We start from the raw sequence: 228575 nt of genomic DNA, 5'->3' as shown, positions 1-228575 counted from the left end.
TGACCGCGCCGGGGACTCGACGCGGTCGGCCGATCGCGCCGGAACTCGCCCCACCACAGTGCTCCCGCGCGGTCGACCCGCACGGCGCGGAGGTCGACGTCGGCGTACGACCCGACCTCCGCGCGCACCAACGGCCACGGCGGCCCGGGATCGGGCCGGGCGCGACGAACCGCCGCAGATGTCGAAGCCGAGCGTGTCGAAGCCCGCCCCGGCCGGGAACCCGGCGTCCTGGCCGTACCCGGCGCCGACGACGAGAGCGCCCTTGCCGGTGCCGTCCACGTCGGCGAAGCGTCCGCACGGTGATCGTGCCCAGCCGGGCACGGGTCGGCTCGCCACCGGAGATGTGGTGATCGGCGGCGACGATGTCCCGGGCCCGGTCGACCACCCGCCCCACCTCGGCGCGCGCCTCGTCGTCGTGCAGCGGTCATGGCCCGGCGAACGGGCGTCGCGCCGCGACCAGGTGCCCCACACGGCGTCGCAGTCGGTCCGGTCCGGTGCGGGCGTGCCGCCGGCGATCAGCGTCAGCGACGCCACCCGGTCGGGGACGTCGAGCGCCAGGCTCTGCGCGATGCCGCCGCCCGTGTAGCCCGGCTCGCCGGGCGGGTAGGTCACCGACCGCCCGGTGTCGCGGTGGTCGTACCGGATGACGTACCGCCCACCCTCGGCCGGCCGCGCGCCACACCGGACAGGTGCTGGAGCGTGGCGACCTGCTCGGCCGCCCGCGCCACCGGGCGCAGCGGCAGGACCATCACGCCGAACCCCGGCTTCACCCGGGCGGTCGAGGCGGCCACCGTCGCGAGCACCAACGTGGCGTCGAGGAAAGGGCTGACCGGGATGAGGTGATCGCCGCGCCGCACCGACTCCGGGCCGAGCCCTTCGGCGTGCCGCGCGTACTCCACCGCGTCGGACCCGAACCCCGGCAGCGCGATCCCGACGTCCACCACTGCGCCTCCACGAAGGAGCCGCTCAGCTCGTCGAACCCCGTCGAGCGGGAAGTGCGCACCACATCCCCCTAAGAACACCGGGGTGCACCCTCACCCCGTGTGACCTCCGGCTAACCCGAGGTCAAATCGAGGGTTGTGAATGTAAGCCGAGTCACTCTAGAGTCCTGGGAGCGCTCCCAGGGAGCGCTCCCAGAAGCGTCGTCAACCGTCAGAGCAGACGGAGGAGACCCAAGTCCATGAGATCGCTTCCTTCTCCCCGGTGGCGCCGCCAAGCCACCGCAGCACTCGCAGTAGCGGCGGTGAGCGGCGCGCTAGCGTCCGGAACGGCCTACGCAGCCGACTACGAACGGCTGGTCAACGGCTCGTTCGGCAACGGCTCGGCCGACCCGTGGTGGGCCAGCGCCGGCGTGTCGAACCGCGTCACGAACGGCGAGCTGTGCGCCACGGTCACCGGCGGCACGGTCAACCCGTGGGACGCGCTGATCGGTCAGAACGGCGTGCCCTTCGAGGCCGGCCAGTCGTACACGATGTCCTTCGACGCCTACGCGTCGGTGGCCCGCCCGGCCGCCGCGGCGGCCGGTGAGGGTGTCAGCCCGTACCGGCAGATCGCGAAGCACGACATCGCGCTGACCACGACGAAGCAGCGCTTCACGTTCACGTTCACCTCGGAGCTGGACTTCCCGGACGCGGGCTCCGGCCAGGTGACGTTCCACCTGGGTGCGCAGGCGGCCGACACGACCGTCTGCGTGGACAACGTCTCGCTCATCGGCGGCGTGAAGCCGCCGGGCGGCGACTCGGGCGTGCCCGCGAAGAAGATCAACGTCAACCAGGTGGCGTACGCACCCGGCCTGCCCAAGCAGGCGACGCTGACCTCCACCGCGACGGTCGCGCAGGCGTGGGCGCTGAAGAACTCCGCCGGCACCACCGTGGCGACCGGGCAGACCGTGCCGAAGGGCACCGTGGACCCCGAGTCGGGCGACGCCACGCACCTGATCGACTTCTCGTCGTACGACACCCCGGGCACCGGCTACACGCTGACCGTGGGCACGGAGACGAGCTTCCCGTTCGACATCGCGACGGACCAGCTCAAGAAGCTGCGCTACGACTCGCTGGCGTACTTCTACCACAACCGCAGCGGCATCCCGATCGAGGCGCAGTACGTCGGTGACGCCTACGCGCGCCCCGCCGGCCACCTCAACGTCGCGCCGAACCAGGGTGACAACAACGTCCCCTGCCTCGCGACCATCAGCTGCGGCTACACGCTGGACGTGCGCGGCGGTTGGTACGACGCGGGCGACCACGGCAAGTACGTCGTCAACGGCGGCATCTCGGCGTGGCAGGTGCTCAACACCTACGAGCGCGCGAAGCTGATCGGCGACGCCGCGGCGCTGGGCGACGGCAAGCTGAACATCCCGGAGAAGGCCAACGGCGTGCCGGACATCCTGGACGAGGCGCGCTGGGAGGTCGAGTTCCTGCTGAAGATGCAGGCGCCCGACGGCATGGTCCACCACAAGATCCACGACCAGAACTGGACCGGCCTGCCGCTGCTCCCCCACCAGGACCCGCAGGCCCGCCGGCTGTCCGCGACCAGCACGGCCGCGACCCTGAACACGGCCGCGGTGGCGGCCCAGGCGGCCCGCATCTGGAAGACGATCGACCCGACGTTCTCGGCGAAGGCGCTCGCGGCGGCCACCAAGGCCTACGCGGCGGCGAAGGCGAACCCGAACAAGATCGCCGACCCGAACGACGGCACCGGTGGCGGCTCCTACAGCGACGCCACGCTGACCGACGAGTTCTACTGGGCCGCGGCGGAGATGTTCACCACCACCGGTGAGTCCTCCTACCGCAGCGACCTGACGTCGTCCACGCTGTACAAGGGCAAGAGCCTGAACACGCGCGGCTTCGACTGGGGTTCCACCGGCCCGCTGGGCGACATCACGCTGGCGCTCGTGCCCAACGGCCTGCCGGCGGCGGACGTCGCGGCGATCAAGTCGGCGTTCACCGCGGTGGCGGACGGGCACCTGGCCAAGATGGCGGGCCAGGCCTACCCCGCGCCGTACAGCCCGACCGAGGGCTACGACTGGGGTTCCAACGGCCTGGTCGCGAACAACATCTCGGTGCTGGCGCTGGCGCACGACTTCACCGGCCAGGCCAAGTACCGCGAGGGCGTGTTCCAGGGCCTGAACTACCTGCTGGGCCGCAACCCCTTGTCGTACTCGTACGTCTCGGGCTACGGCGAGCAGCCGGTGAAGAACGTCCACCACCGGCACTGGGCCAACCAGCTCGACCCGACCCTGCCGACCGCGCCGCCCGGCGCGCTCTCGGGTGGTCCGAACAGCGCGTTGCAGGACCCGATCGCGGCGCGCCTGCTCACCGGCTGCAAGGCGCAGAAGTGCTTCGTCGACCACATCGAGGCGTACTCGGTCAACGAGGTCACGGTGAACTGGAACTCCGCGTTCGCGTGGATCTCCAACTGGGTGGCCGAGAAGATCACGACCGCGCCGCCGGTCGACACCACCGCCCCGTCGACGCCGGGCACCCCCGTGGCGTCCGACATCACCACGACGGGCGCGACGCTGACGTGGACGGCGTCCACCGACGCGGAGAGCGGCGTCAAGGAGTACGACGTCATCTCCGTCGAGGGTGACGCGCTGCGCGTGGTCGCCACCGTCACCGGCCCGTCGGCGACGCTGACCGGGCTGCGGCCGGACACCGCGTACCAGTTCACCGTGGTGGCGAAGAACGGCGCGAACCTGCGTTCGGCGATGTCGCCGCAGGTGAGCGTGCGGACCAAGCCGGACGTGGTGGCGGGGTACTGCAAGGTGACCTGGCAGGCGTCCACGTGGTCCACCGGCATGTCGGTGAACATCACCGTGACGAACACCAGCGCCTCGGCGTGGAACGGCTGGAAGCTGGAGTTCACCATGCCGGGCAACCAGCGGATCACGCAGGGCTGGTCGGCCACGTGGTCGCAGTCGGGTCAGGCGGTCTCGGCGACGAACCTGTCGTGGAACCGCACCCTGGCGCCGGGCGCGTCGGCGGGTATCGGCTTCAACTCCTCCGGGACCGGCTCCACCACCAAGCCGACCGACTTCCGCGTGAACGGCAACCCCTGCACCTCGGGGTGATCTCCTGACCGGGCGTCCACCACACGGACCGCCCACCTGGACCGGGGGCGGGCTTCCCACGAAGCCCGCCCCCGCTCTTTCCCGCGTGTCGAACCTCCAGGCCCCGAGTGTCGAACGCTCAGGTACCCCGAATTCAACGCTCAGGTCTCCCGGCTCCGACCTGAGTGTTGAATTCACGGGTCCTGAGCGTTCGACACGCGGGGCCTGAGCGTTCGACTCACGGGGTGGTGGCGTTGCGGGAGCGGCGGGTCGGGGGTGGGGGGTCGAGGACGACCTGGGCGACGGTTCTCAGGCGTTCGAGGGTGGTGCGGGGCGGTGGGGTGGCGACGCGGGCGCGGAGCAGGGGCAGGCCGTCGCCGGACAGGGCGTCCAATCCGACGGCACGGCCGCTCATCGCCAGGACCAGTGACTCGGCGTCACCGCGCACCGGCGCGCCCGCGCCCGAGGTCCAGCCCGTGTCGACGGCCTCCAGCCGCAGCCCCGCCAGCCGGGAACCGACCCCGTAACCCGGTGACGGCTTGGCCGCCAGGTGCTGGAACGCCACCCACAACCGGTCCTCCGGCACGTCCCGCGCGATCCCCAGCGGCACGCGCACGTCGTAGTCGTGCAGCACGATGTCGGTCAGCACGGGGTCGTACCCCGACCGCGGGATGGTGGTCCTCGACGTCGACCACCGGCGCAACCGCGACGCGATCTCCGCGGTCGACCGACGCGCCGCCCGCGCGGTCAGCACCCGGTTGAGCCGGTCGAAGTCGGCGGCCATGGTGACGATGCCCCAGTAGATCTTCACCTGGCCGAACCGGAGGTACGTGGTCAGGTGCGCGCCGACGTCGTGCACCGTCCACCCCTCCGACAGGCTGGGCGTGGCCAGTTGGCCGGGATCCAGCCCGTCGAGGAGGTCCGCCATCCGCCGCCGCTCCTGGACGAGCATGTCGTGGACCTTCATCCGGCCACGTTAGGTCGCCCCGCCCACCACCCGCTTATCCCGACTTGCCGACTTCAGCGCTTGCGGACTTCACCACCGCCAGGAACCGCTCCGGCGCGTCACGCAGCACGTTGTGCCCGGCGTCCCAAGCCTCCAACCGCCACGACGGATCGTCGCGCAACCGCTCTTACGTGGTGGCCAGGGGACTGTCCGGGAAGTCGGCCATGAACAGGTAACGACGATCGGTCACCCGGTCCACCGCCCCGCTGATCGACGCACGCTGCGCCAGCGTCGCCAGCGGGTGCGGCGTGGCCCGCTCGGGCCGCGACCTGCCGCCGTTGCTCCTGGACGACGACGAAGGGGTGGCGGTGGCCGTTGGTCTGCGCACGGCGGCCGGCGTGCACGGCACCGAGGAGTCGTCCACCAGGGCGTTGGCAAGCTGGAGCAGGTGCTGCCGGCCCGGCTGCGGCACCGGGTCGCGGCCGTGCGGGACGCGATCGCGGTGATGCCGGTGGAGGGCCCGGTGTCCGGCCCGGCCGCGTTGGGCGTGCTGGCGGCGGCGTGCCGGGACCACGAGGTGGTCGCGTTCACCCACCGCGGCCGGGAGCGGCGGGTCGAGCCGCGCAGCCCGGTGACCGCGTACCGGCGCTGGTACCTGCCGGCCTACGATCCGGCGCGGGACGACTGGCGGACGTTCCGGGTCGACCGGATGGACGCCCCGCGCGCCGGCGGCCGTGGTGCGGTCACGCCTGGTGGTGGTGCTGCCGGGACGGGTGGAGCCGGTCGACGACCGGACGTGCCGGGTGCGGTCGGGCGCGGACGAGATCGAACCCGTGGCCGCCGACCTGCTGCCGCTCGGCGCCCCCTACGCGCTCGACGCCGCGCCGGAGGTGCTGGCCGCGTCGCGGGACGTGGGGTCCGGGCTCACCGGTAGGCGTCCTGACCCACCGGGCGGATCAGGACCTCGTTGACGTCCACCGTCCGCGGCTGGCCCACCGCGTACAGCACGGCGCGGGCCACGTCCTCCGGCTCCAGCTTCGGGTCGGCCGCGCGGGACGGCGGGATGCCGCCGGTGTCGGTCAGGCCGGGCTGCACGAGCGTCACGCGGACGCCCGTGCCGACGCACTCGGCCCGGATCGCCTGGGCCAACCCGGTCACCGCCCACTTGGTCGCCGAGTACAGGTTCCCCGGCCGCACCCCGCGCCCCGCCGCCGACCCGGTCAGCACCAGGTGGCCGGCGTGGCGCATCAACGCGGGCATCGCCGCCCGCGCGGTGAACGCGGGCCCGCACACGTTGGTCAGCACCATGTCGCTCCACTCGGCGGGTGGCGCGCCGTCGGTCGACGTGAACGACGTGACCACGCTCGCGCCCGCGTTGGCGAACACCACGTCGAGGCTGCCCCACTCCTCCTCGACCCGGCCCATCAGCGCCGCGACCTGCTCGTACACCCGGACGTCGCACGCGGCCACCCACACCCGGTCGGGACCGCCGAGCCGAGCCGCGAGTTCGGCGAGCCGCGTCGTGTCACGGGCCGTGAGGACGAGCCGGTAGCCGGCCTCGGCCGCCAACCGCGCGGTCGCCGCGCCGATACCCCTGCTGGCCCCGGTCACCAGGAACACCCCTTGCGCCATGCCCCGCACGTTACCGCTGGTTAGATCGAAATCACCGGATCGGAGCAACAGTTGAGCCGTCCGTGGCGTCTTAAGGGGTATCCACTTGATTGGGGGCACATGAACATCAACCGCAGGTTCGCGCTGGGGCTCGGCTCGGTGGCGGCGGCGAGCGCCGTGCTCGGGTCGACCGCCGGGACGGCCCAGGCGCAGACCACCGAGGCGGAGTGGGACGCGTTGATCCCGACGACAGCCGAGCTCGCACGCCGCAAGATCGCGCTGAAGTACGCGTGGGAGACGGCGCGGGCGCGTGGCACCTGGTCGTCCTACATCGGCGTGGCCGACCCCGACGGCACGGTGAAGCCCGCCGTCGACGCCCAGGCGGACCGCGTGGTCGAGGCCTACAGCGTGAACAAGATCGCCGTCGCGGTGGCCGTGCTGGACAAGGTCGACCGCGGGTTGATCCGGCTGGACCAGCGGGTCGAGGTCACCTCGGACATCGTCATCCGGGACACCGACGGCATCTTCCACCTCGACGGCGGTTACCCGAGCTCGGTGACCGTGGGCCACGCCCTGGCCAACCTGCTCACGGTGTCGGACAACACCGCGGTGCGCCTGTGCGGCCTGGTCGTGCCCGCCCTGGAGCTGAACGAGATCCTGCGCGCCAAGGGCTTCGTGCACACGCAGGTCGTGCCGGTCGCCAACCCGAACCGGTTCTACCTCGGCACCACGACGGCCCGCGAGACGTTCACGATGCTGCGCAAGCTGGCGGCGGGTGAGCTGTTGTCGCCGGAGTCGACCCAGCACCTGTTCACGGTGCTGCGGTCGCTGACGTCGTTCACCGACGGGATCAGGCTCAACCTGTCCTCGGCGGAGCGGTTGAACGTGGCGACGAAGGCCGGCTGGGAGGCCGACGGCCGCAACGAGGCCGGCATCGTGTTCGACGTGAACGGCAAGCCGATCATCACCTACGCGCTGTTCGCGTCCGGGCAGTACAGCGGCGACCAGGCCGTGAACGCGGACAACTACGGCGCCACCCACCCGGCCCTGCGCGCCCGCGCCGCCCTCGGCCGGTCGCTGTACGACTCGGTCCTCCGCATCACCGCGAACACGCCGCGCACCTACCGCACCCCGCAGTACCGCCCGGGCAACGGCGGCTGACGGCACGTCGGAGCCCGCCCCACGCTCTCGGGACGGGCTCCGACGTGGTCAGGAGTCCTTGAGCCCGACCAGGAACTTCCGCCACTCCCCCGCCGGGAAGGACAGCGTCGGCCCCGTCGGGTTCTTCGAGTCCCGCGTCGCCACGCCCTCACCCACCGGCATCACCTCGACGCAGGACTGCCCCTCTCCGCTGAAGCTGCTCTTGCGCCAGGCCGCGCTCGACGAATCACCCATAGCTGCCCCGATTTCCCTTCGTGCCTAGCGGTTGGCGATCTCGGCAATCATCTCTACCGAGTCGTCGGGGCTCTTGGCCACTGCCACCAACCGGTCGAAGTCGGCTCGGAACCGCTCGATGTCGGCCTCCGCCTCCAGGAAGATCTCGCCGGCCTGGCTGTCGACGTAGATCAAGTCGGTGTCGAGCGGGTCCTCGAAGTCCATGACGACGAATTCGCCCGGCATCCCGGGGTGCGCGCCCGCGCCGAACGGGACGACCTGGATCGTCGTGCCCGGAGTGGCGACTGCTTCCCGCAAGCGGTTCAGTTGCGCTCTCATGACCTCCCCGCCCCCGACCCAGCGGTGCAGCGCGGCTTCGTCGATGATCGCCCAGAGCCTGATCGGCCGTTCGGTCGTCAGGACGGCCTGTCGCTCCATTCTGGTGCGCACCCGATCTTCGACTTGTTCGGGGGATGCCGCATACGAAATCCCGCGAACCACGGCCCGGGCGTAGTCCTCGGTCTGGAGCAGCCCGGGCACGAACATCCCGGCGTAGTTGCGGATGCCGTGCGCCTCGCGCTCGAAGCTGATGTAGGTCGTGTACTCCTCGCGGAGGCTTTCGTGCCAGGGCTGGATCCAGCCTTCTCCGGCCGACTGCTTGTAGAGAGCTTTCAGGCGGACCTGTTCGTCGGTCGGGACGCCGTACAGCTGCAAAAGCATGTCGAGGGTCCGGTACTGGGGACGGGACCGGGCCGTCTCGATGCGGTAGAGGGTGGTGGAGTGCAGGCCGGTCCGCTCTTCCACGTCCTCCCGCCGCAGGCCGGTGCCGTCGCGAAGTCGTCTGAGCTGACCGGCCAGCCTGCGCAACCGGATGGTCGGCGTGCTCCTCTTCGCGGCCAAGGTGTCGGTCCTCCTCAATCCTGCATGGCGAATGCAAGGCACCCTTCTGCGTTTTTTGCATTCCATCTCGGCTGCGGGCAGCCTTGCCGGCGGTCACCGTATCGGCGACGCAGCGTAATCACCAGCGCCTTGGCCAGTGGGGCGAAAGGAGAACCGGGATGACCGAGCAGGAGTTCACCGAATTGGTCCGGGAAGTGGCGTACGAGGAAGCGCCACGGATGTTCGCCATCGTGGAGGAGTACGGCGAGCGGGAAAGCGTGCGCGTGGCCGGTTACGGCGTCGCGTTCGAGGACCGGGCCGAGGTGAGCGCGGTGGAGGGCGGCTTCCGGCTCAGCTCCCAGAGCCCCGAGAACGCCCGCGCGCTGTTCGAGATCAGCTCGCGCTCGGCCGGGACCCGTCGGGCGCACCTCGTCTGGCTCGACCGGTGACGAGCAGCACGCCCAGGCCGAGCACCGTCAGCACGAACGCGATGGCGAACGCGCTCCGGTACCCCATGGCCTGGGCCAGCCCCAGCAGCGGCCCCGACACCATGGCGCTGATCGTCAACGTGTTGGTGTACATGGTCGTCGCGTATCCCGGCCGGTCGGGGACCAGGCCCTGGAAGTACGAGATGCCCACGCCCATCACGGCCGAGATGAAGATCGCGTGCAGCACCTGCGCGGTGGCCACCTGCCAGGTCGCGGTGGTCAGCAGCAACGCCGCGTAGTACAGCAACGCCACCACACCTCCCGCGAGCACGAGCACCTTGTGGTCGACGCGCAACGCCAGCGCGCCGAACGCCGGCATCAACGGGATCTCCAAGGCGGCGCACAACCCCATGATCAGGCCCGCGTCGGACGTGGTGCCGTGCAGCACGTCGGTCACGTACAACGGCAGCACCAGGAAGCCCACCATGTCCGCGCCCTGCAACAGCACGAACGCCACCGCCGCCGACACCAGGACGCGACGCGGCGAACCGTCCCGCGCGGCCACCGGCCCGGACGCCCCGCCCAGCGCCGGCAGCAGCACGACCGTCACCAGCGCCGCCGCCAGGTACAGAACGGCCGCCACGGCGAACAGCCCGGCGAACCCGCCGCGGTCGATCAGCACCGCACCCACCGGCGGTCCGACCACCCACGACACCGAGAACACCATGCGCACGGCGCTGACCACCAAGGGCCCCTTGGCCGAACCGCTGCGCTCCACGACCTGCCGCGCGTAGGCGAACGTCTGCGGCACCAAAGACGACGCGACTGCCACCAACGTCGACGACACGACGAGCAGCAGCCAGTAGTCGCGCGTCACCGCGAACAGCCCGTACGCCGCCGTCGCCGCCACCGCGCCCCACACGATCACTCCGCGCCGCACGGCCCGCGCGTCCGACAACCGCCCGATGACCGTGCCGACGACCAGCGCCGCCACCGAGCCGGCCAACAGGAACGCGCCCACCGCGACCGGGCCCGCCGCGACGTCTTTGATCAGGAACGCGGACAGGAACGGCCCGGCCAGCGCGTACCCGACGCCGGCCAACAGGCTCACCGCCAGCAGGGGGACGAACGTCCGCGACCCCGCGAGGTCCATGGACCGATCCTCGCGCGCCCCGGCGGCCTCGCGCGGGAGCCATTCGACGGAACACGCGCCCGAGCCGGACAGCGCACCGACAGCGCGAACTCCAGCCGGATCCCGCGAACCGGGGTGGCGCGGCACAGGTCCAGCCGGACCACCCGAAGCCTGACCAGGCCGCGCGGAACCCAGGCCGCGCAGAACCCGAGCCGGGCGATGCGGACCCCGGCCGGATACCGCAGAGCCCAGCGGCACACCGCATGCCCAGCCGGGCACCGCGAACCCGGACAGGCACCGTGGACCCGGGCCGGGCGGCGTGGTGAAGCACGCCGCCCGGCCGGTCAGGCGACTACTTCCGCGGCACCTTCGGGAACTCCTGCGTCGGACTCTCGTCCGCCGGCGGGTTCTGCGGGTCCGGTCGGTCCTTCCGGTCGGCGTGGCTCATCGTCGCTCCTCTCGTCCATCGGCTGAGTGGTCGCAGGGCGGTCGGGGTGGGGGATGACCAGGACCGTGACGTCGTCACGGCTGCCGCGCGCACGTGCCGCGGCGAGCAGGTGTTCGGCGCACCGCTGCGGGTCGTCGCCGTGGTCGAGGAGCAGGGTGCGCAGCTCGTCGTGGGGCACCTTCAGCCCGTCCGACGCCAGGACCAACAACCGGGCCGTCGCCTCGAAGCCCTCGACGCCGTACAGCGGCACGCGGCCCACGTGGTGGCGCAGTTTGTGGTCGTGGGCGGCGGCCTCGGTGTCGGGGACGCCTTGTTGCCGCAGTTCCTCGCCCAGGGTGTGGGGGGTCGTGAAGCGGCTCAGGGTGCCGTCGTCCTTCAAGCCGTAGGCGGCGCTGTCGCCGGCGTAGGCGACGCGCCAGTGCTCACCCGCCCGCACCGAGGCCACGACGATCGCACCACCGGGCTCGGCACGGTCGTCGTCCGGGTCGGCGTAAGGCGCCGCGGCCGCGACGACGCCCAGCACGGGTGTCCCCCGGGCCGCCATCCGCGCGGCGACAACGGCGGCGGCGCGGGCGAAGTCGGCGACCTCCGGTGTCGAGCCGATCCCGTCCACCACCGCCGCCGCGAACGTGCCGCGGTGGCTGTCGTGGGCGTGGGCGTCGGCGTTGAGCGGGCGGTTCGGGCCCCGGGAGGTCGCCACTCCCACCTGGACTGGCGTGGTCATGGTCGGGACCGTAGGGCCGCCGCACGGCCGAAGCCGCCGGAACCACCCGATGGGCCACTCCCACCACACGGCCGGGCGATGTCCGCGCAGACCTGGACCGGTGGGGCGGGATTCCACCCCGGATCGAACGCAGAGCGACGTATCCAGCGCCCACCGTGACACTCCTGTCAGTCAGGGGGTGAGCGATGACCGACCTGCTGCACCTGCGCGCGGAAGGGCCCGAGGTGCGCCCGGCGCTGCGCGAGTCCCAGGAGATCCAGGGCAACGTGCTGGCCGCGTTCAACAAGGACCACCAGGTGTTCCGGTTCGTCCGCTTCACCGACGAGAAGCTGGGGCGCACCTGGCTCGCCGCCATGCTCGGGCACATCGCCACCACCGCCGACGTCGAGGACTTCAACGAGGTGTTCTCCCTCGGCCGCACGATGTTCGGCGGCGACCCGGCCGGGCTGAAGGCGACCTGGGCGAACGTGTCGCTCACGCCCGGTGGCCTGGTCGAGCTGAGCATCAACCCCGACGCGACCCGGGAAGACCTCCGCGAGCACTTCCCGCACACGGCCGAACAAGCCGCGCGGGCCAACGGCGACACCGACGACTCGGCACCCGCCCGCTGGCTGTTCGGCCGGGCGGACCAACGCGTGCACGCCGTCGTCACGGTCGCCTCCGACGACGAGGACCGCCTGGCCGCCACCACGCGGAACCTGGACGTGCTCGACACCCTCCTCGGCGTCACGGTGGTCCACGAGCAGCGGGCCGCCACGCTCCCCGGCGAACGGCGCGGGCGCGAGCACTTCGGCTACAAGGACGGCGTGTCCCAGCCGGCCGTGCGCGGCTTCCACCACGAGGATCGCGACCGGCCCGGGCACCGCGCGGCACGGCCCGGGGAAGTGCTCGTGAACGCGGGCGAGTTCGTGTTCGGCCACCCGACCGAGTCGGCACGCCCGGAGGCCGCCGCGTGGCTCGCCGACGGCTCGATCCAGGTGATCCGCCGCCTCACGCAGGACGTCGAGGGCTGGCACGACGCCGTCGAGCGCCACGGCCGCGGACCGGAGCTGATCGGCAGGCACCCCGACGGGCGTCCGCTGGCCGGGGTCCGCGCCAACGACTTCGACTACTCCGACGACCCCACCGGCGCCGTCACGCCCTGCCCGGCGCACATCCGCAAGACCAACCCGCGCGCCTTCGCGCACCGGACGCCCCGACAGCACCGCATCCTGCGCCGGGGCATCCCGTTCGGCCCCGCCGACGACGGCGACGGCGAGCGCGGCCTGGTGTTCGTGGCCCACTGCACGTCGTTGGCCGAGCAGTTCGAGTTCATCCAGCAGACCCGGGCCCGCAACCCGGACTTCACGCCGGGCGAGCGCGGCGCGCCCACCGGTGTCGACCCCGTCATCGGCGGCGGGTTCGTGCGGACCACCGGCGCGCTGTACGCGCTGGTGCCGTCGGTGAGCACGCTGCGCCTGCTCGCCGCGGGCCGGGAACTGCCCCGCTAAGGGGTGACGGGCAGCCGGTCGTGGCCGCCGTCCACGACCGGCTCCCACCCGGTCGCGTGCCGCCGCACCAGCTCCGCCGCGACCGCGTCGAACGGCCGCGCCCACACCTCCTCGTTGAACACCTCGACCTCCACGTACCCGGCGTACCCGGTGCCGGCCACCAGCGAGGTCAGCCCGACCAGGTCGATGTGCCCGTCACCGGGCAGCCCGCGCCCGAGCAGCACGTCGGCGGGCAGCGGCGTGATCCAGTCGCACACCTGGTAGGAGTGGATGCGCGGACCGGCCCGCCGCACGTCGGCCGCCAACGCCGGGTCCCACCACACGTGCAGGGCGTCCACCACGACACCGACCACGTCCGCCGGGTACGGCGCGGCCAGCTCCAACGCCTGCGCCAACGTCGACACCACGCCCCGGTCCGCGCAGAACACCGGGTGCATCGGTTCCAGCGCCAACCGCACCCCGGCCGAGGCGGCGTACGGGGCCAGCACCTCCAGCGCCGACGCGACCCGCCACCGCGCCGCCACCAGGTCCCGGTCCGGCACTCCGCCGGGCACCAGCACCAGGCACTGGGCGCCCAGCGCGGCGCTCTCGTCGATGGCCCGCCGGTTGTCGTCCAGCCGCTGGTCCACGCCGGTGAAGAACCCGCCGCGGCACAGCGACGACACCTCCAGCCCGGCCGACGCCACCAGCGCCGCAGTCCGCTCCAGCCCGTACTCGGCCACGGGGTCGCGCCACAGCCCGACCCCGCCGATCCCGTGGCGCGCGCACACGTCGACCACCTCGGGCACGGACGCCCGCTTCACCGTGGCCTGGTTCAACGACAGCTTCACGTCAGCACGCCCATCAGTCGTCCCCACCGCCGGGCGGCCAGGTCCGGGTCGGGCAGCAGCCCGGCCAGGTCCGCCAACCTCAGCGCCTCGCCGAGGTGCACCACGTCCCGGGCCGACTGCAAGCCGCCGACCATGCCGAACGCGTCCTGGAAACCGCCCAGCCACGCCAGGAACACCACACCGGTCTTGTAGTAGTAGGTGGGCGCGCCGAAGATGTGCCGCGACAGCGCGACCGTCGGCCCCAGCACCTCGTCGTACCGGGCCCGGTCGCCCGAGTCCAGCGCCCGCAACGCGGTCGACGCGGCCGGCGCGATGGCGTCGAAGATGCCCAGCAACGCGTCGCTGTGCCCCTCCGCGTCGCCCGCGATCAGCTCCGGGTAGTTGAAGTCGTCGCCGGTGTAGCACCGGACACCGGCCGGCAGGGCGCGCCGCAACCCCACCTCGTGCGAGGCGTCCAGCAGCGACACCTTCACCCCGTCGACCTTGTCCGGGTAGGCCTTGATCAGGTCCAGGAAGTGCCCGGTGGCCGTGGGCACGTCCGACGAGCCCCAGTAGCCCTCCAGCGCCGGGTCGAACGCCGTGCCCAGCCAGTGCAGCACCACCGGCCGGTCGACCTCCTCCAGCAGCGCCCCGTACACCTCCTGGTAGTCCTCGGGCCCGCGCGCCTGCGCGGCCAGCTTGCGGCTGCACATCAGGATCGGCTGCGCACCCGCCTCCACCACGGCCGCCAACTGCTCGCGGTACGCCGTCAACGGGTCGGCGGTGTCGTGGTCGGTGCCCACGCCCGCCGCCAGCCGGCCGGTCGCGATCGACGCGCTGCGCCGGATCAGCTCCAGCGCCGTGTCCCAGTCCAGGCCCATGCCGCGCTGCGCGGTGTCCATGGCCTCGGCGACGCCGAAACCCTGCTCCCACAACCGCACCCGGTACGCCAGCGTGGCGTCCCAGTCGAGCGCCGCGGGCGCGCCGGGGACGTTGCCGCCGAACGGGTCCGCCACCACGTGCGCCGCCGCGAACGCGACCCGCGACCCGAACTGCCCGGTCTCCCACGTCCGCGGCGGGGACAGCCGGTGCTCGCGCAGCGAGCCGTCCCGGCCGGGCAGCACCACGGTCGTCACGCCGGCACCTCGACCCGGCGGCCGGTGGCGGAGGACTCCAAGCCCAGCGCGGCCAGCCGCACCGTGCGCACCCCGGAGTGGAAGTCGTGCGCGAACGGCGCGTCGACCGCGACGTGCTTGAGGAACTCCTCCCACTGCACCATGAACCCGTTGTCGAACACCTCGTTGTCCGGCACTTCCTGCCACAGCGAGCGGAAGTCGGTGGGCTGCGGCACGTCCGGGTCCCACACCGGTTTCGGGGTGATCGCCCGCGACTGCACCTTGCAGTTGCGCAGCCCGGCCACCGCGCTGCCGTGCGTGCCGTCCACGTGGAACTCGACCAGCTCGTCGCGGTTGACCCGCGTCGCCCACGACGAGTTCACCTGCGCCACCACGCCGCCCGCCAGCTCGAAGATCGCGTACGCGGCGTCGTCGGCCGTCGCCGCGTACGGCGCGCCCTGCTCGTCCCACCGGGTCGGGATGTGCGTGACGGCCCGCGCGGTCACCGCCTCCACCGGTCCGAGCAACCCTTCGAGCAGGTAGCTCCAGTGGCAGAACATGTCCACGACGATCCCACCGCCGTCCTCGGCGCGGTAGTTCCACGACGGCCGCTGGGCGGCCTGCCAGTCGCCCTCGAACACCCAGTAGCCGAACTCGCCGCGCACCGACAGCACCCGGCCGAAGAACCCGCCGTCCAGCAGGCGCTTGAGCTTGCGGATGCCGGGCAGGTACAGCTTGTCGGCCACCACGCCGTGCTTCACGCCCGCCGCGTCGGCGTGCCGGGCCAGCGCCAGCACCTCCTCGGGGGTGGCCGCGACCGGCTTTTCGCTGTAGACGTGCTTGCCCGCGTCGATCGCCGCGGTCAGCGAGGCGGCGTGCGCCGACGTGACCTGGCCCTCGAAGTAGACCGACACGTCCGGGTCCCCCAGGGCGGCGTCGAGGTCGGTCGTCCAGCGCGGGAGGTCGTGCCGCTCGGCGATCTCCTTCAGCTTGGCGGCGTTGCGGCCGACCAGCAGCGGCTCGGGGACCAGCACGTCGTCACCGATCCGGACACCGCCGCGGTCGCGGAGGGCCAGGATCGACCGGACGAGGTGCTGTCGGTACCCCATCCGCCCGGTGACCCCGTTCAACGCGACGCCGATCGTGCGCACCGCCATGCGTACACCCCGCTCAAGTCCGTGGAAAGCGCTTTCCAACACGCTACGGTCGGCTCCTCTCGGACGTCAACCTCCCAGGCGGCTAGTCTCGGCCGTCCAGGACGCGAAGGAGGCGGCGTTGACGTCGCGGCAGGTCACGCTGGCGGAAGTGGCGAAGGAGGCGGGCGTCTCGCTCGCCACCGCGTCACGCGTGCTCAACGGCAGCACCCGGCAGGTCAGCGAGGAGCTGCGGGAACGGGTGCTCGGCACCGCGCGCCGGCTCGGCTACCTGCCCAACGCCTCGGCGCAGGCGCTCGCGCGCAACTCCAGCGTCCTGGTCGGTCTCGTGGTGCACGACATCGCCGACCCCTACTTCTCCAGCATCGCCGCCGGTGTGACGAGGGTCGCCGAGGACGCCGGGCTGGTCGTGGTGCTCGGCACCACCGGCCGCGACCCGCGCCGCGAGGTGGAGCTGGTCAACACGCTGCGCGCGCACCGCGCCCGCGCCCTGGTCGTCGCGGGCAGCCGCACGACCGACCGGTCCGCGTCCCGGCTGCTGGCCGAGGAGATCACCGCGTTCACCGCGCAGGGCGGCCGGGTGGCGTGCGTCTCCCAGGCCAAGCTCGGCACCGACACCGTGGTGCCCGCGAACCGGTCCGGCGCCCGCGCGCTGGCCCGCCGGCTCGCCGCGCTCGGCCACCGCCGGTTCGCCGTGCTGGCGGGCCCGCCGGACCTGCTGGTGGCGCGCGACCGGCTGGCCGGGTTCAAGGCGGGCCTGGCCGACGAGGGCCTCGACCTGCCCGACGGGTGCGTCATCACCAGCGGCTTCACCCGCGACGGCGGGCACGCCGCGGTGGCCGACCTGATCGCCGCGCGCACCGGCGCGACCTGCGTGTTCGCCGTGAACGACGTGATGGCGCTCGGCGCGATGGCGGGCCTGCGCGAACACGGGCTGCGGGTGCCGGAGGACGTCTCGGTGGCCGGGTTCGACGACATCCCCACCCTGCGCGACCTGGTGCCGGCGCTGAGCACGGTCCGGCTGCCGCTGGAGGAGATGGGCGAGCGGGCGGCCCGGCTGGTGCTGGACGACGTGGTCGCCGCGCCGCGCACGGTCCGGGTGGCGGGCGAGGTGGTGCTGCGCGCGTCCACGTCACCGCCCAGCGGTACCGGACTGCGCTGACCGGCGGTTACGCTCTACTCTGGACACCGTTCGACCACCCCTCACGAGGAGTGATCCCTTCCGTGCGCGACGCGCAGTCCCCGGGTAGCAGTACCGAGCCGGGTCCGATACCCGGCTGCCAGCTCCGCCCGGCCCTCCCCGGGTGGGCCGCATGACCATCCTGCTCAGCCTGCTCGGCCTCGCCGCCGTGGTGGTCCTCACCATCGGCACGTTCATCGCGGTCGCCGCCGAGTTCTCCCTGACCGCCCTGGAGCGCAGCACCATCGAGGCGCACGTCGCCCAGGTGGGTGACGCCAAGGCGCGGACCGTCGACAAGGCGCACCGGTCGCTGTCGTTCCAGCTCTCCGGCTCGCAGCTGGCGATCACCATCACCACCCTGATCACCGGCTACATCGCCGAACCGGCCATCGCCGAGCTCATCTCGCCCGCCCTGACCGGCGTCGGCGTGCCGCTCGCGGTGGCCGGGCCGATCGCGTTGACCCTGGCGCTGGCGCTGGCCACGTCGCTGTCGATGGTGTTCGGCGAGCTGGTGCCGAAGAACCTGGCCATCGCCAAGCCGCTGGAGACCGCCCGTGCGGTCGCGGGTGTGCAGGCCGGGTTCTCCGCCGTGTTCAAGTGGCTGATCACCTGCCTGAACGGCACCGCGAACTGGCTGGTGCGCAGGCTCGGCGTGGAACCCGCGGAGGAGCTGGCCTCGGCCCGCTCGCCGCAGGAGCTGGGCGCGTTGATCCGCTCCAGCGCCGAGCAGGGCACCCTCGACCCCGGCACGGCCACCCTGCTGGACCGCTCCCTGCGGTTCGGCGACCGCACCGCCGAGGAGCTGATGACGCCGCGCGTGCGGGTCGAGTCGCTGCGCGTGGACGCGACCGTGCTCGACCTCGTGGCGAAGGCGCGGGAGACGGGGTTCTCCCGCTTTCCCGTCTACACCGGCGACCTCGACGAGGTGCGCGGGATCGTGCACGTCAAGCAGGCGTTCGGGGTGCCCCGGTCGCGGCGCGCGACCACGCCGCTGTCCGCGCTGACCCGGCCGGTGCAGACGGTGCCCGCGACGCTGGAGGGCGACGCGCTGCTGGACCGGCTGCGCGCATCCGGCCTGCAGACCGCGCTGGTCGTGGACGAGTACGGCGGCACGGCGGGCCTGGTCACGCTGGAGGACGTGGTCGAGGAGATCGTCGGCGACGTGCGCGACGAGCACGACCGGCGGGAGACCTCGCCGGTGCGCAGGCTGGGCGGCGAGGCGTGGCTGGTGTCGGGGTTGCTGCGGGACGACGAGGTCGCCGAGGCGACCGGGTTCCGCATGCCGCAGGGCGACTACGAGACCGTGGCGGGCCTGGTGCTGGCCCGGCTGGGCCGCATCCCGGACACCGGTGACGAGATCCGGGTGGACGACTGGCGGATCACCGTGGTGGAGATGGACCGGCACCGGGTGGCCGAGCTGCGCGTGGCCCGGGTCGAGGAGTCGGGGGTGTCGTCGTGATCGCGCTGGTCGTCGTGCTGCTGCTCGCGGGCAACGCGTTCTTCGTCGGCGCCGAGTTCGCCATCATCACCGCCCGGCGCGACCGGCTGGAGGCGTTGGCCGAGCAGGGCAGCAGCCGGGCCCGCACGGTGATCAAGGCGGGCCGGGAGCTGCCCCTGCTCATCGCCGGCGCGCAGCTCGGCATCACGCTGTGCTCGCTCGGCCTGGGCGCGCTGGGCGAACCGGCCGTGGCGACGCTGCTGGAGGCACCGTTCCACGGCGTCGGCATCCCCGAGGCGGTGCGGCACGGCGTGGCGTTCGCGCTGGCCCTGATCATCGTCGTGGCGCTGCACACCGTGCTGGGCGAGATGGTGCCGAAGAACCTGGCCATCGCGGGCCCCGAGCGCACCGCGCTGCTGCTGGTGCCGGCGCACCTGTGGTTCTGCCGGCTGGTCGCGCCGCTGCTGCGCGGGTTCACCGTGGTGTCGACGGCGGTGCTCAAGCTGGTGGGCGTGACGCCGCGCGACGAGCTGGAGTCGGCCTACACCCGCGACGAGCTGGCCCTGCTGATCGGGCAGTCGCGGCAGGAGGGCCTGCTGGAGGACTCCGAGCACCGGCGGCTGACCCAGACGCTGTCCTCGGCGGAGCGGACCGTGGCCGACGTGCTGGTGCCGTTGGACCGGATCACGTCGGTGCCCGTGCGGCCCACGATGGAGCAGGTGGAGGCCGCCGTGTCGGCCACCGGCTTCTCCCGGTTCCCGGTGCGCGACGGCGACCGGCTGATCGGCTACCTGCACGTGAAGGACGTGCTGGACCTGGCCGACGCCGACCCGGCCACGCGGGTGCCGCCGAGCCGGGTGCGCGGCCTGCCGCGGGTGCCGGTGGACGCGAGCCTGGACGACGCGGTGGCGTCGCTGCGGCGCTCGCAGAGCCACCTGGCGCAGGCCGTGTCGGCCGACGGCGTGGTGCGGGGCCTGGTGGCGTTGGAGGACCTGGTCGAGGAGTACGTCGGCACCGTCCGCGACGGCACCCACGTGCGGCGCGAGCTGTGACGGGCGGCTGCCCGGCCCCGGTGCGGCCGTCGAGGCTGATCCCGACCGCACCAGCCTCGACGGCGGCGAGGCTGGTGCGGTCCGGCGCGAGGCCGCCGACGGCGACCGGGCCGGGGTGACCGCCCGGTGAACGGACCTGGACCCCGGGCGGCCACCACCGCGTCGGCGTCGTGCTCAGGATGACCACGACGCGGGCCACCGGCGATCAGCGGATCACGACGCCGGCCGCACAGCGGGCAGGCCGGCGTACTCGCGCTCGGCGGGCCGCGCCTCCTCCAGGGGCGGCACGCTGACCAGCTCCAGGTCCCGGTCGGCGGCCCGGTCGAGGGCCGCCACGATCCACGCCTCGAAATCGGCGTTGGCGGCCATCGCCGCGCGCCGCCACCGGTCCACCACCTCGCCGGCCGCGCTGACCCGCGGCATCACCGCCCGCGTCGTCCTCGACCCGGGGTCGCGGCTGTCCCGCAGCGCCCGGCGCAGCGCCGTGCGCGACCAGCCCTCGCGCTCGGCGCGGTCGAGCCACTGGTCCTGCTCGGCCGGCGGCAGCGCCGCGACCTCGGCGTGGTGCTGGAACGGCAGCCCGGCACGCCGCCGCGACGGCTCGAACTTGCGCGCGATCCACGCGTAGTTGCGCAGCGTCTGGTAGTCGAGGCCCACGGCTTCGACCGCCCTGCGGTACCTGCCGGTGTACTTGTCCTGGCCGTAGACGAGCCAGTCGCCCAGGTACCACGCCGACGAGCTGGCGATGCGGGAGATGCGCTGCCCCGCCTGCTCCCAGGACTCGAACGTGACGTCCCGCGGGAACGCCAGCCCCACCGGCGTGGTGAGGATCCGGCCTTCGACCGCGCCGCCGGGACGACGGCGCGGCACTGCGTTCACCTTGTCCACTTGCTCCCCCTGATCCGCTTTGGGTGTCCTTGGTACTCCAGGGGTCCTCACACACCGGTCAACTTCCGCTCACACCGTGAACCCGATCGGGTCGAACGGCGGACAACAGGTGACCGCCCTTCACCGGGAACCAGCCGGAAAGGCCACCATGACACCCACCGACGCCGAGATCATCGAACGGTCGCGGCACGAGCCGGACGCGTTCGCGGCGATCTTCGACCGGCACGCGCCGCACATCCGGCGTTACCTCGCGCGCAGGCTCGGCGACCAGGTCGCGGACGACCTCGTCGCCGAGACCTTCCTCGCCGCGTTCGACAAGCGGCGGCGCTACGACCGGGCCCGACCGGACGCCCGCCCGTGGCTGTACGGCATCGCCACCAACCTCGTCGGCCGACACCGCAGGCAGGAGGCCCGCCGCTACCGCGTGGTCCCGGCGGAGCCCGCCGACCTCGACCACGCCGAGCGGGTGGCCGCCGAGGTGACCGCGCACGCCGCCCGGTCGCTGCTGGTCGGGGCCCTGGGCGGGCTGTCCGCCGAGGACCGCGACGTGCTGCTGCTGGTGGCGTGGGAACAGCTCGCCTACGAGGAAGTCGCGGCCGCGCTGGCGATCCCCGTCGGCACGGTCCGGTCCCGCCTGCACCGGGCCCGGCGCAAGGTCAAGCAGGCCTTGGGCGGTCAGAACCCCACCGAAGTCGAGGAGTTGCTGAGCAATGGATGACCTGCAGCTGTTGCGCGAACTGGGCGACGAGACCCCCTTGCCCGACCACGCCGCGCTGGCCCCCGCCCGGGCCGCGTTCCTGGCCGGCGTGCCGGTGCGCCTGCGCAAGCGCCGCACCCGCTACACCCTGGTCGGCGCCTCGTCCATCGGCCTGGCCGCCGCCGTGGCCGCCACCATCACCCTGCTGCCGACCGCGGCACCCGCGCCCGGCGGACAGGCGGCGCAGGCGCCCACGTCCACCTCCACCTCCACCTCGGCCGCCGAACCGGTGACCGACGCCGTCCGCCTGCTGTCCTTCGCCGCCCGGGCCGCCCGCGCCGAACCGGCCACCGCACCGCGCCCGGACCAGTTCGTCTACACCCGCAGCGCGGTCGGCTCCAACGGCGGCGCGCCGCGGGAGATCTGGCTGTCGGTCGACGGCACCCGTGACGGCGTCCTGCACGACCACGGCGAGCGGATCCCCATGCCGGGCTGCGCGAACGGCCTGCGGGACGTCGTCAAGGGCACCGAGGTCCTCGGCACCGAACCGTGCGAGCCGCGGCCCGCCTACCGGTCCGACCTGCCGACCGACGTGGACGGCATGCTCGCCTACCTGGACGCGAACGCGAGCGGCGAATCGGGCAGCGTCAACGCCCGCGGCAAGGACGTCCTGGGTTTGATCGACGAGTCCATGCTGTCCCCGCTGACGAGGGCCGCGCTCTACGACGCCGCCGCGCGCGTGCCGGGGCTCTCCGTGGTGCCGGACGCCCGTGACGCGGCGGGCCGGCCTGGTCTGGGCATCACCTGGCCCGTCCCGCCGGGCTCGTCACCCGGGGCCAAGCCGGTCATGGTCGTCTTCGACGCCGAGACCTACGCGCTGCTCGGCACCAACTTCCACTCGATCGAGGCGCAGGCCGTCGTGGACCAGGCCGGCCACCGCCCCTGACCACCGGGCGCGACCGGGCCCGACTACGGTTGGTCACGTGGACCCGCGTGACGAGGACGACGAAGAGGACGACTTCGACCCCGAAGAGGACGAGGACGACTTCGACGAGGACGGTTTCGACGAGGACGACGTCGAGGACGAGGACGACCTGTTCGGCGTGACCTCGGAACCCCGCACCATCTGCCACCTGTGCGGTGGTGCGGGGTTCATCGCCAACCCGACCTCCGCGGTGATCGGCGGCGCACCCCGGACCGTCGACAACGGCCGCGAGTGCCCCCACTGCACGGGCGCCCGCAAGTTCCCGGGCCTGATCCCCCCGCTCTGACCCCGCCGGCCGGGCGCCGACCGCGACCCGACGAGGAGACCGCGATGAACCCGTTCGAGGTGCCCCTGGACGACGAGCGCACCCAGCTGGACGCGTTCGTCGAGGACTACCGCGCCGCCGTCGAACGGACCCTCGACGGGCTCACCGAGGACCAGGCGCGCCGCAGGCTGGTCCCGTCCGCCACGACCCCGCTCGGCCTGCTCAAGCACGTCACGTGGATGCAGCGCGTGTGGTTCGAGGAGTGCGTCGGCGGCACCTCCCGCCGGGAGCTCGGCCTGGTCCAGGGGCCGGACGAGTCCTTCCGGCTCGCCGAGGACGACACCGTCGCCTCGGTCACCGCGGCTCACCGCGAGGCCTGCGCGACGGCCCGCGCGATCGTCGCGGACCTGCCGCTGGACACCGTCGTGACCGGTCACCGGTTGGGACCGCGCACCCTGCGCTGGGTGTACCTCCAGGTGCTGCGCGAGCTGGCCCACCACTGCGGCCACGCCGACATCCTGCGCGAACAGCTGCTCGCCGGCTGAGCGCGCCGGACCGCCGCCGGGAGACCGGGCGCCGGCCGGTTCACCGCGCCGCGGCCACCAGCTCCGCCTCCCGGAACCCCTCCGGCGAGAGCCCGCGCCACGTCGTCACCAGCGCGCCGACCTGGATCACCGTCGCCACCACCCACACCGCCCGCAGCCCGAACCCGGCCGCCACGAACCCGCCCGCCAGGGCACCCAACGGCGTCAACCCCCAGGCCAGCGCCCGGTGGCTGGTCAGCACCCGCCCCAGCAGCACGGGCGGGGTGAAGCGCTGGCGGCTCGACTGCGAGCACACGTTCCACACCATCACGATCGCCGACTGCACGAAGACCACCACCGCGATCATCCACGCCCGACCCGGCAGCACGGCCAGCAGCAGGATGGTCGTCACCATCCCCACCTGGGCCAGCCGCATCGACCACGCGTACCCCAACCGGTCGACCACCCGCGCGACCACGAACGACGACACCACCCACCCGGCGGCCATCACCGCCAGCATCACGCCGTACCCGACCGACCCCAACCCCAGCAGCTCCTTGACGTACAGCACGAACATCGCCATCGTCGCGGCCGCCGCGAACGACCCGAGCGCCACCGCCACCGTGATCGACAGCAGCAGCCGCGTGCCGACCAGGAACCGCACCCCTTCGGCGATGTCGCGCAACGGGTTCGTGGTCGACGGCGTCGCCGGCGCCGAGCGCAGCCCCTTCACCAGCGCCAGCGCCACCACAGCCGCCCCGACCGCCACCCACGCGGGCGTGCCGAGACCGAACGCCACCAGGAAACCGGCCGCCGGCGGTACCACGAACTGCACGACGCCCCGGTCGATCACGATCAGCCGTGCGTTCGCCGTCGCCAACCGGCCCGGCTCCACCACCTCGGGCACCAGCGCGCCCGTCGCCCCGTCACCGAGCACCTGCGCCGACGTCACCACGAACGCCAGCACCACCAGCAACGGCAGGCTCACCGCGTCCGCCACGCCCGCCACCGCGAGCGCCAGCGCGGCGCACCCCTGCACCAGGTACGCCGACGCGAGCACGGCGCTGCGCCGGACCCGGTCGACCAGCACACCGGCGAACAGCGAGAACAACAGCCACGGCGACTGGCCCACCACGTTGACCAGCGACAGCTGCCGCGGGTCCGAGGTGATCGTCGCCGCGATCCACGGCAACACCGCCAACATCAGGCCTTCGGCCACCGAACCGGACACCGCGACGGCCTGCAGCCGCACCCACCCCCTGGACATGGTCGACACCCTGCCAACCGGGACTGGCGCAGCCCGACGTTTTAGCGTGGAGTGAACCCATGGCCCTCCGCTTCGCCGTGTCACCCCTCTGGGAGACGATCGCCGGCCTGCGCGTGCTGGCCGCGCCCGGCCTCTCCCCGGTGCACCAGCGCTGGATCGCCTGGGCCGAGGAACGCCTGCTGCCCCTCGGCGCGGACCCCTCGCCCCTGCACGACCTCGCCACGAGGCCGGTCGTGCCGGAGTTCCTCATCCCGACCCCGGGCGTGCGGTCCGAACGCGTCGAGGTCGAGATCGACGCGATCGCCAAGGCCACCCCCGAGCGGATCACCGCGGCCGTGGACGACCCCCGGCTCCGGTCCGCCCCGGCGGCGGCCATCACCGCCATGCAGGAACGGCTGCGCGCCGTGCACGACGCGATCATCCTGCCGGTCTGGTCCCGGCTGGAGGGCGTGCTCCAGGGCGACGTGGAGCGGCGCGGCCGGCGGCTGGTCGAGGCGGGCGGGCCGACCGTGCTGGCCGAGCTGCACGCCGAGGTGTCGTACCGCGCGCCGCACCTGACCGTGGCCGACCGCACGGTCGACATCGGCGAGCGCGACCTGGTCCTGGTGCCCTCGGCGTTCACCTGGCCGCACGCCTACCTCCGCGACAGCCCGGTCCGCCTGGCGCTGTGCTACCCGGCGCACGGCTTCGGCTCGCTGTGGGAGCGCTCGGACGCGCCCACGAACGACGCCCTGGCCCGCCTGGTCGGGCACACCCGCGCCCGGCTGCTGTGCGAGCTGGAACGCCCCAGCACCGTCACCGAGCTGGCGACCAGGCTGGGCGTCACGGTCGGCGCGGTGTCGCAGCACCTGGGCGTGCTGCGGGCGGCGGGTCTCGCGGTCAGCCGCCGCGAGGGGCGCGAGGTCGTGTCGCTGCGCACCGGGCTCGGACTGGCCCTGGTCCAGGGCGAAGTACCCTGATGCGGTGGGGGTCGTCCTGTCCGAAGCCGAGTGGACCGCGCGGCGTGACGCGCACGCGGAGCGGGTCCGGCGGTGGACCGGACCGCACCACGAGCGCAAGGCCGCCGGCCGCAAGCACCCCGTGCTGGACTTCCTGTTCTCCTACTACTCGCACCGCCCGTCCCGCCTGGAGCGCTGGCACCCCGGACCCGGCGTGGTCCTCGAGGGCGACGCGGCGCAGGCCTACCTGAAGTGGCCGGTCTACCGCCGCACCGCCGACGGCGTGACGCTCGACGTCGAGGCGTTCGCGCGCGAGCGGGCCAACACCATCGCGTTCACCGGGCGGCTGCTCGTCGCCACCGCGGGCCGCGCGCCCCGGCTCGGCTGCTTCGGGCTGCACGAGTGGGCGATGGTCTACCGGCAGCGGCCGGAGCAGGTGCGGCACAACGCGTGGCCGCTGCGGCTGGGCGGCGACGGCACCGACCGGGTGGTGGAGTCGCAGCGGGTGCAGTGCGGCCACTTCGACGCGTTCCGCTTCTTCACCCCGGACGCACGGCCGCGCAACACGCTCCAGCCGACCCGCGAGACCCAGGTCGACCTGGAGCAGCCCGGGTGCCTGCACGCCAACATGGACCTGTTCAAGTGGGCCTACAAGCTCGACCCGGCCACGCCGTCCGAGCTCGTCGCGGACTGCTTCGAGCTGGCCGCTCGGGTCCGCGAGCTGGACATGCGGGCCAGCCCGTACGACCTGGCCGACCTCGGCTACGAGCCGGTGCGGATCGAGACCGCCGAGGGCCGCGCCGAGTACGTGCGGCAGCAGGGCGCGTTCGCCGAGGACGCCGCGCCGCTGAGAGCCCGGCTGATCGGGCTGACCAGGGTCCTCGCGCACGCGACCACCGCGCCCGTCGCCGCTCGATGACCTGGAGTAACTTCACCCGATCCGCAGACGTCACCTGTTAGCGTGACGCCGGTCGGGATTCGCCAGCCGTATCCGGTCGGACGCTGAGAGGGAAGACGATGTCTCGACACCGCGCGCTGCGGACGAAGGTGCGGCGCGGCATCGCGACGTGGCCCGTGGCCATCGTCGGCTTGGTGGTCCTCCTCGTGCTCGGGTGGCTCGGCTGGAGCTGGGTCGGCGGCCTCGTCGAACGGCGGGCCGCGGCGCAGGCGGGCGACTGCGACGAGGGCGACGCGCTGCTGCGGATCGCCTCCACGCCCAGCATCGCCGAGGCGGTCAAGCAGGTCGCCGAGGCGTGGAGCGGGACGCGTCCCGTCGTCTACGACCACTGCATCCTCATCGAGGTGCAGTCCATCGACTCCGAAGTGGTGCTGGGCGGCCTCACCCAGGGCTGGGACACCGCGACGATCGGCGAGCGCCCGCACGCGTGGGTCACCGACTCGATGCTGTGGGCCAACCGGCTCGGCGCGCAGAACGCCGCCCTGCTCGGCGGCGTCCCCGAGTCGATCGCGGCCAGCCCCGTGCTGCTGGCGCTGCACCAGGACCAGGCGCAGGCGGTGCAGTCCGGTTCCGGGTTCCGCTGGACCGACCTGCCGGACCTGGCGGGCGCGGCGGACGGCTGGGGCCGGTTCGGCCACGCCGAGTGGGGCCGGTTCACCGTCGCCATGCCCGACCCGGCGGCGAACGCGGCGACCGCGATGGCCGTGCAGTCGGCGCTGGCCGGCGCGAGCCCCGAGGGCAAGGGGCCGGTCACCGTGGAGATGCTGGCGCTGGAACCGGTGAAGAGCACGATGGGGCGGCTGTCGTCGTCCAAGCCCGAGCAGACGCCCGCGACCACGTGGGAGGCGATGAAGCTGCTCGCCGACGACACCGCGGTCAACGCGGCCGGGTTCAGCGCGGTGCCCGTGTTCGAGGTGGACCTGTACCGGCACAACACCGGCAAGGACAGCGGCACGCCGCCGTCCCAACCCCTGTACGGGGTCGCGGCGGGCGGGCCGACGCCGATCGCCGACTTCCCGTTCGTGCCGCTGGCGGGCGACTGGGTCGGCGAGGCGCAGGTGCGCGCCGCGCAGGCGTTCCGCGAGTTCCTGCGCGAACCCGACCAGCAGAAGATCCTGGCCGGCGCGGGTCTGCGCGTGGAGGCCACGACCGAGCGGCCCAAGCCGTCGCCCGGCATCCGGTGGGCCGCCGTCACCGAGACGCTCACGCCCGCCGACGCCAACACCACCCAGCAGATCTCGGCCGCCTGGGCGACCGCCGGCGACGGCCAGGTCGTCACCGTGCTGGTGGACACGTCGAAGTCGATGGAGGAACCCGGCGGCGACGGCCGCAGCCGGATGGACTGGGTGAAGCAGGCCCTGTCCGGCCAGGTCAACCGGTCGGTGTCGGGGTCGCTGGGGCTGTGGGAGTTCTCCCGCGAGCTCGACGGCGACCGGCCCTACCGGCAGGTCGTGCCCACCGGGCCGGTCGCCGCGCAGCGGCAGGCGCTGCTGGACGGCGTGGCGGAACTGGAGCCGCGCAGCGCGACCCAGCTCTACACCAGCGTGCTCGCGCTGTACGAGCGGATGCTGGCGGACCACCAGGCCGGCAAGCGCAACCGGATCGTGGTGCTCACCGACGGCGTGAACGACGGCGGGCTGACGTTCCAGGAGCTGACGTCGCGGCTCGCCTCGGCCAAGCAGCCGGGCAAGGACATCGCGATCAGCGTGATCGCGCTCGGCCCGGACCCGGAACGCGCGCCGCTGTCCGAACTGGCCCGCTCCACCGGCGGCACCCTCTCCGTGGTCGAGGACGGCCGCGGCGTGGACGCCGCCCTGGGCCAACTCCTGTCCGCCGACTGACCTCCCCCGGGCCGGTCACGGCCCGTGGCGCCGTCGCGGTCGACTTGCGCCGAACGAAGGGAAGATGCGCGGCATTCGACCGGTTAAATAAACACCACTCGATTCACTGCCGATCTTCCCGGCACCGGATCGTTCCTGGCCGACGGGCACATTTTGATCGTCTTCGCTGGTCAAGCCGACATCCGAGCCGGTTGATAGGCATCCGGTGGGTCTCGTAACTTCGAGTGCTTCGACGTCCCTGCACAACGTCGAGTCCCTGCACACGAAAGGACGAACACCGTGAGGAAGATATTCCTGGCGCCCGCCCTGCTGGCGCTCGTGCTCGCCGTCCTCGTCGCACCGAACTCCCAGGGCTCCCTCGGTGAAGCCCACGCGACCAGCGTCGTCGACCTGGCCGCCGCGCCCGCCGACGTGCTGACCACCCCGCCCGCGGTGGCGGCGTGGCCCGTGCCGAACGCCCGGACCTACCGCATCCTCAGCTCCTGCTCGCCGTACGCGTCGGCCATCCGCACCGGCGCGCGGGCGTGGGCCGGGCTGACCGAGAGCTCCAGCGGCACCCCCGTCGAGTGCCGCAACGGCTACATCACCGACTGCGGCGGCGGCAGTCGCGTGGTGGGCTGCAACTGGGGCGCGGGCCAGCGGATCGCGCTCTACATGGGCGGCGTGAACGACGACGCCCTCCTGGCCGCCCACGAGTTCGGCCACAACTGGTACGGCCACTCCTCGTACCAGTGCGCCGGCTGGGGCAGCGCGGCGCAGGTGATGGCGCCGTCCATCTGCAACTACAGCAACGCCACCACGATCGACTGACGACCGGGAGGCGCGTCCCCCGGGGGCGCGCCTCCCTCCCGGTCACCCCGCGTACACCGCGGCCATCGCCGCGATCCGGGCGATGACGCGGTCACGCAGCTCCGGCGGTTCCACCACGTCCACCTCGGGCCCGAGGCGCAGCAGGTCGACCAGCGCGTGGTCCAACGACTCGACCGGCACCCGGACCGTCGTCCACTCCCCCTCCGGCTCGACGTCCTTCAACTCGCGGGCCGCGACGAGGCTCAGCAGGACCCGTGCGCCGCGCAACCCGTTCGGCGTGAGCCGGACCGTCACCCGCATCGGGTACATGCGCCGCTCGAACCGCTCCGACCAGCCCGCCCAGTACTCGGCGAGGTCGAACCCCTCGGGCCGGTCGAACGACTCGTCCAGCGCGGTCAGCTCCAGCACCCGGGACACGCGGTAGGTGCGCAGGCCGTCCGTCCGGGCGACGAGGTACCAGTTGCCCGCCTTGAGCACGAGCCCCAGCGGCTCCACCGTCCGCTCCACCTCGACCCGCGCCCACCGCACGTACCGGACGCGCAGCCGCCGCTGCCGCCACACCGCCTCCGCGATGGCGGCCACGTGCGGCGTGCCCTCGTCGCCGCGGAACCAGCCGGGCGCGTCCAGGTGGAACCTCTCCCCGATCCGCGACGCGCGCGACCGCAACTCCGGCGGCAGCGCCGCGAGCACCTTGAGCTGCGCCGCCGCCACCACCGCGCCCAACCCGAGCTCCGCCGCCGGTCCCGGCATGCCCGCCAGGAACAACGAGTCGGCCTCCTCGGTGGTCAGCCCGGTCAGCCGGCTGCGGTACCCGTCGACCAGACGGTAGCCACCGGCCGGCCCGCGGTCGGCGTACACGGGCACACCGGACGCCCCGAGCGCCTCGACGTCCCGGTACACCGTGCGGACCGACACCTCCAGCTCGTCCGCCAGCTCCTGCGCCGTCATCCGGCCGCGCGACTGGAGCAGGAGGAGCAGGGACAGCAACCGGCTGGCGCGCATCTCCTCATCTTTCCTGACGCACCCTGTCAGGTACACCGGGCAAGCTCGCCGCCATGAGCACCGCACAGGCCAACGCCGAGATGAAGAGCTGGGACGAGCAGACGTGGGACGGCGAGCGCTACGACGAAGTCACCGGCCCGAAGCAGACCGTCGGCGGCATGACCACCGCCTACACCGGTGACCTGGAAGCCACGGGCGACCTGCGCTTCGTCATGTCCTACGCGGACGACGACTCGTGCGTCTCCACCGGCTACGAGGTCGTCACGGGCACCCTGAACGGCCGCAGGGGCAGCTTCGTACTCCACCACACGGGCGGCTTCCACGACGGCGCCGCCACCGGCACCTTCACCGTCACCTCGGCCACCGGCGACCTGGCCGGCCTCACCGGCACGGGCCGCCTCACGTGGCCGCGGGGCGAACCGGGCCGGTTCGAACTGGACTACGAGCTCGCCTGATCGTCGAGCAGGTCCCAGGGCTGCCCGGTCCTCCCGGACGCCAGGGCCAGGACCAGGCGCTCGCGGACCAGCACGGACAACCGGACCTCGTCGTCGGTCCCGCGGTCCGCGAGGCCGGCGGCGATCCTCGCCCCCGCGTCCGGGTCGACCGCGCGGTCCAGCACGCCGAGGAACAACACCCCGCGTTCGTCCGCGATCAGGTCGGCGGGCGCCCAGCCGCCGCGCAACGACCGGCCTGCGACCCGGAGGTCGGTCCGCGGTGCGCTGCGGTACAGCTGCGCTTCCACGCGCGCCCGGGTGGCGAGCACGTGGTCGAAGAGGTACTCGGTCCCGACATCGTCCGGCCCGCGATCACGCGGCCACTCGTCCCGTGTCCCCCTCGAACCGCCCGGCCGACCGGTGAGGTCGAGCGCGAGCCGCGCGCCGGGGTCGGCCTCGCGGTAGACGTCGACGGTGATCCCGGTGCCGGAGAGGTAGCACCAGGTCATCACCAACGGGTGACCACCGTGGGCCTCCGCCCACGGCAGCAGCTCGTTCAAGCGGTCCCGGGGCTGTTTCGTCACCCGGACCGGCCGTCGCTCCGTCCGCCCTCGCGACTCCCCGGCGAGCCGGCGCCGGTCCAGGGCGAACAACAGGTCGGGCCGCACTCCCCGGCGGCGGAACCGCCCCGTCAACGCGGCGGGCAAGGCGTCGAAGTCGTACAGGGGCCCGACCTCGCTCCCGCCCTCCAGGTGTCGGACGAGTTCGGTCAACATCCCCAGCCCCACCGCTTCGCTCACGAACGACTTGATGCGGCGCGAGCCGGACCCGTAGTCGTCGGCGCGCAACACCAACACGTCAGCGGCCGTCGTCCTGAGGTAGGAGGTGATCAGCGCCAGTTCGAGCAGACGGGTGCCGTGCTTGACCGCGTTCCGGCCGGACGGGGCCAGGGCGTTGACTTCCAGCGCCCGCACCAGGTCGACGTCGACGGGGCCGACGCCGGACTGCCGGGCGATGTCGTCCACCACCGGCACCCCGCGAGGTCCGCGACCCACGGTGTAGAGGTGGTGACGAACCGTCACTGAACTCATTCGTCCGACCCTAGGACGGACGTCCCGCCACCGATCCGCACAACGGCGGCCACCCGCCGATCAGCCGGGTGGCCGCCGTCTCGCGGAACTCGCGGTCAGCCGCCGTAGGCCGAGACCGGCGGGCAGGAGCAGACCAGGTTGCGGTCGCCCTTGGCGCCGTCGATGCGGCGCACCGGGGGCCAGATCTTCGGTGCCGCCGTGCCCGCCGGGAACACCGCCACCTCGCGGCTGTACGGGTGGTCCCACTCGGTGGCGATGGAGGCCGCCGTGTGCGGTGCGTTGCGCAGCGGGTTGTCGTCGGCCGGCCACTCGCCCGAGCCGACGCGGTCGATCTCGTGCTTGATGGCGATCATCGCGTCGATGAACCGGTCGATCTCGCCGAGGTCCTCGCTCTCGGTCGGCTCCACCATCAACGTGCCCGCCACCGGGAACGACATGGTCGGCGCGTGCAGCCCGTAGTCGGCCAGCCGCTTCGCCACGTCGTCCACCGTCACGCCGGTCGCCTTGGTGATCGGCCGCAGGTCGAGGATGCACTCGTGGGCCACGAAACCGCCCTCGCCGGTGTACAGCACCGGGAAGTGCTCGTCCAACCGCCGCGCCACGTAGTTCGCCGCCGCCACCGCGGTCAACGTCGCCCGGCGCAGGCCGTCCGCGCCCATCATCCGCACGTAGGCCCACGAGATCGGCAGGATCGACGCCGAACCCCACGGCGCGGCGCTGATCGGGCCGACACCGGTCGCCGGACCGGCCGTCGGCTGCAACGGGTGGTTCGGCAGGAACGGCGCCAGGTGCGACCGCACGCCGATCGGGCCGACACCCGGGCCACCGCCGCCGTGCGGGATGCAGAACGTCTTGTGCAGGTTCAGGTGCGACACGTCCGACCCGAACTTGCCGTACTGGGCCAAGCCGATCAGCGCGTTGAGGTTCGCGCCGTCCACGTACACCTGGCCGCCGGCGTCGTGCACCAGCCCGCACACCTCGCGCACGGTGTCCTCGTACACGCCGTGCGTCGACGGGTAGGTGATCATGATCGCGGCGAGCGAGTCGCGGTGCGCGTCGATCGTGGCGCGCAGGTGGTCGACGTCCACGTTGCCGTGGTCGTCGCACTTCACCACCACGACCCGCATCCCGGCCATCACGGCGGACGCGGCGTTGGTGCCGTGCGCGCTGGACGGGATCAGGCACACGTCGCGGTGGTCGTCGCCGTTGGCCCGGTGGTAGGCGCGGATCGCCAGCAGGCCCGCGAACTCGCCCTGGCTGCCCGCGTTCGGCTGCAACGACACCGCGTCGTACCCGGTGACCTCGGCCAGCCACCGCTCCAGGTCACCGACGATGCTCAGCAGCCCCTCGGCGTCCGACGCGGGCGCGAACGGGTGCAGGTCCGCGAACTCCGGCCACGTCACGGGCTCCATCTCGGCCGTGGCGTTGAGCTTCATCGTGCACGAGCCCAGCGGGATCATGCTGCGGTCCAGCGCCACGTCCTTGTCCGACAACGACCGCAGGTACCGCAGCAGCGCGGTTTCGGAGCGGTGCGCGTGGAACACCGGGTGGGTCAGGTAGTCGCTCGTGCGGCGCAGGTCCGCGGGGATGCCGTCGGCGGTGTCGGCGTCCAGGCCGTCCACGTCGGCGACGGTCACGCCGAACGCCTTCCACACCAGTTCCAGGTGCTCGCGCGTGGTCGTCTCGTCGCACGCGATGGACACCACGTCGGCGTCCACCTGCCACAGGTTCACGCCGAGGTCGCGCGCGGCCGAGACGACGGCGGCGGCACGGCCCTCGACGCGCGCCCGCACCGTGTCGAAGAACTCGCCGTGCACGATCTCGACGCCGCCCTCCAGCAGGCCGGCGGCGAGCACGGTCGCCATCCGGTGCGCCCGGGTCGCGATCGCCTTCAAGCCCTCCGGACCGTGGTACACCGCGTACATCGAGGCCATCACCGCGAGCAGCACCTGCGCGGTGCAGATGTTGCTGGTGGCCTTCTCGCGACGGATGTGCTGCTCGCGCGTCTGCAGCGCGAGGCGGTAGGCGAGCGAGCCGTCCGCGTCCACGGACACGCCGACCAGCCGGCCGGGCAGCTGCCGCTCCAGGCCCTGGCGCACGGCCATGTACCCGGCGTGCGGCCCACCGAACCCGATCGGCACGCCGAAGCGCTGCGTGGTGCCGATGACGACGTCCGCACCGATCTCGCCCGGCGGGCGCAGCAGCGTCAACGCCAGCAGGTCCGCGGCGACCACGGCCTGCGCACCCGCCTTGTGGATCTCCTCGATGACCGACGCGTGGTCGAGCACCACGCCGGACGCACCGGGGTAGGACAGCAGCACGCCGAAGAAGTCGCCGCCCAGGCCGAGCCCCTCGATGCCCTGCGACAGGTCGGCGGTGACGATCTCGATGCCCAGCGGCTCCGCGCGCGTCTCGATGACGGCCAGCGTCTGCGGCAGCGTGTCGGCGTCGACCACGAACTTGTTCGACTTGGCCCGACCCGCGCGGCGGACCAGCGTCATCGCCTCGGCGGCGGCCGTGGACTCGTCCAGCATCGAGGCGTTGGCCAGCGGCAGACCGGTCAGGTCGGCGACCATCGTCTGGAAGTTCAGCAGCGCTTCGAGGCGGCCCTGGGAGATCTCCGGCTGGTACGGCGTGTACGCGGTGTACCAGGCGGGGCTCTCCAGCACGTTGCGGCGGATCACCGGCGGGGTGGTCGTGCCGTAGTAGCCGAGCCCGATCATCTGGGTCATCGGACGGTTGCGCGCGGCGAGGGCGCGCAGCTCGGCCAGCGCCTCGGTCTCGGTGGCGGGCGCGGGCAGGTCCAGCACCAGGTCGCGCTCGCGGATCGACTCGGGGACGGCGTGCTGCGCCAGTTCCTCCAGCGAGCCGACACCGATCACGTCGAGGATGCGGGCCAGCTCGGCGGGCCGCGGGCCCACGTGCCGGTCGGCGAACGGGGTGCCGTGCTCGAGTGCGGCGAGGGGGATGCGGTCCTGCGTCATCGGTGCTGGCCTCCAGGGCTCCGGACAGACTTCTGCCGTTGCCCTCCCCCTCTGTCTTCTGCCCGGTGTCGGGCGCCTGAGAGCTTCACCCGGCTGTCGGGCTTGCACCGTCGGCGGGGTCGGTCGGTCGTGCCCGACCCGCTTTCCAGAGGCGTCTCACCCGCACGGTCCTTGCGCCTGAGAGGTTCCGGGGAGGATTTGCTCCTTCGGCGCCGAGACGGACTCGGACTCTCCCGCACGGGATAAAGCGACTACGCGCGGAATCGTACCCGTCGGAGGGGTGAACGGTACCGCCGGCGCGACGTGGATCTCAGTGCGCGCCGGTCGACCCGCCCGGTCAGCCGATGGCCCTCGTCCGCCGGCGACGGGACAGCTCGTCGTCGGCCGCCTCCACGATCTCGGCCCCGTCCGCCCGTTCGGCGGGGAAGTCGTGGATCGTGCCGCTGATCTCCCGCATCGCGCCGGAGACCGCGATGCCGAACACCCCCTGACCGCCCTGGAGGAGGTCGACGACCTCTTCCGGCGACGTGCACTCGTAGACCGTGGTGCCGTCGCTGAACAGCGTGATGCGGGCCAGGTCCTGCACGCCGCGGCGGCGCAGGTGGTCCACCGCGACCCGGATGTTCTGCAACGAGACGCCGGTGTCCAGCAGTCTCTTCACGACCTTGAGGACCAGGATGTCCTTGAACGAGTAGAGCCGTTGGCTGCCTGAGCCCTGCGCACTCCTTATCGTGGGGTTGACCAACCCCGTGCGCGCCCAGTAGTCCAGCTGGCGGTAGGTGATGCCCGCGATCTGGCACGCGGCGGGGCCGCGGTACCCGACCAGCTCGTCCGGCAGCGAGGAGTCCGGGAACAGCTCACCCTGTTCGCCGGATCCGGCCCGGATGGGCGCTTCCTCGACCACGCCTGCCTCCCCTCGGTCCGGCCACGACGACCGGCGACCAACGTGAAGCCGCCGCGGTGCCCGAATCACACCGTGGCAATTCACCTGAGTTCGACGGTAAGACCGGCTAGGGGGCAGGTCAACGCGACGCGCGGGGCGTGTCTGACCTCAACGTGAGGTAGAGGTTGAGAGAGTCACCCGTCGTAAGCCATTCGGGTGACGTTTAGTGATCGTTTAGCCGAGCAACGTTGACGTTGTGTAATTCAGGGGTGTGACGCCTGATGGTGGCACGCGGGGTTGATCCACAACGCACCGCGCACGCTTGCGAAGGGCCGTTCACGGTGTGGGGCCGGGGTCGCGGCCCTTCGTGGGCGGGGTGGGGTGGGTTCGGGTGAGGGCCTCTTTGTCAAGCACCCGACCCGTCGGACCTGAGCGGGTCGGTGGACCCCTGCGGGGCGGTCGAAGGTCTGAAAGCTCCGAAGCGTCCTCGCCGGACGGGCCCGGGGTGCGGACGGGCCGGGCGGTGCGGGCCGCGAAGCTCCCGCTTCCCAAGTCGAGGGGTTCGTGTCATCCCGCCGAGCTGGCTGTGCCCTGCCGCGCGTGCCGAGGGGGCGTGGTCCACTGATGGCGCACCACTGCTTCCGATGTCGTCCCCTTGACGCGTGTGGCAGCCCGGAGGGAAGTCGGTGGGATGACGCGAAACCCGGACCACCATCCCCATAGGAGATGACGGCGGTCCGGGTCGTCATCCTGCTGGTGCGCCAGTCCGACGAGGACGCTTCGGATCTTCTGATCTTCCGGAGCAGCTCGCCGCGAACGCGGGTCGGTCGGCTTACGTGTCCGCCCCGCGGAAGTCCTCCGGCGAGACCGAGTCGAGGAACTCGCGGAACTTCTCGACCTCGTCCTCCTGCTCGTCGGGGATGATGAGGCCCGCCTCCGCCAGCACGGACTCCTCCGCGTGGATCGGCACGCCGATCCGCAGGGCCAGCGCCACCGAGTCGCTGGGCCGCGCCGAGACGCGGATGTCGCCGTCGAAGACGAGCTCCGCGAAGTACGTGCCCTCCTGCAGGTCCGTGATCCGCACCTGCTCCAACTGCCGACCGAGGGCTCCGATGACGTCCTTGAGCAGGTCGTGCGTCAACGGCCGGGCAGGACGGACACCTTGCTGCTCCAACGCGATCGCCGTGGCCTCGACCGATCCGATCCAGATCGGCAGGTACCGTTCGCCCTCGGTTTCGCGCAGCAGCAGGATCGGCTGGTTGGCGGGCAACTCCACCCGCACGCCGACGACGCGCATTTCGCTCATCGGGTCTCGCCTCCCTCAGCGCGCTGAAATTCTGGCGTCCCCGCTACCTAACGAGGATCCCCCACGTACAGTTTCGACGCTACCCGCCAAGCGGGCTCTGTGCGCAACCGCCCGCCCGCTTCGGATCACGATGCGGACACGCGTTCACCTCGGCGAAACAGGGTTACCCACGCCATCGCGCAGGCCCACCTTCACCAGCAGTGTGTGCAGCGTTACCGAGAGCGCCGCCAGTTCCCGCACGACCTCGTCGCGATCGCCCTGCCGGGGTGCCGCGACCGCCGCCTGCTCCACCAACCCGACCTCGCGGTCGGCCGCGACGCGGAACGGCCGCAGGTGGCGGGCCTCCAGCCCGTGCTCGGCCATCGCCCGCACGGTCGAGGCGATCTGCACGGCCTCGTGGTCGTAGAACCCGCCCGCGCCGGCCCGGATGAGGCCGTGCCGCTCCAGGTCGGCCAGCACGGCCGGCTCGATGCCCGCCCGCGCCAGCAGGTCCTCGCGGGTGACGCGGTGCCCGGCGGCCGGGGAGAGGTCGGCCGCGCGCACCACCTTCGACGCGCCCTGGTCGGCCGCGTCCAACTGCTCCTTGATGACCTTCAGCGGCAGGTACCGGTCCCGTTGGGCGGACAGCACGTACCGCAGGCGGTCCACGTCCGCGGACGTGAACTGCCGGTACCCCGACGCCGTGCGCGCCGGGCGGACCAACCCCTCCGACTCCAGGAATCGGATCTTGGAGATGGTGACGTCGGGGAAGTCGGGTCGCAGCTGCGCCAGCACCGCCCCGATGCTCAACCCCCCGCGTGGCCGCCCGGCCGCCGTCACCGGAGCCCCATCGCTCAGGCCCCCTGGCCCCCGGCGCCCGGACCGGTCAGGAACACCAGGCGGAACTTGCCGATCTGCACCTCGTCGCCGTTCGCCAGCACCGCCTGGTCGACGGGCTCGCGGTTGACGTAGGTGCCGTTCAGGCTGCCCACGTCGATCACCACGAACTCGCCGCCCTCGCGGCGGAACTCGGCGTGGCGACGGGAGACCGTCACGTCGTCGAGGAAGATGTCGCTGTCGGGGTGCCGCCCCGCGCTCGTCGTGTCGCGGTCCAGCAGGAACCTCGACCCCGCGTTGGGGCCGCGCTTGACCACGAGCAGCGCCGACCCGGCGGGCAGCGCGTCGACACCCGCGACGGCAGGCTCCTGGGCGGGCGCCTCGGCGCCCTCGACCTCGGCGAGGAAGTCGGCCCGGAACACGGAGGTCCGCTCCGGGGACTGCTCTGGCGGAACGCCTGGCCCGTCGTTCGTGCTCACCTGAGCTCTCCTCCTGCTGCTGGAACCGTCGAGACCGCTAGAACCTATCGTGCCCGAACCCTGGTCTGAGGAGCGGCTCCCCCACCGACCGAAGAGCCGCCGGAAGATCGACGTCACCCCTGTGCCACCAGCTCCTGGTACGCGGCGGCGTCGAGCAGGTCGTCGACCGCGGAGGGGTCCTCCAGCCGCAATTCCACCATCCACCCCTCGCCGTAGGGGTCGGTGTTCACCAGGTCGGGCTGCTGGTCGAGCGAGTCGTTGCGGGCGACGACCTCGCCCGCGAGCGGCGCGTAGATGTCGGACACGCTCTTGGTCGACTCCACCTCGCCCAGCGTCTGCCCGGCCGCGACCTGCTCGCCGAGCTCGGGGAGCTGGACGAACACCACGTCGCCGAGCTGCTCCTGGGCGTAGTCGGTGATGCCCACGCGCACGGTGTCCTCACCTGTGCGCAGCACCCACTCATGTTCCTCGGTGTACTTGAGCTCCTCGGGAATCACCGCGGTGTGCTCCTTCAATGACGGTGGATCAACGCTCCGCCGGATCTTCCCACGTCGTCGTTCACGCCGGCGCGACACCCGGCGGTCGCCGCATCGCGACGGTGAACTGGTACACGTACAGCACCCCCGACCACAGGTACAAGGCCCCGCCCCAGACCATGAACGCGTAGGCGACCGGGCGGGCGACCTGCGCGGCCGTGGAGGAGCCCTGGGCGAGCAGCAGCATGGGGAACGCGTAGAGCAGGTTGAACGTGGCCGCCTTGCCCAGGTAGTTCACCTCGAACGGGCCGTAGCCGCGGGCCCGGAGCACGGGCAGGCAGAGGCCGACGACGAGCTCGCGGCCGACCAGCACCGCCGCCACCCACCAGGGCACGATGCCGCGCACGACGAACGCCACCAGCGTGGCGAGGATGTAGAGCCGGTCGGCGGCCGGGTCCAGCAGGGCGCCGAGCCTGCTCGCCTGGTCGAGCCAGCGGGCGATCTTGCCGTCCAGCCAGTCGGACAGGCCCGCCGCGACGAGCACGACCAGCGCCCAGCCGTCGGCGTGCGGGCCGAGCAGCAGGTAGAGGAACAGGGGCACGCCGAGCAGCCGCAACACGCTCAGCGCGTTCGGGATGGTCAGCAGCCGGTCGGCGGGATCGTGCGACACGTCCGCACTGTAGATGGCCGCCCGGCGCGCCCCGGTGGTCGACTCGCGGTGCGAGGCCCGCGCGCCGGGCTCAGTTGGTCGAACGGGTGCGGCTCCAGCCGCGTCGTTGCAGTTCGGCGCCGCTGAGCGCCTGCGGACGACCGCGGTCGTCGACGCCCACCCAGCGGGCCCGGAAACCTTCGAGCACGTACGCGTGGCCCTTGCTCCAGACCACGCTGCAGGGGGCTGTGGGCAGCGCCGCCGCGCCTGTGGTGCCGGCACGCGCTGCCCTCGGCTTCGCCGGCTCGGACTCGGTTTCCGTTCTGGTGCTCATCTGAAATCCCTCCACCGGGGTTGTCGCCCACGGCTCTCGTGGCGTTATCCCCGTCACCCGATTCTGCTCGACTGTGGTCGAGACCACCTCCGCGTTCGTGCCCTGTCGCGGCCGGCGGCCGGTTGCGTCGCCGAGCTGCGCCCGGTGGGCGGGAACGCTTCCCCTGAGGCGTATCCCGCCCCGGCGGTACCAAACCGTTCACCGTCCGTCGTCCGCCGCACACCGAACAGCGCACTACACTGATGCCTATCAGGGCGCCACCCGCGCGCTTGTGGTGTTGCCACGGGCTCCGTACGGTGGGTGGCGCAGCGGTTGAGCCAACAGCCGCGCCGGGAAGTCCGGCTAGCGGGGAACCGTTTCCGCCACGCTGCTGTTCAGTGCTGCGCGCACACTTCGTGCGTCCGGGCTTCCCACCCAGCGGTTCCAGCTGAAGAGGAGTGCCTCGTGACGGTTCAGGATCCGGACGTCGTGGCGACGAGCGGAGCCGAGTCCGCCGCGGCCGACAGCCCGCGGGCCGGGCAGCTCGGGCTCGACGTCCGCACGGCGACGGAGGGTGTCACCGTGGTGTCGGTGAGCGGTGAGGTCGACATGCTCACCGCGCCGCAACTGCGGGCGTCCGCCCTGCAGCACCTCGACGCCGGCAGCACGCTGGTGCTGGACCTGTCGGGGGTGAGCTTCCTCGGCTCGGCCGGTCTGGCCGTGCTGGTGGAGGCCTCGCAGCAGGCCACCCGCCGGGGCGCGGGGTTCCGCGTCGTGGCGGTGGAGCGCGCGGTGACGCGCCCGCTGGCCGCCACCGGCCTGGGTGAGGTGTTCAGCGTGTTCGAGTCGGTCCAGCGGGCGCTGGAGGCCGACGAGTCCCGCTGAGCCGGGTGACGGAGCCTCAGACGTGCGGCACCAGGTCGACGACTTGGTCCACGCCCGCCGCGACGAGCGCGCGGCGGGCGTGGCCGTGTTCGGGTGCGCGCACGACGACCCGGTTGCCCGCCGCGGCGGCGGCCTCGGCGACCGCGCGCAGGCTGCGGACCAGGCCTTCGCTGTGCTCGCCCAGGGCGAGCAGGTCCACGACCACGGGCACGGTCCCGCCCCGCGCGGCGGTGAGGATGCGGCGGCGGACCGCGGGCGCGGCGTGCGCCGGGACGTCGCCGCGCACGTGCACCTCGACCCAGCCTTCCCGGGTGGTGACGTCCACCGGGTCGACCGACACGGGTGCGGCCAGGTACGTGCCGCCGGACGTGTGCCGCGGCGCGAGGACCAGGGTGACCGTGGTGCCGCTCGCACCGCGGTCGACCAGCACCTCGTCGACGTTCTCGTGCATCAGCAGCAGCCCCCGGCCGCGGGCGGTCAGGGTGGGTGGCGGCACGCGCCAGCCGCCGTGGTCGGTGATGACGACGCGCACGCTGCCGTCGGGCCGCGCTCTGGCGTCGATGTGCACCACACCCTGCTCGTCCGGCCCGTACGCGTGCTCCACGGCGTTGCTGGCCGCCTCGTTCACCGCGACCAGGAGGTCGTAGCGGTCGTCCTCGGACAGCCCCTCGGCGGCCAGCCAGGCGTCCAGTCGGGCACGGACCGCCGCGAGCTGCCCGGCCTGGGCCGGGAACTCCGCTCCCCAGTGGTGGTCCGCGAGTTGTTCGGTCAATGGGCCTCCCCGTCGCACCAGTCAGTCTTCCCGGCCCGCGCGTCGTCTACACGTGTGAACGACGATCAATCCGGGTACCGGTAGCTTCAGCAGCACAACGAGACAGAACGGACGACGAGGTGAGCGTGTCGCACACTGAGCCGCGAAGCGGTGAGTCGGAGAACGCCCTGGCCGGGGTCGAGTTGCGGATGGCGGCCGACCCCACGCAGCTGTCGGTCGTCCGTGCCGTGGCGGCGGACATCGCCATGCGGCAGGACTTCGACCTGGACTCCATCGAGGACCTGAAGCTGGCGGTGGACGAGGCGTGCTCGACCCTCATCTCGCTGGCCGCGCAGGACGCCGTGCTCAGCGCCCAGTTCGTGGTGGTCGACGGGTCGGTGCAGGTGTTCACCAAGGTGGGTTCGCAGCGGTCCGCGCCGCCGGACCGGGACAGCTTCGGCTGGCGCGTGCTGAGCGCGCTGGTCGACTCGGTGACGACGTGGGTCGCGCCGCAGGCCGAGGCGTTCGAGGTGCACATCGACCTGGTCAAGCGGTCGTTGGGGACGGTGGATGCGTGACGGGGTCGGACGGGGGCACGACGCGGTCCGGCACACAGGGTGACTACGACCACCTGGCGCCGCTGTTCGTGCGGCTCGCCGCGACCGCGAAGGGCGACCCGGAGCGGGAGCGGCTGCGCGACGAGCTGGTGACCGAGCACCTGCCGGTGGCCAAGCACATCGCCCGGCGGTTCGGGCACCGCGGTGAGCCGCACGACGACCTGGTGCAGGTGGCCACGGTCGGGCTGATCAACGCGGTGGACCGGTTCGACCCGGAGCGGGGCAGCGACTTCCTGTCGTTCGCGGTGCCGACGATCATGGGCGAGGTCCGGAAGTACTTCCGGGACTCCAGCTGGTCGGTGCGCATGCCGCGGCGGCTCAAGGAGCTGCACCTGGCGATCAACGCGGGGTCGGCGCGGTTGTCGCAGGAGCTGGGCCGGGCGCCGACGCCGAGCGAGCTGGCGCAGCACCTGGGCCTGAGCCGGGAGGAGATCCACGAGGGGCTGGCGGCGGGCAACGCCTACCACAGCGCGTCGCTGGACGACCTGCTGGTGGCCGACGACAGCTCCATCTCGCTGGGCAGCACGCTCGGTGAGGAGGACCCGGAGCTGGAGGCGATCGAGCAGCGGGAGGCGTTGCACCCGTTGCTGGAGAAGCTGCCGGAGCGGGAGCGCAAGATCGTGGTGATGCGGTTCTTCGGGAACATGACGCAGACCCAGATCGCGCAGAAGGTCGGCATCTCGCAGATGCACGTGTCGCGGCTGCTGGCCAAGACGCTGCGGCAGTTGCGCGAGGGTCTTTCCGAATAGGACACCGGGGACGACGAGAGGCCGCCTGGCACCGGGGGTGTCAGGCGGCCTCTTCGCGTTCGGTGGGGACCGGCGGCCGGTGGGCAGTGGCTCGGCGGCGGTCCGGCGGGGTCGGGGGGCAGGTCGGCTCGTGGGGCGGCTTCGGGCCGGTCCGCTCGGCGAGGCTGATCTGCTCGGCGAGGCAGATCGCCCGGGCGCCGATCGGACGAGCCCGGGTCGACTCCGGGGGCAGGTCGATTCGGCGGGCAGGTCGGGTACGGCGGTCGAGTCGGCGTGGCCGGCGACCCGTTCGGTCAACAGGTCGGCACGACCGCCAGGTCGGCTCGGCGGGCAGGCCCGGCCCACCTGGGCGGTGGGCGGGTCAGGCGGCGGAACGGCGGCGGTCGGCGATGATGCGCCGGCGTTCGTCCTCGCCCATGCCGCCCCAGACGCCGTACGGCTCCTGGACCGCCAACGCGTGTTCCCGGCACGGGTCCACCACGGGGCAGCGGGCGCAGAGCTGCTTGGCCTTGTCCTCGCGGGCGGCCCTGGCGGAGCCCCGCTCGTTGTCCGGGTGGAAGAAGACCGCGCTGTCACGGCCTCGGCACAGCCCTTCCTTCTGCCAGTCCCAGACGTCGGTCACGGGCTTGGGCAAGCGCGCGGTGCTCGTCATCGGATGAACCCCCTTGCGGTGTCACAGGTGCTTGATCACGGCTTACCCGCTGGTCCCCGGGAGGCAAACGTGGTGCGTCCCATCGGATGGGTCATCGGGCGGGTGGATTCGGGCCCGCAGCGTCACGCGCCGCGCAGCGCGGGCGCCACCGACTCCGCCCAGAACGCGAAGAACTGCTCCTGGTCGGGCCCGATCTGGCTCACGTACACCTCGTCGTACCCCGCGTCGGCGAACTCGCGCACCCGGTCCGCGTAGGGCTCCGGGTCGGGCCCCACGGGCAGCGCGGAGGCGACCATCTCCTCGGTGACCAGCGTCGACGCCTGCTCGAAGTGCTTGGGCGTCGGCAGGACCTGCGCCAGTTCGCCGGGCAGCTGCTCGTTGGCCCACAGCCGGTGGGCCGTCTTCGCGGCCGCCTCGGCCGAGGACGCGTGGCAGACCTTGAACCCGGCCTGGGTGGGCTTGCCGTCACCGCCCGCCTCGCGGAACTTCGCCGGCAGCGACTCGTCCGGCATCGTCGAGCACAGGCCGTCGCCGATGCGCCCGGCGAGCTGGGCCGCCTTCGGCCCGAACGCCGACACGTACACCGGAACGGGTGACGACGGCACGGTGTAGAGCCGCGCGTTCTCGACCGTGTAGTGCTTGCCGCGGTGGCTGACCTCGTCGCCGGTCCACAGCGCGCGCATCACCTCGACGGCCTCTTCGAGCATCTCCAGCCGCTGCGGCGCGGACGGCCACGGGTCGCCGAAGATGTGCTCGTTCAGCGCCTCGCCGGAGCCCACCCCGAGGGTGAACCCGCCCTGGCACTGGACGGCGGCCGTCGCGGCGGCCTGCGCCACCACGGCCGGGTGAATCCGTACCGTCGGACAGGTGACCGCGGTCGTGATGGGCAGCGACGTGACCTCGGACAGCGCCCCGATGACGGACCACACGAACGGGCTGTTCCCCTGCTCGTCGTTCCACGGGTGGTAGTGGTCGGAGATCCACAGGCGCTCGAACCCGGCCTGCTCCGCCCACCGCGCCTGCCGCACCAGCTCACGCGGACCGTGCTCCTCGCTGGAGAGGAAGTAACCGATGCTCACCATGACCACCGGTTACCCGCGCGGGAACTCCTGAACCTCGGTGGCCACCGCGCGCCGGACCACGTCCCACGCGTCCGGGTCGCCCTCGATCAGCGCCCGGCGACCGCTCGAACTTCGGCGCGCCGCCCGTGGACCGCAGCTCCCGCGTCACCTGGTCGACGTCGTTGTCGTGCTGCACGCACACGACGCGACGCGGGTCCGCGCACGCCTCCCGCCACGACCGGTCTTCCTCGCGCCGCGACAACGGCAGCACCGCCCGCAACGCCGCCTCGGCGGTGCGGACGTCCCGGCCGAGCGCGTTGGGCGGTTGCCCCGGCACGACGACGTCCACCAGGTACTCGGAGGCCGACCTCCGCGTGGCCGACGGCTCCAGCGCCGACATTCCCTCGTGCCGCGACCGGATGAACCGGGGGCGGTCGTCACCGCGCCCGAACGCGGCCACCAGCCCGTTGATGCCGTCACCCGGATAGGCGAAGACGTGCCCGGCACACCGGTCAGGCGGCCGGCGGAGCACGAGATCGGCGACAGTGTCGGTCGTGGCCGCCGAGAGGAAGGGAATACCCGACCGGAATCCACCCGCACTTCTTCCCACTTCAACATATAGCGCACAGGGGGTCTTGCGGCAAGGCCCCGGTTGTGCCGCAGAATCTCCGCCCTGAGCCCACGAACTGGGGAAATGGGCGAACGGAAAGGTGAACGAATGGGACGCCACGTGCTCGGTCTCCACGAAGTCGACCGGACGGAGGTCGGCCTCGCCGGGGGCAAGGGCGCACACCTGGGTGAGCTGTCGCGGATCGAAGGCGTCCGCGTGCCGCCCGGGTTCTGCGTGACGACGGACGCGTTCCGCCGCGTCGTCGGACCGGCCGTCGCACGGGCGCGCTCGCTCGGCGCGGACCTCCGCCGGACCATCGAGGAGATCCCCGTCCCGGACGACATCGCGGAGGAGGTCGCCGACGCCCTCTCACGGCTGGGCGACGCGCGGACGGCCTACGCCGTGCGGTCGAGCGCGACGGCGGAGGACCTGCCGGGCGCGTCCTTCGCGGGCCAGCAGGACAGCTACCTGAACGTGGTGGGCCCGGAGGCGGTCCTCCGCCACATCAGCCGGTGCTGGGCCTCGCTGTTCACCGAGCGGGCCGTCGCCTACCGGGAGCACCACGGCTTCGACCACGCCGCGGTGCACATGGCCGTCGTGGTGCAGCGGATGGTGTTCCCCCGGGCCGCCGGCGTGCTGTTCACCGCCGACCCGGTGACGTCCAACCGGAAGGTCGCCTCCGTCGAAGCGACCTTCGGCCTCGGCGAAGCCCTGGTCTCCGGGCTGGTCAACGCCGACTCCTTCACGGTGCGCGACGACGAGGTCGTGTCCCGGTCCATCGCGACCAAGGAGCTCGCCACCCACGCCGCGCCGGACGGCGGCACCCGGAACGTCACCGTCGAGGCCGCCCGGCGGGACGAGCCCGCGCTGACCGACGCGCAGGTGGTCGACCTCGTGCGGCTCGGCCGGCGGATCGAGGCGCACTTCGGCCGCCCCCAGGACATCGAGTGGTGCCTGGTGGACGACGGGTTCCGCATCGTCCAGAGCCGGCCGATCACCACGCTGTTCCCCGTCCCGGAGGCCGACGACGAGGAGAACCACGTCTACGTCTCGGTGGGCCACCAGCAGATGATGACCGACGCCATGCGGCCGCTGGGGATCTCCCTGTGGGGCATGACGTCCCCGATGCCCCGGGCCGAGGCCGGCGGCAGGTTGTTCGTGGACGTGACCCCGGTCCTCGCGTCACCCCGGAGCCGCGACGACCTCATGCGGGTCCTGGGCAAGTCGGACCCGTTGATCGGCGACGCGCTGCGGACCGTGGTCGAACGCGACGGCTTCCTGCCCCCGCCGTCCGACGACGGGCCGATCCGACCGATCCCCGGCGCGGCGCCCGCCACCATCGAGACCGACCCGGCCGTCGTCACCGAGCTGATCGCCCGCGGCGACGCGTCCAACGCCGCCGCGAAGCGCGCCATCGAGGGCAGGACCGGGCCGGAGCTGGTCGACTTCATCCTCGCGGACCTGGAGGAGCTGCGGCGGTTCCTGTTCGACCCGCGCAGCTACGAGGCGATCATGGCCGGGATGCAGACGACGTGGTGGCTGAACGACCACCTGCGGGAGTGGCTGGGCGAGAAGAACGCGGCCGACACGCTCACCCAGTCCGTGCCGCACAACGTCACGTCGGAGATGGGCCTGGAGCTCCTCGACGTCGCCGACGTCATCCGCCCGCACCCGGAAGTGGTCGCCTTCCTGCACGACGTCGAGGACGACGACTTCCTGGACCGGCTGCCCGCCCTGCCCGGCGGGCGGGAAGCACGCGACGCCATCCGGTCCTACCTGGACAAGTACGGCATGCGCTGCGTCGGGGAGATCGACGTCACCAGGCCGCGGTGGAGCGAACGCCCCACCGCGCTGCTGCCGATGATCCTCACCAACGTCGAGAACTTCGAGCCGGGCGCGGGCCGGCACCGCTTCGAGCAGGGGCTGCGGGAGGCGCGCAAGAAGGAGGAGGACGTCCTGGCCCGCCTGCGCGCGCTGCCCGACGGCGACCGGAAGGCCGAGGAGACCAAGCGGAAGATCGACCGCGTCCGCACGTTCACCGGCTACCGCGAGTACCCGAAGTACTTCCTCATCAGCCGCTACTTCATCTACAAGCAGGCCTTGACGGCGGAAGCCGACCGGCTCGTGCGAGCCGGTGTCCTCACCGACCGGGAGGACGTCTTCTTCCTGTCCCTGCCGGAACTCCAGCAGGTGGTGCGCACCAACGAGGTCGACCACGACCTCATCCGCCGCCGCGAGGACGCCTTCACGTCCTACCAGGCGCTCACGCCACCCCGCGTGCTCACCTCCGACGGCGAAGCGATCACCGGCGCCTACCGCCGCGACGACCTGCCCGCCGACGCCCTCGTCGGCCTGCCGGTCTCCGTCGGCACCGTCGAAGGCCGCGCCCGCGTCATCCTCGACGTCGCCGACGCCGACCTCGAACCGGGCGACATCCTCGTCACCGCCCACACCGACCCGAGCTGGTCACCGCTGTTCGTGGCCATCGCCGGTCTGGTCACCGAGGTCGGCGGCCTGATGACCCACGGCGCGGTCATCGCCCGGGAGTACGGCCTGCCCGCCGTCGTCGGCGTCGAGCGCGCCACCCACCTGGTCCGGGACGGTCAGCGGATCCGCCTCAACGGGACCGACGGCTACGTCGAGATCCTCGGCTGACCCGGCGGCCGGTGTCCCGAGCGGAAGGTCGGGGCACCGGACCTCCCTCACCACGGCAGCAGCAACCGCCCGCCGACGAACAACGTCCCCACCGTCACGGCGGCGAACAGCAGCACCCACACCAGCCCCGGCACCCGAGTGATCCGGGCGAGCTGGTCGGCGTCCGACTGCCGCGCCAACCCCCGCATCCGCCGGCGCTGCAACTCCCCCACCGGCCGCACCCCGCCCAACAGCAGGAACCACGCCACGAACAACGCGAACGCCGCCTGCCACTCCGCGGTGGCGTACCAGGACACGGCGAACATCACCGCCCCGGTCAGCACCACCGACACGACGCCGAACACGTTGCGGATCATGACCAGCATGCCGACCAGCAACGCCACCGTCGCCCACAGCAGCGGCCGGACCCGGTCGGCCGTGACCAGCGCCGCCGCGCCCAGCCCGAGCAATGACGGCGTCACGTACCCGGCGAAGTACATGAGCACCACGGCGACCCCGGTGGGTCGCCCGCGCGACACGGTCACCCCGGACGTGTCCGAGTTGAGCTTGATGCCCTCCAGCCGTCGGCCGGTGAGCAGCGCGACGAGGGCGTGCCCGGCCTCGTGCGCGATCGTGATGACGTGCCTGCTGTACCGCCACACGCCGGGGCTCGCCACCAGGACCAGCGCCAGGACGGCGGGGGCCCACTTCGTCAGGGTCAGAGTCGACATCGACCGCCAGCATGCCACGCCACGCCGGGCGCCCGGCCCGGATGCGGGAAGAGGGCTTGACCTGGAGCGCGCTCCAGCACCCAGGCTGACCGCCATGAAACGACAGCGCATCGGATCACTGGAAGTCAGCGCCCTGGCCCTGGGCACGCTGCCGTTCGGCAAGTGGGTGGACCAGCGGACCTCGTTCGCGATCATGGACCGGTTCGCCGAGGCGGGCGGCACGTTCCTGGACACGGCGAACAACTACGTGTTCTGGGACGGCGGCACGGGCGACGAGAGCGAGCTGGCCGTCGGCCGCTGGCTCGCCGAGCGGGGAAACCGGGACGCGATGGTGGTGGCCACCAAGGTGGGGGCGCGGCCGTTGGCGCCGGGCACCGGTCTGGAGAACGCCGAGGGCCTGTCCGGCGACACGGTCCGCAGCGCCGCCGCGGCCAGCCTGAAGCGGCTCGGCGTCGACCACATCGACCTGTACTACAGCCACATCGAGGACCGCGGCGTCACGTTCGAGGACACGCTCGGCGGGTTCACGTCCCTCGTGGCCGCGGGCCGGGTCCGCGAGATCGGCGCTTGCAACCACGCCACCTGGCGGTTCGACCGGGCGCGGGCGGTGTCGCGGGCCAACGGCCGGCCGGTCTACACCGCCGTGCAGCAGCGGTACAGCTACCTGCGGCCCCGGCCGAACGTGAAGCTGCCCGAGGGCGGTCACGTGCACATGACCGACGAGCTGCTCGACTACGCCGCCGCGGAGGGCGACGTGACGCTGGTGGCGTACTCGGCGCTGCTCGCGGGCCGGTACCGGGACAAACCGCTGGGCGAGGCGTACGACCACCCGGGCACCACGCGGCGGCTGGAGGTGCTGCACGAGGTCGCCGACGAGCTCGGCGCGACGGTGAACCAGGTGGTGCTGGCCTGGCTGCTGCGCCAGGACATCGTGCCGCTGGTGGGCGCGACCTCCGTGGCGCAGCTGGAGGAGACGTTGGGGGCGCTCGACCTCAAGCTGGACGACGACCAGGTGGAACGCATGGACTCCGCCGCCTGACCCCCGTGAACGCGAAGCGGTGCACGGCCCTTCACGGACCGTGCACCGCTCCGCACTGCTTGTTGTCGGCGTTACCGGCTGAACCGCGACTTGTGCTGCTCCGCGACGGCCGGGTCGATCGGCTGGACCGGCCGCGGGTTCACGGTCGGGTCCATCGACTCGATGCGCTCGTCGGGGTGCGCGCCGTGCCGCGAGTCGTCGACCCGCTGGGTCGGCATCTCCTGCGTCACCGGGTCGGCCTTCGGGTCGCGGATGCTCGCTTCCCGCTGGTAGCGCACCTCCTCGCGGTGGCCCCGCGCGACGGTCTCGTCGTGGTCGGCGACCGGCTCCCCGGTGCGCGTGTCGACCGGGGGTTCGGTCACGATCTTGCGCCGCGCGGGCAGCACGGCGATCAGCAGGCCGACGGCGGCGAGGCCGAGGTGCAGCCAGTTGTCGTTCACGTTGAGCGCCAAGGGGTTGCCCAGACCCGCGACGGGGTTGGTGGAGAACACACCGGCCAGCGCCAGACCCCACAGCAGCACCGCGCCGTAGGCGATGAACAGGAGCCAGCCGTACAGCCGGGCCAGGCCGGACGTGCTCGCCATGAGCAGGCCGAGCACACCGAACGCCAGGTGGACCACGTTGTGCAGCGGGTTCAGCGTGAACCCGAGCAGCATCGCGTGCTGGTCGCCCGCGAAGTCGCCGAACCCGGTGCGCACGAAGCCCAGCACACCCAACGCGAGGAACACCAGGCCGACCAGGCCTGCCAGCACCTGGGCGGGTTGCAGGCCCGCGACCTTGACGCGACCGACGGTCGAGTGGTGGGTCATCTCGCCCTCCAACTGAGGACCACGAGCCCGTCTGACCGGGCTCCGGACGCCCACCGACTACCCGTCCGGTCCGAGCCGCAAACAGCACGGCGCCACCCGGCCCCCGCGGCACGGCCGAATGGGGGCGGGGGACGGGCGCACGAGCCCGTCCCCCCTTTCCCGACAGGAGTCACACGCCCCGCCGTGCCGGGGTATATCCGCCCCGACCCACCCCATGAAGGTCGGGCCGCAACACCGCGCCGAATGCGCGGTCGATCATCGCAGCCAATAGGCCGATACGATTTTCCAATAATTACCCACCGTATCGCCCATTGTGGCGTATGGGCAGGTCAGAAGCGCTGGCCCCGGTCACCGCACGCGCGCGTCGCGGAGCCGTTCCACTCGGTCTCCCTGCTGTTCACGAAGGTCCCCTTTATGATCGTCGTACACCACTGCGGTGTTGGCCGATACTATCTCCGAAGCAACGGCTCGCGGTCAAAGCAATTATGGCTCCCATTAATTGGTCGATCCGGCTCGCCAGACCATCGAGTAGCGCCAGTAGAGGTGCCGCCGGAAGCGCGCGCCGGGCAGCACCGAGGCCGCCTCGGCGCGGATCTCGCGCAGCGACGACACCGGGTCGCGGGTGGGCGCGTCGTCCGCCGGGTCGTCGCGGACCAGGCGCGCGACGAAGTTGAGGGGCACCGACGCCAGGCTCAGCGCCCGGTCCCGGACGCCCTCCTCGCGGGCCGGCCCGAGCACCGCCACCACCCCGCCGGGCCGCACCAACGACCGCAACCTCGCCAGCCCGGACCGAAGCGGCATGTGGTGCAGCGCGGCGATGCAGGACACGAAGTCGTACGGCCCACCGATGTCGTCCACCACCGCGTCCGCCCGCCGGAACGCGACGCCCGGCACGTCGACCTCCCCGTGCCGGTCGACCGCCGTCACCACGAGCCCGCGCGCCGCCAACCTGCGCGCGAACAGCCCGGTGCCGCAGCCGAGGTCCAACGCCGTGCGCGCGCCCGGCGGCACCTGCCGGAGCAGGAACCGGTGGTAGTGCGCGTTGTGGTCGAAGTGCTTCACACCCGTGGCGACGCGCGGCAGGGCCACCGGGTTGCCACGGGACCGGACGACGCCGCCCGGCCCGCCGGATCCCGTCAAGATCGCTTGACCTCGAGTTGACTCGAACTCCTAGCGTGGCCCCGGTAAACCTGAGAGGGGATCACGTCATGCACGCCATCGTCCAGCACGAGTTCGGCCCGGCCGAGAACCTGCGCTTCGAACCCACCCCCGACCCGGAGCCGGGTACGGGCCAGGTGCGGATCGCGGTGTCCGCGGCCGGGGTGCACCTGCTCGACACGTCGATCCGACGTGGCGAGCACGGCGGGCCGTTCCCGCTGCCCGAGCTGCCCGTGACGCCGGGCCGGGAGGTCGCCGGTGTCGTCACGAAGCTCGGCGACGGGGTGGCCGCGCACTGGCTCGGCAAGCGGGTCGTCGCCCACCTCGGGCAGGCCGGCGGTGGGTACGCGGAGCAGGCCGTGGCGAACGCCGCGTCGCTGCACGAGCTCCCCGACCACGTCTCCGACGACGACGCCGTCGCCATGATCGGTACCGGCCGCACGGCCGTCGGCGTGCTGCGCGTCGCCGAGCTCACGCCCGACGACGTCGTGCTCGTGACCTCGGCGGCCGGGGGGCTGGGCGCGTTGTTCGTGCAGGCGGCCAAGGCGGTCGGGGCGAAGGTGATCGGTGTCGCGAGCACCGCCAAGCTCGACCTGGTCCGCCGGTTGGGCGCGGACGTGGTGGTCGACTACACGCGGCCGGGCTGGGACGAGGGCGTCGGCCGGGTCACCGTCGTGCTCGACGGCGTCGGTGGTGAGGCGGGCCGCAAGGCGCTGGAGCTGCTGGGCGTCGGCGGCCGGGTCCTGCTGTTCGGCTGGACCGCGGGCGAGCCGACCCGGATCGAGACCGCCGACCTGTACCGCCTGGGCATCACCGCGTCGGTCGTCGTCGGGCCCCGGATGATGAAGGGCACCTCACTGCGCGGGTTGGAGGAGCTGTCCCTCAGCGCCCTGGCCGACGGCCGCCTCACCCCGCTGACCACGACGTTCCCGCTCAGCGGGGCCGCCGAGGCGCACACCGCGCTGGAGAGCCGCGCCACCGTGGGCAAGGTCGTGCTCAAGCCCTGACCCGGGCCGGTTCCCCGTGCGCGACCACCGCGCACGGGGAACCGCACCGGCTACACCGGCACGGTGACGATCCGTTCGTCGTCGAAGGTGCGCACCTCGACCGCCACCACGTCCTCGGGGGCGACGAGCGCCGAGCCGTCGAGGTTGGTGCCGTCCTTCTCGCCGACCGCCGAGACGAGCCAACTGCCCGCCTCCTGCCTGCTGCCGTCCTTGGCGACGACGAACAGCCGGCACTTCTCGTCCTGCGCGACACCGGCGACCGACGCGTTCACCCGCACCCACCCGGCCGCGGGCCGGACCTGCACGGTCATCCGCGCGCCGGTCTCCGGGTCGGTGGCCGACCCGAGCCTGGTCCCGGCGGGCGGTGCGGGCGGCGGGGTCGTCTGCTGGACGGCCGTCACGTCCGGCGCGGTGCCGCGGCCGACCGCGAAACCACCGCCGAGCACGACCGCCGCCACGGCCGCCGCGGCCAACCCCAGGCCGACCCGGCGCCGGCGCGACCGCCCGACGCGCTCGGACCGCACCTGCCGCAACGTGCGCTGCAACAGCAGGTCGCCGCCCTCGGGCGGGCCGTCGAGCACCGCCTCGGGCGGCACGTCGCCCATGGCCCCCTCCATCGCCCGCAGTTCGGCCGTCTCGGCGCGGCAGCGCGGGCAGGACGCCAGGTGGTCCTCCACGGCACCCGCCTCCCGCTCGTCGAGCACGCCCAGCACGTAAGCGCCGAGCAGCTGTGGTTCGTGGTTGGTGGTCATCCGGCCACCCCCTTCAGCGCGACCTGTTGCCCGGCGAACGTCTCCCGCAACGCCCGCAGCGCGTAGTGGGACCTCGACTTCACCGTGCCCGGCGGCACCCCTAACGCCTCGGCCGCCTCGGTCACGCTGCGACCGCGGAAGTAGATCTCCATCAGCACGTCGCGGTGGTCGGACGACAACCGGTCCAGCGCTTCGAGCACGACCACCGAGTCCACCACGGAGTCGGCGTGGTCCCGCTGCACCGGCGGGGTCGTCGGCGCCTCGGCCACCTCCTGCGGCCGGGCCGCCTTCGCCCGGAACCGGTCCGTGACGATGTTGCGGGCCACGGTGAGCAGCCAGCCCCGGACCGAGCCCTTGCCGTTCACCAGGGCGTCCGGGTGCCGCCAGGCGCGCACGAGGGTTTCCTGGACGACGTCCTCGGCCGCCGCCCGATCACCGGTCAGCCGCGTCGCGTACGCGAGCAGCGCCCGACCGTGCTCCTCGTAGAGGGATCGGATCAGTGCCTCGTCGGCCGCGGCCTCCCGTTTCCGGGACCACAGAGCCGCCATCCACCCACTCCTCTCGTGAACTCCCTCCCCGGACACGCGCGTCGGGCGGTTCCGGTTCACCGAGAGGCCGGGAAACTTCCTAGGAGCAGGTCTGACCGGTGTTCAGGCAGGTCGTGAGGCGGTCCATCAGCTCGACCGGCATCACGTTGACGAACATCGCGTGGTCGGTGCGCGGGTCGTGGTGCTGCTCGGGGAAGCTGTCTATGGCGTACGGCCGCCCGGCGGGCACGTCGTAGGCGACCCGCACCCGCAGCTTCGGCACCGGGAACGTGCCCGACCGGCACACCCCGTTCGAGGCGGGGAACTCGGCGTGCGCCCGGTGGCTCGGGCTGTCGGTGGCGCGGCCGTCCCAGCAGCTCGGGAAGTCGAACGTGCGCAGCACCCGACCACCCGGCTCGCACTCGGGGTAGCGGTCGGTGTGCCGGTCCTCGAACCCGGTGCAGCTCCACCGCGCGCGGCCCCGGCCGCTGGTCAGCGCCGCCGGGTCACCGGTGATCATGCGCAGGAACCGCGGCATGGGCACGACCTCGCTGACCGGGCTGCCGGTGAACGTGATCTCCACGTGCGCCGGCGGCAGCACCTCGCCGGTGTTGCCGTGCGCCCCGCCGCCGGGTCGGTGCTCGTCGTGCCCGGTCCGGTCGGTGAGCCGCAGCACGGGCCAGTAGAAGGTGGACCGGTCCCCGGCCGGGCACGTGGTCGCGGCGGCGGCCAGCGACGCGTCGGTGGAAGCGGCGTTCGTGCTCAGGTTGCCGACGTACTCGTGGGTGTGGTGCGCCCCGTGGGGCTGACCGGGTGCGATGACCATGTTGTCGGCGTTGAGGTGGCGGTCCTCGTTGCGCCCGCAGTCGACGCGGAACGTGCCGGTCGAGGCGTCCGGGGTGGTGGTGACCGACTCGGCGGACACCGGCACGTCGCCGATGGCCACCGTGCGGCCGTCCGCGCAGCCGGCCGCCAGCACGAGCACCAGCAGCAGGGGCGACCACCTCACACCCGACAGCTTATTAGGGGTCGCGCCCCTCATCGCCCGACCGGGACGGCGGAGCCGCAACACTGCCCGAACGGGCCGACTCCCGCCCGCCCGAACCGGTCACCGCGCCACCCCCGTCACCACGCCGGGACCTCCGCGGTCACCAGGACGCGGCCGTCCTCGGTCACCACGCTGATCACGGCCGGTGCGCCCGGATCGACCGCCACCGACCCGGTCAGCGCGTGGCCGCCGGCCCGGGAGGCGACCCAGCCGCCGGCCACGTGACCCGGCCCGCGCCCGTCGGTGACGACCAGGTGGCACCGCTCCCCCGCCTCCACCCCGTCGACCTGCGCGCGCAGCCGCACCCAGCCGTCGGCGGGCGTGACCGTCGCGGTCATCCGCACGCCGTCGGCCGAGGTGGCGACCAGCACCCGATCCCCCGGCACGCTGCGCCGGCCGAGGTGGACGCCCCCGGCCAGCGCCGCACCGGCCAGCACGGCGCACGCCACCGCGGCGACACCGCGGCGGCGTGCGCGGTCACGCGCCCGTTCCGCGCGGACCTGGCCCAGCGCGCGTTCGAGGATCGGGTCCTGCATCTCTTCCGGGTCAGCTCGTGCTCGGACGTGCCCCGAAGGGCGACGGGTTGCGGCGGGTGGCGTGCATCGGCGGTGCCTTCCTCGAAGAACTGGCGGCGGACACCCGTCACACGGACCCGTCGGACGTTCGGTTCACCCATGCCCGGACGAGCCGGCCCGGCCAGTCGAGCCGCGCCCGCTGCCGCGCAGCGTGGCCAGGTAGAGGACGTGGTCGACGATGGCGATGCCGCTGGGCGAGGCGTTGGCCGTGCCACGGGAGCCCCACAGTCGTTGACGACTCCTCCGGACTCCGGGGATCGGTGCGGCGGTGTGGTCGCGGCGGTGTGGCGGCGGCGGGGATCGGACAACGACCGATCCGTCACCCGACACGGTGAAGGCTCTCCCCGGCAGCGTTCAGTGGTGTCCCGGTCCGGGTGCGTCGGGCAGGATCAGCGCGCCGGCGCGCCGGAGGAGTACGCGGTGACGGGAGCGGGCCGCGGACGGCGCGACGGGAACGCTTGCGGACGAGGACGGCCGCGCCACGCAGGCGTTCCGATCGGGCGGGGCCAGCCGCAGGCGAGTCGGTTCAGCCGTAGAGCTCCTCGTAGCGGGCGGCGTGGGTGGTGTGGACGGTCTTGCGCTTGACCTTGAGGGTCGGGGTCAGCTCGCCGTCGTCCTGGCTCAGGTCGCGGTCCAGGAGGGTGAAGCGCTTGACCTGCGAGACGTGGGCGAAGTGCGAGTTGGCCTCGTCCACGACGTCCTGGATCAGGGCGCGCACCTCGGGTGTGCGGGACAGCGTGGGCAGGTCCGTCGGCAGCCCTCGGTCCTCCGCCCACGGCACGATCTCGTCCTGGTCCAGCGTGATCAGCGCGACCAGGTACGGCTTGAGGTCGCCGTAGACCACCGCGTGCGAGATCCAGCGGGACTGGCGGAGCTGGTTCTCGACGTTCGCGGGGGCGATGTTCTTGCCGCCGGCGGTGATGATGATGTCCTTCTTGCGGCCCGTGATGGTGACGAAGCCGTCGTCGTCGATCTCACCCAGGTCACCCGTGTGCAGCCACCCGTCGGTGAGCACCTCGGCGGTGGCGGCCGGGTTGTTCCAGTAGCCCGCGAACACGTGCGGGCCCTGCATCAGGATCTCGCCGTCCTCGGCGATCTTGAGCTGCAACCCCGCCACCCCGAACGCGCCGACCGACCCCAGCTTGTGCCGCGCCAACGTGTTCACCGTGCCGACGCCGGTGGACTCGCTCATGCCGTACCCCTCCAGCACGGGCACGCCGGCGGCGGAGAAGAACTCCAGCACCTCCACCGAGATCGGGGCCGCGCCGGACAGCGCCAGCCGCAGCCGGCCGCCGAAGATCGCCCGCACCCGCGCGAACAACGCCTCCGCCTGCTCGAACGCGGCGGCCAGGTCGGGCGGCACGGGCTGCCCGGCGGCCTGCCGCCCGCGCACCGCCAGCCCCACCCGGACCGCCTGCCGCACCCGGTCCTCCGGCACGCCGGCCGTGGCCGCGGTGTAGACCTTCTCGAAGATCCGCGGCACGGACGGCAGGAACGTCGGCCGCACCTGCGCCAGCTCGGCCACCACCCGGGACGTGTCACCGCCGTAGAACGCGACCGCGTGGCCGGTGTAGAGCGCCCCCAGGTGCACGATCTGCGCGAACACGTGCGCCAGCGGCAGGAACAGGTACGCCACGTCCCCCGGCAGCACGTACGACAGCTCCTCGCTGAGCCGGCACATGGTCAGCCAGTTCCGGTTGGTCAGCACGCAGCCCTTGGGCGGCCCGGTGGTGCCCGAGGTGTAGATGATCAGGGTCGGGTCGTCGGGGTCGATCGCGGCACGGCGGTCGTCCAGCTCGCCCGGCACCGGCGCCGTGCGCCCCTGCGACCGCAGCTCGGCCAGCCCGCCGCCCTCGATCACGACCACGTCCCGCAGCGCGGGCACCCGGTCGCGGATCGACTCGACCTTGTCCCGCTGCGCGTCGTCCTCCACGACGACGAGCACCGCGCCCGAGTCGCCGATGATCCACGCGCACTCCTCCGGCGCGCTCGACGGGTAGATGGGCACCACCACGCCACCCGCCGCGAGCACCGCCAGCTCCACCGCCGACCACTCGACCCTGGTGTCCGACAGCACGCACACCCGTTCGCCCGGCCGCACGCCCAGGTGCACCAGCCCGGACGCCAGCTCCATGACCCACTCGGCGACCTCGGTGAACGTCAGGTCGTGCCACTGCCCGTCGCGCAGGTGGCGCCAGGCCACCCGGTCGTCGTGCGCCTGGGCGGCCACGAAGGGCAGGTCGGCGATGACGCGCGCCGTGGTCACGGGCATGGCGGTGCTCCTCACTGGACTGCGGACGAGGTGACGCGCACGTGGACGCCGTTCAGCACGGCGGTGCCGGACAGCGGGTCCACGGCCAGGTCGTCGGTGAGCAGGTTGACGTTGACGCCGGGGTGGGCGCGGGCGGTGGTCAGGCGCGTGCCGGGCCGGTCGTGGCCCCAGCCGTGCGGCAGGCTGACCACGCCGGCGGCCATGTCGGCGCTGACCTCCACGGTCGCCTCGACCTCGCCGACCCGGGACGTCACCCGGGCCGTGCCGCCGTCGACCAACCCCAGCCTGGCCGCGTCGTCCGGGTGCACCAGCAGCGTGCACAACCGCTTGCCCTTCACCAGCGCGGGCACGTTGTGCAGCCACGAGTTGTTCGACCGCAGGTGTCGCCGCCCGACCAGCACCAGCCCGTCCCGGGGCGCGTGCAACGCGGCCAGCACCCGCGGCACGTCCGCCGCGATCGGCTCCGGGCACAGCTCGATCCGGCCGGACGGCGTGCGCAGGATCTCCGGCACCCGGCTCGTCAGCGGCCCGAGGTCGACACCGTGCGGCCGGTCCAGCAGGTCGGCCAGGGTCAGCCCGTACGGCCCGGACCGCAGCCGCGCGTCCAGCAACCGCTCGTCGCGGCCCAGCTCCGACTCCCCCGACAGCCCGACCAGCGCGTCGAGGTCGGCGTCGGGCCCCTGCCCGGCGAGGATGCCGGTCAGCCGGAGCAGGATCTCGCCCTCGTCCACCTCGCCCGGCCCCGGTGGCACGGCGGGCGGCGAGTACTTGGCCACGTTCCGCACGGTGAACGACAGGAACGCCAGGTCGTAGTGGGCGCGCCTGCTCGGCGGCGGTGGCGGCAGGATCACGTCCGCGTGCCGGGTCGTCTCGTTCAGGTACGGGTCCACGGCCACCATGAAGTCCAAAGTGGACAGCGCAGCGTCCAGCCGGCCCGAGTTGGGCACGGACAGCGCCGGGTTCCCGGCCACCGTCACCAGCGCCCGGACCTGCCCGGCGCCGGGCGTGGTGATCTCGTCGGCCAGCGTCACCACGGGGAGCTCGCCCGCCACCTCGGGCAGGCCGCGCACCCGGCTGCGCCACCGGCCGGTGGCGAACCCCTTGCCGGTCCCCGTGCCGCGCTTGGCGTGCGCGGGCAGCGGGAACATCGCGCCACCGGGCCGGTCCAGGTTGCCGGTCAGCACGTTCAGCACGTCGACCAGCCAGCTGGCGACCGTGCCGAACTCCACCGCCGTCGTGCCGATCCGCCCGTACACGGCCGCCCGGGGCGCCGCCGCGAGCCGGTGCGCCAGCGCCCGGATGACACCGGCGTCGACGCCGCACCGCTGTGCCACCGCCTCGGGCGTGAACGGCGCGCTCAGCTCCCGCACCTCGGCCACGCCGTTCACGTGCGGCGCGAGCTCCCCGAGATCGACCAGCGACGCGGCGAACAGCTCGTTCACCATGGCCAGCAGCAGGAACACGTCCGTGCCCGGCACGATCGCCAGGTGCTGGTCGGCGGCCGCCGCCGTGCGGCTGCGCCGCGGGTCGACCACGACGAACGCCCCGCCGCGGCGGCGCAGCGCCTTGAGCCGACCCGGCGCGTCCGGCACGGTCCACAGGCTGCCGTTGGACGAGAACGGGTCCGCGCCGAGCAGCAGCAGGAAGTCCGTGCGGTCGATGTCGGGTACGGGGATGGAGAAGATGCCGCCGTAGAGCAGGCCGCACGCCACGTGCTTCGGCATCTGGTCGACCGTGGCGGCGGTGAAGAAGTTGCGCGAGCCCAGCGCCTTGCGCAGCGCGCCCGCGTACAGGCCGCCGGCCGGCGAGTGCACCGTCGGGTTGCCCAGGTACAGCGCCACCGCGTCCCGGCCGTGCGCGTCGATGACCGCGCGCAACCGCGCGTCGACCAGCGCGAACGCCTCGTCCCACGACACGGGCCCGAACGACGTGCCCCGGCGGACCACCGGCTCGCGCAACCGGTCCGGGTCCGCGTCCAACGCGCCCAGCGACGCGCCCTTGGGGCACAGGAACCCGCCGCTGAACGAGTCCTGCCGGTCACCGCGCACGGCCGTGATCCGATCGCCCTCGACCGTCAGCTCCAGGCCGCAGGTCGCCTCGCACAACGGGCACGTCGTCCAAGCGGTGCGCATGCGTCTCCCGGCGGTCCGGCCCCAACGTCGACGCAACCCAGACAACACGCCCGGGTTACCGGCCGGTTAGTGCGGACTCCACAACAACTAAGCGCGGCTAGGCCCGGCCGTCCAGCACCCGGGCCAGCTCCAGCCGCGACGACACCCGCAGCTTCGCGTAGATCCGCGACAGGTAGACCTCGATCGTGCGGGGGCTGTAGTGCAACGCGGCCGCGATGTCCCGGTTGCGCATCCCCTGCTGCACCAACCGGGCGACGTTCTCCTCCGCCGCCGTCAGCACACCCGGAGCCCGTCCCCTGGCCCGCGGCACCTTCGCGCCCAGCTCCTTGAGCCGCGCCCCGACCTGCCGGCGCAGCCCGTGCGCCCCCACCCGCTGGAACACGCCGTACGCCTCCAGCAGCTCCGCCACCGCACCGCCGTCGACCTGCCCCAACGCCCACTGCGCCCGTGCGCGCTCGAACACCAGCCCGCCGGCCTCGGCCTCCCGCACCGACTCCCGCAGCACCTCGGCGTCCCGCTCGACCGCACCCACGACGCGTCGGACGGTCGTCCGCGTCCACGGCGCGACCCGGTCGGCCGCCACGACCCGCAGCCGTGCCGCCGTCCGCCGCGCCCGGTCCACCCGGCCGTGCGCCAGGTCCAGCTCGACCAGCCGACCCAGCAGCACGCAGCTGTAGGCGGTCATCCCGTCGTCGTCCACCGCGTCCGCCAGCACGTCCCGCGCGCCCTCCACGTCACCGCGCGCGGACAGGTAGCCCGCCATCGCGAATGCGTGCAGCCGGGACATGTTCGGGCTGGTCGGCGGCTCCAACGCGGCCAGCCGGGCGGCCACGTCCAGCTCACCGCGCCACGTCCGCACCTCCAGCTCGATCGCGCGCAGGCCGTCGAGCATCATCAGCTCCTGCCGCGACTCCAGCTCCGCCGCGGCGCGCCCGACCCGTTCCAGGCAGGCGTCCCACGCGCCGCCGAACCAGTCCAGCGCCACCCGCGCCATCTCGAGCTCACCCCGGAACGCGTGCCCGCCCGCCCGTTCCCGCAGCTCCTCGGCCCGGCGCAACCGCCACGACGCGTCGTGCACCAGCCCGGCCAGCGCCCCGGTGGACGCACCGACGGCCAGCGCCTGGAGCTCCAGCCCCGGCTGGCCAGCCGCCGAGGCCAACGCCCGGTTGGCGTAGTCGACCGTCTTGTCGTGCCGGAACAGCATCGACGTGATCACCGCCAGCCGGTCGAACACCACCACGCCTTCGGCGGCCGACGTCAGCGGCAGGGCCTCGATCCGCTCGGCGGCGGCCAACGCCTCGGCGTGGCGCCCGGTGAACAGCAGCAGCAGCGCGCGCTGCGCGTGCAACGCGGCCGGCGCGTCACCGGACCGCACCTCCGCGTCCGCCAACCGCAGCCCTTCGGCGAACCGTCCGACGAGGAACATGCTGGTCAGCACGATGACCGCGCAGCGCGACCGGTCCGGGCCGGCGGGCAGCTCCGCCAGCGCGGCCAGCCCCGGCCCGATCGCCGCGCCCGGCCGGGACGCGTGGGCCAGCGCGCGGCACTGCGAGGCCAGCAGCCCGGCCCGTTCCGGCGCGGCCAGCGGCAGCAGCTCCAGCGCCCGCGCGCACAACGCCGCCGCCGTCTCCGGCGCGGTGGCGCGGTTCGCGGCGGCGGCCTGCGCCATCACCCGCACCGCGCGCAGGTCGCCCGGCGGGGCGGACTCGGCCAGGTGCCAGGCCAGCTCCATCTCGTCCACCGCGAGCCCGCGCGCCCGGTCGTCCAGCAGCCGCGCGCTGATCAGGCTGTGCAGGTGCCGCCGCTGCGCCGGGCCGATCTCCTGGTACAGCGCCTCGCCGACCAGCGCGTGCGAGAACCGGTAGCCCCGGTCCTCGTCGCGCACCACGATGTGGGCCCGCAGCAGCCCGTCGAAGGCGTCCACCACGGTCTCCTCGGGCAGCGACGACACCCGCGCCAGCAGCCCGATCTGGTCCAGCCGCACGCGCCGGAAGATCGACACGGCGCGCGCCACCGCCCGGGTGTCCCGGTCCAGCGGCGCGACCCGCCGCAGCACCGCCTCGCGCCTGGTCAGCCGGATCGCCGACGGCGACACGGCCAGCCGGGCCCGGTCGCCGTCCACCGCCACCAGGTCCAGCTCGCGCAGCGACCGGGCGATCTCCACCGCGAAGAACGGGTTGCCGTCGGCCCGGTGGTGCACCTCGTGCGCCAGCCCGTCGTCCACCGGCGTGCCCAGCACGGTCTCCACGATCCGCGCCACGTCACCGCCGCTCAACGGCGCGAGCCGCACGCGCACCACGTCGGCGTGCCGTTCGAGCCGGTCCAGCAGCTCCTCCACGCCGGGGTTGCGGTGGTGCTCGCGCACCGCGGCGATCAGCACCAGCGGCGCGGCCGTGACGCGGCGCAGCACCACGGCGAGCATGGCCAGCGAGTCGTCGTCCACCTGGTCGACGTCGTCCAGCACGAGCGCGGCGGGCCGGTCGGCGGTCAGCCCCGTCAACGCCCGCGCCACCAGCTCGCAGGACCGGCCGAACCAGGTCGCGTCCGGCGTCGCGGTCAGGTCCAGCGCCGCCAAGGCGGCCCGCACGTCACCGGGGTCCGCGACCGACCGCAACGCCGTGGCCACGGCCGCGTACGGGATGCGCCTGCTCACGTCGTCCGACTCGGCGGCGGCCACCGCGCAGCCCCGCGCGCGCAGCCGGCGGCCCACCTCGGCGAGCAGGCTGGACTTGCCGATCCCCGGCTCACCCGACACCACGACCGCCACCAGCCCGGCGGCGGGCACGCGCTCGACCGCGTCGGACACGGCCGCCAGCTCGGCCTCCCGGCCGAAGAAAGGCGACAAGGGCGACCTCCCCTGGTTGGGCACACCACACTACCGATCGCGGTGCACCGGACCGCCGTCGCGGCCGCGCGGCCCTACCGACTGAGGAATCCCTACTCACGTGGCGCGGCCCGCGGTGGTGCCATGGCGGCGGACAACTGCCGCACCTGGAGGGTCGATGACGGTCGAGGGCACCTGCGCCGACGAGTTCGCCGAGGTCCGCACCGAGTTCGAGCGCAACTTCGCCGAGCGGGGCGAGGTCGGCGCGGGCGTGCACGTGACGGTCGACGGCGTCACGGTGGTCGACCTGTGGGGCGGTGACGCGGGCGGGCGGCCGTGGCGGGAGGACACGATCACGCACGTGTGGTCGTGCACCAAGGGCGCGACCGCGCTGTGCGCGCACGTGCTGGCGTCCCGGGGCGAGCTGGACCTGGACGCGCCGGTCGTCGAGTACTGGCCGGAGTTCGGGCGCGACGGCAAGGTGGGCACGCTGGTGCGGCACCTGCTGGCGCACCAGGCCGGGCTGACCGCGGTGCGGGAGCCGGTGCCCGCGGGCGGGATGCTCGACTGGGACCTCATGACCGGGCTGCTGGCGCGGCAGGAGCCGTTCTGGGAGCCGGGCACGCGGCACGGCTACCACGCGTTGACGTTCGGGCACCTGGTCGGCGAGGTGGTGCGGCGGGTGTCCGGGACGGGTCTGGCCGAGTTCTTCGAGAAGGAGGTGTCCGGCCCGCTGGGGCTGGACTTCTGGCTCACCCTGCCCGAGGACCTGGAGCCGCTGGTCGCCCGGACGATCCCGGCCGACCGCGGCGAGGCGGTGCCGGCGGTGTACGTGGCGGCGATGGGCAGCCCCGGGTCGATGCAGTCGCTGCTGATGGGCAACTCCGGCGGGTACGTGGCGGCGTCGGACACGCGCGAGGCGCACGCGGCGCAGTACGGCTCGGTCGGCGGGATGAGCAACGCGCGCGGCCTGGCGCAGCTGTACCGGCCGCTGGCCCTGGGCGGCGAGTACAACGGGGTGCGGTTGGTGGACGAGGCGCAGATCCCCCTCATGTCCGGGGTGGTGTCGGCCGGGCACGACGAGATGCTGCTCGCGCCGACCCGGTTCTCGCTGGGGTTCATGAAGGCGGCGGCCAACCGGCACCTGCCCGCCGTGGAGCGGGGCGTGGCGATGGCGGACGGCGCGTTCGGGCACTCCGGGATGGGAGGGTCGCTCGGGTTCGCCGACCCGGGCGCGCGGATGTCGTTCGGGTACGCGATGACGAAGATGGGGCCGGGCCTGGGCGTCAACGCGCGCGGACAGTCCCTTGTGGACGCCGTCTACCGCGCGCTGGGGCACCGGCAGGCGTCGGACGGCGCCTGGTTCCGCTGAGGCCGGGGCGGCCTACCCGGCGATGCCGTAGACCGAGCGCAGCCAGACGCAGGTGAGGGTGTCGACCAGCTCGCGGTCCCGCGCGGCCGACCGGCGGGACCGCGAGCGGCCCAGGAACGCCTGCTCGTTCAGCGACACCAGGACGGCGGCCAGCGACTTGGCCGGCGGGCCGGGCGGTGCGACGCCCGCCGCCCGTTCCAGTTCGATCTGCGAGGCGGTCGCGTCGACGAACCGGCGGGCGACACCGGACCAGAACTCGCGCATCGACGGGTCGGTGTCGCGGGCGCGGACGGCGGCGCGCAGCACCGGCCCGTGCTTGCGCCACAGCGCGAGGCTCGCGCCCAGCGCCCGCCGGATCGAGTCCTCGGGTGGCTCGCTGCCGCGCCGCAGCCACGACGACGCCGACTCGTACAGCTCGTCGACGACGCCGCCGGCCAGCGCGTGCAGCACCGCTTCCCGTGACGCGAAGTGGAAGTAGAAGGTCGACCTCGAGATGCCCGCTCCCGAGGCCAGCTCGTCGACCGCGATGTCGTCCAGGGAGCGCGTCTGCAGCAGCCGTTCGGCGGTGTCGAGGATCGCCTGCGAGGTGAGGTCGCCCTTGCTGGGCCTGCGCCGCGACCCGACCGTGCCGGCACGTGGGGACATGGCGCACATCCTCGGTTCCGCGCACGGCAGCCGCAAGCGTTTCGCGCGCACCGCCGCCAAGTCGAGAACTCCGCCGACGCGCACCACCGGTCACGGCGGGGTAGACAATGGGGTGTGGATCCACTCCGGGCACTGCGGCAGGTGGCGTTCCAGCTGGAGCGCGCCGGTGAACCCACGTACCGGGTCCGGGCGTTCCGCAAGGCCGCCGAGGTGGTGGCGGCACTGCCGGACGGCGAGCTGGCGCGGCGGGCCGCGGCGGGCACGCTGACCGACCTGCCCGGCATCGGCAAGGCCACCGCGGGCGTGATCACGGACGCCGTGGCCGGGCGCGAACCGACCTACCTGAGCCGGTTCCGCGAGCCGGTGGTGGGCGGGCAGGCGATGCGGGCGCTGCTGAAGGGCGACTGCCACACGCACTCCGACTGGTCCGACGGCGGCAGCCCGATCCGCGAGATGGCCGAGGCGGCGCGCGACCTGGGCCACTCGTGGATGGTGCTGACCGACCACTCGCCCCGGCTGACGGTGGCCAACGGCCTGTCCGCCGACCGGCTGCTGCGCCAGCTCGACGTGGTCGCGGAGCTGAACGCCGAACTGGCGCCGTTCCGGGTCCTGACCGGCATCGAGGTCGACATCCTGGACGACGGCTCGCTCGACCAGCGACCGGAGCTGTTGGCGCGGCTGGACGTCGTGGTCGCCAGCGTGCACTCGAAGCTGCGGATGGCCGCCCCGGAGATGACCCGGCGCATGGTGGCCGCCGTGTCCAACCCGCACGTCGACGTGCTCGGCCACTGCACGGGACGCCTGGTGGTCGGCAAGGGGCGGCCGGAGTCGACGTTCGACGCGGAGGCGGTGTTCTCGGCGTGCGCCGAGCACGGCACCGCCGTCGAGATCAACTCGCGCCCGGAGCGCCGCGACCCGCCGGGCCGCCTGCTGCGGCTGGCGGTGGAGCTGGGCTGCACGTTCTCGATCGACAGCGACGCCCACGCGCCGGGTCAGCTGGACTGGCTGTCGTTCGGCTGCGAGCGGGCCGAGGAGTGCGGTGTCACCCCCGAGCGCGTGATCAACACTTCGGAGGCCGACGCACTGCTGTCGCGCTGACCGCTCAGCGACCCGCGGTGGCGGGGCGGGGGGCGCGGGAGGCGCGGACCAGGTGGCCGTACCACGGGACCAGCGGGCCGGTGCGGCCTTCGACCAGGCGTTGCCAGGTGGCGCGGCACAGGGCCAGGAACGGTGCGGCGTCCCAGTGGCGGGCCAGGTCGGCCAGGGGGCGGTCCTGGACGTTGCCCAGGCCGTAGCGGCGGTCGAAGCCGTAGGACACCGGGACCGCGGCGCCGTTCGCCTCGATCACCAGCGGGGTCAGCCAGCGGCCCAGTGGTTGGGCGTCGTCCACCGGGGCGGCCATGAACGCCTCCGGTTTGCGGGCCAGCATGGTGCGCGGCACGGCGTCGAGCTGGACCGCCAGGCCGTGCTCCTCGGCGATGCGGCCCAGCTCCACCGCCGCGTAGGCCAGTTCCACCGCGTCCGGCCGCTCGCCGACCATCAACCGGTTCGCGGCGCCTTCCGGTTCCAGCGGGTGGACTTGCAGCAGCAGGGCCCCCGACTGGGCGGCGGCCAGCGCGACGTCACCCAGTTGGGTGGCGTTCCCCTGGGTCAACGTGGTGATCACGCCGACCGGGATGCCGACCTCGGTGAACCTGCGGATGCCGGCCAGAGCCTTCTCGAAGCACCCCTCGCGGTCCCGGATGCGGTCGTGCGTGACGCGGTCGCCGTCCAGCGACACGGCCACCAGGTCGACCAGTCCGCGCACCAACCCGATGCGCCGCTGCGTCAGCGCCACCGCGTTCGTCGTCACGGTCGTCCGCATCCCCGCCGCGCGGGCGGCGCGCAGCAGCGCGGGCAGTTCCGGGTACAGGAACGGCTCGCCGCCGGACACGTTCAGCACGTCGTAGCCGAGCCGGGCCGCATCCGCGACCACGGCCGCCAGCACCGGGATCGGGATCGACTCGGCGACGTCCGGGCCCGAACTGGAGTAGCAGTGCAGGCAGCGCAGGTTGCACAGCCTGGTCGGGTGGACCTGCAGGACCGCCCGGCCACTCGTCTGACCCATGCCACCCTCCTGTGGTGCTCGCTACACCTATGGAGCACGCAGGACGCCCGGTGATACGTCGATCGGGCACCACTCTTCGTAGCCATTCCCCCCAACGTGGGAACCTTGCCGGTAGTTGAAACGCCACGTGACGAACCGGCGACTCTCCCTACAGGCGAGGCGGCCCGGTGGCACGGCGAGGCGGCCCGCGCGCTCACCCAGTGGGGGAGGGGACATGCGCCGCGAGTTCATGGTTCCCGACGACGCCGCCGACGACCCGGCCGACGACGCCAGACGCCGACTGCTGCGGGACCTGCACGACGGCCTGGGGCCGGCGCTGGCGGCGATCGCGCTCGGGCTGCGCGCGGCCAGGCACCTGGCCGCGCACGACCCCGCCGCGGCCGGCCCGCTGCTGGCGCGGCTGGAGGAAGAGGTGCACACCGCGGTCAACGACGTCCGCCGGCTGGCCGCGGGCGGGTGCCCGGCGGTGCTGGCAAGGCTGGGGCTGGCGGGCGCGGTGCGGGCGCACGTGGCGTCGTTGGCCGACCGGCACCCGGTCCGGGTGGACGTGCGGTGCGAGGCCGTGCCGGAACTCCCGGTGTCCGTGCAGGTGGCGGCGTACCGGATCATCTGCGAGGCGGTGACGAACGTGGTGCGGCACGCGGGGGCGCGCCACTGCTCGGTGCGGTTGCGGTTCGACGGCTGCCTGCACGTCGAGGTCGTGGACGACGGCGTCGGCCTGGTGCCGGGCCGGGGCGTCGGCGTGGGGCTGGGCTCGATGCGCGACCGGGCGCGCGAGGTCGGCGGCACGTGGCGGGTGGAGCACGCCGCCGCGGGCGGCACCCGGGTCGCGGCGGACCTGCCGCTCGCGGGCGGGGTGTGAGCGTGCCGGCGCTGCGGGTGCTGGTCGTGGACGACCACCCGCTGTTCCGCTACGGCCTCGCCGCCGCACTGGCCGCCGCACCGGACACCGAGGTGGTCGGTGAGGCGTCGGGCGGCGCGGTGGCGGTGTCGCTGGCCGCCACGCTGCACCCGGACGTGGTGGTGATGGACCTCAACATGCCGGACCTCGGCGGTGTCGAGGCGACGCGGCGGATCGTGGCGCACGACCCGCGCGTGCGGGTGCTGGTGCTGACCATGTTCGACGACGACGATTCGGTGTTCGCGGCGATGCGCGCGGGCGCGCTGGGCTACCTGCTCAAGGCGTCCCGGCCGACGCAGATCCTGCGGGCGGTGCGGTCGGTCGGCGAGGGCGAGGCGATCTTCAGCCCGGCGATCGCGGTGCGGCTGCTGGCGTACTTCGGCACCGCGCCGCGGGAGCGGGTGGAGGCGTTCCCGGAGCTGACCGCGCGGGAGCGGGACGTGCTGCGGCTGATGGCCGACGGCCGGGGCAACACGGCCATCGCCCGGTCGCTGGTGCTCAGCCCGAAGACGGTGCGCAACCACGTGTCGAACATCCTGCGCAAGCTGCACGTGGCCGACCGGGCGCAGGCGGTGTCCCGGGCGAAGCAGGCCGGTCTGGGCGACGATCCGGGACACGTCGGGACAGTGCGCCCGTAGTGCCGGGACGCGCCGGGAAGCCACGATTGCGGTGGCACAGCGGGGCACTAGGGGCGGGAGCACGGACATGGACGCACACCACCGGATCGCGGTCGTCCTGCACGCGACGGACTCCATCACCAGGGCCGGGGTGACCGCCGCGTTGCGGTCGCGGCCCGAGATCAGGCTGGTCGGACCGGACGAGCCGGCACCCGTCGCGCTGGTCGTGCTCGACCGGTTGGACGGCGACGCGCGGCAGTTGCTGCGCCGGCTCCAGGCGCCGGGCAGCGCGGGCATCGTGCTGGTGGCGGGCGACATCGCCGACCCGGAGCTGCTCAACGTCGTCAGCAGCGGCGTGTCCGCGGTGATCCGCCGCTCCGACGCCACACCGGACACGTTGGTGCGCCTGGTGAAGGCGACCGCGGCGGGCCAGGGCGCGCTCCCGCCGGACCTGCTCGGCCGGCTGCTGGACCGGGTGTCGCGGTTGCAGCGCAACGTGCTCAACCCCCACGGCTGGTCCATGGCCGGCATGTCCGACCGGGAGACCGAGGTGCTGCGGCTCATCGCGGACGGCTTCGAGACCCGCGAGATCGCCGAGAAGCTGTGCTACTCGCAGCGCACGGTCAAGTCGATCCTGCACGACATCACCAACCGGTTCCAACTGCGCAACCGCGCCCACGCCGTGGCGTTCGCGTTGCGCGAGGGCTTGATCTGAGCGGACGGCACACCGAGCGGCTAGAGCTGCCGGCCGGCGAAGGACACCGCCGGCCGGCAGTTGCCCTTGTCGTCCGGGTTCTGGCAGCTGACCTGCACCACGATCCGCTCGCCCGGCTTGAACCGCAGCGGCTCCACGTAGTGCCGGTCGAGGTCGCGGAAGTTGGCCAGGCCGACCTCCAGCAGCACGCCGCGGGTGCCGTTCGCGTCGCGCAGCACCCGCACCGTGCCCGCGTCGCCGCGCGGGTTCTGCAGCACGATGTCGCTGATCAGCACCGTCTTGTCGGCCGGCGGGGTGAACGTGAAGTCGGTGAACACGTCCGGGTCGGCCACGACCGCGGCGTCGGCGGCCACCCGGAAGTCGGTCGGCTCGCCCGGTTCCCCGGTGGGCTGACCGGGTTTCGCGGTGGGCGGCGAGCCGGGCGGTGCCTGCGGGTCCAGCCCGGCGGCCTTCATGGCCTCCTCGGACTTCACCTCGGCGTCCTCGGCCTGCTGCCGCGCCTCCCCCGCGCCCAGCCGCGCCTGGTCCACGGCGGTCCTGACCTCCTGCACCTGCTGCTCGGCGGCCTCCCGCGCGGCGGACTTCACGGCCGGTCGCAGCACGGTGAACCACAGGCCGACCAGCAGCGCCGCCAACGCCGGCAGCGCGACCAGCGCGGGCAGCAGCCACTTGGGCAGCAACTGCCGCTGCACGAGCGTGCCCGCGGCCGACAGCGGCGGCCCGGAGCCGGGCACCACCTCCACCCGGAACGGCCGGGGCTGCGACGGTCCGCGCAGGAACGTGTCGCGCGGCTTGGCGACCAGCTTCACGAACGCCGCCGTGCCGGGCGCGAGCACCAGGTCGGTGCGGTCGAGCTTGAACTCCAGCTCGCCGTCCGGGTCGGTCGGGCTCAGCCGCACCGCGACCGGGTGGTTGCCGACGTTGTCGACGGCGACCTCGAACCGGCCGCGCGCGCCCGCCTCCACCTTGGCCGGCACGAGCTCGGCGGACACGTCGGTGAACGTGCCGACGTCGACCACGCCCTCCTCGACCACCGACCCGTGCGGGTCCTCGCGCGAGGTGACCCGCACGCCGAACGCCACCGGGCCGGCGGCCACCCCGGCGGCGCGCGGCGGCGCGAACCGCACGACCACCGAGGCGGACGCCTGGGGCACGAGGTTGACCGAGGCCGGTTCGGCGGTCGCCCACGCGCCCGCGTCGCCGACCACGTCCACGGTGAACTCGTCCACCAGGTCTCCGGTGTTGCGCACGACGACCGTGCAGGTGACGTCTTCGCCGGGCGCCACGGCCAAGCCCGTGGCGGACAGCGTCGCGGTTGCGCCCATGGCGTGAATCCTCCGGTGGTCGGGCCGGCGCGGCAGGTGGCGGAAGGGTGGGGCGGGGTGCGTCCGGCGCTGCCCCAACGGGCAGCCGCCGGGCGTCACCCCCGGGACGCGAAGTCGGGCGGTTGCAGGGTCCTGGGCACGACGAGGAAGTCCCCGGACCGCACCGGGCCGAACGCCGGGCCCACGACGGGCACCGCTTCGAGCTGCCGCACGCCGATGCGGTCGTTGTGGAACACCAGGACGTGCGCCTCGAACGTGCCGTCGGGCCGCACGACCACCTCGCCGGGTGTCGGCGACAGGCCGGGTGCCCAGCCCAGCCGCACGGTCGCGCCCGGCGGGAACGACCGGCCGGCGGCGCGCGGGACGAACCCGGTCGGCCCGATGCCGGGGTCCACGGCGAGCACGGGCTGCCGCACCAGGACTCGGGTCACGGCGGTGTTGTCGGCGGCGTCGTCGTCCGGGCCGACGGCGAGCACCGAACCACCCGCGGTCGTGTCCACGGCGGCCTTGGCGGGCAGCGCGACCCGCACTTCGGCTTCCTGGCCGGGCGCCAGCGTGCCGAGCGCGCAGGTGGCGCCGTCGGCCGTGCAGCCGGTGACCGCGCCGACCGGGAGCAGTTGCGGCGGCAGGGACGTGACCACGCGGACGTCGGTCATCGGCACGGACGCCCCGTTGCGCACCCGGTAGGACAGCACCAGGGCGTCACCGCCGACGTAACCCTCCCGCGGTGTCGGGGAAACGGCCAGCGACAGCGAACCGGGGTGGTCGGGCGGCCTGATCTCGTCGGCCACGCTGACCCGCACGTCGACCCGGTTGTCGCCGGGGTTGACGTCCGGTGGCGCGCTCGCCCGCAGGACCTGCGGCCCGGCCGCGGTCCCCGTGACGGTCACGCGCACCTCGGCGGTCCCGTTCGGGGCCAGCCGGCCCAGCGCGCACCCCGTCGCGACGCAGGTGCCCGTGTCGGTGGTGATCTCCTCGACCTCCAGCCCGGCGGGCGGCGCCAACGCCAGCTCGGCGTCCACCGCCGGCGCGAGGCCGCGGTTGGTCACCCGCAGGCGCACGGAGGTCGAGCCGCCGAACGGGATGGCGGCGGGCGCGGCGGACCCGGTCACCACCAGGTCGGGCAGCCCGCCGAACGCGGGCAGGTCGGTGTCCTCCCGGGCGAAGGCGACCAGTTCGGCGGGCGTGCCGCCGGAGGGCGCGACGGTCCACACCCGCAGGTGCTCGTCGGGGCCGCTCATGGTGAACGCGATGGACGCTCCGTCCGGTGACCACGCCGGGTCGTCCGGCGTCTCGCCGCCCGACGTGATCGGGGTGGCGTTCGCGCCCGTGGCGTCGGCCACGCACAGGACGTCGCCGTGCCGGTAGACGAGCCGGTTGCCGTCCGGTGACCACGCGGGCGCGGAGTCCTGGTGGGCGCACGGCGTGGCGAAGGAGGCAGACAGGTCGACCTGCTGCACCACGTCGCCGCCGTCGAGCCGGGCGAGCCAGAGGTCGTCGGTCGGCCCGCGTTCCGGCACGTGGACCGTGATCGCGCTGCTCCCCCTGCCGGTGCGGCCGGCTCGGTCGGTGGCGGTGCACGTGACGGTGGTGAGCCCCACCGGGAACGGCGAGCCGGACGTGGCGTCGCACGTCGGGGTGAGCGGTGCGCCGGCGGCGTCGGTGGCGGTCGCGGTGAACGTCACCGGCACGGGCGTCCCGTCGGGGCTGGGTGCGGCGTGGGCGTTCACCACCACGGTCGGCAGTGCCGCGTCGGCCCGGTCGATCGCGATGAACTGCTCGTAGGTCTCGGCGGGCAGCTCGTCGTCGAACTTGAACCGGACGTGGCACTCCAGGTCGGCGGCGGCCCGCGCGCCGGGCACCGCGCCCAGCGTCACGGTCTCGGTGAAGGTGACGTCCGTGTCACCGGCGGCGCGGGCCGTGGGCGGGGTGAACCGGACGCTGACGCCGGGCGGGCAGAACGCCTCCGGCGTCACGGTCACCGGCAGCCGGGTGATGCCGTGCTCGATGCCGGCCACGATCCGGTCGGGCTCGTAGCCGTCGACCCGCACCCCGTCGGTGGCGTCCGCGAGGCGGGTGACCTGGAGCCGGCTGTCCAACTGCTCCGTGTACGGCGGCGGGAGCAGCACGGGCACGCCGACGAGGTGGATGTCGCGGTCGGTCAGGTCGGTGGTGATCTCCTCCTCGGTCCAGTAGGGCGTGCGGCCGGGGCAGTCCGGGTAGGTCGCGACGTCGCACGTGTCCGGGCTGTTGTGGCTGGCCGCGTCGCCGGCGAGCACGATGATCCGGGTGACGCCGGCGTCGTCGCTGAACGTCGTGTGGCGGCCGGTGGCGTCGCGGTCGCGGGCGAGGTGGTGCAGGGCGTTGAACCAGTCCTCCGGCAGGTCGCCGCCGAAGCCGATCGGGAAGTTCGCGGCGTCGTCGAGCACGGTCTGGAGCACGTCGCGGGTCGTCAGGTCGCGCACCAGGCGGTAGCGGCCCGGGCCGTCCGACGCGTCCTGGTAGGTGGCGATGCCGAAGAGGGCCTCGGGCTCGGCGGTGGCGATCCGCTCCATCACCGTGCCGATGTTGGCGCGGACGGTGCTCACCGGCGTGGCCATCGAGGACGTGGTGTCGAGCAGGAACACGATTTCCGGTCGCGCGGGGACGAACGGGGTGCGGACGGTCGCGGTCGTGGTGAACGTGCCGGTGGCGGAGGTGGACGCGCCCACGACGTACGGCTGGACGCGTGGTGGGATCAGGACGTCCGTGTGCCGGCCGAACGCGATGACGGCCCCGGTGGGCGACCACGTCGGTTTCTCGTCGTGGCCTCGGGTGTGCCGGGGCTGGGGGACGGTGGTCAGCTCCGCGCCGTCGGACACCCTGACCACGCGGACCTCGCCGCCGGAGAGCATCGCGACCATGGTGCCGTCCGGGGACCAGGACGGGTGGCGGCCGTAGGCGAGGACCCGCTCGTCGCCGCCGTCGGTGATGACGATGTCGGAGCCGTCGCCGTAGGACCGGGTGAAGGCGATCAGGGTGCCGTCGGGCGAGAAGGCGGGTTCCGATTCGTGCTCGTCCGGTGTGTCCGTGAGCTGCCGGGCGTCACCCCCTCGGGCGTCCGTGGTCCAGATGTCCCCGGGGTCGCCTCGCGTGACGGCGATCCGGTAGGGGGGCGGTGCCTCGGGCTGCGCCGTCGCCGGCGGGGCGACGACCAGGCCGGCCAGCAGGAGCACGACGAGGGCCAGGTGCCTCACGGTTCACCTCACCGCGAAGAGTTCGATCTCGGCGAGCGCGATCTCGGTGCCGCGCAGGGAGTTGTGCCACTCGACCACGTGCACCTCGACGGTGCTCGCGACGCCTTCGAGCCGGACGGTCTGCGGGTCCGGGGTGTCGGCGAGGTCGACGTCGAAGGTGCGGCCGGTCGGGTAGACCAGGTGCAGCTTCCCGGGGCGGTGCGCGGCTTGCAGGTCGGCGGGGTCGCCGACGCGGACGATGGCTTCGCGCAGGTCGACCTCCCGGCCGAAGTCGAGCACCAGGGCGGGTGGTCGGGGTGTGACCGGGGCGAGCCAGAAGGTGTTGGTCGCGTTGTCGAAGGCCAGGGCGGGCGGGTGGTCGGGTGATGCGGCGGTGGCGGTGATGGTGGTGGGGCGGACGGGGGTGAGGTCGGTGCCGAAGACGTCCTCGATGCTGTGGACGATCGTCGTCGCCCGGGAGTTGATCAGGCTGCGGAAGGAGGGGACGAGGCCGTAGGCGCCGACGGCGGTCAGCAGGGCGACGACGAACGACCAGCGGAGCACTTGGCCGATGCGGCGGCGGACGGCGCCGACCCGGCGGTTGGGCCGGCTGCCCGCCGTGGGCGGCTTGCGCCGGGGCAGGAGCCCGCGCCACCACTTCTCCGCCACGACCGCGGCTTCGACCAGGGTCGATCCGCAACGGGCGCAGAACTTGCGGGTGGGCGGGTTGGGTTCGCCGCACTGCCCGCAGATGAGGTCACCGGGTCGAGCCGCCCGCCGCTCGGTCGACCGCGGCCGGTGCGGTGTCGCGGGCCTGTGCTCGGTGGGCCGCATCGCCCCGGGCTGCATCGCAGCAGGCTGCCGCCGATCGGGCCGCTGCGACTCGAATTGCAACCCTGCGGGATCCGCCGCACCCGCCTCCTGCGTTCCAGGCGGTACCGACTTCCCACGACGCCACCACGACCCCGCCGACAGCCGCTCCTCACCACCGCCCGGCCGCGAGCCCCACGACACCGGTCCCGCGGCCGTGGTGCCCGGGGGTCCGGACTGCGCAGCCCCTGCACCCTCCGGCCCCACGCCACCTGCCCCGGAACCGGCAGCCCCCGGCCCGGCCGACCGCCCGCCCGCGGCTCCTGCGCCACCCGGTCCCCAGCCCACCGCGTCCGAACCGCCCGGCCCCCGGCCTGGTCCGATCCGCCCTGTGTCCCCTGGCTGCCCGGTGTCCCCTGGCTGCCCGGCCTGACCGGGCTGACGTCCGTGCCCGGTCTGGCCGACCCGGCCCGACTCTCCGGCGACCTGGCCGGGCACCGGCGTGGGATGTGGTTCCCACTCCAGGTACGTCCCGCAGGCGCCGCAGAACTCCGAACCCGGACCGCTCCCCTCACCGCACTGCGCGCACACGATCATTCCCCCACCACCTCCAGCTCCACCGCGACGTGCGCGGGCACCGCGTCGGCGATCGCGGCGGCCAGGCGGGGCCGGTCCACGTCGCCGGGGCGGGCCACGCGCACCCGGACGTGCACGCGAGGCGGGTCGTCCGCCAACGCCGATCCCGGCCGGTCGGTGGACGTGCAGCCGCCGCTGTCGCGCACCTCCACGTCGCCGCCCGTCAGCAGCGCCACGTGCTCGGCCAGCCCGCGCCGCGTCCCCCGCCACCGGTGCAGTTCGACGGCCCGCGCCACCAGCGCCCGCCGTTGCGCCAGGGGCCGGCCCTCGCCGACGTCCAGCGCCACCCAGTGCGCCAACCACTCCAGGAAGTCCTCCGGCGCGATCCCGGGGTCGAGGTAGCCCGCGAACCCGTCCAGCGCGGTGAACACGGGGGCCAGCACCTCGTCCAACGCCACCAGGAACCGCTGCGTGAACCCGTCCTCCAGGTACACGGCGGGCAGTCGCTCGGCCAGCGGGTGCGGTGTCGTCATCGCGTCACCCGCACCTGGTGGCCGTAGGAGAACGCGAGCCCGTTCACGGGCAGGTCGAGCCGGGCCACCGCGGTGCCGCGGTCGCCGGTCACCGGATTCGCCCCGAACAGCTTGATCTCCTCGACCAGCTCCACCCCGGGCAGCCGCTGCAGCACCGCGAACACCTCACCGGACTGCACGGGCCGCCCGAACGGCCACCCGTCACCGTCCGGTCCGCCGCTGACCGGGTTGAAGTAGTCGTACAACGCCTGCACGGACCGCGTCCGCAGCACGTCCTCGGGCGTCCCGGCCTTCGCCCGGAGCTGCGCCACCACCGTGACGCCCTGGTAGTACGGCGGCTCCACGGACACGCGCGCGCCGACGCACCGGCGTTCCTCCAGGAACCGCTCGATCCGACCGCGCACGTCCGCGTCCGGCTGCAACGCGGCGAAGTCGGACTCCTCGTGCGCGCCCACCGACGGCACCACCAGCACCCGCACCGCCGCCGACCCGGGGCTCGCGGGCACGCACCGCACGCGGGCGATCTCCGGCGCGGCCTCCCGCGTCAACACCTCGTAGTCCTCCGCGGTCACGGCCCGGTCCCGGGTCCGCAGCAGCAGCGGCCCGCGCACCGCCGCGTCACGCACCGACTCCCCCGCCACCCCGCCGGACGCGGGCCGCCGGTTGGTCACCGCCGTCACGAACGGCACCGGGTCGCGCTGCACCCGCAGCAACCCGCGTGCCACGTTGCCGCGCAGCCCGCCGCCCGTGCGGTACTCGGGCACCCGGATCGCGGCCGACTTCGCCGGGACCGCCCCGTACAGCCGCACGCCGCCACCGGGTTGCCGCACCGCCGGCCCGAAGATCACCTCGCCGCCGACCCGGTCCAGCACCACGTGCCGGTCGGCGGGCCCGGACTCGGCGAACGACCGCACCTCGGTCCACCGCTCCCAACCGTCGGGCGCGGCGACCTCCACCACGAGCGCCCCGTCGTCCACCACGACCGGCGTGCGGGCGAGCGGGAACCGCTGCCCCGGCACGCCTTCCGACACGCCGACCGTCTCGCCGCGCACGACGTCCGCGTGCGTCGCGCCGGTCGTGCCGCCGATGGTGGCGGCGGTGACGGACACCAGTCTCGGCGCGCGCTGGTAGAACGGCCGGTCCGGCGCGGGTGCGACGGCCCGGCACCGCAGCCACCCGGCGCGGTGCCGGGCGACGACGGACACGGCGTGCGAGTGCGGCACGTGCAGCACCACGTCACCGGGCTGGTTGAAGCCGCCGGTGCTGTCGCGGTCCACCTCGCACGGGCTCCAGCCGGAGCCGTTCCACGCCTCCCACGCCCACGGCGGGTCGCGCGGGTCGACGCCGCGGCCTTCGGCGTGCGCCTCGACGCGCAGCAGCACCGCGCACCCGGGCACGGCGTCGGACAGCCCGAACAGGACGGCGTCGCCGGGTGCGGGCGGTGACGCGAACACCTCGGGTTCCTTGCCGTCGCGCAGCTCGTCCGTGCGGTCGGCGGGCGGGGTGGACACGTCCTCCACCGCGGTCACGAGGTGCGTCAACGCGCACGGCACGATCGCCAGCTCCCGGTCCACGGTGAACACCACCGGGTCCTCGACCTCGCTGCGCTCGGTGGCGACCTGCGCGCCCGCGGGCACGACCACCGGCACGTCGCGCGGCGCGGACAGCCAGAACGTGACGTCGCCGCGCGCCGCGGTCGGCGGGAACAGCGCCACCCCGATCAGGTCGAGGAACCGCAGGTAGTGCAGGTCGGGCACGCGGTTGAGCCGGTACAGCAGCTCGTCGGTCATGTGCGCGAACGCCTCGATCAGCGTGACGCCGGGGTCGGACACGTTGTGGTCCGTCCACTCCGGACAGTGCTGCTGCACGCGGCGCTTGGCCTCGTCCACCAGGTCCTGGAACCGGCGGTCGTCCAGGTTGGGCGTGGGCAGGGACGTCATGGCGTGCCCTCCTCGTCGGCCTCGTGCGGCGGGATGACGTAGAAGGGGAAGACCAGGTTGCGCGGGTCGTTCGTGCCGCGCAACGCGTACCGGATGTCGATGAGCAGGGTGCCCCGGTCGACCTCGTCGAAGCCCACGGACACGTCGGTGAGCGTGATGCGCGGTTCCCAGCGTTCCAGCGACAGCCGCACCTCGTAGGCGATGCGCCCGGCGGTGGCCGCGTCGGCGGGCGCGAACACCAGGTCGTGGATGGCGCAGCCGAACTCCGGTCGCATCGGCCGCTCGCCCGGCGCGGTGGCCAGGACCAGCCGGATGCTCTCCACGATCTCGCGCTCGCCGCCGACGAGCGCGACGGAACCGGTGGCGTCGGTGTGCACGGGGAACGCCAGCCCGCGGCCGATGAAGTCCACGTCACCCTCCTATGAGGACGGTCGGGCAGCCGACGACGACCGGCGCGCCGCAGCCCGCCAGGTCGCCCATCCGGGCCGCGGGCCTGCCGCCGATGAGCACGGTCGGGCAGCCGGGCGGCAGCACGGGTGTCGGCGGGTGCGGTGGCAGGCCGGGGAACGAGCAGGTGTGCGGGTTGCCGACGGTGGCCGCGGGCATCCCGCCGATGAGCACGGTCGGCACGCCCGGCGGCGCCAGCACGCCGGGGTGCCCGGTCGGGTCGCCGACCCTCGCCGCTGGTGGCACGTCCCCTCCTGGTTGCTCCGGGCTGGTTGGTCCGTCCTGGTCGGTCCGGACTAGTTGATCCGGACGACCGCGCCGCGCACGGTCACCGGGCCGCTCGCGGTCAGCTCCGCCTGGCCCTGACCGGTCACGGCCACGGTCGCGCCCTCGACCTTGACGCCGGCCGTGCCGGACGCCTTGAGCCGCGCGCCCGCCTCGATCGCCACGTCGGCCCGCGCGGTGGCGGTGATCCGCTGCCCCTTCAGCTCCAGCGAGCCGGTGCCGGCGTCGATGGTGACCCCGTCCCGAGCCTTGATCGTCACCGCCTTGCCGCTGGTCACCTCGACGACCTGGGTGCGCTGGTCGAGCCGGACCACGAACTTCCCGTCGCCGCTGGCGATCGTGATGCCCTCGTCCTCGACGAACTCGACCTTGTGGTGCTTGCGCGAGACGAACCCGCGGGCGGCGACCTCACCGCTGTTGGCGTCCACCGGGTCCTTGGTGAAGGTGGGCGGCTCGTCCTTGCCGTTGTAGAGGCCGCCGAGCACGTACGGCGCGTCGAAGTCGCCGTGCTCGAACCCGACCAGCACCTCGTCGCCGACCTCGGGCAGCACGAGGTCGCCGTAGCCGTTGCCCGCGCTGCCGTGCACGGTGCGGGCCCAGCCGCTGACGAAGTCCGGCGCGAGCCACGGGTAGGTGACCTTGACCCGGCCGGCTCCCGCCGGGTCGCGCACGTCGCTGACGATGGCGGGCACCAGGCCGCGGCCGGGCCCGCCCGAGCCACCCGTGCCGCCACTGGCCAGGCCGTACAGGGAGCGCTCCTGGCGGCCGGACACGGTGAACTCGGTGGTGTAGCCGACCTGCTCGGTGAACAGGTGCCGGGTGCCGGTGAGCGTGTACTTGCCCGCGAACGGCTCGCCGATGTTGGTCAGCGCCACGGCCGTGCCGGCGCGCAGCTTCGGGTTGCCGCGGGCCACGCCGACCAGCTCCGCGCACGCGCCGCCGAGCTGGGTGGCGAGTGAGGTGGCGACCGCGTCGGCCACGGCCTGGGTGCGGTGCGGACCGCCGGCCAGGAACGGCGGGCTCGCGAACGTGCCGCCCAGCACCACCGGGTCCACGCCGGTGACCTCGGTGCCCAGCGCTTCCGCCGGTTTCGCGGCCACGACCGGCTGCTTGGTCTCGTCGTCCCAGCCGCGCACCCGCACCTCGCGCACCTGCTCGGCGGCCGTGATGGCGGCGCGCAGCGACAGCAGCGTGCGGTGCATCTCCAGCACCAGCGGGCTCGTCCCGGCCCTGGCGTGCACGGCGGGCGCGGACGTCGGCTCCTGGGGCAGCCGGAACTCGAGCTTGCCCTCCACCACCGCGATCTGCGCGCCGACCAGCGCCGCGAGGCGGGACAGGAACTCCCAGTCGCTCACGCCGTCCTGGCTGAGCTGGGTGTGCGGCCGGCCGAAGCCGCGCACGTCGTCGAGCCGCCCGACCGGGATGTCGGCCCGCTGCGCGACCTTGCGCACCACGTCGGGGACGGTCATGTTCGGGTAGGCGGCGACCCGTCGGCCGCGGAACAGCCGGTGACCCAGGTCGTAGCCGCGGACCTCGGTGAACGTGCCGCCCGCGTCCAGCTCGACGCCGACGGCGGTGACCTCGCCGGTGAGCAGCGGCTGCGGGCCGCCCGGATCGGAGGTCTGCACCTTGAGCACGATCTTCGCGCCGATCGTGAACCCGCCCTTGCCGAGCACGACGTGGCCGGGGTCGCGGAAGCGGAGCACGAACACGTCGGGCAGGTTGCGGCTGTCGTCCACGTAGGCGTGCGTGAGCAGGGCCTTCACGTCGGCGGGCAGCGGTGCCGACCCGACCTCGACCACGAGGGAGTTGGCGAAGGTCTCACCGGCCATCGCGGATCTCCTCCAACGCGGGCACCAGCAGGCGGGTGCCGGGCCGCAGCCGCATCGGGTCGTCGATGTCGTTGGCCTCCGCGATCTCCCGCCACAGCCCGGCGTTGCCGTAGGCCTTGTAGGCGACGGACTGGAGCGTGTCGCCCGCGACGAGGACGTGGGAGTCGCGGGCGGCCAGCGCGCCCGAGGTCGGGTTCTGGCCTCCCTGCTCCCCGGCGATCTCCTCCAGGTCGACCGTGCAGGTGGCGCGGACCGGCACGCCCGCGGGCGTGAACAGGGTGTACTTGGCGGCGACCCGCGCGACGAACGCCGGGAACCCCGTCATGCCGCCCCACTTGAAGATCACCCACGGTGGTGAGCCCTTGCCGTGCTGCCGGCTGTCCTCGGTGGGCACGCAGCAGGCGAAGAGCTGCTCGACCTTCTTCACCACGCCGTCGTCCATGTGCTCGGTGGCGTCGAGGAAGATCTCCAGGGCGAGCTTGACCGGGTCCGAGCCCTTGAACTCCGGGGTGCCGCTCTTGGCCACGTTGGGTTGGCGGCTGCGCTCCCACTTGGCGTTCTTGCTCAGCGACAGTTCCTTGGGGTTGAACTGGAAGGTGATCTCGTGCAGCAGGTCGCCGGGTTTCGCCGCGCCGCCGGCCTTGGGTGGGCGGTGCACGCTGAGGAGGGCTTTCTGGAGGTTCGTGGGCGCGGCGTAGCTGGTGGCCCTCGGGGAGCCCGCCGAGGTGAAGGTGATCGGGGAGGCCATGGCGTCACCTCGCCGTGCTGAGGAAGCCGTGGTGGGCGAGTTCCAGGGTCTCGGTGGCGACCTTGGGCGAGTCGGCGGACAGCTGGGGTCCGCTCCACCGGACCGGGACGACGCCGGAGAGCGCCCAACTGGCGATCACCGTGCCCGCGAGCGTTCGCGCTTCGATGATCGCGGTCTTGCGCGTGACGCCGGCCGCCATGCCCGCGATCCACTTGATGATCTTCGCGCTGTCCTTGGTGACCGGGCGGGAGAGCTTGACGTTGGAGTACTTGATCCGGGTGGGCAGTTGCCACACCATCCCGTTGTTGCCGCCTTCTTCGCGCTGCTCGACGGTGAACTCCACGCCGAGCCCGTCGCAGCTGTTGAAGGAGCCGAGGCTCTCGTCGTCGATGCGCACGACGAAGCACACGGACACCGCCTCATCCACCTCGGCCATACCGTCTCACCTCCACCGATCGGTCAACGCCCCGCGCCGTTCGCGGTCGAGCCACAGGTCGGCCTTGAGCCGCCGGACGAGCGGGTCGTAGAGCTTCTTCAGCAGTTCCTCGGGCTCCGGTCCCACCACGTCGCCGTCCGCATGCGTCTGCGCCGGTGCCACCACATCGGCCGGTGGTGCCGACGGCTCGGGCGACGGCTGAGCCGACAGCACTTCCACTTCCCTCTGCACGACCTGGACGACGGCCGGTTGCTCCGCCAGCGCCGGCCTGGCCCGTTCCCCGGAAGTGATCGGCATGCCCAACCCCCTCCCTCGCCCCACTTCCACCGCCACCCGCTGCACGCCGGCCACCGCCTGGACCGGAACCTCCGATCCGCCGGCGACCACCGCCGGCCGTTCGGACTTCCCGGCCCCACCGGCCTGGCCCGTCACCGGCGGCGTGCCCTGCCCCACGGACCGCGTGACCGTCGAACGCGACAGCGGGGGCCCGAGCCCCACCAGTGCCCGAGCCACCGGCTGAGGGCCGGCTGAAGCCCCCATGCCCGGATCATGCTCAACGGCGCGCGAGGGGACTCGCTGAACCACCGGCCCCCGGCCCACCGACTCATGGCCCACCGGCCCCAGATCCACCGATCCCACACCCACCGGCTCCTGGCCGACCGACCGCAGACCCACCGGCCCCACACCCACCGGCCCCACACCCACCGGCCCCGAACCGACCGGCCGCAGACCTACCGAATCCGAACCCACCAAACCCGAACCCGCCGGCTCCCAACCCACCTGACTCGAACCCACCGGCTCTGAACTCACCCGGCTGACACCCGGCACCGGCTCCTCACTCACACGACTCACACCCAGCACCGGCTCCCGGCCACCGCGACTCACGCCCGGCACCGGCTCCTCACTCGCTCGGCTCACACTCACCGCCGGGCCCGCACCCACCGACCTCAGGTTCGCCGAACCCGCGCTCACCAGACCGGGACTCACCGGACCCGCACCCGCCGGACCCGCACCCACCACACCCGCGTTGCCCGGACCGAAGCCCACCGGACGTGGGCGCTCAAGTCGAGGGCCCATTGGTCCGGGGCTCGATGGTCCGGGGTTCACCGGACCTGCGCTCACCGGTTCCGAACCCGCCCGCCCTCGAGTCACCCACCCCTGCACCGACGCGACCTCGCCGACCCGGCCTCGCCCCGCCTGCGGAGCTCCCCCCACCAACCCCTGCCCAGCCGCCCCCTCGTCCACCCGACGCTGCGCAGCCGGCACCGCACCCGCCCGATCCGGCGGGCTCGACAACCCACCCGCTCCGCCCTGAGCAGCCGGCGAGTCACCCACCAGCCCACGTCCGGCCGGGATCTCACCCACCAACCCCTGTCCAGCCGAACCCCCGCCCACCAGGCGCTGCGCAGCCGGCGGCTGACCCCCTTGGTCCCGGACGGCCGGCGAGTCGGCCGCCGGCCCACGTCCGGCCGCAACCCCACCGACCGGACCCTGCACTGTCGGACCGTCGCCCACTCGACGCCGCGCGGTCGGCGGCTGGTCCACCGGGCGTCGAGCAGTCGGCGAGTCGGCCGCCGGCCCACGTCCGGCCGGAACCTCGCCGACCGACCGCCACACCGGCGGTACCTCGGTCCTCGATTGCCGACCGGCCGGACTGTGCCCTGCGGATCTGATTGCGAGGTCGCGACGAGAATCGCGCTGGACCACCGCTGCCTCGCTCACCGACCCAGCAGTCGCCGGCACCTCATCCACCACCGGGCCGGTCGACACGGGCTCGCTCACCGGGTTCCGGCTCGGGAGGGCGGCCGGGACTCGTGTCGTCGGCGGGTTCAGCGGCGGCGGACCCGCGAAGGACGGCGCGGTTGCAGGATCTGTTGCAGCGTCGCGACTCCCCGTCGGGCTCCCGGTGGGCGTCGGGTCGGAGGCCAACCGCTGCACCGGTTGCCCGACCTCCTGCCGCACCACGGCGGTCTCACGCGGTTCACCCGGCTGAACCCCCGCACCGACCGCACCGAGGATCCGCGACCACGCACCACCCACCCGCGAACCGCGCCCTTCCACCTCCGCAGGCCGCGCGACCGGCATCTCCACCACCCGCTGCACCACCCCGTCGATCACCCCCGACGGCTCCTCCACCCCCACCCGATGCCCCAACGGCGCCAAGTAGCCCGGCGACCGCCACGATGTCAACGACCCGGAGAACCGCTCCACCGGGTTCACCAACGGGTGCGCCCGCACCACCCGCTGGATCGGCGGCAACCCCCGCCACTCCCCCCGCCGCACGGGCAGAGCAGCAGCAGGACGCCCCGCCTCGCGCCGCCAAGGCCACCGCACAACCCTCACCGCCCCTGGCTGATCCGAGTGTTGATCCGCCCGATCTCCGCCACGTACCGCAACCGGTCCGCGTGCTCCAGGTCCAGGATCGAGTCCCACGACCAGTGGAAGTGGTACGCCACGTACGCGACCTCCTCGTGCAGCCGGTCGGTCCCGTACGTCACGATTCCCCCAGGCGGCCACCGGCCACGTCGACCTCGAACCCGCTCCCGCACGACGGGCACGCGACCGCCGCGCGCGTGTGCCCCTCGCTGTTCACCCGCCGGTACATGTCCTGCAGGAACGCGAGGTCCGACGCGAACAGGTTCTCGACCACCCCGACGTGCACGTCGGTCACCGACCCGATCCGCACGATCACCCGGGCGAGCAGCACCACGGTCAGGTACGCCGAGTTCTCCCGCACCCGGTCGTCCCGCAACGGCACCAGCTCGTCCCGCGCGGTCGCCAGGCGCATCACGCCGGAGCGGTGCACCTCGCCGTTGTCGTCGACGTACCCGCGCGGCAGCTCGAAGGCGAACTCCGTGCGCATCGGCGATACCGGGCCCGACCCCGAACCCGAGGACACCGGCGCCTCGGCTGCCACCGCCGCCATCACCCTGCGCATGGCGTCACTCGACTTCCATCATCTCGTACGTCACGACCAGCTTCTCGGTGAGCACGCTGGTGTCGCCCGCCTTCAACGTGCCGATCTCCAACGACTTCGGCCAGGCGTTGGTCAGCTTGTACCTCTTGATGGGCTGCCCCTCGTAGTCGTAGACGATGATCGCCCCGCCCTTGCGCGCGTTGCCCATCCGGCCGAAGTGCGCGTCCTTCACCCACTTCTCGAAGCTCTGGTCGTCGGTGAGCCCGCGGGTGAGGGTGACCTCGCCCGCCTTGGGCTTGCCGGGCAGCTTCTTGATGACGTACTTGCCGTCCGCCGTGTTCGTCTTCAGCTCGATGACGTCCTGCTCCATCTTCAGCCCGGACACCTCCGAGATCTGCTTGATCGCGACACCGTCGACCTCCAGGCCGAACGAGTGGCCCACCGAGGTGTCGAGTTCGGGAAGAGCCATGACCAAACCGCCTTTGACCTAGGACTCGGCTACTCGTTGACGAGGCTGGTGCCGCCGGAGATCTGCGCCAGCCGGAACACCACGAACTCCGCGGGCTTGACCGGCGCGATGCCGACCTCGCAGATCACCTGGCCGAGGTCGATGCTCTCGGCCGGGTTCGTCTCGCGGTCGCACTTGACGTAGAACGCCTCGTCGGGCGTCAGCCCGAACAACGCGCCCTTGCGCCACTCGGTGACCAGGAAAGCGCTGATGGTGCGCCGGATCCTGGCCCACAGCGCGTCGTCGTTCGGCTCGAACACGACCCACTGGGTGCCGTCGAGGATGGACTCCTCCAGGTAGTTGAACAGCCGCCGCACGTTCAGGTAGCGCCACGCCGCGTCGGACGACAGCGTGCGCGCGCCCCACACCCGGATGCCGCGACCGGGGAACGCCCGCACGCAGTTGACGCCGATCGGGTTCAGCAGCTCCTGCTCCGCCTTCGTCAGCTGCGTCTGCAACGCCACCGCGCCGCGCACGACCTCGTTCGCCGGCGCCTTGTGCACGCCGCGCGTGGCGTCGGTGCGCGCCCACACGCCGGCCATGTGCCCGCTCGGCGGGATGAACGAGTGGTCGTCGGTCGCCGGGTCGAAGATCTTGATCCACGGGTAGTACAGCGCCGCGTACTTCGAGTCGTAGCCCGCGCCGTTGAGCCGCCAGTCCTTGACCTGCTGCGGGTTCAGGTCGGGCGGGGTGTCGAGCACGGCGATCCGGTCACCCATCAGCTCGCAGTGGGCGATCATCGCCAGCTGCACGGCCTTCACCGACTCCAACGAGATCGCGCCGCGCTGGTAGCTGCTCATCAGGTCCGGCACCGCGACCATGGTGATCTCGTCGATCGCCTCCAGGCCGCCGAACCCGGTCCGGTCGGACACGTCGCCCACGTAGTCGTCGGCCGCGATCTTGCGCGGCACGGGCGCGGATCCGGCCGGTTCCGCGAGGGTGACGCTGCCCTTGTCGGGTTTGGCCACCGCGTTGGGCGACGTCTCCTCGACGGTGATGAGCTTGGACTTCTCCTGCACGACGGTGACGACGTTGTCCTTGGTGCGCTTGGTGCTCACCTGGTGCGTCTCGACCACCTTGCCGTCCTGCTTGACCAGCAGCGCGAACCGGTCGTCCGGTTGGTTCTCGCCCGCGGGGTCGGCGACCTCCACGGTGATCTCGCCCGCGCCGAGCTCGCGCGCGGTGACCCGGTAGCCGCCGAGCGAGGCCTGCGCGCCGCCCGCGGGCAGGTGCCCGTTGCCCTTGGCGCGCTCGCCGCCGATGCGGACGACGTAGCAGTTCGTGCCACCGTTGAGGAAGTACCCGTACACGGACTGGGCCAGGTGGCAGTCGGGCACGAAGTCGCCGAAGACCTGCGTGTACTGCGCCCAGTTCGACACCAGCGTCGGCGTGTTGAACGGGCCCCGGGCCGCGAAGCCGACGAAGGCGGCGACGGCGGTGCCCACGCCCTCGATGGGCCGCGCACCAGCCTCCACCTCCTCGACGTACACCCCCGGGGAGAGATAGGTGGGCATCGGTTGCCTCCCAAGTCGTGCGGAACCAGCTGTGCCGTCGATGCTGCTGTGCGGCGCCGCCGGACGAAACGACCGCGGGGCTGTGCCCGGGTACGCGGTTGGCTGCCCAAAGGTGCAGCCGCGGGATCCGTTGCCGGAAAACGAGAACCCCGCCGCGCGGGAGGCACGGCGGGGTTCGGCGGCGGTGTCGGTCAGACCGCCTCGTCCTCGTCCCGCTGCGCGGTCGGCTCGAGGTAGGTCTGCGCCGTCGGCTCGTCCACGACCTCGTCCCCGGCCGGCACCTCTTCCCGTTGCACGGCGGGCGCGGGTGTCGCCATGACCCGGTCGGCGTTGGTGCTCGCCTCCCGCTCGAACCGGTCGGACGGGTCGCTGACCTTCACGCCGCCGCCCGCGTCGGTGCCGTCCACGGGTCCGTTGCGCTGCTGCACGACGTGCGTCAGCTCGTGCGCCAGCATGTGCCTGCCCGAGTCGGACGACGGGTCGTACCGGTCGTTCTGGAACACGATGTTCGAACCGACCGTGTACGCCTGCGCGTTGACCGACTTCGCCGACTCGTGCGCCGCGCCGCCGGTGTGCACGCGCACGTCGCCGAAGTCCTGCCCGAACCGGGACTCCATGTCCTCGCGCACGCCCGCGTCCAGCGGTGTGCCGCCGGAGCGCACCACGTCGTGCACCGGTGACTCGCCCGCCTCCTCCACGAGCGTGCTCGCGCCCGCGTTGCCGACCGCCCGTTGCAGGTCGAGCAGCCCGGCCGCGCCGAGGACGTCCGGCCGTCCGGCCGCGGCCGCCCGGCCCACCAGGTCGTGGTCGGCCTGCCCGACGCGGTCGCCCCTGGGCCGGAAGCCGCCGCCGTGGTCGTGGTCGTGCTCGCGCATGGTCGCCCCCTAGAACGGAGTCCGCGTCCATCGTGCAATCGCGGCACGCCCGTGAACCAGGACCGGCGGGGCGGTGGTGGCTGCCCGAAAGGGCGGCTCACCGGCCCGCGTCCGCCACCGCCAGCCCCAGGTACCGGCCGAACTCGCGCTCGCCCACCAGCCGGCCCAGCTTCCGGTACTCGCGCGCCACCGCGCCGACCACCTCCGCCATCCCCACCGGGCCGCCCGCCTCGGCCGCCAGGTAGGCGGCGGTCACCGCGGCCGACCGGATGTGGCCGCCGGCCAGCTCGAACGCCGAGGCCAGGAAGTCCAGGTCCACCTCGGCGCGCGGCGCGGTCACGCCCAGGCAGCGGTCCCACAGCAGGCGGCGCAGCGGCTCGTCGGGCAGCGGGAAGTCGACCACCACGTCCAACCGGCGGGTGAACGCCTCGTCCAGGTTCGCGCGCAGGTTCGTGGCCAGCACCGCGATCCCGTCGAAGGTCTCCATGCGCTGCAACAGGTACGCGCTCTCGATGTTGGCGTAGCGGTCGTGCGCGTCACGCACCTCGGACCGCTTGCCGAAGATCGCGTCGGCCTCGTCGAACAGCAGCACGCCGTTCACGCCCGCCGCCTCGGTGAAGATCCGCTCCAGGTTCTTCTCCGTCTCGCCGACGTACTTGTCCACCACGGTCGCCAGGTTCACCGTGTAGAGGTCCAGGCCCAGCGACGCGGCGATGACCTCGGCGGACATCGTCTTGCCGGTGCCCGAGTCGCCCGCGAACAGCCCGGTGACGCCGCGCCCCCGGCCACCGCCCGGCCGCATCCGCCACTCGTCGATCACCCGGTCGCGGTGGCGGGCGCGGGCGGCCAGCTCGCGCAGCAGGCCCACCACGCCGGACGGCAGCACGAGGTCGTCCCAGCCGACGGCGGGCTCGATCCGGCGGGCGAGCCGGTGCAGGCCGGCCGCGTTCTGGCTGCGCGCGCCCGCCCGCAGGTGCTCGGTGGTCACGACACCGCCGTCGACCAGCGCGGACACCGAAGCGGCCCGGGCGGCGCGGGTGATCTGACCGGGTCCGAGGACGAAGTGCGCGGTGGCGGCGGCCGGGTCGACGCCGGGCGCGAGACCGCCGTCCAGCCTGGCCCGCCACAGTTCGGCGCGGTCGGCGGCGGGCAGCGGCGAGGCGTCCTGCGGCAGCGGCGGGTCGGCGCTCCAGCGCGGGTCCCACACGTTCGGGCCGAACACCACCAGCGGGATCGCGGGGTGCGTCAACGCGGCCAGCGGCGGCTCGTCCTCGACCGGGCCGAGCACCACCCCGGCGTGCCGCAGCACGGCCTCGCGCAGCACGGCGGCGGTCGCCGCCTGCCGGTCCGGTTCGGCGCGCAGCCGGGCCGCGTCGACCTCCAGCACGGCGAACCCGGCGTGCCGCAACGCGGCGGCGGCCATCTCGCGCGCACCGCCACCGGGCCGTTCCCGCAGGTAGACGAGGTGGACGTGGGCCCGCAGCGCGCGGTGCAGCCGGCCGACGTCCGCGGCGGTCACCTCGTCCACGACCCGGGCGACGCCGGCGAGCGTGGCGTCGGGCAGGTCGTCGCCCAGCAGGTGGCCCACCACCCGGTCGGGCACGCGCAGCGACCGGGACAGGAACGGGCGCTCCCGGTCGTCCACCACGAGCAGTCCGGCCGACCTCAGCGGTGACGCGGGGTCGAGCCGCGCCCGGCCCGCCGCGGACGCCTCGGGCAGCCCGCACAACCGCAGCGCCAGGCCCGCGGTGGCGCGGCGGCGCGTCACGTCGTCGTTGAGGTAGCCGTAGAACTGCTCGAACCGGCTGTCCACGTCCGGCGCGAGCGCGACCAGCAGCAGCTCGACGTCCAGGCCGGACAGCGCCGCGGTCTCGGCGAGCCGGCCGAGCCGGCCCGACGCCGCGGACTCCTGGAACGGCACGAACGGCTCGCGCGGGGTGGCCAGCAGGGCGTCGATCACCTCGTCGGACAGGTACAGGCCGCGGAACGGGTCGTCCGGGTTGGTGTCGGCGCGGCGGCGCGCCGCGACCGCCGCCCGGATGCGCCGCTCCAGCGCGGCGAGCCGGGTGAACAGGTGGGGCAGGCTGCCGGTGTTCACGGGCGCCTGCGGCTCATGGCCACGCGGTGGCCGACCGAGTCGCCGCCCATGGCCAGCCGCAGGCCGTCCTCGACCGGCGGGCCGGCCGCGAACACCCGGCCGGAGTCGACCGGCGCGGACACCACCACGTCCAGCGACGGTTTCAGCTCACCGCCCAGCGCGGTCCACACGTCGGCGAACGCCCGGTCCTCCGGCGGCGGCAGCGCGACCGTCATCGGCACCGGCAGGCCCAGGTCGGCCAGCGTGCCGGTGAGCAGACCGACGGGCACGGACTCGTGCCGCAGGAACCCGACCAGCAGCTCCGACAGCAGCCGGTGCTCGTCCTCCGACCGCTGGGTCCAGGCCGTGACCAGGTAGGACAGCTTGATGTGGCGCGGTGGCAGGCGGCGGGCGGTGACCTGGCCGTTCCGGTAGTCGTTGAGCAGACCGCGCTGCCGGCGGCGCAGGTCCTCGCGGATGTCGTAGAGGTAGACGTCGACGGTGGGCGCGTTGCGCCGGGCCGCCCAGTCCTTCGTGGGCGCCTCGAACGCCACCTCGACGTCCGTGCCGCGCAACGCGTCGTCCCGGACCAACCGCCTCAACGCCTCGTCAACCTCGTGGATCACGCACCCACTGTCGACCCGGCACGGCCACGCGGACCAGCGGCCCCTCGGCGAACCTTGGGGCAGCGCCCGTTGCCCTTGTGGGCAGCGGCGCCCGCGTCGGGCCGGTCACTGACCGGCGCGGTCGGTTTCCCCTTCCTGCGCGCTGGACGGCTCGTCGGCGGCGTCGTTCCAGTCGACGGTCAGGGTCTCGCTGGTGGCCAGGACCCGATCGCCCGCTGTCGTGTCCACCGCCGTGAGCCGGAAGTCGAACCGCCCCTGGGAGGCGAGCCCGACCTTCGGCGAGTCGCTCCCCACGTACTCCTCGCCGATCAGCCGGTCCGAGAAGGTCCGGTCACCGGCCTCCACGTACTTGTCGAGGTCGTCCCGTTCCTGGAACGGGTTGGCGTACTTGCCGGCCCGGTGCCCGTACCGCGTGCCCGGCACGGCCGGGTCGACGTCGTTGGCGGGGGTGTCGGGGGAGCGGTCCTCGTGCCACACGTCCGCCGCGGCGTCGCCGAAGTGCGGCGGCGGACCCCCGGCGGTGTCCTCGTACTCCTTGTCCCACCGGATCTCCTGCCGCACTTCCAGGGGGTGCTGTGCGGTGCCGGCCGGCACCGGGTCGAACTTCGCCGTGAAGTCGAACTCGGCGTTCTTGTAGTCCCCCGTCTTCTCGCCCCGGAGCACACCGGACTGCTCGTAGCCCGGCGGGTCGACGATGCCCACCGTGCGCTGCACGGTCGGCCCGACGCCCTCGACGAGCGCGGTGGCGGCTCTGTTGCCCGCCGCGCGCTGCACCGCCAGTGCGACGGAGCGGACGACACCGGGCGGCGCCGAACGGGGCTGCCCCGACGCGACCGCCGTCGCCGGGTCGAGGTCGGGTTCGAGGCGTCCGCGGCCGGCCGCGGAGGGCTTCGCGGTAGGGGTGGTCTCCGGTTCCCGGGCGTGCGACACGACGTCCTCCGGTGGTCGGGTGCGAAGGGCTGTCCGGCCACCCGCACCCGGATGACCAGGACGTCCCCCACGGTAGGACGGAACCGCCACCTCGGCGAGGGCCGGCTGAGCACCCCGACGCGGACGCGGCGGCACCCCGGCCGCGGACGACCGGGGTGCCGACGAACGCGACGATCAGGTGTAGCAGGGCTTCTCGAACTTGAAGTCCTTCGCCGTCGGCCCGGTGAAGAAGTCCTCCACCAGGCCCACCCCGGTCGCCGCCTGCTCGTCCGGCTTGTAGATCAGCGTCTGCCGGAACGCGGCGTCGTTCGAGTTGCCCGCGAAGTTGCCCGCGCCCTCGGGCAACATGCCCTCGTAGTCCACCGACCGCAACTGGCGCACGGCCGCCAGCACGCCGGCGCGGGTGAGGTCCTTGTTCTCGGCCGCCTTCTGCAGCGCCGCCTTCAACGGGTACGACCACACCCAGCCGGCCGTGTAGCCGTCGTTCGGCGTCACGCTCGGCAGGGCCTCGCGCAGCGCCTTGTGCCCCGGGCTGTCCGTGGCCCACGACTTCCACGGCGCCGACTGGAGGTACAGCGCCTTGATCGCGGGCGCGGCGGGGCTCTGCATCAGGCCCTGGTTCCACGTCGGCGACGTGCCGATGAACTTGCCCTTGAACCCGCGTGCCGCCGTCTGACCGATGATCACCGCGGCGTCGGTCGGCCCGGCGGTCAGGATGACCACGTCCGGCTTGTTCGCCAGCACGGCGTCGATCGCGCCGCCCTGGTTGTCCTGGCCGGTCTGGGTCACCGCGCTGGTGAACGTCACCCCGCGCTTCTCGGCCGCGATCTTCGCGCCCGCCGCCGCGTCGTCGCCGTAGTCACCGGGCAGGTGCACGGCCATCACGCTCTTCGCGCCCAGCTCGTCCACCGCGTAGTCGACGGAGTTCATCGACTCGACGCAGTAGTTCGCGCCGGACTCCAGCACGACCTCCTCCACGCCCCACAGCGACGTCCACGACGCGGGCACGCTCACCATCTGCGTGCTCTCCAGGTCGGGCAGGATCGCCGCGGTCGTCGGCGAGCCCAGGGTCTGCGCCAGGGCCAGGATCTTGCCCTTCATCTCCTGGTAGACCTGGTTGTGGATCTGCGGGTTGTACTTGTTGTCCTTGACGTAGGTGGTGACGTCGACGTCGTAGCCGCCGATGCCGCCCTGGTCGTTGACGCGCTTCCAGAACGCCTTCTGCGAGTCCGTGATCGGCACCGCGAGCGTCTTGAACGGCCCTTCGGTCAGGTCCGAGATCGATCCGAGGTAGATGCAGCCCCGGTCACTGTGACCGGTGTCCGGGCACGGCTCGCTGGTCACGCCGAAGTCGACCTTGATACCGCCCTTGCCCTCCTGCGGTGCCGCGCCGTCGCCGCCGCGGCACGCGACGGCGGCCAGCGCCACCACGGAGAGCACCGCGAGCACCGCTCTGTGACTTGCCATCCCATCCACCCTTTCAGTACGAGAAAGGCCACGTGCGCCAGTAGTTGCGGACGCGCACCCAGATACCGAACAGGCCCCGTGGCTCCACGATCAGGAACACCACGATCAGCAGCCCGTACAGGACCGCCTCGACCTGGAACACCGTGACCGCACCGGTCGCGTCCGAGCTGATGAACGGCAACACCGCCGGGAGTTCCCGGGTGATGCGCGGCAGCAGCGTGATGAACAGCGCGCCCATGATCGCGCCGGAGATCGTGCCCGCACCGCCGATGAGCACCATGGCGATGTACTGCACCGACAGCAGCAGGCCGAACGAGCCGGGGTCGAAGAACCCGTTGACCACGAACAACAACGAGCCCGCCACACCGGCGTAGAACGACGACACGGCGAACGCCAGCGCCTTGTACCGGGTCAGGTCGACGCCGATCACGGCCGCCGCCAGGTCCCGGTCCCGCACCGCCGCGAACGCGCGCCCGATCCGCGACCGCACCAGGTTGCGCGCGAGCACCGCGAAGATCACCAGCAGCACGAACATCAGCAGGTAGAGCTGCTGCGGCCCGCTGAAGAACTCCGAGGGTCGGTCCAGCCGCACGCCGAACAGCTCCGGCACCGCCGCCGGCCGCCCCACGCCCGGACCGCCGGTCAACGACGTCCACTCGCGGAACACGTGCTCGCCGAGGAACACCAGCCCCAGCGTCACGATCGCCAGGTACAGGCCCCGCAACCGCACCGCGATCGGCGCCACGACCAGCCCCGCCAACCCCGCCACCAGGCCGGACGCCAGCAACCACACGGGCAGCGACGTCACGCCGAACCCGAGGACCCGCCCGTCCGGGTCGCCCGACAGCGCCGCGCCCGTGTACGCGCCGATGGCGAGGAAGAACGCGTGCCCCAACGACACCTGCCCCGCGTACCCGGTCACGATGTTCAACCCGATCGCGCCGATCGCCGCCACGAATCCCGTGGCCAGCAACATGAGCAGGTCGTCCGTGATGGCGAACGGCACCAGCAGCGCCACCACCACCAACGCCCCCGTCCACGTCCGCTTGGGGCGTGTGTTGAGGAACGCCATGTCCTGCTCGTAGGAGGTGTAAAGCTCCGGACGACCCTTCACAGGCGCTCAACCTCCTTGCTGCCGAACAGCCCGTAGGGCCGCAGGAGCAGCACGACCAGCATCAGCACGTACGGCGCGACGAGCGCGAAGTTCGGTCCGAGCCACGGCGCGACGTCACCCTGGTAGGTGCCGACCAGCGACTCCACCACCCCGACCGCGAGCCCGCCGACGACCGCGCCGCCGAGCGAGTCCAGGCCGCCGAGGATGATCGCCGGCAACGCCTTCAGCGCGATCACCCACAACTGCTGGTCCACGCCCGCGCCGGTGGCCACGAACACCCCGGCCAGCGCCGCCAGGCCACCCGCGATGGCCCACGACAGCGCGAACACCGAGCCGACCGAGATGCCCTGCGCCAGCGCGACCTCCTGGTCGTGCGCCACCGCGCGCATCGCCAGCCCGACCCGGGAGAACCGGAAGAACGCGAACAGCACCGCGACCACGGCGACCGTCGTGCCGAACATGACCAGGTACCGCTGCTGCACCTCGACGCCGAGCAGCGTCACCGTGGACAGGCCCCACGGGTCGCCGACCTGCCGCACGTCCAGCCCGATGAACGCGTTGGTCACCACGCGCACCACGACGTCCACGCCGATGGTGATGATCGCGACCACGAACACCGGCTTGCCGATCATCGGCCGCAGCACGGTCCGCTCCACGCCCAGGGCCAGCACGGCGATCAGCACCGCGGCGATCGGCACGGCGGCGAAGAAGCCGACGTCCGCGGCCAGGTAGCTGACCAGCACCGCGCCCGCCAGCATGAACGCCGGCTGGGCGAAGCTGATCACCCGGGTGGACTTGTAGATGATGACGAAGCCCAGCGCCAGCAGCGCGTAGATCGACCCGGAGCCCAGGCCCCGGACCAGCGATTGCAGGAACTCGGTCATCCGCGCCCCCCGAGGTACATGTCGTCCACGAGCTCGCCGAACACCTTGGCCAGCGCCGACCGCTTCACCTTCTGCGTCGCGGTCAGCTCGCCGTCCTCGTGGTCGAGTTCCTTGGGCAGCATGCGGAACTTCTTGACCTGCTCCACGGACGCGAACCGCTCGTTGACCTCCGTCACGATGCCCTGCACCAACTCGCGCACCTCGTCCTTCTCCGCGAGGTCGCGGTAGGTGGTGTAGGCGATCCCGCGCTGCCTGGCCCAGTGGCCGACGGTGTCCTGCTCGATGCCGATCAGCGCCACCAGGTACGGGCGCTGGTCGCCGAGCACGACGGCTTCCTTGATGTACGGCGAGGTCTTCAGCGCGTTCTCGACCTCGGACGGCGCCACGTTCTTGCCGCCCGCGGTGATGATGATGTCCTTCATCCGGTCGGTGATGCGCACGTGCGTGCCGTCGACCCACTCGCCGACGTCACCGGTGCGCAGCCAGCCGTCCGGGGTCATCGCCCGCCGGGTGGCGTCCTCGTCGCGCCAGTAACCCGCGAACACGCCCGCGTGCCTGGTCTGGATCTCGCCGTCGTCGGCGATCCGCAGCTCCACGCCGGGGTGCGGCTCGCCCACCGTGCCGACCTTCACCCGGCCGGGCCGGTTGCCGGTGGCGACGGCGCTGTTCTCGGTCATCCCGTACACCTCGTGCATCGGCACGCCGATGCCCATGAAGAACCGCAGCACCTGCGGCGAGATGGGCGCGGCGCCCGACGACGCGTACCGGACGTGCCGCATGCCGATCCGCGTCTTCAGCGCGCGGAAGCAGAACAGCCAGCCCACGCCGTACTTGAGCCGCGTGGCGACGGTGTGGTTGCCGCCGTTGCGCACGAGCTGCTCGCCGAGCCCGTCGGCCACCCGCAGCCAGAACCGGGTGGTCGCCCGCTTGGTCCGGGTGGCACTGGACGCGCTGATCGTGATGGCCGCCAGCACCTTCTCCCAGATGCGCGGCACGCCGAACAGGATCGTCGGCTGCACCTCGCGCAGGTTCGCCTGCACGGTCTCGATCGACTCGGCGAAGTGCACCTGCACCCCGGCCGACGCGCTGAACCAGGTGGTGAAGATGCGTTCGGCGACGTGGCACAGCGGCAGGTAGGACAGCGTGATGTCCTCGGGCGACGGCGGCGGGTCGGTGAAGCCGCCGCCCTCGATCAGCGACTCGACGGCGAACTCGACGTTCGCCACGGTCAGCATCGCGCCCTTGGGCGGACCGGTCGTGCCCGACGTGTAGATCAACGTCATGACGTCGTCCGGCTCGACCTCGCGCATCCGGCGCGCGACCGCGTCCGGGTTGCCCGCGCGGTGCTCCTCGCCCAGGGCCAGGAAGTCGTCCCACGACAGCAGCTTCGGGTTGTCGTAGCGGTGCCGGATGCCGCGCGGTTCGAGGTAGACGATGCGCTCCAGCTCCGGCAGGGCGTCGAGCACGGTGAGCGCCTTGTCGACCTGCTCCTGGTCCTCGGCGATGAGCACCCGCGCCCCCGAGTGCGACAGCAGGTAGGCGACCTCACTGGCCGGGTTCGTCGGGTACAGGCCCACGGTGATCGCCCGCACGGCCACCGCGCCGATGTCGGCGTAGAGCCACTCGCGCCGGTTCTCGGAGTGGATCGCGACCCGGTCGCCCGGGTCGACGCCGAGCGCCAGCAGGGCGTGCCCGACCAGCTCGGCCTGCGCCCAGTACCGCGCCCAGGTGACTTCGCGCCAGATCCCGAAGTCCTTGGCCCGCAGCGCGACCGCGTCCGGCGTCTTGAGGGCCCGGTCGCGCACGCGGGTCACGACGGTGGTGAGCCCGGTGGTGGTCGTCGTGGTCATGCCGGACCTCCCACGCTCTGGTGCGCCTCGCCGAGGTAGGCGCGCACGACGTCCGGGTCGCGCTGCACCTCGGCGGGCGTGCCGGTGCGGATCGGCTTGCCGAAGTCGAGCACCATCACGCGGTCCGCGAGGTCCATCACCAGGCCCATGTCGTGCTCGACCATGATCATCGCGATGCCGAGCTCGTCGCGGACGTCGAGCACGAACCGCGCCATGTCCTCGGTCTCCTCGACGTTCATGCCCGCGACCGGCTCGTCGAGCAGCAGCACCTTCGGCTCCATGGCCAGCGCCCGCCCCAGCTCCACGCGCTTCTGCACGCCGTACGGCAGCAGGCCGACCGGCAGCCGCCGCCACTGCTCCAGTTCGAGGAAGTCGATCACCTCTTCGACGGCCGCCCGGTTGGCCAGCTCCTCGCGCCGGGCCCGACCGACCCACGCGAACGCGGCGAGCGCCCCGTACCGCATGTGGTTGTGGCGGCCCAGCATCAGGTTCTCCACCACGGTGAGGTGCGCGAACAGCTCGATGTTCTGGAACGTCCGGGCGATGCCCATGGCGGCGATCCTGTGCGGGCGCCGGCCGAGCACCTCCTCGCCCCGGAACCGCACCGAGCCCCGCTGCGGCCGGTACACGCCCGACAGCACGTTGAAGATCGACGTCTTGCCCGCGCCGTTGGGCCCGATGATGGCGAACAGCTCGCCCGCGGCGACGTGGAACGACACGCCGTCCACGGCCGTGACGCCGTCGAACGCCAGCGTCACGTCCTCGACTTCCAGCACGTTGCCCTCGTTCGCGAGGCTCACGACAACCACCGCTTCCGCCGCTTGTAGTGCTTCACGTCGCGGAACGACTGCGCGCTGCCCTCACCGCGCAGGCCCAGGTAGAACTCGCGCACGTCCTCGTCGGCCAGCAGCGCGGCCGCGGGCTTGTCCATCACGACCTTGCCGGTCTCCAGCACGTAGCCGTGGTCGGCGATGGACAGCGCCATGGTCGCGTTCTGCTCGACCAGCAGCACGGTCGTGCCCGCCGAGTTGATCTTCACGATGAGGTCGCGGATCTGCTGGACCATGAGCGGGGCCAGGCCGAGGCTCGGCTCGTCCAGCAGCAGGTAGCGCGGCTCGGACATCAGGGCCCGGCCGATCGACAGCATCTGCTGCTCGCCGCCGGACAGGTAGCCCGCGCTCTGCCGCCGCCGCTCGCGCAACCGGGGGAACAACTCGTACATCCGGTCCAGGTTCCGCTTGATGCCGCGCGGCCTGCTGTGCCCGCCGATGCGCAGGTTCTCCTCGACGGTCAGCTCGGCCAGGATGCGCCTGCCCTCCAGCGCCTGCTTCACGCCGAGCGTCGCGATGCGCGTCGGCGACGAGCGGTGGATCGGCTCGCCGTCGAGCGTGATCCGACCGCGGGTGATCTTGCCGTCGTGCACGTCGAGCAGGCCGGACAGGGCGCGCAGCAGGGTGGTCTTGCCCGCTCCGTTCGCGCCGAGCAGGGCGACGATCCGCCCTTCGGGAACCCTCAGGCTCACGCCGCGCAGCACCAACATCACGTCGTCGTAGACCACCTCGACGTTGTTCGCCTCCAGCACCAGGCGCCTCCGTGGGGGTGTCGGGGAGGCGATCAGTATGACTCCGATCACAGGGTTACCTACCGCTGTTCGCAAACCGTGATGAACCAGCCCACGGCATGTTCGGCTTTCTCGATTCTGTTGCTCAGTCCTGTGTGGACTGGTGTAGCGGCCGAGGTCGGTGGGTATGCCCCCCGCGACCGACGACGACGGTGTGAGGAGCGTTCGCCACACATGGACGGCTCGGAGGTGGAGCTCAGGGTGGCGGCCAGGCCCGCTTACCTCTCGACCGTTCGCGCGGTCGCCGCCGCGATCGCGAAGCGCACGCCGGAGATGGCCATCGACCTCGTCATCGCGGTGGACGAGGCGTGCAGCGCGTTGATCTCCCGGACGCTCGACCCGTCCGCCGTCCTGCGGTGTCGGTTCGCCCGGGAAGGTGATTCCGTGCGCTTCCGGGCGGAGGTCCGCTCATCGGCCGTCACCGTTCCCGATCATGACTCGTTGTACTGGCGGGTTGTCAGTTCCGTGACCGATGCGGTGGCCACCTGGGTTGACGGGGAGGGCCGGTTGCGGGTCGAGTTGAGGTGTCGGGCATGAACGCCGTGGACTACCAGCCGCTGTTCCACGAGCTGGCGGAAGCCGAGCGGGACGGCGCGCACTACCAGCGGTTGCGCGACCGCCTGGTCACCGAGCACCTGCCGATGGCCAGGCACATCGCCGACCGGTTCGCCGAGCGCGGCGAGTCGGTGGAGGACCTGCGGCAGGTGGCGGCGGTCGGGTTGATCAACGCGGTCGACCGGTTCGACGTGACGCGCGGGATCGACTTCCTGGCGTTCGCCGTGCCGACGATCACCGGCGAGGTGCGGCGGTACCTGCGCGACCAGGGGTGGGCGGTGCGCGTGCCCCGGCGGTTGAAGGAGCTGTGCGTCGCCATCGACACGGCGCGCGTCGAGCTGTCCCGCGTGTCCGGGCGGACGCCGACCCCCAGCGAGGTCGCCCGCCACCTCGGCATCGGCGTGGACGAGGTGTACGAGGGCCTGCACGCCACCTCGGCGTACCACCTGCTGTCGTTGGACGAGCAGTCGATCAGCGAGGAGCTGAACCACGCCGACCGCCTGATCAGCGACGATCCCGCCCTGGAAGTGGTCGAGCTGCACCACGCGTTGGATCCGATGCTCCGCGGGCTACCCAAGAGGGAGAGGCGCATCGTCGTGCTCCGGTTCTTCCGGGGGATGACGCAGAGCCAGATCGCGGACTCGGTCGGCGTGTCGCAGATGCACGTGTCGCGGCTGCTGAGCCGATCACTGGCCCGGTTGCGGTCGCTGCTCGACGATGAGTAGCGCCCGGTGACCGGGGTCCTTCGGACACGGGCCGGACGAGAAGGGGTGGTCGCGGTGGTGACGGGCCTGGCGAAGTTGTCGTGGCCGCAGCGGACGGCCCTGTCCTTGGGTGTGCTGCTGGTGGCGTGGGGGTTGGTGGACTTCGCGCGCGCCGAGCCGCGGTTGGGCGTGCTGCACGTGGTGACCGGTGCGGTGATCGGGGCGGCGGCCGTGCGGACGCGGGTGGCGCGGTTGGTCGGCTCGTTGATGGGCGTGGTGTTCCTGGTGGTGTTCGCGTTCGGGGTGGGAGAGCCGGGTGGCGCGATGGACGCCGGGTTCGTGGGCAACGCGGTGCACCTGCTGATCGGCTTCGCTTCCGTGGCCGTCGCCGAGAGCTGCGCGTGGTGCGAACAACGCGCCCGCCGCATCGCCGACTCCCGCTGACCCCTCCCGGCTACTCCTTCCCCTGCTTCTCCTTCCCCGCGCGTCTCGACGGGCGATTCGGCCGGCGTTCGGATGAGCGCTTCGGTGGACGTTTGGATCGGCGCTTCGGTGGGCGTTGGGACGGGCGCTTCGGTGGGCGTTTCGCGACCGCAGCGGGACGGCGTTCCCTTGCCGGTGAAGGCGATTGCACCACCCCCCTTTCGGGTATCAACCGTATGACCCGAACGGGGAGGACCGATGCACACGGCGAGTCTGCAGAACCTGATCGACGTCGAAGGGCCATTCGTCTCCGTGTTCCTCGACGTCGGTGATCACGTGGACCTGCGGTGGCGGGCGATGCGCGACCAACTGCAGGCCATGAACGCCGACCCGTACCTCGTGGCGTTGGCGCACAAGGCGATCATGTCGGGCGTGACCCCCCGCGGCCTCGCCGGCCGCGGCCTGGTCGTGGGCGGCGGCCGCGTGCTGGTCGACCAGTACGTCCCCGTCCCACCATCGGGTTACACAGCCCGCTGCGGTCCGCTCCCGTACGTCCTTCCGCTGGTCGACCTGTCCGAGCCCCTCCTGCCGCACGTCGTGGTGCAGGTCGGCGAGCACGGCGCGGACCTGCGCGGCGTCGACCCGACCGGCCGCCCGGTGGCCGTGGCCTCGGTGGGCGCCCGGCGCCCGGGCCGCCGCCTGGAAGCCGACGAACTGGCCGACGTCGCCGAGGAAGCCACCACCCTGGTCGACCGCCTGGGTGCACCGCTGCTCGTCCTCGCCGGTCCCCTGGCCGGCCGACGATCCCTGCGCGTCGCCCTCCCCACCCGCTACCACCACCTCGTGGTGGAGGTCGAGGGATCACCCGATCGAGCCGTCCTGCACCTGGCCGGCCGGGCGAACCAGGACGCACGCCGCGCAGTCGTCGAACGCTTCCGCGACGAGTCCACCCGCATGACGGGCCGCGCCGTGCACGGCCTCGTCCCCGTCAGCCAAGCCCTCACCGAAGGCCGCGTGGAAACCCTCCTGCTCACCGACTCGCTCGTCGGCTCGCAGGAGATCGACGGCGGCCGAGCCGACGAGGTGCTGCCACTGCGCGCGGTCGAGTGCGGGGCCGAGATCGTGCTCGTCGGCGGGGCCGTCCGACTGCACGAAGACGTCGGAGCCCTCCTCCGCGACTGACCCGCACCCGCCCGGCCGGCCCGGCCGGCCCGACGACTCCGGACCCGATGACGCCGGCCCGCGACCTCCGGCCGGACGACCTCCGGCTCGGCGGCACCGACACCGGCAGCACGATCGCGACGACTCGGGCCCGATGGCTCCGGCGCGACGACCCGGGCCAGACGATCCCGGGGCGCGATGACTCCCGGTCCGGCGGCCATCGATCCGGCGACGTCCGACAAGCCGCGGTCGGCCCGGCAACATCCAGTCGGACGACATCCGGCTCAGCGGCGGTCCATCCGGTGGCGGTCCACCCGGTGGCGGTCCACCCGGTGGCGGTCGGCTCGGCGAAGCGCAAGCCCCGCGGCGGTCGGCCGGCACCGTCCAGCGCGGCGGCGGCCGTGCCCGCATTGCCCAGCCCGGCGGTGGTCGACCGGCGATCCAGGTCGGCGATGGTCGGACCACGCCGTCCAGCCCGGCGGGACGTGGGGTCGGGGCGGTGTGGTGCGGGCGGTGAGCGGGAGTGGGCGGGGGTGTGGTTGGCGAGGGCTCCTCATGGTTTCAACCGAGGATCGGTAACAGTGTTTCCGTACGTTTCCGGCCATTGATCACCCATAAGTGTGACCCGATCGCCGGACCGAGCTGGAAAACACCGAACAAGCGAGACCCGCTCACTTCCTCAGCAGTCGCAGCACGGCACGTTCCACCGTCTCACGATCAGCCGACTTCGGCCTGATCATCACCCCTTCGTGGAACAGCCGCACCACCCGCGGGTCGACGTAGGACTTGCGGGCGACGGCCGGGGTGTTCCCCAGGTGCTCCGAGACCTCCCGCATCACCTCCGCCTCCACCCGCTTGCGCCCCCGCTTCGTCTCCGGCCGCCCCTCCCGCGCGAACGCCGCCGCCGCCAGCACCGTCGCGTGCCACGTCCGCAGGTCCTTCACCGAGAACTCGGCCCCGACCATCTCCTTGAACCGCTCGTTCACGTCATCCGACCCCACCGCGCACCCCCGCGCGTCGACCAGCAGCCGCTCGTCCCCGCCCCTCCCCCGCAGCAACCCCCGGACCGCCCGCGCCAACGACGGGTCCTCCACCGCCGTCGTGAACTGGATCCCGCCCTTCGCCGGGTAGCAGAAGTCCACGGTTGATCCCCGCACCGCCACGTGCGAGCACAGCAACGTCGCCACCCCGTGCGTCCCGTTGTCCGCCGCGTACGTCTCCCCACCGACCCGGAACACGCCCTGCTCCAACACCGCCAACGCCACCGCCAGCACGCGCTCCCGCGACCGCCCCCGCCCCCTCAGCTCCCGCGCCAGCTCCGCCCGGAACCCCGGCAGCAGCGGCGCGAGGGCGAGCACCCGTTCGTGCTTCTCCTCGTCCCGGTCCTGCCGCCACCGCTCGTGGTACAGGTACTGCCGCCGACCGGCCGCGTCCGTGCCGACCGCCTGGATGTGGCCGTTCGGGTGCGGGCACACCCAGACGTCCCGCCACGCGGGCGGGATCACGAGGGACTTGACGCGGGCCACCTCGTCGGGCGGCAGCGGGCGGCCGTCGGCGTCGGTGTAGCTGAAGCCGCGGCCTCGGGCGCGGCGGCGCCAGCCGGAGCTGGACGGATCACTGCGGCGCAATCTCACCCCGGCGAGGTTCCCAGGGACGACGCGGTGAAACGACCAGGTGGGACGGCGTCCGCCAAAAGTGCGGCAAGTCGGTGGTTGAACTCGTCGCCGAGTGGGTATGGGACCGGCATGACCGAGCCGTGGACCGTGGGCGTCGAGCAGGAGTTCCTCCTCGTGGACCCCGAATCACGCCGACCCGTGCCCCTGGCCGAGTCGGTGGCGCAGCACGCCGGCGCGGGCTACGACGTACAGCGGGAGCTCACCCCGTTCCAGATCGAGGTCGCGACGCCGGTGTGCGGGACGGCCGAGGAGCTGGCGGAGCAGGTGCTGGCCGGCCGGGTGCACCTGGCGAAGGCCGCGCACGCCGCCGGGTGCCGGCTGATGGCGTCGGCGATCCCGCCGATCGGCACGCTGGGTCCACCGCCGGGCACCGACGACCCCCGCTACCGGATGATGGAGCACTCGCACCGCAAGGTCATCGGCGGGCAGGGCGTCTGCGGGATGCACGTCCACGTGGGGGTGCCCGACCAGGACGTGGCGATCAAGGTGTCGAACGCGCTGCGGCCGTGGTTGCCGACGCTGCTGGCGTTGAGCGCGAACTCGCCGATCGAGCACGCCGAGGACACCGGGTACGCGAGTTGGCGCTCGATCGTGTGGTCGCGGTGGCCGATCAGCGGCCCGCCGCCGCACCTGGGGTCCGCCGACGAGTACGACCGGCTGGTGCGCGCCCTCGAGGGGACCGAGGTGCTGCTGGACCGGGGGATGGTCTACTGGGACGTGCGGCCGTCCGTCCAGCACCCGACGGTCGAGGTGCGGGTCTCGGACATCCCGCTGACGGCGCGCGACGCGATCGTCATCGCCGAGGTCATCCGGGCGTTCGCCCGCACGGCCGCCGAGTCGGGTGAACCGGAACGGGTGGACGACGTGCTGCTGCGCGCCGCCTACTGGCGTGCCGCGCGTGACGGCGTGGACGGCCTGGCGGTCGATCCCCGCACGGGTGACCTCGTGCCGGCGCGGGACCTGGTGGCGGAGCTGGTGTCGTGGTGCGAAGGCGCGCTGGCGGACGCCTCGGCGTTGTCCACTGTGGAGGATCACGTGACGTGGCTCGGTGCGCACGGCAGCGGCGCGGCGCGGCAGCGCCGGGCGTTCGGCGGTTCGCCCGACGCGCGCGGTCTGGTCGACCTCGTCCTGGCGGAGACGGTCCGTGCGGCCGACTGAGGTCTACCGTGAAGGTTTCGACGCCGCGCCGGCGTCGCTGAATGAGAGGAGTACCGGCGTGCCAGAACCCGCGGCGACGCTCGCTTCCGTGCGGGTCGACAGACCAGCGGACGGCGTGGTGGTGCTGCACGTGTCGGGCGAGTTGGACACGAGCAGCGCGGACGAGTTGACCAGGCCGCTCACCGAGCACCTGGTCGAGAACGTGCGGGGTGTGGTGGTGGACCTCGGTGGGGTGCGCTTCCTCGGCTCGGCCGGGTTGGAGTCTTTGGTCGTCGGCAACCAGCGGGCGAGTGCCCTGGGCATCCCGCTGGTGCTGGTCGCGACGAGCCGGGCGACGCAGCGCCCGATCGAGGCGACCGGGCTGAGCTCGGTGTTCACCGTCGTCGGTTCCGTGGACGAGGCCCTGACCCGGTTGTAGGGCCCTAGAGGGATCGGCGGACCGTCCTGATGGCGCAGCGCACCGCCCCCACCGGGGGCAGTGCGCCCGCCGGGGGCACCACCCAGCGCGACGCGGCCGCCGGGATGCGGCGCGGCCCGTGCCAGTAGCGGACGTCGGGTGGCGGCACGTGGCGCGGTTCGGGTCCGGGATCGGGTCTGGCGAGGAACAGCCAGCGCAGGCGTGCGCCGGGGATGGCGAGGATGGGGCCGAGCGGTCCGGCGGAGCGCAGGTGGGTGCTGACCTCCGCGCCCCAGCTGGCGGGTACCTCGACCGCCACCGCGCCTTCGGCGAGCACCAGGGAGTCGAGCGTGTCGTCGACGTGCCACGGTTCCATGCCCGACGATGGTGGCGTCGGCCCGTGTCGGGATTGTGTCGGTGCGCGGCGCGGCGCGTTAATCCTGGCCGATGTCCTCGAACCACAGCTCCGGCTTGGCGGCGATGAAGTCGGCCATCATCCGGACGCACTCTTCGTCGTCCAGCAGGGTGATCGCGACGCCGTGTTCGGCGAGCCAGTCGTGACCGCCGTGGAACGTTTGCGCCTCGCCGATCACCACTCGGGGTATCCCGAACTGGCGAACGAGCCCGCTGCAGTACCAGCACGGTGACAGCGTGGTGACCATGACGGTGCCGCGGTAGGTCGCCCGCCTGCCGGCGGCCCGGAACGCGGCGGTCTCGGCGTGCGTGGACGCGTCACCGTCCTGCACCCGCCGGTTGTGGCCCCGGCCGAGGAGTTCGCCGTCGGCGGAGAACAGCGCCGCGCCGATCGGGATGCCGCCCTCGGCGAGCCCGGCGCGCGCCTCGGCCACCGCCACCGCCAACATGTCGCGTTCGTCCACGTCCGCCAACCTACGGCGTCACGCGCCGAAGCACAGGAACCCGGCGCTCGCGGCGAACGCGGCGTCGCCGTCCTCGCGGTGCGCTTCCTGCGCGCCGGCCAGCGCCACCGACGGCTCGTACCCCGCGTCGAGCCTGCGGTGCAGGTCGACCATCAGCGGTGTGGTCACCTCGGCGGGCACGGGGATGACGGGTGCGACGAGCGTGCGCGTACCCAGCCCGAGCAGGGCCGCGGTGAACCCCATCAGCTCGTCGCCGGGCCGCACCGCGGACAGGCCGGAGTCGCACGCCGACAGCACGACCCGGGCGGGCGGTGTGCGCAGCCGTTCCAGGTCGTAGACGGTGAGCGGGCCGTCGGCCAGTTCCAGCGCGGAGAACAGCGGGTTGTCGGCGCGGAACGAGCCGTGCGCGGCGACGTGGGCCAGCGGTGCGCCGTCCATGGCGGTCGCGACCGCGTCCACCGTCGCCGCCTCGTCCACCAGCACCGAGGCCGCGACCCGGCCCAGCGCCGCGATGGCGGCGATCTCCGTGGGCGCGGCCGGCAACCGGGGCCCCGCCGCGAGGACCGCGCGATCGTGTGACGCCGGGGTGGACGTGGTGGCGCGCAGCCACACCGCGGCCGACGGCACGACGGTGACCGCGCGGCCGCGGCACGCGGGCAGCGCCGACCAGGGCAGGCCGCCCAGCCGCCCGGTGGGCGCGAGCACCAGCGGCCGGTCGTCCAGCCGCCGCCGCAGCGGCTCCAGCAGCCGGTTCTGCAGCAGCGCGGCGGCGTGCTCGGCGCCCGCGCGCACGGGTGTGCGGTCGACGTGCCCGGGCAGCGTCACGAGCCGGTGCAGCGCGAACCGCAGCAGCCGCAGCTCGCGCAGCGCGCCGTCCAGCGGGCCGAGCCGGTGCAACGACGCCCGGCCGCCCGCCACCACCACGGCCAGCAGCGCGCCGTCGTGGTCGACGTACTCCACCAGCGCCGAGGTGCCCAGCACCTGCGCCAGCTCGCCCACCTCGGGGGGCTTGACGACCGCGCCGCCGCCGCCGGTGCGGCGGGTCAGCTCGCGCACCCGCTGCTCGCCGCGCACCTGCCGCTGGCGCAGCGCCGCCGTCGGCCGCCCCGCCGTGGACGCCACCTCCAGGTCCGCCGTCACGGCGCGCAGCTCGGCCAGCGCGTCGGCGAGCCCGGAGTCCTCCGGCGGCCGGGCGGGCGTCATCCGCAGCGCGCCGGCCCGCCACGCCTCCGCCCAGCTCAGCACCCGTCCGGCCCGACCGCCCGCGACGGCCGTGCGCAGTCCTTCCGAGGCCAGTGCCGCGCCCTGCGCGCCGGTCAACGCCCGCAGTTCCGTCGCGCCCAGCGACACGCGGTACTCGTCCAGCAGCGCCAGCCCGCGCCGCAGGGCGATCTGCGCGCCCCGCGCGTTGCCGAGCAGGTCGCGCCGCAGCGCCTCGGCGTACCAGCCCTGCACCCGGTGCGCGGCCGGTCCGCCGCGCCGGGCCGCGCCCGCCGTGGTCAGCTCGGCCACCGCGCGGGCGTGGTCGCCGAGGTCGCGGGCGACCAGCGCCGCGTCGACCCGCGCCTCCAGGCCGGCCATGCGCCACCCGAGCGCGTCGAGCCGGGACGCCACCCGGGTCAGCGCCGCCACCAGCGCCCTGGTCCGCTGCCCGCTCAGGTACGCCGCGCGCAGCTCCACGTGCCGCGCGCCCTCGGCCCACACGTCGCGCTTCTCCCGGCGGAAGCCCTTGCGCGCGGCCACCGCGACCGCGACCGCGCGGTCCAGGTCGCCTTCCAGCAGCGCGACCCTGGCCCGGTAGAACAACGCCTCGGACCGGGCGAGCACGAGGTCGCCGCCCAGTTCCTCCAGCGCCCGGTCGGCCGCCGCCCGCGCCTCCTCCAGCAGCGGCACGGACACCAGCAGCTCCAGCCGGTTGATCAGCAGCGCGGGCCGCGGCACGGCCAGCCGCCGGTACTCGCGCTCGGCCTCGGCGAACATGGTCAACGCGCGCGGCACGTCGCCCGCGCGCGACGCGGAGATGCCCGCGTTCCACCGCACGTCGGCCACGGCCAGCGCCTGGTCCAGGTCCTGGTAGAGCACGGCGGCGCGGTCGAAGTCCTCGTCGGCCGCGCGCAGGCCGCCGGTGTAGGCGCGCAGGAGCCCCCGGTTGTTCAGCGCCCGCGCCTCGACGAGCCGTTCGCCGAACCGGCGCACCACCTCGATCGCGCCGTTGTACTCGCGCAGCGCCTCGTCGTACCGGCACAGGTAGTGCAGCACCAGGCCCCGCTGCATCCGGCCGCTGCCCGCGTCGACGCCGCGCAGGTGCGGCAGGGCTTCGTTGATCGCGCGCAGCGCCCGGGCGTGCCGCCCGGTGTTGGACAGCACGAACGCCAGGCTCATCCGGGCCAGGGCCGCCGCGCGCGCCGAGCCCGCCCGTTCGGCGGTCCGCACGGCGCGCCGCAGGTAGCGCAGCGCCGCGTCGAAGTCGTGCAGCTCCCGCCAGGCGAGACCGATCGCGCGTTCGGCGGCGGAGGCTTCCTCACCGTCCCCCGTCGCCCTCGCCGCCCGCAGTGCGGACCGGCCCATCTCGATCGCCGCGCGCGGGTCCCGTTGCCGGGCTTCCAGCGCTGCGGCGGCGGAAACCCCTGCCACGAACCCACCTTATTACCCGCGGCGCTGTGGTAGCTTGCTCAGGCTCAGCACCCGTCGACGCTGCTGTGAGGCCTCGGTGTCCGAACCCGATCGCTCCGAGCTCTACCAACAGGCGTTCCACCAGGCCATCCGAGCGCACAAGAGCTACCGGCTCTACCCGGAGCGCGGCCGCGAGTTCCTCTTCGTCTCCGGTGAGCTGCTGACCATCCCCGAGGACGTCGACCGGGTGAGCCGCAAGCTGGCGCAGAACAACATCGGCACGGTCCGGGGCCGGGACTTCGCCCGGATGAGCCGGTTGCTGGTGCCGCGGACCCCCGACGACATCCCGGAGATCGTGCGCCTGCTGCGCGACCCGAGGCAGTGGCCGGGCGAGCGCGTGCCGTTCGTGCAGCCGCACCACGTGCTGGTCGGTCACGGCGGCAACATGCACGGCAACCCGGGCCAGCCGCCGAAGGTGGGCCAGCCGCTGGCCGCACCGGACCCGGGCTCCACCGGGCTCGGCAAGGGCGTGGTCGTCGGCGTCGTCGACACGGGCATCTCGGCGACCGCGGCGACGGACCACCCGCTGTGGCTGGGCGACGCGTTCCTGCCCAGGGCGGCGGAGGTCGACGCGGCCTACGCGCACGACGACGTGTTCGCGCTCGAGGGCGGGCACGGCACGTTCGTCGCGGGCGTGATCCGGCAGGCCGCGCCGGGGGTGCGGTTCGACCCGGAGAAGGCGCTCGACCCGACGGGGCTCGGCACCGAGGAGCAGTTCGTCGCGGCGCTGGCGTCGTTCGACGAGAAGGTCCAGGTCGTGAACATCTCGATGGGTTGCTTCACCCAGGACGACACCGCCTCGGAGCCGGTGCGCCAGGCGGTCGAGGCCCTGCCGAAGGACGTCGTCGTGGTGGCGTCCGCGGCGAACCAGGGCACCACCCGGCCGAGCTGGCCCGCCGCGCTGCCCACCGTGGTCGGCGTGTCCGCGGTGGCGAAGGACCTCGCGGGCGTCCTGGCGCCCGCCTGCTACGCCAACCACGGGCACTGGGTCGACGCGTGCGCGGTCGGCAACCGGACCAGCACGTACCTCAAGGGCCGGTGGGAGCTGCCGGGTCTGCCGGTGGACGTCTACGACCGGTTCGCCTACTGGCTGGGCACGTCGTTCGCCGCGCCGCACGTGGCCGGGCGGATCGCCGCGACGATGACCCAGTACGGGCTGTCGGCGGTCGAGGCGCGGAACAAGCTGATCGGCGGCAAGCCGGAGTTCTTCTTCGGCTACGGCGTGCTGGTGGAATAACCCGATCGCGCGACGCGTGTATCTGGCGGACGGGTCGCGCCTCCGTAGTGTGTGGCAGCGAAGAACGCGAAGTCCGTGACCCGGCGGGGGTCCGTGCCGGCGGCCCGCGCGCAGCATCCCCTGGACAAGAGGAGGGGACGTGACCCCTGCATCCCCCATCGCCGAGCTGGTGAGCGCGGCGGCGGAGGGCGACCAGCGCGCGTGGAACGAGATCGTCGTGCGCTTCACGCCCCTCGTGCTGGCGGTGGTGCACCGGCACCGGTTGCGCCACGCGGACGTGGCCGACGTGCACCAGACGGTGTGGTTGCGGCTGGTGGAGCAGCTGGGCCGGCTCCGCGAGGCGGACGCGCTGCCCGGGTGGATCGCCACGACCGCGCGCAACGAGTGCCTGCGGCTGCTGCGGGTGCAGCACCGCACGCAGCCGTACGACCCGCAGTCGGAGGACGAGCCGGCGAGCCCGGACGACGCGGTGGCGGACCTGGACGAGGAGCTGGAGGCCGCCCAGCGGCGGCAGGCGCTGCGCGAGGGCTTCCGCTCGTTGTCCGAGCAGTGCCGGGTGCTGCTGACCAAGTTGATGGCCGACCCGCCGCCGAGCTACGCGGCGGTCGGCGAGGAGCTGGGGGTTCCGGTGGGCAGCATCGGGCCCACCCGGATCAGGTGCCTGGAGAAGTTGCGCAAGACTCCCGCGGTGCTGAAGCTGGTCGACCCGCGGCCGGTGGGCGGAGGAGGTGTGGTCGGTGTTGAGGGACGATCCGGGGTGGGAAAGCGATGAGGTGCTGCTGCGGGAGCTGGGCGCGGCGCTCGCCGAGGAGCGCGACGTGCCCGAGCACCTGCTCGAAGCCGCCCGGGCCGCGTTCACGTGGCGCACGGTCGACGCCGAGCTGCGGGCGCTGACCAGCTACGACTCGGTGCTGGACGAGGAGTTGGCGGTGCGGGCGCGTGCCGCGCAGACCGCGCGGCAGCTCGTGTTCGACGCCGAGGGCGTGTCCGTGCAGGTCGAGGTGACCGAGGCGGGGATCGCGGGCCAGGTGCTGCCGGCGGGGCCGGGCCGGGTCGAGCTGGTCACGCCGACCGGGCCGGTGGAGGAGGCGGAGCTGGACGAGCTGGGCCTGTTCCTGCTCGGTCCGCCGCCGTCGGGGCCGGTGCGGTTCCGCTGCGAGGTCGGCGGCACGACGGTGCTGACCGACTGGGTCTGCGTGTAACCCGGCCGGGTGAAACCTTGACGGCGGTGGCCGGCGGTCCGGAAGATGCACTGACCTGATCTTCACCCACCGCCGCACACCCCCACATGACCGAGCCCGCCCGAGTCACCCCGGCCGAGGGAAGCGCTCCCGCGGCGGTCGAGGCGTGGGCGCTGCCGGAGCTGTTCCGGCAGGTCTTCGTCGGCTCCACGGCGGGCATCGCGATCTTCGACGCGCGCGGCGCGCTGGTCGGCGCGAACCCGGCGCTGGAGGCGATGCTGCCGCCCCCGGAACTCGAAGCCCTGGTCACCGCGACGCCGTTCGCCGGGGACGAGGTCCGGGTGCAGCGGCGGTTCACCGACGCGGCCGGCGATCCGCTGTGGACGACCGTGGCGCTGTCGGTGGTGCGCGACGCCGACGGCGGGCCGCGCTGGTACGTCGCCGTGGTCGAGGACACCACCGAGCAGCGGGTGCTGAGCGACTACCTGCGCCACCAGGCCTTACACGACGTGCTGACCGGCCTGCCGAACCGGCAGGGCTTCCTGCCCCGGCTGGAGGAGGCGCTGGGCCGGCCGGGGTCGATCACGTTGTGCTACCTGGACGTGGACAGCGTCGCCATCGTCAACGACGGCCTCGGCTACGAGGCGGGTGACGAGCTGCTCAAGGTCGTGGCGCGGCGGTTGACCGCGGTGGTGGCCGGCGAGCGCGCCGCGGTCGCGCGCATCGGCGGTGACGAGTTCGTCGTGCTGATCGAGGACTCGCCGACCACGCCGGGGATCTCCGCGCTGGCCGAGGCGATCGAGGCCGTGCTGGTCGAACCGGTGCCGTTGGGCGGGCACGGCGTCGGCGTGTCCGCGGGCATGGGTTTCGTGCGCACGTCGGCCCGCGGTTCGGACGCGATGGCGCTGCTGCGGCAGGCGCACAGCACGTTGCGCCGCGCGGAGACCGGCGGCAAGGGCCAGTGGGGCATCTACGACGCCCGGCAGGACGCCCGCGACCGGGCCCGGCTGTCGTTGATCGCGACCATGCCGGGCGCGCTGCAGAACGGCGAGATCGCGCTGGACTACCTGCCGGTGGAACGGCACGGCGAACGGGTCGCGTTCGCGGCCAGGCTGCGGTGGCACGAGGCGGAGTACGGTCCGGTGTCGCACCCCGAGTGCCTGCGGTTCGCCGACGAGCTCGGCATCGGCGGCCGACTGGCCGAGTGGGTGCTGGAGGAGGCGTGCGGCTTCGCCGCGGCCGAGGACCTGCCGGTGCTCACCCACCTGTCCCCGGACCAGTCGCGCGACCCCGACCTGACCGCGCCGGTCGCGGAGGCGGTCCGCTCGTCGGGTGTCGCGCCGGAACGGCTGTGGCTGAGCCTGTCCGCGCGCGCCCTCGCCGAGGACCCGGACGCGGTCGAGGACAACCTGTTCGCGTTGGCGGGCATGGGGGTGCGCCTCCTGCTGCACGACTTCACGTTCGCGCTGCCCGAGCTGTCCGCCGTGCAGCGGCACGGGCTGCACGGCGTGGAACCGGACGTGCCGCTGGAGGAAGCGCTGGCGCACAAGGCGTTGGCGGCCGTGCTGCCGCTCGTGCGGGCGGCCGGCGCGCTGGTGGTCAGCGACGGCCGGCTGCCGGAGGCGGACCTGGTCGTGCGATCGTGATGATCTCGCGGCTCCCGCCGGTGAGCGGGCTCCGGTCCCAGTACCCGTAGCGCTCGGCCACCTCGAACCCGGTCTCGCGCAGCAACCCGTCGATCCGGTCCGCCGTCATGAACCGCAGCGCGCCCCGGTCGACGCGCGGTTCGGGCCAGTCGGGGCAGCTGAACGTCTCGGTCATCCACACCACGCCGTCCACCACGCTCTCCACGCGGTGCTCGACGCGCACCCGCTCGCCGTCGGGGCCGACGATGTCCGTGCCGTTCTCGGGGGTCCACCGCTCCCACGCCCGCGCGCCGGGGTTGCGGGTCTCGAACGCGAACCGGCCGTCCGGCCCGAGCGCCCGCCGGACGGCGGTGAACTGCGCGCGCACCTCGTCGTCGGTGAGGAAGATCTGGAACACGTGACCGGTCATCACGACCAGGTCGAACCCGCCGTCGAACGCGACCGTGCCGAGGTCGCCGCGCACCCACTCCACGTCGGGGGCGTCGCGCGCCTGGAGCAGCATGCCCTCGGCCGGGTCGAGCCCGACCAGCCGGCCGCGGTGCCCGGCGGCGCGCGCCCCCTTGAGCAGCGTGCCCGTGCCGCAGCCCACGTCCAGCACGGCGTCCGCGGCCAGCACCAGGTCCAGGTAGAAGCGGTCGTCCTCGCCCCACCGGTTGATGAGGTCGTAGTAGGCGGCCAGGTCCGGGTCTTCGAAGGCGTCTGCCACCCGGCCGAGTGTGAACCGGACGGCGGCGGGCCGCGACCGGATTTCCGGCCGCGGCCCGCCGCGCGGTGGATCAGGCGAACGTCGGCTGCCGCATCGCGTGCTGCACCAACGTGATCAGCGTCTGCTTGGTCGACTGCCGGTTGCGCGCGTCGCAGGGCACGATCGGCACCGACTGGTCGATCGTCAGCGCCTCCCGGATGTCCTCGATGCGGTGGTGCAGCAGGCCGTCGAAGCAGTTCACGCCCACCACGTACGGCAGCTCGCGGTCCTCGAAGAAGTCGATCGAGGCGAACGCGTCGGACAGCCTGCGGGTGTCGACCAGCACCACGGCGCCGATCGCGCCGCGCACCAGGTCGTCCCACATGAACCAGAACCGGTGCTGGCCCGGTGTGCCGAACAGGTAGAGGATCAGGTCGCTGTCCAGCGACACCCGGCCGAAGTCCATTGCCACCGTGGTGGTCATCTTGTTCGGCGTCGCCGACAGGTCGTCCACGCCGACGCTGGCCTCGGTCATCACCGCCTCGGTGGTCAGCGGCACGATTTCCGACACCGACCCGACGAAGGTCGTCTTGCCGACACCGAACCCGCCGGCCACCACGATCTTCGTCGACGTGACGGTCAGGCTCGCCGCGGGTGACCCCGGCCGTCCGGGAGCGCCACCGCTCATGTTGCTCTGCTTTCCCTAGTAGTAGGACCTCGCCGGGTGGTGGGACCTCAGCCGCGCATGGCGACGTGCAGCTGCGAGCGGATCTCCGGGGTGAGCTGGACGCCGACCCGCTCGACCAGCCGCGTCATGGCGTAGCCGATGAGGCCGATGTCGCAGTTCGGCGCGGCCAGCACGGCCAGGCACGAGCCGTCGCTGATCGACATCAGGAACAGGTAGCCCCGCTCCATCTCCACCACGGTCTGCTTGACGTCGCCCGCCTCGAAGCAGCGCGCCGCGCCGAGGTTCAGGCTGACCAGGCCCGACGCGACGGCCGCGAGCTGCTCGGCGCGGTCGATCGGCAACCGCTCCGAGGACGCGAGCAACAGGCCGTCCGCGGAGACCACGATCGCGTGCGCGACGCCCGCGACCCGGGCGACGAAGTCATCGACCAGCCAACTGAAGTTGTCGAGTTCCTCGGTTGCGGTGGTCACTTCTGCTCCTTGGTCTGATTACCGGTGTTGTCCTCGTTGCCGAACGGCAGGCCTTCCCACGGCATGCCCGTGTCGTCACCCGCCTGGCGGCCGAGCTGCACACCGCGCTGGTAGGTGGCGAAGCGCTGGCGCAACCGGTCGGCGGACCGGCGCGGCGGTGCGGCGGTCGCCACGCCCGACGGCGCGGCGCCGTTGGCGGGCTGCGCCGCCGGGGCGGCACCGGCGCGCGGCGCGGGCGCGGAGAGCGACCCCGGCATCAGGCGCGCCTTGGGGACCCGCTTGGGCAGGCCCGCGGTCGTCGTGTCGTCGACCGGCGCCTTGAGGGCGCTGGACGCCGCGGTCCAGCTGTCGTCCGCCGCGGCGCCCCAGCCGGGCGTCGACGACGCGCCGGACGAGGGGATCGCCGAGGGCGCGGGCTCGCGCTTGGGCAGACCGGCCGGGGTGGACCCGCGCGGCGCGGGCGGCGTCGGCTTGGCCGCCGGCGCGGGCGGCGTGATCAGGTCCGACCGGTCGGTGTAGGCGGTCTGCTCCGACGCGGTGCCCTCGTGGCCGCCGCCGTCCGTGCCCATCAGCTCGGCGCGGTCGGCGAACATCGTCTTCTCGGACGCGGTCTCCGGCGGCGCGGCGGGCTGCCGGTGCTCGCCCAGCTCGCCGCGCACGGCGCCGTTCTCGGCCTCGCCGCCCTGGAACCAGCGCGACAGCACGTCCTCGTAGATCGGCAGCCGCTGGGTGGAGGCGTCGTCCTCCTCCTCGACCACGACGGGCGCGGGCGCGGCAGCCGCGGCGGCCTGCGGCGGGTAGGAGTAGTCCGGCACCTCGTCGCCGGGCGGCGGCACGGTCTCGGTCACGGTGGCGGTGAACAGGTCGTCCACCGGGGTCTGCTCGAGCTGGAAGAACCCGCCGGGCTCCACCTCGTGCGTGTGCACGACCTGCGGGCCCGTCGTCGCGGGCAGGTCCAGCGGTGCGTAGCCGCCGGGCGCGATCTCCGGCGTCCACTTGGGCACGCCGGCCAGCACGCCGACGCCGCTGTCCTCCAGCTGCGGCACGGCCTGGCGCTGCGGCAGCGCCGCGGGCACCGGGCGGGGCGCGACCGGCTCGGGGCCGCGGTGCAGCAGGTCGACCGGGAGCACGACCTGCGCCGTAACGCCACCCTCTATGTCGTCGTTGTTGCTCAACGTGACCCGGATGTTGTGCCGCTTGGCGAGCTGGCCGACCACGTACAGGCCCATCTCGCGGGCCACCGACACGTCGACCTCGGGTGGGTCGGCGAGCTTGGTGTTGGCCTCTACGACGTCCTGCTCCTGCATGCCGACACCGCGGTCGTGGATGCGGATGGACACCTCGCCGCGCCGGGTCTCGATGGCCCGCACGGTCACCTTGGTGGTGGGCTTGGAGAACGCGGTCGCGTTGTCCAGCAGCTCGGCGATGAGGTGCGCGAGGTCGTTGACCACGCGGCCCTGGACCTTGAGCTCCGGCGCGGGCGCGATCTGGATCCGGGCGTACTTCTCGACCTCGGACACCGCGGCGCCGAGCACCTCGGAGATCGGCACCGGCCGGGTGACGCGGCGGTTGACCGTGGTGCCGGAGAGCACCAGCAGGTTCTCGCTGTTGCGGCGCATCTGGGTGGCCAGGTGGTCCAGCTCGAACAGGCTGGCCAGCTGGTCGGGGTCCTGCTCGTCCTGCTCCAGCCGGTCGATGACGGTGATCTGCCGCTCGACCAGCGCCTGCGAGCGCCGGGACAGGTTGATGAACATGTCGTTGACGTTCGCGCGCAGCGCCACCTGCTCGACCGCGAGGCGGACGGCTTCGCGCTGCACGGCGTCGAACGCCCGCGCCACCTGGCCGACCTCCTCGGTCGTGTTGATCGGCACCGGCACCAGCGCCTCCTCCGCGGCACGGGCCGGGTCGCGGTGCGTCCGGATCCGCTTGATCGCGTCGGGCAGGCGGTTGCGGGCCACGTCCAACGCGGTGCGGCGCAGCACGCGCAGCGGCGTCAGCATCGAGCGGGCGACGAAGGCCATGAGGGCGAACGCGATCACCAGCGCCGCCGCGACCAGTGCCGCGTCACGCCACGCGGACGCGCGGGCGGCCTCGGTCAGCTCGATCGCCGCCTTGTCCGCCTGCCGCTCGATGTCCTGCGACACCTCGCGCAGCAGCGCGGCGGTCTGCTCGCCGACCGCCATCACGTCACCGTCCGAGATGGACACCTCGTTGGTGTCGTTCTGCTGCACCAGCGCGAGCTGCACGAGGCTGTTGCGGGCGTCCACCGGCGTGCCGGACACGGTGTCCGACAGCAGCTGGCGGTTCTCCTGGCTCGCGGTGCCGGCGAAGTCGGTCATGGCGGCGTCCAGCCTGGACTGCGCGGCGCGCAGCGCGTTGGCCTGGCCGGGCGCGAACTCGCCGCGCTTGGCCGCGGACAGCAGGATCGAGTTCTGCTGGGACAGCTGCTCCTTCGCCGAGTACAGCGCGAGGTTGGCGCCCGCCAACGGCGTGATCGTCTCGTTGCTCAGGCTGCTCGCGGTCGCCCGGTGCACCTGCGCCAGCGCGGCCAGCACCTGGCCGTAGGCGCTGTGCACCGAGATGTCCGGGTACTTGGTGGTGGTCACCGTGTTCCGCAGCGCGTTGAGGCCGTCCAGCGACTGCAACGACTTCTGGAACGACTCGCGCACCGCGTCGTCGACGCCCGTCGTGGCGGCCGCGACGTCGCGCAGCCTGCCCACCTCGGCGTCGACCTTGCTGGACCGCGTCTGCAGCTCGCCCGCGTTGTCCCGCCGACCGCCCGCGACGAACCAGACCGCGGCGTCGCGCTCCAGTTGCAGGGCGTCGGACACCGCCGCCACCTGGGCGGACAGCTGGAGCTCCCGCTGGACCTGGCCGAACAGCTCCACGTCGTCCAGCTGGGTGTTCAACCTCAGCCCGGCGAGGGTCAGCGTGCTCAGCGCGGGCACCAGGAGCACCACGGCCAGCTTGCTGCGCAGGCGCCAGTTCCGCAGTCGCCACCGGGACACGCCCCGGTCGGCGGGCACGGCGCCTGTGCTCGGTCCCGAGTCGGGCGGACCGCTGCTCGCGGCGCCCGCGTCGAGTTGAATCCGCTCCGGATCTCTCCCGGAGGCGTGGTCGTCGTGACCGCGCACCGTCAGCACACTCCCCAGCCCGGGTGAAACGACACATCCCTACAAACCCGGTGGATCTTGGTGGAAAAATCCGCCGAGTCATACCGCCGTTCGGACGAGGAAGCCGGTAGTTTGCGAATCAACCATTGTCGCGCGAGCCACACCTGGACGCGCTAAACGATCGCTAACCGGCGGTCATGGTTATTTCACGCCCTCGACCCGAACAGGAAACACCCGAGGGGGAGCCCGGCCCCGACGACGGGCTCCCCCACCGGATCAGCTACCCGACGTGGCGACCAACATCGGCTTGACGTCGAAGTCCTTCTCGAGCAAGCCGTAGGTTCGCATCAGGCCCGCCACGCGCTGCAGGCGGGTGGCGTCGAGCGTGGTCGGGAACTCGCCGAAGTGCACGAGGCTGGCGGTTTCCTTGTCGACCTTCGCGTACTCGACCAGCAGCGGCTCGACCGTGGGGCGGTCCGCCGCGTCGCGCTGGCCCTTCGCCATCGCGCGCTGGAACGCGGCGACGGTGTTCGGGTTCTCCTTCACGAACTTGCCGGTCGTGGCGTAGCCCGCGATCGGGATGTCCGCGGTCGGGCCGGACGCCGCGTCGAGCACGGTGATCTGGCCGCTGGACCGCTGGGCCCGGCTGATGAACGGCTCCACCATGAAGGCGGCGTCCACCGTGCCGTTCTGGACCGCGGCCTCCATGTCGGGGAACGCGAACTCCTTGAACGTCACCTTGGAGGGGTCGACGTCGTTGGCTTCCAGCGTGGCCTTGGCGGTGAGCTCGGCGATGTTCTTGAACGTGTTGATCGCGATGGTCTTGCCCTCGAGGTCCTTGGGCGACTTGATCGGCGAGTCGGACTTGGCCAGGATCAGGAACATCTCCGGCTTGGCCTGGTAGCCGTCGCTGACGAGCTTGAGGCCGTCGACGCTCTTCGCGGTCTCCTTCGCCTCGGCGGCGAAGAACGACACCCAGTTGCCGAAGGAGATGTCGAGCTCGCCGTTGACCAAGCCGGGGATGGCCGCGGCGCCACCCTGGATGATCTTGGCCTCTACCTCGAGACCCTCCTCCTTGAAGTATCCCTTCTGGATCGCGACGTGGACCGACGCGACGTCGAGGATGGGGAGCAGGCCAAGGGTGATCTTGGCCTTTTCGACCTTGCCCGGTGCGGCGGCGGCCTCGGTGGGCTTCTCCTCGGAACCGCCGAGGAGTCCGCAGCCGGAGACGACGGCGAGCATCGCGACCGCGGAGACAACGCCGAAGATCCTTCGTGCCGAGAGGCCGACTCTTCGAGTCATGGGGGGCATCTCCTGTTGGAGTGACGACTTTGCGGGGGCAGGATGCACGGGCGACAGAGGCACTGCGGAACCACTCAAAGTGACACGAGCGGTTCGGCAAGACCCCAGTCGACCGACACTCGAAGGCTGATCCACTACCTTCGGTGAGCATCTTTGCACAGGCTGTCCAGAGGTTGGGGTATGCGGTGAGCGATCTTGACGCGGAATGGGCCGTACAGAGCAACCGGCGCCCGGTGGGCATCGTCGGAGCGGGCCCCGCGGGATTGACCTTGGGGAACCTGCTCCGCGAGGCGGGAATCCCCTGCGTGGTGCTGGAAAAAGGCACCCGCGAGTACATCGAGACCCGGCCGCGCGCCGGGGTGTTGGAGCACCGTGCGGTGCAAATGTTGACCGAGCACGGCCTCGCGGACAGGTTGCTCCAAGAGGCGGACAGGCACGGCGCGTGCGAATTCCGGGTGAACGGCGAGGCGTACGAGGTGGACTACGCCACCCTGTACGACGGCCAGACCCACTACATCTACCCGCAGCAGGAGGTCGTCCAGGACCTCGTGCGGCACTACGTCGACGAACGGGGAGGCGATGTCCGGTGGGGTGTCACGGACGTCCAGCTGCACGGCATCGAGTCCAGTGAACCGGCTCTGACCTGGACGAACGCCGACGGGACGCGCGAGCGGCTCGACTGCTCGTTCATCGCCGGCGCGGACGGGTTCCACGGCGTGACGCGGCAGAGCATCCCGGCGGGCGCGGTGCAGGAGTTCAGCCACCAGCACGGCATCGAGTGGCTGAGCGTCCTCGCCGAGGCCCCGCCGTCCACCCACAAGGTGATTTACGCGCTGCACCCGGACGGATTCGCGGGTCATATGCTCCGCAGTTCCACGGTCTCGCGCTACTACCTCCAGGTCCCGGTGGACGACACGGTGGACAACTGGCCGGACGAGCGCGTGTGGTCGGAGCTGCACAAGCGGCTCGCGCTGCGGGACTCCGACTGGAAGCTGACCGAAGGCCGCATCGTCGAGAAGCGCATCCTGGACATGCGCAGCCACGTGGTCGAACCAATGAACCACGGCACGCTGTACCTGCTCGGCGACGCCGCGCACATCATCACCCCGGTGGGGGCAAAGGGAATGAACCTCGCGTTGCACGACGCCGAGGTGCTCGCCGACGCCGTGACCCGCTACCACCGAACGGGTGATGAGACGGGCCTGCGGAGCTACTCCGAGGTGTGCCTGCGACGCGTGTGGCGTGCGCAGGAGTTCTCGCAGTGGATGGTGTTCATGATCCACCGTTCGCCGGAGCCGTTCCTGAGCCGTTTGGGTCAAGCCAGGCTCGAACACCTCATCGCCTCCGGTTCGTCCGCCGGCTATTTTGCCCAAAACTACGTGGGGCCCTGAGAAGAACACCTCACGATTAGCGGGGGCGGTTTCCCCGGAAACTCCCCGCGATAAGGCCGGATTACCGACGCCTTGTTCTCCGCCGACGCACGCGGAAGTGCCCGACCCGGAGAACAAGGCGATGGCCGGACCGCTAGGCGCGCCTATTCGGCATCCAGCGGCGCCCGACTTCGCGCCGGCCGCGCCGGATGCATTCGCCGCCGATTCCACCCGGTGGACGGCCACGCGCGCCCGTCGATATCTTCCGGGCGAACCGCCGGAGCCATAGGAAGTACCGATGGAATGTCCGCAATCAGCGGGGAAAAAGCCCCCGGCGGGCACGGCGGGTAATCACGCGATGACGTCCCGGTGATCATGGTGACGGGCCGGCGCACGGCGGGAAAGATGTCGAATCGTTGCGAACGACCGCCGTCGAAACCCACGCCCATAACCGTCCCGGACACCCCCGCGCACGACAACGGGCGACCCCCGGCGCCGCCCCTGAGAGGGCCGACAAGCCGCGGATCGCCCGTCCGGCGTTCCCTAGTCCAGGAATGCGCCCATCACGTCGTGGCGCGTTCTTCGGCCTCCGCGCGCGAGGCCTCCGCCCGCTCCGCCTCGGCCCACTTCGCGGCCTGCTGCTCGTTCGCCTTGCGGCGCGCCCGGACCTCCTCGGAGGTCTTGCCGACGTTGAGCAGCCGCGCCACCTCGGCCCGCAGCGCGACGAACGCCTCGGACTCCCGGGTGGTGATCTGGTCGCGCTGCGCGGGCAGGTCGACCTTCAGGTCGGCCACCACGGACGCGGGCGACGTGGAGAGCACCAGGATCCGGTCGCCCAGGTAAACGCTTTCGTCGATGTCGTGCGTCACCACCAGCACGGTGGTGTCCTGCTCGGTGCGGACCTTCAGCAGCAGGTCCTCCAGCTCGAACCGGGTCTGCGCGTCCACCGACGCGAACGGCTCGTCCATCAGCAGCAACGCGGGCCGGTAGGCCAGCGCCCTGGCGATGGCGACGCGCTGCTGCATGCCGCCGGACAACTGCCACGGGTACTTGCGGCCGGCCGCCGACAGGCCGACCCACTCCAGCGCCTCGGCCGCGCGGACGCGGCGCTCGGCGCGGCCCAGGGTGCGGCGCAGCGGGAACTCCACGTTCTTCTGCACCGTCAGCCACGGGAACAGCGAGCGGCTGTAGTCCTGGAACACCACGGCGAGGTCGTCGGGCACGCCGCGGACCTCGTTGCCGTGCAGGCTGATCTCGCCGCGGGTGGGGCGGATCAGGCCGGAGATGGTGCGCAGCAGCGTGGACTTGCCGCAGCCGGACGGGCCGACGACGCAGACCAACTCGCCGGTGCCGACGGTGAACGACAGGTCGGCGATCGCGGTGTGCGCGCCGTCCTTCGCCTGGTAGGTGTGGCCGAGGTCGGCCACTTCGAGCATCGCGGTCATACTGCTTTTTCCTCCACCGTCGCGGGGGTGCGCTCCTGCTTCGGTTGCCACGCAAGGGCTTTGCGCTCGAAGAAGAGGAGCACGGTGTTGAGGGCATAGCCGAGGACACCCAGGAGGATGATCCCGGCCCACATGTCGGGGAAGTCGAACTCCCGCTGTGCGACGAGGAGTTGCGACCCGATCCCGTTGTCGGTTCCGACGAGTTCGGACACGACCATGAGCACCAGCGACAGCGACAGGGAGACCCGCAGCCCGGCGAAGATCTTCGGCGCCGCGGAGGGCAGGACGACACCGAGGATCCACTGTGGCTTGGGGATGCGGAACACCGCCGAGGTCTCGAACTTCGTGGCGTCGACGGAGCGGGCGCCGTCGATGCTGTTGAGCAGGATGGGCCACAGCACGCCGAAGACGATCGTGGCGAGCTGCATGGTGGTGCCGACGCTGAACACGAGCAGGAACACCGGCACCAGCAGGGGCGGCGGGATCGAGCGCATGAACGTCAGCAGTGGCCCGGCGTACTCCGCGGCCGCCGCGGAGCGACCGAGCGCCACGCCGAGCGAGATTCCGACGACGGCCGCGATGCCCCAGCCGGCGAGCAGCCGGCCGACGCTCGGGAACACGTGGTCGAACACCGTGTCGGTGAGGAACAGGTCACCGGCCGGACCCGAGAACCACAGGTCGTGCGCGGCCTCGGCGATCTCGGTGGGGCGGGGGAAGAACGTGTCGTCGGCGTACCAGGTGAGCAGCTCCCAGACCACGACGAGGCCCGCGAACACCGCCCACCGCTGCAGGAATCGACTCACGACCGACCTCCGGTGACCGCGCTCCAGCCGACCCAGCGGCGCTGCGCGCGTTCCAGCCCCTCGTTGAGCAGGTAGCCGATGACGCCCGCGACCACCGTGCCGGCCAGGACGATGTCCATCCGGCCCGCGCCGCTGCGCGCGATCGCGATGTACTGCCCGATGCCGCCGGAGCCGCCTTCCAGCAGCTCCACGCTGACGATCACGACCAGGCTCGTCGTGGCGGCGAGCCGGATGCCGGTCAGCACGAACGGCAACGCGCTGGGCAGGGCGACCGACGCCAGCACGCGCACCCGGCCGGAGCCGAACGCGCGGGCGGTCTCGACCAACAGGGGGTCGAGCTCGTCGAGCGCGTAGATGGTGTTGAACAGGATGGGCCAGATCGCCGCGTACACCGCGAGGGTGATCTTGGTTTCCGGCCCGATGCCGAGCAGCAGCACCGCCAGCGGGATCAGCGCCACCGACGGGATGGGGCGCAGGAACTCGACGACGGCGCGGGTGGCGTGCCGGACGGACGCCACGCTGCCCAGGACGAGGCCGAGCGGGACCGCGATCCCGACCGACAGCGCCACGGCGATGAGCACGGCGAGGACCGTCGCGACGACGTCCCGCAGGAAAGCCTCATCCCCCAACAACTTCACGAGTTCCACCGCTACGACGGACGGCGGTGGCAAGTACTCCGAGGGCACCAGCCGGGACCGGCCGAACAGCTCCCAGATGACGAGGAACCCGGCCACACCGAGCAGTCCTCGGGTGAGCGCACGCACGCGCAAACGCCTCTTCCCAGTTGATCAACCCCAACTAACCCGGCTCAATCTAGAGAGTGAAGTGCCCCGCCACAATGAGTGGCGGTAAAACTTCATGATGTGATCTTGCAAATTGCTGTCAGCGGCCGCTGAAGCACCGCCCGGACGGCGGGTGGGCACGGAGGTGGGCGGCTCGGGAGCGGGCCGGCACGGGTGGGGTCCGGCGCCGGCGGGGCCCGGCGCTAGCGACCGGTGCACGGCGGCTCGTGGGGCAGGTCGGGGAAGTAGCCCGCCCACTGCTGCGCGGTGATGCCGGGGTGGGCGGTGGCGCAGATCCGGGTCACCACCGCGCCCAGGTCGGTCTCCCAGAACCGCAGCACCGCGTCGCCCGCGCTGACGAGCGTGTGCCCGTCGGGCGCGAACGCCACCGAGTTGGTCCCCGACGTGTGCCCGGCGAACACGGCCACCTGCCGCGCGGGCCCGCCGTCCGCCACGTCGTACAGCCGCAGCGTCCCGTCGGCCCCGGCGACCACGACCGAGTCGTCCGCCACCGCGACCGCCCGCGCCGCCGACCCCAGCGGCTCGGCGGAGGTGAAGCGCACCTCCGGGTCGCCTCGGGGGTCGCCCAGCTGCTCGGGGTGTCGCCACAGCACGGCCCGGCCGTCGGGCTCCACGGTCACCATCCCGCCCGGCACCGGCGCCACGGCGCTGGGGTACCGGACGTCGAGCACGTCACGCCGCCACCGCTTCGGCCACATCGGCACGGTGGTGTCCCACTCCTCGACCGACCCGCCGAGCTTGGCGACCACCAGCCGGTCGCCCGCGGCGTCGAACGCCAGCGCGGCGGTCGGCGCGTCCGGGTGGTGCTTGTCGCGCATCTCGGCGATCTGGACCAGGGTCGCCACGTTCCACAGGCGCGTCACGCCGTCGTCGAGCCCGCCGGTGGCGAAGTGCGTGCCCTTCGGGCTGAACGCCACCGTCGTCGCCCGGCCCGCCTCGCCGACCAGGTCGGGCGAGGCCGGGTTGGTCGTGCGCCACACCCGCACCCGCCCGTCGGCGGCGACGGTGACCAGGTGCTCGCCGTCCCGGCTGAGCGCGGCCACCCGCACCCGCCCCGGGTGCGCGGTCAACGGCCACGCGGTGCGCGGGCCGCGCGGCTCGGAGATGTCCACGAGCCGCAGCACGCCCTCGACGTCGACGGTGGCCGCCAGGCCGCGGTCGGCGGCGACCGTGACCGACCGCAGCGTCACGGGGTGCGCCACCGGCAGCTCCGTGAGATCGGTGAGCCGGACCGTCCGGTCGCTGCCCGCGGTGACCAGGGCCAGTCCCCCGGCCGCGAACGCCACCGCGGTGACCGGGCCGAGGTGCCCGTCGAGGGCCGCCGCCTCCACCGGCGCCCGCCGGACGGTGACGTCCCACAGCCGGGCCGAGCGGTCGTCCCCCGCCGTGGCCAGCACCCGTCCGTCCTGGTTGAACGCCAGCGCGCGCACGTCGCCGCCGTGCCGGAGCGCGGCGGTCTGCCGGGCGCTCCCGGAGGCGTCGGCGACCTCCCACAGACGCACCACCCGGTCCTCCCCCGCCGTGGCGACCACCCGGCCGCCGTCGCCGACCGCCAGCGCGGTGACCGCGCCGACCCCGCTCACCAGGACGCCGGACGCCCCGGTGGCCAGGTCGACCGAGAGCACCCGGTCACCGGACACGACCGCCACCACGTGCCCGGACAGGAACGCCACCGCCGGCGACCCGCCCGGCAGCGGCAGCGCCACCGGCACGCCTCCCCCGGCCAGGTCCCAGGCCCGCGGCGGACCGGCCTGGAACCCCGCCACCAGGTACCGGGAGTCGGGCGGGAACGACAGGGCCACCACCGGCTCGGCCGGCAGGTCGCCGAACCGGTGCACGACCACCGGGTGGCGCGGGTCCGCCACCCGCCACACCACGACCTCGTCGGCGGACGCGCCGGCGAGCCACTCGCCGTCCTCGCTGAACGTCAACGCCCACGGGTCGACCAGCCCGGCCAGCGGGCCGAGGTGCTCCGGGCGGTGGGGGTCGGCGATGTCCACCAGCCGCACGTCCATGACGGTGGTGTCGTCGGCGACGGCGAGCAGCGAACCGGTCGGGCTGACCGCCACCGCGCGCACCGCGCCGATCCGGGTCGCGTACGGCTCGGCGAACGCGCCGTACAGCGCGTCCCGCGTCTCGGGCAGCGGTGTGAGCCGGTGCGCGGCCAGGGTGAGCTGCAACGACAGCGCCGGGTCGGTGTCGCGCAGCGCGGCGGCCTGGGTGATCACCTTGTGCGCCAGCGCGATGTTGCGCTGCTCGGTCGCGGACCGCTCGGCCCGGAACGCGTGCACGATCGCGCCGCCCGCCAGGAGCAGCAGCACCGCCATCACCGACACGAGCTGCCGCAGCCTGCGGGTGCGCCGCTGCTCGATGGCGCGCACCGCGTCGTCCGCGGCGACGCTGGCCTCCAGGAACCGGAGCTCACCCGGCGTGAGCCGGGGACCGCGCGTGCCGTCCACCCACTCGCGCACCAGCGCCAGCCTCGTGCCCCGGTACAGCGCGCCCGGGTCCCGCTCCAGCGACTCCCACGTGTGCGCGGCCTCGGTCAGCATCCGCTGCACCCGCAGACCCGCCCGGTCCTCGGCGATCCAGTCGCGCAACCGCGGCCAGTTCCGGATCAGCGCCTCGTGCGCCAGCTCCACCGAGTCCCGGTCCAGCACCACCAGCCGCGCCTGCGCCAACGCGGCCAGCACCTCGGGGTGGTCGACCTCGGCGCGGGAGACCCGCCGCTTGGTGTCCTCGGTGCCCTCGCCGACCGCGATCAACCGCAGGAACACCTCCTTGGCCACCTGCCGCCCGGCCGGGCTCATCGCGGTGTAGACCTGCTCGGCGCTGCGCGCGATCGAGTGCTCGACCCCGCCGACCTCCTCGTAGCCCGCCAGGGTCAACGCGACACCGCGCCGCCTGCGCCACGTCTCCAGCAGCGCGTGCGACACCAGCGGCAGCACCCCGGGCTGGCCCGCCGCGTCCGCGACCAGGCGGGTGACCAGCGCCGTCTCCACCTTGCAGCCGACCGCGACGGCGGGCGCCACGATCGCCTCGCGCAGCTCGTCGGCCGTCATCGGCCCGACCAGCACGTGCCCGCCGCGCAACGCCTCCACCAGCTCCGGGTACTGCCCGCAGTGGCCGAGGAAGTCGGCGCGCACACCCAGCACGACCCGCGTGCGGCTGGTCGGCGTGGTGGCGGCGGTGGTCAGCGCGGCGATGAACGCGGCCCGCTCGGCCGGCTCCCGGCACAGCGTGAAGACCTCTTCGAACTGGTCGACCACGACCAGCAGGTCGTCGTCGCCCTCGACGAGCGCCTGTCGCACGCGCAGGTGCAGGTTCTCCGGGTGGGCCGTGAACTCGGCGGCCAGCGCGGCGGCGTCCCGGCCGGTGCACGCCGCGGCCCGCACCGCCAACTCCTCCACCGGGCGCGCGCCGGGCGTGAGCACCAGCGAGGGCCGGCCCCACGTCGCCACCAGGCCCGCCCGCAGCACCGACGACTTGCCCGAACCGGACGCGCCGAACACCCCGGCGAACCGGCGGCGCGCGAGCAGGCCCAGCAGCTCCCGCACCACCCGGTCGCGGCCGAAGAACCGGTCCGCGTCCCGCACCTGGAACGCCGCCAACCCCGTGTACGGGGCGTCGGTGTCCTTCGGCGGGGTGCGCGGGTTCGCGTCGGCGGCCCGTTCGGCCAGCTCGCGCCAGCGCGCCTCCCACGCCACCACGTCGCCGCCGCAGGCCCGCACGTACGCGAGCGTGACCGCGAGGCTCGGCAGCCGCCGCCCGTTCGCCGCCTCCGACAGGGCCGCCGCCGAGTAGTGCGCGTCGTGGGCCAGCCGCCGGTAGGTGGGACCGCCCGCCCGTTCGCGCAACGCCCTCAGGCCGGCGGCGAACTCCCCCAGGTCACCGCTGTCGGCCCGTAACGGGCTCTCCCGTCTGGCCATGCGTCGCCCTCCCCTTCGACGCGGCCGATTGTTCAGAAAAGCCTGTTCAGCGTCCACGCGCTGACACTGAACAACCCGTCTGCCGTAGGAATGGCGGTGGAACCGGTAGGGGTTCCGCCAGGGGGGAGGGGCGCTTGGTGGGGAAGGGGGACCCCGCCAAGCGCCTGCCCCGGCTACAGCCCGACGGCCTTGTACAGGGAGCCGACTTCCTGCCGGTTGAGCACCCGCATCGAGCCGGGGCGCTGGTTGCCCAGGCGCACCTCGCCGACCGCGGTGCGGACCAGGTGCTCCACCGGGTGGCCGACGTGGTCGAGCAGGCGGCGCACGATGTGCTTGCGGCCCTCGTGCAGGACCACCTCGACCAGCGCCTTGCCCGGCATGGAGGAGATCAGCTTGAACGAGTCGACCGCGATCGGGCCGTCCTCCAGCTCGACGCCCGCGCGCAGCCGCTTGCCCAGGTCCTTCGGGATCGGGCCGGGCACCTCGGCGAGGTAGGTCTTGGTGATCTCGTAGGACGGGTGCATCAGCCGGTGCGCGAGGTCGCCGTCGTTGGTCAGCAGCAGCAGGCCCTCGGTGTCGGCGTCCAGCCGGCCGACGTGGAACAGGCGCTCCTTGCGGTTGTGCAGGTAGTCGCCCACGCACGGCCGGTGCGCGTCGTCGTGCATGGTGGACAGCACCCCGCGCGGCTTGTTGAAGGCGAGGGTGACCACGTCCTCCTTGAGCACCACGCGCACACCGTCGACGTGCACGACCGCGGTGTCCGGGTCGATGCGGCGGCCCTGCTCGCGGACCACCTCGCCGTCGACCTGGACGCGGCCGAGTTCGATCAGCTCCTCGGCGACCCGCCGCGAGGCGATGCCCGCCTTGGCGAGCACCTTCTGGAGCCGGATCCCCTCGGGGTTGGCCTGGTCAGACATCGTCGATCGCATCCACTTCGGGCAGGAGGGGAGCGATCGGCGGCAGGTCGCCCAGCGACGACAGCCCCAACCGCTCCAGGAACAGTTCGGTCGTGCGGTAAAGGATGCCACCCGTGTCGGAGTCCGTGCCCGTCTCGGCGATCAGGCCGCGCGCGACGAGCGTGCGGATGACCCCGTCGACGTTCACCCCGCGCACCGCCGCGATCCGGGCCCTGGTCACGGGCTGCCGGTAGGCGATGACCGCGAGTGTCTCCAACGCGGCCCGGGTGAGCTTGGCGCGCTGCCCGTCGAGCAGCAGCTTCTCCACGAATGGCGCGAAGCGGTCCCGAGTGTAGAACCGCCAGCCGTCCCCGATTCTACGCAGGTCGATGCCGCTGCCCTGCTCGGTGTACCGGGCGGACAGCCGGCGCAGGGCCGCCGTGACGCGCTTCACCGACTGGTCGAGCACGCCCGCGAGCTGCTCTTCGGCGATCGGGCTGTCCACGACCAGCAGGATCGACTCCAACGCGCCCTCGAACTCGGCGTCGTCGGCCAGGTCGGGCAGCCCGCCGGTTCCGGCCTCGCCCTCGTCCTCGGCTTCCGGCCCGACCACCGGCGGCAAGGGCAACGGCGGCACGGGCTCGGCCGCCTCGTCGGTCCCGGCCCGTTCGAACCCGGCCGCCACCGACTCCACCGCCACGTCGGGCCCGACCACCGGCTCGTCCGACCCGGCGGGACCGGTTGCTCCGCGGTCGCTCACCCGTACTCCTCGTCCTCGTCCCGGGCGTGCGCCCGCGCCTGCTCGACCGTGCCGCCGACCCACGTGATGCGCAGCTCCCCCAGCGGGTCCGGCTGCTCGAAGGCCAGCGCCTGCTCCCGGTACAGCTCCAGCAGCGCCAGGAACCGCGCCACGACCTCCATCGTCTCCGTGCACTCGGCGATCAGCTCGGCGAACGTCACCGTCCCCAGCTCCGCCAGCCGCGCCCGCAGCACGTCGGCGTGCTCGCGCACCGACACCCGGTGCTGGTGGATGTGCGACGTGGACACCGTCGGCGGCGGTTTGGGCCGGAACACCACCGCGGCGATCTCGGCGAACCGCCGCGCGTCCACGCCCAGCATCACCTCGGGCAGCAGCCCCTCGTACCGCTCCTCCAGTGCCACCGACCGCGGGTACCGCCGGTACGCGCCGCGCTCCAGCTCCCCGAACAGCGCCGCCACCTGCTTGTACGCCCGGTACTGCAGCAGCCGCGCGAACAGCAGGTCCCGTGCCTCCAGCAGCGCGAGGTCTTCTTCGTCCTCCACGTCGCCCGCGGGCAGCAGCCGCGCCGCCTTGAGGTCGAGCAGGGTCGCCGCGATGACCAGGAACTCGGTCGTCTCGTCCAGGTCCCACCCGTCGCCCAACGCCCGGATGTAGGCGATGAAGTCGTCGGTGACGGTGTGCAGCGCCACCTCGGTGACGTCCAGCGTGTGCTGCGAGATCAGTTGCAGCAGCAGGTCGAACGGCCCCTCGAAGTTGGTCAGCCTGACCTTGAACCGGCCGTCGTCGACCGCCGCCGGCTCGGCCGCCTCGACCGGCGCGGGTTCGATCTCGGGCGCGTCACCGCTCACCGCTCGCGCAACCTGCGCACCAGCAGCGAGTCGTCGCCGTGCCCCTCGAGGTCGTCCAGCACGATCGCGATGGCCTCGCGCACCACCCGGCCCCGGTCGACCGCCAGGCCGTGCTCGCCGCGCAACGCCAGGCGCGCGTGCTCCAGCGCCAGCAGCTCCTCGTCCGACACGTACACGGTGATCTTGGTGGAGTGCTTCTGCCGCCCGGTGCCGCGCCGCTGCGCGGGTGCCTCGGCCGCAGGCGCCCCGGCTGGGGGGACGCCGTCGTCGGCAGCGCCGGTGGTGAGGCGGAACAGCTCGGACGCGCCCGGCAGTGATGGGCGTCGGGTCACCGGGCGATCACCTCGCGCGCCAACGCGCGGTAGGCCTTCGCGCCGCCCGAGCGCGGCGCCCAGCGGGTGATCGGCTCGCCGGCGACCGTCGTCTCCGGGAACCGGACGGTGCGGTTGATCACCGTGTCGAACACGACGTCGCCGAACGCCTCGACCACGCGCGCCATCACCTCGCGGGAGTGCAGCGTGCGCGGGTCGTACATGGTGGCGAGGATGCCGGTGATCTCGAGCTTCGGGTTCAACCGCTCCCTGACCTTCTCGATGGTGTCTATCAACAGGGCGACCCCGCGCAGGCTGAAGAACTCGCACTCCAGCGGGATGAGGACGCCGTCGGCCGCCGCGAGGGCGTTGACCGTGAGCAGGCCGAGCGACGGCTGGCAGTCCACCAGCACGTAGTCGTAGTGCTCGATGACCGGGCGCAGCGTGCGGACCAGCGTGTGCTCCCGGCCCACCTCGGAGACCAGCTGGATCTCCGCGGCGGACAGGTCGATGTTGCTGGGCAGCAGGTCCATGCCCTCGACCGGGGTGCGCATGATCACGTCGCCGACGCCGACGTCGCGCTCCATGATCACGTTGTAGATCGTCTGGTCGAGCTGGTGCGGGTGCACGCCCAAGCCGACCGACAGCGCGCCCTGCGGGTCGAAGTCGACCAGCAGCACCCGTCTGCCGTACTCGGTCAGGGCCGCGCCGAGGTTGATGGTGGACGTGGTCTTGCCGACCCCGCCCTTCTGGTTGCACACCGCGAGGATCTTCGCCGGGCCGTGCCGGGCGATCAGCGGTGGGTCGGCGACGTGGCGCAACGGGCGGCCGGTCGGCCCGATGTCGCCCGCGACCTGCTCGGTCGCGTCTTCGTCCGCGGGTGCGGCGTGCGGGGCGAGGCTCAGCTCGACCGAGGCGCGCGGCACACCGGACGGTGGCGGGGGTGGTGGGGGTGCGCCCCACGGCTGGCCCGCGTGCTCCGGTGTCGACATCGCCCTTCCCGATTCCTAGTCCTCTGCCTGGGCGCAGCCTAAGCACACGGAGGGCGACCAGCAACGCGCCCCGCCGAAGCGCGGTCGACCGTTCTCGACGCGTTGAGCCGGCGGGTCAGCGCGCCGCGGCGGCCGGGTCGCCCGCCGGGTCGTCCACCGGACGGCCGTTCCGCTCGGCCGCGCGGAGCACCACGTCGAGCAGGCCGGGGAACAGCTCGTCGAGGTCGTCCCGCCGCAGCGACACCCACCGCTGGTTGCCGCGGGCCCTGGTGCGGGTGATGCCCGCTTCCCGCAGCACGCGCAGGTGCTGCGACAACGTGGACTTGGCGACGTCCACCATCAGCGCGCCGCACAGGCGCTCGCCGTCGGCTTCGATCTGCCGCACCACCGCCAGCCGGGTCGGGTCGCTCAACGCGTGCAGCACGGCGCCCAGCTCGATCGCGGTGCGCTCGGGCTCGTCCAGGTTCGGCACCGGGTCGGCACCTCCAGCTCGTCGGGCTCGTCGATGACGTGGGGCGGGCGAGCGCTCACGCTACCCGTGGGCCGCTCACGTTCCACCCGTTGCGCGAGGATGGGCCGTCGCGTAGACCTCGCGCAAGGTGTTGACGGTGACCAACGTGTAGACCTGCGTCGTGGTGACCGAGGCGTGGCCCAGCAGTTCCTGCACGACGCGCACGTCCGCGCCCCCTTCCAGCAGGTGCGTGGCGAACGAGTGGCGCAGCGTGTGCGGCGACACTTCGGCTCGGACACCCGCCCGTTCGGCCGCGGTCTTCAGCACGTGCCACGCCGTCTGCCGCGACAACCGCCCGCCCCGGGCGTTGAGGAACAACGCGGGCGTGCCCCGCTTGGCCAGCACGGGCCGGGCCCGCACCAGGTAGGCGTCCAGTGCCCGGAGCGCCGGGCGTCCGACCGGCACGATCCGCTGCTTGCCGCCCTTGCCGTCGAGCAGCACGGTGCGCTCGTCCGCGTCGACGTCGTCCACGTCCAGACCGACGACCTCGGAGATCCGCGCGCCGCTGGAGTAGAGCAGTTCCAGCAGGGCCCGGTCGCGGAGCTGGGCGGGGGTGTCGGCGGGCCCGTCGAGGAGCTTGAGCACGTCGTCGACGGGGAGGGCTTTGGGCAGCCTGCGGGGCGGCGTCGGAGGTTGGACGGCGCGGGCCGGGTCGTCGGCCGTGATGCCTTCGAGGTGCGCGAACCGGTGCAGGCCGCGCACGGCGACCAGGGTGCGCGCGGCGGAGGACGCGGCCAGGCCCGATTCGCGCAGGGCGGCGAGGAAGTCACCGACCAGGGCTTCGGTGACGTCGGTCAGGTCGTCGACGCCGGCGGCGGTCAGGTGCTCGGCGTAGCGGCGCAGGTCGCGGCCGTAGGAGTCGAGCGTGTTGCGCGCCGTGCCCCGTTCGACGGCGAGGTGGTCCAGGTAGGCGCGCATCGCACGGGTCGCCGGGGTGGGTGGGGGTGGGCCGGTGGGGGTCATCGTGCCTCAAGGTTAGGAGCGTCCTCGCCGAACGGGCGGATCGGCGGGATGCCGACCAGCGGGTTCCGGCCGGTTCGGCGGCCGCGGGCTGTTAGCGTTCCACCCGTGTCGGAACCACACCAGGTGCGGATCGGCGACCAGCAGCGCGAAGAGGCGATCAGCGCCCTGAACGACCACTTCGCGGCCGGTCGGCTGGAAATCGGTGAGTACGAGCAGCGCGTCGGCTACGCGTCCGCGGCCCAGTCCGCGCAGGAGTTGGCCGCCCTGTTCCACGACCTGCCGCAGCCGCACCCGGCGTTCCTGCCGCCGACCTACCCGCCGACCGCCGCGTACCAGGCGCCGCCGCCACCGCCGGGCTATGCCGCCACGCCCGGTCAGGGCATCCCCGGTTATCCGCCGCCCGGCTACGCCGACCCGTCCCGGACCCACGGCACGGCGTACGGCTACCCGCCCGGGTTCAACCCGAACGCGCCGTACGGCGTGGACCCGCTGACCGGGCAGCCGCTGTCGGACAAGTCGCGCATCGCGGCGGGTGTGTTGCAACTGGCGTTGCCGTTCGGCATCGGCCGGTTCTATATCGGGGACACGGCGATCGGCATCGCGCAACTGCTGACGTGCGGCGGGTGCGGGATCTGGTCGTTGGTCGACGGGATCATCCTGCTGGTCAACGGCGGCACCGACAGCCAGGGCCGCAAGCTACGCGACTAGGTTCCGCGCGACCATCCAGGTCACGGCCAGGGCCACCACGGGCACGCCGACCCCCCGCGACACCGGGGGTGTCGGCCGCCCTTCCCGGGCCGCCCGGAACCACCGCGTCCACAGCCAGAGCAGCAACGGCAGCCCGACGACCAGCATCACGGCGTTGAACTGCCAGGCGGCGACCAGGTCACCGCGCAGCAGGGCGTGCACCATCCGCGTCGACCCGCACGCCGGGCACTGGATGCCGGTCACCGCGTAGAGCGGGCACGGCGGCAGCAGCGACCCCGGCTGGTTGGGGTCCACGAACAGCAGCACCCCGCACCCGCCGACCGCCGCCGCGGCCACCGCCAACGGCCCTCGCACACCCACGCCGCCCATTATCCGCCGCTCCCGGTCCGGCACACTCGCCGACCATGAGCTTCTCCTGGTACGCGCGCCGGGCAGGCGACGCGACCGTGCCGCTGCCGCACCGCGTGTCGTCGTTCCGGTCGTGCGTGCGGAGGTTCCACGCCGCGCCCTACGCGGTCAGCATGCGTTACCTGGAGCTGGAGGCGGGCCCGTTCGAGCGCGACGAGCGGGCGTTGGCGGCGGCGTTGGAGCTGCTCCTGGCGCTGCGGGCCGAGTGGAAGGCGGACCTGGCGGCGTACGCGGCGACCCGCCGGGCCGAGAAGCGGCGCGGCCTGCGCACACCGCGCGGCGCCACGCCGTTCGACCGCGACCACCCGCGCCCGCCGCTGCCCGTCCTGCGCCTGAGCGTCGAACTCAGGGGTCCTGAGCGTTCGACTCTCGGGTCCTGAGCGTTCGACTCTCGCGAGAGTCGAACGCTCAGGACCCGAGAGTCGAACGCCCGGGTACCCCGAGTTCAACGCCCAGGTCAGTCGGAGCGGGCGGCGAAGCGGGTCGGGCGGTCGGTGAACGGGGCGTCGGAGGGGCGCCCCGTCCCGCCGCCGGTGACCACGACGTGCGCGGCGAGCAGGCCGGACACGGCGGGGCCGTTGACGATCTCCCCGGCCAGCACCATGTCCACCGCCTCGGCCAACGGGAAGCGCTCCGCCTCCAGGTCGGCCTCCTCATCGCCTTGCACGTCGCGGTCCACCTCGGTGAGCCCGCGTGCCAGGAACACCCGCACCACCTCGTCGGTGAACCCCGGGGAGACGGCGACGTCCACCAACGTCGTCCACTCCGCCGCCGCGAGCCCGACCTCTTCGGCCAGCTCCCGCTTCGCGGCGGCCAGCGGCGCCTCGTCCCCGGCGTCCAACAGCCCGGCGGGCAGCTCCCAGAGCCGCCTGCCGAGCGGGTGCCGGTACTGGTGGATGAGCGTCACCGCACCGGCATCGTCCAAGGCCACCACCGCCACCGCACCGAGGTGTTCCACCACCTCGCGCGACGCCGTACCGCCACCAGGCATGGCGACCTCGTCCACCCGCAACGCGACGACGCGCCCGACGTGCACGTCCCGCGACGAAACAGTTCCGAACTCGTGCCGAGGAGTCACTGCGCGGCCCCCGCGGGCTCGGGCAGCGGCAGCCGGTCGGCCAGCCGGTAGCCCAACGCCGCCTTCACGAACGCCGCGAACAGCGGGTGCGGGCGGGTCGGGCGGGACTTCAGCTCCGGGTGCGCCTGGGTGGCCACGAAGAACGGGTGCACGTCGGCCGGCAGCTCGACGAACTCCACCAGCCGCCCGTCCGGCGACGTCCCGGAGAACACCAGCCCGGACTCCGCCAGCTTCGCCCGGTAGGCGTTGTTGACCTCGTACCGGTGCCGGTGCCGCTCGGACACCTCCAGCGACCCGTAGGCCGCCGCCACCTGCGAGCCCGGCAGCAACGACGCCGGGTACGCGCCGAGCCGCATCGTGCCGCCCATGTCCCGCTGCCCGGAGACGACGTCCTCCTGGTCGGCCATCGTGCTGATCACCGGCGACCCGGTGTCCTCGAACTCCGCGGAGTTCGCGTCCGCGATGCCCGCGAGGTTGCGCGCCGCCTCGATGACCAGGCACTGCAACCCCAGGCACAGGCCCAGCAGCGGGATGCCGCGGGTCCGCGCGTAGGTGATGGCGCCGATCTTGCCCTCGATGCCGCGCACCCCGAACCCGCCGGGGATGAGGATCGCGTCGAGCCCGCCCAGGGCGTGCGCCGCGCCGGACGGCGTCTGGCACTCGTCGGACGGCACCCACACGATCTCGACCTTGGTGCGGTGCGCGAACCCGCCCGCGCGCAGCGCCTCGGTCACCGACAGGTACGCGTCGGGCAGGTCGACGTACTTGCCGACCAAACCGATGCGGACCCTCTCGGACGGGTTGTGCACGCGGTCGAGCAGGTCGCCCCACACGGTCCAGTCGACATCGCGGAACGGCAGGTCCAGCCGCCGCACCACGTACGCGTCCAGGCCCTCGCCGTGCAGCACCTTGGGGATGTCGTAGATGGACCGCGCGTCCACCGCCGCCACCACGGCCTCGGTGTCCACGTCGCACATCAGGCCGATCTTGCGCTTCAACGAGTCCGGGATCTCCCGGTCGGCCCGGCACACGATGGCGTCGGGCTGGATGCCGATGTTGCGCAGCGCGGCCACGGAGTGCTGCGTCGGCTTGGTCTTGAGCTCACCGGACGGCGCGAGGTAGGGCACCAGCGACACGTGCAGGAAGAACACGTTGTCCCGGCCCACGTCGTGGCGCACCTGCCGGCACGCCTCCAGGAACGGCAGCGACTCGATGTCGCCGACCGTGCCGCCGACCTCGGTGATCACCACGTCGGGGACGACGCCGTCGGGGCCCGGCTCGGCCATGGCCCGGATGCGCCGCTTGATCTCGTCGGTGATGTGCGGGATGACCTGGACGGTGTCGCCGAGGTACTCGCCGCGCCGCTCCTTGGCGATGACCTCGGAGTACACCTGCCCGGTGGTGACGTTCGCGTCACCGGACAGGTCGCGCGCCAGGAACCGCTCGTAGTGGCCGATGTCGAGGTCGGTCTCCGCGCCGTCGTCGGTGACGAACACCTCGCCGTGCTGGAACGGGTTCATCGTGCCCGGGTCGACGTTGAGGTAGGGGTCGAGCTTCTGCATGGTCACGCGGAGACCGCGAGAGGTGAGCAGCTGACCGAGGCTGGACGCGGTCAACCCCTTGCCGAGGGACGACGCCACACCCCCGGTGACGAAAACGTGCTTGGTCGTACGTGCCTGCTGCACCAAGGAGGCTCCCCGTGGTCTGGATGTCCGCTAGGGGCAGGCTGCGGTGGTTCCGCACAGCTCAGCGCCCTGTCCACGGGCCCTAACGCTAACACGCCGACGGTCACCCAGCGCGCCGGCGGGCACGCAAGCGGGTCACTCGGATGGCCTATGGGGAGTCGAACAGGCGATCACGGGCCCGCGAACCGCCGGGGAACGGCGTCCGAACGCCCGCCGCGGCGGCGGGAACCGCGCTGCTCAGCCCGCCATCCCGGGCGCGGGACCTTCGGCGTTGCCCGCGACCCCGTACCGGCCCGCCCTGCCCTCCACCTGCTCACGCAGCGCGAGCACCACGACCACGCGCCCGGCCGCCGTGTCCGCGTGGTCGACGGTGGACAGCACGGACGTGGCCGCCGTGTCGGCCCGCGCGACGCCGACCGCGCCGGTGCCGTCGGCCGCCCCGGTCCCGCCCGCCAGCACCACGCCCGCGCCGGACCGGTCGAGCTGGGTGGCGAACCGCGCCACGACCGCCGCCCGGTCGGCCGCCGCGTCGCCCGCGACCGCACCGCCGGTGAGCACGACGGCCAGGTGCGCGGGTTGCGGCACCTGGCCCGCCTTGACGAACCCGGAGCTGGCCAGCCCGCCCAGCGCCGCCGCCGCCTCGTCCGGCGTGGCCCGCGGCTGGTTGGTGGCCTGGTCGAGCAGCAGCACCGAGCCGAACAGGCCGCCCGCCCGGGTGCCGGGGTCGGCGCCGGTGGGCAGCCGGGTGCCCGCGGGCTGGAGCCGGGCGACCAGGTCGAGCACCTGGTCGGCCTTGCCCGGGTCGGTGAACGAGTCGGCGAGCTGCACTTCGCCGGTGACCTTCGCGCCCGCCGCGCGCAGCAGCTCGACCAGCCCGTCCCGGTCGCCCGGCCGGGTGTCGGCGGTGGTGATGAGCACGACGGTCCGGTCGGCGAGCTGCTCCCGCACGGCGAGCGGGCCTACGGTGCCGGCGAACCGGTCGGCGTCGGCGAGCCGGGCGTCCAGGCCGTCGCGCTCGACCCGCAGCGCGGTGACCTCCCGGCCCAGCGAGCCGTTGTCGTCGGCGAGCCCGGACAGCAGCCGGCCGCTGATCGCGGTCGAGCCGAGCACCACCCCGACGGCGAGCGCCAGGAACACCGCGGTGATGGAGACGACGTGGTAGCGCATCGAGATCACCCGAACAACCCCCTGAACCAGTCGACGACGGAGCGGAACGCGTCGGCCACCAGGTCGACGTGGGCGTGGGCGACGCCCGACACCGCGAGCGCGGCCACCATCGCCGCCACGGCGGCCAGCACCAGCAGCACGACCAGGCCGGTCGACACGCGGCCGCGGTGCAGGGTGGCGACGGCGTGGCCGTCCACGAGCTTGTTGCCGAGCTTGAGCCGGGTCAGGAACGTCGACGGGGTCGACCCCGCGTTGCCCCGGTCCAGGAACTCCCGCAGGCCCGCCTGCAGCCCCACGGTCACCACCAGGGTCGCGCCGTGCGCCTCGGCCAGCAGCAGCGCCAGGTCCTCGGAGTTGCCGGTGGCGGGGAACGTCACCGCGCCGATGCCGAGGTCCTGGATGCGTTCCAGGCCCGGCGCGTGGCCGTCGACCTGCGCGGGCACCACGACCTCCGAGCCCGACCGCAGCGTCTCGGTGCCGATGGCGTCCGGGTCGCCGACGATGACGTCCGGGGCGAACCCGGCGTCGTGCAGGGTGTCCGCGCCCGCGTCCACGCCGATCAGCACGGGCCGGTGCTCGCGGATGTACCTGCGCAGCTTGCGCAGCTCCTCGGCGTGGCGGGGGCCGCCCGCGACGACCAGCACCTGCCGGTCGCGGATGGGCACGAACAGCTCGGGCACGCCGACGCCGTCGAGCAGCAGTGCCCGTTCCCGGCGCAGGAACTCGATGGTGTTCGCGGAGAACGCCTCCAGTTGCGCGGCCATGCCCGCCTTGGCCTCGATCATCGAGTCGGCGATCGACTCGGCGGTCTGCTCGACGCCGCGCGCGACCTCCTTCCCGCCGACGAACACGCCGCCGTCGTGCAGCCGCAGCTCGGTGCCGTCCTTGATCTCGCGCAGCACCGCCGTGCCGACGCCGTCGACCAGCGGTACGCCCGCCTCCACCAGCAGCTCCGGGCCGAGGTTGGGGAACCGGCCGGAGATGGACGGCGAGGCGTTGACCACCCCCGCCACCTCGGCGTGCACCAGGGCTTCGGCGGTGCGGCGGTCGAGGTCGACGTGGTCGAGGACCGCGACGTCACCGGGACTCAGCCGGCGCAGCAGGTCGCCGGAGCGGCGATCGACCCGCGCCACACCGGTGACGCCTGGCAGTTCCTGGTGCGTGCGGCCGAGCAGCCCGGAGAGCTTCATGAACCGATGGTGACTCACATCGCCCGCGGTCCGCGGTCAACACGCCGAGCCGATCGAGGCTGGTCAGTGACACCGTCAATCCACAGTGGACGGATTACCCCCGGTCGGGTGACGTCGCCCGTCGGCCGGCCGGTGGGGCAGCTCCACCACCGGCGGCAGCTCGGCCACCGGCGGCGCGACGGGACCGGCCGGCGGGACGTCCGGCTCGGACACGGGGATGGCGATGCCGAACGGCGGCGTGTCGTCGTCGTCCACCTGGTACACCGACACGCCGGTGGGCCGCGGCACGCGCGCCGGCCAGTCGTGCGCCACCGCCGCGCCCGCGAGCAGGGCCAGCGCCCCCGCGCCGACCAACCAGGTGCCCCCGCCGAAGAACGCCTCCGAGGTCCCGTAGGAGCTCGGCACGTCGCGGTCGCCGAACAACGTCCGCAACGTCTCCAGCGCCGACCACAGCGCGCCGACGACCACCCCGAACGCGGCCAGCACCCCGAACCGGCCGATCGCCGCGAGCAGCGGCGACCGCAGTTGCAGCAGCCCGCCCACGGCGGCCAGGGCCGCGCCGAGCACCAGGCCGTACCCGTAGACGGGGTGGTCGAACGCGACCCCGGCCGGGCGGCCCGGCGGCGTCGGCTCCTGCACGTACTCCCACCCGGTCAGCGCGACCAGGCGCGGCACGTCGCCCGGCACGCCGTTCGGCCCGGGCCGCATCTCGGTCTCCACCCCGTACAGGGTGAACAGCGAGCCCAACACCACCACGAGCGCGCCCGCGCCGATGGTGAGGACGGCGATCGCGCGCCGGGTCATGTGGCGTTCTCCTCCGCGTCCGGTGACGTGCCGCGGTCCGGCGGACCGGCCGACCCGTCACCTACCAGCAAAGCCGCGCCGCGCGCCCCCGCCAACGTCCGACCGGGTGCCGTTTCAGGGGTCCGTGCTCAGGAACCGTCGTCGCGGCGCTCGTACCCGGAGTCCGGTAGCTGCGCCACCTCGACCACCGGGATCCCGAACGGCGGGGTGTCGGTGTCGTCGTCGGCCTCGACGCCGTCCACCCGGTAGACCACCGCCCCCTCGGGACGCGGCTCGGGCCGCCGCGCGTGCACCAGCACCGCGCCGGCCGCCGCGAGCAGCACCGACGCCCCCAGCACCGCGACACCCTCGCCGACCTGCGCGGTCAGACCGCCGCTCGCTTCCTGCTGCCCGGCGTTCCCGATCACGGACACGACGACCGCCACCACCGCCCAGACGGAGCCGACGAGCAGGCCCGTGCCGCCGATCACCAGGTACCGGGCGATCAGGCGCTGCGACTCCGGCAGGAACGCCAGCGCCGCCGCGATGGCCAGCAGCACCGCCGCCACCACGATCGGCACCCCGTACTGCGGGCTCTGCACGGGCGGGAACTCCACGCCCCCGGGGAGGTTGCTGAAGACGTACTTCCAGGACGTGACGGTGACCAGCGGATCGCTGCTGTCGCGGCCGGACGTCTGCACGTACAGCGGCAGGAACGTGCCGACCACGGCCGTCACCCCCGCCGCCACGAGCAGGGCCACGCCGAGCAGCCGTCTGCTCACTTCTTCTTCGCCTTGCGCCGCACCACGGGCACGGCGTCCTTGTCGGCCTTCGCCGCCGCCAGCAGCTCCTCGGCGTGCGCGCGACCCGTGTCGGTGGAGTCCATGCCCGCGAGCATCCGCGCCAGCTCCACCACGCGCTGCGACTCGTCCAGCTTCCGCACACCGCTGCGGGTCAGCACGCCGTCCGCGGTCTTGTCCACCACCAGGTGCCGGTCGGCGAACGCGGCCACCTGCGGCAGGTGCGTGACCACGATGACCTGGTGGCTGCGCGCCAACCTCGCCAGCCTGCGGCCCACCTCGACCGCCGCCCGGCCGCCGACACCGGCGTCGACCTCGTCGAACACCAGCGTGGGCACCGGGTCGGAGTGCGACAGCACGACCTCCAGCGCCAGCATCACCCGCGACAGCTCACCGCCGGACGCGCCCTTGTGCACCGGCAGCGCGGGCGCGCCGGGGTGCGCGATCAGCCGCAGCTCCACGTCGTCCACACCGCTCGCACCCGCGTGCAGCGACTGCCCGCCGACCTGCAACGCCTGCGGGTCGCCCTGCTCCGCGACCCGGGGCCGCACCGCGACCTCCACCGTGGCGTGCGGCATGGCCAGGCCGGTCAGCTCGTCGGACACCGCCCGACCCAGCTCCTCGGCCGCCGCGACCCGCTCGGCGGTCACCTGCCGCGCGTACGTGGCCAGTTCCGCGGCCAGCTCGTCGCGCCGCGCCGCCAGCGCCGCCAACGCCTCGTCGGACGTGTCGAGCCCGGACAGCCGCGACGACGCGTCCTGCGCCCACGCGATCACGCCGTCCACGTCGGCGGCGTACTTGCGGGTCAACGACTTCAGCTCGGCCTGGCGGGCCAGCACCTGCTCCAGCCGCGCCGGGTCGGCGTCCAGGTGCTCCAGGTACGACGCGATCTCCGCGCCCACGTCGGCCAGCAGCGTCTCCGCCTCCACCAGCCGGGGCTCCAGGTCGCGCAGCTTCGGGTCGTCCGACGCGGTCAGCCTGCGCCGCGCCTCCCCGATCAGCCCCAGCGCGCCCGGCACGTCCGGATCGCCGTCGGGCGAACCCGACACCGCGTACTGCGCGCCCGACGCGGCCTCCCGCAACTGGTCGGCGTCGGCGAGCCGGCGCGCCTCGGCGACCAGCTCCTCGTCCTCGCCCGGCTTCGGGTCGACCGCGGTGATCTCGGCCAGCCCGTGCCGCAGCATGTCGGCCTCGCGCGCCAGCTCGTGCGACCGCGCAGTGCGCTCGGCCAGCTCGGTCGCCACCCGCAGCCACTCGTCGCGCACCTTCCGGTACGCGCGCAACGGCTCGGCGACCTCGTCACCGGCGAACCGGTCGAGCACCGACCGCTGCTCGGCGGGCCGCAGCAGCCGCAGCTGGTCGTTCTGCCCGTGCACCGCCAGCAACTGCTCGGCCAGCTCGGACAGCACGCCGACCGGCACGGACCGGCCGCCCAGGTGGGCCCGGGACCGGCCGTCGGCGCCGACGGTGCGGATCGCGATCACGCTGCCGTCGTCGTCGGGCTCGCCCCCGACCTCCTCGGCGACCTTCGCCGCCGGGCTGCCCGCGGGCGCGACGAACCGCCCCTCGACCACCGCCTTGTCCGCGCCGTTGCGCACGCGGGACGCCTCGGCCCGGCCACCGCCCAGCAGGTGGAGCCCGGTGACGACCATGGTCTTGCCCGCGCCGGTCTCGCCCGTCACCACGGTGAAACCGGCATCGAGCTCAAGGGTGGCCTCGTCGATCACACCGAGGCCCTGGATGCGCATCTCGGCCAGCACGCACGGAACACTACTGGGCGACGCGGACGAAGCGTGTGTTCGGGGGCCGGTGTTCTGCTGTTGATCTAGCGGGCGTCACTTGGCCGAAGGACCGCGCCACCCCTGCACGGGCAGCTCGAACTTCTCCACCAGCCGGTCGGTGAACGGACCGGGCCGCAACCGGACCAGCCGCAACGGCGTGCTGCCGCCGACCACCTCGACCCGCGCGCCCGGCGGCAGGTTCACCGTGCGGCGACCGTCCGCGCACAGCACCGCCGGATGCCCCTCCGGGTCGACCTCCAGCGCCACCACCGACGCGGGCGACACCACCAGGGGCCGCGCGAACAGCGCGTGCGCGTTGCTCGGCACCACCAGCAGCGCCTGCACGTCCGGCCACACCACCGGCCCGCCCGCGGAGAACGCGTACGCCGTCGACCCGGTCGGGGTCGCCACCAGCACGCCGTCGCAGCCGAACGCCGAGACCGGCCGCCCGTCCACCTCCACCACGACGTCCAGGATGCGTTCCCGGGTGCTCTTCTCCACGCTGGCCTCGTTGAGCGCCCACGTGCCCTCCAGCACCTCGCCGTCGACCGACGCGGTGATGTCGAGCGTCATCCGCTCCTCGACGTCGTAGTCCCGGTCGACGACGTGCGTGATCGCCTCGTAGAGCGCGTCGGAGTCCGCCTCGGCCAGGAACCCGACCCGACCCAGGTTCACCCCGAGCACCGGCACGCCCGCCTCGCGCGCCAGCTCGGCCGCGCGCAGCAGCGTGCCGTCACCGCCGAGCACGAACACCAGCTCGGTGCCCTCCGCGGCCTTCTCGTCGGCCGGCACGGCCTGCGCGAAGCACGACGGGTCCAGGTCGGGCGCCTCGTCCTCCAGCACCCGCAGCTTCACCCCGCCCGCCGCGAACCGCGCCGCGACCTCCTGCGCCACCAGCACGTTGCTGCGCCGTCCGGTGTGGACGACCAGCAGGATCTCCCTCGTCACCGGACCAGTGCTCACTGCGGTCCTTCCGCTACGGCGGCGCGCACGAGCGCGGTGGCGTCCGCCGCGTCCAGGGGCTCACCCCGGCGCAGCCAGACGAAGAACTCGACGTTGCCCGACGGACCGGGCAGCGGGCTCGCGGTGACGCCGCGCAGCCGCAACCCCAGCCCGGCGGCGGACGCGACCACGTCCAGCACCGCCTCGGCCCGCAGCTCCGGGTCGCGCACCACGCCGCCCGACCCGAGGCGTTCCTTCCCGACCTCGAACTGGGGTTTCACCATCGGCAGCAAGTCGCCCTCCTCGTCGAGGCACGCGGCCAGCGCCGGCAGCACCAGCCTCAACGAGATGAACGACAGGTCGGCCACCACCAGTTCAACCGGGCCGCCGATGTCTTCGGGCGTCAGGGACCGCACGTTCGTCTTGTCCTTGACCACGACCCGGTCGTCGGTGCGCAACCGCCAGTCCAGCAGCCCCCGGCCGACGTCGGCCGCGACGACCTGCCGCGCGCCCGCGCGCAGCAGCACGTCGGTGAACCCGCCGGTGGACGCGCCCGCGTCCAGGCACCGCCTGCCCTCGACGGCGACCCCGGCGAACGCCTCCAGCGCGCCGACGAGCTTGTGGGCACCCCGCGAGGCGTAGTTCGGGTCGTCGGTGTCGCGGACCACCAGCGCGGTGTCCAGCTCGACGGCGGTGGCGGGTTTCGTCGCCACGGTGCCGCGCACGGTCACCCGGCCCTCGGCGACGAGTTGGCTCGCGTGCTCCCGTGACCTGGCCATCCCGCGGCGGACCAGTTCGGCGTCCAGCCGAGCCCTGCGCGGCACCGGTCAGACCTTGTCGATGCTGGAGAGCGCGGCCGTCAACGCCGTGTGCGCGTCGTCGAACCGGGCCACGTGCTCGACCACGTCCAGCCCGTCCAGCCCGTCGAGACCGGCCAGGGCGTCGTCGATCCCGGCCACGGGATCACGCGGCGGACCGGGGAGGGGAACCTCGAAGCTCACGGAATCAAGGTAGCCGATGCAGCACCGACAGGTCGGCAGCCACGTAGGTCGGCCGGCGGTCCTCGGGCAGCTCGTCCGCCTCCGCTCGGGTGGACACGCCGGTGAGCACCAGCAGCGAGTCCATGCCCGCGTTGACCGCGCCCGCGATGTCGGTGTCCAGCCGGTCGCCCACGACCAGCGGCCGTTGCGCGCCGGCCGACTTCGCCGCCTGCTCCAGCAACGGCGTGGCCGGCTTGCCCGCGACCAGCGGTTCCACGCCGGTCGCCGTCCGCAGCGCGGCGACGAGCGAACCGTTCCCGGGCAGCAGGCCGCGTTCGGTGGGCAGCGTGGCGTCGACGTTGCAGGCGATCCAGTGCGCGCCGCCCTGGCGGATCGCCACGCACGCCTCGGCCAGCTCACGCCACCCCAGGTCCTGGGACAGGCCCTGGACGACCGCTCGGGCGTGCTCGGCGTCACGCGTCGGCCGGTAGCCGCGCAGCCGCACCTGCTCGGCCAGCGCGTCCGTGCCGAGGACCAGCACGTGCTCGCCTTGCGGCACCAGGTCCAGCAGCATCGCCGCGCCCGCCTGGGCGCTCGTGCTGACCTCGTCCAGCGCGGCGGTGAACCCCAGCTCGGTCAGGTGCTCGGCCACCGTCTCCGGCGAGCGGGACGCGTTGTTCGTGACGAACCGGATGGCCGTGCCGCGCGCGCGGGCGGCCGCGACCGCCTCGACGGCACCGGGCACGGCCTCCCGGCCCCGGTAGACCGTGCCGTCGAGGTCCAGCAGCAGGGCGTCGTAGCGGTCCAGCAGCACAGGCGTCTCCGTTCGGGGTGGTCCGGCTGGGAACAAGTCTGAAGGCTCGGCACCGGGTGGTGCCGAGCCTTCAGGTGTGACTTCGGTCGGTGCCGCTCAGTCCTGCGGGCTGAGGTCGAACGCGCGCTCGGCGGCGTCGGTCTCGTTGTCGTCGTCGGCCTGGGCGGCGTTGAGGAACCACTTCACGGCTTCCTCGGTGCGCCCGGCGGCCTCCAGGTTGTCGGCGTAGGCGTAGAACAGCCGCGCGCTCCACGGGTCGCGCCGCTTCTCGTCCAGGTCGTCACCCTGCAACGCCACCACGGCCGCGTCCAGCTGCCCCATGTCCCGCCGGGCGCCGGCCGCGACGATCCGCAGCTCCACCGCCTCGTCGGGGGACAGCGCCGCGCCCTGCGCCTCCCTCGCCAGCTCGATGGCCCGCTCGGGGCGCCCCAGCGCCCGCTCGCAGTCGGCCATCACCGCGAGGTGCCCGGTGCCGTGCGACATGCGCCGCGCGGCCCGCAGCTCGGACAACGCCTCGGCCCACTCACCGGCGTGGTAGGCGGCCAACCCGGCCGCCTCCCGGACCACCGCGACCCGCGCCGCCTTCGACCGCGCGTACCGCGCGTGCTCCAGCGCCGACTCCGGCTCGCTGTCGATCAGCATGCCCGCCGCCGCCAGGTGCCGGCCGACGATCTCCGCCAGCCCCTTGGGCAGCCCGCGCAGCTCCTGCTTCACCTCGGGGTCGAGGATGGAGATGTCGGCGTCCTCGGGCAGCTCCGGCGTGCGCGCCCGAACGAACACGCGCTCGTCGCCATCCCCCTCACCGACCGCGACCGCGGGCTCCTCGCCCTCTGCCTCCACGTCCGCCTCTGCTTCCGCGGCCTCTGCTTCGTCAGCTTCGTCCGCGTCAGCTTCGACCGCGTCGTCCTCGGCGTCAGCCGTCACCGACTCCTCGGCGACCGCGGGCGCAGCCTCGACGGCTCCCACCTCAACAGCTTCCACCCGGGTGCCGGCCTCGACATCCGCTGCGGTGTCGGTCGAGGGGTCCTCGACAACCTGCTGGTCCTCAGTCTGGGAAACCCGCTCCTGGAACCGCGCGGCCCGCTCCCGGCTGCGCTCGTCGCGCCGGTCGTTGCCGGGCTTGTCGTGCCCCTGCTTGGGCTGATCCGGCCGGTCGTACCGGGGCCGGTCATCCCGACGCTGGTACCCACCACGGTCCCCACCGCGCTCATCCCGGCGCTGGTATCCACCGCGCTCGCCACTGGACCGGTCATCCCGACGCTGATAGCCGCCACGGTCACCGCTGGGCCGGTCGTCGCGACGCTGATAGCCGCCACGATCACCACTCGGCCGGTCATCCCGACGCTGGTAACCACCACGATCACCACTCGGTCGGTCATCACGGCGCGGGTAGCTGGGCCGATCACCACCAGAACGCTCGTCCCGGCGCTGATAGCCACCACGGTCACCGCTGGGCCGCTCGTCGCGACGCTGATAGCCACCACGGTCACCGCTAGGCCGGTCGTCGCGACGCTGGTAACCGCCACGGTCACCACTCGGCCGCTCGTCGCGACGCTGGTAACCGCCACGGTCACCACTCGGCCGGTCATCCCGGCGCTGGTAACCGCCACGGTCACCACTGGGTCGGTCGTCGCGGCGCCGGTAACCGCCACGGTCACCGCTGGGCCGGTCATCCCGACGCGGGTAGCTGGGCCGATCCCCACCAAAACGCTCATCGCGTCGCTGGTAGCCCCCGCGGTCCCCACCGCGGTCATCCCGACGCTGGTATCCGCCGCGGTCGCCACTCGGCCGGTCATCCCGACGCGGGTAGTTGCTGCGCTCGCCCCTGTCGGAGCCGCGGTCGTCCCGCCGGTCGTAGCGGGGACGCTCACCGCGGTTGTCATCACGCCGGTTCTCGTCACGCCTGTTGTCGTCGCGCCGGAACCCGCCCCGGTCACCGGTGCGGTCGTCGCGACGCTGGTAGCCCCCGCGGTCCCCGCTGGGCCGGTCATCGCGGCGCGGGTAGCTGGGCCGGTCGCCGGAATCCCGGCGGAAACCACCACTTCGGCTGTCATCCCGTCGTGGAGCCGCACCACGGTCGTCACGGGGCTTGTCGTAGCGAGGACGCTCGCCTCGGTTGTCATCACGCCGGTCGGCACCACGAGGCTTGTCGTAGCTCGGCCGGTCGTCCCGACGTGGATAGCCACCGCCGCTACCGCTCGGCTTGCGGCTTCCCTGGGCACGGCCACCGTCGTCGGATCGGCGCGGTCGGTCTCCCTGGCCACGCTGACGGTCGCCGGGTCGATCCCCGAACCTGGACACTAACTCCTCCTACTGTGGACACGCCGAAAGGGCTTGCGATCGGAGCACAACTCACTGTGCCCCCACCACAAGCCCTTTCAGGGAAAAATTGTTCGGCGGCGTCCTACTCTCCCACACCCTCACGAGTGCAGTACCATCGGCGCTGGAAGGCTTAACTACCGGGTTCGGAATGGGACCGGGTGTTCCCCAACCGCTATGACCACCGAAACACTATGAAATTACCAACCCGTAGGCACCCGACCAGACACTCTCGTGCCCGACCAGATGGTCCGGTTCGGTTCTTTCAGAACCGCACAGTGGATGCGTAGCGTCTTCATGACAAGTCCTCGGCCTATTAGTACCGGTCAACTCCAGCCGTTACCGACCTTCCATCTCCGGCCTATCAACCCAATAGTCTCTTGGGGGCCTTAACCCACAAAGGGTGGGATACCTCATCTAGGAACAGGCTTCCCGCTTAGATGCTTTCAGCGGTTATCCCTTCCGAACGTAGCCAACCAGCAATGCCCTTGGCAGGACAACTGGCACACCAGAGGTCCGTCCGTCCCGGTCCTCTCGTACTAGGGACAGCCTTCCGCAAGTATCCTACGCGCGCGGCGGATAGGGACCGAACTGTCTCACGACGTTCTAAACCCAGCTCGCGTACCGCTTTAATGGGCGAACAGCCCAACCCTTGGGACCTACTCCAGCCCCAGGATGCGACGAGCCGACATCGAGGTGCCAAACCATGCCGTCGATATGGACTCTTGGGCAAGATCAGCCTGTTATCCCCGGGGTACCTTTTATCCGTTGAGCGACCACGCTTCCACAAGCCATGGCCGGATCACTAGTTCCGACTTTCGTCCCTGCTCGACCCGTCGGTCTCACAGTCAAGCCCCCTTGTGCACTTGCACTCGACACCTGATTGCCAACCAGGCTGAGGGAACCTTTGAGCGCCTCCGTTACCCTTTGGGAGGCAACCGCCCCAGTTAAACTACCCACCAGGCACTGTCCCTGATCCGGATCACGGACCGAGGTTAGACATCCAGTACGACCAGAGTGGTATTTCAACGACGACTCCACCATGACTGGCGTCACAGCTTCACAGTCTCCCACCTATCCTACACAAGCCGAACCGAACACCAATACCAAGCTATAGTAAAGGTCCCGGGGTCTTTCCGTCCTGCCGCGCGTAACGAGCATCTTTACTCGTAATGCAATTTCGCCGGGCCTGTGGTTGAGACAGTCGAGAAGTCGTTACGCCATTCGTGCAGGTCGGAACTTACCCGACAAGGAATTTCGCTACCTTAGGATGGTTATAGTTACCACCGCCGTTTACTGGCGCTTAAGTTCTCAGCTTCGCCCCGAAGAGCTAACCGGTCCCCTTAACGTTCCAGCACCGGGCAGGCGTCAGTCCGTATACATCGTCTTGCGACTTCGCACGGACCTGTGTTTTTAGTAAACAGTCGCTTCTCGCTGGTCTCTGCGGCCGAAAAATCCTAGCCCGCAAGGGGCTTCAAATCCCTCGGCCCCCCTTCTCCCGAAGTTACGGGGGCATTTTGCCGAGTTCCTTAACCACAGTTCGCCCGATCGCCTCGGTATTCTCTACCTGACCACCTGTGTCGGTTTGGGGTACGGGCCGCATGAACACTCACTAGAGGCTTTTCTCGGCAGCATGGGATCACCCTACTTCGCCTCAATCGGCTATGCATCACGTCTCAGCCTATATGCAGCACGGATTTGCCTATGCTACGGCCTACACGCTTACACCAGTACTACCACTCACTGGCGGAGCTACCCTCCTGCGTCACCCCATCGCTTGACTACTACAAGTTCAGGTCCCGCGCTCCACGTCACCACGTTCCCGAAGGAACGAAGCGGGCTTCGGGCGGTTAGTATCACAAGGTTCGCCATGGGCGCGTTCACACGGGTACGGGAATATCAACCCGTTGTCCATCGACTACGCCTGTCGGCCTCGCCTTAGGTCCCGACTTACCCTGGGCGGATTAGCCTGGCCCAGGAACCCTTGGTCATCCGGCGGCAGAGTTTCTCACTCTGCTTTCGCTACTCATGCCTGCATTCTCACTCGTCCAGCCTCCACCACTAGGTTCCCCTGCAGCTTCAGTGGCTGAACGACGCTCCCCTACCCATCCAGAGACAAGCTCTGAATGACACGGCTTCGGCGGTGTGCTTAAGCCCCGCTACATTGTCGGCGCAGGACCACTTGACCAGTGAGCTATTACGCACTCTTTAAAGGGTGGCTGCTTCTAAGCCAACCTCCTGGTTGTCTGGGCGACCCCACATCCTTTCCCACTTAGCACACACTTAGGGGCCTTAGCCGGCGTTCTGGGCTGTTTCCCTCTCGACTACGAAGCTTATCCCCCGCAGTCTCACTGCCGCGCTCTCACGTACCGGCATTCGGAGTTTGGTTGATTTCGGTAAGCTTGTGGGCCCCCTAGACCATCCAGTGCTCTACCTCCGGCACGAAACACACGACGCTGCACCTAAATGCATTTCGGGGAGAACCAGCTATCACGGAGTTTGATTGGCCTTTCACCCCTAACCACAGCTCATCCCCCAGGTTTTCAACCCTGGTGGGTTCGGGCCTCCACGCGGTCTTACCCACGCTTCACCCTGGCCATGGCTAGATCACTCCGCTTCGGGTCTAGACCACGCGACTCTGTCGCCCTATTCGGACTCGCTTTCGCTACGGCTACCCCACACGGGTTAACCTCGCCACGCAGCACTAACTCGCAGGCTCATTCTTCAAAAGGCACGCCGTCACCCCTAAAGGCTCCGACGGATTGTAGGCACACGGTTTCAGGTACTATTTCACTCCCCTCCCGGGGTACTTTTCACCTTTCCCTCACGGTACTAGTCCGCTATCGGTCACCAGGGAGTATTCAGGCTTAGCGGGTGGTCCCGCCAGATTCACAGCAAATTCCACGAGCTCGCTGCTACTTGGGAACATCACTAGGAGATGTCGGGTTTTCACGTACGGGACTTTCACCCTCTACGGCCACGCTTTCCAGACGCGTTCCGCTAACCACGACATTTTATGACTCCTTGCCAGTCCGGCAGAACCGGCCAGTAAGTCCCACGACCCCGTACACGCAACCCCTGCCGGGTATCACACGAATACGGTTTAGCCTCTTCCGCTTTCGCTCGCCACTACTCACGGAATCACGGTTGTTTTCTCTTCCTGCGGGTACTGAGATGTTTCACTTCCCCGCGTTCCCTCCACATACCCTATGTGTTCAGGTATGGGTGACCCCACATGACTGGGGCCGGGTTTCCCCATTCGGAAATTCTTGGATCTCAGCTCGGTTGACAGCTCCCCAAGACTTATCGCAGTCTCCTACGTCCTTCATCGGCTCCTGGTGCCAAGGCATCCACCGTGTGCCCTTAATAACTTGCCACAAAGATGCTCGCATCCACTGTGCAGTTCTCAAAGAACAACCAGACACCACCCCGCTACTGCCAACGCCTACCCAGTCACCTGAGCGGTTCGAAGGCGGAGGTCGCCCTGTCGTTTCTCGCTGAAAGAGACACTCACGTGTTCCCTCAGGACCCAACAGCGTACCGAACAGAAACCCCAAGCCCTCGATGATCCCTTCCACGCTCCCAAGAGAGCAGTACTAACACCATCGACAACAAGCAGTCCTGCATACAGCCAGCATCCACATCATTGAGCGACCATCCGACGATCGTTCGCCGCCGGCATGGCTCTCCACCGACCACCCGAAGATGACCGATGAGGAATGCTCCTTAGAAAGGAGGTGATCCAGCCGCACCTTCCGGTACGGCTACCTTGTTACGACTTCGTCCCAATCGCCAGTCCCACCTTCGACCGCTCCCCCCAGCAAGCTGGTTGGGCCACGGGCTTCGGGTGTTACCGACTTTCGTGACGTGACGGGCGGTGTGTACAAGGCCCGGGAACGTATTCACCGCAGCGTTGCTGATCTGCGATTACTAGCGACTCCGACTTCACGGGGTCGAGTTGCAGACCCCGATCCGAACTGAGACCGGCTTTGTGGGATTCGCTCCACCTCACGGCTTAGCAGCCCTCTGTACCGGCCATTGTAGCATGTGTGAAGCCCTGGACATAAGGGGCATGATGACTTGACGTCATCCCCACCTTCCTCCGAGTTGACCCCGGCAGTCTCCCATGAGTCCCCGCCATTACGCGCTGGCAACATGGAACGAGGGTTGCGCTCGTTGCGGGACTTAACCCAACATCTCACGACACGAGCTGACGACAGCCATGCACCACCTGTACACCAGTCCGAAGAGGCCTACATCTCTGCAGGTTTCCGGTGCATGTCAAGCCCAGGTAAGGTTCTTCGCGTTGCATCGAATTAATCCACATGCTCCGCCGCTTGTGCGGGCCCCCGTCAATTCCTTTGAGTTTTAGCCTTGCGGCCGTACTCCCCAGGCGGGGTGCTTAATGCGTTAGCTGCGGCACGGAGGACGTGGAAGTCCCCCACACCTAGCACCCACCGTTTACGGCGTGGACTACCAGGGTATCTAATCCTGTTCGCTCCCCACGCTTTCGCTCCTCAGCGTCAGTATCGGCCCAGAGACCCGCCTTCGCCACCGGTGTTCCTCCTGATATCTGCGCATTTCACCGCTACACCAGGAATTCCAGTCTCCCCTGCCGAACTCAAGTCTGCCCGTATCGACTGCAGGCTCCACGTTAAGCGTGAAGTTTTCACAGCCGACGCAACAAACCGCCTACGAGCTCTTTACGCCCAATAATTCCGGACAACGCTCGCACCCTACGTATTACCGCGGCTGCTGGCACGTAGTTAGCCGGTGCTTCTTCTGCAGGTACCGTCACTTGCGCTTCGTCCCTGCTGAAAGAGGTTTACAACCCGAAGGCCGTCATCCCTCACGCGGCGTCGCTGCATCAGGCTTTCGCCCATTGTGCAATATTCCCCACTGCTGCCTCCCGTAGGAGTCTGGGCCGTGTCTCAGTCCCAGTGTGGCCGGTCACCCTCTCAGGCCGGCTACCCGTCGTCGCCTTGGTAGGCCATTACCCCACCAACAAGCTGATAGGCCGCGGGTCCATCCTGTACCGCCGGAACTTTCCACCCACCACCATGCGGAGGCAGGTCATATCCGGTATTAGACCTAGTTTCCCAGGCTTATCCCAGAGTACAGGGCAGGTTACCCACGTGTTACTCACCCGTTCGCCGCTCGTGTACCCCGAAGGGCCTTACCGCTCGACTTGCATGTGTTAAGCACGCCGCCAGCGTTCGTCCTGAGCCAGGATCAAACTCTCCAATAAGGAATGAGTTCGATCGCTCCGAACAACACTGACAAGTAATGTCAGTTGTCCAGTAACAATCTCAAAGGAAACCTCTTGACGAGGTTCATAAATTTACTGGCTATTCGGCACGCTGTTGAGTTCTCAAAGAACACGCGCACATCATCACTCACCGCTCGCGCGGCTCGATCCGAGGCTTGTGATTCAGCTAAAGCTTGTGTTGGAAGCTAGACGCCCTGGTCACAACGGCTCAGACGAGCGTGGACTGGGTCTTCCGTTCCGCGGTCACCCACTCTACCACCTGCGTGGGAGCTTGGTTCGTGACCTGCCGCACTCCGTTCCGGTGTTCCCGGCCCGTTCCGCGCTGACATGGAGAAAGTTACACGCACCCGAACCGGAGGTCAAATCGGGGGCGCAGCACCACACCACAGGCTGAAACCGCAGGTCAACAGCCCGTGCCGCAGTCCACCCCACGCTATCCGACCCGGTCCACGCGCAACAGTGTGACTGCGATCACACCAGAACGACGCGAAGGCCGCCGGTCCCACCAGGACCGACGGCCTTCGACGTCACTCTCCGCAGAGCTGTTCGTGCAGGTCAGAGCTGCACCCGAACGCCGGCGGTGTTGCGCTTGCCGCGTCGGACCACCAGCCACGAGCCGTGGAGCAGGTCCTCCTTGGCGGGCACCCACTCCTCGTCGGTGACCTTGGCGTTGTTCACGTACGCGCCGCCCTCCTTCACGGTGCGCCGCGCCGCGCCCTTGCTGTCCGCGAGCCCGGAGCTGACCAGCAGGTCCACGATGGTGGGCCCGTCGGCCAGTCGGACCTCGCCGGTCGGCGCCTCGGCCATCGCCGCCTCCAGCGTCGACAGGTCCAGCTCGCGCAGCTCGCCGCGCCCGAACAGGGCCTGGCTGGCCGCGATCACCTGCCGCGTCTCGTGCTCGCCGTGCACCAGGTCGGTGAACTCCTGGGCCAGCTTCTTCTGCGCGGCCCGCAGGTGCGGCGCCTCGGCGGTCTGCCGCTCCAGCTCGGCGATCTCCTCCCGGGGCAGGAAGGTGAACAGGCGCAGGTAGCGCAGGACGTCGGCGTCGCCGACGTTCACGAAGTACTGGTACCAGGCGTACGGGGAGGTCATCTCCGGGTCGAGCCACACGTTGCCGCCGCCGGTGGACTTGCCGAACTTGCGGCCCTCGGCGTCGGTGACCAGCGGCGCGGTCAGGGCGTGCGCGGTCTTGCCGTCCACCCGGCGGATCAGGTCGACGCCGCCGATGATGTTGCCCCACTGGTCCGAGCCGCCGACCTGGAGCCGGGTGCCGTACTGGCGGTTGAGGTGCAGGTAGTCGTGCGACTGGAGCAGCAGGTAGCTGAACTCGGTGTAGGACATGCCGTCGCCGTCGAGGCGGCGCTTGACCGTCTCGCGGGCGAGCATGACGTTGACCGAGAAGTGCTTGCCCACGTCGCGCAGGAACTCCAGCGCGGTCATCGGACCGGTCCAGTCGAGGTTGTTGACCACGAGCGCGCCGGTGGGGCTGTCGTCGAACTCGACGAACCGCTCGAGCTGGCCGCGGATGCGGCCGACCCACTCGGCGACGGTGTCGAGGGGGTTGAGGGTGCGCTCGGCGGTGTCGCGCGGGTCGCCGATCATGCCGGTGGCGCCGCCCGCCAGGACCAGGGGCCGGTGCCCGGCGCGCTGGAAGCGGCGCAGCATGAGCAGGGGCACCAGGTTGCCGGCGTGCAGGCTGGGCGCGGACGGGTCGAACCCGGCATAGAGGGTGAGCGGGCCCGAGTCGAGGTCCTTGCGCAGTGCGTCGAGGTCGGTGGATTGCGCGATCAGGCCGCGCCAGGTCAGCTCGTCGAGGATGTGCTCGCTCACGGAGGCCATTCTCCTCTACCTGCGCAAAGCAGTTTGAGGCGGTGTCGCTGCCGGGTAGTCGGCGTGAGGGCCCTAGTGAGAGGACCGCAGCGATGACCTACCCGAACCGCGACCGACGTCCCGCTGACCGTCCCACCGAGTTCATGGACCGCGCCGAGCCCGTGTACCGCCAGGAGCCCCTGTACTCGGGGGAGGAAGAGGTCGTCGAGCGGGGTGACGGCCGGGTGCGCGCGGTGCGCGTCGTGTGCGCGGTGATCGACCTGCTGTGCTGGTTGTTCGCGATCGTGCTGGCCATCCACATCTTCCTGGTGATCGGCGGGGCCAACCAGGCGAACGGGTTCGCGCAGTTGATCGACTCGTGGTCGGCGGCGGTGTCGTTGGGCTTGCGGGACCTGTTCACGCCGGCGAACGCCGGGTTGCGGACGTTGTTGAACGACGGTCTGGCCGCGTTGCTGTGGCTGCTGATCGGGGCCGTGCTGACCAGCGTGATCAGCCGGGTGGCGCTGCCCGCGCACGAGCGGCGGGTGTGGTACCGGCGGAGGGTGCGCTAGCCGTCGATCTTCACCCTGCCCACCGCAGTGGCGCTACCGAACGTCACCACCACGTCACTCGGGCGCGCGGAGGTTTGCCCCGGCTGGTCAATTGTCCTCCGCGCGTTCCCCGGCCAAGTTTGCTTGCGTGGCCAGCGACTTGCAGCGGAAGAAGACCTCCATCGTGTTCACCGCCATGGACTCGAACGGTGACGGGTTCCTCGAGCGGGCGGATTTCGAGGCGTTGACGGACCGGTGGGAGCACATCCGGGGCGGCGCGGACCAGGGCAGGCTGCGCGAGATCATGATGAGCTGGTGGGACACGCTGCGGTCGGCGTCCGACCACGACCGCGACGACCGGGTCACGGTCGACGAGGTGCTGTCCGTGGTGAGCGACCTCGGCACCATGCTCGACCTGGTGGTGGCGACGGCCGAGTCGATGTTCGAGGCGGTGGACGAGGACGGTGACGGCCTGGTGTCCGCGCCCGAGTACGGCCGGATGATCCACGCCTGGACGGGGAACGACGCGCCGACCGACGCCGTGTTCGCCCGGCTCGACCTGGACGGCGACGGGTCGATCTCGAAGTCCGAGTTCGTCCGGCACTGGGTGGAGTTCTGGGCGGGCGACGACGCGGACGCGCCCGGCACCCACGTCTTCGGCGAGGTCTAGGCCGGTCGGGAGGCGACGACGCGGGTTCGGCGGGTGCCGCGGCGGTAGGTGCTGACGGCGGGCGAGTCGACCCAGAACCGCCAGGGGACGTCCACCGCCACGGCGACGCCGACCCGCGGGCCGGTGCGGATGTCGGATTCGGCCACCCGCTCGCCCGCGAGCAGCCGCACGGACGCGTCCGGTGCGGTCAGGTCGACGCCGTTGTGGCCGCGGTCCAGGCCGAGGACGCCGGTCAGGCGGGCCGGGCCCTTGGCCAGTTCGGCTGCGTTGCGCGCGGACGGTCGGCGGGCGTGCGCGAGGGCCGACCCGGAGATCACCTCGCCCGCCCTGAGCAGCACCGCGCCGGGCACGCCGTCGGTCAGCGACACCACGTTCGCGCAGAAGTGCATGCCGTAGACGAAGTACACGTAGAGCCGCCCGGCGGGGCCGAACATCACGTCGTTGCGCGGGGTGCGGCCGCGGTAGCAGTGCGACGCCGGGTCGTCGCCGCCCCGGTACGCCTCGACCTCCACGATACGCACGCCGACCGTGCCCTCGTCGGTGGTCGACTCGATGACGCCGCCGAGCAGGAGCCGCGCGGCGTCGACGGGGTCGACCGCGAGCTCCTGCTCGGTGAACTGCCTAGGCGTTGCGGACAACGGACACCTTGTCGCGCAACCTCTTCAACTGCTCGGCGACCCGGTCGGGGGCGGTGCCGCCGTGCGCGTCCCGTGACGCGATGGACCCTTCCACGGTCAACACGCTACGCACCTCGGGCGTCAACGCGGGCGAGATCGTGGCGAACTCCTCATCGGTGAGGTCCTCCAGGCCGACGCCGCGCCCCTCGGCGACGCGGACGCACTCGCCCGCCGCCTCGTGCGCCACCCGGAACGGCACACCCTGCCGCACCAGCCACTCGGCGATGTCGGTGGCCAGGGTGAACCCGGCGGGCGCCGCCGCGGCCATCCGCGCGGTGTCGAACCGCATGGTGGCGATCATCCCGGCCAGCGCGGGCAGCAGCAGGTCGAGCTGCTCGACCGAGTCGAACAGGGGCTCCTTGTCCTCCTGCAGGTCCCGGTTGTAGGCCAGGGGTTGCGCCTTCAACGTGGCCAGCAGGCCGGTCAGATTGCCGATGAGCCGACCGGACTTGCCCCGGGTCAGCTCGGCGACGTCCGGGTTCTTCTTCTGCGGCATGATCGAGCTGCCGGTGGCCCACGCGTCGTCCAGCACGGCGAAGCGGAACTCGGCGGTCGTCCAGATGATCACCTCTTCGGCGATCCGGGACAGGTCCACGCCGATCATGGCCAGCACGAACGCGATCTCGGCGGCGAAGTCGCGCGAGGCGGTGCCGTCGATGGAGTTCTCCACCGGACCGTCGAAGCCCAGCTCCGCGGCCACCGCCGCCGGGTCCAGGCCCAGCGACGAGCCGGCCAGCGCGCCCGAGCCGTACGGCGACAGGGCGGTGCGCTCGTCCCAGTCGCGCAGCCGGTCGACGTCGCGCAGCAGCGCCTGGCCGTGGGCGAGCAGGTGGTGCGCGAGCAGCACGGGCTGGGCGGACTGGAGGTGCGTGCGGCCGGGCATGACGGCGGTGGCGTGCGCGGCCGCCTGGTCGGCGAGCGCGTCCACCACGTCCAGCACGCCCGCGGCGACCCGCCGGGCCGCGTCGCGCAGCCACATCCGGAACAGCGTGGCCACCTGGTCGTTGCGGGACCGGCCGGCGCGCAGCTTGCCGCCCAGTTCGGTCCCGGCGCGCTCGATCAGGCCGCGTTCCAGCGCCGTGTGCACGTCCTCGTCGGCGAGCGTCGGCGTGAACGACCCGGACGCCACGTCGGCTTCCAGGGCGTCCAGCGCGGCCAGCATGCGCTCCAGCTCGTCGGCGGTCAGCAGGTCAGCCCGGTGCAGCACGCGGGCGTGCGCGCGGGAACCCCTGATGTCGTACGGGGCGAGTCGCCAGTCGAAGTGCGTCGACGCGGACAGCCGCGCCATCGCCTCCGCCGGTCCCCCGGCGAACCGGCCACCCCACAATGAACTCACGTGATCGAATCCCTACGTCGCGGCGATCTTGTCCGGCAGGCGCCGCGGTCGTCCCGCGCCCAGGCCGGGGTCGGGCAGCGGCTCCTCGCCGCGGCGGCCGGTGACGACCGCGCGGCCACCGTGCAGCACGAGCCGGACCTCGCCGGAGACGTGCTGCTGGGTGGTGTCGATGAAGCTGTCCAACGCCTGCTTGAGCGGGGAGAACCACAGGCCGTCGTGCACCAGTGCACCCCAGCGCCGCTCGACCCGCCGCTTGAAGCGCAGCAGGTCGGGCTCCAGGGTGACGTCCTCCAGCTGGTGGTGAGCGGTGGTCAACGCGCTCGCGCCCGGCGTGTCGAAGGCCCGGACGCCGGTGAGGCGGCCGACCCCCGACACGCCGGCCCTCCGGTTCAGCTCCCGGACGGCTTGCGGCATGGTCACGGTCTCGCCGTCGATGGCGACCGGCGTGCCCCGGTCGAACGTGAGCACGAGCTCGTCGGGGTCGCCCGGCTCGATCCGGCCCACCGGTGGGTGCCCAGCCGGGTCGTCGGCCGGTGCGACGGCGACGACGGCCAGGCCGGGTGCGAGGGCGGCGACACCGGCTTCGAAGCGGATCCGGTCGGCGCCGGCGCGGTCGTGCGCCACGGTCGTCGCGCCGTGCCGGCGGGCGGCCTCGACCACGTGCTCGGCGACGAGCGGCGCGACCAGCGCGGACGCCGACCTCAGCGCGTTCGCGCGCAGCGCGGGCAGGCAGTAGCGGTCGGTGAGCTCGTCGCGGGCGTCGGCGAGGACGGCCTCGACCGCGCCACCGGCCAGCGCCCGGCGGCGCAGCGCCTCCCAGTCGCCGCCCCGGCCGGGGTCCACCACGACGGCGACGACCTCGGCCCGCCCGGCGAGCCGGCGCAGCGCGTCCGACCCGGCGGAGCAGGCCAGGACGACCCGTTCACTCATGGGGCCCGTCCTGCCGCTGCTGGTCCTCGCCCGCGGCCAGCGCGGTGACCCGGGCGGCCAGGTCCGCGCCGGTCAGGGGGTCCCGCGCCACGGCGAGGATGGTGTCGTCACCGGCGATGGTGCCGACGATGTCGTGCAACGCCGCCCGGTCCAGCGCGCTGGCCAGGAACTGGGCCGCGCCCGGCGGGGTGCGCAGCACGGCCAGGTTGCCGGAGTGGTCCACCGACACCAGCAGCTCGCCGAGCAGCCGGGTCAGGCGGGACGTGCCGCCCTGCACGCCGCGCACCGGGCTGCCGTCCTCGGGGATGACGTAGACGGGCGCGCCGCCGTCGGGTCCGCGCAGCTTGACCGCGCCCAGTTCGTCGAGGTCGCGCGACAGCGTGGCCTGGGTGACCTCGATGCCCTCCACCGCGAGCGTCTTCGCCAGTTCCGACTGGCTGCGGATGGCGCGCTGGGAGATCAGCTCGACGATGCGGGCCTGGCGCGCGGTCCTGGTCATCGCGACTGCTCCAGCAGCCACACGAGCAGCGCTTTCTGGGCGTGCAGCCGGTTCTCGGCCTCGTCCCACACCGCGCTGTCCGGACCGTCGAGCACGTCGTCGGTGATCTCCTGGCCGCGGTGGGCGGGCAGGCAGTGCAGCACGGTCGTCTTCACGCCGGTCGCGGCGACGAGGTCGGCGTTGAGCTGGTAGGGGCGGAACGGGCGCGTCCGGTCGCGGCCGTCGTTCTCCTGGCCCATCGACGTCCACGTGTCGGTGACCAGCACGTCCGCGCCGTCCACCGCCTCGCGCGGGTCCTCGATCACGGTCACCGAGCCGCCGGTGTCCGCGGCGCGCTTGCGGGCGTCCTCCAGCACCCACGGCAGCGGCTGGAACAGGGCGGGCGCCGCGATCCGCACGTGCATGCCCGCGGTGACGCCGCCGAGCAGCATCGAGTGCGACATGTTGTTCGCGCCGTCGCCGAGGTAGGTGACGGTGAGGCCGGCGAGCCCGCCGTGCACGCGCCGGATGGTCTGCAGGTCGGCCAGCACCTGGCACGGGTGGAACTCGTCGGTCAGCGCGTTGATCACCGGGATGCGGGACACCGACGCCATCGCGTCGATGCGCTTCTGCGCGAACGTCCGCCACACCACGGCCTCGACGTACCCGGACAGGATGCGGGAGGTGTCCTCGATGGTCTCCTCGCGGCCGAGCTGCATGGACCGGCCGTCGATGATCACCGGGTTGCCGCCGAGCTGGGCGATGCCGACCTCGAACGACAGCCGGGTGCGGGTGGAGTTCTTCTCGAAGATCACCGCCACGGACTTGGGCCCGGCCAGCGGCTTGGCCGTCATGCGGTCGGCCTTGTAGTCGTCGGCGAGGTCGAGGACCGCGGCCTGCTCGTCGGGGGTCAGGTCGTCGTCACGCAGGAAGTGGCGCACCATCACGGCTCCTGGCCTGGGGTCGGGAGGAACGACGGCAGGTCGGCCACCAGCCGGTGGGCGTCCGCTTCGTCGAGCACCAGCGGCGGCGCCAGGCGGATGACGTCGGGCTGGATGGGGTTGATCAGATAACCGGCCTGCTGCGCGGCCGCCGCGGCCTTCGCCGAGACCGCCTCGCGCAGCGTGATGCCGAGCAGCAGGCCGGCTCCCCGCACACCGGAGATGAGCGGGTGGTCCAGCGCCTCGACGCCGGCCGCGATCTCCTTGCCGACCGCGGCGGTGTGCTCCAGCAGGCCGTCGGCGGCGATCGTGTCCAGCACCGCCAGGGCGGCGGCGCAGCACACCGGGTTGCCGCCGAACGTGGTGCCGTGCTGGCCGGGCTCGAACAGGTCCTTGGCCGGGCCGACCGCGATGCACGCGCCCAGCGGCAGCCCGCCGCCGAGGCCCTTGGCCAGCGTGATCACGTCGGGCACGACGCCGACCTGCTGGAACGCGAACCAGGTGCCCAGTCGGCCGATACCGGTCTGCACCTCGTCCAGGACGAGCAGCGCGCCGTGCTCGGCGGTGATCCGGCGGGCCGCCTGGAGGTAGCCCTCGGGCGGCACGACCACGCCGTTCTCGCCCTGGATCGGCTCCACCACGAACGCGGCGGTCTCGTCGTCGATCGCGGCTTCCAACGCGGCCACGTCACCGAACGGGACGTGCACGACGCCGGGCACCAGCGGCTCGAACGGCGCGCGCTTGCCGGGCTGGCCGGTCAGCGCCAGCGCACCCATGGTGCGGCCGTGGAAGCCGCCGTCGGTGGCCACGACCTTGGTGCGGCCGGTGCGACGGCTCAGCTTGAACGCGGCCTCGTTGGCCTCCGCGCCGGAGTTGCAGAACAGCACCCGGCCGTCGCCGTCCACACCGGACAGGTCGAGCAGCCGCTCGGCCAGCTCCAGCGCGGGCTCGTTGATGTAGAGGTTGGAGGTGTGGCCGATCCGGCCGATCTGGTCGGTCACCGCGGCCACGATCGCCGGGTGGGCGTGGCCGAGCGCGTTGACCGCGATGCCGGTCAGCAGGTCCAGGTACCGGTTGCCGTCGGCGTCCCAGACGTGCGCGCCCTCGCCCCGGACCAGGGCCAGGCCGGGCGTGCCGTAGTTGTTCATCATCGCGGCCTGCCACCGCTGCTGGTGCTCGCTCATGCCTCGTCCCCGTCCCCGTCCTCGTCCCCCAGCACCATCGTTCCGACGCCCTCGGAGGTGAAGACCTCCAGCAGCACCGAGTGCGCCAGCCTGCCGTCGATCACGTGCGCCTCGGGGACGCCGCCGCGCACCGCGCGCAGGCAGGCCTCCATCTTCGGCACCATGCCGCTGTCCAGGCCCGGCAGCATCTCCTCCAGTCGCGCGGCGCGCACCCGGTGCAGCAGCGAGCTCCGGTCCGGCCAGTCCGCGTACAGGCCCTCGACGTCGGTGAGCACCACCAGCTTCTCGGCCTTCAGCGCCACGGCCACCGCGCCCGCCGCCGTGTCGGCGTTCACGTTGTGCACCACGCCGTCGGCGTCCGGCGCGACCGTGGACACGACCGGGATGCGGCCCGCGCGCACGATGTCCAGCACGGCGTCCGGGTTGACGTCGACGATGTCGCCGACCAGGCCGATGTCGACCGGTTCACCGTCCACCACGGCCGGTCGGCGCGCGGCGGTGAGCAGGTGGGCGTCCTCGCCGGACAGCCCGACCGCGAGCGGGCCGTGCGAGTTGATCAGGCCGACCAGCTCGCGCTGCACCTGGCCCACCAGCACCATGCGGACCACGTCCATGGCCTCCGGCGTGGTCACGCGCAGGCCGCCGCGGAACTCGGACTCGATGCCGAGCCGCTTGAGCATCGCGGCGATCTGCGGCCCGCCGCCGTGCACCACGACCGGGTGCAGGCCCGCGAGCTTGAGGAACACCATGTCCTGCGCGAACGCGCGCTTCAGCTCGCCGTCCACCATGGCGTTGCCGCCGTACTTGACGACCACGATCGCGCCGCGGAAGCGCTGCAGCCAGGGCAGCGCCTCGATCAGGATCCCGGCCTTGGCCTGCGGCGTGATCACGAGCTGTACGCGCTGTTCTCTTCGACGTACGCGTGCGACAGGTCCGTGGTGAGCACGGTGGCCGTGCCGTCGCCCAGGTTCAGGTCGACCACGATCTCGACGTCGCGGCCGGACAGGTCGGCCTCGCTGCGGTCGGCGGCCTTGTGGCCGTCGGCGAACAGCGTCACGCCGTTGATCGCGATGCCGAGCCTGTGCTGGTCCACGGTGGCCTGGGAGCGGCCGACGGCCATGGCGATCCGGCCCCAGTTCGGGTCGGAGCCGAACAGGGCGGTCTTGACCAGGTTGTCCTCGGCGACGGTCTTGGCGACCACGACGGCCTCGGCTTCGCTGAGCGCGCCGTTGACCGTGATCGAGACTTCCTTTGTCACGCCTTCCGCGTCCCCTTGGAGCTGCTTGACCAGGTCGTGCGCCACGGCGGTGAGCACGTCGGCGAACTGCTCGGCGCTCGGCTCGACGCCGGAGGCGCCGGAGGCGAGGACCAGCACCGTGTCGTTGGTGGACGTGCCGCCGTCCACGTCGAGCCGGTCGTAGGTCTTGGCGGTGACCGCGCGCAGCGCCGCGTCCAGGGCGTCGCCGTCGATCACCGCGTCGGTGGTGATGACGCTGAGCATCGTGGCCATGTTCGGCGAGAGCATGCCCGCGCCCTTGACGAACCCGCCCACCGACCAGCCGTCCGGGTGGTCCTGCCAGCTCTGCTTGGGGTGGGTGTCGGTGGTCATCACGGCGGTGGCGGCGTCGAGGTCCGCCCGGTCGCCCGCGGCGAGCTCCTGGGCCGCCTTCTCCACGCCCGCCTTCACGTTGTCCATCGGCAGGCGCTCGCCGATCAGGCCGGTGGAGCACACCGCGACCTCGATCGCGCCGACGCCGAGCACCTCGGCGACCTTCTCGGCGGTGGCGTGGGTGTCCTGGAAGCCCTCGGGGCCGGTGCACGCGTTCGCGCCGCCGGAGTTGAGCACGACGGCGTGCAGCTTGCGCTCCTCGAGCACCTGCCGGGACCACAGCACGGGCGCGGCCTTCACCTGGTTGGTGGTGAAGACGCCCGCGGCGGCCTGGCCCGGTCCTGCGTTGACGACCAGCGCGAGGTCCAGCGCGCCGGACTCCTTGATGCCGGCGGCGACACCGGCGGCCTTGAAGCCCTTGGGCCCGGTCACGCCCTTGTTGCGGTTCACGGTGCGACTCCCACGGTGGACAGGCCGGTGGTCTCCGGCAGGCCGAGTGCCAGGTTCATGCACTGCACCGCGGCGCCCGCGGTGCCCTTCGCCAGGTTGTCGATCGCGGCGACCACGACCAGCCGGTTCGCGTCGCGGTCGACGGCCACCTGGAGCTGGACGGCGTTCGAGCCGAGCACCGCGCCCGTGGTCGGCCAGTGGCCTTCCGGCAGCAGGTGCACGAACGGCTCGTCGGCGTAGGCCTTCTCGTAGGCCGCGCGGACGTCCGCGTCGCGGTCGCGCAGCGTCGCCGAGCAGGTGGCCAGGATGCCGCGCGGCAGCGGGGCCAGCACCGGGGTGAACGACACCGAGACCCGTTCGCCGGCGACCTTGGCCAGGTTCTGCGCGATCTCCGGGGTGTGCCGGTGCGTGCCGCCGACGCCGTAGGCGCTCAGCGACCCCATCACCTCGGAGCCGAGGAGGTTGGGCTTGAGCGCCTTGCCCGCGCCGGACGTGCCCGACACCGCGACCACCGCCACGTCCGGCTCGACCAGCCCCATCGCGGGGGCCAGGGCCAGCGAGGACACGGTCGGGTAGCAGCCCGGCACGGCGACGCGGCGGGTGCCGCGCAGCTCGTCGCGCTGACCGGGCAGCTCGGGCAGGCCGTAAGGCCAGCTGCCCGCGTGCGTGCCGCCGTACCAGCGGTCCCAGGCGGCGGGGTCGGTGAGCCGGTGGTCGGCGCCGCAGTCGATGACGAGCGTGTCGTCACCCAGCCGGGCGGCGATCTCGGCGGACCGGCCGTGCGGGAGGGCGAGGAAGACGACGTCGTGGCCCTTGAGGGTGTCGGCGGTCGTCTCCTCCAGCACCCGGTCGGCCAGCGGCAGCAGGTGCGGCTGGTGGGCGAGCAGGGTCGAGCCCGCGTTGCCGCCGGCGGTGAGCGCGCCGATTTCCACGTCGGGGTGACCGAGCAGGAGGCGCAGCACCTCTCCCCCGGCGTAGCCGCTGGCTCCGGCGACCGCGATCCGTACCGTCATGCGGATAAGTATGCACGCTGATGCAAAGTCACTCAAATCCGTTCGGGTGTTCCGCGAAATCGGCGGCGCGGTTCCCGGTGTCGTGCTTTCCTGTAGGGGAACTGGGGGGTTCATCGTGATGCACGCTTCGCAGGACCACGCTCGGGGGCACGTCCCGCACGGCCGGCCACGTCGTCCGCACGAGGACGGCCCGGACCTGTCGACCGCGCCGCCGTGGGTCAAGGCGCTCGTCTGGGTCGGGGTGCTCACCGCGCTGCTGGGGCTGACCGTCATCGGCCTGGCCGTGGTGTGCGACTCCGCCCCGGCGCCCGACCTCGCCGCGGCGAGCGTCGACGGGTTCCCGGGCCGCGACCCGTTCCCGGGAGCGCCGATCCCGGCCCGGGACGGGCTCGACGGCGCCACCGGCGGTCGGGCCGCGCAGCCGGGCGACACGGGCTTCGGCATCGGGCTGCTCTTCGCGGGCTTCACGCTCGCGGCGGCCGCGGCGTTCGCGCACACGCGGCGCGAACGTCACCAGGTCACCGGCAGCGCCGCGAGGCCGTAGACGATCTGCTGCGCCCGGAACGCCGGCTCCCCGTCCACGGCGCGCAGGCCGGGGAACCGGCGGGCCAGGGCGGGGAACGCGATCCGCAGCTCCATCCTGGCCAGCGGCGCGCCCAGGCAGTGGTGCACGCCGTGGCCGAACGCGACGTGGCTGCCCGCGTCCCGGGTGATGTCCAGCCGGTCCGGGTCCGGCACGAGCGCCGGGTCGCGGTTCGCGGCGGCCAGCGCGCAGACGACGACCTCGCCGGGCCCGACCGCGTGGCCGCCCAGTTCCACGTCCGCGGTCGTGACCCGCGGCACGCCGGTGTGCACGACGGTCAGCCACCGCAGCAGCTCCTCCACCGCGGCGTCGGCGCGGTCGGGCTCGTCGCGCAGCAGCCGCAGCTGGTCCGGGTGGCGCAGCAGCGCGTACGCGCCCAGGCCCAGCATGTTGGCCGTGGTCTCGTGACCGGCGAGGAGCAGCAGGTCCGCCATGCCGACCAGCTCGCCGTCCGTGAGGCCGGCGGACTCGTCGCGCACGAGCACGCCCAGCAGGTCGTCGCCGGGTTCGACCCGGGCCCGCGCGACGAGCCCGGTCAGGTAGGCCCGGGACTCGAGCTGCAGGGCCAGGCGCTCGTCGGGCGACAGCGACGCGTCGAAGTACCTCGCGTACCGCTCCTGGAAGGCGTCGCGGTCGGCGTAGGGGACGCCGAGCAGCTCGCAGATCACCAGCGCCGGGATCGGCAGCGCGAAGTCGCGGACCAGGTCGGCGGGCGGGCCCTGGCGCTCGATCGCGTCCAGGTGGTCGTCCACGATGTCGCGCACGCGCGGTTCGAGCAGCCGCATCCGGCGCCCGGTGAACTCCCGCGCCACCAGCCGGCGCAGGCGGGTGTGCTCGGGCGGGTCGTAGGCCAGCATGTTGCCCGGCCGGGCGGCGGCCAGCTCCTCGTCGGTCAGCGCGGGCGCGCCCGGCACCAGGTGGCGGGCGGACTGGGCGAACCGCCGGGCGTCGCCGTAGACCCGCCGGACGTCCTCGATCCGGGTGACCAGCCAGACCGGGATGCCCATCAGCGGCGAGTCGACCCGGGTGACGCCGTCGCGGTCGCGGACCGCCGAGAGCTCGGCGTCGGGGTCGAAGCCGACCCGGCGCATGTAGAGGGGTGTCGCGGCCATGCCACCTCCCACCGTCGGGGGTCCTGCGAAAAAACGTAGCCACGCGGCGGAGTGGTGCGGCAGCCTTCGCACGAGTGAGTCGTCGACTACCGAACGTGACTACGAGGGAGTGCGTCGATGCGCCTGCGGGCCGTGATCTTCGACTGGCGGGGGACGCTGGTGCTCACGCCGACGTTCCGGGGCTGGGTGGCGGAGGCGTTGCGCCGGATCGGGCGTGACACCGGCCAGGCCGCGGAGGTGGTCGCGGCGCTGGACGTGGACCGGCTGGACGCGCCGGGCGTGGACGCGGACGCCGCGCTGCACCGGGAGACGTACCACGGGGCGTTCCGGGACGCCGGGTTCGACGCCGAGCTGGCCGACTCGCTGTACGCGGTCGAGTCGGACCCGACGTTCACCCCCTTCGCGGTGGACGCCGGGCCGACGGTGCGGGAGCTGCACGCGGCCGGCGTGCGGATCGGGGTGCTCAGCGACATCCACTTCGACATCCGGCCCGCGTTCGGCGACCTGCCCGTGGACTCGTTCGTGCTGTCGTTCGAGCACGGCGTGGTCAAGCCCGACCCGGCGATCTTCCGCATCGCGCTGGACGGGCTCGGCGTCGCGCCCGGCGACGCGCTGATGGTCGGCGACCGGTCGACGCACGACGGCGCGGGCGTCGAGGCCGGCCTGCCGACGCTGCTCCTCCCGCCGCTGCGGGACGTGGACGACGCCCGCCTGCACCTGGTGACGAACCTGGTCGGCTGATCAGGGCTTGAAGCGCTCCAGCGCGCGGATCTTGTTGGTGGCGTCCAGCGCGGCCACCTTGTACGCCTCGGACAGCGTCGGGTAGTTGAAGACGGTGTCCACCAGGTAGTCCACCGTGCCGCCGCACGCCATGACCGCCTGGCCGATGTGGACGAGGTCGGTCGCGCCGGTGCCGAACAGGTGCACGCCCAGCAGCTTGCGGTCCACGGTGGACACCAGCAGCTTGAGCATGCCGTAGGCGTCGCCGACGATCGAGCCGCGCGCCAGCTCCCGGTACCGCGCCAGGCCGACCTCGTACGGCACCGCGGACGACGTCAGCTCGGCCTCCGTCGCGCCGCAGTAGGAGATCTCCGGGATGGTGTAGATCCCGATCGGCTGCAGCGCCGACAGCTCGCGCGCCCGCTCGCCGAACGCGTGGTAGGCGGCGAGCCGGCCCTGGTCCATCGACGTGGCGGCCAGCGCCGGGAACCCGATCACGTCGCCGACCGCGTAGATGTGCGGCACGGGCGTGCGGTAGTGCTCGTCCACGGTGAGCCGACCGCGGTGGTCGGCCGCCAGGCCCGCCTTGTCCAGGTCCAGCGCCTCGGTGTTGCCCTGCCGGCCGGCCGAGTACATCACCGCGGCGGCCGGGATGCGCTTGCCGCTGGCCAGCGTGGTGACCGTGCCGGTCTCGGACACGTCGACGTTGACGACCTTCTCGCCGAACCGGAACGTCACGGCGAGGTCGCGCAGGTGGAACTTCAGCGACTCCACGATCTCGGGGTCGCAGAAGTCGAGCATCCGCTCGCGCTGCTCGACCACCGTCACCCGGCTGCCCAGCGCGGCGAACATCGACGCGTACTCGATGCCGATCACGCCCGCGCCCACCACGACCAGGGACGACGGGATCTCCTCCAGGGCCAGCACCTCGTCGGAGTCCAGCACCCGCACCTCGTCGAAGTCCACCTGGTCCGGTCGGGCGGGACGGGTGCCGGTGGCGATCACGACGTGCTCGGCGGTGACCGAGTGGTGCTCGCCGCGGTGCGCGCCGTCCACCGCGATGGTGTGCGGGTCGAGGAACCGGGCGGTGCCGGTGAGCAGGTCCACCTGGTTGCGGTGCAGCTGGGCGCGCACGACCTGGACCTCGCGGCCGATCACGTGCTGCGTGCGGGCGAGAAGGTCGGAGATGGTGATGTCGTTCTTGACCCGGTAGCTCGCGCCGTACAGGTCGCGCTGGCTCATCCCGGTCAGGTACAGCACCGCCTCGCGCAGCGTCTTCGACGGGATGGTGCCGGTGTTCACGCACACGCCGCCCACCATGTCGGCGCGGTCCACGATCGCGACCCGCTTGCCGAGCTTGGCGCCCGCGATGGCGGCCTTCTGCCCGCCGGGGCCCGACCCGATCACGACCAAGTCGTAGTCGTACTCGCTCATGCCCCGAAGCGTCGCACACCCCGCCCCTCTACGGTGGCCGCGTGGACGGACTCGTGCCGGCGATCCGGCGGGCGTTGGCCGAGGTGGCCGATCCGGCGAAGGCGCCGGCGATGCGGCGGTACATGAAGTCCGCCATGCCGTTCCTCGGCGTGCCCAAGCCGGTGCGCGCGCGGGCGTTGCGCCGGGTGTTCGCGGACCACCCGTTCGAGTCACGGGACGCGTGGGTCGCGGCGGTGCTGGAGGTGTGGCGCGGCGCGGAGTTCCGGGAGGAGCGGTACGCGGCGCTGGACCTGGCCGGCCGCCACCCGCGGTGGCGGGGCGTGGACCTGCTGCCGGTGTACGACGAGCTGGTGGTGACCGGCGCGTGGTGGGACTTCGTGGACGAGGTCGCGTCCCGGCTCGTCGGGCCGCTGCTGCGGGCGTTCCCCGAGGAGGTCGCGCCGGTGATGCGCGCGTGGGCCCGTGACGACGACCGGTGGCGTCGGCGCGTGTCGGTGATCTGCCAGTTGGGGTCGAAGGCGGCGACCGACCTCGACCTGCTCACCCACGCCGTCGAGGCCAACGCCGAGGACCCGGACTTCTTCCTGCGCAAGGGCATCGGCTGGGCGTTGCGGCAGCACTCGCGGGTGGACCCGGCGTGGGTCAGGGCGTTCGTCGGGTCCCACCCGGAGCTGTCGCCGCTGTCGCAGCGCGAGGCGCTCAAGCACCTGTGACGGGGTTCTCCGACTCGCGCCGGGTCAGCACCAGCGGCTCGTCGTCGGTGATGGCGATGGTGTGCTCGGAGTGGGCCGTGCGGGAGCCGTCGGCCGACCTGATGGTCCAGCCGTCGTCGTCGTAGACGATCCGGTCGGTCGTGCGGGTGAACCAGGGTTCGAGCGCGAGGGTCAGCCCGGGGCGCAGCGTCAAGCCGCGGCCCGCCTTGCCCTTGTTGGCCACGTGCAGGTCCTCGTGCATGGTGCGGCCGATGCCGTGGCCGCCGAACTCGGTGTTGACCGGGTAGCCGTGGTCGCGCGCCACCGCCCCGATGGCGGCCGAGATGTCGCCGAGCCGGTTGCCCGGGCGCGCCACCGCGATCGCCGCCTCCAGCGCCTCCTCGGTGGCACGGATGATCCGCAGGTCCTCCTCGTCGGGGGTGCCGACGACGATCGTGCGGGCCGAGTCGGCCACCCAGCCGTCGATGCCGACCGCGAGGTCCGCGCTGAGCACGTCGCCGTCGCGCAGCGCGTAGTCGTGCGGCAGGCCGTGCAGCACGGCGTCATTGACCGACAGGCAGATGACGTTGCGGAACGGGCCGCGCCCGAACGACGGCGCGTAGTCCCAGTAGCACGACTCCGCGCCGCGCCGCGCGATCATGCCGCGCACGTGGTGCTCCAGGTCCAGCAGGTTGACGCCCACCTCGGCGAGCCGGCCGACCTCGGACAGCGCCTCGGCGACGAAGCGCCCGGCCACGTGCATGCGGTCGACCTCGGCGGGCGTCTTCAGCTCGATCACGTGCAACCTCGCGTCACCAGGGGGCAGTATTGTTATACCGCCACCGTAGCAGGTGTCGGTATTTGAATACCAACCCGGTCCTCGGGCCCTATCCTGGGGGCATGGTCCGCCAACCGCTCACCCCGGAGCAGGTCGAAGCCGGCCGGCGCCTCGGCGCCCTGCTGCGCCGCGCGCGAGCCGGACGGGACCTGGCGGACGTCGCGCACGCGGCCGGCATCTCGCCGGAGACCCTGCGCAAGATCGAGACCGGACGACTGCCGTCGCCCGGGTTCGGCACCGTCGTCCGCCTCGGCGACGCGCTCGACGTGCCGGTCGGGGACCTGGCGGCCACCTGGCGCGGCGACGGCGACGTGCCGCTGGAGGCCGCGTCCTGAGTCAGGCGCGGGCCGCGCGGCCCGAGTAGGTCAGCGGGAACACCAGGTCCGTGCACGCGCTCGGCACGTCGTGCGCGATCTGCACGACCATCTCCACCTCGACCGCCCCCGACGGGGGGATCGTCACCGGCTCCGCCATCGGCACCACGGTCAGCACACCGCGCGGGCAGCCCGGCACCTGGTTCTGCGCCGCGTCCAACGGCTGGCCCGGCTCGGCTTCCAGCGTCAGCACCACGATCTCCACGCTGTTCGGGTTCGACAGCCGCACCACGCGGGCGCCCTCGCTGCCCGGCGTCAGCTCCACCGCGCCACCGCTCACGTCGGTGATCTCGAACGACTGGAGCTCGGTCACCTCACCGCCGCTCACCGAGTACGCCATCGCGGGCAGTTCCGGCTCCGGCCAGGTCAGGTGCATGGCAGCCACCACGGCGGCACCCACGCCGAGGATGGTCATGGCGACGGCGACTTCCATCCGCGGGCCCAAGCTGCGCATGAGGCAACCTCACTCGATTGCTGCTCCAGGCGGTGGGTTCGCCGCTAGCTCCCCGTCGGACCGGCGACCAGACTCGCCCGGCGGTTCATCGCTTCGCCCCTCGGCCCAGCGGGCCGCGAAGCCAATCTTGGAGAACGTTCAACCTGTGCGCAAGGACCTGGCCGACCCGGAAAGAAAGGTCTTTGTACCCCTTGACACGTTCCGCGACACCGCGTGAACTGCGCGTTCCCACTACCTCCACCACCGGGCGATTCACCCGTGCGGTGTAAACCTGGACCCGCACCAGTGCGGGTCCAGGCCTCGCGTCAGCCTCTCAGCACGGCGCCGAAGCGCTCCGCCGCGGCGGCCACGGCCGCGTCCCGCGCCGCCGTCGCCTCCTCCACCGTCAACGTGCGGTCCGGCGCCCGGAACCGCAGCGAGTACGCCAGCGACCGCTTGCCCTCGCCGACCTGGTCGCCGGTGTAGACGTCGAACAGCCGGATGTCCTCCAGCAACGCCCCACCGCCGCCGCGCAGCACCCGCGCCACCTGCTCGGCGGGCACGGCCGCGGGCACGACCACGGCCACGTCCAGCAGCACCGGCGGGTACGCCGACACCACCGGCGCGGGCCGGTGATCGGTCAGCGGCAACGCGTCGAGGTCCAGCTCCAGCGCCACGGTCCGCTTCGGCAACCCCAGCGCCTCCACGACCTTGGGGTGCAGCTCGCCCGCGTGACCCACGGGCCAGTCGCCGACGCGCAGCTCCGCGCACCGACCGGGGTGCCACGGCGCGAGGTCGGAGGCGACCACGGTCAGCTCCACGCCGTAGGCCTGGCCGACCAGTCGCGCGGCCTGCACCGCGTCCGCCCAGTCCGCCTGCCTGCCCTTGCCCCACCAGCCCGCCTGCTCGCGGTGGCCCGCCAGCACGGCCGCCACGTGCACCGGCTGCTGCGGCAGCGCCGCCAGCAACGACGCCACCTGCGCGTCCGACGGCCGCTCGCCCACGCCCACCTCGGGCACCGGCACCTGCTGCGTGCGCGGCAACGTCACCTGCGCGACGGTGTAGACCGCGAGGTCCTTCTGGCCGCGCGCCAGGTTCCGCTGCACCGCTTCCAGCAGGCCCGGGACCAGCGTGGTGGCCAGCGCGTGCTTGTCCGACTCCAACGGGTTCAGCACGCTCACCGTGTTGCGCCGCACGTCGCCCTCGGGCAGGCCGAGCGCGTCGAACACCGACGGCGCGACGAACGGGAACGGCTTGACCTCGACGAAACCGTTCTCCGCCAAGGCGCGCGACACCGTGCGGCGACGGCGCTGCTGCTCGGTCAACCCGCGACCGGCGGGAGCGGGCGGCAGCGTGGACGGGATCGTGTCGTAGCCCTCCAGCCGCAGCACCTCCTCCACCAGGTCCGCGGGCTGGGTCAGGTCCGCGCGCCACGTCGGCGGCACCGCGGTGACCATGGTGGTGCCGTCGTCGCCCGTGGTGACCTCGACCTGGCAGCCGATCTGGCCGAGCCGGCGCGCGGTCACGCCGCGGGCGTAGTTCACCCCGGCGACCCGGTCGGGCAGGTTGATCGGCATCGACACCGGCAACGGCTGCGCGGGCGCGCCCACGTCGGTGCGGCCGGGCTTGATGCTGCCGTCGCCGAACATGTCCAGCAGCCGGGCGGCGCGCTCCAGCGCGACCGGCGCGAGCGCCGGGTCGACCGTGCGCTCGAACCGCTTCGCCGCCTCGCTGGGCAGCTTGTGCCGGCGGACCGTGCGGGCGATGGACGCCGGGTCCCAGTTCGCCGCCTCCAGCAGGATGTCCGAGCTGGCCGCCGACACCTCGGTGCTCGCGCCGCCCATCACGCCGGCCAGCGAGATCACGCCCGTGTCGTCGGCGATCACGATGTCGTCCGGGTCCAGCGCGCGGACCTGGTCGTCCAGCGTGGTCAGCTTCTCGCCGGCCGCCGCGCGCCGCACCACCAGGCCGCCCTTGACCGCCTGAGCGTCGAACGCGTGCAGCGGCTGGCCCAGCTCCAGCATCACGTAGTTGGTGACGTCCACCGGCAGCGAGATCGACCGGATGCCCGCCAGCATCAACCTGCGGCGCATCCACCACGGCGTGGGCGCGGTCGGGTCGACACCGCTGACGCGCCGGGCCACGAACCGCGGGCACGCCCGCTCGTCCTCGACCGTGACGGGGATGACCTCGCCCTCGCCCTCGGGCACCTCGGCCGTGCCGGGGTCGCGGTAGGGCACGTCGAACGCGCACGCGATCTCCCGGGCCAGGCCGCGCACGGAGAACGCGTAGCCGCGGTCGGGGGTCGGCGCGACCTCGATCACCGTGTCGCCCAGGCCGAGCAGCTCGATCGCGTCGTCACCGGGCTGCGCCGTGCCGCTGGGCAGCACCATGATCCCGGAGTGGTCGTCGCCCAGGCCCAGCTCGGCGGCCGAGCAGATCATGCCGTTGCTGGTCCGGCCGTAGGTCTTGCGCGCGGAGATGGTGAAGTCGCCGGGCAGCACCGCGCCGGGCAGCGCCACCACGACCGTGTCGCCCTCCCGGAAGTTCGTCGCGCCGCAGACGATGCCGTTGACCTGCTCCGGGCCGACCTCGACCTGGCAGTAGCGGATCGGCTTCTTGAACTCGGTCAGCTCCTCGATCTCGACCACGCGGCCCGCGACGAGCGGCCCCGTGACCGAGTCGAGCTCGTGGACGTCCTCGACCTCGATGCCGATCCGGACGAACGCCTCGGCGAGCTGCTCGGGCGTGGGCGTCTCGGCGAACTCGAGGTTCTCGACCAGCCAGGTAACCGGAATGCGCACCGGTCAGGCCTCCGTTCCGAATGGCTGGGTGAAGCGGACATCGCCTTCGACCATGTCCCGCATGTCGGGCAGGCCGTTGCGGAACTGCAGCGTGCGCTCCAGGCCCATGCCGAACGCGAACCCGGAGTACACGTCCGGGTCCACGCCGCAGTTGCGCAGCACGTTGGGGTTGACCATGCCGCAGCCGCCCCACTCGACCCAGCCCGCGCCGCCCTTGCGCTCCGGGAACCACACGTCCACCTCGGCGGACGGCTCGGTGAACGGGAAGAAGCTCGGCCGCAGGCGGGTCTTGGAGTCCTCGCCGAACATGGCGCGGGCGAACGCGTCGAGCGTGCCCTTGAGGTGCGCCATGGTCAGGCCCTTGTCCACGGCCAGGCCCTCGACCTGGTGGAAGACCGGGGTGTGGGTGGCGTCCAGCTCGTCGGTGCGGAACGTGCGGCCGGGGCACACCACGTAGACGGGCGGCTCGCGGTCCAGCAGCGTGCGCGCCTGCACCGGGCTGGTGTGCGTGCGCAGGACCAGACCGGAGTCGGCGGGGCCCACGTAGAACGTGTCCTGCATGGTGCGCGCCGGGTGGTCCTTGCCGAAGTTCAACGCGTCGAAGTTGAACCACTCGGTCTCCAGCTCCGGGCCCTCGGCGACCTCGTAGCCCATGGCCACGAACACGTCGGCGATGCGTTCGGCCAGGGTGGAGATGGGGTGGCGGGCGCCACGCGGCACCCGGTCCCACGGCAGCGTGACGTCGACCGTCTCCTCGCGCAGCACCCGTTCGTCGCGCTCGGCCTGCAGCCGGGCGCGGCGCTCCTCGAACGCGACCTTGACCGCGTTCTGCGCCTCGTTCACCCGCTTGCCCGCCTCCGCCTTCGCGGCGGGCGGCAACGCGCCGATCTCGCGGCGGGCCAGCAGGACCGGCGAGCGGTCACCCAGGTGGCTCGACTTCACGGCGGCGAGCTCGTCGAGGTCGGCCGCCTTCGCGAACGCCTCCCGAGCCTGCTCGACCGCCGCGCCGAGCGCCTCGGGTGAGAGCGCCGCGACCTGCTTGGGGTCGTACGGGTCGTTGGCTCCGGACATGGTTGGTGGACAGCTCCCGTCACGGACAACTGGTGGTCAGCCCTCCGCACGGCATGCGGAGTAGCGGCTCGATCCTAGGTGATCCCCCCTCCACCACCCCCACCGCCGTCCGACCAGGTGTTCCCCACCTGTTCGAGTGAACGCGGAGCTAGGCGGGGGTGTCCGTGGCGCGGATCTCGGCGGCCCGTTCGAACAACGGCCGCGCCTCATCGGCACGTCCCAGCTCAATCAGCAGGTCGGCGACCGCGTCGAGGTCGTCGGCCACCTCGACGTGATCGGGCCCGTACGTCGCCTCGTCGATGGAGAGGACCCTCCTCATCGACCACAGCGCCTCTTCCAGCCGCCCGAGGTCGCGCAATACCGCACCCAGACCGGCCAGGTCGGCGGCCACTTCTACGTGATCGGGCCCGTAAACCGCCTCGTCCATGGCCAATGCGCGTTCGAACACCGCGATGGCCTCCTCCGGCCGTCCGAGGTCTCGCAACGCCAAACCCAGGTGGACGAGGGCCGTAGCCACCTCCGGGTCGTCGGGTCCCAGCACCGCCTCTTCGATGGCCAGCGCCCGCTCCACCAGAGGCAACGCCTCTTCCGGTCGCCCGATCTTGCGCAACACCCAAGCCAGGGCGCCGAGGTCGACCGCCACCTCCAGGCTGTCCGGCCCGCACACCACCTCATCGATGGCCAAGGCCCGCTCGAACGCCGACCGGGCCTCGGCCAGCTCGCCAAGGCCGTCCAACACCAAACCGAGGCTATTGCACAGACGGGCGATCACGGGGGCGTCGGCTCCATGCACCACCTCCGCGATCGCGTGCGCTTGCTCGAGCAGTGGCCGGGCTTGAGCAGAACGGCCGTAGGTCCAGAGGAAGATCGCGGCGCGGTCGAGCAACAGCGGCACGAACTCGGTGATCCTGCGCTCGTCCGCGCGGACGTCGTCGCGAACCGCCAGGACGTGCGGCAGCAGCGCCCTCCACCTGGGCCACTCCTCCGGCCTCCGGATGATGGCCCAGGGCAGGTCCTCGACCAGCAGTTCCTGCACCGGCGGAGGTTGGGAGACGTGCCGGGCGCGCAATGCCTGCTGCAACAGCCGGTGGGCAATGGTGATCTCCCCCGACCCGCGCCGGACCAGGGACTGCCCCACCAACGCGCCGACCGTCTCGGCGAACGCGATCGGGTCGGTCACCACCTCCGCCAGGGGCGAGGGCAGGACGCCGGGGTGGCCGCTGAACAGGTCCAGCGGCACCGGCTCAGGTGCCAGCCAGGCGAGCAGGTGCAGCAGTTGGACCGCTGCCGGGTCCTCCTCCGCCAACGCCGCCAGCGACAGGTCCCACAACGTCGCCAGGGTCTCCTCACGGTCCGCGACCTTCCCGCGCCCGATCATCTTCGCGGTGTGCTCCCGCAGCAGCACCAGGTACTCGGGCACGGTCAGCCCGGTCGCCTCCAGGTAGGCCGACGCCTGCTCGATCGCCAACGGCAGGTCGCCCAGCCACTCGGCCAACTCCTCGACGTCGGTGGCCGCGGGCACCCTGCGCCGCACCAGCGCCATGCTCTCGGCGCGGTCGAGCACGTCGACGTCCAGCACCTCGCCGAGCCCGCCGAACCCGCTGCGCCGAGTCGTGACCAGCACGCGTCCCGCACCTCTGGGCAGGAAGTCGCGCAGGGCCGCGGCGTCCTCCGCGTTGTCGAACACCAGCAGGGACCGCCGGTCCCGCAGCGCGTCCAGCGCCGCCTCCGGACCTTCGACCCCCAACCTGGTGCCCAACTCGGTCAAGTGCCCCGGAATGGCGGCAGGCTGCTCCGCGGGCACCCACCACACGACGTCGAAGTCCGCGGCGTACCGGTGCGCGAACTCGATCGCCAGCTGCGACTTACCGACCCCGCCCATCCCCCGGATCGAGTGCACGGTCACCGTCCCCGGCGCGCGCAGCGCCTCCCGTAATCGGGCCAGCGACTCGGCCCGGCCGGTGAAGTTCGGGTTGCGGGCGGGCACGTTCCACACCGCGGGCAGCGCGCCGGGGAACCGCCGTTCCACCGGCACCGCCCGTCCCGGGAACCCCGGCGGCCGGGAAGGCTTCAACCGGCCGTCCACCGCACCCCGAACGGCCCGGTGCAGCCGTTCCCGGGCATCGGCCTCCGGCACCCCGAACAGGTCGACCGACACCACCGACCCCAACAACCCCGGCCGTTCGCAGTCCTCCACGCGCAGCACCAGCAGCTTGTGCTGCTTTCCCAGAGGGTCGTCGCGCCACGCCACCTGCCACTCCGCCGCCCCGTACACCGACGACGTGTAAGAACCCGACAGCACCGCGATCGTCCGCGAAGCGCCCCGCACGCCCTCGTGCATGCCGTCGACCCAGTTGCTGCCCGGCACCATGTCCCACGCCTGCACCAGCACCCGGTACCCGGCCTCTTCCAGCTCCCAGGCCACCCACTCGGCCCAGGCGCGGTCGTCCTGGGTGTAGGAGACGAAGAAGTCCCACCCGTCCGGCACCGGACACCACCTCTCACCGTCCGTGGTGACATCGTGCCGGAACCGCCATCCGCAACCGCGCGAACCGGAATTGTCGGTGGGCCGTGACAGTCTTGGCGACGCGAGCAGGACCCCGGCGGGCGATCAGCGGAAAACCGGGTCACAAGCCGCAGGCACGCCCTTAGAATCGTCCCTCCCCCGTGACCTGACCCGAGGTGAACTCCAGTCCCATGGCACACACCTTCGGTGTCGACCTGCGCGGGATCATCGACCTGCTCAGCCACCACCTCTACAGCAGCCCTCGCGTGTACGCGCGCGAACTGCTGCAGAACGCGGTGGACGCGATCACCGCCCGCCGCGCGCTGCAACCGGACGCGCCGGGCGAGGTCGTGATCGAGCCGGTCGGGTCCTCCGGCGGCACCTTCCGCATCTCCGACACCGGCCTCGGCCTCACCGAGCGCGAGGTGCACGACCTGCTGTCCACCCTCGGCCGCACGTCCAAGCGCGACGACCTGGGCTTCGCCCGCCAGGGCTTCCTCGGCCAGTTCGGCGTCGGCCTGCTGTCGGCGTTCCTGGTCGCCGACCGCATCCGGCTCGTCAGCCGCTCGGTCAAGGGCGGGCCGGCCGTGCGGTGGACGGCCGACGCGGCGGGCAACTACGAGGTCGAGGTCGACGACGACGCCCGCGCCGACGTCGGCACGACCATCGAGCTGGTGCCGCACCGCGACTCCGAGCACTGGCTCGAGCACGAGGTGGTCAAGGCGCTGGTCACCGAGTACGGCGAGCTGCTGCCCGTCACGGTGCGGGTGGGCGACGAGGTCGTCACGCACGGCGACCTGCCGTGGGTCGAGGACGCGCTGTCCTACGGCGAGCGGGTGCTCGGCGTGCGGCCGTTCGACGCGATCCCGGTCGAGGTGCCGACGGTCGGCCTGCGCGGCGTGGCCTACGTGCTGCCGCGCGGCGTGCACCCCGGCGCGCGCCAGTCCCACCGCGTCTACCTGAAGCGGATGCTCGTCGGCGACGCGATCGAGGGCCTGCTGCCGGAGTGGGCGTACTTCGTGCGGTGCGTGGTCGACTCGACGTCGTTGCGGCCGACTGCGAGCCGCGAGTCGCTCTACCAGGACGAGACGCTGCTGGCCGTGCGCGAGGAGCTGGGCCGCCAGGTCCGCGACTGGCTGGTCCGGCTCGACGCGACCGACCCCGACCGCACCCGGGCCCTGCTCGACGCGCACCACCTGGGCATCAAGTCGCTGGCCCGGGTGGACGACGAGATGCTGCGGCTGGTCGAGCGGTGGCTGCCGTTCGAGACCACCGACGGCCCGCAGTCGCTGCGCCAGTTCCGCCGCAAGCACGGCGTCATCGCGCACGTGCCGGACGTGGACGAGTTCCGCCAGCTCGCGCCGGTCGCGCACGCCCAGGGCATGGGCCTGGTCAACGCGGGCTACGCCTACGACGCGGAGATCATGGAACGGCTGATCGCCCTGGACGGCCCCACGACCGCCCGCCGCGTCGCGCCGAGCGAGGTGCTGGCCGCGCTGGGCGACCCGGACCCGGAGCTGGAGCGCGCGTTGCGCGAGCGGTTCACGCTGGCCGAGGACGTGCTGGAGCGGCACGACTGCGAGGCCGTGCCGCGCGACTTCGACCCCGGCTCGCTGCCCGCCCTGCTGGTCACCAACGCCGACGCCGAGCGCAAGCGCGACGCGCAGCAGGTCGGCGAGCAGGCCGACCCGCTGTGGGCGGAACTGCTGGGCAGCCTGGTCGAGTCGACGTCGGACGCGGCGCAGCGGCTCGTGCTCAACTGCCGCAACCCGCTGGTGCGTCGGCTGGCCCAGCTGACCGACCCGGCGCTGGTGGAGCTGACCGTGGAGTCGCTGTACGTGCACGCCCTGCTGCAGGCACGGCGTCCGATGCGCCCGAAGGACACCGCGGCGCTGAACCGTTCGTTCCTGGAACTGCTGGACCGCGCTGTGGGGGATCACCCGTGAACGAGGAGAAGGAAGCCGCCGAGCGGCAGTTCGTCGAGGCCTACCACCTGCCGGAGGGCATGCCGCGGCACGAGGCGCTGGAACGCGCGGCCCGCGCCGCCGACGCCCTCGACCACCTGCCACTGGCGGTGAGCTGCCGGATCGCGCTGATCCGCTCCGCCTACGACCTGGGCCGCTACGACCTGATGCTGGCGCCGTTCGCCTGGTGCGGCACGGCCGAGCAGCGCGACGCCACCGCGTTCGACGAGTGGGAGCTGCACAGCTACGACTGGGCGCACAAGTGGATCGTCAGCGGCCTGATCGCCGACCCCCGGTTCACGCTGGAGCAGATCGGGTCGTTCGTCGACCAGCTCGCCGAGCGCTACCAGCGGCTGGGGTACTCGATGCAGCCGGTGCACGGCGTGCGCGCCGACCTGGCCGCGCACGTCGGTGACGACGACGCGTACCGCGAGCACTTCGCGAAGTACCTGGCGATGGACCGCGGCCCGATGAGCGACTGCGAGGCGTGCGTCGTCGAGGAGCAGGCCGGTCACCTGATCCGGCAGGGCAGGCACGCCGAGGCGGTCGCGCACGCCGAGCAGCAGCTCGCGCAGGACACGGGCTGCGCGACCCAGCCGCAGGGCATCCTGACCACGTTGACGCCCGCGTTCGTCGCGCTCGGCGACGTGGACCGGGCGCGGGAGGCGCACGTCGTGGCGTACCGGCTGGTGCGCGACGACCTGGTCAGCGGCTACCTGGACGACCACCTGGAGTTCTGCGCGACGTCGGGCAACGTGCGGCGCGGCGTGGAGCTGCTGCGCGGCCACCTGCACCGGGTGCACCACTCGACCAGTCCGTCCCGGGCCATGCACTTCGCCGCGGGCGCGGCGCTGCTGCTCAGCCGGGTGTCGCCGGACGAGGAGTTCGCCGTGCCGCGGGACGGGCGGACGACCGTGCTGTCCGCGCCGGAGCTGCGTGAGCTGCTCGAAGCGCAGGCGCTGGAGGTCGCGGCCCGGTTCGACCGGCGCAACGGCAGTGACGCGGTGAGCACCCGGATCCGGGCGACGCTGGCCGCGCCGGACACGACCCCCGTGCCGCTGGCCGTGCCGGTCGCGTCCTCGTCCCCGGCGGTGCCCGCGGTCGACGAGGAGCCGGTGGAGGTGGCCGACCCGGTCGAGCTGGCGCGGCAGCTGTGCGACGCGTTCGACCAGGGCGAGTTCATCGTCGGCATGCGGCTGCTGCGGTCGTTGCCGGAGGACCTGGACCCGTTGCTGCCGGAGTCGCTGGGCGCGCTGGTCGCGGCACGGCGGGCGATCGCGGGTGGGCACGTGCGGCCGAAGGAGGAGGTGCTGGCCGAGCTGGACGCGGCGGTCGAGCGGCTGGTGGCGTGCGGCGAGCACGACCTGGCCAACCGGTTCCGGGCGCGGGGCGCGGGGCTGCGCGCCGAGGAGGGCGGTTCGGCGGAGAGCACGGCGATCGCGCGCACGTGCCTGGCCGAGGCGGACGTCACCGGCACCCCGTACACGCGGGTGCTGACCAGGCTGCTGCTGGCGGACCTGCTCGCGGACGCGGACGAGACCGACGAGCACGGCGCGTTGACGGCGGAGGCGCTGGACCTGGCCCGCGCCGAGGCGCCGGGGCTGGTGGCGCGGGCGCGCTGCGACCGTGCCCAGTACCTGGCCACCACCGGGCAGCTGGACGAGGCGCACGCCGAGGTGGTGGACCTCCTGTCGGGCGCGCAGTCGGCTTCCGTGCGGTTCGACGCGCTGCGCCTGCTGCTGAAGATCCAGACCGTGCGCGGTGACGAGGAGGCGGTGCGGACGGCGGCCGGGTTCGTCGACGCGTTCAGCACGCCGCGCGGCCCGTGGACGGCCGAGACGCACCGGCAGCGGGTGGCGTCGGTCGAACGGCTCGGCCTGGAGGCCGAGCACCTGGCGGAGCTGCGTGACGCGGTGAGCGCCGGGCACGAGGTGGGCGTGCCGGACGACGTGGCCAAGGCCTGCTACGCCCTGGCCGGGGGCTACCTGAAGGCGGGCCGGTTCGTGGAGGCCGCCGAAGCCCTGGAGGAAGCCGTCCGCGTGATCGAGGGCGGCGAGGTCGACCCGGACGTCGTCGTCCCCGTGCGCTACCGCTTGGGCCAGGTCTGCGCCCGCCTGGACGAGACCGAGGCCGCCCGCCGGCACCTGGAAGTGGCCCTGGGCCTCGTCCCCGCCGACGAGCCGTGGCGCCGGGCCATGGTCCTCGACGTTCTGGCCGGCGTCCTGCGCCGCCTCGACCTCCCCCTCGAAGCCGCCTCCGCCTACCAAGGCGCCGCGGCCGCGTGGCAGGAGGTCGACGAACCGGCCGAGGCCGCCGGCTCCCTGGTCGAAGCCGCCGCCGCCCTGCCGAACGAGGAGTCGGCCGAGTGCGCCACCACCCTGACCGAAGCGGAACACCTGCTGCCGTCGGTGGACGACCCCGACCACCGCACCCACCTGACCGCGAGGATCGCCGCGATCCGCGCGTTCCTGCACATCCAGGCCGGCGAGCACGCCGCGGCCATCGAGCAGAACGGTGTCGCCGAAGAGCTGGCCGCCCGACTGGGTGACCTGGACTGGCAGACGTTCCTGGTGGTCCGCGGGGCGCGGTTCCTGCTGGACTCCGGCGACCCGACCAACGCCGAAGCCGAAGCCCGCCGTGCCGGCACCCTGATCACCGACGAAACCCCACCCCAGATCCTCGGCGACACCGCGAACGTCCTCGAAGAAGCCCTCCGCAGCCAGTCCAAACCGACCTCGAGCGACCCCCTGCTCCGCGCCCTGACCGCTCGCCTGGAAGCCTGACGAAGCGGCGTGCTGACCACTAAAACACCAGGTCAGCACGCCGCCACTCACCATCGCCACATGTCAACCATGATCACCACATCGAGCGAACCCATGTCCCACCGAGAACCAGATCGAACCTCGCGCGTCGCCTAGGACAAGCAAGGAGGCCGGCCAAGGCACCACACCACCCAGCACCCCCGCCCCGCCCCGGACTCCAGCTCAGACTCGCGCCCCAGACCTCCAGGTCCCCCGGCCCCGCCACACTCTCCGGCCGCAGCTTCCCGATCGCCCGGCCCACACCCCGCAACCTGCCAGCCGCAGGCCGGTCACCACGCAGCCACCGGACCAGCCACAGGCCGGCAGCCTCCAGGCAGATCACCACCGGCCAGCCTCCGGGCACACCAGCCCCACCGGCAGCTTCGGTCCCGCCGGGGGCGTCGGTCCCGCCGGCAGTGGGATCGGTGAGCACGAGGCCACCGACCACCAGCCGCCGGCCGCCCTCAGACCCGCTGGGCTCGAGCCGAAGCGTAAAGACACACCGCCGCCGCCGTCGCCAAGTTGAGGCTCTCCGCCCCGCCGTAGATCGGCACCTTCAACGCGGCGTCCAACCCGGCCACGACGTCGTCCGGCAACCCGTGCGCCTCACTGCCGAACACCCACCCCGTCGGCACCGCCAGGTCCCCGCGCAAGTCGGCCGTCACCAGGTCCTCGGGCGCGTACCCGTCCGCCGCGACCAACCGCAGCCCCGCCTCCCGGCACGCCGCGAACGCCTCCCCCGCGTCCCGCACCCGCGCGATCGGCAAGTGGAACACGCTGCCCGTCGACGCCCGCACGCACTTGCCGTTGTGCGGGTCGACCGCGTCACCCGCGAAGATCACCGCGTCGGCACCCGCCGCGTCCGCCACGCGCACGACCGTGCCCGCGTTGCCGGGGTCCGCCACCCCGTGCAGCACGGCCACCAGCCGCACGCCCGGCGTGAGCGCGGCCGTCAGCGGCACGTCGACCAGCGAGCACACGGCGACCAGGCCCTGCGGCGTCACGGTCTCCGACAGCGCCGCGGCGGCCTTGTCGGTCACGGTGCTCAGCGGCACGCCGGCGTCGACGGCCGCGGCGACGAGGGCGTCGTTGCGGGTGGCGGCGTCGGCGGTGAGGAAGAGTTCGTGCACCCGGCCGCGGCCGGCGGCGGCCCAGGCCAGGGCTTCGCGCACGGCTTGCGCGCCTTCGGCCAGGAAGCGCTCGGCGCGGTCGCGGCCGGAGCGCCTGGTCAGCCGCCTAGCGGCAACGACCCGGGGAGTCCGTTCGGTGAACGGAGCTTCCCCGGGTCGTGGTGCGCGATTGTCCGCGCTCAGGCCTTGTCCTCGACGGGCGCGTTGACGTCGTTCGGCAGGGCGGCGCGAGCGGCCTCGACCAGCGCGGTGAACGCGCCGGCGTCGCTGACGGCCAGCTCGGCGAGGATCTTGCGGTCGACCTCGATGCCGGCGAGCCGCAGACCCTGGATGAAGCGGTTGTACGTCATGCCGTTGGCGCGGACACCGGCGTTGATGCGCTGGATCCACAGCTTCCGGAAGTCACCCTTGCGGGCGCGACGGTCCCGGTAGGCGTAGTTGAGCGAGTGGAGCACCTGCTCCTTGGCCTTGCGGTACAGCCTCGAACGCTGGCCGCGGTAGCCGCTGGCGAGCTCAAGGGTGGTACGGCGCTTCTTCTGGGCGTTCACTGCCCTTTTGACGCGTGCCACGGGTCCATCCTGTCGATCTCGTGGGGCCGGTGGGGGCCGACCCCGGTGTTCAAAGGGGTGAAGGTCTGGTGCTCAGGCGCTCGGAGGCCGAGCGCTCAGAGGCCGAGCAGCTTCTTCAGCCGCGGCACGTCGTTCTTCGCGACCTCGGTCGTGCCGGAGAGGCGCCGCGTCAGCTTGCTGGACTTCTTCTCCAGCAGGTGGCGCTTGCCGGCCTTCTCGCGGACGAGCTTGCCGCTGCCGGTGACCTTCACGCGCTTGGAGGTCCCGCTGTGGCTCTTGTTCTTGGGCATTTCCGTCCTCAGTCTCGTGCAGCCACCGGGGTTGGGGGCGGCCATGCTTGCTCCCGGCCCGGAGGCCGGGAGATCACTCCTCGACAGACTCCGACTCAGCCGGCGCCTCGTCGGCGCTGTCGTGCTTGATCGGTCGGGTCTTCGTGGTCTTGTGCGGGGCCAGCACCATGATCATGTTGCGGCCGTCCTGCTTCGGGTTGGACTCGACGAACCCCAGCTCCGCGACGTCCTCGGCGAGCCTCTGCAGCAGGCGGTAACCCAGCTCCGGCCGGGACTGCTCACGGCCCCGGAACATGATGGTCACCTTGACCTTGTTCCCGTGCGACAGGAAGCGGGCCACGTGGCCCTTCTTCGTCATGTAGTCGTGCGGGTCGATCTTCGGCCGGAGCTTCTGCTCCTTGATGACCGTGAGCTGCTGGTTGCGGCGAGACTCGCGGGCCTTCTGCGCGCTCTCGTACTTGAACTTGCCGTAGTCCATGAGCTTGCAGACCGGCGGCCGAGCCTGCGCGGCGACCTCGACGAGGTCGAGATCCGATTCCTGGGCGAGTCGGAGCGCGTCCTCGATGCGAACGATCCCGACCTGCTCGCCGTTCGGCCCGACCAGACGAACCTCGGGCACGCGGATGCGGTCGTTGATGCGCGGCTCGGTGCTCGCGGGAGCACCTCGGTTCGAGGGACTTGTCATTCACGTCCTTTGTGACTCGTTGTGCGCCAAAGACAAGAGGCCTCACACCTGCCCGGTGTGAGGCCCGCTTCCGACCGATCGCACAACGAAGGGCGCAGTCCACCCCTCGAGGGACCGGACCCGGCCACCTGCTCGAAGCGGCAGACTCGGGTGGGAGCGGGGCTCCACTTGCCGTCCCCACAGGTGCGGGGACTGGTCGCGCGGAGAATAGTAGCAGATGGCCTTGTCAACCCCCGAATCGGCGACCGGTCCGGTGTGGTTGCGAGAATGGCTCCCGTGACCGACCTGCCTTCGAACAACGTCCGCGACCTGTCCGATGTTCCCAGCGTCGAGGTGATCAGCAAGGCGGCGATCATGCTGCTGTCCTCCGCCGCCGAACGCCTGGGACTGGCCGACGAGGACCCCGAGCACAGCCCCCGCCGCGACCTCGACGAGGCGCGCCGCCTGATCACCGCGCTGGCCGGCCTCGTGACGGCGTCGGCCGAGTACCTGGGCCCGCACGCGGGTCCGCTGCGCGAGGGGTTGCAGTCGGTGCAGCGGGCGTTCCGCGAGGCGTCGGCGTACCCGGACGAGCCGGGCCAGGGTCCGGGCGAGAAGTACACCGGCCCCGTGTACTGAGCGTTGATTTCAGGGGTCCTGGACGTGGGGCTCTCGAGACCTGAGCGTACGACTCCCGGGGTTTGGGCGTTGTCCCGCCGGTAGGACACGCGGGGCCGAATGCGCGCGGCACGGGTTGTGGACGTGGGGCCGGGGGGCGTGCCAGGGTCGGAGGGGTTCGCGCGAACTCTTGATCTTCTTCGACACCTGCACGAGGAGAACCCGACATGGGAGAGTTCCGCGCGCCCTGGGCCCGCTTGGCTTCGGTGGTCGGCGCGTCGGTGGCGCTGGCGGCCTGGACGGTGACACCGGCGGGAGCCGCTGAGGCGTCGATCCGCGACGCCTCCGGTCCGGCGGCCGTTCCGGGCAGTTACATCGTGGTGCTGGAGGACGGCGTCGGCGCGGAGGGTCCGGCCGCGGCGGTCGGCGCCCGCGTCACGCACCGGTACCGGTCGGCGTTGAACGGTTTCGCGGCGACGATGAGCGAACGGGCGGCGAAGCGGTTGGCGGCCGACCCGGCGGTGGCGTACGTGGCCCAGGACCAGCGGTTCAGCGTGCTGGCCGACCAGCCGAACCCGCCGTCGTGGGGCTTGGACCGGGTCGACCAGCGCGACCTGCCCCTCAACGCGAACTACCGCTACGCCACCGCGGCGGGCAACGTGCACGCCTACATCATCGACACCGGCATCCGGACGTCGCACGGGGACTTCGGTGGTCGGGCGAGCTTCGACGTCAACACGACAGGTGATGGCACGGACACGGACTGCAACGGTCACGGCACGCACGTGGCGGGCACCGTCGGTGGCGCTGCGCACGGTGTGGCCAAGGGCGTGCGGCTGCACGGCGTGAAGGTGCTCACGTGCTCGGGTTCGGGCACGCTCGCGGGCGTCCTGGCCGGTGTGGACTGGGTCACGGCGAACGCGCAGAAGCCGGCGGTGGCGAACATGAGCCTGGGCGGTGGCGCGAACGACACGCTCGACGAGGCTGTGCGCCGGTCGATCGCGTCGGGTGTCACGTACGCGGTCGCGTCCGGCAACTCGAACGTCGACGCCTGTGCCTTCTCCCCCGCCCGGGTGGCGGAGGCGATCACGGTCAACGCGACGGACAGCGCGGACGGCCGGGCGGCGTTCTCGAACTGGGGCACCTGCACGGACGTGTTCGCGCCGGGTGTGAACATCACGTCGGCGTGGCACACGAGCGATGGCGCGACGGACACGATCAGCGGGACGTCGATGGCGTCCCCGCACGTCGCGGGGGCCGCGGCGCTGCACCTGGCGGACAACCCGGGTGCGTCGCCGCAGCAGGTGCGGGACGCGCTGGCGGCGGCGGCCACGCCGAACCGGGTGGGCAACCCGGGCACGGGTTCGCCGAACGCGCTGCTGTTCACCAACGCCGGTCCGCCGCCGCAGCCGGGTGGGGACACCCTGGTGCGGGGGGAGAGCCTGCGGGCGGGGCAGAGCAAGGTGTCGCCGGACGGCCGGTTCACGCTGGTGATGCAGGGTGACGGCAACCTGGTGCTGTACACGGCGGCGGGCCAGGCGCTGTGGCACACCTACACGAACGGCAGGGGCGCGACGCACGTGATCCTGCAGGAGGACGGCAACCTGGTGCTGTACACGGCGGCCGGTCAGCCGCTGTGGCACACGCACACGTACGGCACGGCGGCCAACCGGTTGGTCGTGCAGAACGACTCGAACCTGGTGCTCTACGGCCCGGCGGGCGCGGTGTACTGGCACCGGATGGCGTGATCACGCGGCCGTGGCACCCGGGTCCGTCGGGGCCCGGGTGTCACGGCCGGACACCGCTGGCGCGCAGCCTTCGGGCGGCCAGCGCGCGGATGACCTCGGGGTCCTGGCGCCGCCAGCCCTCGACCGGGTCGCCGGGGAACGCGGCCAGGTCGCGCAGGGAGAGCGTGTTCAGGGCGTGCAGGGCGAGCAGGTCGAGGCGGCCCTGGTCGCGCAGCCGTCGGGCGACGGCCGCGCGGCGGGCGAACCGCAGCCGCAGTGGCAGCCAGGTGATCAGCGCGAACGCCAGCGGGATGGCGATCAGGGCGATGGTGAGCCACAGCGCGGTGGACTCGACGGCGGTGACCTGGGCCTGGCCCGCGTCGGTGAGGGTGCCGCCGGCGGCCCGGCCGCGTTCGAGCGCGTCGGCGAGCTTCCCGCCGACCAGGGGCACGTCGCGGGCTTTGGCGGCGGCGTCGCCGAAGGTGTCGGTGAGGTTCCGGCCGGCGGTGGACAGGCCGTCGCCGGGTGCGCGCAGGGCGCGGACCGCGTCGCCGACCGCGGTGGCGACCTTCACCCAGAACCACGTCCAGGCGACGGCGAGCAGGTCGGCCAGGACTTGCCACACGAGCCGGGGCGGGCGATCCGCGTACCACTTCATGGTGTGTGGTCTTACCACCTCGGCGTTACCGGAAACGGACGTGACGGTCGTCGCGAGCCGTGCCCACCTCCGGTGGCACTACTGTCGAAGCGTGGGGATGACGTTCGGTGAGCTGCTGCGTGCGCACCGGCTGCGGGTGCGGTTGACGCAGGAGGAGCTGGCGGAGGGTTCCGGGGTCAGCGTGCGGGCGATCAGCGACATGGAGCGCGGTCGCGCGAAGGGGCCCCAGCGGCGCACGGTGGAGGCGCTGGCGGGTGTGCTGTCGTTGGCGGAGCAGGAGATCCGCGAGTTGTTGGACGCGGCGAAGGAGGGTCGGGTGCGGCGGGTGCCGTCGCCCGTGACGCCGTCGGCGTTGCCGCCGGACGTGGTGGACCTGACCGGTCGCGAGGGTGAGCTGGCCGCGTTGGCGGCGGTGGCGGAGCGGACGCGGACGACGTCGGTGGTGGTGGTGCACGGTCCGCCGGGTGCGGGGAAGACGGCGTTGGCGGTGCGGGCCGCGTATCGGTTGGCGTCTCGTTTCGCGGACGGGTGCTTCTTCTTCAACCTGCGCGGGATGGACGTGCGTCCGGTGCACCCGTCGGAGGTGGTGCACCGGATGTTGTCGGCGTTGGGCGTGCCGGAGAAGGAGATCCCGGCGGGTGAGGCGGAGCGGTCGGACCTGTACCGGGCGCGGTTGCGGGAGCGGTCGACGTTGTTGGTGCTGGACAACGCGTCGGACGAGGCGCAGGTGCGGCCGTTGTTGGCGACGGGGTCGGGGTCGTTGGTGCTGGTGACGTCGCGGTTGGTGCTGGGCGGGTTGGAGGCGGGCCTGCGGTTGGGGTTGGACGTGCTGGGGCCGGGTGAGTCGTTCGACCTGCTGGGTGCAATCGCGGGGCGGGCGCGGGTGGGCGCGGAGCCGGTGGCGACGGCGCGGGTGGCGACGTTGTGCGGGCACCTGCCGCTGGCGCTGCGGATCGCGGGCAACCGGCTGGCGAGTCGTCCGAAGTGGACGATCGGGCACCTGGCCGGGCAGCTGGTGGACGAGCGGCGCCGGTTGTCCGCGTTGACGGCGGGTGACCTGCAGGTGCGGACGGCGTTCGAGATGTCGTACCGGCAGCTGGGCGGCAAGGCGGCGGCGTTGTTCCGCCGGTTGTCGTTGGTGCCGGGCGCGGACTTCGGGCCGGAGGTGGCCGCGGTGCTGGCGGACCTGGACCGGTTCGCGGCCGAGGACACGTTGGAGGAGCTGGTGGACATGAGCCTGCTCGACACCGCGGAGGTGCCGGGCCGGTACGTGTTCCACGACCTGATCCGGGTGTTCGCGGGTGAGCGGTTGGCCGACGAGGAGCCGGCGCCCGTGGTGGGTCGGGCGCGGCGGCGGGTGGTGGACTGGTTGCTGGGCACGGCGGTGGCGGCGGCCGGGTTCTTCGGGCCGGACGCGCGGACCACGCCGTCGGGGTCGTTGCGGGGTCAGGAGGACGCGGACGCGTGGCTGACCGCGGAGGCGGGGAACTGGCTGGGCGCGTTGCGGTGGGCGGCGGCGAACGGGTTGCACGCGGAGGTGGTGCGGCTGGCCACGGCGATGCACTGGTACTCCGACCAGCGGGGGCGGGCGGAGACGTGGGCGGAGGTGTTCACGGCGGGGGTGGCGGCGGCGCGGGCGTTGGGCAGCGTGCGGGACGAGGCCGTGCAGTTGAACTTCCTGACGTGGACGTTGTCGGTGTTGCTGCGCCGGTACCCGGAGGCGTTGGCGTTGTACGACGAGGCGTGGCGCGCGTCGGTGGCCGCGGGTGACGTGGTCGAGCAGGGTTGGGCGGTGCACTACCGGTCGGTGTCGGAGTTGCGCACCGGGCGGTTGGAGGAGGCGCAGGTCAGCGCGCGGCGGGCGCAGGAGCTGTTCCGGCTGGCCGGGTTCGGGCTGGGTGAGCAGATCTCGTTGTCGTGCCTGGCGCTGGTGCTCGACGGGTTGGCGCGGCACGAGGACGCGGTGCGGGTGCACCGGGAGCTGCTGGCGAACGTGCGGTCGGGGAGGTTGGAGCTGGCGCCGGTGATGGCGACGGAGATGTCGGCGACGTTGCTGGTGCGCACGGCGGGCAGCCTGGGCCGGTTGGCGCGGTGGCCGGAGGTGCTGGCGGCGGTGGACGAGGCGTTGGAGCTGCTGCGGGTGACGACCGCGCCGTCGAGCCTGTGCGACGCGCTGTACCTGCGGGGGGTGGCGCTGCACGAGCTGGGTGACGCGGAGGGGGCGCGGGCGGAGCTGGTGCGGGCGGCGGCGGTGGCCGAGGAGCACCGGCACCCGCGGTTGGCGGTGGTGCTGGGTGCGTTGGCCGACGTGCACGAGGCCCTGGGCGACCCGGTCGAGGCTGGGGTGTCCCGCGACCGGGCCGCGGCCGTGGAGTCAGCCGATCGGTGATGCGTTCCTAGCCATCGCCGGGTCCTTCCCTACGTGCTTTCGGGGGTGCCTCCAGTCAATCGCGCGCACGCGTCCGGCACCACGCAGAACAACCGGCAGAAGTACACGAGGTCACCCGTTCGGTACCTGCGGCGGCCGGCACTGTGGTCCGCATGAGGGATGTCCACCCCGCCTGGTCGCGCAAGCGCGAGACCGCGGAGCGGAGCAAGAGGGCGCGGCGGGTCGCACGGCGGGTCCTGCTCGCACTGGCCCTGCTCGCGCTGGCGGTGGCGCTCGCGCCGCCGGGTGTCGTGCTGCTGAGGCACGTCGCCGAAGGGCTGGCGGCGTTCCTGGGTGCGAAGACGAGCCGGGGCCGTGACCTGGCGGCCTTGGTGGTGGCGGCCTCGGTCGTGGGTGTGCTGCTGTGGCTGGCCGCCCGGCGCTTCCGGGAACCCGCGGCGAGCGGTGGGCGGAGGTCCGCCTGGACGTCGATGTCGGTGTCGGAGCGGACGTCGCTGATCACCTCGGTGACCGCGGTCGTGGCGCTGATCGTCACCGCGTTGTCCGTGCGGGCCACCCTCGAGCAGGTCGAGCTGTCCGCGCGGGGCCAGGTGAACGACCGGTACGACAAGGCGTTGGGGCAGTTGGCGTCGGACAAGCCGGAGGTGCGGGTCGGCGGTGTGCCGGCGCTGGAACGGGTGGTCGCGGACGCGCCCGACGAGGTCGGGGTGGTGGCCGGGCTGATCGCGGCCTTCATCCGGTCGAACGCACCCCGGCGGGACCGGCCCTGCGCTTCGGCCGACGACGTGCGGGTGGCGGTGTCGGCGCTCAGCCGGTTGACGATCTACCACGGCGCGCCCGGGCTCGACCTGCGGAACTCCTGCTTGTCCGGTGCCTCGTGGCACATGGTGTACCTGGCGGGCGCCGACCTGAGCGGAGCGGACCTGGGGGGCGCGCGGTTCTCGAACGCCGAGCTGCGCTACGCGCGGTTCGTCGGCGCGAACCTCGACGGGGCCGTGTTCGCGGAGAGTTCGCTCGCCCACGCGGACCTGAGCGGCGCCAGTCTGCGCGGCGCCGACCTGACGGGCACCGACCTGATCGGCGCGGTCCTGGGCGGGGCGGACGTGGCGCAGGCGAGGCTGCCCGCGAACGCCCCGGCTCCGTGACGGCTACTCGACGACGGCGAGGGCGTCGATCTCGACCAGCAACTTGTCGGGCAGGCCGACGTAGACGGTGGTGCGCGCGGGGAACGGGGCTTCGGTGACGAACTCGCCGTAGGCGGCGTTCATCTCGGCGAAGTGGGCGGTGTCGGTGAGGTAGACGCGCAGCATGACCACGTCGGCGAGGGACGCGCCGCCCGCCGCGAGCACGGCGAGGACGTTGCGCATGGCCTGCCGGGTCTGCTCGGCGACGGTGTCGCCGACGACGTCGCCGGTGGCGGGGTCGAACGCGACCTGGCCCGCCACCTGGAGGATCGGGCCCTTGCGGACGCCCTGGGAGAACGCGGCCACGGGGGTGGGCGCGTCGGGGGTCCTGATCTCGGTCTTCGCCATGGGGTGTGCGTGTCCTTCCTGGTGATCTTCGGTCGGTGGGTCGTTCAGTCGCGCGGCGTCCAGCCGCACTCGATCGAGGCCGCCCGCGCGGTGGCGAGCAGGTCGGGCAGGTGGCCGAGCAGGCCGTCGTAGTCGAGCAGCACCTTGGGCACGGACATCGACACGGCGGCGACGACCTCGCCGCGAGCGCCGCGGACGGGTGCGGCGATGCAGTGGATGAAGTCCTCGTGCTCGGCGTTGTCGACCGCGTACCCGGCGGTGCGGACGCGGTCGAGTTCGGCCAGGTAGGCGTCGGGTGTGGTGATGGTGTTCGCGGTGAGCGGCACGTAGTCGAGGGACCGGGCGACTTCGCGGCGGCGTGGTTCGGGCAGGTCGGACAGCAGCACCTTGGCGACGGCGGTGCAGTGCAGCGGCGCCCGTCTGCCGATGCGGGAGTACATCCGCATGGGGTGGGTGCTGTCGTACTTGTCGATGTAGATGACCTCGCCGGCCTCGTAGGACGCGAGGTGGACGGTGTAGCCGGTGCGGGCGTTGAGGTCGCGCAGGGCGTTCTCGGCGCTGCGGCGCACGTCGCGCTCCTCCAGGGCCCGGTTGGCCAGGTCGAACAGGGCGGTGCCGAGCCGGTAGTGGTGCACGCCCTCGCGCTGCACGAACCGGTGCGTTTCCAGCGTGCGCAGCAGCCTCATGGTGGTCGACTTGTGCACCGCGATGACGCCGGACAGCTCTTCCAGCGTCTTCGGTCCGGTGGCCAGTTCACCCACCAGGGTCAGCGCCCGGTCCAGGCTTTGGCTCATCGACGTCTCCTCAGGTGTGCGGCGGCCCACGTGCGGGAATCGGCGTCCAGCAGTGGCACGGTCACCGCGGGCGGCAGCGACTCGCCGACATCCTCCCTGGTGAGCAGCGCGGAGGCGGCTTGGAGGTGCCCGGCGCGCAGCCGGCGCGCCGGTGGGTCGCCCGCCAGGTGCGCGGCGAGGTAGCCGGCGGCGAAGGCGTCACCGGCGCCGACGGGTTCCACCACGTCGACCCGCAGTCCGGGCTGGAACGCGGTCTCGCCGCCTTCGACCACGGTCGCGCCGCGCGCGCCGTGCTTGACCACGAGCGTCGTCGGGCCGGGCAGCAGCGCCCGCAGGTCCGCCGGGTCGCCCACGCCCCACACGGCCTGCGCCTCGTCGGAGCCGGCGAGCACGATGTCGGCGGCGTCGGCGAGGTCGCGCAGCACGGACGGGTCGCGGTCGCGCCACAGCGCGGGCCGCCAGTTGAGGTCGAACGACACCGGCGCGGGGTGCGGCCGGCGCAGCACCGCGCGCAGCAGCTCCAGGCAGCTGTCCGACAGGGCGGCGGTGATGCCGCTGACGTGCACCAGCGCCACGTCGTCCCAGGGCAGCCGGTCCAGCGTGCCCGGGCCCATCGCGGCGGCCGCGGAGCCGTGCCGGTAGTAGCGCACGGGGCTGCCCGCGGCGTCGGCTTCCTTGACGTAGAGACCGGTGGGCCGGTCGGGGTCGACGCGCACGCCGGTGACGTCGACACCCGCGCCCCCCACCGCGTCGAGGACCGCGCCGCCGAACGCGTCGTCGCCGACGGCGCTCACCCAGCGGCTGCGCACGCCCAGCCGGGCCAGGTGGACGGCCACGTTGGACTCGGCGCCGCCGACGGCCCGGGTCCACGTGCGGGCCGCGCGCACCGGGCCGGGCTCGGCCGGCACCAGGACCGCCATGGTCTCGCCGAGGCACACCACGTCGCCGGGCAGGTCGAACCGCATGCGGACTCCTCGCTCGACGGGGCCGTCGCACCGGTGGTGTGGGCCGATTGACGGCTGGGCCACCGAATGTTACACACTTCAGCATCACATCGCGCAATAGCCGTTGCGTTATATGCAACGTGAGGAGCGACAGACGTGGACCTCGACGCTGTGGCCGCCATCCGCGACGAGCGGGTCGACTGGCGGTTCAAGGGCCTGCCCGCCGACGTGTCCGGCACGACGATCGGCGACGTGGCCGACCGCCGGCTCGACCTGTTCGCCGACGGGTTCGTCGGCCCGCTGGTCGTGCTGGACGCCGCCGCGCTGGAGCACAACCTCGCCACCATGGCCCGCTGGTGCGCCGACCGCGGCGTGCTGCTGGCGCCGCACGGCAAGACGACCATGGCCCCGCAGCTGTTCGCCCGCCAGTTGGCGCACGGCGCGTGGGGCATCACCGCGGCCAACACCAGCCAGTTGCGGGTCTACCGGGCGTTCGGGGTCACGCGGGTGCTGCTGGCCAACCAGCTCGTGGACCCGGCCGGGCTGCGGTGGCTGGCCCGGGAACTGGCCGCCGATGACACCTTCGAGTTCACCTGTTGGGTGGACTCCGTGGCGGGCGTGGCGCGGATGACCGAGGCGCTGGGCTCGGTCGAACGGCCGGTGGACGTGCTGGTCGAGCTCGGCGCGCGCGGCGGGCGGACCGGTGCGCGGGACCAGGCCACGGCGCTGGACGTGGCCCGTGCCGCCGCCGCGAGCCCCGCGTTGCGCCTGGTCGGCGTCGGCGGCTACGAGGGCGCGCTCGCGCACGACGCGTCACCCGCGGCCCGGTCCACTGTGGATTCCTACCTGGACTCGGTGCGGGAGTTGGCGATCGGGCTGCGCGACCTGTTCGCGGTGGACGAGCCGATCGTCACGGTCGGCGGCAGCGCGTACTTCGACCAGGTGGCCGCGAAGCTCACCGAACCGTGGCCGTTCCCGGTGCGGCCGGTGCTGCGCAGCGGCGCGTACATCACCCACGACGACGGGTTCTACCGCGGTATCTCGCCACTGGGCCGCACGCCCGGCGCGCAACCGTTCCGCAGCGCGCTGCGCGCCTGGGCGCAGGTCACCTCCAAGCCGCAACCCGACCTGGCGCTGCTGACGCTGGGCAAGCGCGACGCGTCGTTCGACGAGGGCCTGCCCGAGCCGCAGGTCGTGCGCGGCCGCGACGGCGTCGAGCGGCCGTTCCGGGCCGAGGTCACCGCGCTCAACGACCAGCACGCGTTCGTGCGGCTGTCCGACGACGACGTCGAGGTGGGCGACTGGCTCGGCCTCGGCCTGTCCCACCCGTGCACGGTGTTCGACAAGTGGCCGCTGATCCCGGTGGTCGAGGGCACCACCGTGGTCGACCTGGTCCGCACCTACTTCTAGAGAGGACCGGGACGTGGACATCGTCTTCAGGGGTGCACGGGTCGTCGACGGCACCGGCGCGCCCGCCTACCGCGCCGACGTGGGCGTGCGGGACGGGCGCGTCGCCGCGATCGGCGACCGGCTCGACGGCCGCCGGGTGGTCGAGGCCGACGGCCGGGTCCTCGCACCCGGTTTCATCGACATGCACTCCCACTCCGACCTCCAGCTGCTGGCCAACCCCGACCACCTCGCCAAGGTCTCGCAGGGCGTCACCACCGAGGTCCTCGGCCAGGACGGACTGTCCTACGCGCCCGTGGACGACGACGTGCTCGCCGTGCTGCGCGCCCAACTCGCCGGGTGGAACGACGACCCGCCCGGCTTCGACTGGGACTGGCGCAGCGTCGGCGGGTACCTCGACCGCCTGGACCGGGGCATCGCGGTCAACGCCGCCTACCTCGTGCCGCAGGGCACGCTGCGGATGCTGTGCGTCGGCTACGACGACCGGCCCGCCACCGACGCCGAACTGGACCGGATGCGGGAACTGCTGGCCCGGTCGCTGCGCGAAGGCGCCATGGGCATGTCGTCCGGCCTCACCTACACCCCCGGCATGTACGCCGACACCGCCGAGCTCACCGCGCTGTGCCGCGTGGTCGGCGAGCTCGGCGGGTTCTACAGCCCGCACCACCGCAGCTACGGCGCGGGCGCGCTGGAGGCGTACGCGGAGATGGTGCGCGTGTCGCGCGACTCCGGCTGCCCGCTGCACCTCGCGCACGCCACGATGAACTTCGAGGTCAACCGGGGCCGGGCGGGCGAGCTGCTGGACCTGCTCGACCGGGCCGTCGCCGACGGCGCGGACATCACCCTCGACACCTACCCGTACCTGCCCGGCGCCACCTACCTGTCGGCGCTGCTGCCGAGCTGGGCGGGCGAGGGCGGCCCGGCGGCGACGCTGGCCCGCCTGGCCGACCCGGCCACCCGCGAGCGCATCCGGGTCGAGATCGAGGAGACCGGCTCCGACGGCTGCCACGGCGTGCCCGTCGACTGGGACACCATCGAGGTCAACGGCGTGCGCGAGGCCGCGAACGCGCACCTGGTCGGCCTCTCGGTCGCCGAGTCCGCGCGCCGCGCCGGACGTCCGCCCGCCGAGCTGTACTTCGACGTCCTGCTCTCCGAGCGGCTGGGCACCTCGTGCCTGATGCACGTCGGCCACGAGGACAACGTCCGCGCGATCATGCGGCACCCCGCGCACACCGGCGGCAGCGACGGGCTGCTCGTCGGCGACCGGCCCCACCCCCGCGCGTGGGGCACGTTCCCCCGCTACCTCGCCCGGTACGTGCGCGACCTCGGCGTGCTGGGCCTGGAGGAGTGCGTCGCCCACCTGACCGGGCGGGCCGCGCGGCGGCTGCGGCTGGCCGACCGCGGGCTCGTGCGCGAGGGCTACGCCGCCGACCTCGTGCTGTTCGACCCCGACACCGTCGCCGACACCGCGACGTTCGACGAGCCGCGGCAGGCCGCCGCGGGCATCAGCCACGTCGTCGTCAACGGGATACCCGTCCTCGACGACGGCCGGCGCACCGACGCCCTGCCCGGCCACTCCCTGCGGAACCCCCGGAGCCACCCGTGATCGACTGGTTGCAGCACACCACCGGAGGCCTGCTGACGCTGTCCGCGCTCAGCATCGCCCTCCTCCTGGCGATGATCATCAGGTGGAAGGTCGAGCCGTTCATCGCGCTGCTGGTCGTCGGCCTGCTCGTCGCGCTGGCCGCCGGCCTGCCGGTGGAGACGCTGGTCGGCTCGGCGCAGAAAGCGTCGGAATCCCTGGTCGAGAAGGGCTTCGGCGGCATCCTCGGCCACGTCGCCGCGATCATCGGCCTGGGCACGCTGCTCGGCTCGATCCTGGAGGCCTCCGGCGGCGCGGAGGTGCTCACCCGGTCGCTGCTGCGGGCGTTCGGCGAGAACCGCGCCCCGCTGGCCATGGGCCTGGCCGGGTTGATCTTCGGCGTGCCGGTGTTCTTCGACATCGGCATCTTCGTGCTCGCGCCCCTCGTGTACGTGGCGGCGAAGCGCAGCGGCCGGTCGATCGTGCTCTACGCCATGCCGCTGCTGGCCGGCCTGTCGGTGATGCACGCGTTCATGCCGCCGCACCCCGGCCCCGTCGCGGCGGCCGGGATGCTCGGCGTCGAACTCGGCTGGATCATCGTCATGGCGCTGGCCGTGGCGATCCCGTCGTGGTTCATCGGCGGCGTGCTGTTCTCCGCCTGGATGGGCAAGCGGCTGCACGTGCCCGTGCCGGAGGAGATGCTGGCCGCCGCGGAGAAGATGCGCGGCGAGCAGACCAAGGGCGAGCCGCCGCTGTCGCTGGTGCTGGGCATCATCGCGGTGCCGCTGGTGCTGATCCTGGCGGGCACGTTCGGCAGCATCCTGCTGCCCAAGGGCTCCACGCTGCTCGGCGTGTTCACGTTCTTCGGCACGCCCGCGGTGGCGTTGACGATCGCCGTGCTGCTCGCGTTCTGGCTGCTCGGGTTCCGCCGCGGCATGAGCCGCGAGCAGGTGACCGAGCTGTCCGCCGCGTCGCTGCGGCCGGTCGCGATGATCCTGCTCGTGGTCGGCGCGGGCGGGTTCTTCGGCGCGGTGCTGTCCGCGACCGGCGTGGGCAAGGTGCTCGCCACGTCGCTGACCGACGTCGGGCTGCCGGTGATCGCGCTCGCGTACGTGATCAGCTGCGGCATGCGCATCGCGCAGGGCTCGGCCACGGTCGCGATCGTGACGACCACCGGCATCGTCGTGCCCGTCGTGGCCGACCTGGACTACTCGCAGCCGCAACTCGCGCTGCTGGTCATGTCCATCGCGGCCGGCTCGATCATCGCCTCCCACGTCAACGACGGCGGGTTCTGGATCGTGTCCCGCTACTTCGGTCTGTCGGTCAAGGAAACCCTCCAGACGTGGACCGTGCTGGAGACCATCCTGTCCGTGGTCGGCTTCGCCGTGGCCGCGCTGCTCAGCCTGGTGGTGTAGCCGGCGGCGCGCTCGCGGCGGTCAGTCGAGGCCGTGGTCGCGGAACGCCGCTCGCTTGAGCGGTGGCACGGCCTCGAACAGCCGCAGCACCGACTTGAACGCCACCCGGCCGAGCGCGTTGCCCGACACGAACTGCCGCGCGCTGCGCAACGACGCCGTCACCGCCGCGAACCCGTACTCCCGCATCCGCCGCTCGTAGTCCGCGACGGCGTCCAGCGGTTCCCGCTCCACGAGGTTGCGGCACAACGTCATCGCGTCCCGCAAGGCGGTGTTCGCCCCGATCCCGCGCATCGGCGTCATGCTGTGGATCGCGTCGCCGAGCAGCGTGACGGTGGTCGCGGGCCACGGGTCGACCGGCACGGACGTGCGGATCGGCCACCGCGACACCGCGCCGTGCGGCGACTCGCGCACCACCCGCAGCAGGTCCGGGTGCCAGCCCGCGACGGCGTCGGCCACCACGTCGCGCGGCGGACGGCCCGGCGGCAGCACCAGGCCGTCCGCCGCGTAGGCCCACATCAGGTAGCCGTCGTCGGCCGACTCGTGCGGCGCGAGGAACATCCCGGCCGCCGCGCGCGGGATCACCGAGTGGGCGTGCGCCAGGAGTTCCGGCGGCAGCCAGGCGCGGGTGCGCGGGGTCAGCGGCAGCCTGCCCGCGACGGCGGTGATGCCGGTGTCGACCCGCTCGGCGTGCGGCAGGTACTGGGCCCGCACCGCCGAGTTCGCGCCGTCCGCGCCCACCAGCACGTCGCACCGGGTGCTCGTGCCGTCGGCGAAGTGGACCGTGACGCCACCGTCCACGTGCTCGTAGCGGGTGAACCGCCGACCGAACCGCACCACGTCGTCCAGGCCGGTCAGCAGCACCTCCCGCAGCGTGATCCGGCTGACCGAGTGGTGGGCGCGCGACGGTTCGGCGGCCGGGTTGTCCACGGTGAGCAACCGGCGCAGCCGCTCGTCCACGAACCCGAACCCGTCACCGCCGCGCCCGGACGTGGCGACGAACCGCTCCCACAGCTCCGGCGGCAGGCACTCGTGCAGCGCCCGTGCCCCGACCGGGCTGATGTGCAGCCGATACCCCTGCAACCGGTCGGTCGGCGTCACGTCCCGTTCGTGCACCGACACGCTCACCCCGTTCCGCGTCAAGCCCTGGGCCAGGCACAACCCGCCCACACCGCCACCGACAACCGCCACGTGAAGACTCATGCGGACCACTATCATCCGCTTGTTTGATTAAGTCAACCAGCCAGTTGATACGGGGTGATCGGCTACCGTGGGCCCGTGCCCCGCCGCTCCCCCGACCCCGCCGAACGCAAGCGCGACCCCGAGCGCACCAAAGCCCGGATACTCGACGCGGCGACGGTCGAGTTCGGCGCGAAGGGCTACGCGGCCGCCCGGGTGAGCGCCATCGCCGACCGGGCGGGCGTGAACAAGCAGCTGATCTCGTACTACTTCGGCGGCAAGGAAGGCCTCTACCGGGAGCTGGCGGGACGCTGGCACCAGCAGGGCGGGCAACTCGCCGAAGGTCCGCTGGCCGAGGTCGTGCGCGGGTTCGTGCTGTCCACGCGGGAGCGGCGCGACTGGGCGCGGTTGATGGTGTGGGAGAACGTCTCGGGCGACGACACACCGGACGAGGGCGACGGGGAGTTCCTGCGCGCCCAGGTCGACGCGCTGCGGGCACGGCAGGAAGCCGGCGAAGTCCCTGCCGACCTCGACCCGGAGTGCCTGCTGCTCGCCCTGACCGCAGCGGCGAGCGCGACCCTGTTCATGCCGAAGATGGCCCGCCGCATCACCGGACAGGACCCGACGTCCGACGAGTTCGCCGAGCACTACGCCGACCAACTGGCCCGCCTCGTCCGCCACCTCACCTGACCACCACCCCGCTACACCGCCCGTAATCCCGCCACACCGCCCGTCGCCACACCGCCCGCCATCCGTCACCACAGCCCAGCACCCGCCCACCACCACCACCACCACCACAGCCGGAACCCCACCCGCCACCACCGCCGGCGATCACTGCCCGCGATCACCGCCCGCCGCCACTGGCGTCTCCCGCCTCAGCGGCTCACCACCGCCCGCCCCGCACCCCTCGGCCGGCCAAGGCCCCAGCGTCTGCGGCCGGTCGCCCACCGCCGAGGCCCGGGCATCCGCGACCTCTACCCGCCACCGCCACCCGGCTCGCCTGTCCACCACCCTGGCTGGCTTGCCCGCGACCTCCGGCCGGCGCCTCGACTACTCGTTCCCCGACGCCGCCTGAAACCCCGCCAGGTAGGCGCGCAATCCTCGCTGGCCACTGCGCATCATCAACTCGTGGTTCGCCTTGAGCAGCGGCCGGCCGAGCAGGGCCAGTCGACGCAGCAGCGGCTTGCGCACCACCACCTCCTGGTCGTAGACCAGCCGCGACCCGGCATCCTCACCGAAGATGCGCCAGCTCACCGTGCCGTCCAAGTCCCCGACCAGGTCGGCGCGCAGCAACCCCGCCTCGGGCTCCCGGGCGTTGTGGTGCGCCTGGAACACCAGCTCGTAGGGCAGCACCGACCGGCACCGCAGCTCGGCCGCCTGCTCGGCGACCTGCCGAGCGTCACGCACCTCACGCCACCAGCTCGGGTAACTCCCCAAGTCCGCGAGCACCTCGAACGCCCGCTCGGGCGGGCAGTCCACCGACCAGACGCTGCGGAAGCGGTATGAGTTCAGCGGCATACGACCATGGTCACGCACACCGGCCGCGGCCGCGACCAGCCGCAGGCACCGGGTCTCGCCATTCCAGCCGCGCTCGACCGCCCCGGAGGCCGTCACGCCTTTGTGACCGTGATCGACCGCTCCGGCCGACCGCTCTCCGGCCGACCGGCTGCGGGTGACCGGCTGCGGGTGATTGCGTCTGCTTCGGCGGTGGCTGACGGCGACTGGTCGGTATGGCGCGGCGGGGGTTTGGGTGCGGTCGGCGGCGATCGGGCCGGGGTTGGCATGGTGATGTGCCTGGCCGTGCGCCTCCTTCATTTCCGGCAACGCATTCCGCGTTTCCATTCATACCCGGGAGGCCGTCACGCCTTGGGGTGATCTTGGGTCAGCCGGCGACCGCTTCGGTGGGCAGGACCTGTCGCAGGAACTGGCCGGTGTAGCTGTCGGAGACTTCGGCGACCTGTTCCGGTGTGCCCTCGGCGACCACCGTGCCGCCGCCCGAGCCGCCCTCCGGACCCATGTCGACCAGCCAGTCCGACGTCTTGATCACGTCGAGGTTGTGCTCGATCACGATCACCGTGTTGCCCTTGTCGACCAGACCGTTGATCACGCCGAGCAGCTTGCGGATGTCCTCGAAGTGCAGGCCCGTGGTCGGCTCGTCCAGGATGTACACCGTCTTGCCGGTGGACCGCTTCTGCAGCTCCGCCGCCAGCTTCACCCGCTGCGCCTCACCACCGGACAACGTGGGCGCGGGCTGGCCCAGGCGCACGTAACCCAGGCCGACGTCGACCAACGTGCGCAGGTGCCGGTGGATCGCGTTGATCGGCTCGAAGAACGTCGCCGCCTCCTCGATCGGCATGTCGAGGACCTCGGAGATCGTCTTGCCCTTGTAGTGCACTTCCAGCGTCTCGCGGTTGTACCGCGCGCCCTTGCACACCTCGCACGGGACGTAGACGTCCGGCAGGAAGTTCATCTCGATCTTGATCGTGCCGTCGCCCGCGCACGCCTCGCAGCGCCCGCCCTTGACGTTGAACGAGAACCGCCCCGGCTGGTAGCCGCGCACCTTCGCCTCGGTGGTGGCCGCGAACAGCTTGCGGATGTGGTCGAACACACCGGTGTAGGTGGCCGGGTTGGACCGGGGCGTGCGGCCGATCGGCGACTGGTCGACCTGCACCAGCTTGTCGACCTGGTCGAGCCCGCGCACCCGCGTGTGCCTGCCCGGTACCTGCCGCGCGCCGTTGAGCTTGTTCGCCAGCACGGTCGCCAGGATGTCGTTGACGAGCGTGGACTTGCCGGAACCGGACACGCCGGTGACCGAGACCAGGCAGCCGAGCGGGAAGGACACGTCGATGCCGCGCAGGTTGTGCTCCCGCGCGCCGACCACGGTGAGCTGCCGCTTCTTGTCGACCTTGCGGCGGGCGGCGGGCATGGCGATCTCCTTGCGCCCCGCCAGGTAGGCGCCGGTGATCGACTCCTTGTTCTTCAGCAGCTCCTTGTACGGGCCGCTGTGCACGACCTTGCCGCCGTGCTCGCCCGCGCCGGGGCCGATGTCGACCACCCAGTCGGACGTGCGGATGGTGTCCTCGTCGTGCTCGACCACGATCAGCGTGTTGCCGAGGTCGCGCAGCCGGGTCAACGTCTCGATCAGCTTGTGGTTGTCACGCTGGTGCAACCCGATCGAGGGCTCGTCGAGCACGTAGAGCACACCGACCAGGCCGGACCCGATCTGCGTGGCCAACCTGATCCGCTGAGCTTCTCCACCCGAAAGTGTGCCGGACGCGCGGTCCAGTGACAGGTAGTTGAGGCCCACGTCGAGCAGGAAGTGCAGCCGGGCCTGGATCTCCTTGAGCACCGCGCCCGCGATCATCGACTCGCGCTTGCCCAGCTTGAGCCCGTCGAGGAACTCGGAGCACTCGGCGACCGACATCGCGCACACCTCGGCGATGGACTTGTCGCCCTTGCGGCCGTGGTGCAGCGTCACGGCCAGGATCTCCGGCTTGAGGCGGGTGCCCTGGCACGTGGGGCACGGCACCTCCCGCATGTAGCCCTCGTACTTCTCCCGCATGTACTCGGACTCGGTCTGCTCCTGCCGCCGTTCCAGGAACGGGATCACGCCCTCGAAGTTGGCGTAGTAGGAGCGCTCACGGCCGTAGCGGTTCTTGTAGCGGACGTTGACCTGCTCGTCGACGCCGTGCAGCACCGCCTTCTGCGCCTTGGCGGGCAGTTGGCGCCACGGGGTGTCCATCCGGAACCCGATGGCGAGGCCGAGCGACTCGAGCAGCCGGGTGAAGTACTCGGCGGTCTGCCCGGACGCCCACGGCGCGATCGCGCCCTCGGCCAGCGACAGCTCGTCGTCCGGCACGACCAGCTCCGGGTCGACCTCCTTGCGCACGCCGATGCCGGTGCAGGCCGGGCACGCGCCGTAGGGCGAGTTGAACGAGAACGACCGCGGCTCCAGGTCCTCGATCGCCAGCGGGTGGCCGTTCGGGCAGGCCAGGTTCTCGGAGAAGCCGCGCACCCGGCCCGGGTCGCCTTCCGGGACGTCCACGAACTCCAGCTCGACCAGGCCGTCGGCCAGCCGCAGCGCGGTCTCCACCGAGTCGGTCAGCCGCTGCTTGGCGCTCGCCTTCACGCTCAGCCGGTCGATCACGACCGCGATGTCGTGCTTCTCCTGCTTCTTCAGCTTGGGCACCTCGCCGAGGGCGTGCACGACGCCGTCGACCTTGGCCCGCGAGTAGCCCTGGGACTGGAGGGTGGAGAACAGGTCGAGGTACTCGCCCTTGCGGCCGCGGATGACCGGCGCGAGCACCTGGAACTTGGTGCCCGGCTCCATGGCCAGCACCTGGTCCACGATCTGCTGGGGGGTCTGCTTGCTGATCGCCTCGCCGCACTTCGGGCAGTGCGCCTTGCCGGCGCGCGCGTACAGCAGCCGCAGGTAGTCGTAGACCTCGGTGATGGTGCCGACGGTCGAGCGCGGGTTGCGGCTGGTGGACTTCTGGTCGATCGACACGGCGGGCGAGAGGCCCTCGATGAAGTCGACGTCCGGCTTGTCCATCTGGCCGAGGAACTGCCGCGCGTACGCCGACAGCGATTCGACGTAGCGGCGCTGGCCCTCGGCGAAGATCGTGTCGAAGGCGAGGCTGGACTTGCCCGAGCCGGACAGCCCGGTGAACACGATGAGGCTGTCCCTCGGCAGGTCGAGGTCCACCCCTCGCAGGTTGTGCTCGCGCGCCCCGCGAACGACAAGCCGGTCGGCCACAACGGTTCCCTTCGGTTTTTGACCTTCCCCCGAACAGACGTTCGAAAAGCGTATCGGACCACTGCGTCGGCCCTGTCGGGGAGGGCGACCACCATGCTAGGGGCGGGCACCGACAATTCGTGACGGGCACAGTCCCACGATCGTGCGCCAACGGCTCTACCGGTCGGTAGTGAACGCCCCTACGCTGGGGTGATAGGCCGTTCGGCCGCAAACGCCGGGATGAGGTGCCCATGAGCTTCGCTGATGCCGCCCAGGTCCGATCCGCCCAGACGAGCGTACCCGCGCCCCGCGAGCAGTCGGCCGCGGTCCAGGACGCGGTCGCCGGGCTCGCCGAGGTCGAACGGGCGACGCGGGCGTTGTACGAGGTCGTCGGCGGCCTCGACCTGCCCTCTTTGCGGGGTCCGAGCCTGCTTCCCGGGTGGAGCCGGGCGCACGTGGTGACGCACCTCGCACGCAACGCCGACGCCCTGGTGAACCTGCTCACGTGGGCCAAGACGGGGGTCGAGCACCCGATGTACCCGAGCATGGCCGACCGCGACGCGGACATCGCGGAGGGCGCGGGCCGGCTGCCGCAGTTGCTGCGGGCGGACCTGGACGCGGCGTGCCAGCGGTTCGCCGCGTTCGCCCGCGACCTGCCGCCCTCGGCGTGGGAGGCGGAGGTGGCGCACCCGAAGGCGGGGCCGTTCCTGGCGCACCGGGTGCCGTGGCTGCGGCTGCGGGAGGTGTGGTTCCACCTGGTCGACCTGGACGGTGGTGTCGGGTTCGACGACCTGCCACCGGAGCTGCTGGAGCACTTCCTGGAGGACGCCGTGGGCCAGTTCGCGGACCGGCCCGACGTGCCGGACGCGCGGGTGGCGGCGGTGTTCCCGGACGGTCGTCAGCGCAGTTGGGGGCTGACCGCGGACAGCGCCACGTCGCCCGCGGTGAGCGGCGCGGCGGCCGACGTGCTGGGGTGGTTGACCGGCCGCCACAGCGGTGCCCGGCTGAACGGGACGGCGCCGACGCTGCCCAGGTGGCTCTGAGCCGCGTGCAGGCGGGCGGTGAGCAGCAGGCCGGCCACGGTCGGCCGGCTGGCCGTGAGGGCGCGGTGCGCCGGGCGTTCGACGAACGCGGTGAGCAGCCAGCCGAGGACGATGGCCGAGCCGGTGAAGGCCGCCAGCTCGAGCCACGGTCCGCCGTGGGGTGCGACCCGGGCCATCACCAGGTAGCCGAGTTCCTGGTGGACCAGGTAGACGCCGTAGGAGATGCCCGCGAGCCACCGGATGGGCCGGGAGAGCAGGCGGACGGGGGCGACGTCCCAGTCCCGGCCGCCCGCCGCGGCGCACACGGCGATCAGCAGGACGCCGAACCCGACCGTCGACGGCAGGTCCGCGGTGTGCCAGGCCTGGGCCAGCAGGGCGGTCGTGAGCAGGGCGAACAGGTGCCGGTCGCCGAGCCGGCCCCTGGACCAGAGCCAGATGGCGATGCCGATGGCGAACAGCTGGGCGCGAGGCGCGCCGACGCCGTTGTAGAGGGTGTTGAACAGGCCTTGGGGGATCGCCCAGTCCTTGACGACCACGGGCACGACCACGAGGGTCCACAGCAGCGCCTTCACCGAGCGGCCGCGGAGGCGTGAGGCGAGCAGTGCGCCCGCGAGGAAGCCCGTGACCTGGATCGGGAGCGTCCAGTGGGAGGCGTCGACCAGGCGTGCGTCGGGGAACCAGCTCTGCAGCATGAGGACGTTCACGAGCAGGTCGCGCGAGGTGAGCTCGCTCCAGCCGTCCGGCGCGAGGTGACGCAGGACGGCGTAGGTGCCCAGGACCGCCACCAGGTAGGGCGGCAGCAGGCGGGCGAGGCGGTTGCGCAGGAAGCGGGCCGGTTCGCCCTTGGACAGGGAGACGCAGGCGAAGAAGGCGGAGATCACCACCAGGGTGCTGGCGCCGAACTCCAGGCCGAAGACGAAGTGCGGCCGGTCGAGTTCCGGGTGGTTGGCGGGTCCGACGCGGGTGGCGTGCTGGAGGAGCACGCACAGCACGGCGAGGAGGCGCAGGACGTCCCAGTTGATCCGGCGTTTGGTAGGCACGAGGTGGAAGAACCCTAATCAGGTGACATCGGACGAGCGGCGGTGAGGCGTTACGGGCCGGTAGCCAACCCTAGGGGGTCGACCTGCGGGCGACTTGAAGGGTGTCCGGTCGGATACGGTCGGCCATTGTGGACGTACTAGAGGACTACACGGGTCATGTATCGCCGGGCGGCCCTGCGGCACGGCGCACCCTCGACGCGCTGACCATCACGAAGGTCTCGGTGGGACCGATGGACAACAACGCGTACCTGCTGGTCTGCCGTGCGACGAACGAGGGTCTGCTGATCGACGCGGCGGCCGACCCCGAACGGCTGTCGGACGTGGTCGGCCACTCGGTGGACCGGCCGAGGCTGAAGACCGTGGTGACCACCCACCGCCACCAGGACCACTGGGGGGCTCTCGGCGCGGTCGCGGGCGCGAACGGCTCGAACACCATCGCGCACGCCGCGGACGCCGAGGTCCTGCCGATCCCGCCGGACGTCCTGGTCGGGCACGGTGACACGGTGCACGTCGGCGAAGTCCCCCTGACGGTGATCCACCTGCGCGGCCACACCCCCGGCTCGATCGCCCTGCTGTACCGCGACCCGGCCGGCCACCCCCACCTGTTCACCGGGGACTCGCTGTTCCCCGGTGGGGTGGGACGGACTACGTCGCCGGAGGACTTCACGTCCCTGTTCAACGACGTGAAGTCGCGGATCTTCGACGTGCTGCCGGACGACACCTGGTTCTACCCCGGTCACGGGGATGACTCCACGCTCGGAGCGGAGCGTCCCAAGCTTGACGAGTGGAGGGGACGCGGTTGGTGAGCTCACAGATTCCGGAACACCGCCGCGAGAGCGTCCGCGATCTCCTCGGTGCCGAACTGATCCGCGCGGGTGACCGGTTGCGGTTCGCCCGACCGAGAGCAGGCGAAGAGCACGTCGCCACGGTCTCGCCAGAAGGGCGCATCGTCCTGACGGGTGGCGCCGAGTACGACACCCCGTCGGACGCCGCGAGAGCAGTCACCGGAACACAGATCAATGGTTGGATCGTGTGGCGCACCGACGCAAACCGGACCTTGGCGTCTCTGCGCAACGAACTGCGTGACACCACGACGGGCACCGCCCACCCAGACACGCCACACCAGTACCTCAGCGAAGTCAGAGAACAGCTGGGAGAAGGCGAGGAGGTCTCGGTCACGGTCCGCGAACTGCTCAGGCACTGGAACGCGCGGAGCCGCGGAACCCGCATCACCCGACGTATCGAGAAGGACCTCACGAGTCAAGGGCTACGGACATTGACTCAAGGTCGGCAACCTGCCGTCCGCGCTTGGCGGGGTCATCGCCGTGACGCGGGAGAGCACCATCGAGCAGGCGATCACGCTGATGCAGATCGACGACTTCTCCCAGTTGGCCGTCATGTCTCCCAACAAGCGCAACCTGTCCGGGGCAGTCACCTGGAAGTCGATTGCCGTCGCACGGCACATCAATCCGAGCGCAACACTGCGAGATTGCATCATCGACGCCCCGGAGATCTCCTACAACCAGGAACTCGTGGACGTTCTGGGTGTTCTGCAAAGCGCAGGATTCGTCTTCGTTCGCAACGAGTTGAACGAAGTCAGCGGCATCGTGACGGCGGCCGACCTTGCGCACGCCTACGGCGACATGGCAACACCCTTCTTCCTGATCGGAGAACTGGACCGACTACTGCGCCACGTGGTGAGCAGTCATGTCCCTCTTTCGGATGTCGTGACCTTGTGCGACCCTTCGGGATCTCGCGATATCAAGTCGTTCGACCAATTGACAATGGGCGATTACGAACGCACCCTGCAGAACCCGGATGCATGGACCCGGTTGAACACCAAGCTGGATCGGACCCTCTTCTGCAAACGCCTGGAAATAATCCGGGACATCCGCAACGACATTATGCACTTCAATCCGGAAGATATCCCGTCGAACACTGTCGACATACTCCGCAACCTCTTGCGCATGATACGACTCAATATGCCCATCTGACCGCAGCAACAACCGCCGAGATCACTGTCAAAATATTGTTGATGCCGCTAGGTTCCCGGTCGACCCGTCGGGTGCGGGCACGACGGGTCGACCAGGCGGTCAGACGTCCGACCGCCACAGGGCAGAGACCGGAACGGCCCAGATCCGGTCGCCCAGCGGCAGCACTTGCGATCCGGCGTGGATTACCAGACCTGTCGTGAACCGGCTCCCCAACTTGTCCCGCAACATCACCAGGTGCTTGGCATGCCGAGCAGTCGGCGTGCTGGTCAGCTTGATTTCCAAGCCAGCCAGCTCACCAGACCTGCGGTCCTCCACGATGAGGTCCACCTCGGCCCCGTCACGGTCACGGAAGTACGACAGGTCCACGCTCCGCTCGCTCCACGTGGCCTGCTTGAAGACCTCGGTGATCACGAACGTCTCGAACAGCGCACCTGCCGCAGTCCCATTGGCGGTCAGTGAGAACGCCTGCTCGCCGAGACCGCAGAGATCCGCCGCGAGACCCGTGTCCACGACAACGACCTTCGGGCGACGCTTCGCCCTGTTCGTGATGTTGGTTGACCACGCGGGCAGCAAGGTCACCAGGTGGAGAGCCTCCAGCAGGGTTACGTAGTTCGACGCGGTCTCACGGCCGACCTCGGCGTCGCCGGCAACTCCGGCGACAACCAGCTCCTGACCGGTGCGAGCGGCCAGTAGACGCAGCAGCTTCCGCAGCTCGGCCTCCAACCGGACCTCGGCGATCGGGCGAAGCGCCTCTCTCGACACGACGTCGTGCACGTACGCCTCGAACCAGTTCCGGCGCTGACGTCCGGCAAGCCCTTCGGTGACGATCTCGGGGTACCCGCCCTCCAACAACGTGCTGATCAACTCCGCACGCGGCAACGGCTCGAACCGACCCGGCCACCGGGTCGACTCGAACAGCAGGTCCAGGAAGGTCTCCCGCACTCCCAGCCGCTCCCCCATCGACAACGGCCAGAGCAGCAGCCTGCCGGCGCGGCCTGCCAAGGTCTCCGAGAGGCCCTTGTCGGCCAGGTAGTTGGTCGACCCGGTCAACAGCAGTTGACCTCGCGCGCGGTCGCGGTCGGCCGCCTGCTTCACCGCGAGCAGGAAACCGCGGCCGGCACGCTGGAACTCGTCAACCGCCGCCGGTCGCGGCAAGGCGTCCACGAAACCGACCGGATCGTCCTCCGCACGGGCGAGCACGGCCTCGTCGTCGAAGCTGAACCACGCGTGGCCAGGCAGGTCGAGCAACTCGCGCGCCAGCGTCGTCTTCCCGGTCTGCCGCGCGCCGCCGAGGAGGACCACGCGGAACGAAGCTAGTAGCTCGGTCACCCTTGCCGCTGCGTTGCGCTGTACGAGAGCACTCACAGGGCGACTCTAACCGACAAAACGCGGTCTTCCTAATGGGCAAAACGCGCCACACCTGGGCCTTACTCTGCCGAACCGCTTGCCGGCAGTGGTGGCGCTGACACCGACCAGAACGACTGTTCGCGGAGAATCCCGCTGTTCCCGGGAGGGGTGGGCGGGACCACGTCGCCCGACACGTTCAGTTCCTTGATCGACGACGTGGAGGCGCGGATCTTCGCCGAACTGCCGGACGACACCCGGGTGTACCCGGGTCACGGGGACGACACCACTCTGGGGAGTGAACGTCCACACCTGTCCGAGTGGCGCGAGCGCGGCTGGTGAGCACGGCGCCGGTGCCGACACCCGACGCTGCCGGCACCAGCGCCTCACCCGGTGGGCGACGTCCGGCGGCTGGGTGGGACCGGAGACCCGTGATCAGCCGACGACCGTCACGAAGCCCTCGGTCCACGCGTCCTCGTCGACCACGTGCCGGACGACCGTGAAGCAGTCCGGCTCGTCGGCGAAGCCCGGTGTCGTCCTGGCCCGCTCGATCCGTTCGCGGGCGCGGGCCCCGGTCGAGTAGACGCCCGGGATCTTCAGGTCGTCGCCGTCTTCCTCGTCCCACCGCAGCTCGCCGGTCCCGTCGACGTGCTCGACCGAGCCGTCGAGGTTCCGGGCGTGCCGCACGTGCCACAGGATGTAGACCTCCACCCCCGGGAACCCAGCGGGTCGGCCGGCGCCCGAACGGATTTCGGGGCCGGGTCCACGCCGGCCGCCGGTCCCGCACCGGCCCGGGCCGGTCGTGGGTCAGGCGGTGGGTCCGGTGCCGGTCAGCACGGTGACGTGGACGTGCTCGGTGAACGGCGCGTGCGGCTCGAGGGCGCGGCGGATCCGGTCGGCGAAGGTGGGGCGGTCCGCGGGGAGCCGGTCGGCGGGCAGGGCCGACAGGACACCGCCCACGACCGACTCGACGTCCAGCGTGTCGGTGTAGTCGACGCCGTGCACGTCGACCCGGAACCCGGCGTCCGCCAGGCTCCGGCGGTAGCGCGACCGGCTCTCCTCGTCGGTGCCGCACGCCCCGCCGGCCGGTGCGCCCAGCCACTCCTCCAGGAACGCGCGCAACGCCCGCGACCAGTCCGCGTCCTGGAGCCACAACGGCGTGCCGTTGGTCAGCACCGCCACCCCGCCACCCGGCCTGACCAGCGAGGACGCCTCGCGGAACAGGTCGTCGTGCCGCATCCAGTGCAACGCCTGGCCGATCGTCACCGCGCCGACCGACCCGTCGCCGAGCGCGGCGCGCAACGCGGGCACGTCCGCGTCCGTCCCGACGACCCACGACACGTTCGCCACCCCGCGCTCCGCGGCGGCACGCCGACCGTGCGCGAGCATGTCCGGCTCCGGGTCGACGCCGACCACGGCGCGGACCCGGGTCGCGAGCGGGACGGTCACCTGGCCCGTGCCGCAGCCGAGGTCCACCGCCACGTCGTCCGGGGTCAGCCCGAACACGTCCACCACCACGTCGAGCGCCTCCGGCGGGTAGCCGCGCCGGTAGCGGTGGTAGTAGTCGGCGACGTCACCCCGGAATCCCAGTGCCATGGCCCCAGGGTGCCCGGGGCCCCGAACCGGCGACAGCGATTGCGCTCACGGCCGAAATCCGTCACCGGACCGGTGGGTATCTTCCCGGCATGGAGCAGGTGGTGGAGATCTACACCGACGGCGCGTGCAGTGGGAACCCCGGACCGGGAGGGTGGGGCGCGGTGCTGCGGTACGGGGCGCACGAGCGCGACCTGTTCGGCGGCGAGTCGACCGCCACCACCAACAACCGCATGGAGCTGATGGCCCCGATCCGCGCGCTGGAGACGCTCAAGCGGCCGTCCGCGGTGCGGATCTACACCGACAGCACGTACGTCCGCAACGGCGTGCTGTCGTGGATGGCCAAGTGGAAGGCCAACGGCTGGCTGACCGCGGGCCGGCAGCCGGTCAAGAACGTCGACCTGTGGCAGCGCCTCGACGCCGCCGCCACGCCCCACCAGGTGGAGTGGCACTGGGTGAAGGGGCACGCCGGGCACCCGGAGAACGAACGCGCGGACCGGCTGGCGGTTCGCGGCGTCCGGGCGGCGATGGAGTCGGAGCTGCGGGCGGACGTCGTCCACGACGCGGAACAGGCGTGAGGACCGAGGACCGGGGTCGGAGCCACCCTTGGTCGTCCGCGGTCAGGCGGACCTCCGAGCGGCCGGGCACGCCGAGCTCCGCCACGGCCGCGGCCAGGTGGTTGCGCACCGCCCCGGCGGACGGGTGCGTCTCGCGCGCGATCACCGCGACCGGCGTGTCGTGCCCCGGCCGGGCGCAGCACGTGAAGCTCACGTGGCGTTCCCGCCTCCCACACCGCCGGCACCGCCACCGTGCGCCTACCGCAGCACGGCCGCCAGCCGCCGCATGCCCTCGGCGATCTCGTCGACCGTGTTGGTGGTGAACGACAGCCGCAACGCCGACCGGTCCGGCGTGGTCGCGTAGAACGGCGCGCCGGGCACGAACGCCACGTCACGCGCCAACGCCGCCGTGATCAGCTCCGAGGTGTCCACCCCGCCGGGCAGCGTCACCCACACGAACATCCCGCCGTCCGGGTCGCTCCACCGCGTCCCGGCGGGCACCGTCGACGGCAGCGCGGCGATCATCGCGTCCCGCCGGCCCCGGTAGGCCGCGCACAGACCGCGGATGTGCTCGTCCAGGTCGTTCGCCTCCAGGTACACCGCCGCCGCGGCCTGGTCGACGGTGGACGTGTGCAGGTCCGCCGCCTGCTTCACGATCACCAGCGTGCGCATGATGGACGCGGGCGCGCGCAGCCAGCCCAACCGCATGCCCGGCGCGCCGACCTTGGAGAAGCTGCCCGCGTACAGCACCCGGTCGCTCATCGAGGCCAACGACGGCACCGGCTCGCCCCGGTAGCGCAACTCGCTGTACGGGTCGTCCTCGACCACCCACAGGCCGTGCCGGTCGGCGAGCGCGGCGATCTCCGCCCGCCGCGCGGCGCTCAACGTCCGGCCGGTCGGGTTGGCGAACGTCGGCACCAGGTACAGCAGCTCGGGCCGCTCCCGCTCGACCACCTCCGCCAGCGCCGCCGGGTCCATGCCGTGCTCGTCGCCCGCGACGGGCACGACCCGCGCGCCGGCGAGCTGGAAGCACTGCAGCGCGGCCAGGTAGGTCGGCTCCTCGACGGCGACCACCGCGCCGGGCTCCAGCAGCGCGGTCACGACCAGCGTCAGCGCCTGCTGCGAGCCGGAGGTGACGAGCAGGTCCCCGGCCGCGGTCGGCAGGCCGCGGCGGGTCAGCCGGTCGGCGACCAGCCCGCGCAGGTCCAGGTCGCCCTCGGTGGGCGCGTACTGCAACGACCGGCGGGACACGGCTCGCGCGTAGGCCTCGCGCAGGTGGTCGGCGTCGAACAGCTCGGGCGCGGGCAGGCCGCCCGCGAACGAGATGACCTCGGGCCGGGAGGTCAGGGCGAGCAGGTCGCGGACGGGCGAGCCGGTGAACGTGCGCGGCATGGAGGGCTCCTCGAAGCGTCGAGCGGAGAACGTCCGCGCGGTCGTGCCACGCGTGGAGAGGGCTGCACTGGGGTCGAGGCGCCGCGGTCATCCTAACGTGTGATGGGTGGGTGTGGCCGGGATACGCACCGCCGTTGACAGCGTATATGCCGATCTGGCTATATTGCCGACATGGCATCCACGTTCGCCGTGCTCGCCGACCCGCAGCGACGACGCATCCTCGACGTGCTGCGGGACGGGGAACGGCAGGTCAACGACCTGGTCGACGGGCTGTCGGTGAGCCAGCCGACGGTGTCCAAGCACCTCAAGGTGCTGCGCGACGCCGGGCTGGTCGAGGTCCGGCGGGACGCCCAGCGGCGGCTCTACCGGCTGCGGCCCGGGCCGCTGGCCGAGGTCGACGCCTGGCTGGCGCCGTACCGGCGGATGTGGGAGGACAGCCTCGACGCCCTGGAACGCCGACTGGACGGGATGGACTCATGAGCACCGAGTTGCGGCGGATCGACGGCAAGCCCGTGCTGAGGTTCGAACGGGCGCTCGCCCACCCACCGGCCAAGGTGTGGCGCGCGATCACCGAACCGGCCGAGCTGGCGCACTGGTTCCCGGCCGCGGTCGCGGTCGACGGCCGGGAGCTGACGTTCTCCTTCCCCGACCAGATCACCACCGGCGAGGTGCTGGAGTCCGACCCGCCCCGGGTGTTCGCGTTCCGCTGGAACACCGACGTGCTGCGGTTCGAGCTGCTGCCGCACGAACGCGGCTGCCTGCTGGTGTTCACCCACGTCCTGGGCGACGAGCACGGCGCGGCGCGCAACGCCGCCGGCTGGGACACCTGCCTCGCCGCGCTCGAAGCCCGCCTGGACGACCGGACGTTCCAGTCGCCGACCGACGTGCTCGCGCCGATGGAGCGCTACACCCGCGAGTTCGGGTTGGACGAGGGCCGGCTCGACGACGGCGTGGTGCGGTTCGTCCGCGACCTCGTCTGGCGCCCCCTGGACGAGGTGTGGGCGCTGCTCACCGAGGACGAGGACGGCGTGGGCGAGGACGGCGTGCCGACCCGCGCGACCAACCCGGACGTCCCGCCGGGCCCGCTGGTCGAGCACGAGCCGCCCCGCGTGCTGGCGTTCGACTCGCCGACCGGCCGGGTGCGCTGGGAGTTCCACCACGACCCCGACCACGGCACCACGGTCGAGCTGACGCACGCCCTGGCCGACCCGGCGTTCGCGCCGCGTGCGCTCGCCGCGTGGCACGCCCACCTGGAGCTGTTCTTCGCGGCCACGTTCGGCGAGATCCGCTGCCCGTGGCCGGCTGACCGGGTCGCCGAACTCCTCGACCACTACCGCAGGTGAGCGTCCACCCGGGCCAGGTGGTCGCGGCCGAAGGGGCCGTTCTCCAGGCCGTCCAGCAGCGCCCGGGGCAGGTCGGCGCGGATCTCCGCGGACCGTGAGGCGGCGGCCAGGGCGACCGTCGCGACCGTGTCCACGTCCCCGGTGAACGCCACGCACGCCCGCAGCACCGAGCTCAGCGACCCGCCCGCGGCCAACGCGGTCAAGGCCGCGCGCACGCTCATCACGCCCTTCGACCCGACCTTGCCGCGCCACGGCCGCGCCCACACCCCGGAGCCGAGCCGGTCGGCGATCCACGGGCCCACCTCCGCCACCGGACCGAGCCCGTGGTGGCAGTAGTGCACGGCCAACGCCGCCGCCCGCGCCGCCGCGATGCCGTCCGCGGTGTCGTGGGTGACCCGGGCCTGCACGTCGGTGTGGTGCAGCACCTCGGCCGCGGTGGGCAGCAGCCCGGCGGGTGAGGCGCGCATCGCCGCGCCGCTCTTGTCGCTGTCCGGCCGGATCCGCGCCAGGAACTCGGCGCCGGTGCGCACGGTACCCAGGAAAGCCTGGAACCCCCGCGCGTAGCCCTCGCGCGGGTCGCGGTGGAACGCGGTGACGAACGCCGACGCCACCGACTCGGGCGTCCACTCGACGCCGGAGGCCCGCAGTTCCGCCAAGGCCAGCGTCATCTGGGTGTCGTCGGTGTAGGCGCCGGGCCGGATGCCGTGGTGCCGGGGGTGCCGCACGTACCCGTCCAGGGTGTTGTGCCTGGTCACGAACGCGGGGTCGGCGTACTCGAAGCCCGCGCCGTACGCGTCCCCGATGGCCAGTTCGACGAGCATGCCGCACACGCTATAGCCCGCGTTATAACCGATTCGATATATCCCTTTTCACCCGGTCGAGTGGTACGAATCTCGTGACCCAAGACACCCCTGTGCGCGAGCAATCGCGTGTCTTCGGAATCGAGGAAACACTTGCGAATCACCAGGTTGATCCCTGCGCTCGCAGCCGCCCTGCTGTCCCTGCTGGCCCTCGCCCCGTCCGGGTCGGCCGCGCCGGCGACGGCGGACGGCGGCGTGACGCCGTACATCATCGGCGGCGGCTACGCGAGCAACGCCCCGTGGGCGGCCCGGCTGTTCTCCAACGGCAGGCAGACGTGCAGCGCGACCATCATCGCGCCCACGTGGATCCTGACCGCGAGGCACTGCGTCAGCGGCGGCGGGCTGTCGTTCCGCATCGGCAGCCTCGACCAGACGACCGGCGGCACGGTCGCCAACGGCGTGCAGACCTACAACCACTCGTCGGACCTGTCGCTGGTCCGGCTCGACCGCTCCGTGTCGGCGACCTACGCCCGGCTCGGCCAGCCCGGCTCGGTCACCGTGGGCCAGTCCGTGCAGGTCTACGGCTGGGGCGCGACGTCCCAGTGCGGCTCGGAGATCAACTGCCAGTCGCAGTACCTGAAGGTCGCGAACGTGACCGTCACCGGCGGCTGCACCGACGCCTACGGCGGCAACGCGATCTGCGCCCGGCGCGGCAACGGCATCACCGCGGGCGGCGACTCGGGCGGCCCGATGATGGCGGGCGGCGTGCAGGTCGGCGTCGCGTCCACCAGTGACCGGCAGACCACCACCGCCTACACCAACGTCACGCGGTACCGGTCCTGGATCCAGTCCATCGCCGGCGTCTGATCACCCCGATCGGCCCGCTCGCGCGACGCGGTCACAGCACACCCCAGTCGCGCGAGCGGGCCATCAGGTGCCCGTGCACCAGCGCCACCGACGGGTTCGCCAGCCCACCGACCCGGGTGGCCAGGAACAACGTGTTCAACGGGGGCACCGCCGCCTGGTGCGCCAGCTCCACCGACCCCGCCGCCAGCGCCGGGTCGGCGAGGTACCGCGGCAGCGCCGACACCCCCGCCCCCGCGACCACCGCCGCCAGCACCGCCCGCAGGTCCGGCACCACGACCGCGACCGGGTTGGGCGGGCGGCGGCCGAACTCGCTGCGCCAGTACCGCCGCACGATCGGCAGCTCCTCCGCGTACGCGACCAGCGGCAGGTGCGCCAGCGCCCGCACCGGGTCGGCCGCCAGCAGAGCGCGGTCGATCGTGCGCACCAGCGTCGGTGCGCCGACCAGCACGAACTCCTCGTCCACGAACGGCGTGGCGACCAGCGCGCGGTCCGCGGGCCGCACCGCGGACACCACCAGGTCCAGCCGGGCGTTGGCCAGCGCGGCGAGCAGGTCGTCGGCGAGCCCGAGCGTGATCCGCAGCCGCAGCCCGCGCGCGGTCAGCGGCGCCAGCGCGGGCAGCACCCGCGCGGACACCACCTCCACCGCGCCACCCAGGTGCACGGTGCCCGCGCACGCCTCCCGGTCGTCCACTTCGGACAGCGCGGACCGCAGCCCGTCCACGTGCGCGCCGACCCGGCGGGCCAGCGCGTCGGCCCGCGCGGTGGGCGTGACGCCGCGGCTGGAGCGCACGAACAGCGGCTCGCCCAGCTCCCGCTCCAACCGGGCCAGGTGCCCGCTCACCGCGGGCTGGGTGAGGCCCCGGCGCCCGGCGGCGGCGGTCAGCGAGCCGGCCCGGTAGATCTCCACGAACGTGGACAGCAGGTCGAGATCGGTCACCGCGCAACCCCACAGCTATAAGCACAGTTATGGCTCGTCGAACGCTACCGGATGAAACGTGATGGAGTGGTCGCTGTCCGACCTGGACAGCGACTTCTCGAAGGGAACGAACGATGAGCAAGGTCCTCGTGGTCGTCTCGGCGGCCGACGCACTGGTGCTGGCCGACGGGTCGAGCCACCCCACCGGGTTCTGGGCGGAGGAAGTGGTCGAGTCGGTGCGCGTGCTGCGCGACGCGGGCGTGCGCGTGGACATCGCCACGCCTGGCGGCGCGCGCCCGACCGTGGACGCGGCCAGCCTCACCGACGAGTTCGCCGCCTACCTGGCGTCGATCGACGACGAGCTGGCGGCGCCGCTGCGGCTCGCGGACGTCGACGCCGCCGACTACGACGCCGTGCTGCTGCCCGGCGGGCACGGCCCGATGGCGGACCTCGCGTTCGACGCGGACCTCGGCCGGCTGCTGGTGGCGTTCGACGACGCGGGCAAGGTCGTCGCCGCGCTGTGCCACGGCCCGGCCGGGCTGCTGGCCGCGGTGCGCGAGGACGGCACGTTCGCGTTCGCCGGGCGGCGGCTGACCGCGTTCACCGACGAGGAGGAGCGCCAGGGCGGCCTGGCCGTGCCGTACTCCGTGGAGGGGCGGCTGCGCGAGCTGGGCGCGGTGCCCGAGACCGGCCCGGCGTGGTCCAGCACGGTCGTCGTGGACGGCAACCTGGTCACCGGCCAGAACCCTCAGTCCAGCGTGGACACCGCGCGGCGGGTGCTCACCTCCCTGTCGTAGGCCGACCGCGCGGCCTCGATCTCGGCCTCGTGCCGCAGCACCCACCGTCCCAAGGGGACGACCAGCTCCAGCAGGGACCGGCCCAGCGCGGTCGCCGCGTACGTCACGCCGGCCGCCCTGCCGGGCCGCACCTCCCGGCTGACCAGGCCGTCGCGCTCCAAGGCGCGCAGCGTGCGGGTGAGGATGCGGCGGCTCAGCCCGTGCACCGCGCGGTCCAGCTCGTTGAAGCCGTAGGGGCGTTCGGCGAGCAGCACCAGCACCAGCAGGCTCCACTTGTCGCCGACCCGGGCCAGCAGCCCGGACACCGAGCAGGCGGCTCGGTCGGCGGCCGTGACCGGCACCGGGACCAGTGACATGGATGTGCCTTCTTCCGGGTCGTCGCGACGCGCTGCAAGCTCCAGGTTATGGCGAACGCGGTGATCACGGGCGGCACCAACGGCATCGGCCGGAGCTTGGCGGAACGACTGGCGCGAGAGGGGCACCGGGTCGCGGTGGTGGGCCGGTCGGCCGCCGCGCCGGACGGGGTCGAGCTGATCCGGGGCGACCTGAGCACGATCGCCGGCACCGCCGCGGTGGCCGAGGAGGTGGCGTCGCGGTTCGACGTGGTCGACCACCTCGTGCTCGGCGCGGGCCGGTTCACCCGCCGCCGCGAGGTCACCGCCGACGGCTTGGAGCACTCGTTCGCGCTCTACGCGGTGAGCCGGTTCGCGCTGGTGGAACGCCTGCTGCCGGTCCTGGAGCGGTCGGCCGCGCCGGTGGTGGTGAGCCTGTGCGGCGTGGCCGGGCTGAAGGGGCCGGGCATCCGGTGGGACGACCTCGCGCTCAGCCGCGGGTTCCGGCCGCTGCGGGCGGTCAGCCAGGGCGCGCGGGCCGCGGACCTGCTCGGCGCCGGTTTCGCCGACCGGCACCCCGGCAGCGCGGTCCGGTACGTGCTGCACAACCCGATGTTCGTGGACAGCGGCCTGGGCGCGCAGGTCGGCGGGCTGCGCGGCCGGGCGCTGGACGGGGTGGCGCGGCTGGTCGCCCGGTCGACGGCCGGCGCGGCGGACCAGGTGCACCGGTTCCTCTCCGACCCGCCCACCGCGCCGCTCACGGCGTCCCGCGCGGGCAAGCCGGTGGACCTGGGCCGCCCCGAGTTCGACCGCCCCACCGCCGCCCGCCTCTACGCCGTCCTGGACGGCATCACCGCCTCGGCGTCGTGACCGGGCACGGCGTCACCGCAGGACGCGGAACCGCAGGTGCAGCACGTCGTCGGCCTCGGTCACCCCGACCCGCTCCAGCTCGGTGGGCCGCAGCCCGTCCAGCAGCCGCGTGCCCGCACCCAGCAGCACGGGCACGAGCTGGAGCCGGACCTCGTCCACCAGCCCGGCCCGCAGCACGTGCTGCGCGGTCTCGGCGGCGGCCATCACCAGCACGTCCCTGTCCCCCGCCGCGGCCCGTGCCCGGGCGACCGCGCTCTTCGGCCCGTCGGTGACGAACGTGAACGCCGCCGACCTCATCGCCAACGGCGGGCGCTCCTCGTGGGTCAGCACGAAGCTGGGCACCGGGAACGGCGTGTCCTGCCAGAACCGCAGCCCCAGGTCGAACGTCCGCCTGCCCAGCACGACCGCGCCGACCGTCGCCGCGAACGCCGCGTCGCCGTCCGAACCCTCGGCGAACAGCCACTCGTGCAGCCGCTCGCCGCCCTCGCCCATCGGGTGCTCGTCGCTCACGTTCGGCCCGGCGCTGTACCCGTCGAGCGACACCGAGCCGTTCAACACCACCTTCGTCATGACCGTCCTCCGGCGAACTCGGCCCGCACCCCCAGCAGGCGCACGGCGCGTGTGTCGTCGAATCGTGCCAGCGCCGCCACGGCCGCGGCCTCGATCGGCTCGACGTCCGCCGTCGGCTCGGCCGGCGCCACGCCCCGCGTGTACGTGAAGAACGGCACGAACCGCACCTTCACCACCACCCGGACCGCGGGCCGCCCCTCGGCGCGCACGTCCTCCGCCACCCGCCGCGCCAGCAGCCGCACCTGGTCCCGGATCTCGTCCGGGTCCGTCAGGTCCTGTTGGAACGTCGTCTCGCGGCTGCGCGACTTCGCCACCCAGGGCGTCGCGGTGACCACCGGGTCGCCCGCGCCCAGCGCCAACCGCCGGAAGTGCGGCCCCATCGCCGGGCCGAACCGCCCGGCCAGCACCTCCGGGTCCGCCCGCGCCAGCTCCTCGACCGTGCCGACGCCCAGCCCGGCGAGCTTGGCCGCGGTCCGCGCCCCGATGCCCCACAACGCGGTCACCGGCCGGGCGGCCATCACCTCCACCCAGTTGTCCCGGGTCAGCCGGTACACCCCGGCCGGCTTGGCGAACCCGGTGGCGAGCTTGGCGCGCAGCTTGTTGTCGCCGATGCCGACCGAGCACTCCAACCCGGTCCCCGCCTTGACGGCCCGCCGCGCGGTGTCGGCCAACGCCTCCGGGTCGTCGGTGCGCGCGCCCAGGAACGCCTCGTCCCAGCCGAGCACCTCGACCACCACGGGCAGCTCGCGCAGCACCTCCATCACGTGCGCCGACACCTCTTCGTAGGCGGCCGCGTCGGACGGCAGGAACACCGCGTCCGGGCACTTCTTCTTCGCCATCCGCAACGGCATCCCCGAGTGGACGCCGAACTCGCGCGCCTCGTAGGACGCGGTCGCCACCACGGCGCGCCGCGTCGGGTCGCCCGCACCGCCGACGACCACCGGTTTGCCGCGCAGCTCGGGCCGGCGCGCCACCTCGACCGCCGCGATGAACTGGTCGAGGTCGACGTGCAGCACCCAGTCCGTTCCGGACACCCCGCCAGTATCGCCGTGGCGGGCCGGTCCCGTGCGACCGGAAGAACCGGCCCACCTGCGCCGGGCACGCGACCTCACGGACCGCGAGTACGCCCGGCCGCTCGACTGGCCCGCCCTCGCGCCCGGCAGTTCGAGCCGGCCCCGGCGAGACGCCGTACCACCACCTCAGTACCGCCGGCCGTCCGTGGGACCCGCCGCCCGACCCCGACGTGGGGAACGTGCCGGAGGACCCGGGCATCGGCCGGCCCGCCGCCGACGCGACCGCGATGAGGGAGCTGACGGCCGAGGGCTCGCTCGGCGCGGTCACCTTCCGGGTGGACGACCGCGACGCCGAGTTCGAGCGGATCCGCGCGGCGGGCGCGGAGGTCATGCAGGAGCCGACGGACCAGGTCCGCGGGGTGCGCGACCGCGCGTTCCGCGCCCCTCGGCGACCACACGCGCTTCTCCGCGCCGCTCGGGCGCACCGGCCGTGCCGTTTCGCGGTGGCGGTGTTCGTGACACGATCAAGACGTGCCGACCAGTTCCCGCGATCGCGACGAGCAGGGTCGGGCCCGCAACGCGCGACCGCGCGACGGGCTCGGCCGGCCCCTGCCCTACGGGCTCCCGGGCGTCGAACGCCAGCCCGAAGGCGTGCCCCGCACGCCCGCCGAAGCGCTGGCCGAGGCACAGCGCCTGCTCGACCTCGGCCGGCCGTTCCACGCGCACGAAGTGCTGGAAGACGCGTGGAAGGCCGCGCCGGAGGCCGAGCGGGAGCTGTGGCGCGGCCTGGCGCAACTGGCCGTCGGCCTGACCCACGCCGCCCGGGGCAACCAGGCGGGCGCGTCGGCGCTGCTGAGCCGGGGCACCCGCAACATCTCCCCCTACCTCGACGACCCGCCGCACGGGGTGGACGTGGCGGGCCTGGTCGCCTGGGCCGCGTCGGGCACCGGCGTGCCGCGGCTGACCGCGCCTTCGTGACCGTGCCGACCACGCCTCACCGGGACGGACGACGTCCCTCGGCGCGCTGCGGCCGGGCTGCCACGAGATCGCTGCGGCGGACGCGGCACCGGTTGACCCACCCGGGCCTCGAAGTTGGACCGAACGCCCGCTTGGGGTCACCGGCGGCGGGGTAATCGGTGCTCACCCATCCCCACCTGGAGGTTCCCGTGCTCGCGATCATCGCCGCGGTCATCTTCGGCCTCGCCCTCCTGCTCGACCTGGCGAACGCCTCCCTCGGTTCCGTGCTGGACGGCGGGACGCTGCTCCTGGCCGGTCTGCTCTGCTTGGCGCTGCACCTGGCCGGCGTCGGCGCCGGCGCGCGGGCGCTCAGCTTCCGCCGCCGCCGCTGAACCGACCGCATCGAACGGGCACCGCCCTCGCCCGGTGCGGGGGCGGTCCCGGATGGACGATCGGCGCGTGGACGTGTCCGCGCGCCGATCGATCGCCCGGTCACCGGAGGTGGTGGCGCGCTACCGCCGTGGACCGGCGGCACGACCACGAGTGGACCCCGGGGCATCACGCACGCCGAGCTGAGAGCGCCCGCGCCCGGCGGTGGGTTCGGCGTCGGCGCGGAGGCCACCCGGGCGGGCACTACCCGCTGGTCGGCCCGCTGCTCGCGCGGTCCGTGCGGGCGAACCTCCGCGAGGACCTCTGCGAGTCGGACCGCCACGTCGGCTGACGGGTCAGCTCCGGGGCGTCGCCGACAGCAGGCACGCCACGCACGGCATGCCCTCCGGCTCGGGCAGCAGCTCGGCCGCGCCCACCTCGATCCGCTCGCCGCACAACGTGAGCAGCGTCGAGCGCGTGCCGTCGTCGGGCAACGCCGCCAGGTGGCAGCTGCGCTCCCACTCGCCCACGAGGTCGGCGCGCTTGCGCACGAGCAGGACGGGTTCGGTGTGGTGGTGGTCCAGTGCCATGACGGACGTCCTCTCCCCAGAGACCAGCAGTCTGGCACCGCTCCCAGAGTCGCGCGACCGTCGGTTCGGGACTCCGCCACGCTCTCCGCCGATATGCTCCGGCGGTGATCAGGGTGCTGCGGGACTTCTCCACCGGTGTCAAGCTGCTCGGCCAGGGGTTCGCCCTGGTGTTCCGGTCGCCGAAACTGCTGCTCATCGGCGCGATCCCGGCGTTGCTCACGACCGTGCTGCTGATCGGCGGCCTGGTCGGGCTCGCGATGTGGATCGACGGGATCGCCGCGTGGGTCACGCCGTTCGCCGACGACTGGAACGACGGGCCGCGCACCGCGATCCGGTTCGCCGCCGGGTTCTCGATCATCGGCGCGTTCGTCGCGATCGGACTGCTGCTGTTCACCGCGATCACGCTGATCATCGGTGGCCCGTTCTACGAGCACATCGCGGAGACCGTCGAGGACACGCACCTCGGCGGCGTGCCCGAGGCCGAGCAGGTGACGTGGCTGAGGTCGGCGGCGGTCGGCGTGCGGGACGCCGTGCTGCTGGTCGGCCTCGCGATCCTGTGCGCCATCCCGCTGTTCGCCGCCGGGTTCATCCCCGTCGTCGGCCAGACCGTGGTGCCGGTCATCGCGGTGCTGGTCAACGCCACGCTGCTGTCGATCGAGCTGACCGCCATCCCGTTCACCCGCCGCGGCCTCAAGCTCGACGTGCGCCGCCGCACGCTGCGCAAGCGGCGGGCGGTCACGCTCGGCTTCGCCGTGCCGGTCTACCTGCTGTGCCTGGTGCCGCTGGCGGCGCTGGTCGTGCTGCCGGCGGCGATGGCAGGCGGCACGGTCCTCGCGCACCGCCTGCTCCACGACCAGGTCGGATGAGGAAGCAGCATCAGGTGAACGGCACCCACGCCTGGCGCGCCAGCCCGTCGATCCGGCTGACCTGCACGCCCACCGCCGACACCGTCCACAGGTCGTCGCCGATCACCAGCGCCCGGCGGATGCCCGGGTCGTAGGCCGACCCGTCGTGCCGCACCGTGCCCAGCGCGGAGAACGCGCCGTCGCCCAGCCGCAGCACCAGCAGGCCGCCGGTCGCCTGCACCTCCCGGCCGGCGGCGCCCGACCCGGTCACCGGCAGCACCACCAGGTCGCGGGCCGGCCAGTACAGGAACGCGTGCGGGTCGAACTCCACCTCCGAACTCGCCCCGGGCAGGTGGTGCCCGGCGACCTTCGTCGGCGCGGCGGGGTCCGACACGTCGAACAACGACACCTGCGTGCCGGTGACCCGGCCCTGCCCGGTGGCCTCCTGCCCGACACCGATCAGCTTCCCGCCACCGGCGGGGTGCAGGTACGCCGAGTAGCCGGTGATCTTCAGCTCGCCGACCTCGCGCGGCCTGGCCGGGTCGGACAGGTCCAGCGTGTACAGCGGGTCGACCTGCCGGAACGTCACCACGTAGCCGACCGGCCCGACGAACCGGACGCTGTAGATCCGCTCGCCGACGCCGAGCCCGTCGAGCCGGCCGACCTCCACCAGCGTCGTGCCGTCCCGCTTGAGCACGGTGACCGAGCTCTGCGTCGCGGGCGCCTGCCCGGGGATGCCCGGCGCGTCCCCGGACGTGGTCGCCACCCGGAGGTGGCCCTGGTGCTCGGACAGCGAGTACTGGTTGAGCAGCGTGCCCGCGACCGACCCGGACGCCACGTGCCGGGGCGGCCCCGGCCGGGACACGTCGAACTGGTGGATGGCGGTGGAGGCGGGGGTGTCCGGCGCGAACCGCGTCATCGGCCGCAGGTGGTGGTCGTCGGCCACGTACAGCGAGCCGCCCGTGCCGTAGACGGTGTCGCCGTCCGCCATGATCGTCACCGCGTCGCCGGTGCCCAGGTCGCCGGGGAAGTCGAACGTCAGCACGGACAGCATCGACGTGGCCGAGTGGTGCTCCGGGTGGCTGACCCGGTCGCACGCCACCAGCAGGCCCTCGGAGGTCGCGCCGTCGGCGTCGGTCAGCTCGTAGTGCGGCAACCACGCCTCGATGGGCGCGGTGGCGACCAGCTCCCGGTTCGCGATCAGCGACTCCGCCTCGCTGCGACCGTCCATCGGGTACACCCACGGCAGGCGCGGCCCCGAGTGCACGACCACCCGCACCACGCCGTCGACCTGGCGCGCGTCGACGTAGCGGCCGTCCACGGTGAGCGTGCCCAGGACCCGGGGCGCGCCGGACAGGTCGACCAGCGTCACCGACGAGTCCTCGGCGTACCCCCCGGCCGGGCCGTCGACCACGATCCCCCGGCCCGCCAGGCCCTGGCCCGCGCCGATGACGAGCGCGCGATCGCCGTGCAGCAGCAGTTGGGAGGCGTGGCCCGCGGGCACGTCCAGCGTTCCGGTGAGCTGACGCGTCGCCACGTCCAGCACGCGCAGCCTGCCGTCGGCGACCGTGACGACCCGCTTGCCGTCGGTCTTGACCAGGTCGGGCTCGTCCACGCCCGACTCGTGCGCGTTGGTCCTGGAGTGCTCGGGCACGGCGGCCGCGTCACCGGGCGCTTGTCGCGCGCTCCCGGCCCGCGCGTCGGCCTGGCTCTCCATCGCGACCTCGCCGTCGGCCTTGGTCAGGAAGCCGTGACCGCCCAACCCGTACACGCCGACGTGCGGCGCGATGGCCGTCCTCAGCTCGGCCAGCGCGGCGTCGCACGTGTCGAACGCCACCAGGTCCACCGGCACCGCCTCGATCGGCGGCACCGCCCGCCGGTCCTCCGCCCCGGTGGGCACGGCGGAGGCCGCGCTCACCCCGACCACCAGTGCCGCGCCGCCGAACAGCGCCGCCCGCGTACCCCAGGACCATCGCCTCATGCACCCAGGACGGGACGGAGCGGGCAAAGGGTTGCGCGTCCGTGTCGGCGACGACGTGATTGAGTAGGGGCGGACCGATTGCCCAACACCCCCGGTCCGGGTGGAGCAGCACAGGAGAGTCACATGGCCCCGAGCAAGCCCGTCGTCGAGCCGTACGAGGGCGCGCCGCCCGCCGACCTGGTGATCGAGGACATCACCGTCGGCGACGGGCCCGAGGCGGCCCCCGGTCAGCTCGTGCACGTGCACTACGTCGGCGTGGCGCACTCGACCGGCGAGCAGTTCGACGCTTCCTGGGACCGCGGCGAGGCGTTCAGCTTCCCGCTCGGCGGCGGCCGGGTCATCGCCGGCTGGGACCGCGGCGTCGCGGGCATGAAGGTCGGCGGCCGGCGCAAGCTGGTCATCCCGGCGCACCTCGGCTACGGCGACCGCGGCGCGGGCGGCGTGATCAAGGGCGGCGAGACGCTGATCTTCGTGGTGGACCTGCTCGGCGTGAACTAGCGCGTCACCACGGCCCGGTTCCGCCTCCCTGCTCCGTTCGGAGCATTTGACCCGGAGGCGGAACCGGGCCGTTCACCACTGCGTCATCCTGGACGGACCGAGTCGGAGGGGGTAGGCCGTCGTGCCGGAGGACATCGGCGCATCGGAGCGGATGCTCAGCCAGTGGCAGCAAAGCATCGAGCAGAAAGCCGAGCGCTACCAGGAGATGGCCGCCCGCGTGCAGGGCATGACCATCTCCGAGGCGTCCCGCGACGGCTCGGTGCGGCTCACCATCGGCTCCAACGGCATCCTGACCCACCTGGAGATCGCCGAGTCCGCGCGGGACAAGCGGATGGCCGAGGTGTCGGCCGAGGTGATGAGGACGTTGCAGCGCGCCCAGTCGCGCATCCCGGAACTGCTCCAGCAGGCCATGGCCGAGACCATCGGCACGCAGGACGAGACGGCCAACGTGCTGTTCGACGAGGCCAAGCGCAACTTCCCCGCCCCGCCGCACGAAGAACCCGCGCCGCCGCCGGTGGGCCGTGAGATCCGGTTCGGCATCGAGGACGACGACGCGCCCGCCCCGCCGCCCTCGCGCCCCGCGCCGCCGGCCCCGCCGTCACGCAGGCCGGCGCGCCGACCGGACGAGGACGACGACTTCGGCGGACAGTCCTTCCTGTCGTAAGCAGCACCTAGGGGGAACGCATGGCCGGTTTCGAGATCGTCGCGGACACGCTCGAAGCGCACAGCAAGCAGTTGGACGACCTGGGGGCGCGACTGCAGGGCGCGGTGGACGCCGCCAAGACGGTGAGCATGCCGACCGACGCGTACGGCATCATCTGCCAGCCGTTCCGGATGATGCTCGACCCGGTCGAGCAGTACGGGCTCGACGCGCTGCAGGGTGCCGTGGAAGCGATGGACGCCGCCGGCAAGGCCGTGAAGCACACCGTCGACCAGTACCGGGAGATGGAAGAGGCGATCCGGGACAGTTTCAAGGCCGGTGACTGATGGCGGGCGAGAACCCGTTGGTGGTCACGCCCGACGCGGAGCCGGGTGGGGCGTTCAACGCCGGTACGGGTGACAACGGGTGGGCGACGGGGATCTCCATCGCGGAGTCGGCGATGGACACGTTCAACGGGATCAAGGACGGGAACTGGGTCGAGGCCGGCCTGGGGATGGTCGGGTTGGCCGCGGACGCGGCGGCGATGGCGATCGATCCGTTCGGGACGTTGATGTCGTCGGCGGCGTCGTTCCTGATGGAGCACGTGCAGCCGTTGAAGGACATGCTGGACTGGCTGGCCGGTGATCCGCCGGTGATCGAGTCGTACTCGGCGACGTGGGGCAAGGTCGCCGAGGAGCTGGGCAGGATCGCGGAGGAGTACTCGTCCGGTGTCCAGCGCGGCACGGAGGGGTGGACGGGCGCGGCGGCGCAGACCTACCTCGAGAACTCGAAGGTGCACGGTGACGCCCTGGCGGGTGCCGCGTCGGCCGCGGGCACGGTGGGCACGGTCGTGGGCCTCATGGGCATGGTGGTGGCGTTCGTCCGCGAGATGGTGCGCGACCTGATCGCCGACCTGGTGGGCAAGCTGATCGCGTGGGTGCTGGAGGCGGTGTTCTCGCTGGGGTTCGGGACGCCGGTGATCGTGGCGCAGGCCGTGACGGCGATCTCGAAGTGGGCCGCGAAGATCGCGAAGATCATCCAGGACCTGCTGAACACGATCAAGAAGGTCTCGCCGATGCTGAAGCGTCTGGTGGAGGTCTTCGAGAAGATCATGAAGGTGGTCGGGAAGCTCGCGGGCAAGGCGACCGGCCTGGACGTGCTGGACCCGGGCAACATCAAGAAGGGCGGCTTCCTCCAGACGGGACGGGCCGACATCGACACCCCCTCCGGCAGCCCGGACACGAGCCCCTCGGGCACCGGCCGCGACACCGGCACCGGCGATCCGTCCACTTCGGACACCGGGACGCCCCCGTCGAACCGCCCCACCGACACCACGTCCACCTCCAGCACCACCACCGCCGACCCGACCTCCACGGCGTCGAGGCCGGGCCGGGGCGACCCGACCGACGTGCCACCGCCGACCTCCCGCCCGACCCGCGACCCGAACACCCCGGACCACGACCTCCCCCGCGGCACCACCGCACCCGGTGGCAACACTCCCGGCACTACGCCGGGCAACACCCCCGGCGGCAACACCCCCCTCGGCGAACACCGCGTCGGCCCGGGCGGCAACGCACCCGTCGGCGAACACCGGGGCGGCGGCCCGGGCGGTCAGCCCGCGTCGGGCGGTCACGGCACTCCGAGCTCCGCCGGCACGCACAGCGGCGGCACCGGGTCCAGCGGCGGCACTGGCGGCTCGCACAGCTCCGGCGGCAACCCCGGCGGGGGTGGCGCACCGAGCCCCACCGGCTCACCACAGCGCACCGACCAGACCTCCGCGGCCACCGCCGCGGCTCCCGAGGCCCCTCCGCGCCCGGACCAGCCCCACACCGGCGCTCCCAACGCGGGCAACCCCAACACCGCCACTCCGCAGTCCGCGCAACCCGGCCCCGGCGGCACGGGCGGCGCGCCAAGCGGTGGAACACCGGGCGGCGGTGCACCGGGTGGCGGCGGCCCGCGTCCGGGCAGTGGCGGGGGCTGGACCGGGACACCCGGCAGCCGGGGCGATGTCGGCTCCGGCCTCCCGACCTCGCGCGGCCCGGAGAACCTCTCCCCCTCCTCGCGCGGCCCGTCGGGCACCGGCCCGACCCACGCAAGCCCATCGCACGGCGGTCCGACCCACGGCGGCCCCACCCACACCGGCCCCACCCACAGCGGCCCCACCCACAGCGGCCCTTCACACGCCGGCCCTGCCCACGGCGGTCCGTCGCACGGCGGCCCCTCACACGCGAGCCCCTCGGGCACCAGCCCGTCGCACGCGGGCCCCTCGCACGCAGGCCCAGGCTCGCCGCACAACGCTCCGAACCACGCCCCGACCGCACCTCACACCGGTCCGGGCACCCCGCCCAGCGGCCCGCCCCACACAGGTCCCGGCAACCCCGGCCCGGCTCACGGCCGACCCGCCGGCGGACCGACGCCATCCTCGGCCGGTCCGCCGCACCCCAACGCGTCGCACTCCGGCCCGCCGCACACCGGGCCCGCGAACCCGTACACACCTCATTCACCGAACGGCCCGTCCCAGCACACCCCGCACAACGGCCCTCCGAACCGAGGCTCGGCGAACGCACCGCACCAGCGCGACGGCAGCCCCGACTTCACCCGTCCCCGAGGCGGCGACGGCCCCGGGCCGCACGCCCCGAACCGGCCCGACGGTCCGCCACCCCCGCGCCACCCCGACGCGCACACGCCCACCCCACGCCGCGACTTGGACGGGCAACTGCCCCCGCGCCGCGACCCGGACGGCATCCCCACCCAGCGCCGCGACCCGGACGCGTGGACCCCGCCCCACCGCGACACCGACGCCCCGAAACCGCACTCCCCCGACGGCGACACCCCGCACCGCGACACAGACCGACCCGACAGCGACCGGACCGATACCGATCGATCCGACGCCGACCGGCCCGACATCGACCAGGCCCACGCCCGGCACGGGGAGACCACCCCCGCCGGCATCTCGCACCACCGCGGCGACAGCGACATGGGCGACCTGCCCCACCGCGTCCCACCCGACCCCCGCTACTTCACCGCCGACGTCCACATCACCCCCGACGGCCGCGCCCGCATCGGCAACCACACCTACACCCCCGAGGACTACGGCGACCTCCTGCGCCGCAACGGCTGGGACGGCAGAACCCCCCTCCGACTCATCGGCTGCGACGCCGGCAGCAACGACTTCGCCAACCGCCTCGCCCGCCACACCGGCGCCGACGTCCTCGCCCCCACCAAACCCGCCTGGACCGACACCCACGGCCGCGTCTACACCAGCGACGCCCACACCGGCCCCGACGGCACCCGCCAACCCCGCATCCCACCCAACGGCGAGTGGAACACCCACCACCCCGACGGCACCACCACCAAAACAGGCACCGACGGCTTCGCCCCCGGCACCGACGACACGGACAAGACCGACCTCGACCCCACCGACGCCCAAGACCGCGGCGAAGACCCGGACCGCACCGACGACAAGGACGGGGACGAGGACCCGCCCGTCGACACGTCCAGCCCCGAGTACCAGCGGCAGCGCGAGCAGGACTTCGAGGACCTCGTCGAGCGCAACCGCGAACTGCGCGAGGAAGGCGCCCGCAACGTCGGGGAGATGAACGGGGGCACCGACCCCGACCTGGACATCGAACGCCGGCCGAACGAGCGCGCGCTCACGACCATGCGCTTCCGCCCGGACGACGGCACCGACCCGTCGGACCTGCACGGCTACAGCGGCAAGTCGCACGACTGGCCCCCGGCCGACGAGACCGCGGAACGCCCGCCCAAGAACCGCCGGCTGTTCGAGGACAAGGACGCGGGCCCCTACGACCCGGACTCGCCGACCGGTCGCAGCGAGAACACCTCGCCCCGCACCAACGACTCCGAGGTGAAGCTCCTGGAGGAGATCACGCGGCAGCGGTTCGAGGCGCTCAGCGGCCTGACGCGGCACGACGTGGACGTGGCCATCCAGCGCGCCTGCAAGGACGTCGCCAACGATGTCAAGTTCGGGCGCAAGGAGTACCCGGACCACCTCGAAGGCGAGGTGGAGCGGGTCCGGGACCGGGTCGAGAAGACGATCGAGAACCTCAACAAGATCGGTCAGCGCAACGCCGACCGCAACGGCACCGAGTACACTCCGTTCACCGTCGAGGACATCAAGGGAGACCTCCGGCTGGCGGTCGACCTGCCCTCCGGTCGCAACGACCCGGTGGAGACCCAGATCTGCCAGTCCTGCCAGGACGCGATCACGCAGTTCGAGGCGGTCTTCCCCGGCGTCCGGGTCGAAGCGCGCAACCTCGCCCAGGAGATCCTCATCTGATGAACACCGAAGAGCAGCAGGCGGTGGAGGCGGTCCGCGCGACGTTCGAGCGGGTCGTGTCCGAGGGGCTGCGGGCCGAGTCCGTGGCGGGCGCGTCGGACGAGGAGATCGACGCGATGGCCGCGGCCCAGGGCGTGGACCGGGTGCCGGCGGCCGTGCGCGAGGTGCTGCGGCACATCGGGGTGAGGAACGGCCTGTGGCTGGGCGGCACGGCCCTGGGCGTGCACCGGATCGGCGAGAAGCAGAAGCGCAACGCGCTGGCCACGCTCGCCCAGCTGGGTGGGAACCCGTTCGTCGACGCCGAGGGGATGCTGGTCCTCACCGAGCACCAGGCGTACACCTACGACGTGGTGGACGGCGCGGACCTCGACCGGGCGGACCCGCCGGTGTGGGTGATCTCCGAAGGCGAGTACGCCGAGGTGCGCTGGCCCGGTGTGACGAACTGGTTCGAGGGCAACGCGCCCAGCGCCGCGGAGTACCGCTCCCGGCTGCGGGTGCTGCGCGGTCTCGGGAAGACCCGGCTGCCACCCTGGGCCGCGGACATCCGCACCGACTGAGCCGGCTCCGCGAGCCGCCGGTGGCGGCGCGGCCGGCGGCGGGACCGGCTCCACCGACCGCCGGCACCGGGCGGCGGGGTCGGCCAAGCGGACCACGG

The 228575-nt window shown here is 72.5% G+C and carries 214 protein-coding genes, 3 rRNA genes, 5 pseudogenes and 1 riboswitch (1 of these 223 running past the window's edge); of the genes and pseudogenes, 83 read left to right on the top strand and 139 right to left on the bottom strand.

Features of this window, described 5'->3' with window-relative positions; genetic code table 11:
* Window positions 1–3 carry the 3' portion of a carboxymuconolactone decarboxylase family protein gene (locus FHX81_RS31875; protein WP_141982165.1) on the top strand. The gene continues 507 nt to the left of window position 1, outside the view, so 3 of the gene's 510 nt are visible here — the last part of the coding sequence; the start codon falls outside the window, past its left edge; the stop codon is at window positions 1–3.
* 259 nt (window positions 4–262) lie between these two features.
* Window positions 263–586 carry a hypothetical protein gene (locus FHX81_RS31870; RefSeq protein WP_211363611.1) on the top strand — a complete coding sequence of 108 codons (324 nt, stop codon included), beginning with the start codon at window positions 263–265 and terminating at the stop codon, window positions 584–586.
* A gap of 22 nt (window positions 587–608) precedes the next feature.
* On the opposite strand, the gene FHX81_RS31860 is transcribed toward FHX81_RS31870, so the two are convergent.
* Window positions 609–941 (bottom strand): LLM class flavin-dependent oxidoreductase, encoded by a 333-nt coding sequence (locus FHX81_RS31860; RefSeq protein ID WP_141982162.1) that lies wholly within the window; start codon window positions 939–941, stop codon window positions 609–611.
* Between the two features lie 302 nt (window positions 942–1243).
* On the opposite strand from FHX81_RS31860, the gene FHX81_RS31855 reads away from it, so the two are divergent.
* On the top strand, window positions 1244–4072 hold the full coding sequence (locus FHX81_RS31855) for a glycoside hydrolase family 9 protein (RefSeq protein ID WP_246108068.1): 2829 nt from the start codon (window positions 1244–1246) through the stop codon (window positions 4070–4072).
* Window positions 4073–4289: 217 nt separating this feature from the next.
* Here the strand turns inward: FHX81_RS31855 and FHX81_RS31850 are convergent, their stop codons facing one another.
* Together FHX81_RS31850 and FHX81_RS43080 are read right to left on the bottom strand one after the other, a co-directional pair.
* Window positions 4290–5018: a maleylpyruvate isomerase family mycothiol-dependent enzyme gene (locus FHX81_RS31850; RefSeq protein WP_141982158.1), complete on the bottom strand. Its 729-nt coding sequence runs from the start codon at window positions 5016–5018 to the stop codon at window positions 4290–4292.
* A gap of 166 nt (window positions 5019–5184) precedes the next feature.
* Window positions 5185–5592, bottom strand: a complete 408-nt coding sequence (locus FHX81_RS43080; RefSeq protein ID WP_246108355.1) for a hypothetical protein — start codon at window positions 5590–5592, stop codon at window positions 5185–5187.
* Between FHX81_RS43080 and FHX81_RS43075 the strand changes: the two are divergent.
* Both FHX81_RS43075 and FHX81_RS43070 read left to right on the top strand, forming a co-directional pair.
* Window positions 5545–5658, top strand: a pseudogene (locus tag FHX81_RS43075) (DNA-binding transcriptional regulator); the annotation flags it as partial. The gene FHX81_RS43080 and the pseudogene FHX81_RS43075 sit on opposite strands and share 48 nt — an antisense overlap.
* Before the next feature lie 73 nt (window positions 5659–5731).
* Window positions 5732–5968, top strand: coding sequence for a hypothetical protein (locus FHX81_RS43070; RefSeq protein ID WP_246108354.1), 237 nt, complete (start codon window positions 5732–5734; stop codon window positions 5966–5968).
* Here FHX81_RS43070 and FHX81_RS31840 read toward each other — a convergent pair.
* The gene (locus tag FHX81_RS31840) at window positions 5922–6629 is read right to left on the bottom strand and encodes an SDR family oxidoreductase (protein ID WP_141982156.1); all 708 of its coding nucleotides are present in this window, start codon (window positions 6627–6629) and stop codon (window positions 5922–5924) included. The genes FHX81_RS43070 and FHX81_RS31840 overlap by 47 nt on opposite strands.
* A gap of 99 nt (window positions 6630–6728) precedes the next feature.
* On the opposite strand from FHX81_RS31840, the gene FHX81_RS31835 reads away from it, so the two are divergent.
* Window positions 6729–7769 carry a serine hydrolase gene (locus FHX81_RS31835; RefSeq protein WP_141982154.1) on the top strand — a complete coding sequence of 347 codons (1041 nt, stop codon included), beginning with the start codon at window positions 6729–6731 and terminating at the stop codon, window positions 7767–7769.
* Between the two features lie 48 nt (window positions 7770–7817).
* Here the strand turns inward: FHX81_RS31835 and FHX81_RS31830 are convergent, their stop codons facing one another.
* Both FHX81_RS31830 and FHX81_RS31825 read right to left on the bottom strand, forming a co-directional pair.
* Window positions 7818–8003, bottom strand: coding sequence for a DUF397 domain-containing protein (locus FHX81_RS31830; protein WP_141982152.1), 186 nt, complete (start codon window positions 8001–8003; stop codon window positions 7818–7820).
* A 24-nt stretch (window positions 8004–8027) separates the two neighbouring features.
* The gene (locus FHX81_RS31825; RefSeq protein WP_211363610.1) at window positions 8028–8882 is read right to left on the bottom strand and encodes a helix-turn-helix domain-containing protein; all 855 of its coding nucleotides are present in this window, start codon (window positions 8880–8882) and stop codon (window positions 8028–8030) included.
* 158 nt (window positions 8883–9040) lie between these two features.
* Between FHX81_RS31825 and FHX81_RS31820 the strand changes: the two genes are divergently transcribed.
* Complete coding sequence (locus FHX81_RS31820; RefSeq protein WP_141982148.1) at window positions 9041–9310, top strand: hypothetical protein; 270 nt, start codon at window positions 9041–9043, stop codon at window positions 9308–9310.
* Here the strand turns inward: FHX81_RS31820 and FHX81_RS31815 are convergent.
* Together FHX81_RS31815 and FHX81_RS31810 are read right to left on the bottom strand one after the other, a co-directional pair.
* Window positions 9255–10442 carry a sugar efflux transporter gene (locus tag FHX81_RS31815; protein WP_141982146.1) on the bottom strand — a complete coding sequence of 396 codons (1188 nt, stop codon included), beginning with the start codon at window positions 10440–10442 and terminating at the stop codon, window positions 9255–9257. The genes FHX81_RS31820 and FHX81_RS31815 overlap by 56 nt on opposite strands.
* A gap of 323 nt (window positions 10443–10765) precedes the next feature.
* The gene (locus tag FHX81_RS31810; RefSeq protein WP_141982144.1) at window positions 10766–11593 is read right to left on the bottom strand and encodes a PP2C family protein-serine/threonine phosphatase; all 828 of its coding nucleotides are present in this window, start codon (window positions 11591–11593) and stop codon (window positions 10766–10768) included.
* A gap of 185 nt (window positions 11594–11778) precedes the next feature.
* Here FHX81_RS31810 and FHX81_RS31805 point away from each other — a divergent pair, with 185 nt between their 5' ends.
* Window positions 11779–13083: a Dyp-type peroxidase gene (locus tag FHX81_RS31805; RefSeq protein ID WP_141982142.1), complete on the top strand. Its 1305-nt coding sequence runs from the start codon at window positions 11779–11781 to the stop codon at window positions 13081–13083.
* Here FHX81_RS31805 and FHX81_RS31800 read toward each other — a convergent pair.
* Genes FHX81_RS31800 through FHX81_RS31790 form a run of 3 tightly spaced genes read right to left on the bottom strand, consistent with a single transcriptional unit; the run spans window position 13080 to window position 16164 of the window.
* A complete protein-coding gene (locus tag FHX81_RS31800) occupies window positions 13080–13913 on the bottom strand; it encodes a sugar phosphate isomerase/epimerase family protein (protein WP_246108067.1) in 834 nt (277 codons plus the stop codon). The two genes, FHX81_RS31805 and FHX81_RS31800, sit on opposite strands and share 4 nt — an antisense overlap.
* Window positions 13910–15028: a dihydrodipicolinate synthase family protein gene (locus tag FHX81_RS31795; RefSeq protein WP_141982138.1), complete on the bottom strand. Its 1119-nt coding sequence runs from the start codon at window positions 15026–15028 to the stop codon at window positions 13910–13912. The genes FHX81_RS31800 and FHX81_RS31795 overlap by 4 nt, the downstream gene beginning before the upstream one ends.
* Window positions 15025–16164 carry a Gfo/Idh/MocA family protein gene (locus FHX81_RS31790; protein ID WP_141982136.1) on the bottom strand — a complete coding sequence of 380 codons (1140 nt, stop codon included), beginning with the start codon at window positions 16162–16164 and terminating at the stop codon, window positions 15025–15027. Before FHX81_RS31790 ends, FHX81_RS31795 begins: the two co-directional genes overlap by 4 nt.
* Before the next feature lie 118 nt (window positions 16165–16282).
* On the opposite strand from FHX81_RS31790, the gene FHX81_RS31785 reads away from it, so the two are divergent.
* From FHX81_RS31785 to FHX81_RS31775, 3 genes are all read left to right on the top strand, one after another.
* Window positions 16283–17323, top strand: a complete 1041-nt coding sequence (locus FHX81_RS31785) for a LacI family DNA-binding transcriptional regulator (protein ID WP_141982135.1) — start codon at window positions 16283–16285, stop codon at window positions 17321–17323.
* 151 nt (window positions 17324–17474) lie between these two features.
* Entirely contained in the window at window positions 17475–18800 is a 1326-nt protein-coding gene (locus FHX81_RS31780; RefSeq protein ID WP_141982133.1) for a hemolysin family protein, read from the top strand.
* Window positions 18797–19831 (top strand): hemolysin family protein, encoded by a 1035-nt coding sequence (locus FHX81_RS31775; RefSeq protein ID WP_141982131.1) that lies wholly within the window; start codon window positions 18797–18799, stop codon window positions 19829–19831. Before FHX81_RS31780 ends, FHX81_RS31775 begins: the two co-directional genes overlap by 4 nt.
* A 213-nt stretch (window positions 19832–20044) precedes the next feature.
* Here the strand turns inward: FHX81_RS31775 and FHX81_RS31770 are convergent, their stop codons facing one another.
* Entirely contained in the window at window positions 20045–20710 is a 666-nt protein-coding gene (locus FHX81_RS31770; protein ID WP_246108066.1) for an LmbU family transcriptional regulator, read from the bottom strand.
* 157 nt (window positions 20711–20867) lie between these two features.
* Here FHX81_RS31770 and FHX81_RS31765 point away from each other — a divergent pair, with 157 nt between their 5' ends.
* Genes FHX81_RS31765 through FHX81_RS31745 form a run of 4 tightly spaced genes read left to right on the top strand, consistent with a single transcriptional unit; the run spans window position 20868 to window position 23211 of the window.
* Window positions 20868–21437 (top strand): RNA polymerase sigma factor, encoded by a 570-nt coding sequence (locus tag FHX81_RS31765; RefSeq protein ID WP_141982128.1) that lies wholly within the window; start codon window positions 20868–20870, stop codon window positions 21435–21437.
* Window positions 21430–22362 carry a CU044_5270 family protein gene (locus FHX81_RS40875; RefSeq protein ID WP_170232241.1) on the top strand — a complete coding sequence of 311 codons (933 nt, stop codon included), beginning with the start codon at window positions 21430–21432 and terminating at the stop codon, window positions 22360–22362. Before FHX81_RS31765 ends, FHX81_RS40875 begins: the two co-directional genes overlap by 8 nt.
* Before the next feature lie 37 nt (window positions 22363–22399).
* Complete coding sequence (locus tag FHX81_RS41435) at window positions 22400–22687, top strand: hypothetical protein (protein ID WP_211363909.1); 288 nt, start codon at window positions 22400–22402, stop codon at window positions 22685–22687.
* Window positions 22688–22731: 44 nt separating this feature from the next.
* Complete coding sequence (locus tag FHX81_RS31745; RefSeq protein WP_141982122.1) at window positions 22732–23211, top strand: DinB family protein; 480 nt, start codon at window positions 22732–22734, stop codon at window positions 23209–23211.
* A gap of 40 nt (window positions 23212–23251) precedes the next feature.
* Here FHX81_RS31745 and FHX81_RS31740 read toward each other — a convergent pair whose 3' ends face one another.
* Window positions 23252–24457 (bottom strand): MFS transporter, encoded by a 1206-nt coding sequence (locus FHX81_RS31740; RefSeq protein ID WP_141982120.1) that lies wholly within the window; start codon window positions 24455–24457, stop codon window positions 23252–23254.
* A 59-nt stretch (window positions 24458–24516) separates the two neighbouring features.
* Here FHX81_RS31740 and FHX81_RS31735 point away from each other — a divergent pair, with 59 nt between their 5' ends.
* The 4 genes from FHX81_RS31735 (at window position 24517) to FHX81_RS31720 (ending at window position 29004) form a co-directional block, all read left to right on the top strand.
* Window positions 24517–25416, top strand: coding sequence for an ArsR/SmtB family transcription factor (locus FHX81_RS31735; RefSeq protein WP_141982118.1), 900 nt, complete (start codon window positions 24517–24519; stop codon window positions 25414–25416).
* A 4-nt stretch (window positions 25417–25420) separates the two neighbouring features.
* The gene (locus FHX81_RS31730; protein ID WP_141982116.1) at window positions 25421–26314 is read left to right on the top strand and encodes a 3-methyladenine DNA glycosylase; all 894 of its coding nucleotides are present in this window, start codon (window positions 25421–25423) and stop codon (window positions 26312–26314) included.
* A 98-nt stretch (window positions 26315–26412) separates the two neighbouring features.
* A complete protein-coding gene (locus FHX81_RS31725) occupies window positions 26413–28194 on the top strand; it encodes a VWA domain-containing protein (RefSeq protein ID WP_141982114.1) in 1782 nt (593 codons plus the stop codon).
* Between the two features lie 279 nt (window positions 28195–28473).
* Complete coding sequence (locus FHX81_RS31720; RefSeq protein WP_141982111.1) at window positions 28474–29004, top strand: hypothetical protein; 531 nt, start codon at window positions 28474–28476, stop codon at window positions 29002–29004.
* Between the two features lie 42 nt (window positions 29005–29046).
* On the opposite strand, the gene FHX81_RS31715 is transcribed toward FHX81_RS31720, so the two are convergent.
* Window positions 29047–30006: a helix-turn-helix transcriptional regulator gene (locus tag FHX81_RS31715; protein ID WP_141982109.1), complete on the bottom strand. Its 960-nt coding sequence runs from the start codon at window positions 30004–30006 to the stop codon at window positions 29047–29049.
* Between the two features lie 53 nt (window positions 30007–30059).
* On the opposite strand from FHX81_RS31715, the gene FHX81_RS31710 reads away from it, so the two are divergent.
* Window positions 30060–30461 carry a DUF3224 domain-containing protein gene (locus FHX81_RS31710; protein ID WP_141982107.1) on the top strand — a complete coding sequence of 134 codons (402 nt, stop codon included), beginning with the start codon at window positions 30060–30062 and terminating at the stop codon, window positions 30459–30461.
* On the opposite strand, the gene FHX81_RS31705 is transcribed toward FHX81_RS31710, so the two are convergent.
* The 9 genes from FHX81_RS31705 to FHX81_RS31665 form a co-directional block, all read right to left on the bottom strand.
* Window positions 30446–31531 (bottom strand): hypothetical protein, encoded by a 1086-nt coding sequence (locus FHX81_RS31705; RefSeq protein ID WP_141982105.1) that lies wholly within the window; start codon window positions 31529–31531, stop codon window positions 30446–30448. The two genes, FHX81_RS31710 and FHX81_RS31705, sit on opposite strands and share 16 nt — an antisense overlap.
* A 95-nt stretch (window positions 31532–31626) precedes the next feature.
* A complete protein-coding gene (gene gcvP / locus FHX81_RS31700) occupies window positions 31627–34515 on the bottom strand; it encodes an aminomethyl-transferring glycine dehydrogenase (protein WP_141982103.1) in 2889 nt (962 codons plus the stop codon).
* A gap of 155 nt (window positions 34516–34670) precedes the next feature.
* Window positions 34671–34761: riboswitch (glycine riboswitch) on the bottom strand.
* Between the two features lie 91 nt (window positions 34762–34852).
* The gene (locus FHX81_RS31695; protein WP_141982100.1) at window positions 34853–35419 is read right to left on the bottom strand and encodes a MerR family transcriptional regulator; all 567 of its coding nucleotides are present in this window, start codon (window positions 35417–35419) and stop codon (window positions 34853–34855) included.
* Window positions 35420–36230: 811 nt separating this feature from the next.
* The gene (locus FHX81_RS31690; protein ID WP_053720858.1) at window positions 36231–36704 is read right to left on the bottom strand and encodes a bifunctional nuclease family protein; all 474 of its coding nucleotides are present in this window, start codon (window positions 36702–36704) and stop codon (window positions 36231–36233) included.
* Between the two features lie 144 nt (window positions 36705–36848).
* Window positions 36849–37523, bottom strand: coding sequence for a transcriptional regulator FtsR (gene ftsR / locus FHX81_RS31685; protein ID WP_141982098.1), 675 nt, complete (start codon window positions 37521–37523; stop codon window positions 36849–36851).
* Window positions 37524–37537: 14 nt separating this feature from the next.
* Entirely contained in the window at window positions 37538–37999 is a 462-nt protein-coding gene (gene garA, locus FHX81_RS31680; protein ID WP_033427969.1) for a glycogen accumulation regulator GarA, read from the bottom strand.
* 113 nt (window positions 38000–38112) lie between these two features.
* On the bottom strand, window positions 38113–38496 hold the full coding sequence (gcvH, locus tag FHX81_RS31675; protein WP_141982096.1) for a glycine cleavage system protein GcvH: 384 nt from the start codon (window positions 38494–38496) through the stop codon (window positions 38113–38115).
* Window positions 38497–38557: 61 nt separating this feature from the next.
* Window positions 38558–39145: a cardiolipin synthase ClsA gene (clsA, locus tag FHX81_RS31670; protein ID WP_246108065.1), complete on the bottom strand. Its 588-nt coding sequence runs from the start codon at window positions 39143–39145 to the stop codon at window positions 38558–38560.
* 70 nt (window positions 39146–39215) lie between these two features.
* Window positions 39216–39458, bottom strand: coding sequence for a hypothetical protein (locus FHX81_RS31665; RefSeq protein ID WP_141982094.1), 243 nt, complete (start codon window positions 39456–39458; stop codon window positions 39216–39218).
* A 444-nt stretch (window positions 39459–39902) separates the two neighbouring features.
* Between FHX81_RS31665 and FHX81_RS31660 the strand changes: the two genes are divergently transcribed.
* Window positions 39903–40322 carry an STAS domain-containing protein gene (locus FHX81_RS31660; RefSeq protein WP_141982092.1) on the top strand — a complete coding sequence of 140 codons (420 nt, stop codon included), beginning with the start codon at window positions 39903–39905 and terminating at the stop codon, window positions 40320–40322.
* A gap of 16 nt (window positions 40323–40338) precedes the next feature.
* Here FHX81_RS31660 and FHX81_RS31655 read toward each other — a convergent pair whose 3' ends face one another.
* Window positions 40339–41094, bottom strand: a complete 756-nt coding sequence (locus FHX81_RS31655; RefSeq protein ID WP_141982091.1) for an ATP-binding protein — start codon at window positions 41092–41094, stop codon at window positions 40339–40341.
* A 125-nt stretch (window positions 41095–41219) separates the two neighbouring features.
* Between FHX81_RS31655 and FHX81_RS31650 the strand changes: the two genes are divergently transcribed.
* Together FHX81_RS31650 and FHX81_RS31645 are read left to right on the top strand one after the other, a co-directional pair.
* Window positions 41220–41651 carry an ATP-binding protein gene (locus FHX81_RS31650; protein WP_246108064.1) on the top strand — a complete coding sequence of 144 codons (432 nt, stop codon included), beginning with the start codon at window positions 41220–41222 and terminating at the stop codon, window positions 41649–41651.
* Entirely contained in the window at window positions 41648–42439 is a 792-nt protein-coding gene (locus FHX81_RS31645; protein WP_141982086.1) for a SigB/SigF/SigG family RNA polymerase sigma factor, read from the top strand. The genes FHX81_RS31650 and FHX81_RS31645 overlap by 4 nt, the downstream gene beginning before the upstream one ends.
* Before the next feature lie 361 nt (window positions 42440–42800).
* Here the strand turns inward: FHX81_RS31645 and FHX81_RS31640 are convergent, their stop codons facing one another.
* Entirely contained in the window at window positions 42801–43091 is a 291-nt protein-coding gene (locus FHX81_RS31640; protein WP_141982085.1) for a WhiB family transcriptional regulator, read from the bottom strand.
* A gap of 122 nt (window positions 43092–43213) precedes the next feature.
* Entirely contained in the window at window positions 43214–44173 is a 960-nt protein-coding gene (locus tag FHX81_RS31635; RefSeq protein WP_141982083.1) for a TIGR03557 family F420-dependent LLM class oxidoreductase, read from the bottom strand.
* 125 nt (window positions 44174–44298) lie between these two features.
* On the opposite strand from FHX81_RS31635, the gene FHX81_RS43065 reads away from it, so the two are divergent.
* Window positions 44299–44640 (top strand): hypothetical protein, encoded by a 342-nt coding sequence (locus tag FHX81_RS43065; protein WP_170232240.1) that lies wholly within the window; start codon window positions 44299–44301, stop codon window positions 44638–44640.
* 230 nt (window positions 44641–44870) lie between these two features.
* On the top strand, window positions 44871–47417 hold the full coding sequence (gene rph, locus FHX81_RS31625; RefSeq protein ID WP_141982081.1) for a rifamycin-inactivating phosphotransferase: 2547 nt from the start codon (window positions 44871–44873) through the stop codon (window positions 47415–47417).
* A gap of 47 nt (window positions 47418–47464) precedes the next feature.
* Here the strand turns inward: rph and FHX81_RS31620 are convergent, their stop codons facing one another.
* On the bottom strand, window positions 47465–48127 hold the full coding sequence (locus FHX81_RS31620; RefSeq protein WP_141982079.1) for a M50 family metallopeptidase: 663 nt from the start codon (window positions 48125–48127) through the stop codon (window positions 47465–47467).
* Between the two features lie 94 nt (window positions 48128–48221).
* Between FHX81_RS31620 and FHX81_RS31615 the strand changes: the two genes are divergently transcribed.
* Window positions 48222–49166, top strand: a complete 945-nt coding sequence (locus FHX81_RS31615; protein WP_141982077.1) for an aldo/keto reductase — start codon at window positions 48222–48224, stop codon at window positions 49164–49166.
* Window positions 49167–49237: 71 nt separating this feature from the next.
* On the opposite strand, the gene FHX81_RS42865 is transcribed toward FHX81_RS31615, so the two are convergent.
* A complete protein-coding gene (locus FHX81_RS42865; RefSeq protein WP_141982076.1) occupies window positions 49238–49975 on the bottom strand; it encodes a DUF4383 domain-containing protein in 738 nt (245 codons plus the stop codon).
* Between the two features lie 495 nt (window positions 49976–50470).
* Complete coding sequence (locus FHX81_RS31605) at window positions 50471–51115, bottom strand: class I SAM-dependent methyltransferase (RefSeq protein ID WP_246108063.1); 645 nt, start codon at window positions 51113–51115, stop codon at window positions 50471–50473.
* A gap of 68 nt (window positions 51116–51183) precedes the next feature.
* Between FHX81_RS31605 and FHX81_RS31600 the strand changes: the two genes are divergently transcribed.
* Window positions 51184–52140, top strand: a complete 957-nt coding sequence (locus tag FHX81_RS31600; RefSeq protein WP_141982074.1) for a zinc-binding dehydrogenase — start codon at window positions 51184–51186, stop codon at window positions 52138–52140.
* A 50-nt stretch (window positions 52141–52190) separates the two neighbouring features.
* On the opposite strand, the gene FHX81_RS31595 is transcribed toward FHX81_RS31600, so the two are convergent.
* The 7 genes from FHX81_RS31595 to FHX81_RS42680 all read right to left on the bottom strand — a co-directional run bounded on the left by FHX81_RS31595 (window position 52191) and on the right by FHX81_RS42680 (window position 62291).
* Window positions 52191–52892, bottom strand: a complete 702-nt coding sequence (locus FHX81_RS31595; protein WP_141982072.1) for an anti-sigma factor family protein — start codon at window positions 52890–52892, stop codon at window positions 52191–52193.
* Window positions 52889–53440 carry a sigma-70 family RNA polymerase sigma factor gene (locus tag FHX81_RS31590; protein ID WP_141982070.1) on the bottom strand — a complete coding sequence of 184 codons (552 nt, stop codon included), beginning with the start codon at window positions 53438–53440 and terminating at the stop codon, window positions 52889–52891. Before FHX81_RS31590 ends, FHX81_RS31595 begins: the two co-directional genes overlap by 4 nt.
* A gap of 79 nt (window positions 53441–53519) precedes the next feature.
* Complete coding sequence (locus FHX81_RS31585) at window positions 53520–54428, bottom strand: DUF1996 domain-containing protein (RefSeq protein ID WP_246108062.1); 909 nt, start codon at window positions 54426–54428, stop codon at window positions 53520–53522.
* Between the two features lie 116 nt (window positions 54429–54544).
* Entirely contained in the window at window positions 54545–55003 is a 459-nt protein-coding gene (locus tag FHX81_RS31580) for a hypothetical protein (protein WP_141982065.1), read from the bottom strand.
* Window positions 55004–55568: 565 nt separating this feature from the next.
* A complete protein-coding gene (locus FHX81_RS31575) occupies window positions 55569–57314 on the bottom strand; it encodes an AMP-dependent synthetase/ligase (RefSeq protein ID WP_141982064.1) in 1746 nt (581 codons plus the stop codon).
* Between the two features lie 11 nt (window positions 57315–57325).
* Window positions 57326–59446, bottom strand: coding sequence for a molybdopterin oxidoreductase family protein (locus FHX81_RS31570; RefSeq protein WP_141982062.1), 2121 nt, complete (start codon window positions 59444–59446; stop codon window positions 57326–57328).
* Window positions 59447–59543: 97 nt separating this feature from the next.
* Complete coding sequence (locus FHX81_RS42680; protein WP_170232239.1) at window positions 59544–62291, bottom strand: ATP-binding protein; 2748 nt, start codon at window positions 62289–62291, stop codon at window positions 59544–59546.
* Window positions 62292–62448: 157 nt separating this feature from the next.
* On the opposite strand from FHX81_RS42680, the gene FHX81_RS31560 reads away from it, so the two are divergent.
* On the top strand, window positions 62449–63642 hold the full coding sequence (locus FHX81_RS31560; RefSeq protein ID WP_141982058.1) for a serine hydrolase domain-containing protein: 1194 nt from the start codon (window positions 62449–62451) through the stop codon (window positions 63640–63642).
* 12 nt (window positions 63643–63654) lie between these two features.
* Here the strand turns inward: FHX81_RS31560 and FHX81_RS31555 are convergent, their stop codons facing one another.
* Entirely contained in the window at window positions 63655–64287 is a 633-nt protein-coding gene (locus tag FHX81_RS31555) for a TetR/AcrR family transcriptional regulator (protein ID WP_170232238.1), read from the bottom strand.
* Window positions 64288–64401: 114 nt separating this feature from the next.
* On the opposite strand from FHX81_RS31555, the gene FHX81_RS31550 reads away from it, so the two are divergent.
* Entirely contained in the window at window positions 64402–65385 is a 984-nt protein-coding gene (locus tag FHX81_RS31550) for a PHP domain-containing protein (protein WP_141982055.1), read from the top strand.
* 4 nt (window positions 65386–65389) lie between these two features.
* Here the strand turns inward: FHX81_RS31550 and FHX81_RS31545 are convergent, their stop codons facing one another.
* A complete protein-coding gene (locus FHX81_RS31545; RefSeq protein ID WP_141982053.1) occupies window positions 65390–66394 on the bottom strand; it encodes a radical SAM protein in 1005 nt (334 codons plus the stop codon).
* A gap of 214 nt (window positions 66395–66608) precedes the next feature.
* Between FHX81_RS31545 and FHX81_RS31540 the strand changes: the two genes are divergently transcribed.
* From FHX81_RS31540 to FHX81_RS31530, 3 genes are all read left to right on the top strand, one after another.
* Window positions 66609–67256: a sensor histidine kinase gene (locus FHX81_RS31540; protein ID WP_141982051.1), complete on the top strand. Its 648-nt coding sequence runs from the start codon at window positions 66609–66611 to the stop codon at window positions 67254–67256.
* A gap of 2 nt (window positions 67257–67258) precedes the next feature.
* Window positions 67259–67933: a response regulator gene (locus FHX81_RS31535; RefSeq protein ID WP_141982049.1), complete on the top strand. Its 675-nt coding sequence runs from the start codon at window positions 67259–67261 to the stop codon at window positions 67931–67933.
* A gap of 67 nt (window positions 67934–68000) precedes the next feature.
* Window positions 68001–68627, top strand: coding sequence for a helix-turn-helix transcriptional regulator (locus tag FHX81_RS31530; RefSeq protein WP_141982048.1), 627 nt, complete (start codon window positions 68001–68003; stop codon window positions 68625–68627).
* A gap of 20 nt (window positions 68628–68647) precedes the next feature.
* Here FHX81_RS31530 and FHX81_RS31525 read toward each other — a convergent pair whose 3' ends face one another.
* The 25 genes from FHX81_RS31525 to FHX81_RS31405 form a co-directional block, all read right to left on the bottom strand.
* Complete coding sequence (locus tag FHX81_RS31525; RefSeq protein WP_141982046.1) at window positions 68648–69952, bottom strand: hypothetical protein; 1305 nt, start codon at window positions 69950–69952, stop codon at window positions 68648–68650.
* Window positions 69953–70047: 95 nt separating this feature from the next.
* The gene (locus tag FHX81_RS31520) at window positions 70048–73188 is read right to left on the bottom strand and encodes an HYR domain-containing protein (RefSeq protein WP_141982044.1); all 3141 of its coding nucleotides are present in this window, start codon (window positions 73186–73188) and stop codon (window positions 70048–70050) included.
* A gap of 3 nt (window positions 73189–73191) precedes the next feature.
* Entirely contained in the window at window positions 73192–74016 is an 825-nt protein-coding gene (locus FHX81_RS31515) for an NADase-type glycan-binding domain-containing protein (RefSeq protein ID WP_141982042.1), read from the bottom strand.
* A 554-nt stretch (window positions 74017–74570) separates the two neighbouring features.
* A complete protein-coding gene (locus tag FHX81_RS31510) occupies window positions 74571–75086 on the bottom strand; it encodes a phage tail protein (protein WP_141982040.1) in 516 nt (171 codons plus the stop codon).
* Window positions 75083–77026: a putative baseplate assembly protein gene (locus tag FHX81_RS31505; protein WP_141982038.1), complete on the bottom strand. Its 1944-nt coding sequence runs from the start codon at window positions 77024–77026 to the stop codon at window positions 75083–75085. Before FHX81_RS31505 ends, FHX81_RS31510 begins: the two co-directional genes overlap by 4 nt.
* A complete protein-coding gene (locus tag FHX81_RS31500; RefSeq protein ID WP_141982036.1) occupies window positions 77023–77436 on the bottom strand; it encodes a GPW/gp25 family protein in 414 nt (137 codons plus the stop codon). The genes FHX81_RS31505 and FHX81_RS31500 overlap by 4 nt, the downstream gene beginning before the upstream one ends.
* A gap of 1 nt (window position 77437) precedes the next feature.
* Window positions 77438–77719 (bottom strand): PAAR domain-containing protein, encoded by a 282-nt coding sequence (locus FHX81_RS31495; RefSeq protein ID WP_141982034.1) that lies wholly within the window; start codon window positions 77717–77719, stop codon window positions 77438–77440.
* Window positions 77720–77769: 50 nt separating this feature from the next.
* Window positions 77770–79590, bottom strand: a complete 1821-nt coding sequence (locus tag FHX81_RS31490) for a VgrG-related protein (protein WP_141982032.1) — start codon at window positions 79588–79590, stop codon at window positions 77770–77772.
* Window positions 79580–80338, bottom strand: coding sequence for a CIS tube protein (locus FHX81_RS31485; RefSeq protein WP_141982030.1), 759 nt, complete (start codon window positions 80336–80338; stop codon window positions 79580–79582). The genes FHX81_RS31490 and FHX81_RS31485 overlap by 11 nt, the downstream gene beginning before the upstream one ends.
* A gap of 4 nt (window positions 80339–80342) precedes the next feature.
* Window positions 80343–80774 (bottom strand): phage tail protein, encoded by a 432-nt coding sequence (locus FHX81_RS31480; RefSeq protein ID WP_141982028.1) that lies wholly within the window; start codon window positions 80772–80774, stop codon window positions 80343–80345.
* A gap of 6 nt (window positions 80775–80780) precedes the next feature.
* Window positions 80781–81071 carry a hypothetical protein gene (locus FHX81_RS31475; RefSeq protein ID WP_141982026.1) on the bottom strand — a complete coding sequence of 97 codons (291 nt, stop codon included), beginning with the start codon at window positions 81069–81071 and terminating at the stop codon, window positions 80781–80783.
* A 2042-nt stretch (window positions 81072–83113) separates the two neighbouring features.
* Window positions 83114–83272 carry a DUF6760 family protein gene (locus FHX81_RS31470; protein ID WP_141982024.1) on the bottom strand — a complete coding sequence of 53 codons (159 nt, stop codon included), beginning with the start codon at window positions 83270–83272 and terminating at the stop codon, window positions 83114–83116.
* On the bottom strand, window positions 83269–83712 hold the full coding sequence (locus tag FHX81_RS31465) for a zinc-ribbon domain-containing protein (protein WP_141982022.1): 444 nt from the start codon (window positions 83710–83712) through the stop codon (window positions 83269–83271). The genes FHX81_RS31470 and FHX81_RS31465 overlap by 4 nt, the downstream gene beginning before the upstream one ends.
* A gap of 4 nt (window positions 83713–83716) precedes the next feature.
* Complete coding sequence (locus FHX81_RS31460) at window positions 83717–84160, bottom strand: phage tail protein (protein WP_106618463.1); 444 nt, start codon at window positions 84158–84160, stop codon at window positions 83717–83719.
* A 29-nt stretch (window positions 84161–84189) separates the two neighbouring features.
* Window positions 84190–85713: a phage tail sheath family protein gene (locus FHX81_RS31455; RefSeq protein WP_141982020.1), complete on the bottom strand. Its 1524-nt coding sequence runs from the start codon at window positions 85711–85713 to the stop codon at window positions 84190–84192.
* 191 nt (window positions 85714–85904) lie between these two features.
* Window positions 85905–86588 (bottom strand): eCIS core domain-containing protein, encoded by a 684-nt coding sequence (locus tag FHX81_RS31450; protein WP_141982018.1) that lies wholly within the window; start codon window positions 86586–86588, stop codon window positions 85905–85907.
* A 97-nt stretch (window positions 86589–86685) separates the two neighbouring features.
* The gene (locus FHX81_RS31445) at window positions 86686–88686 is read right to left on the bottom strand and encodes an ATP-binding protein (protein ID WP_141982016.1); all 2001 of its coding nucleotides are present in this window, start codon (window positions 88684–88686) and stop codon (window positions 86686–86688) included.
* The gene (locus FHX81_RS31440) at window positions 88683–89291 is read right to left on the bottom strand and encodes a Pvc16 family protein (protein WP_141982014.1); all 609 of its coding nucleotides are present in this window, start codon (window positions 89289–89291) and stop codon (window positions 88683–88685) included. Before FHX81_RS31440 ends, FHX81_RS31445 begins: the two co-directional genes overlap by 4 nt.
* A gap of 105 nt (window positions 89292–89396) precedes the next feature.
* Window positions 89397–90221 carry a hypothetical protein gene (locus tag FHX81_RS31435; protein ID WP_141982013.1) on the bottom strand — a complete coding sequence of 275 codons (825 nt, stop codon included), beginning with the start codon at window positions 90219–90221 and terminating at the stop codon, window positions 89397–89399.
* Window positions 90222–90395: 174 nt separating this feature from the next.
* On the bottom strand, window positions 90396–91688 hold the full coding sequence (locus tag FHX81_RS31430) for an ABC transporter substrate-binding protein (RefSeq protein ID WP_211363609.1): 1293 nt from the start codon (window positions 91686–91688) through the stop codon (window positions 90396–90398).
* A gap of 13 nt (window positions 91689–91701) precedes the next feature.
* Window positions 91702–92802 carry a branched-chain amino acid ABC transporter permease gene (locus tag FHX81_RS31425; RefSeq protein ID WP_141982011.1) on the bottom strand — a complete coding sequence of 367 codons (1101 nt, stop codon included), beginning with the start codon at window positions 92800–92802 and terminating at the stop codon, window positions 91702–91704.
* Window positions 92799–93686 carry a branched-chain amino acid ABC transporter permease gene (locus FHX81_RS31420; protein WP_141982009.1) on the bottom strand — a complete coding sequence of 296 codons (888 nt, stop codon included), beginning with the start codon at window positions 93684–93686 and terminating at the stop codon, window positions 92799–92801. The genes FHX81_RS31425 and FHX81_RS31420 overlap by 4 nt, the downstream gene beginning before the upstream one ends.
* Complete coding sequence (locus tag FHX81_RS31415) at window positions 93683–95536, bottom strand: AMP-dependent synthetase/ligase (protein WP_141982007.1); 1854 nt, start codon at window positions 95534–95536, stop codon at window positions 93683–93685. The genes FHX81_RS31420 and FHX81_RS31415 overlap by 4 nt, the downstream gene beginning before the upstream one ends.
* Window positions 95533–96336: an ABC transporter ATP-binding protein gene (locus FHX81_RS31410; RefSeq protein WP_246108061.1), complete on the bottom strand. Its 804-nt coding sequence runs from the start codon at window positions 96334–96336 to the stop codon at window positions 95533–95535. The genes FHX81_RS31415 and FHX81_RS31410 overlap by 4 nt, the downstream gene beginning before the upstream one ends.
* Window positions 96333–97118 carry an ABC transporter ATP-binding protein gene (locus FHX81_RS31405; RefSeq protein ID WP_141982003.1) on the bottom strand — a complete coding sequence of 262 codons (786 nt, stop codon included), beginning with the start codon at window positions 97116–97118 and terminating at the stop codon, window positions 96333–96335. Before FHX81_RS31405 ends, FHX81_RS31410 begins: the two co-directional genes overlap by 4 nt.
* A 213-nt stretch (window positions 97119–97331) precedes the next feature.
* Here FHX81_RS31405 and FHX81_RS31400 point away from each other — a divergent pair, with 213 nt between their 5' ends.
* The 4 genes from FHX81_RS31400 to FHX81_RS31385 all read left to right on the top strand — a co-directional run bounded on the left by FHX81_RS31400 (window position 97332) and on the right by FHX81_RS31385 (window position 100021).
* Complete coding sequence (locus FHX81_RS31400; protein WP_141984239.1) at window positions 97332–97694, top strand: ATP-binding protein; 363 nt, start codon at window positions 97332–97334, stop codon at window positions 97692–97694.
* Complete coding sequence (locus tag FHX81_RS31395) at window positions 97691–98437, top strand: SigB/SigF/SigG family RNA polymerase sigma factor (RefSeq protein WP_141982001.1); 747 nt, start codon at window positions 97691–97693, stop codon at window positions 98435–98437. Before FHX81_RS31400 ends, FHX81_RS31395 begins: the two co-directional genes overlap by 4 nt.
* A 45-nt stretch (window positions 98438–98482) precedes the next feature.
* Window positions 98483–98860, top strand: coding sequence for a hypothetical protein (locus FHX81_RS31390; protein WP_141981999.1), 378 nt, complete (start codon window positions 98483–98485; stop codon window positions 98858–98860).
* A 237-nt stretch (window positions 98861–99097) separates the two neighbouring features.
* A complete protein-coding gene (locus tag FHX81_RS31385) occupies window positions 99098–100021 on the top strand; it encodes a hypothetical protein (protein WP_141981997.1) in 924 nt (307 codons plus the stop codon).
* A 650-nt stretch (window positions 100022–100671) separates the two neighbouring features.
* On the opposite strand, the gene FHX81_RS31380 is transcribed toward FHX81_RS31385, so the two are convergent.
* The gene (locus FHX81_RS31380; RefSeq protein WP_141981995.1) at window positions 100672–101634 is read right to left on the bottom strand and encodes a DNA topoisomerase IB; all 963 of its coding nucleotides are present in this window, start codon (window positions 101632–101634) and stop codon (window positions 100672–100674) included.
* 111 nt (window positions 101635–101745) lie between these two features.
* On the opposite strand from FHX81_RS31380, the gene FHX81_RS31375 reads away from it, so the two are divergent.
* Together FHX81_RS31375 and FHX81_RS31370 are read left to right on the top strand one after the other, a co-directional pair.
* Window positions 101746–102834: a carboxylate-amine ligase gene (locus FHX81_RS31375; RefSeq protein WP_141981993.1), complete on the top strand. Its 1089-nt coding sequence runs from the start codon at window positions 101746–101748 to the stop codon at window positions 102832–102834.
* A gap of 58 nt (window positions 102835–102892) precedes the next feature.
* The gene (locus tag FHX81_RS31370; protein ID WP_170232237.1) at window positions 102893–103252 is read left to right on the top strand and encodes an STAS domain-containing protein; all 360 of its coding nucleotides are present in this window, start codon (window positions 102893–102895) and stop codon (window positions 103250–103252) included.
* A gap of 4 nt (window positions 103253–103256) precedes the next feature.
* Here FHX81_RS31370 and FHX81_RS31365 read toward each other — a convergent pair whose 3' ends face one another.
* The 3 genes from FHX81_RS31365 to FHX81_RS31355 are packed head-to-tail and all read right to left on the bottom strand — an operon-like array spanning window position 103257 to window position 106743.
* On the bottom strand, window positions 103257–103607 hold the full coding sequence (locus tag FHX81_RS31365) for a hypothetical protein (RefSeq protein WP_141981989.1): 351 nt from the start codon (window positions 103605–103607) through the stop codon (window positions 103257–103259).
* Between the two features lie 58 nt (window positions 103608–103665).
* Window positions 103666–104094 (bottom strand): nucleoside deaminase, encoded by a 429-nt coding sequence (locus tag FHX81_RS31360; protein ID WP_141984238.1) that lies wholly within the window; start codon window positions 104092–104094, stop codon window positions 103666–103668.
* 33 nt (window positions 104095–104127) lie between these two features.
* The gene (locus tag FHX81_RS31355) at window positions 104128–106743 is read right to left on the bottom strand and encodes a CHAT domain-containing protein (RefSeq protein ID WP_141981987.1); all 2616 of its coding nucleotides are present in this window, start codon (window positions 106741–106743) and stop codon (window positions 104128–104130) included.
* A gap of 76 nt (window positions 106744–106819) precedes the next feature.
* Here FHX81_RS31355 and FHX81_RS31350 point away from each other — a divergent pair, with 76 nt between their 5' ends.
* The 4 genes from FHX81_RS31350 to FHX81_RS31335 all read left to right on the top strand — a co-directional run bounded on the left by FHX81_RS31350 (window position 106820) and on the right by FHX81_RS31335 (window position 110846).
* Window positions 106820–108019: a S8 family peptidase gene (locus tag FHX81_RS31350; protein WP_141981986.1), complete on the top strand. Its 1200-nt coding sequence runs from the start codon at window positions 106820–106822 to the stop codon at window positions 108017–108019.
* A 139-nt stretch (window positions 108020–108158) separates the two neighbouring features.
* Window positions 108159–108791, top strand: coding sequence for an RNA polymerase sigma factor (locus tag FHX81_RS31345; RefSeq protein WP_141981984.1), 633 nt, complete (start codon window positions 108159–108161; stop codon window positions 108789–108791).
* Complete coding sequence (locus tag FHX81_RS31340) at window positions 108757–109221, top strand: hypothetical protein (protein ID WP_246108060.1); 465 nt, start codon at window positions 108757–108759, stop codon at window positions 109219–109221. The genes FHX81_RS31345 and FHX81_RS31340 overlap by 35 nt, the downstream gene beginning before the upstream one ends.
* 86 nt (window positions 109222–109307) lie before the next feature.
* The gene (locus FHX81_RS31335) at window positions 109308–110846 is read left to right on the top strand and encodes a diguanylate cyclase domain-containing protein (protein ID WP_141981982.1); all 1539 of its coding nucleotides are present in this window, start codon (window positions 109308–109310) and stop codon (window positions 110844–110846) included.
* Here FHX81_RS31335 and FHX81_RS31330 read toward each other — a convergent pair.
* The 5 genes from FHX81_RS31330 to FHX81_RS31310 form a co-directional block, all read right to left on the bottom strand.
* The gene (locus FHX81_RS31330) at window positions 110800–111552 is read right to left on the bottom strand and encodes a class I SAM-dependent methyltransferase (protein ID WP_141981980.1); all 753 of its coding nucleotides are present in this window, start codon (window positions 111550–111552) and stop codon (window positions 110800–110802) included. The two genes, FHX81_RS31335 and FHX81_RS31330, sit on opposite strands and share 47 nt — an antisense overlap.
* A 70-nt stretch (window positions 111553–111622) precedes the next feature.
* Window positions 111623–112219 (bottom strand): GTP-binding protein, encoded by a 597-nt coding sequence (locus tag FHX81_RS31325; protein ID WP_053721146.1) that lies wholly within the window; start codon window positions 112217–112219, stop codon window positions 111623–111625.
* Between the two features lie 47 nt (window positions 112220–112266).
* Window positions 112267–112689, bottom strand: a complete 423-nt coding sequence (locus FHX81_RS31320; protein ID WP_073890506.1) for a roadblock/LC7 domain-containing protein — start codon at window positions 112687–112689, stop codon at window positions 112267–112269.
* Window positions 112686–115715, bottom strand: a complete 3030-nt coding sequence (locus tag FHX81_RS31315; RefSeq protein ID WP_246108059.1) for a sensor histidine kinase — start codon at window positions 115713–115715, stop codon at window positions 112686–112688. The genes FHX81_RS31320 and FHX81_RS31315 overlap by 4 nt, the downstream gene beginning before the upstream one ends.
* Before the next feature lie 363 nt (window positions 115716–116078).
* The gene (locus FHX81_RS31310; RefSeq protein WP_141981976.1) at window positions 116079–117104 is read right to left on the bottom strand and encodes an ABC transporter substrate-binding protein; all 1026 of its coding nucleotides are present in this window, start codon (window positions 117102–117104) and stop codon (window positions 116079–116081) included.
* A gap of 185 nt (window positions 117105–117289) precedes the next feature.
* On the opposite strand from FHX81_RS31310, the gene FHX81_RS31305 reads away from it, so the two are divergent.
* Window positions 117290–118495, top strand: a complete 1206-nt coding sequence (locus FHX81_RS31305; protein ID WP_141981974.1) for a 4-hydroxybenzoate 3-monooxygenase — start codon at window positions 117290–117292, stop codon at window positions 118493–118495.
* Window positions 118496–119037: 542 nt separating this feature from the next.
* Here the strand turns inward: FHX81_RS31305 and FHX81_RS31300 are convergent.
* The 11 genes from FHX81_RS31300 to xerD all read right to left on the bottom strand — a co-directional run bounded on the left by FHX81_RS31300 (window position 119038) and on the right by xerD (window position 130735).
* On the bottom strand, window positions 119038–119919 hold the full coding sequence (locus FHX81_RS31300) for an ABC transporter ATP-binding protein (RefSeq protein WP_141981972.1): 882 nt from the start codon (window positions 119917–119919) through the stop codon (window positions 119038–119040).
* Window positions 119916–120722, bottom strand: a complete 807-nt coding sequence (locus FHX81_RS31295; protein ID WP_141981970.1) for an ABC transporter permease — start codon at window positions 120720–120722, stop codon at window positions 119916–119918. Before FHX81_RS31295 ends, FHX81_RS31300 begins: the two co-directional genes overlap by 4 nt.
* A complete protein-coding gene (locus FHX81_RS31290) occupies window positions 120719–121486 on the bottom strand; it encodes an ABC transporter permease (RefSeq protein ID WP_141981968.1) in 768 nt (255 codons plus the stop codon). The genes FHX81_RS31295 and FHX81_RS31290 overlap by 4 nt, the downstream gene beginning before the upstream one ends.
* A gap of 221 nt (window positions 121487–121707) precedes the next feature.
* Window positions 121708–125454, bottom strand: coding sequence for an nSTAND1 domain-containing NTPase (locus tag FHX81_RS31285; protein WP_141981966.1), 3747 nt, complete (start codon window positions 125452–125454; stop codon window positions 121708–121710).
* 173 nt (window positions 125455–125627) lie between these two features.
* Window positions 125628–126371 (bottom strand): pseudouridine synthase, encoded by a 744-nt coding sequence (locus tag FHX81_RS31280; protein WP_141981964.1) that lies wholly within the window; start codon window positions 126369–126371, stop codon window positions 125628–125630.
* Window positions 126364–127110, bottom strand: coding sequence for an SMC-Scp complex subunit ScpB (scpB, locus tag FHX81_RS31275; RefSeq protein WP_246108058.1), 747 nt, complete (start codon window positions 127108–127110; stop codon window positions 126364–126366). The genes FHX81_RS31280 and scpB overlap by 8 nt, the downstream gene beginning before the upstream one ends.
* Window positions 127107–127958: a segregation and condensation protein A gene (locus FHX81_RS31270; protein WP_425473857.1), complete on the bottom strand. Its 852-nt coding sequence runs from the start codon at window positions 127956–127958 to the stop codon at window positions 127107–127109. The genes scpB and FHX81_RS31270 overlap by 4 nt, the downstream gene beginning before the upstream one ends.
* Window positions 127955–128290, bottom strand: coding sequence for a hypothetical protein (locus FHX81_RS31265; RefSeq protein WP_141981962.1), 336 nt, complete (start codon window positions 128288–128290; stop codon window positions 127955–127957). The genes FHX81_RS31270 and FHX81_RS31265 overlap by 4 nt, the downstream gene beginning before the upstream one ends.
* Window positions 128287–129261: a ParA family protein gene (locus FHX81_RS31260; protein WP_246108057.1), complete on the bottom strand. Its 975-nt coding sequence runs from the start codon at window positions 129259–129261 to the stop codon at window positions 128287–128289. The genes FHX81_RS31265 and FHX81_RS31260 overlap by 4 nt, the downstream gene beginning before the upstream one ends.
* 115 nt (window positions 129262–129376) lie before the next feature.
* Window positions 129377–129733: an ArsR/SmtB family transcription factor gene (locus FHX81_RS31255; RefSeq protein ID WP_141981960.1), complete on the bottom strand. Its 357-nt coding sequence runs from the start codon at window positions 129731–129733 to the stop codon at window positions 129377–129379.
* Window positions 129734–129808: 75 nt separating this feature from the next.
* A complete protein-coding gene (gene xerD / locus FHX81_RS31250) occupies window positions 129809–130735 on the bottom strand; it encodes a site-specific tyrosine recombinase XerD (RefSeq protein WP_246108056.1) in 927 nt (308 codons plus the stop codon).
* A 105-nt stretch (window positions 130736–130840) separates the two neighbouring features.
* Here xerD and FHX81_RS31245 point away from each other — a divergent pair, with 105 nt between their 5' ends.
* Window positions 130841–131443 carry a DUF1707 domain-containing protein gene (locus FHX81_RS31245; RefSeq protein ID WP_141981958.1) on the top strand — a complete coding sequence of 201 codons (603 nt, stop codon included), beginning with the start codon at window positions 130841–130843 and terminating at the stop codon, window positions 131441–131443.
* On the opposite strand, the gene FHX81_RS31240 is transcribed toward FHX81_RS31245, so the two are convergent.
* The gene (locus FHX81_RS31240; RefSeq protein WP_141984232.1) at window positions 131432–131812 is read right to left on the bottom strand and encodes a DUF2752 domain-containing protein; all 381 of its coding nucleotides are present in this window, start codon (window positions 131810–131812) and stop codon (window positions 131432–131434) included. The two genes, FHX81_RS31245 and FHX81_RS31240, sit on opposite strands and share 12 nt — an antisense overlap.
* A gap of 35 nt (window positions 131813–131847) precedes the next feature.
* Here FHX81_RS31240 and FHX81_RS40860 point away from each other — a divergent pair, with 35 nt between their 5' ends.
* On the top strand, window positions 131848–132231 hold the full coding sequence (locus tag FHX81_RS40860; protein WP_170232235.1) for a hypothetical protein: 384 nt from the start codon (window positions 131848–131850) through the stop codon (window positions 132229–132231).
* Window positions 132232–132308: 77 nt separating this feature from the next.
* Here the strand turns inward: FHX81_RS40860 and FHX81_RS31235 are convergent, their stop codons facing one another.
* The 12 genes from FHX81_RS31235 to FHX81_RS41430 form a co-directional block, all read right to left on the bottom strand.
* Window positions 132309–132887 carry an NUDIX domain-containing protein gene (locus FHX81_RS31235; protein WP_281291758.1) on the bottom strand — a complete coding sequence of 193 codons (579 nt, stop codon included), beginning with the start codon at window positions 132885–132887 and terminating at the stop codon, window positions 132309–132311.
* Window positions 132888–132925: 38 nt separating this feature from the next.
* On the bottom strand, window positions 132926–134614 hold the full coding sequence (locus FHX81_RS31230) for a CTP synthase (RefSeq protein WP_425473856.1): 1689 nt from the start codon (window positions 134612–134614) through the stop codon (window positions 132926–132928).
* A gap of 237 nt (window positions 134615–134851) precedes the next feature.
* Window positions 134852–135790, bottom strand: a complete 939-nt coding sequence (locus tag FHX81_RS31225) for a copper transporter (RefSeq protein WP_141981955.1) — start codon at window positions 135788–135790, stop codon at window positions 134852–134854.
* Window positions 135787–136971 carry a putative cytokinetic ring protein SteA gene (gene steA / locus FHX81_RS31220; protein ID WP_141981953.1) on the bottom strand — a complete coding sequence of 395 codons (1185 nt, stop codon included), beginning with the start codon at window positions 136969–136971 and terminating at the stop codon, window positions 135787–135789. Before steA ends, FHX81_RS31225 begins: the two co-directional genes overlap by 4 nt.
* Before the next feature lie 75 nt (window positions 136972–137046).
* Window positions 137047–137775: a hypothetical protein gene (locus FHX81_RS31215; protein ID WP_141981951.1), complete on the bottom strand. Its 729-nt coding sequence runs from the start codon at window positions 137773–137775 to the stop codon at window positions 137047–137049.
* Between the two features lie 128 nt (window positions 137776–137903).
* A complete protein-coding gene (locus tag FHX81_RS31210; RefSeq protein WP_141981949.1) occupies window positions 137904–138536 on the bottom strand; it encodes a hypothetical protein in 633 nt (210 codons plus the stop codon).
* Window positions 138533–140314 carry a DNA repair protein RecN gene (gene recN, locus FHX81_RS31205; RefSeq protein ID WP_141981947.1) on the bottom strand — a complete coding sequence of 594 codons (1782 nt, stop codon included), beginning with the start codon at window positions 140312–140314 and terminating at the stop codon, window positions 138533–138535. Before recN ends, FHX81_RS31210 begins: the two co-directional genes overlap by 4 nt.
* A 75-nt stretch (window positions 140315–140389) precedes the next feature.
* Window positions 140390–141283, bottom strand: a complete 894-nt coding sequence (locus FHX81_RS31200) for an NAD kinase (RefSeq protein WP_141981945.1) — start codon at window positions 141281–141283, stop codon at window positions 140390–140392.
* Between the two features lie 11 nt (window positions 141284–141294).
* Window positions 141295–142101, bottom strand: a complete 807-nt coding sequence (locus FHX81_RS31195) for a TlyA family RNA methyltransferase (RefSeq protein WP_141981943.1) — start codon at window positions 142099–142101, stop codon at window positions 141295–141297.
* Window positions 142102–142104: 3 nt separating this feature from the next.
* Window positions 142105–142278, bottom strand: coding sequence for a hypothetical protein (locus FHX81_RS40855; protein WP_211363607.1), 174 nt, complete (start codon window positions 142276–142278; stop codon window positions 142105–142107).
* A gap of 4 nt (window positions 142279–142282) precedes the next feature.
* Complete coding sequence (locus tag FHX81_RS31190; protein WP_141981942.1) at window positions 142283–143071, bottom strand: HAD-IIA family hydrolase; 789 nt, start codon at window positions 143069–143071, stop codon at window positions 142283–142285.
* Between the two features lie 96 nt (window positions 143072–143167).
* Window positions 143168–144037 carry a tetratricopeptide repeat protein gene (locus FHX81_RS41430; protein WP_246108054.1) on the bottom strand — a complete coding sequence of 290 codons (870 nt, stop codon included), beginning with the start codon at window positions 144035–144037 and terminating at the stop codon, window positions 143168–143170.
* Between the two features lie 159 nt (window positions 144038–144196).
* On the opposite strand from FHX81_RS41430, the gene FHX81_RS41425 reads away from it, so the two are divergent.
* A complete protein-coding gene (locus FHX81_RS41425; RefSeq protein WP_211363606.1) occupies window positions 144197–145375 on the top strand; it encodes a hypothetical protein in 1179 nt (392 codons plus the stop codon).
* Between the two features lie 87 nt (window positions 145376–145462).
* Here the strand turns inward: FHX81_RS41425 and rrf are convergent.
* The 4 genes from rrf to tyrS all read right to left on the bottom strand — a co-directional run bounded on the left by rrf (window position 145463) and on the right by tyrS (window position 152489).
* Window positions 145463–145579, bottom strand: a 5S ribosomal RNA gene (gene rrf, locus FHX81_RS31180).
* A gap of 107 nt (window positions 145580–145686) precedes the next feature.
* Window positions 145687–148767, bottom strand: a 23S ribosomal RNA gene (locus tag FHX81_RS31175).
* A gap of 353 nt (window positions 148768–149120) precedes the next feature.
* Window positions 149121–150638: ribosomal RNA gene (locus FHX81_RS31170) — 16S ribosomal RNA — on the bottom strand.
* Together the 16S, 23S and 5S rRNA genes form the textbook arrangement of a ribosomal RNA operon.
* 576 nt (window positions 150639–151214) lie before the next feature.
* On the bottom strand, window positions 151215–152489 hold the full coding sequence (tyrS, locus tag FHX81_RS31165) for a tyrosine--tRNA ligase (RefSeq protein WP_141981939.1): 1275 nt from the start codon (window positions 152487–152489) through the stop codon (window positions 151215–151217).
* 92 nt (window positions 152490–152581) lie between these two features.
* Here tyrS and FHX81_RS31160 point away from each other — a divergent pair, with 92 nt between their 5' ends.
* Window positions 152582–153040 carry a hypothetical protein gene (locus FHX81_RS31160; protein WP_246108053.1) on the top strand — a complete coding sequence of 153 codons (459 nt, stop codon included), beginning with the start codon at window positions 152582–152584 and terminating at the stop codon, window positions 153038–153040.
* 127 nt (window positions 153041–153167) lie between these two features.
* Window positions 153168–153689 (top strand): EF-hand domain-containing protein, encoded by a 522-nt coding sequence (locus tag FHX81_RS31155; RefSeq protein WP_141981937.1) that lies wholly within the window; start codon window positions 153168–153170, stop codon window positions 153687–153689.
* On the opposite strand, the gene FHX81_RS31150 is transcribed toward FHX81_RS31155, so the two are convergent.
* From FHX81_RS31150 to argC, 9 genes are read right to left on the bottom strand one after another with little or no spacing between them, the layout of a single operon-like run.
* Window positions 153686–154327, bottom strand: coding sequence for a DNA-3-methyladenine glycosylase (locus tag FHX81_RS31150; RefSeq protein ID WP_141981936.1), 642 nt, complete (start codon window positions 154325–154327; stop codon window positions 153686–153688). The genes FHX81_RS31155 and FHX81_RS31150 overlap by 4 nt on opposite strands.
* Window positions 154311–155702 (bottom strand): argininosuccinate lyase, encoded by a 1392-nt coding sequence (gene argH / locus FHX81_RS31145; protein ID WP_141981934.1) that lies wholly within the window; start codon window positions 155700–155702, stop codon window positions 154311–154313. The genes FHX81_RS31150 and argH overlap by 17 nt, the downstream gene beginning before the upstream one ends.
* 12 nt (window positions 155703–155714) lie before the next feature.
* On the bottom strand, window positions 155715–156632 hold the full coding sequence (locus FHX81_RS31140; protein WP_141981932.1) for an argininosuccinate synthase domain-containing protein: 918 nt from the start codon (window positions 156630–156632) through the stop codon (window positions 155715–155717).
* The gene (locus FHX81_RS31135; protein WP_211363604.1) at window positions 156625–157131 is read right to left on the bottom strand and encodes an arginine repressor; all 507 of its coding nucleotides are present in this window, start codon (window positions 157129–157131) and stop codon (window positions 156625–156627) included. The genes FHX81_RS31140 and FHX81_RS31135 overlap by 8 nt, the downstream gene beginning before the upstream one ends.
* Window positions 157128–158054, bottom strand: coding sequence for an ornithine carbamoyltransferase (argF, locus tag FHX81_RS31130; protein ID WP_141981928.1), 927 nt, complete (start codon window positions 158052–158054; stop codon window positions 157128–157130). The genes FHX81_RS31135 and argF overlap by 4 nt, the downstream gene beginning before the upstream one ends.
* A complete protein-coding gene (locus FHX81_RS31125; protein ID WP_141981926.1) occupies window positions 158054–159235 on the bottom strand; it encodes an acetylornithine transaminase in 1182 nt (393 codons plus the stop codon). Before FHX81_RS31125 ends, argF begins: the two co-directional genes overlap by 1 nt.
* A complete protein-coding gene (gene argB, locus FHX81_RS31120; RefSeq protein WP_141981924.1) occupies window positions 159232–160125 on the bottom strand; it encodes an acetylglutamate kinase in 894 nt (297 codons plus the stop codon). The genes FHX81_RS31125 and argB overlap by 4 nt, the downstream gene beginning before the upstream one ends.
* A complete protein-coding gene (argJ, locus tag FHX81_RS31115; RefSeq protein ID WP_141981922.1) occupies window positions 160122–161294 on the bottom strand; it encodes a bifunctional glutamate N-acetyltransferase/amino-acid acetyltransferase ArgJ in 1173 nt (390 codons plus the stop codon). The genes argB and argJ overlap by 4 nt, the downstream gene beginning before the upstream one ends.
* A complete protein-coding gene (argC, locus tag FHX81_RS31110) occupies window positions 161291–162307 on the bottom strand; it encodes an N-acetyl-gamma-glutamyl-phosphate reductase (RefSeq protein WP_141981920.1) in 1017 nt (338 codons plus the stop codon). The genes argJ and argC overlap by 4 nt, the downstream gene beginning before the upstream one ends.
* A 118-nt stretch (window positions 162308–162425) precedes the next feature.
* Here argC and FHX81_RS31105 point away from each other — a divergent pair, with 118 nt between their 5' ends.
* On the top strand, window positions 162426–162851 hold the full coding sequence (locus tag FHX81_RS31105) for a hypothetical protein (protein WP_141981918.1): 426 nt from the start codon (window positions 162426–162428) through the stop codon (window positions 162849–162851).
* Here the strand turns inward: FHX81_RS31105 and FHX81_RS31100 are convergent.
* Window positions 162818–164002 (bottom strand): cytochrome P450, encoded by a 1185-nt coding sequence (locus tag FHX81_RS31100; protein ID WP_211363603.1) that lies wholly within the window; start codon window positions 164000–164002, stop codon window positions 162818–162820. The genes FHX81_RS31105 and FHX81_RS31100 overlap by 34 nt on opposite strands.
* 117 nt (window positions 164003–164119) lie before the next feature.
* On the opposite strand from FHX81_RS31100, the gene FHX81_RS31095 reads away from it, so the two are divergent.
* Entirely contained in the window at window positions 164120–164743 is a 624-nt protein-coding gene (locus FHX81_RS31095; protein WP_141981916.1) for an HAD family hydrolase, read from the top strand.
* Here FHX81_RS31095 and sthA read toward each other — a convergent pair whose 3' ends face one another.
* The gene (gene sthA / locus FHX81_RS31090) at window positions 164744–166156 is read right to left on the bottom strand and encodes a Si-specific NAD(P)(+) transhydrogenase (RefSeq protein ID WP_141981914.1); all 1413 of its coding nucleotides are present in this window, start codon (window positions 166154–166156) and stop codon (window positions 164744–164746) included. It abuts the gene before it with no gap.
* 41 nt (window positions 166157–166197) lie between these two features.
* Between sthA and FHX81_RS31085 the strand changes: the two genes are divergently transcribed.
* Window positions 166198–166869, top strand: a complete 672-nt coding sequence (locus FHX81_RS31085; protein WP_141981912.1) for a DNA alkylation repair protein — start codon at window positions 166198–166200, stop codon at window positions 166867–166869.
* On the opposite strand, the gene map is transcribed toward FHX81_RS31085, so the two are convergent.
* On the bottom strand, window positions 166856–167647 hold the full coding sequence (gene map / locus FHX81_RS31080) for a type I methionyl aminopeptidase (RefSeq protein WP_141981910.1): 792 nt from the start codon (window positions 167645–167647) through the stop codon (window positions 166856–166858). The genes FHX81_RS31085 and map overlap by 14 nt on opposite strands.
* 101 nt (window positions 167648–167748) lie before the next feature.
* Here map and FHX81_RS31075 point away from each other — a divergent pair, with 101 nt between their 5' ends.
* Entirely contained in the window at window positions 167749–168021 is a 273-nt protein-coding gene (locus tag FHX81_RS31075) for a helix-turn-helix transcriptional regulator (RefSeq protein ID WP_141981908.1), read from the top strand.
* A 1-nt stretch (window position 168022) separates the two neighbouring features.
* Here FHX81_RS31075 and FHX81_RS31070 read toward each other — a convergent pair whose 3' ends face one another.
* The 4 genes from FHX81_RS31070 to fxsT form a co-directional block, all read right to left on the bottom strand.
* Window positions 168023–168514, bottom strand: a complete 492-nt coding sequence (locus FHX81_RS31070; protein ID WP_141981906.1) for a hypothetical protein — start codon at window positions 168512–168514, stop codon at window positions 168023–168025.
* Window positions 168515–168819: 305 nt separating this feature from the next.
* Window positions 168820–171297 carry a phenylalanine--tRNA ligase subunit beta gene (gene pheT / locus FHX81_RS31065; protein ID WP_141981904.1) on the bottom strand — a complete coding sequence of 826 codons (2478 nt, stop codon included), beginning with the start codon at window positions 171295–171297 and terminating at the stop codon, window positions 168820–168822.
* A 3-nt stretch (window positions 171298–171300) separates the two neighbouring features.
* On the bottom strand, window positions 171301–172368 hold the full coding sequence (gene pheS / locus FHX81_RS31060; RefSeq protein ID WP_141981902.1) for a phenylalanine--tRNA ligase subunit alpha: 1068 nt from the start codon (window positions 172366–172368) through the stop codon (window positions 171301–171303).
* Window positions 172369–172516: 148 nt separating this feature from the next.
* A complete protein-coding gene (gene fxsT, locus FHX81_RS31055; RefSeq protein WP_141981900.1) occupies window positions 172517–174856 on the bottom strand; it encodes an FxSxx-COOH system tetratricopeptide repeat protein in 2340 nt (779 codons plus the stop codon).
* Window positions 174857–175065: 209 nt separating this feature from the next.
* On the opposite strand from fxsT, the gene FHX81_RS31050 reads away from it, so the two are divergent.
* Together FHX81_RS31050 and FHX81_RS31045 are read left to right on the top strand one after the other, a co-directional pair.
* Window positions 175066–176820 (top strand): HSP90 family protein, encoded by a 1755-nt coding sequence (locus FHX81_RS31050; protein ID WP_141981899.1) that lies wholly within the window; start codon window positions 175066–175068, stop codon window positions 176818–176820.
* The gene (locus tag FHX81_RS31045; protein WP_141981897.1) at window positions 176817–179621 is read left to right on the top strand and encodes a hypothetical protein; all 2805 of its coding nucleotides are present in this window, start codon (window positions 176817–176819) and stop codon (window positions 179619–179621) included. The genes FHX81_RS31050 and FHX81_RS31045 overlap by 4 nt, the downstream gene beginning before the upstream one ends.
* 482 nt (window positions 179622–180103) lie before the next feature.
* Here FHX81_RS31045 and FHX81_RS31040 read toward each other — a convergent pair whose 3' ends face one another.
* From FHX81_RS31040 to infC, 4 genes are all read right to left on the bottom strand, one after another.
* Complete coding sequence (locus FHX81_RS31040) at window positions 180104–180952, bottom strand: TrmH family RNA methyltransferase (protein WP_141984228.1); 849 nt, start codon at window positions 180950–180952, stop codon at window positions 180104–180106.
* Complete coding sequence (gene rplT, locus FHX81_RS31035; protein WP_141981896.1) at window positions 180949–181338, bottom strand: 50S ribosomal protein L20; 390 nt, start codon at window positions 181336–181338, stop codon at window positions 180949–180951. Before rplT ends, FHX81_RS31040 begins: the two co-directional genes overlap by 4 nt.
* A 95-nt stretch (window positions 181339–181433) precedes the next feature.
* Entirely contained in the window at window positions 181434–181628 is a 195-nt protein-coding gene (rpmI, locus tag FHX81_RS31030) for a 50S ribosomal protein L35 (protein ID WP_053722438.1), read from the bottom strand.
* Window positions 181629–181701: 73 nt separating this feature from the next.
* Entirely contained in the window at window positions 181702–182313 is a 612-nt protein-coding gene (gene infC, locus FHX81_RS31025) for a translation initiation factor IF-3 (RefSeq protein ID WP_141981894.1), read from the bottom strand.
* 267 nt (window positions 182314–182580) lie between these two features.
* On the opposite strand from infC, the gene FHX81_RS31020 reads away from it, so the two are divergent.
* The gene (locus FHX81_RS31020) at window positions 182581–182931 is read left to right on the top strand and encodes a DUF1844 domain-containing protein (protein WP_053722440.1); all 351 of its coding nucleotides are present in this window, start codon (window positions 182581–182583) and stop codon (window positions 182929–182931) included.
* 206 nt (window positions 182932–183137) lie between these two features.
* Complete coding sequence (locus FHX81_RS31015; protein WP_141981892.1) at window positions 183138–184658, top strand: S8 family serine peptidase; 1521 nt, start codon at window positions 183138–183140, stop codon at window positions 184656–184658.
* A 40-nt stretch (window positions 184659–184698) separates the two neighbouring features.
* On the opposite strand, the gene FHX81_RS40850 is transcribed toward FHX81_RS31015, so the two are convergent.
* The gene (locus tag FHX81_RS40850; RefSeq protein ID WP_170232234.1) at window positions 184699–185295 is read right to left on the bottom strand and encodes a hypothetical protein; all 597 of its coding nucleotides are present in this window, start codon (window positions 185293–185295) and stop codon (window positions 184699–184701) included.
* Between the two features lie 97 nt (window positions 185296–185392).
* Here FHX81_RS40850 and FHX81_RS42675 point away from each other — a divergent pair, with 97 nt between their 5' ends.
* Window positions 185393–187684: an ATP-binding protein gene (locus FHX81_RS42675; RefSeq protein ID WP_281291788.1), complete on the top strand. Its 2292-nt coding sequence runs from the start codon at window positions 185393–185395 to the stop codon at window positions 187682–187684.
* Between the two features lie 152 nt (window positions 187685–187836).
* Window positions 187837–188829, top strand: a complete 993-nt coding sequence (locus FHX81_RS31000) for a pentapeptide repeat-containing protein (RefSeq protein ID WP_141981888.1) — start codon at window positions 187837–187839, stop codon at window positions 188827–188829.
* Window positions 188830–188832: 3 nt separating this feature from the next.
* On the opposite strand, the gene FHX81_RS30995 is transcribed toward FHX81_RS31000, so the two are convergent.
* Genes FHX81_RS30995 through FHX81_RS30985 form a run of 3 tightly spaced genes read right to left on the bottom strand, consistent with a single transcriptional unit; the run spans window position 188833 to window position 190975 of the window.
* A complete protein-coding gene (locus tag FHX81_RS30995; RefSeq protein WP_141981887.1) occupies window positions 188833–189216 on the bottom strand; it encodes a RidA family protein in 384 nt (127 codons plus the stop codon).
* Between the two features lie 44 nt (window positions 189217–189260).
* Window positions 189261–190010, bottom strand: a complete 750-nt coding sequence (locus FHX81_RS30990) for an IclR family transcriptional regulator (RefSeq protein ID WP_141981885.1) — start codon at window positions 190008–190010, stop codon at window positions 189261–189263.
* Window positions 190007–190975 carry a sugar kinase gene (locus FHX81_RS30985; protein WP_141981883.1) on the bottom strand — a complete coding sequence of 323 codons (969 nt, stop codon included), beginning with the start codon at window positions 190973–190975 and terminating at the stop codon, window positions 190007–190009. Before FHX81_RS30985 ends, FHX81_RS30990 begins: the two co-directional genes overlap by 4 nt.
* A 135-nt stretch (window positions 190976–191110) precedes the next feature.
* On the opposite strand from FHX81_RS30985, the gene FHX81_RS30980 reads away from it, so the two are divergent.
* From FHX81_RS30980 to FHX81_RS30970, 3 genes are read left to right on the top strand one after another with little or no spacing between them, the layout of a single operon-like run.
* Window positions 191111–192364 carry an amino acid deaminase gene (locus tag FHX81_RS30980; RefSeq protein WP_141981881.1) on the top strand — a complete coding sequence of 418 codons (1254 nt, stop codon included), beginning with the start codon at window positions 191111–191113 and terminating at the stop codon, window positions 192362–192364.
* A gap of 13 nt (window positions 192365–192377) precedes the next feature.
* Window positions 192378–193967 carry an N-acyl-D-amino-acid deacylase family protein gene (locus FHX81_RS30975; protein WP_141981879.1) on the top strand — a complete coding sequence of 530 codons (1590 nt, stop codon included), beginning with the start codon at window positions 192378–192380 and terminating at the stop codon, window positions 193965–193967.
* Entirely contained in the window at window positions 193964–195358 is a 1395-nt protein-coding gene (locus FHX81_RS30970; protein WP_141981877.1) for a GntP family permease, read from the top strand. Before FHX81_RS30975 ends, FHX81_RS30970 begins: the two co-directional genes overlap by 4 nt.
* Before the next feature lie 21 nt (window positions 195359–195379).
* Here the strand turns inward: FHX81_RS30970 and FHX81_RS30965 are convergent, their stop codons facing one another.
* A complete protein-coding gene (locus FHX81_RS30965; protein WP_141981876.1) occupies window positions 195380–196558 on the bottom strand; it encodes an FAD-dependent oxidoreductase in 1179 nt (392 codons plus the stop codon).
* Window positions 196559–196633: 75 nt separating this feature from the next.
* On the opposite strand from FHX81_RS30965, the gene FHX81_RS30960 reads away from it, so the two are divergent.
* Window positions 196634–197224, top strand: coding sequence for a TetR/AcrR family transcriptional regulator (locus FHX81_RS30960; RefSeq protein ID WP_246108052.1), 591 nt, complete (start codon window positions 196634–196636; stop codon window positions 197222–197224).
* Between the two features lie 360 nt (window positions 197225–197584).
* On the opposite strand, the gene FHX81_RS30955 is transcribed toward FHX81_RS30960, so the two are convergent.
* Complete coding sequence (locus FHX81_RS30955) at window positions 197585–198052, bottom strand: SRPBCC family protein (RefSeq protein WP_141981872.1); 468 nt, start codon at window positions 198050–198052, stop codon at window positions 197585–197587.
* Window positions 198053–198058: 6 nt separating this feature from the next.
* Here FHX81_RS30955 and FHX81_RS30950 point away from each other — a divergent pair, with 6 nt between their 5' ends.
* On the top strand, window positions 198059–198409 hold the full coding sequence (locus FHX81_RS30950; RefSeq protein WP_141981869.1) for a hypothetical protein: 351 nt from the start codon (window positions 198059–198061) through the stop codon (window positions 198407–198409).
* A 7-nt stretch (window positions 198410–198416) separates the two neighbouring features.
* On the opposite strand, the gene uvrA is transcribed toward FHX81_RS30950, so the two are convergent.
* A complete protein-coding gene (gene uvrA / locus FHX81_RS30945) occupies window positions 198417–201290 on the bottom strand; it encodes an excinuclease ABC subunit UvrA (protein WP_141981867.1) in 2874 nt (957 codons plus the stop codon).
* Between the two features lie 230 nt (window positions 201291–201520).
* Here uvrA and FHX81_RS30940 point away from each other — a divergent pair, with 230 nt between their 5' ends.
* On the top strand, window positions 201521–202312 hold the full coding sequence (locus FHX81_RS30940; RefSeq protein WP_141981865.1) for a maleylpyruvate isomerase family mycothiol-dependent enzyme: 792 nt from the start codon (window positions 201521–201523) through the stop codon (window positions 202310–202312).
* 101 nt (window positions 202313–202413) lie between these two features.
* Here FHX81_RS30940 and FHX81_RS30935 read toward each other — a convergent pair.
* Window positions 202414–203352: pseudogene (locus FHX81_RS30935) on the bottom strand (acyltransferase family protein); the annotation flags it as partial.
* 128 nt (window positions 203353–203480) lie between these two features.
* Between FHX81_RS30935 and FHX81_RS30930 the strand changes: the two are divergent.
* The 3 genes and pseudogenes from FHX81_RS30930 (at window position 203481) to FHX81_RS42230 (ending at window position 205346) form a co-directional block, all read left to right on the top strand.
* Window positions 203481–204158, top strand: coding sequence for an MBL fold metallo-hydrolase (locus FHX81_RS30930; protein ID WP_141981863.1), 678 nt, complete (start codon window positions 203481–203483; stop codon window positions 204156–204158).
* Window positions 204137–204430: pseudogene (locus tag FHX81_RS43060) on the top strand (restriction system modified-DNA reader domain-containing protein); the annotation flags it as partial. The gene FHX81_RS30930 and the pseudogene FHX81_RS43060, both read left to right, overlap by 22 nt.
* 247 nt (window positions 204431–204677) lie before the next feature.
* The gene (locus tag FHX81_RS42230) at window positions 204678–205346 is read left to right on the top strand and encodes a CBS domain-containing protein (RefSeq protein ID WP_246108051.1); all 669 of its coding nucleotides are present in this window, start codon (window positions 204678–204680) and stop codon (window positions 205344–205346) included.
* Between the two features lie 99 nt (window positions 205347–205445).
* Here the strand turns inward: FHX81_RS42230 and FHX81_RS30920 are convergent, their stop codons facing one another.
* Window positions 205446–206648: an ATP-binding protein gene (locus FHX81_RS30920; protein WP_170232232.1), complete on the bottom strand. Its 1203-nt coding sequence runs from the start codon at window positions 206646–206648 to the stop codon at window positions 205446–205448.
* Window positions 206649–206846: 198 nt separating this feature from the next.
* Between FHX81_RS30920 and FHX81_RS30915 the strand changes: the two are divergent.
* Window positions 206847–207032: pseudogene (locus FHX81_RS30915) on the top strand (MBL fold metallo-hydrolase); the annotation flags it as partial.
* Between the two features lie 93 nt (window positions 207033–207125).
* On the opposite strand, the gene FHX81_RS30910 reads toward FHX81_RS30915, so the two are convergent.
* Window positions 207126–207401, bottom strand: a complete 276-nt coding sequence (locus tag FHX81_RS30910) for a hypothetical protein (RefSeq protein WP_141981858.1) — start codon at window positions 207399–207401, stop codon at window positions 207126–207128.
* Window positions 207402–207497: 96 nt separating this feature from the next.
* On the bottom strand, window positions 207498–208286 hold the full coding sequence (locus FHX81_RS30905; RefSeq protein ID WP_141981856.1) for a class I SAM-dependent methyltransferase: 789 nt from the start codon (window positions 208284–208286) through the stop codon (window positions 207498–207500).
* An 89-nt stretch (window positions 208287–208375) separates the two neighbouring features.
* Here FHX81_RS30905 and rnhA point away from each other — a divergent pair, with 89 nt between their 5' ends.
* The gene (gene rnhA, locus FHX81_RS30900) at window positions 208376–208861 is read left to right on the top strand and encodes a ribonuclease HI (protein WP_141981854.1); all 486 of its coding nucleotides are present in this window, start codon (window positions 208376–208378) and stop codon (window positions 208859–208861) included.
* Between the two features lie 237 nt (window positions 208862–209098).
* Here the strand turns inward: rnhA and FHX81_RS30895 are convergent, their stop codons facing one another.
* Window positions 209099–210232, bottom strand: coding sequence for an aminotransferase-like domain-containing protein (locus FHX81_RS30895; RefSeq protein ID WP_141981852.1), 1134 nt, complete (start codon window positions 210230–210232; stop codon window positions 209099–209101).
* A 171-nt stretch (window positions 210233–210403) separates the two neighbouring features.
* Here FHX81_RS30895 and FHX81_RS30890 point away from each other — a divergent pair, with 171 nt between their 5' ends.
* The gene (locus FHX81_RS30890) at window positions 210404–210712 is read left to right on the top strand and encodes an ArsR/SmtB family transcription factor (RefSeq protein WP_141981850.1); all 309 of its coding nucleotides are present in this window, start codon (window positions 210404–210406) and stop codon (window positions 210710–210712) included.
* Entirely contained in the window at window positions 210709–211575 is an 867-nt protein-coding gene (locus FHX81_RS30885) for an SRPBCC family protein (RefSeq protein WP_141981848.1), read from the top strand. The genes FHX81_RS30890 and FHX81_RS30885 overlap by 4 nt, the downstream gene beginning before the upstream one ends.
* On the opposite strand, the gene FHX81_RS30880 is transcribed toward FHX81_RS30885, so the two are convergent.
* Window positions 211563–212396: an ADP-ribosylglycohydrolase family protein gene (locus tag FHX81_RS30880; RefSeq protein ID WP_141981846.1), complete on the bottom strand. Its 834-nt coding sequence runs from the start codon at window positions 212394–212396 to the stop codon at window positions 211563–211565. The genes FHX81_RS30885 and FHX81_RS30880 overlap by 13 nt on opposite strands.
* A gap of 132 nt (window positions 212397–212528) precedes the next feature.
* On the opposite strand from FHX81_RS30880, the gene FHX81_RS30875 reads away from it, so the two are divergent.
* The gene (locus tag FHX81_RS30875; RefSeq protein ID WP_141981845.1) at window positions 212529–213242 is read left to right on the top strand and encodes a S1 family peptidase; all 714 of its coding nucleotides are present in this window, start codon (window positions 212529–212531) and stop codon (window positions 213240–213242) included.
* Between the two features lie 31 nt (window positions 213243–213273).
* Here the strand turns inward: FHX81_RS30875 and FHX81_RS30870 are convergent, their stop codons facing one another.
* The gene (locus FHX81_RS30870; RefSeq protein ID WP_141981843.1) at window positions 213274–214179 is read right to left on the bottom strand and encodes a LysR family transcriptional regulator; all 906 of its coding nucleotides are present in this window, start codon (window positions 214177–214179) and stop codon (window positions 213274–213276) included.
* A 113-nt stretch (window positions 214180–214292) separates the two neighbouring features.
* On the opposite strand from FHX81_RS30870, the gene FHX81_RS30865 reads away from it, so the two are divergent.
* Entirely contained in the window at window positions 214293–214955 is a 663-nt protein-coding gene (locus FHX81_RS30865; protein ID WP_141981841.1) for a type 1 glutamine amidotransferase domain-containing protein, read from the top strand.
* On the opposite strand, the gene FHX81_RS30860 is transcribed toward FHX81_RS30865, so the two are convergent.
* Window positions 214907–215311, bottom strand: a complete 405-nt coding sequence (locus tag FHX81_RS30860) for a winged helix-turn-helix transcriptional regulator (protein WP_141981839.1) — start codon at window positions 215309–215311, stop codon at window positions 214907–214909. The genes FHX81_RS30865 and FHX81_RS30860 overlap by 49 nt on opposite strands.
* 48 nt (window positions 215312–215359) lie before the next feature.
* Here FHX81_RS30860 and FHX81_RS30855 point away from each other — a divergent pair, with 48 nt between their 5' ends.
* Window positions 215360–216157, top strand: coding sequence for an SDR family NAD(P)-dependent oxidoreductase (locus FHX81_RS30855; protein ID WP_141981838.1), 798 nt, complete (start codon window positions 215360–215362; stop codon window positions 216155–216157).
* 12 nt (window positions 216158–216169) lie between these two features.
* Here FHX81_RS30855 and FHX81_RS30850 read toward each other — a convergent pair whose 3' ends face one another.
* Both FHX81_RS30850 and FHX81_RS30845 read right to left on the bottom strand, forming a co-directional pair.
* Window positions 216170–216727 (bottom strand): dihydrofolate reductase family protein, encoded by a 558-nt coding sequence (locus FHX81_RS30850; protein ID WP_141981836.1) that lies wholly within the window; start codon window positions 216725–216727, stop codon window positions 216170–216172.
* Window positions 216724–217761, bottom strand: a complete 1038-nt coding sequence (locus FHX81_RS30845; protein ID WP_141981834.1) for a DNA polymerase IV — start codon at window positions 217759–217761, stop codon at window positions 216724–216726. The genes FHX81_RS30850 and FHX81_RS30845 overlap by 4 nt, the downstream gene beginning before the upstream one ends.
* Window positions 217762–217931: 170 nt before the next feature.
* Between FHX81_RS30845 and FHX81_RS42225 the strand changes: the two are divergent.
* The 3 genes and pseudogenes from FHX81_RS42225 to FHX81_RS30835 all read left to right on the top strand — a co-directional run.
* A pseudogene (locus tag FHX81_RS42225) lies at window positions 217932–218171 on the top strand (VOC family protein); the annotation flags it as partial.
* Between the two features lie 100 nt (window positions 218172–218271).
* The gene (locus FHX81_RS30840) at window positions 218272–218718 is read left to right on the top strand and encodes a DUF309 domain-containing protein (RefSeq protein WP_141981832.1); all 447 of its coding nucleotides are present in this window, start codon (window positions 218272–218274) and stop codon (window positions 218716–218718) included.
* Between the two features lie 188 nt (window positions 218719–218906).
* Window positions 218907–219089 (top strand): hypothetical protein, encoded by a 183-nt coding sequence (locus tag FHX81_RS30835; protein WP_141981831.1) that lies wholly within the window; start codon window positions 218907–218909, stop codon window positions 219087–219089.
* 333 nt (window positions 219090–219422) lie between these two features.
* Here FHX81_RS30835 and FHX81_RS30830 read toward each other — a convergent pair whose 3' ends face one another.
* Entirely contained in the window at window positions 219423–219656 is a 234-nt protein-coding gene (locus tag FHX81_RS30830; protein ID WP_141981829.1) for a hypothetical protein, read from the bottom strand.
* A gap of 113 nt (window positions 219657–219769) precedes the next feature.
* Between FHX81_RS30830 and FHX81_RS30825 the strand changes: the two genes are divergently transcribed.
* The gene (locus tag FHX81_RS30825; protein WP_141984227.1) at window positions 219770–220522 is read left to right on the top strand and encodes an EI24 domain-containing protein; all 753 of its coding nucleotides are present in this window, start codon (window positions 219770–219772) and stop codon (window positions 220520–220522) included.
* A gap of 10 nt (window positions 220523–220532) precedes the next feature.
* Here FHX81_RS30825 and FHX81_RS30820 read toward each other — a convergent pair whose 3' ends face one another.
* Complete coding sequence (locus FHX81_RS30820; RefSeq protein ID WP_170232231.1) at window positions 220533–222482, bottom strand: beta-propeller domain-containing protein; 1950 nt, start codon at window positions 222480–222482, stop codon at window positions 220533–220535.
* A 123-nt stretch (window positions 222483–222605) separates the two neighbouring features.
* On the opposite strand from FHX81_RS30820, the gene FHX81_RS30815 reads away from it, so the two are divergent.
* From FHX81_RS30815 to FHX81_RS30790, 5 genes are all read left to right on the top strand, one after another.
* The gene (locus tag FHX81_RS30815; protein WP_141981825.1) at window positions 222606–222980 is read left to right on the top strand and encodes an FKBP-type peptidyl-prolyl cis-trans isomerase; all 375 of its coding nucleotides are present in this window, start codon (window positions 222606–222608) and stop codon (window positions 222978–222980) included.
* Between the two features lie 121 nt (window positions 222981–223101).
* Complete coding sequence (locus FHX81_RS30810; RefSeq protein ID WP_141981823.1) at window positions 223102–223644, top strand: YbaB/EbfC family nucleoid-associated protein; 543 nt, start codon at window positions 223102–223104, stop codon at window positions 223642–223644.
* Window positions 223645–223664: 20 nt separating this feature from the next.
* Entirely contained in the window at window positions 223665–223967 is a 303-nt protein-coding gene (locus tag FHX81_RS30805; protein ID WP_141981821.1) for a type VII secretion target, read from the top strand.
* Window positions 223967–227920 carry a hypothetical protein gene (locus tag FHX81_RS30795; protein ID WP_170232230.1) on the top strand — a complete coding sequence of 1318 codons (3954 nt, stop codon included), beginning with the start codon at window positions 223967–223969 and terminating at the stop codon, window positions 227918–227920. The genes FHX81_RS30805 and FHX81_RS30795 overlap by 1 nt, the downstream gene beginning before the upstream one ends.
* A complete protein-coding gene (locus FHX81_RS30790; RefSeq protein WP_141981815.1) occupies window positions 227920–228477 on the top strand; it encodes a hypothetical protein in 558 nt (185 codons plus the stop codon). Before FHX81_RS30795 ends, FHX81_RS30790 begins: the two co-directional genes overlap by 1 nt.
* Window positions 228478–228575 lie beyond the last annotated feature (98 nt).

It is taken from the genome of Saccharothrix saharensis (assembly GCF_006716745.1).
Taxonomy (GTDB): Bacteria; Actinomycetota; Actinomycetes; order Mycobacteriales; family Pseudonocardiaceae; genus Actinosynnema; species Actinosynnema saharense.
Note: the sequence above shows the minus strand (reverse complement) of the source record. Positions and strands in the feature narration are given on the sequence as shown.

Coding starts and splice junctions, on each gene's coding strand:
- FHX81_RS31850 (WP_141982158.1), bottom strand. CDS start 5,018: ATGAAGGTCCACGACATGCTCGTCCAGGAGCGGCGGCGGATGGCGGAC.
- FHX81_RS31840 (WP_141982156.1), bottom strand. CDS start 6,629: ATGGCGCAAGGGGTGTTCCTGGTGACCGGGGCCAGCAGGGGTATCGGC.
- FHX81_RS31835 (WP_141982154.1), top strand. CDS start 6,729: ATGAACATCAACCGCAGGTTCGCGCTGGGGCTCGGCTCGGTGGCGGCG.
- FHX81_RS31830 (WP_141982152.1), bottom strand. CDS start 8,003: ATGGGTGATTCGTCGAGCGCGGCCTGGCGCAAGAGCAGCTTCAGCGGA.
- FHX81_RS31820 (WP_141982148.1), top strand. CDS start 9,041: ATGACCGAGCAGGAGTTCACCGAATTGGTCCGGGAAGTGGCGTACGAG.
- FHX81_RS31815 (WP_141982146.1), bottom strand. CDS start 10,442: ATGGACCTCGCGGGGTCGCGGACGTTCGTCCCCCTGCTGGCGGTGAGC.
- FHX81_RS31810 (WP_141982144.1), bottom strand. CDS start 11,593: ATGACCACGCCAGTCCAGGTGGGAGTGGCGACCTCCCGGGGCCCGAAC.
- FHX81_RS31805 (WP_141982142.1), top strand. CDS start 11,779: ATGACCGACCTGCTGCACCTGCGCGCGGAAGGGCCCGAGGTGCGCCCG.
- FHX81_RS31790 (WP_141982136.1), bottom strand. CDS start 16,164: ATGGCGGTGCGCACGATCGGCGTCGCGTTGAACGGGGTCACCGGGCGG.
- FHX81_RS31780 (WP_141982133.1), top strand. CDS start 17,475: ATGACCATCCTGCTCAGCCTGCTCGGCCTCGCCGCCGTGGTGGTCCTC.
- FHX81_RS31765 (WP_141982128.1), top strand. CDS start 20,868: ATGACACCCACCGACGCCGAGATCATCGAACGGTCGCGGCACGAGCCG.
- FHX81_RS40875 (WP_170232241.1), top strand. CDS start 21,430: ATGGATGACCTGCAGCTGTTGCGCGAACTGGGCGACGAGACCCCCTTG.
- FHX81_RS31745 (WP_141982122.1), top strand. CDS start 22,732: ATGAACCCGTTCGAGGTGCCCCTGGACGACGAGCGCACCCAGCTGGAC.
- FHX81_RS31740 (WP_141982120.1), bottom strand. CDS start 24,457: ATGTCCAGGGGGTGGGTGCGGCTGCAGGCCGTCGCGGTGTCCGGTTCG.
- FHX81_RS31735 (WP_141982118.1), top strand. CDS start 24,517: ATGGCCCTCCGCTTCGCCGTGTCACCCCTCTGGGAGACGATCGCCGGC.
- FHX81_RS31725 (WP_141982114.1), top strand. CDS start 26,413: ATGTCTCGACACCGCGCGCTGCGGACGAAGGTGCGGCGCGGCATCGCG.
- FHX81_RS31715 (WP_141982109.1), bottom strand. CDS start 30,006: ATGCGCGCCAGCCGGTTGCTGTCCCTGCTCCTCCTGCTCCAGTCGCGC.
- FHX81_RS31710 (WP_141982107.1), top strand. CDS start 30,060: ATGAGCACCGCACAGGCCAACGCCGAGATGAAGAGCTGGGACGAGCAG.
- FHX81_RS31705 (WP_141982105.1), bottom strand. CDS start 31,531: ATGAGTTCAGTGACGGTTCGTCACCACCTCTACACCGTGGGTCGCGGA.
- gcvP (WP_141982103.1), bottom strand. CDS start 34,515: ATGACGCAGGACCGCATCCCCCTCGCCGCACTCGAGCACGGCACCCCG.
- FHX81_RS31690 (WP_053720858.1), bottom strand. CDS start 36,704: ATGAGCGAAATGCGCGTCGTCGGCGTGCGGGTGGAGTTGCCCGCCAAC.
- FHX81_RS31665 (WP_141982094.1), bottom strand. CDS start 39,458: ATGAGCACCAGAACGGAAACCGAGTCCGAGCCGGCGAAGCCGAGGGCA.
- FHX81_RS31640 (WP_141982085.1), bottom strand. CDS start 43,091: ATGACGAGCACCGCGCGCTTGCCCAAGCCCGTGACCGACGTCTGGGAC.
- FHX81_RS31635 (WP_141982083.1), bottom strand. CDS start 44,173: ATGGTGAGCATCGGTTACTTCCTCTCCAGCGAGGAGCACGGTCCGCGT.
- rph (WP_141982081.1), top strand. CDS start 44,871: ATGGGACGCCACGTGCTCGGTCTCCACGAAGTCGACCGGACGGAGGTC.
- FHX81_RS31620 (WP_141982079.1), bottom strand. CDS start 48,127: ATGTCGACTCTGACCCTGACGAAGTGGGCCCCCGCCGTCCTGGCGCTG.
- FHX81_RS31615 (WP_141982077.1), top strand. CDS start 48,222: ATGAAACGACAGCGCATCGGATCACTGGAAGTCAGCGCCCTGGCCCTG.
- FHX81_RS42865 (WP_141982076.1), bottom strand. CDS start 49,975: ATGACCCACCACTCGACCGTCGGTCGCGTCAAGGTCGCGGGCCTGCAA.
- FHX81_RS31600 (WP_141982074.1), top strand. CDS start 51,184: ATGCACGCCATCGTCCAGCACGAGTTCGGCCCGGCCGAGAACCTGCGC.
- FHX81_RS31595 (WP_141982072.1), bottom strand. CDS start 52,892: ATGACCACCAACCACGAACCACAGCTGCTCGGCGCTTACGTGCTGGGC.
- FHX81_RS31590 (WP_141982070.1), bottom strand. CDS start 53,440: ATGGCGGCTCTGTGGTCCCGGAAACGGGAGGCCGCGGCCGACGAGGCA.
- FHX81_RS31580 (WP_141982065.1), bottom strand. CDS start 55,003: ATGCAGGACCCGATCCTCGAACGCGCGCTGGGCCAGGTCCGCGCGGAA.
- FHX81_RS31575 (WP_141982064.1), bottom strand. CDS start 57,314: ATGCCCGTGACCACGGCGCGCGTCATCGCCGACCTGCCCTTCGTGGCC.
- FHX81_RS31570 (WP_141982062.1), bottom strand. CDS start 59,446: ATGCGCACCGCTTGGACGACGTGCCCGTTGTGCGAGGCGACCTGCGGC.
- FHX81_RS31560 (WP_141982058.1), top strand. CDS start 62,449: ATGACGGTCGAGGGCACCTGCGCCGACGAGTTCGCCGAGGTCCGCACC.
- FHX81_RS31555 (WP_170232238.1), bottom strand. CDS start 64,287: ATGTCCCCACGTGCCGGCACGGTCGGGTCGCGGCGCAGGCCCAGCAAG.
- FHX81_RS31545 (WP_141982053.1), bottom strand. CDS start 66,394: ATGGGTCAGACGAGTGGCCGGGCGGTCCTGCAGGTCCACCCGACCAGG.
- FHX81_RS31540 (WP_141982051.1), top strand. CDS start 66,609: ATGCGCCGCGAGTTCATGGTTCCCGACGACGCCGCCGACGACCCGGCC.
- FHX81_RS31530 (WP_141982048.1), top strand. CDS start 68,001: ATGGACGCACACCACCGGATCGCGGTCGTCCTGCACGCGACGGACTCC.
- FHX81_RS31525 (WP_141982046.1), bottom strand. CDS start 69,952: ATGGGCGCAACCGCGACGCTGTCCGCCACGGGCTTGGCCGTGGCGCCC.
- FHX81_RS31515 (WP_141982042.1), bottom strand. CDS start 74,016: ATGCAGCCCGGGGCGATGCGGCCCACCGAGCACAGGCCCGCGACACCG.
- FHX81_RS31510 (WP_141982040.1), bottom strand. CDS start 75,086: ATGACGACACCGCACCCGCTGGCCGAGCGACTGCCCGCCGTGTACCTG.
- FHX81_RS31505 (WP_141982038.1), bottom strand. CDS start 77,026: ATGACGTCCCTGCCCACGCCCAACCTGGACGACCGCCGGTTCCAGGAC.
- FHX81_RS31490 (WP_141982032.1), bottom strand. CDS start 79,590: ATGGCCGGTGAGACCTTCGCCAACTCCCTCGTGGTCGAGGTCGGGTCG.
- FHX81_RS31485 (WP_141982030.1), bottom strand. CDS start 80,338: ATGGCCTCCCCGATCACCTTCACCTCGGCGGGCTCCCCGAGGGCCACC.
- FHX81_RS31480 (WP_141982028.1), bottom strand. CDS start 80,774: ATGGCCGAGGTGGATGAGGCGGTGTCCGTGTGCTTCGTCGTGCGCATC.
- FHX81_RS31475 (WP_141982026.1), bottom strand. CDS start 81,071: ATGCCGATCACTTCCGGGGAACGGGCCAGGCCGGCGCTGGCGGAGCAA.
- FHX81_RS31465 (WP_141982022.1), bottom strand. CDS start 83,712: ATGCGCAGGGTGATGGCGGCGGTGGCAGCCGAGGCGCCGGTGTCCTCG.
- FHX81_RS31460 (WP_106618463.1), bottom strand. CDS start 84,160: ATGGCTCTTCCCGAACTCGACACCTCGGTGGGCCACTCGTTCGGCCTG.
- FHX81_RS31455 (WP_141982020.1), bottom strand. CDS start 85,713: ATGCCCACCTATCTCTCCCCGGGGGTGTACGTCGAGGAGGTGGAGGCT.
- FHX81_RS31450 (WP_141982018.1), bottom strand. CDS start 86,588: ATGCGCGAGCACGACCACGACCACGGCGGCGGCTTCCGGCCCAGGGGC.
- FHX81_RS31430 (WP_211363609.1), bottom strand. CDS start 91,688: ATGGCAAGTCACAGAGCGGTGCTCGCGGTGCTCTCCGTGGTGGCGCTG.
- FHX81_RS31420 (WP_141982009.1), bottom strand. CDS start 93,686: ATGACCGAGTTCCTGCAATCGCTGGTCCGGGGCCTGGGCTCCGGGTCG.
- FHX81_RS31415 (WP_141982007.1), bottom strand. CDS start 95,536: ATGACCACGACGACCACCACCGGGCTCACCACCGTCGTGACCCGCGTG.
- FHX81_RS31400 (WP_141984239.1), top strand. CDS start 97,332: ATGGACGGCTCGGAGGTGGAGCTCAGGGTGGCGGCCAGGCCCGCTTAC.
- FHX81_RS31395 (WP_141982001.1), top strand. CDS start 97,691: ATGAACGCCGTGGACTACCAGCCGCTGTTCCACGAGCTGGCGGAAGCC.
- FHX81_RS31385 (WP_141981997.1), top strand. CDS start 99,098: ATGCACACGGCGAGTCTGCAGAACCTGATCGACGTCGAAGGGCCATTC.
- FHX81_RS31375 (WP_141981993.1), top strand. CDS start 101,746: ATGACCGAGCCGTGGACCGTGGGCGTCGAGCAGGAGTTCCTCCTCGTG.
- FHX81_RS31365 (WP_141981989.1), bottom strand. CDS start 103,607: ATGGAACCGTGGCACGTCGACGACACGCTCGACTCCCTGGTGCTCGCC.
- FHX81_RS31360 (WP_141984238.1), bottom strand. CDS start 104,094: ATGTTGGCGGTGGCGGTGGCCGAGGCGCGCGCCGGGCTCGCCGAGGGC.
- FHX81_RS31335 (WP_141981982.1), top strand. CDS start 109,308: ATGACCGAGCCCGCCCGAGTCACCCCGGCCGAGGGAAGCGCTCCCGCG.
- FHX81_RS31325 (WP_053721146.1), bottom strand. CDS start 112,219: ATGAGCGGTGGCGCTCCCGGACGGCCGGGGTCACCCGCGGCGAGCCTG.
- FHX81_RS31310 (WP_141981976.1), bottom strand. CDS start 117,104: ATGACTCGAAGAGTCGGCCTCTCGGCACGAAGGATCTTCGGCGTTGTC.
- FHX81_RS31300 (WP_141981972.1), bottom strand. CDS start 119,919: ATGACCGCGATGCTCGAAGTGGCCGACCTCGGCCACACCTACCAGGCG.
- FHX81_RS31285 (WP_141981966.1), bottom strand. CDS start 125,454: ATGGCCAGACGGGAGAGCCCGTTACGGGCCGACAGCGGTGACCTGGGG.
- FHX81_RS31280 (WP_141981964.1), bottom strand. CDS start 126,371: ATGTCTGACCAGGCCAACCCCGAGGGGATCCGGCTCCAGAAGGTGCTC.
- FHX81_RS31260 (WP_246108057.1), bottom strand. CDS start 129,261: ATGTCGACACCGGAGCACGCGGGCCAGCCGTGGGGCGCACCCCCACCA.
- xerD (WP_246108056.1), bottom strand. CDS start 130,735: ATGACCCCCACCGGCCCACCCCCACCCACCCCGGCGACCCGTGCGATG.
- FHX81_RS31240 (WP_141984232.1), bottom strand. CDS start 131,812: ATGGGCGGCGTGGGTGTGCGAGGGCCGTTGGCGGTGGCCGCGGCGGCG.
- FHX81_RS40860 (WP_170232235.1), top strand. CDS start 131,848: ATGAGCTTCTCCTGGTACGCGCGCCGGGCAGGCGACGCGACCGTGCCG.
- steA (WP_141981953.1), bottom strand. CDS start 136,971: ATGAAGCTCTCCGGGCTGCTCGGCCGCACGCACCAGGAACTGCCAGGC.
- FHX81_RS31215 (WP_141981951.1), bottom strand. CDS start 137,775: ATGACCCGGCGCGCGATCGCCGTCCTCACCATCGGCGCGGGCGCGCTC.
- FHX81_RS31160 (WP_246108053.1), top strand. CDS start 152,582: ATGACCTACCCGAACCGCGACCGACGTCCCGCTGACCGTCCCACCGAG.
- FHX81_RS31140 (WP_141981932.1), bottom strand. CDS start 156,632: ATGAGTGAACGGGTCGTCCTGGCCTGCTCCGCCGGGTCGGACGCGCTG.
- FHX81_RS31135 (WP_211363604.1), bottom strand. CDS start 157,131: ATGACCAGGACCGCGCGCCAGGCCCGCATCGTCGAGCTGATCTCCCAG.
- argF (WP_141981928.1), bottom strand. CDS start 158,054: ATGGTGCGCCACTTCCTGCGTGACGACGACCTGACCCCCGACGAGCAG.
- FHX81_RS31125 (WP_141981926.1), bottom strand. CDS start 159,235: ATGAGCGAGCACCAGCAGCGGTGGCAGGCCGCGATGATGAACAACTAC.
- argC (WP_141981920.1), bottom strand. CDS start 162,307: ATGACGGTACGGATCGCGGTCGCCGGAGCCAGCGGCTACGCCGGGGGA.
- FHX81_RS31105 (WP_141981918.1), top strand. CDS start 162,426: ATGCACGCTTCGCAGGACCACGCTCGGGGGCACGTCCCGCACGGCCGG.
- FHX81_RS31100 (WP_211363603.1), bottom strand. CDS start 164,002: ATGGCCGCGACACCCCTCTACATGCGCCGGGTCGGCTTCGACCCCGAC.
- FHX81_RS31095 (WP_141981916.1), top strand. CDS start 164,120: ATGCGCCTGCGGGCCGTGATCTTCGACTGGCGGGGGACGCTGGTGCTC.
- sthA (WP_141981914.1), bottom strand. CDS start 166,156: ATGAGCGAGTACGACTACGACTTGGTCGTGATCGGGTCGGGCCCCGGC.
- FHX81_RS31075 (WP_141981908.1), top strand. CDS start 167,749: ATGGTCCGCCAACCGCTCACCCCGGAGCAGGTCGAAGCCGGCCGGCGC.
- FHX81_RS31070 (WP_141981906.1), bottom strand. CDS start 168,514: ATGCGCAGCTTGGGCCCGCGGATGGAAGTCGCCGTCGCCATGACCATC.
- pheS (WP_141981902.1), bottom strand. CDS start 172,368: ATGTCCGGAGCCAACGACCCGTACGACCCCAAGCAGGTCGCGGCGCTC.
- FHX81_RS31050 (WP_141981899.1), top strand. CDS start 175,066: ATGGCACACACCTTCGGTGTCGACCTGCGCGGGATCATCGACCTGCTC.
- rpmI (WP_053722438.1), bottom strand. CDS start 181,628: ATGCCCAAGAACAAGAGCCACAGCGGGACCTCCAAGCGCGTGAAGGTC.
- infC (WP_141981894.1), bottom strand. CDS start 182,313: ATGACAAGTCCCTCGAACCGAGGTGCTCCCGCGAGCACCGAGCCGCGC.
- FHX81_RS31020 (WP_053722440.1), top strand. CDS start 182,581: ATGGCTCCCGTGACCGACCTGCCTTCGAACAACGTCCGCGACCTGTCC.
- FHX81_RS31015 (WP_141981892.1), top strand. CDS start 183,138: ATGGGAGAGTTCCGCGCGCCCTGGGCCCGCTTGGCTTCGGTGGTCGGC.
- FHX81_RS40850 (WP_170232234.1), bottom strand. CDS start 185,295: ATGAAGTGGTACGCGGATCGCCCGCCCCGGCTCGTGTGGCAAGTCCTG.
- FHX81_RS42675 (WP_281291788.1), top strand. CDS start 185,393: ATGACGTTCGGTGAGCTGCTGCGTGCGCACCGGCTGCGGGTGCGGTTG.
- FHX81_RS31000 (WP_141981888.1), top strand. CDS start 187,837: ATGAGGGATGTCCACCCCGCCTGGTCGCGCAAGCGCGAGACCGCGGAG.
- FHX81_RS30995 (WP_141981887.1), bottom strand. CDS start 189,216: ATGGCGAAGACCGAGATCAGGACCCCCGACGCGCCCACCCCCGTGGCC.
- FHX81_RS30990 (WP_141981885.1), bottom strand. CDS start 190,010: ATGAGCCAAAGCCTGGACCGGGCGCTGACCCTGGTGGGTGAACTGGCC.
- FHX81_RS30985 (WP_141981883.1), bottom strand. CDS start 190,975: ATGCGGTTCGACCTGCCCGGCGACGTGGTGTGCCTCGGCGAGACCATG.
- FHX81_RS30965 (WP_141981876.1), bottom strand. CDS start 196,558: ATGAGTCTTCACGTGGCGGTTGTCGGTGGCGGTGTGGGCGGGTTGTGC.
- FHX81_RS30955 (WP_141981872.1), bottom strand. CDS start 198,052: ATGCCGCTGAACTCATACCGCTTCCGCAGCGTCTGGTCGGTGGACTGC.
- FHX81_RS30950 (WP_141981869.1), top strand. CDS start 198,059: ATGGTCACGCACACCGGCCGCGGCCGCGACCAGCCGCAGGCACCGGGT.
- FHX81_RS30940 (WP_141981865.1), top strand. CDS start 201,521: ATGAGCTTCGCTGATGCCGCCCAGGTCCGATCCGCCCAGACGAGCGTA.
- FHX81_RS30905 (WP_141981856.1), bottom strand. CDS start 208,286: ATGGCACTGGGATTCCGGGGTGACGTCGCCGACTACTACCACCGCTAC.
- rnhA (WP_141981854.1), top strand. CDS start 208,376: ATGGAGCAGGTGGTGGAGATCTACACCGACGGCGCGTGCAGTGGGAAC.
- FHX81_RS30895 (WP_141981852.1), bottom strand. CDS start 210,232: ATGCCGCGCACGTTCACCGGCTCGCCCGTCCGCGACCTGCTCGCCCTG.
- FHX81_RS30890 (WP_141981850.1), top strand. CDS start 210,404: ATGGCATCCACGTTCGCCGTGCTCGCCGACCCGCAGCGACGACGCATC.
- FHX81_RS30885 (WP_141981848.1), top strand. CDS start 210,709: ATGAGCACCGAGTTGCGGCGGATCGACGGCAAGCCCGTGCTGAGGTTC.
- FHX81_RS30880 (WP_141981846.1), bottom strand. CDS start 212,396: ATGCTCGTCGAACTGGCCATCGGGGACGCGTACGGCGCGGGCTTCGAG.
- FHX81_RS30865 (WP_141981841.1), top strand. CDS start 214,293: ATGAGCAAGGTCCTCGTGGTCGTCTCGGCGGCCGACGCACTGGTGCTG.
- FHX81_RS30860 (WP_141981839.1), bottom strand. CDS start 215,311: ATGTCACTGGTCCCGGTGCCGGTCACGGCCGCCGACCGAGCCGCCTGC.
- FHX81_RS30855 (WP_141981838.1), top strand. CDS start 215,360: ATGGCGAACGCGGTGATCACGGGCGGCACCAACGGCATCGGCCGGAGC.
- FHX81_RS30850 (WP_141981836.1), bottom strand. CDS start 216,727: ATGACGAAGGTGGTGTTGAACGGCTCGGTGTCGCTCGACGGGTACAGC.
- FHX81_RS30830 (WP_141981829.1), bottom strand. CDS start 219,656: ATGGCACTGGACCACCACCACACCGAACCCGTCCTGCTCGTGCGCAAG.
- FHX81_RS30820 (WP_170232231.1), bottom strand. CDS start 222,482: ATGAGGCGATGGTCCTGGGGTACGCGGGCGGCGCTGTTCGGCGGCGCG.
- FHX81_RS30815 (WP_141981825.1), top strand. CDS start 222,606: ATGGCCCCGAGCAAGCCCGTCGTCGAGCCGTACGAGGGCGCGCCGCCC.
- FHX81_RS30805 (WP_141981821.1), top strand. CDS start 223,665: ATGGCCGGTTTCGAGATCGTCGCGGACACGCTCGAAGCGCACAGCAAG.
- FHX81_RS30795 (WP_170232230.1), top strand. CDS start 223,967: ATGGCGGGCGAGAACCCGTTGGTGGTCACGCCCGACGCGGAGCCGGGT.
- FHX81_RS30790 (WP_141981815.1), top strand. CDS start 227,920: ATGAACACCGAAGAGCAGCAGGCGGTGGAGGCGGTCCGCGCGACGTTC.